207 protein-coding genes, 1 other RNA gene and 3 pseudogenes (1 of these 211 cut by a window edge) are annotated in these 226411 nt (G+C 66.2%); 89 read left to right on the forward strand and 122 right to left on the reverse strand.

Going from position 1 to position 226411, the window contains the following annotated elements:
- The first annotated feature begins 233 nt into the window (after positions 1–233).
- From OEJ36_RS03800 to OEJ36_RS03820, 5 genes are all read left to right on the forward strand, one after another.
- Entirely contained in the window at positions 234–665 is a 432-nt protein-coding gene (locus OEJ36_RS03800; RefSeq protein WP_263400444.1) for a hypothetical protein, read from the forward strand.
- 354 nt (positions 666–1019) lie between these two features.
- Positions 1020–2438: a cytochrome c oxidase accessory protein CcoG gene (gene ccoG / locus OEJ36_RS03805; protein ID WP_263400445.1), complete on the forward strand. Its 1419-nt coding sequence runs from the start codon at positions 1020–1022 to the stop codon at positions 2436–2438.
- Between the two features lie 77 nt (positions 2439–2515).
- Positions 2516–3925: a GntR family transcriptional regulator MpaR gene (gene mapR / locus OEJ36_RS03810; RefSeq protein WP_184492158.1), complete on the forward strand. Its 1410-nt coding sequence runs from the start codon at positions 2516–2518 to the stop codon at positions 3923–3925.
- Between the two features lie 312 nt (positions 3926–4237).
- Positions 4238–4435: a hypothetical protein gene (locus tag OEJ36_RS03815; RefSeq protein ID WP_021218042.1), complete on the forward strand. Its 198-nt coding sequence runs from the start codon at positions 4238–4240 to the stop codon at positions 4433–4435.
- 154 nt (positions 4436–4589) lie between these two features.
- On the forward strand, positions 4590–6065 hold the full coding sequence (locus tag OEJ36_RS03820; RefSeq protein ID WP_263400446.1) for an inorganic phosphate transporter: 1476 nt from the start codon (positions 4590–4592) through the stop codon (positions 6063–6065).
- A gap of 61 nt (positions 6066–6126) precedes the next feature.
- Here OEJ36_RS03820 and OEJ36_RS03825 read toward each other — a convergent pair whose 3' ends face one another.
- Positions 6127–7617, reverse strand: a complete 1491-nt coding sequence (locus OEJ36_RS03825; RefSeq protein ID WP_263400447.1) for a DUF853 domain-containing protein — start codon at positions 7615–7617, stop codon at positions 6127–6129.
- Positions 7618–7734: 117 nt separating this feature from the next.
- Here OEJ36_RS03825 and OEJ36_RS30540 point away from each other — a divergent pair.
- Positions 7735–8754, forward strand: a pseudogene (locus OEJ36_RS30540) (cache domain-containing protein); the annotation flags it as partial.
- A gap of 93 nt (positions 8755–8847) precedes the next feature.
- Complete coding sequence (locus tag OEJ36_RS30545; protein WP_411860966.1) at positions 8848–9612, forward strand: methyl-accepting chemotaxis protein; 765 nt, start codon at positions 8848–8850, stop codon at positions 9610–9612.
- Between the two features lie 148 nt (positions 9613–9760).
- On the opposite strand, the gene OEJ36_RS03835 is transcribed toward OEJ36_RS30545, so the two are convergent.
- Positions 9761–9937 carry a hypothetical protein gene (locus tag OEJ36_RS03835; protein WP_263400449.1) on the reverse strand — a complete coding sequence of 59 codons (177 nt, stop codon included), beginning with the start codon at positions 9935–9937 and terminating at the stop codon, positions 9761–9763.
- Positions 9938–9973: 36 nt separating this feature from the next.
- Entirely contained in the window at positions 9974–10825 is an 852-nt protein-coding gene (gene purU, locus OEJ36_RS03840; RefSeq protein WP_021218048.1) for a formyltetrahydrofolate deformylase, read from the reverse strand.
- A 311-nt stretch (positions 10826–11136) separates the two neighbouring features.
- Here purU and mvaT point away from each other — a divergent pair, with 311 nt between their 5' ends.
- On the forward strand, positions 11137–11514 hold the full coding sequence (gene mvaT, locus OEJ36_RS03845) for a histone-like nucleoid-structuring protein MvaT (RefSeq protein WP_184492153.1): 378 nt from the start codon (positions 11137–11139) through the stop codon (positions 11512–11514).
- A 58-nt stretch (positions 11515–11572) separates the two neighbouring features.
- Here mvaT and sbcB read toward each other — a convergent pair whose 3' ends face one another.
- Entirely contained in the window at positions 11573–13003 is a 1431-nt protein-coding gene (sbcB, locus tag OEJ36_RS03850) for an exodeoxyribonuclease I (protein WP_263400450.1), read from the reverse strand.
- 181 nt (positions 13004–13184) lie between these two features.
- Between sbcB and OEJ36_RS03855 the strand changes: the two genes are divergently transcribed.
- The 7 genes from OEJ36_RS03855 to OEJ36_RS03885 all read left to right on the forward strand — a co-directional run bounded on the left by OEJ36_RS03855 (position 13185) and on the right by OEJ36_RS03885 (position 21068).
- Positions 13185–13937 (forward strand): DUF975 family protein, encoded by a 753-nt coding sequence (locus tag OEJ36_RS03855; protein ID WP_263400451.1) that lies wholly within the window; start codon positions 13185–13187, stop codon positions 13935–13937.
- Positions 13938–14027: 90 nt separating this feature from the next.
- Complete coding sequence (locus OEJ36_RS03860) at positions 14028–14765, forward strand: RDD family protein (protein ID WP_021218052.1); 738 nt, start codon at positions 14028–14030, stop codon at positions 14763–14765.
- Positions 14762–15739 carry a stage II sporulation protein M gene (locus tag OEJ36_RS03865; protein ID WP_263400452.1) on the forward strand — a complete coding sequence of 326 codons (978 nt, stop codon included), beginning with the start codon at positions 14762–14764 and terminating at the stop codon, positions 15737–15739. The genes OEJ36_RS03860 and OEJ36_RS03865 overlap by 4 nt, the downstream gene beginning before the upstream one ends.
- Positions 15726–17327 carry a DUF4129 domain-containing protein gene (locus tag OEJ36_RS03870; RefSeq protein ID WP_263400453.1) on the forward strand — a complete coding sequence of 534 codons (1602 nt, stop codon included), beginning with the start codon at positions 15726–15728 and terminating at the stop codon, positions 17325–17327. The genes OEJ36_RS03865 and OEJ36_RS03870 overlap by 14 nt, the downstream gene beginning before the upstream one ends.
- Entirely contained in the window at positions 17324–18619 is a 1296-nt protein-coding gene (locus OEJ36_RS03875) for a DUF4350 domain-containing protein (RefSeq protein ID WP_263400454.1), read from the forward strand. The genes OEJ36_RS03870 and OEJ36_RS03875 overlap by 4 nt, the downstream gene beginning before the upstream one ends.
- On the forward strand, positions 18616–19740 hold the full coding sequence (locus OEJ36_RS03880; RefSeq protein WP_411860962.1) for an AAA family ATPase: 1125 nt from the start codon (positions 18616–18618) through the stop codon (positions 19738–19740). The genes OEJ36_RS03875 and OEJ36_RS03880 overlap by 4 nt, the downstream gene beginning before the upstream one ends.
- Positions 19737–21068 carry a DUF58 domain-containing protein gene (locus OEJ36_RS03885; protein WP_263400455.1) on the forward strand — a complete coding sequence of 444 codons (1332 nt, stop codon included), beginning with the start codon at positions 19737–19739 and terminating at the stop codon, positions 21066–21068. Before OEJ36_RS03880 ends, OEJ36_RS03885 begins: the two co-directional genes overlap by 4 nt.
- A gap of 523 nt (positions 21069–21591) precedes the next feature.
- Here OEJ36_RS03885 and OEJ36_RS03890 read toward each other — a convergent pair.
- From OEJ36_RS03890 to OEJ36_RS03900, 3 genes are all read right to left on the reverse strand, one after another.
- Complete coding sequence (locus OEJ36_RS03890) at positions 21592–21951, reverse strand: PilZ domain-containing protein (RefSeq protein ID WP_021218058.1); 360 nt, start codon at positions 21949–21951, stop codon at positions 21592–21594.
- 62 nt (positions 21952–22013) lie between these two features.
- The gene (locus OEJ36_RS03895; protein WP_021218059.1) at positions 22014–22436 is read right to left on the reverse strand and encodes a DUF4124 domain-containing protein; all 423 of its coding nucleotides are present in this window, start codon (positions 22434–22436) and stop codon (positions 22014–22016) included.
- 84 nt (positions 22437–22520) lie between these two features.
- A complete protein-coding gene (locus OEJ36_RS03900; protein ID WP_263400456.1) occupies positions 22521–22895 on the reverse strand; it encodes a tetratricopeptide repeat protein in 375 nt (124 codons plus the stop codon).
- A gap of 160 nt (positions 22896–23055) precedes the next feature.
- Here OEJ36_RS03900 and OEJ36_RS03905 point away from each other — a divergent pair, with 160 nt between their 5' ends.
- Both OEJ36_RS03905 and pyk read left to right on the forward strand, forming a co-directional pair.
- On the forward strand, positions 23056–23859 hold the full coding sequence (locus OEJ36_RS03905; protein ID WP_263400457.1) for an outer membrane assembly lipoprotein YfiO: 804 nt from the start codon (positions 23056–23058) through the stop codon (positions 23857–23859).
- Positions 23860–23946: 87 nt separating this feature from the next.
- Complete coding sequence (gene pyk / locus OEJ36_RS03910; protein WP_263400458.1) at positions 23947–25398, forward strand: pyruvate kinase; 1452 nt, start codon at positions 23947–23949, stop codon at positions 25396–25398.
- 695 nt (positions 25399–26093) lie between these two features.
- Here pyk and OEJ36_RS03915 read toward each other — a convergent pair.
- The 3 genes from OEJ36_RS03915 to OEJ36_RS03925 are packed head-to-tail and all read right to left on the reverse strand — an operon-like array spanning position 26094 to position 28950.
- Positions 26094–26867 (reverse strand): enoyl-CoA hydratase, encoded by a 774-nt coding sequence (locus OEJ36_RS03915; protein ID WP_263400459.1) that lies wholly within the window; start codon positions 26865–26867, stop codon positions 26094–26096.
- 24 nt (positions 26868–26891) lie between these two features.
- A complete protein-coding gene (locus tag OEJ36_RS03920) occupies positions 26892–27830 on the reverse strand; it encodes an iron-sulfur-binding ferredoxin reductase (protein ID WP_263400460.1) in 939 nt (312 codons plus the stop codon).
- Entirely contained in the window at positions 27823–28950 is a 1128-nt protein-coding gene (locus tag OEJ36_RS03925) for a sensor domain-containing diguanylate cyclase (RefSeq protein ID WP_263400461.1), read from the reverse strand. Before OEJ36_RS03925 ends, OEJ36_RS03920 begins: the two co-directional genes overlap by 8 nt.
- A 224-nt stretch (positions 28951–29174) precedes the next feature.
- On the opposite strand from OEJ36_RS03925, the gene OEJ36_RS03930 reads away from it, so the two are divergent.
- From OEJ36_RS03930 to OEJ36_RS03945, 4 genes are all read left to right on the forward strand, one after another.
- A complete protein-coding gene (locus OEJ36_RS03930) occupies positions 29175–30698 on the forward strand; it encodes a fumarate hydratase (RefSeq protein ID WP_021218686.1) in 1524 nt (507 codons plus the stop codon).
- 330 nt (positions 30699–31028) lie between these two features.
- Positions 31029–33401, forward strand: a complete 2373-nt coding sequence (gene gspD, locus OEJ36_RS03935; RefSeq protein ID WP_411860963.1) for a type II secretion system secretin GspD — start codon at positions 31029–31031, stop codon at positions 33399–33401.
- 51 nt (positions 33402–33452) lie between these two features.
- Positions 33453–36260, forward strand: a complete 2808-nt coding sequence (locus OEJ36_RS03940) for a M66 family metalloprotease (protein ID WP_263400462.1) — start codon at positions 33453–33455, stop codon at positions 36258–36260.
- Positions 36238–36768 carry a hypothetical protein gene (locus OEJ36_RS03945; RefSeq protein ID WP_263400463.1) on the forward strand — a complete coding sequence of 177 codons (531 nt, stop codon included), beginning with the start codon at positions 36238–36240 and terminating at the stop codon, positions 36766–36768. Before OEJ36_RS03940 ends, OEJ36_RS03945 begins: the two co-directional genes overlap by 23 nt.
- 13 nt (positions 36769–36781) lie before the next feature.
- Here the strand turns inward: OEJ36_RS03945 and OEJ36_RS03950 are convergent, their stop codons facing one another.
- From OEJ36_RS03950 to OEJ36_RS04020, 15 genes are all read right to left on the reverse strand, one after another.
- Positions 36782–38098 carry an Nramp family divalent metal transporter gene (locus OEJ36_RS03950; protein WP_263400464.1) on the reverse strand — a complete coding sequence of 439 codons (1317 nt, stop codon included), beginning with the start codon at positions 38096–38098 and terminating at the stop codon, positions 36782–36784.
- Positions 38099–38209: 111 nt separating this feature from the next.
- Complete coding sequence (locus OEJ36_RS03955; RefSeq protein ID WP_263400465.1) at positions 38210–38710, reverse strand: hypothetical protein; 501 nt, start codon at positions 38708–38710, stop codon at positions 38210–38212.
- 129 nt (positions 38711–38839) lie between these two features.
- Positions 38840–39142: a ribbon-helix-helix domain-containing protein gene (locus tag OEJ36_RS03960; protein WP_021218680.1), complete on the reverse strand. Its 303-nt coding sequence runs from the start codon at positions 39140–39142 to the stop codon at positions 38840–38842.
- A gap of 204 nt (positions 39143–39346) precedes the next feature.
- Positions 39347–39928, reverse strand: coding sequence for a DJ-1/PfpI family protein (locus OEJ36_RS03965; RefSeq protein ID WP_263400466.1), 582 nt, complete (start codon positions 39926–39928; stop codon positions 39347–39349).
- A gap of 88 nt (positions 39929–40016) precedes the next feature.
- Complete coding sequence (locus tag OEJ36_RS03970) at positions 40017–40580, reverse strand: DUF2846 domain-containing protein (RefSeq protein ID WP_263400467.1); 564 nt, start codon at positions 40578–40580, stop codon at positions 40017–40019.
- A 77-nt stretch (positions 40581–40657) separates the two neighbouring features.
- Entirely contained in the window at positions 40658–41815 is a 1158-nt protein-coding gene (locus tag OEJ36_RS03975) for a phospholipase D-like domain-containing protein (protein WP_263400650.1), read from the reverse strand.
- Positions 41812–42393 carry a YceI family protein gene (locus OEJ36_RS03980; protein WP_021217693.1) on the reverse strand — a complete coding sequence of 194 codons (582 nt, stop codon included), beginning with the start codon at positions 42391–42393 and terminating at the stop codon, positions 41812–41814. The genes OEJ36_RS03975 and OEJ36_RS03980 overlap by 4 nt, the downstream gene beginning before the upstream one ends.
- Before the next feature lie 120 nt (positions 42394–42513).
- Positions 42514–43821, reverse strand: coding sequence for an OprD family porin (locus OEJ36_RS03985; protein ID WP_263400468.1), 1308 nt, complete (start codon positions 43819–43821; stop codon positions 42514–42516).
- Positions 43822–43958: 137 nt separating this feature from the next.
- Positions 43959–44729 carry an IclR family transcriptional regulator gene (locus tag OEJ36_RS03990; protein WP_263400469.1) on the reverse strand — a complete coding sequence of 257 codons (771 nt, stop codon included), beginning with the start codon at positions 44727–44729 and terminating at the stop codon, positions 43959–43961.
- A gap of 183 nt (positions 44730–44912) precedes the next feature.
- Positions 44913–46247, reverse strand: coding sequence for a citrate-proton symporter (locus tag OEJ36_RS03995; RefSeq protein WP_263400470.1), 1335 nt, complete (start codon positions 46245–46247; stop codon positions 44913–44915).
- Positions 46248–46263: 16 nt separating this feature from the next.
- Positions 46264–47472, reverse strand: a complete 1209-nt coding sequence (locus tag OEJ36_RS04000) for a M20 aminoacylase family protein (RefSeq protein WP_263400471.1) — start codon at positions 47470–47472, stop codon at positions 46264–46266.
- A 145-nt stretch (positions 47473–47617) separates the two neighbouring features.
- Positions 47618–47965: an amidase gene (locus OEJ36_RS04005; RefSeq protein WP_263400472.1), complete on the reverse strand. Its 348-nt coding sequence runs from the start codon at positions 47963–47965 to the stop codon at positions 47618–47620.
- Entirely contained in the window at positions 47962–49074 is a 1113-nt protein-coding gene (locus OEJ36_RS04010) for a serine hydrolase domain-containing protein (protein ID WP_263400473.1), read from the reverse strand. Before OEJ36_RS04010 ends, OEJ36_RS04005 begins: the two co-directional genes overlap by 4 nt.
- Before the next feature lie 109 nt (positions 49075–49183).
- A complete protein-coding gene (locus tag OEJ36_RS04015) occupies positions 49184–49969 on the reverse strand; it encodes an MBL fold metallo-hydrolase (RefSeq protein WP_263400474.1) in 786 nt (261 codons plus the stop codon).
- Positions 49970–50267: 298 nt separating this feature from the next.
- Positions 50268–51152, reverse strand: a complete 885-nt coding sequence (locus tag OEJ36_RS04020; protein WP_263400475.1) for an acyl-CoA dehydrogenase family protein — start codon at positions 51150–51152, stop codon at positions 50268–50270.
- A 138-nt stretch (positions 51153–51290) separates the two neighbouring features.
- On the opposite strand from OEJ36_RS04020, the gene olsB reads away from it, so the two are divergent.
- Complete coding sequence (olsB, locus tag OEJ36_RS04025; protein ID WP_021217564.1) at positions 51291–52061, forward strand: L-ornithine N(alpha)-acyltransferase; 771 nt, start codon at positions 51291–51293, stop codon at positions 52059–52061.
- 14 nt (positions 52062–52075) lie between these two features.
- On the forward strand, positions 52076–52849 hold the full coding sequence (locus OEJ36_RS04030) for a lysophospholipid acyltransferase family protein (protein ID WP_263400476.1): 774 nt from the start codon (positions 52076–52078) through the stop codon (positions 52847–52849).
- Positions 52850–52852: 3 nt separating this feature from the next.
- Here OEJ36_RS04030 and OEJ36_RS04035 read toward each other — a convergent pair whose 3' ends face one another.
- The gene (locus OEJ36_RS04035; protein WP_263400477.1) at positions 52853–53713 is read right to left on the reverse strand and encodes a universal stress protein; all 861 of its coding nucleotides are present in this window, start codon (positions 53711–53713) and stop codon (positions 52853–52855) included.
- A gap of 70 nt (positions 53714–53783) precedes the next feature.
- Positions 53784–54365 (reverse strand): ACP phosphodiesterase, encoded by a 582-nt coding sequence (locus tag OEJ36_RS04040; RefSeq protein ID WP_263400478.1) that lies wholly within the window; start codon positions 54363–54365, stop codon positions 53784–53786.
- Positions 54366–54506: 141 nt separating this feature from the next.
- Here OEJ36_RS04040 and OEJ36_RS04045 point away from each other — a divergent pair, with 141 nt between their 5' ends.
- From OEJ36_RS04045 to OEJ36_RS04055, 3 genes are read left to right on the forward strand one after another with little or no spacing between them, the layout of a single operon-like run.
- The gene (locus tag OEJ36_RS04045) at positions 54507–54815 is read left to right on the forward strand and encodes an ArsR/SmtB family transcription factor (RefSeq protein WP_263400479.1); all 309 of its coding nucleotides are present in this window, start codon (positions 54507–54509) and stop codon (positions 54813–54815) included.
- 46 nt (positions 54816–54861) lie between these two features.
- On the forward strand, positions 54862–56025 hold the full coding sequence (locus tag OEJ36_RS04050; RefSeq protein ID WP_263400480.1) for an MFS transporter: 1164 nt from the start codon (positions 54862–54864) through the stop codon (positions 56023–56025).
- A gap of 15 nt (positions 56026–56040) precedes the next feature.
- Positions 56041–57090 carry an alkene reductase gene (locus OEJ36_RS04055; RefSeq protein ID WP_043241198.1) on the forward strand — a complete coding sequence of 350 codons (1050 nt, stop codon included), beginning with the start codon at positions 56041–56043 and terminating at the stop codon, positions 57088–57090.
- Positions 57091–57640: 550 nt separating this feature from the next.
- Here OEJ36_RS04055 and OEJ36_RS04060 read toward each other — a convergent pair.
- A complete protein-coding gene (locus tag OEJ36_RS04060) occupies positions 57641–58492 on the reverse strand; it encodes an ATPase (RefSeq protein WP_263400481.1) in 852 nt (283 codons plus the stop codon).
- A gap of 314 nt (positions 58493–58806) precedes the next feature.
- Between OEJ36_RS04060 and OEJ36_RS04065 the strand changes: the two genes are divergently transcribed.
- On the forward strand, positions 58807–59067 hold the full coding sequence (locus OEJ36_RS04065; RefSeq protein ID WP_021217930.1) for a hypothetical protein: 261 nt from the start codon (positions 58807–58809) through the stop codon (positions 59065–59067).
- A gap of 8 nt (positions 59068–59075) precedes the next feature.
- Here OEJ36_RS04065 and OEJ36_RS04070 read toward each other — a convergent pair whose 3' ends face one another.
- Positions 59076–60065, reverse strand: a complete 990-nt coding sequence (locus OEJ36_RS04070) for an NAD-dependent epimerase/dehydratase family protein (RefSeq protein WP_263400482.1) — start codon at positions 60063–60065, stop codon at positions 59076–59078.
- A gap of 174 nt (positions 60066–60239) precedes the next feature.
- Between OEJ36_RS04070 and OEJ36_RS04075 the strand changes: the two genes are divergently transcribed.
- Positions 60240–61298 (forward strand): saccharopine dehydrogenase family protein, encoded by a 1059-nt coding sequence (locus OEJ36_RS04075; RefSeq protein WP_263400483.1) that lies wholly within the window; start codon positions 60240–60242, stop codon positions 61296–61298.
- A 1-nt stretch (position 61299) separates the two neighbouring features.
- Here the strand turns inward: OEJ36_RS04075 and OEJ36_RS04080 are convergent, their stop codons facing one another.
- Complete coding sequence (locus tag OEJ36_RS04080; RefSeq protein WP_162164710.1) at positions 61300–62196, reverse strand: LysR family transcriptional regulator ArgP; 897 nt, start codon at positions 62194–62196, stop codon at positions 61300–61302.
- Positions 62197–62287: 91 nt separating this feature from the next.
- On the opposite strand from OEJ36_RS04080, the gene OEJ36_RS04085 reads away from it, so the two are divergent.
- The 4 genes from OEJ36_RS04085 to OEJ36_RS04100 all read left to right on the forward strand — a co-directional run bounded on the left by OEJ36_RS04085 (position 62288) and on the right by OEJ36_RS04100 (position 66545).
- Positions 62288–62695, forward strand: a complete 408-nt coding sequence (locus tag OEJ36_RS04085; RefSeq protein ID WP_043241214.1) for an ACT domain-containing protein — start codon at positions 62288–62290, stop codon at positions 62693–62695.
- Between the two features lie 3 nt (positions 62696–62698).
- Positions 62699–63301, forward strand: coding sequence for a LysE/ArgO family amino acid transporter (locus OEJ36_RS04090; protein ID WP_263400484.1), 603 nt, complete (start codon positions 62699–62701; stop codon positions 63299–63301).
- Positions 63302–63507: 206 nt separating this feature from the next.
- A complete protein-coding gene (gene sodB, locus OEJ36_RS04095) occupies positions 63508–64089 on the forward strand; it encodes a superoxide dismutase [Fe] (protein ID WP_111263062.1) in 582 nt (193 codons plus the stop codon).
- 389 nt (positions 64090–64478) lie between these two features.
- Positions 64479–66545, forward strand: a complete 2067-nt coding sequence (locus OEJ36_RS04100) for a putative bifunctional diguanylate cyclase/phosphodiesterase (RefSeq protein WP_263400485.1) — start codon at positions 64479–64481, stop codon at positions 66543–66545.
- 159 nt (positions 66546–66704) lie between these two features.
- Here OEJ36_RS04100 and OEJ36_RS04105 read toward each other — a convergent pair whose 3' ends face one another.
- A complete protein-coding gene (locus OEJ36_RS04105) occupies positions 66705–67616 on the reverse strand; it encodes an E3 ubiquitin ligase family protein (protein ID WP_263400486.1) in 912 nt (303 codons plus the stop codon).
- Positions 67616–68188 carry a LemA family protein gene (locus tag OEJ36_RS04110; protein ID WP_263400487.1) on the reverse strand — a complete coding sequence of 191 codons (573 nt, stop codon included), beginning with the start codon at positions 68186–68188 and terminating at the stop codon, positions 67616–67618. The genes OEJ36_RS04105 and OEJ36_RS04110 overlap by 1 nt, the downstream gene beginning before the upstream one ends.
- A 199-nt stretch (positions 68189–68387) precedes the next feature.
- On the opposite strand from OEJ36_RS04110, the gene OEJ36_RS04115 reads away from it, so the two are divergent.
- The 8 genes and pseudogenes from OEJ36_RS04115 to OEJ36_RS04145 all read left to right on the forward strand — a co-directional run bounded on the left by OEJ36_RS04115 (position 68388) and on the right by OEJ36_RS04145 (position 79889).
- Positions 68388–69725, forward strand: a complete 1338-nt coding sequence (locus OEJ36_RS04115) for an imelysin family protein (RefSeq protein WP_263400488.1) — start codon at positions 68388–68390, stop codon at positions 69723–69725.
- Positions 69726–69971: 246 nt separating this feature from the next.
- Positions 69972–71399, forward strand: coding sequence for a di-heme oxidoredictase family protein (locus OEJ36_RS04120; protein WP_263400489.1), 1428 nt, complete (start codon positions 69972–69974; stop codon positions 71397–71399).
- A gap of 10 nt (positions 71400–71409) precedes the next feature.
- Complete coding sequence (locus tag OEJ36_RS04125; protein ID WP_263400490.1) at positions 71410–72474, forward strand: imelysin family protein; 1065 nt, start codon at positions 71410–71412, stop codon at positions 72472–72474.
- Position 72475: 1 nt separating this feature from the next.
- Positions 72476–73570, forward strand: a complete 1095-nt coding sequence (locus tag OEJ36_RS04130) for a DUF1513 domain-containing protein (protein ID WP_263400491.1) — start codon at positions 72476–72478, stop codon at positions 73568–73570.
- A 687-nt stretch (positions 73571–74257) separates the two neighbouring features.
- Positions 74258–74368, forward strand: a pseudogene (locus OEJ36_RS30550) (hypothetical protein); the annotation flags it as partial.
- Positions 74369–74596: 228 nt separating this feature from the next.
- Positions 74597–75301 carry a methyl-accepting chemotaxis protein gene (locus OEJ36_RS30555; RefSeq protein WP_411860967.1) on the forward strand — a complete coding sequence of 235 codons (705 nt, stop codon included), beginning with the start codon at positions 74597–74599 and terminating at the stop codon, positions 75299–75301.
- A gap of 343 nt (positions 75302–75644) precedes the next feature.
- The gene (locus OEJ36_RS04140; RefSeq protein ID WP_263400493.1) at positions 75645–76799 is read left to right on the forward strand and encodes an efflux RND transporter periplasmic adaptor subunit; all 1155 of its coding nucleotides are present in this window, start codon (positions 75645–75647) and stop codon (positions 76797–76799) included.
- Between the two features lie 24 nt (positions 76800–76823).
- The gene (locus OEJ36_RS04145; protein ID WP_263400494.1) at positions 76824–79889 is read left to right on the forward strand and encodes a multidrug efflux RND transporter permease subunit; all 3066 of its coding nucleotides are present in this window, start codon (positions 76824–76826) and stop codon (positions 79887–79889) included.
- Between the two features lie 57 nt (positions 79890–79946).
- Here the strand turns inward: OEJ36_RS04145 and OEJ36_RS04150 are convergent, their stop codons facing one another.
- From OEJ36_RS04150 to OEJ36_RS04165, 4 genes are all read right to left on the reverse strand, one after another.
- Positions 79947–80651 (reverse strand): lipopolysaccharide kinase InaA family protein, encoded by a 705-nt coding sequence (locus OEJ36_RS04150; RefSeq protein ID WP_263400495.1) that lies wholly within the window; start codon positions 80649–80651, stop codon positions 79947–79949.
- Positions 80652–81076: 425 nt separating this feature from the next.
- Complete coding sequence (locus OEJ36_RS04155) at positions 81077–81298, reverse strand: hypothetical protein (protein ID WP_263400496.1); 222 nt, start codon at positions 81296–81298, stop codon at positions 81077–81079.
- A gap of 564 nt (positions 81299–81862) precedes the next feature.
- Positions 81863–83143 (reverse strand): sensor histidine kinase, encoded by a 1281-nt coding sequence (locus OEJ36_RS04160; protein WP_263400497.1) that lies wholly within the window; start codon positions 83141–83143, stop codon positions 81863–81865.
- Positions 83133–83816 carry a response regulator transcription factor gene (locus OEJ36_RS04165; RefSeq protein WP_263400498.1) on the reverse strand — a complete coding sequence of 228 codons (684 nt, stop codon included), beginning with the start codon at positions 83814–83816 and terminating at the stop codon, positions 83133–83135. The genes OEJ36_RS04160 and OEJ36_RS04165 overlap by 11 nt, the downstream gene beginning before the upstream one ends.
- A gap of 161 nt (positions 83817–83977) precedes the next feature.
- Here OEJ36_RS04165 and OEJ36_RS04170 point away from each other — a divergent pair, with 161 nt between their 5' ends.
- Positions 83978–84706 carry a phosphatase PAP2 family protein gene (locus OEJ36_RS04170; protein ID WP_263400499.1) on the forward strand — a complete coding sequence of 243 codons (729 nt, stop codon included), beginning with the start codon at positions 83978–83980 and terminating at the stop codon, positions 84704–84706.
- A gap of 104 nt (positions 84707–84810) precedes the next feature.
- Here the strand turns inward: OEJ36_RS04170 and groL are convergent, their stop codons facing one another.
- The 4 genes from groL to OEJ36_RS04190 all read right to left on the reverse strand — a co-directional run bounded on the left by groL (position 84811) and on the right by OEJ36_RS04190 (position 88255).
- Positions 84811–86451 carry a chaperonin GroEL gene (groL, locus tag OEJ36_RS04175; RefSeq protein ID WP_263400500.1) on the reverse strand — a complete coding sequence of 547 codons (1641 nt, stop codon included), beginning with the start codon at positions 86449–86451 and terminating at the stop codon, positions 84811–84813.
- 39 nt (positions 86452–86490) lie between these two features.
- The gene (locus tag OEJ36_RS04180) at positions 86491–86784 is read right to left on the reverse strand and encodes a co-chaperone GroES (RefSeq protein ID WP_111263046.1); all 294 of its coding nucleotides are present in this window, start codon (positions 86782–86784) and stop codon (positions 86491–86493) included.
- A gap of 224 nt (positions 86785–87008) precedes the next feature.
- Positions 87009–87461, reverse strand: a complete 453-nt coding sequence (locus OEJ36_RS04185) for an FxsA family protein (RefSeq protein ID WP_263400501.1) — start codon at positions 87459–87461, stop codon at positions 87009–87011.
- Between the two features lie 65 nt (positions 87462–87526).
- Entirely contained in the window at positions 87527–88255 is a 729-nt protein-coding gene (locus OEJ36_RS04190; RefSeq protein WP_263400502.1) for a HugZ family protein, read from the reverse strand.
- A 109-nt stretch (positions 88256–88364) separates the two neighbouring features.
- On the opposite strand from OEJ36_RS04190, the gene OEJ36_RS04195 reads away from it, so the two are divergent.
- Positions 88365–89123 carry an SDR family oxidoreductase gene (locus OEJ36_RS04195; protein ID WP_021217409.1) on the forward strand — a complete coding sequence of 253 codons (759 nt, stop codon included), beginning with the start codon at positions 88365–88367 and terminating at the stop codon, positions 89121–89123.
- A gap of 100 nt (positions 89124–89223) precedes the next feature.
- Here OEJ36_RS04195 and OEJ36_RS04200 read toward each other — a convergent pair whose 3' ends face one another.
- Entirely contained in the window at positions 89224–90228 is a 1005-nt protein-coding gene (locus tag OEJ36_RS04200; RefSeq protein ID WP_043241269.1) for a DUF481 domain-containing protein, read from the reverse strand.
- A gap of 195 nt (positions 90229–90423) precedes the next feature.
- Between OEJ36_RS04200 and OEJ36_RS04205 the strand changes: the two genes are divergently transcribed.
- Both OEJ36_RS04205 and OEJ36_RS04210 read left to right on the forward strand, forming a co-directional pair.
- Positions 90424–90804 (forward strand): MGMT family protein, encoded by a 381-nt coding sequence (locus OEJ36_RS04205; RefSeq protein WP_184488723.1) that lies wholly within the window; start codon positions 90424–90426, stop codon positions 90802–90804.
- Positions 90805–90879: 75 nt separating this feature from the next.
- The gene (locus tag OEJ36_RS04210) at positions 90880–92649 is read left to right on the forward strand and encodes an AmpG family muropeptide MFS transporter (protein ID WP_263400503.1); all 1770 of its coding nucleotides are present in this window, start codon (positions 90880–90882) and stop codon (positions 92647–92649) included.
- A gap of 42 nt (positions 92650–92691) precedes the next feature.
- Here the strand turns inward: OEJ36_RS04210 and OEJ36_RS04215 are convergent, their stop codons facing one another.
- Together OEJ36_RS04215 and OEJ36_RS04220 are read right to left on the reverse strand one after the other, a co-directional pair.
- The gene (locus tag OEJ36_RS04215; protein WP_263400504.1) at positions 92692–93528 is read right to left on the reverse strand and encodes a mechanosensitive ion channel family protein; all 837 of its coding nucleotides are present in this window, start codon (positions 93526–93528) and stop codon (positions 92692–92694) included.
- Between the two features lie 114 nt (positions 93529–93642).
- Positions 93643–94122: a YajQ family cyclic di-GMP-binding protein gene (locus OEJ36_RS04220; RefSeq protein WP_021217414.1), complete on the reverse strand. Its 480-nt coding sequence runs from the start codon at positions 94120–94122 to the stop codon at positions 93643–93645.
- Positions 94123–94340: 218 nt separating this feature from the next.
- On the opposite strand from OEJ36_RS04220, the pseudogene OEJ36_RS04225 reads away from it, so the two are divergent.
- The 5 genes and pseudogenes from OEJ36_RS04225 to OEJ36_RS04245 form a co-directional block, all read left to right on the forward strand.
- Positions 94341–95312: pseudogene (locus tag OEJ36_RS04225) on the forward strand (response regulator); the annotation flags it as partial.
- The gene (locus OEJ36_RS04230; RefSeq protein WP_263400505.1) at positions 95309–96220 is read left to right on the forward strand and encodes a putative 2-dehydropantoate 2-reductase; all 912 of its coding nucleotides are present in this window, start codon (positions 95309–95311) and stop codon (positions 96218–96220) included. The pseudogene OEJ36_RS04225 and the gene OEJ36_RS04230, both read left to right, overlap by 4 nt.
- A 45-nt stretch (positions 96221–96265) precedes the next feature.
- The gene (locus OEJ36_RS04235) at positions 96266–98278 is read left to right on the forward strand and encodes an ATP-binding protein (RefSeq protein WP_263400506.1); all 2013 of its coding nucleotides are present in this window, start codon (positions 96266–96268) and stop codon (positions 98276–98278) included.
- A 1-nt stretch (position 98279) separates the two neighbouring features.
- Entirely contained in the window at positions 98280–98855 is a 576-nt protein-coding gene (locus tag OEJ36_RS04240) for a cob(I)yrinic acid a,c-diamide adenosyltransferase (RefSeq protein WP_263400507.1), read from the forward strand.
- A gap of 88 nt (positions 98856–98943) precedes the next feature.
- Positions 98944–99408 (forward strand): REP-associated tyrosine transposase, encoded by a 465-nt coding sequence (locus OEJ36_RS04245; protein WP_263400508.1) that lies wholly within the window; start codon positions 98944–98946, stop codon positions 99406–99408.
- Between the two features lie 30 nt (positions 99409–99438).
- Here the strand turns inward: OEJ36_RS04245 and OEJ36_RS04250 are convergent, their stop codons facing one another.
- The 5 genes from OEJ36_RS04250 to OEJ36_RS04270 all read right to left on the reverse strand — a co-directional run bounded on the left by OEJ36_RS04250 (position 99439) and on the right by OEJ36_RS04270 (position 106306).
- Complete coding sequence (locus OEJ36_RS04250; protein ID WP_263400509.1) at positions 99439–100383, reverse strand: Nudix family hydrolase; 945 nt, start codon at positions 100381–100383, stop codon at positions 99439–99441.
- On the reverse strand, positions 100380–101021 hold the full coding sequence (locus OEJ36_RS04255; RefSeq protein ID WP_263400510.1) for a glutathione S-transferase family protein: 642 nt from the start codon (positions 101019–101021) through the stop codon (positions 100380–100382). The genes OEJ36_RS04250 and OEJ36_RS04255 overlap by 4 nt, the downstream gene beginning before the upstream one ends.
- Positions 101022–101182: 161 nt before the next feature.
- The gene (gene argJ / locus OEJ36_RS04260) at positions 101183–102400 is read right to left on the reverse strand and encodes a bifunctional glutamate N-acetyltransferase/amino-acid acetyltransferase ArgJ (RefSeq protein ID WP_263400511.1); all 1218 of its coding nucleotides are present in this window, start codon (positions 102398–102400) and stop codon (positions 101183–101185) included.
- Between the two features lie 126 nt (positions 102401–102526).
- Complete coding sequence (gene secA / locus OEJ36_RS04265; protein WP_263400512.1) at positions 102527–105262, reverse strand: preprotein translocase subunit SecA; 2736 nt, start codon at positions 105260–105262, stop codon at positions 102527–102529.
- Between the two features lie 117 nt (positions 105263–105379).
- Positions 105380–106306 (reverse strand): M23 family metallopeptidase, encoded by a 927-nt coding sequence (locus OEJ36_RS04270; protein WP_263400513.1) that lies wholly within the window; start codon positions 106304–106306, stop codon positions 105380–105382.
- 79 nt (positions 106307–106385) lie between these two features.
- Between OEJ36_RS04270 and OEJ36_RS04275 the strand changes: the two genes are divergently transcribed.
- Positions 106386–106847, forward strand: a complete 462-nt coding sequence (locus tag OEJ36_RS04275) for a DciA family protein (protein WP_263400514.1) — start codon at positions 106386–106388, stop codon at positions 106845–106847.
- Positions 106848–106945: 98 nt separating this feature from the next.
- Here the strand turns inward: OEJ36_RS04275 and lpxC are convergent, their stop codons facing one another.
- The 18 genes from lpxC to rsmI all read right to left on the reverse strand — a co-directional run bounded on the left by lpxC (position 106946) and on the right by rsmI (position 126266).
- Positions 106946–107857: a UDP-3-O-acyl-N-acetylglucosamine deacetylase gene (gene lpxC, locus OEJ36_RS04280; protein WP_021218767.1), complete on the reverse strand. Its 912-nt coding sequence runs from the start codon at positions 107855–107857 to the stop codon at positions 106946–106948.
- Positions 107858–107969: 112 nt separating this feature from the next.
- The gene (gene ftsZ, locus OEJ36_RS04285) at positions 107970–109157 is read right to left on the reverse strand and encodes a cell division protein FtsZ (protein WP_021218768.1); all 1188 of its coding nucleotides are present in this window, start codon (positions 109155–109157) and stop codon (positions 107970–107972) included.
- 47 nt (positions 109158–109204) lie between these two features.
- The gene (gene ftsA, locus OEJ36_RS04290) at positions 109205–110455 is read right to left on the reverse strand and encodes a cell division protein FtsA (RefSeq protein WP_021218769.1); all 1251 of its coding nucleotides are present in this window, start codon (positions 110453–110455) and stop codon (positions 109205–109207) included.
- 16 nt (positions 110456–110471) lie between these two features.
- Positions 110472–111335, reverse strand: coding sequence for a cell division protein FtsQ/DivIB (locus tag OEJ36_RS04295; RefSeq protein ID WP_021218770.1), 864 nt, complete (start codon positions 111333–111335; stop codon positions 110472–110474).
- A 4-nt stretch (positions 111336–111339) separates the two neighbouring features.
- Positions 111340–112287 (reverse strand): D-alanine--D-alanine ligase, encoded by a 948-nt coding sequence (locus tag OEJ36_RS04300; protein WP_263400515.1) that lies wholly within the window; start codon positions 112285–112287, stop codon positions 111340–111342.
- Entirely contained in the window at positions 112284–113741 is a 1458-nt protein-coding gene (murC, locus tag OEJ36_RS04305; protein WP_263400516.1) for a UDP-N-acetylmuramate--L-alanine ligase, read from the reverse strand. The genes OEJ36_RS04300 and murC overlap by 4 nt, the downstream gene beginning before the upstream one ends.
- Positions 113734–114804: an undecaprenyldiphospho-muramoylpentapeptide beta-N-acetylglucosaminyltransferase gene (murG, locus tag OEJ36_RS04310; RefSeq protein WP_184488710.1), complete on the reverse strand. Its 1071-nt coding sequence runs from the start codon at positions 114802–114804 to the stop codon at positions 113734–113736. The genes murC and murG overlap by 8 nt, the downstream gene beginning before the upstream one ends.
- A complete protein-coding gene (ftsW, locus tag OEJ36_RS04315; protein WP_021218774.1) occupies positions 114801–116009 on the reverse strand; it encodes a putative lipid II flippase FtsW in 1209 nt (402 codons plus the stop codon). Before ftsW ends, murG begins: the two co-directional genes overlap by 4 nt.
- A complete protein-coding gene (gene murD / locus OEJ36_RS04320; protein WP_263400517.1) occupies positions 116009–117355 on the reverse strand; it encodes a UDP-N-acetylmuramoyl-L-alanine--D-glutamate ligase in 1347 nt (448 codons plus the stop codon). Before murD ends, ftsW begins: the two co-directional genes overlap by 1 nt.
- A gap of 7 nt (positions 117356–117362) precedes the next feature.
- On the reverse strand, positions 117363–118445 hold the full coding sequence (gene mraY, locus OEJ36_RS04325) for a phospho-N-acetylmuramoyl-pentapeptide-transferase (protein ID WP_263400518.1): 1083 nt from the start codon (positions 118443–118445) through the stop codon (positions 117363–117365).
- Between the two features lie 2 nt (positions 118446–118447).
- Positions 118448–119812 carry a UDP-N-acetylmuramoyl-tripeptide--D-alanyl-D-alanine ligase gene (locus OEJ36_RS04330; RefSeq protein ID WP_263400519.1) on the reverse strand — a complete coding sequence of 455 codons (1365 nt, stop codon included), beginning with the start codon at positions 119810–119812 and terminating at the stop codon, positions 118448–118450.
- Positions 119805–121268: a UDP-N-acetylmuramoyl-L-alanyl-D-glutamate--2,6-diaminopimelate ligase gene (locus OEJ36_RS04335; RefSeq protein WP_263400520.1), complete on the reverse strand. Its 1464-nt coding sequence runs from the start codon at positions 121266–121268 to the stop codon at positions 119805–119807. Before OEJ36_RS04335 ends, OEJ36_RS04330 begins: the two co-directional genes overlap by 8 nt.
- Positions 121268–123001 (reverse strand): peptidoglycan D,D-transpeptidase FtsI family protein, encoded by a 1734-nt coding sequence (locus OEJ36_RS04340; protein ID WP_021218779.1) that lies wholly within the window; start codon positions 122999–123001, stop codon positions 121268–121270. Before OEJ36_RS04340 ends, OEJ36_RS04335 begins: the two co-directional genes overlap by 1 nt.
- Positions 122998–123291, reverse strand: a complete 294-nt coding sequence (gene ftsL, locus OEJ36_RS04345; RefSeq protein WP_021218780.1) for a cell division protein FtsL — start codon at positions 123289–123291, stop codon at positions 122998–123000. Before ftsL ends, OEJ36_RS04340 begins: the two co-directional genes overlap by 4 nt.
- The gene (gene rsmH, locus OEJ36_RS04350; protein WP_263400521.1) at positions 123288–124235 is read right to left on the reverse strand and encodes a 16S rRNA (cytosine(1402)-N(4))-methyltransferase RsmH; all 948 of its coding nucleotides are present in this window, start codon (positions 124233–124235) and stop codon (positions 123288–123290) included. Before rsmH ends, ftsL begins: the two co-directional genes overlap by 4 nt.
- Entirely contained in the window at positions 124232–124687 is a 456-nt protein-coding gene (gene mraZ / locus OEJ36_RS04355) for a division/cell wall cluster transcriptional repressor MraZ (RefSeq protein ID WP_031287485.1), read from the reverse strand. The genes rsmH and mraZ overlap by 4 nt, the downstream gene beginning before the upstream one ends.
- A gap of 338 nt (positions 124688–125025) precedes the next feature.
- Positions 125026–125383: RNase P RNA component class A (gene rnpB / locus OEJ36_RS04360), an RNA gene on the reverse strand.
- A 40-nt stretch (positions 125384–125423) separates the two neighbouring features.
- On the reverse strand, positions 125424–126266 hold the full coding sequence (gene rsmI, locus OEJ36_RS04365) for a 16S rRNA (cytidine(1402)-2'-O)-methyltransferase (RefSeq protein WP_411860964.1): 843 nt from the start codon (positions 126264–126266) through the stop codon (positions 125424–125426).
- A gap of 152 nt (positions 126267–126418) precedes the next feature.
- Between rsmI and OEJ36_RS04370 the strand changes: the two genes are divergently transcribed.
- From OEJ36_RS04370 to OEJ36_RS04385, 4 genes are read left to right on the forward strand one after another with little or no spacing between them, the layout of a single operon-like run.
- Entirely contained in the window at positions 126419–128230 is a 1812-nt protein-coding gene (locus OEJ36_RS04370) for a penicillin-binding protein activator (RefSeq protein WP_263400523.1), read from the forward strand.
- Positions 128227–128595 carry a YraN family protein gene (locus tag OEJ36_RS04375; protein WP_263400524.1) on the forward strand — a complete coding sequence of 123 codons (369 nt, stop codon included), beginning with the start codon at positions 128227–128229 and terminating at the stop codon, positions 128593–128595. The genes OEJ36_RS04370 and OEJ36_RS04375 overlap by 4 nt, the downstream gene beginning before the upstream one ends.
- Before the next feature lie 28 nt (positions 128596–128623).
- On the forward strand, positions 128624–129217 hold the full coding sequence (locus OEJ36_RS04380; protein WP_021217872.1) for a phosphoheptose isomerase: 594 nt from the start codon (positions 128624–128626) through the stop codon (positions 129215–129217).
- Complete coding sequence (locus OEJ36_RS04385) at positions 129214–129744, forward strand: BON domain-containing protein (RefSeq protein ID WP_263400525.1); 531 nt, start codon at positions 129214–129216, stop codon at positions 129742–129744. The genes OEJ36_RS04380 and OEJ36_RS04385 overlap by 4 nt, the downstream gene beginning before the upstream one ends.
- A 48-nt stretch (positions 129745–129792) precedes the next feature.
- Here OEJ36_RS04385 and OEJ36_RS04390 read toward each other — a convergent pair whose 3' ends face one another.
- The 7 genes from OEJ36_RS04390 to rplM form a co-directional block, all read right to left on the reverse strand.
- Positions 129793–130215, reverse strand: a complete 423-nt coding sequence (locus tag OEJ36_RS04390; protein WP_021217870.1) for a ClpXP protease specificity-enhancing factor — start codon at positions 130213–130215, stop codon at positions 129793–129795.
- Between the two features lie 13 nt (positions 130216–130228).
- Positions 130229–130846 carry a glutathione S-transferase N-terminal domain-containing protein gene (locus OEJ36_RS04395; RefSeq protein ID WP_263400526.1) on the reverse strand — a complete coding sequence of 206 codons (618 nt, stop codon included), beginning with the start codon at positions 130844–130846 and terminating at the stop codon, positions 130229–130231.
- Positions 130847–130934: 88 nt separating this feature from the next.
- Complete coding sequence (locus OEJ36_RS04400; RefSeq protein WP_263400527.1) at positions 130935–131717, reverse strand: cytochrome c1; 783 nt, start codon at positions 131715–131717, stop codon at positions 130935–130937.
- The gene (locus OEJ36_RS04405; RefSeq protein ID WP_021217867.1) at positions 131717–132928 is read right to left on the reverse strand and encodes a cytochrome b; all 1212 of its coding nucleotides are present in this window, start codon (positions 132926–132928) and stop codon (positions 131717–131719) included. Before OEJ36_RS04405 ends, OEJ36_RS04400 begins: the two co-directional genes overlap by 1 nt.
- Entirely contained in the window at positions 132928–133521 is a 594-nt protein-coding gene (petA, locus tag OEJ36_RS04410) for a ubiquinol-cytochrome c reductase iron-sulfur subunit (RefSeq protein ID WP_031287170.1), read from the reverse strand. The genes OEJ36_RS04405 and petA overlap by 1 nt, the downstream gene beginning before the upstream one ends.
- A gap of 251 nt (positions 133522–133772) precedes the next feature.
- Positions 133773–134165: a 30S ribosomal protein S9 gene (gene rpsI / locus OEJ36_RS04415; protein ID WP_021217865.1), complete on the reverse strand. Its 393-nt coding sequence runs from the start codon at positions 134163–134165 to the stop codon at positions 133773–133775.
- Between the two features lie 14 nt (positions 134166–134179).
- Positions 134180–134608: a 50S ribosomal protein L13 gene (rplM, locus tag OEJ36_RS04420; RefSeq protein WP_021217864.1), complete on the reverse strand. Its 429-nt coding sequence runs from the start codon at positions 134606–134608 to the stop codon at positions 134180–134182.
- 272 nt (positions 134609–134880) lie between these two features.
- Between rplM and OEJ36_RS04425 the strand changes: the two genes are divergently transcribed.
- A complete protein-coding gene (locus OEJ36_RS04425; protein WP_263400528.1) occupies positions 134881–135918 on the forward strand; it encodes an NADP(H)-dependent aldo-keto reductase in 1038 nt (345 codons plus the stop codon).
- 1 nt (position 135919) lies between these two features.
- Here the strand turns inward: OEJ36_RS04425 and nfi are convergent, their stop codons facing one another.
- Together nfi and OEJ36_RS04435 are read right to left on the reverse strand one after the other, a co-directional pair.
- Positions 135920–136627 carry a deoxyribonuclease V gene (gene nfi, locus OEJ36_RS04430; RefSeq protein WP_263400529.1) on the reverse strand — a complete coding sequence of 236 codons (708 nt, stop codon included), beginning with the start codon at positions 136625–136627 and terminating at the stop codon, positions 135920–135922.
- A gap of 85 nt (positions 136628–136712) precedes the next feature.
- Entirely contained in the window at positions 136713–137849 is a 1137-nt protein-coding gene (locus OEJ36_RS04435) for an acyl-CoA dehydrogenase family protein (protein ID WP_021217862.1), read from the reverse strand.
- 246 nt (positions 137850–138095) lie between these two features.
- Between OEJ36_RS04435 and OEJ36_RS04440 the strand changes: the two genes are divergently transcribed.
- Together OEJ36_RS04440 and OEJ36_RS04445 are read left to right on the forward strand one after the other, a co-directional pair.
- Positions 138096–138995 (forward strand): GlxA family transcriptional regulator, encoded by a 900-nt coding sequence (locus tag OEJ36_RS04440; RefSeq protein ID WP_169708358.1) that lies wholly within the window; start codon positions 138096–138098, stop codon positions 138993–138995.
- 133 nt (positions 138996–139128) lie between these two features.
- Positions 139129–140091 (forward strand): hypothetical protein, encoded by a 963-nt coding sequence (locus OEJ36_RS04445; RefSeq protein ID WP_021217860.1) that lies wholly within the window; start codon positions 139129–139131, stop codon positions 140089–140091.
- A 133-nt stretch (positions 140092–140224) separates the two neighbouring features.
- Here the strand turns inward: OEJ36_RS04445 and zapE are convergent, their stop codons facing one another.
- From zapE to OEJ36_RS04460, 3 genes are all read right to left on the reverse strand, one after another.
- A complete protein-coding gene (zapE, locus tag OEJ36_RS04450) occupies positions 140225–141319 on the reverse strand; it encodes a cell division protein ZapE (RefSeq protein ID WP_021217859.1) in 1095 nt (364 codons plus the stop codon).
- A gap of 95 nt (positions 141320–141414) precedes the next feature.
- A complete protein-coding gene (locus tag OEJ36_RS04455) occupies positions 141415–142761 on the reverse strand; it encodes a tryptophan--tRNA ligase (RefSeq protein ID WP_263400530.1) in 1347 nt (448 codons plus the stop codon).
- Between the two features lie 30 nt (positions 142762–142791).
- Positions 142792–143421 (reverse strand): alpha/beta hydrolase, encoded by a 630-nt coding sequence (locus OEJ36_RS04460; RefSeq protein WP_263400531.1) that lies wholly within the window; start codon positions 143419–143421, stop codon positions 142792–142794.
- Between the two features lie 126 nt (positions 143422–143547).
- Here OEJ36_RS04460 and OEJ36_RS04465 point away from each other — a divergent pair, with 126 nt between their 5' ends.
- A complete protein-coding gene (locus OEJ36_RS04465) occupies positions 143548–143988 on the forward strand; it encodes a YhcB family protein (RefSeq protein WP_021217856.1) in 441 nt (146 codons plus the stop codon).
- A 136-nt stretch (positions 143989–144124) separates the two neighbouring features.
- On the opposite strand, the gene cysN is transcribed toward OEJ36_RS04465, so the two are convergent.
- The 4 genes from cysN to OEJ36_RS04485 all read right to left on the reverse strand — a co-directional run bounded on the left by cysN (position 144125) and on the right by OEJ36_RS04485 (position 148303).
- Positions 144125–146023 (reverse strand): sulfate adenylyltransferase subunit CysN, encoded by a 1899-nt coding sequence (cysN, locus tag OEJ36_RS04470; protein ID WP_263400532.1) that lies wholly within the window; start codon positions 146021–146023, stop codon positions 144125–144127.
- 53 nt (positions 146024–146076) lie between these two features.
- On the reverse strand, positions 146077–146418 hold the full coding sequence (locus tag OEJ36_RS04475; protein WP_021217854.1) for a four helix bundle protein: 342 nt from the start codon (positions 146416–146418) through the stop codon (positions 146077–146079).
- 56 nt (positions 146419–146474) lie between these two features.
- Positions 146475–147392 carry a sulfate adenylyltransferase subunit CysD gene (gene cysD / locus OEJ36_RS04480; RefSeq protein WP_021217853.1) on the reverse strand — a complete coding sequence of 306 codons (918 nt, stop codon included), beginning with the start codon at positions 147390–147392 and terminating at the stop codon, positions 146475–146477.
- A 152-nt stretch (positions 147393–147544) separates the two neighbouring features.
- Positions 147545–148303, reverse strand: a complete 759-nt coding sequence (locus OEJ36_RS04485; RefSeq protein WP_184488694.1) for a Nif3-like dinuclear metal center hexameric protein — start codon at positions 148301–148303, stop codon at positions 147545–147547.
- Between the two features lie 112 nt (positions 148304–148415).
- Here OEJ36_RS04485 and algW point away from each other — a divergent pair, with 112 nt between their 5' ends.
- The 3 genes from algW (at position 148416) to OEJ36_RS04500 (ending at position 152530) form a co-directional block, all read left to right on the forward strand.
- Positions 148416–149573, forward strand: coding sequence for a Do family serine endopeptidase AlgW (algW, locus tag OEJ36_RS04490; RefSeq protein WP_021217851.1), 1158 nt, complete (start codon positions 148416–148418; stop codon positions 149571–149573).
- Between the two features lie 128 nt (positions 149574–149701).
- Positions 149702–151789: a TonB-dependent siderophore receptor gene (locus OEJ36_RS04495; protein ID WP_263400533.1), complete on the forward strand. Its 2088-nt coding sequence runs from the start codon at positions 149702–149704 to the stop codon at positions 151787–151789.
- 12 nt (positions 151790–151801) lie between these two features.
- The gene (locus OEJ36_RS04500; RefSeq protein ID WP_184488692.1) at positions 151802–152530 is read left to right on the forward strand and encodes a DUF4198 domain-containing protein; all 729 of its coding nucleotides are present in this window, start codon (positions 151802–151804) and stop codon (positions 152528–152530) included.
- Positions 152531–152605: 75 nt separating this feature from the next.
- Here OEJ36_RS04500 and hisC read toward each other — a convergent pair whose 3' ends face one another.
- The 10 genes from hisC to OEJ36_RS04550 all read right to left on the reverse strand — a co-directional run bounded on the left by hisC (position 152606) and on the right by OEJ36_RS04550 (position 160486).
- On the reverse strand, positions 152606–153658 hold the full coding sequence (gene hisC / locus OEJ36_RS04505) for a histidinol-phosphate transaminase (protein WP_263400534.1): 1053 nt from the start codon (positions 153656–153658) through the stop codon (positions 152606–152608).
- 2 nt (positions 153659–153660) lie between these two features.
- Positions 153661–154974 (reverse strand): histidinol dehydrogenase, encoded by a 1314-nt coding sequence (gene hisD / locus OEJ36_RS04510; RefSeq protein ID WP_263400535.1) that lies wholly within the window; start codon positions 154972–154974, stop codon positions 153661–153663.
- A 119-nt stretch (positions 154975–155093) separates the two neighbouring features.
- Positions 155094–155729 carry an ATP phosphoribosyltransferase gene (gene hisG, locus OEJ36_RS04515; protein ID WP_021217846.1) on the reverse strand — a complete coding sequence of 212 codons (636 nt, stop codon included), beginning with the start codon at positions 155727–155729 and terminating at the stop codon, positions 155094–155096.
- 85 nt (positions 155730–155814) lie between these two features.
- Positions 155815–157080 (reverse strand): UDP-N-acetylglucosamine 1-carboxyvinyltransferase, encoded by a 1266-nt coding sequence (gene murA, locus OEJ36_RS04520; RefSeq protein ID WP_043241471.1) that lies wholly within the window; start codon positions 157078–157080, stop codon positions 155815–155817.
- 23 nt (positions 157081–157103) lie between these two features.
- Positions 157104–157343 carry a BolA family protein gene (locus tag OEJ36_RS04525; protein ID WP_021217844.1) on the reverse strand — a complete coding sequence of 80 codons (240 nt, stop codon included), beginning with the start codon at positions 157341–157343 and terminating at the stop codon, positions 157104–157106.
- A gap of 109 nt (positions 157344–157452) precedes the next feature.
- Positions 157453–157761: a lipid asymmetry maintenance protein MlaB gene (locus OEJ36_RS04530; RefSeq protein ID WP_263400536.1), complete on the reverse strand. Its 309-nt coding sequence runs from the start codon at positions 157759–157761 to the stop codon at positions 157453–157455.
- Positions 157754–158401 (reverse strand): phospholipid-binding protein MlaC, encoded by a 648-nt coding sequence (locus tag OEJ36_RS04535; protein WP_263400537.1) that lies wholly within the window; start codon positions 158399–158401, stop codon positions 157754–157756. Before OEJ36_RS04535 ends, OEJ36_RS04530 begins: the two co-directional genes overlap by 8 nt.
- Positions 158402–158412: 11 nt before the next feature.
- Positions 158413–158880, reverse strand: a complete 468-nt coding sequence (mlaD, locus tag OEJ36_RS04540; RefSeq protein WP_021217841.1) for an outer membrane lipid asymmetry maintenance protein MlaD — start codon at positions 158878–158880, stop codon at positions 158413–158415.
- Entirely contained in the window at positions 158880–159677 is a 798-nt protein-coding gene (mlaE, locus tag OEJ36_RS04545) for a lipid asymmetry maintenance ABC transporter permease subunit MlaE (protein ID WP_263400538.1), read from the reverse strand. Before mlaE ends, mlaD begins: the two co-directional genes overlap by 1 nt.
- Positions 159677–160486 carry an ATP-binding cassette domain-containing protein gene (locus tag OEJ36_RS04550; RefSeq protein WP_021217839.1) on the reverse strand — a complete coding sequence of 270 codons (810 nt, stop codon included), beginning with the start codon at positions 160484–160486 and terminating at the stop codon, positions 159677–159679. Before OEJ36_RS04550 ends, mlaE begins: the two co-directional genes overlap by 1 nt.
- A 244-nt stretch (positions 160487–160730) precedes the next feature.
- Between OEJ36_RS04550 and OEJ36_RS04555 the strand changes: the two genes are divergently transcribed.
- The 10 genes from OEJ36_RS04555 to OEJ36_RS04600 all read left to right on the forward strand — a co-directional run bounded on the left by OEJ36_RS04555 (position 160731) and on the right by OEJ36_RS04600 (position 167735).
- Entirely contained in the window at positions 160731–161705 is a 975-nt protein-coding gene (locus tag OEJ36_RS04555) for a KpsF/GutQ family sugar-phosphate isomerase (protein WP_263400539.1), read from the forward strand.
- Positions 161706–162230 carry a KdsC family phosphatase gene (locus OEJ36_RS04560; protein ID WP_021217837.1) on the forward strand — a complete coding sequence of 175 codons (525 nt, stop codon included), beginning with the start codon at positions 161706–161708 and terminating at the stop codon, positions 162228–162230.
- 8 nt (positions 162231–162238) lie between these two features.
- Positions 162239–162811, forward strand: a complete 573-nt coding sequence (gene lptC / locus OEJ36_RS04565) for an LPS export ABC transporter periplasmic protein LptC (RefSeq protein WP_184488687.1) — start codon at positions 162239–162241, stop codon at positions 162809–162811.
- Positions 162798–163343 (forward strand): lipopolysaccharide transport periplasmic protein LptA, encoded by a 546-nt coding sequence (lptA, locus tag OEJ36_RS04570; RefSeq protein WP_021217835.1) that lies wholly within the window; start codon positions 162798–162800, stop codon positions 163341–163343. The genes lptC and lptA overlap by 14 nt, the downstream gene beginning before the upstream one ends.
- Entirely contained in the window at positions 163343–164068 is a 726-nt protein-coding gene (gene lptB / locus OEJ36_RS04575) for an LPS export ABC transporter ATP-binding protein (RefSeq protein WP_021217834.1), read from the forward strand. The genes lptA and lptB overlap by 1 nt, the downstream gene beginning before the upstream one ends.
- A gap of 143 nt (positions 164069–164211) precedes the next feature.
- Positions 164212–165711 (forward strand): RNA polymerase factor sigma-54, encoded by a 1500-nt coding sequence (locus OEJ36_RS04580; RefSeq protein WP_263400540.1) that lies wholly within the window; start codon positions 164212–164214, stop codon positions 165709–165711.
- Between the two features lie 82 nt (positions 165712–165793).
- Positions 165794–166102 (forward strand): ribosome hibernation-promoting factor, HPF/YfiA family, encoded by a 309-nt coding sequence (hpf, locus tag OEJ36_RS04585; RefSeq protein ID WP_263400541.1) that lies wholly within the window; start codon positions 165794–165796, stop codon positions 166100–166102.
- Positions 166103–166115: 13 nt separating this feature from the next.
- Positions 166116–166580, forward strand: coding sequence for a PTS IIA-like nitrogen regulatory protein PtsN (ptsN, locus tag OEJ36_RS04590; RefSeq protein WP_021217831.1), 465 nt, complete (start codon positions 166116–166118; stop codon positions 166578–166580).
- Between the two features lie 9 nt (positions 166581–166589).
- The gene (gene rapZ / locus OEJ36_RS04595; protein WP_263400542.1) at positions 166590–167447 is read left to right on the forward strand and encodes an RNase adapter RapZ; all 858 of its coding nucleotides are present in this window, start codon (positions 166590–166592) and stop codon (positions 167445–167447) included.
- A 15-nt stretch (positions 167448–167462) separates the two neighbouring features.
- Positions 167463–167735, forward strand: coding sequence for an HPr family phosphocarrier protein (locus OEJ36_RS04600; RefSeq protein ID WP_263400543.1), 273 nt, complete (start codon positions 167463–167465; stop codon positions 167733–167735).
- A gap of 93 nt (positions 167736–167828) precedes the next feature.
- Here OEJ36_RS04600 and OEJ36_RS04605 read toward each other — a convergent pair whose 3' ends face one another.
- The 6 genes from OEJ36_RS04605 to pmbA form a co-directional block, all read right to left on the reverse strand.
- Complete coding sequence (locus OEJ36_RS04605; RefSeq protein ID WP_411860968.1) at positions 167829–168716, reverse strand: ZIP family metal transporter; 888 nt, start codon at positions 168714–168716, stop codon at positions 167829–167831.
- A gap of 65 nt (positions 168717–168781) precedes the next feature.
- The gene (locus tag OEJ36_RS04610) at positions 168782–169393 is read right to left on the reverse strand and encodes a superoxide dismutase (protein ID WP_263400544.1); all 612 of its coding nucleotides are present in this window, start codon (positions 169391–169393) and stop codon (positions 168782–168784) included.
- Between the two features lie 14 nt (positions 169394–169407).
- Entirely contained in the window at positions 169408–169854 is a 447-nt protein-coding gene (locus OEJ36_RS04615; RefSeq protein ID WP_021217777.1) for a tetratricopeptide repeat protein, read from the reverse strand.
- Between the two features lie 54 nt (positions 169855–169908).
- The gene (gene fumC / locus OEJ36_RS04620; protein ID WP_263400545.1) at positions 169909–171285 is read right to left on the reverse strand and encodes a class II fumarate hydratase FumC; all 1377 of its coding nucleotides are present in this window, start codon (positions 171283–171285) and stop codon (positions 169909–169911) included.
- On the reverse strand, positions 171282–171674 hold the full coding sequence (locus OEJ36_RS04625) for a FagA protein (protein WP_263400546.1): 393 nt from the start codon (positions 171672–171674) through the stop codon (positions 171282–171284). Before OEJ36_RS04625 ends, fumC begins: the two co-directional genes overlap by 4 nt.
- 280 nt (positions 171675–171954) lie before the next feature.
- Complete coding sequence (gene pmbA / locus OEJ36_RS04630) at positions 171955–173301, reverse strand: metalloprotease PmbA (RefSeq protein WP_263400547.1); 1347 nt, start codon at positions 173299–173301, stop codon at positions 171955–171957.
- Between the two features lie 145 nt (positions 173302–173446).
- On the opposite strand from pmbA, the gene yjgA reads away from it, so the two are divergent.
- Positions 173447–173968 (forward strand): ribosome biogenesis factor YjgA, encoded by a 522-nt coding sequence (gene yjgA / locus OEJ36_RS04635; protein WP_021217773.1) that lies wholly within the window; start codon positions 173447–173449, stop codon positions 173966–173968.
- A 58-nt stretch (positions 173969–174026) separates the two neighbouring features.
- On the opposite strand, the gene tldD is transcribed toward yjgA, so the two are convergent.
- From tldD to mreB, 8 genes are read right to left on the reverse strand one after another with little or no spacing between them, the layout of a single operon-like run.
- A complete protein-coding gene (gene tldD, locus OEJ36_RS04640) occupies positions 174027–175469 on the reverse strand; it encodes a metalloprotease TldD (protein WP_021217772.1) in 1443 nt (480 codons plus the stop codon).
- Positions 175466–176320 (reverse strand): carbon-nitrogen hydrolase family protein, encoded by an 855-nt coding sequence (locus tag OEJ36_RS04645; RefSeq protein WP_263400548.1) that lies wholly within the window; start codon positions 176318–176320, stop codon positions 175466–175468. Before OEJ36_RS04645 ends, tldD begins: the two co-directional genes overlap by 4 nt.
- A gap of 55 nt (positions 176321–176375) precedes the next feature.
- Positions 176376–180206: a YhdP family protein gene (locus OEJ36_RS04650; protein ID WP_263400549.1), complete on the reverse strand. Its 3831-nt coding sequence runs from the start codon at positions 180204–180206 to the stop codon at positions 176376–176378.
- A 14-nt stretch (positions 180207–180220) separates the two neighbouring features.
- A complete protein-coding gene (gene rng / locus OEJ36_RS04655) occupies positions 180221–181678 on the reverse strand; it encodes a ribonuclease G (RefSeq protein ID WP_021217769.1) in 1458 nt (485 codons plus the stop codon).
- Between the two features lie 9 nt (positions 181679–181687).
- Positions 181688–182281 carry a Maf family protein gene (locus OEJ36_RS04660; protein WP_263400550.1) on the reverse strand — a complete coding sequence of 198 codons (594 nt, stop codon included), beginning with the start codon at positions 182279–182281 and terminating at the stop codon, positions 181688–181690.
- 49 nt (positions 182282–182330) lie between these two features.
- The gene (mreD, locus tag OEJ36_RS04665; RefSeq protein WP_263400551.1) at positions 182331–182819 is read right to left on the reverse strand and encodes a rod shape-determining protein MreD; all 489 of its coding nucleotides are present in this window, start codon (positions 182817–182819) and stop codon (positions 182331–182333) included.
- Complete coding sequence (gene mreC / locus OEJ36_RS04670; protein WP_184488768.1) at positions 182819–183838, reverse strand: rod shape-determining protein MreC; 1020 nt, start codon at positions 183836–183838, stop codon at positions 182819–182821. Before mreC ends, mreD begins: the two co-directional genes overlap by 1 nt.
- A gap of 33 nt (positions 183839–183871) precedes the next feature.
- Positions 183872–184909, reverse strand: coding sequence for a rod shape-determining protein MreB (mreB, locus tag OEJ36_RS04675; protein ID WP_021217765.1), 1038 nt, complete (start codon positions 184907–184909; stop codon positions 183872–183874).
- A 218-nt stretch (positions 184910–185127) separates the two neighbouring features.
- Here mreB and gatC point away from each other — a divergent pair, with 218 nt between their 5' ends.
- The 5 genes from gatC to OEJ36_RS04700 all read left to right on the forward strand — a co-directional run bounded on the left by gatC (position 185128) and on the right by OEJ36_RS04700 (position 189213).
- Positions 185128–185415 (forward strand): Asp-tRNA(Asn)/Glu-tRNA(Gln) amidotransferase subunit GatC, encoded by a 288-nt coding sequence (gatC, locus tag OEJ36_RS04680; protein ID WP_021217764.1) that lies wholly within the window; start codon positions 185128–185130, stop codon positions 185413–185415.
- A 16-nt stretch (positions 185416–185431) separates the two neighbouring features.
- Positions 185432–186883, forward strand: a complete 1452-nt coding sequence (gene gatA / locus OEJ36_RS04685) for an Asp-tRNA(Asn)/Glu-tRNA(Gln) amidotransferase subunit GatA (protein ID WP_263400552.1) — start codon at positions 185432–185434, stop codon at positions 186881–186883.
- A gap of 11 nt (positions 186884–186894) precedes the next feature.
- A complete protein-coding gene (gatB, locus tag OEJ36_RS04690) occupies positions 186895–188340 on the forward strand; it encodes an Asp-tRNA(Asn)/Glu-tRNA(Gln) amidotransferase subunit GatB (RefSeq protein WP_263400553.1) in 1446 nt (481 codons plus the stop codon).
- An 83-nt stretch (positions 188341–188423) separates the two neighbouring features.
- A complete protein-coding gene (locus OEJ36_RS04695) occupies positions 188424–188807 on the forward strand; it encodes a septal ring lytic transglycosylase RlpA family protein (protein WP_021217761.1) in 384 nt (127 codons plus the stop codon).
- Positions 188808–188826: 19 nt separating this feature from the next.
- Positions 188827–189213, forward strand: coding sequence for a carboxymuconolactone decarboxylase family protein (locus OEJ36_RS04700; RefSeq protein ID WP_021217760.1), 387 nt, complete (start codon positions 188827–188829; stop codon positions 189211–189213).
- Between the two features lie 346 nt (positions 189214–189559).
- Here the strand turns inward: OEJ36_RS04700 and OEJ36_RS04705 are convergent, their stop codons facing one another.
- The 9 genes from OEJ36_RS04705 to OEJ36_RS04745 all read right to left on the reverse strand — a co-directional run bounded on the left by OEJ36_RS04705 (position 189560) and on the right by OEJ36_RS04745 (position 202878).
- Positions 189560–190360: a YfaP family protein gene (locus tag OEJ36_RS04705; RefSeq protein WP_263400554.1), complete on the reverse strand. Its 801-nt coding sequence runs from the start codon at positions 190358–190360 to the stop codon at positions 189560–189562.
- 5 nt (positions 190361–190365) lie between these two features.
- Entirely contained in the window at positions 190366–191985 is a 1620-nt protein-coding gene (locus tag OEJ36_RS04710) for a DUF2300 domain-containing protein (protein WP_263400652.1), read from the reverse strand.
- A gap of 28 nt (positions 191986–192013) precedes the next feature.
- A complete protein-coding gene (locus OEJ36_RS04715; RefSeq protein ID WP_263400555.1) occupies positions 192014–196582 on the reverse strand; it encodes an alpha-2-macroglobulin family protein in 4569 nt (1522 codons plus the stop codon).
- Positions 196579–197241, reverse strand: coding sequence for a DUF1175 domain-containing protein (locus OEJ36_RS04720; RefSeq protein ID WP_169708348.1), 663 nt, complete (start codon positions 197239–197241; stop codon positions 196579–196581). The genes OEJ36_RS04715 and OEJ36_RS04720 overlap by 4 nt, the downstream gene beginning before the upstream one ends.
- A complete protein-coding gene (locus OEJ36_RS04725; RefSeq protein WP_021217754.1) occupies positions 197226–198917 on the reverse strand; it encodes a DUF2138 domain-containing protein in 1692 nt (563 codons plus the stop codon). The genes OEJ36_RS04720 and OEJ36_RS04725 overlap by 16 nt, the downstream gene beginning before the upstream one ends.
- Positions 198918–198952: 35 nt before the next feature.
- Positions 198953–199753, reverse strand: coding sequence for a YfaP family protein (locus OEJ36_RS04730; RefSeq protein WP_263400556.1), 801 nt, complete (start codon positions 199751–199753; stop codon positions 198953–198955).
- A gap of 118 nt (positions 199754–199871) precedes the next feature.
- Entirely contained in the window at positions 199872–200813 is a 942-nt protein-coding gene (locus tag OEJ36_RS04735; protein WP_184488673.1) for an AEC family transporter, read from the reverse strand.
- Positions 200814–201038: 225 nt separating this feature from the next.
- Positions 201039–201599, reverse strand: a complete 561-nt coding sequence (locus OEJ36_RS04740) for a response regulator transcription factor (protein WP_021217751.1) — start codon at positions 201597–201599, stop codon at positions 201039–201041.
- 22 nt (positions 201600–201621) lie between these two features.
- Positions 201622–202878, reverse strand: a complete 1257-nt coding sequence (locus tag OEJ36_RS04745; RefSeq protein WP_263400557.1) for an ATP-binding protein — start codon at positions 202876–202878, stop codon at positions 201622–201624.
- Between the two features lie 236 nt (positions 202879–203114).
- Here OEJ36_RS04745 and OEJ36_RS04750 point away from each other — a divergent pair, with 236 nt between their 5' ends.
- The 3 genes from OEJ36_RS04750 to OEJ36_RS04760 all read left to right on the forward strand — a co-directional run bounded on the left by OEJ36_RS04750 (position 203115) and on the right by OEJ36_RS04760 (position 207311).
- Positions 203115–203828 carry an SIMPL domain-containing protein gene (locus OEJ36_RS04750; protein ID WP_043246084.1) on the forward strand — a complete coding sequence of 238 codons (714 nt, stop codon included), beginning with the start codon at positions 203115–203117 and terminating at the stop codon, positions 203826–203828.
- A gap of 226 nt (positions 203829–204054) precedes the next feature.
- Positions 204055–205656: an ABC transporter substrate-binding protein gene (locus OEJ36_RS04755; RefSeq protein ID WP_263400558.1), complete on the forward strand. Its 1602-nt coding sequence runs from the start codon at positions 204055–204057 to the stop codon at positions 205654–205656.
- A 53-nt stretch (positions 205657–205709) separates the two neighbouring features.
- Positions 205710–207311 (forward strand): ABC transporter substrate-binding protein, encoded by a 1602-nt coding sequence (locus OEJ36_RS04760; RefSeq protein ID WP_263400559.1) that lies wholly within the window; start codon positions 205710–205712, stop codon positions 207309–207311.
- Positions 207312–207458: 147 nt separating this feature from the next.
- Here the strand turns inward: OEJ36_RS04760 and OEJ36_RS04765 are convergent, their stop codons facing one another.
- Positions 207459–208673, reverse strand: coding sequence for a M24 family metallopeptidase (locus OEJ36_RS04765; protein ID WP_263400560.1), 1215 nt, complete (start codon positions 208671–208673; stop codon positions 207459–207461).
- Positions 208674–208836: 163 nt separating this feature from the next.
- On the opposite strand from OEJ36_RS04765, the gene OEJ36_RS04770 reads away from it, so the two are divergent.
- From OEJ36_RS04770 to OEJ36_RS04805, 8 genes are all read left to right on the forward strand, one after another.
- The gene (locus tag OEJ36_RS04770) at positions 208837–209400 is read left to right on the forward strand and encodes a helix-turn-helix domain-containing protein (protein ID WP_021217745.1); all 564 of its coding nucleotides are present in this window, start codon (positions 208837–208839) and stop codon (positions 209398–209400) included.
- A 277-nt stretch (positions 209401–209677) separates the two neighbouring features.
- Positions 209678–211279: an ABC transporter substrate-binding protein gene (locus OEJ36_RS04775; protein ID WP_021217744.1), complete on the forward strand. Its 1602-nt coding sequence runs from the start codon at positions 209678–209680 to the stop codon at positions 211277–211279.
- A 244-nt stretch (positions 211280–211523) separates the two neighbouring features.
- A complete protein-coding gene (locus OEJ36_RS04780) occupies positions 211524–212969 on the forward strand; it encodes an OprD family porin (protein WP_263400561.1) in 1446 nt (481 codons plus the stop codon).
- Between the two features lie 45 nt (positions 212970–213014).
- Positions 213015–214595 carry an ABC transporter substrate-binding protein gene (locus tag OEJ36_RS04785; protein ID WP_184488643.1) on the forward strand — a complete coding sequence of 527 codons (1581 nt, stop codon included), beginning with the start codon at positions 213015–213017 and terminating at the stop codon, positions 214593–214595.
- A gap of 114 nt (positions 214596–214709) precedes the next feature.
- Entirely contained in the window at positions 214710–215720 is a 1011-nt protein-coding gene (locus tag OEJ36_RS04790; protein WP_021217741.1) for an ABC transporter permease subunit, read from the forward strand.
- A 9-nt stretch (positions 215721–215729) separates the two neighbouring features.
- A complete protein-coding gene (locus tag OEJ36_RS04795; RefSeq protein WP_184488642.1) occupies positions 215730–216632 on the forward strand; it encodes an ABC transporter permease subunit in 903 nt (300 codons plus the stop codon).
- Positions 216633–216642: 10 nt separating this feature from the next.
- The gene (locus tag OEJ36_RS04800) at positions 216643–217614 is read left to right on the forward strand and encodes an ABC transporter ATP-binding protein (protein WP_184488641.1); all 972 of its coding nucleotides are present in this window, start codon (positions 216643–216645) and stop codon (positions 217612–217614) included.
- Positions 217614–218585, forward strand: coding sequence for a peptide ABC transporter ATP-binding protein (locus OEJ36_RS04805; protein WP_263400562.1), 972 nt, complete (start codon positions 217614–217616; stop codon positions 218583–218585). Before OEJ36_RS04800 ends, OEJ36_RS04805 begins: the two co-directional genes overlap by 1 nt.
- A 629-nt stretch (positions 218586–219214) precedes the next feature.
- On the opposite strand, the gene OEJ36_RS04810 is transcribed toward OEJ36_RS04805, so the two are convergent.
- On the reverse strand, positions 219215–219850 hold the full coding sequence (locus OEJ36_RS04810) for a LysE family translocator (protein WP_263400563.1): 636 nt from the start codon (positions 219848–219850) through the stop codon (positions 219215–219217).
- A gap of 134 nt (positions 219851–219984) precedes the next feature.
- On the opposite strand from OEJ36_RS04810, the gene OEJ36_RS04815 reads away from it, so the two are divergent.
- Positions 219985–220467 carry an Lrp/AsnC family transcriptional regulator gene (locus OEJ36_RS04815; RefSeq protein WP_263400565.1) on the forward strand — a complete coding sequence of 161 codons (483 nt, stop codon included), beginning with the start codon at positions 219985–219987 and terminating at the stop codon, positions 220465–220467.
- Positions 220468–220516: 49 nt separating this feature from the next.
- Here OEJ36_RS04815 and OEJ36_RS04820 read toward each other — a convergent pair whose 3' ends face one another.
- The 5 genes from OEJ36_RS04820 to OEJ36_RS04840 form a co-directional block, all read right to left on the reverse strand.
- Positions 220517–221443, reverse strand: coding sequence for a biotin-dependent carboxyltransferase family protein (locus OEJ36_RS04820; protein ID WP_263400566.1), 927 nt, complete (start codon positions 221441–221443; stop codon positions 220517–220519).
- Entirely contained in the window at positions 221440–222117 is a 678-nt protein-coding gene (gene pxpB / locus OEJ36_RS04825) for a 5-oxoprolinase subunit PxpB (RefSeq protein ID WP_263400567.1), read from the reverse strand. Before pxpB ends, OEJ36_RS04820 begins: the two co-directional genes overlap by 4 nt.
- Positions 222114–222860 (reverse strand): 5-oxoprolinase subunit PxpA, encoded by a 747-nt coding sequence (locus OEJ36_RS04830; RefSeq protein WP_263400568.1) that lies wholly within the window; start codon positions 222858–222860, stop codon positions 222114–222116. Before OEJ36_RS04830 ends, pxpB begins: the two co-directional genes overlap by 4 nt.
- A 125-nt stretch (positions 222861–222985) precedes the next feature.
- Positions 222986–225574, reverse strand: coding sequence for a sulfite reductase flavoprotein subunit alpha (locus tag OEJ36_RS04835; RefSeq protein WP_263400569.1), 2589 nt, complete (start codon positions 225572–225574; stop codon positions 222986–222988).
- A gap of 165 nt (positions 225575–225739) precedes the next feature.
- Positions 225740–226411, reverse strand: partial view of an alpha-hydroxy acid oxidase gene (locus tag OEJ36_RS04840; protein WP_263400570.1) — the 3' portion only. The gene runs 447 nt beyond the window's last position; only the last 672 of its 1119 coding nucleotides appear in the window; its start codon lies beyond the right edge, outside the window; its stop codon occupies positions 225740–225742.

The following is a 226411-nucleotide window of genomic DNA, read 5'->3' on the forward strand; positions in this document are numbered from 1 at the left end:
GACTCGCCCGGGTGGGCGAAACCAGAAACATCACCAGAGCTCGGCAATCAGCTGGGCTCAAATCCTCTAGCAACACTTAACGCAGACAGAGCCATTGAAATCGCCCCTACAAGGTGGTTGCGTGGCGTTCAGTGGCGAGGTGAAATCCGCAGCTTCTGACGGTACACAAACGCTGTGAACCGCCGCCCTGCTCCAAGGATGAAAGACCACCACCACGGATGCGTACACTCCCCATGCTCAGACTGCTCGCCGTACTGGCCGCCACGCTTGCCCTGTCGGGATGCTCGTTTCTGGTCGAAATGATCCTGTTCAACAACAGCGACGCACGCATCGAGGTCTGCAACCTGAACCAGACAGTGCCGACCTGCGAAATCATCGAGCCGAAGTCGTCCCGGAAAATCCTGCTGACAGGCGACAAGCCGGACCCATCCATCACCTACAGCATCAAGGGATCGGGCGAAGAAAGAACCTACAGGTTCGTATTCGAGCCCTACCCGGCGCAGGCCTCTGAAATCTACTGCCAAGGGTTCTTCATGAAGAGGTGCGATATCCCCCTTCAGTACGAGCCCGACGGTCTGCTGTATTGGGCGGGAAAGGACCAGGTGCTCCCTGTCGAGCGCTTCCCCGCGCAGCCACCGGGCTTTCCGGTTTCGCCGGGTGAGTGACGGGTAGCCGCAGCACCTGCCTTTGGGGTCATCCTGACGACGTCCCCGCTCCTTGCGGGCGAGGCCGTGCCCGGCTTCTGCCGGGAGCCAATTCCGGGACGGCCACCAGCGCTCTCAACACGAATACAGAGCTGTAGCGAGTGGGGCGAGGCGCTGCACCGGTAATTAGCCCGCGACCGATTGCCGCGCTTTGCGCAGGGCGCACCCGCGCCCCGCCAGAAACCACGCGCCTTGCGGGCCAGACGGCCATCGCTGCCCATCTGATATGGTTTTTGCCCCATCACCTGAATCTGTTTCCAGTATCAGCCTCTCCCTATAGTCCGCCTCGCCGTCATAGCCCAAAAGGCCAGCATCATGAGCGAGATGATTCCCGTCAGGCAGGTAGAGGTCGTCCAACCGAGTCGCCCCGCCGCCGCCAGCAAGTCCCTTTATGCCTCCAGTGCCCCGATCCACACCCGCAGCTTCACCGGGCGGTTCCGCAATTTCCGCCTGCTCGGTGCCGGGCTGTTGTGCCTGCTGTTCTTCGGCACCCTCTGGTTCGATTGGGATGGCCGCCAGGCCGTGCTCTGGAGCCTGGAGGACAGCAAGTTCTATATCTTCGGCGCGACCTTCTGGCCGCAGGATTTCATCCTGCTGTCGGGGCTGCTGATCATCTGTGCCTTCGGGCTGTTCTTCATCACGGTGTTCGCCGGGCGCGTGTGGTGCGGCTACAGCTGCCCGCAGAGCGTGTGGACCTGGATGTTCATGTGGGTCGAGCAGCGCACCCAGGGCGATCGCAACCAGCGCATCAAGCTGGCCGCTGCCCCCTGGGGCGTGGAGAAGGTGCTGCGCAACCTGGCCAAGCACGGCCTGTGGCTGGCCATCAGCCTGGCCACGGCCGTGACCTTCGTCGGCTACTTCACCCCGGTGCGTGAACTGGCCACCGAGATCCTGACCCTGCAGGCCGGCGGCATTTCGCTGTTCTGGGTGCTGTTCTTCACCGCCGCCACCTACGTGAACGCCGGCTGGATGCGCGAGCAGGTGTGCATCCACATGTGCCCCTATGCGCGCTTCCAGAGCGTGATGTTCGACAAGGACACGCTGATCGTTTCCTACGATGCCGCCCGGGGCGAGTCCCGCGGGGCGCGCAAGAAAGGTGTCGACCCGAAGGCCCAGGGCCTGGGCGATTGCATCGATTGCACGGTGTGCGTGCAGGTGTGCCCCACCGGCATCGACATCCGCGATGGCCTGCAGATCGCCTGCATCGGCTGCGCGGCCTGCGTGGACGCCTGTGATTCGGTGATGGACAAGATGGGCTATGCCCGTGGCCTGGTGGGCTACAGCTCGGAGCGCGCCCTGGAGGGCGGCCATACCCACCTGCTGCGCCCCCGCCTGATCGGCTACGCCACCGCCCTGGTGCTGATGATCGGCGCGTTCGGCTGGTTGCTGGCGGCGCGCTCGGAAATCTCCATGGACGTGATCAAGGACAGGGGCATGTTCCGCGAGAACGCCGCCGGCGAGATCGAGAACATCTACAACCTCAAGCTGATCAACAAGACCCAGCTCGCCCACCGCTACCGCCTGGAGCTGGCCGAGGGCGAGGGCCTGCGCCTGCAGGCACCGGCCGAGGTGAAGATCGAGGCGGGCGAGATCCTCGAGCTGCCGGTTTCGGTGGCCCAGGAAGACGACGCGCTGGGCGGCGGCTCCCGCGAACTGGTGTTCCGCCTCACCAGCCTGGACGGCGATGCGGCCAGCGCCAGCGCCGACAGCACCTTCGTCAGCCCCCACCGTTGAGCATGGACGGCACCTGTGGCGGCGGCCCGACGCAGCGCTTAGAGTGGGCGGCCCAGGCCGCCCACCCGCAGGACAAGATGAAGCGCTACGAGAAATTCGCCGACGAGATCGCCGAGCTGATCCGCACCGGCGTGCTCGCACCGGGGGAGAAGGTGCCCTCGGTGCGCCACGCCAGCCGCACCTACGGGGTCAGCGCCTCCACCGTGTTCCAGGCCTATTACCTGCTGGAGAGCCGCGGGCTGATCATCGCGCGTGCGCGCTCCGGCTACTTCGTCTGCCAGCACGTGCAGCGCCCGCTGCAGGAACCGGAGGTGCCCGTCCGCGAGGCGGCCACCACCGAGGTGGACGTGAGCGAGCTGGTGTTCTCGGTGCTCAGCTCCATCAAGGACCCGGACACCGTGCCCTTCGGCTCGGCCTTCCCCAGCCCCGAGCTGTTCCCCCTGCAACGCCTGGCGCGCTCCATGTCCCATGCGGTGCGGGAGATGGACCCGCGCTCCACCGTCTCCGACATGACCCCGGGCAACCACGGCCTGCGCCGGCAGATCGCCCTGCGCTACATGGTCGGCGGCCTGCCGCTGCCCATCGAGGAGCTGGTGATCACCAACGGCGCGCTGGAAGCGCTGAACCTGTGCCTGCAGGTGGTGACCCGCCCGGGCGACCTGGTGGCCATCGAGTCGCCGGCCTTCTATGCCAGCCTGCAGGTGCTGGAGCGGCTGAAGCTGAAGGCGGTGGAAATCCCCGTGCACCCGCGCGAGGGCATCGACCTGGAGGTGCTGGAACGCAGCCTCGAGCAGTTGCCGATCAAGGCCTGCTGGTTCATGAGCAACTTCCACAACCCCCTGGGCGCGAGCCTTACCGAAGCGCGCAAGCGACGCCTGGCCGAGCTGCTGAAGCAGTACCAGGTGCCGATGATCGAAGACGACGTGTACGCCGAGCTGTATTTCGGCCAGCAGGCGCCCAAGCCGGTGAAGGCCTTCGACAGCGAGGGCCTGGTGATGCATTGCAGTTCGTTCTCCAAGAGCCTGGCACCGGGTTACCGGGTGGGCTGGGTGGCGGGCGGGCGCTACGCCGGGGAGATCGAGCGGTTGAAGCTGATGACCAGCATCTCCGCCTCGGTGCCGGCCCAGGCCGCCATCGCCGACTACCTGCAGCACGGCGGCTACGACCGCCATCTGCGGCGCCTGCGCTATGCCCTGGAGAGCCAGCAGAACGCGATGCTGGCGGCCGTGGCACGCCACCTGCCGGAGCAGACCCGGGTCAGCCGGCCCGATGGCGGTTACTTCCTGTGGCTGGAGTTCCCTGCGCAAGTGGACTCGCTGCGCCTGTTCCAGCTGGCCCTGGCCCAGGGCATCAGCATCGCGCCCGGGCCGATCTTCTCGGCCACGCGAAGTTTCAGCAATTGCGCGCGGTTGAATTACGGCCACCCCTGGACGACGCGCAGCGAACAGGCCATGGAAACACTCGGGCGTATCATCCGCAGCCTTTGAGTGTGCACCAGGGAAGTGCACGGCGAGTGCAACGAAAGTTGAACTCGTCGTGCGTTCGGCTTTCTATTCGATAGAGCTTCTGGTGAATTTCCCTATATACTTCGCCGCCCCTCCCCAAGTTCTCCGGTAATTCGCGCAAGGCGCGGCATGCCTGGCTTGCGGCAGTGCGGCGAACACGACCGGGATAGTCGTGAAGACAATGGAAGACGGCCATTCGGCCAACTCCATGACAGGCGAAAGTTGCAGAAGGCCCCGCGCCTTCCATCGCCGGAAACTCATTCAAGACCTCTATCAGACGAAGCGGATCACTACGTGACGAAAGACGAACTGCGCGCCGAACTCGAGCGCCAGGAAAAACGATTCAAGGATGTTTACGGCGGCGAAGTAACCACCTATGCCGCGCAACCGGACCCCGAGCGCAAGCCCTGGCGCAAACGCTCGAACTACCTGGACCAGGCCTTCGAGCGCGAGATCCAGAAGATCGAGAAAGAGCTCGGCCAGAACAGCTGAAACGATTTCGAACAATGCGTCGCGCAGCCCGGTTTTACTGGGCTGCGCCGCCATGCCGCAGTGCCATCAGGTACCGATCGGCAGTCGGGCGCTGGGCGCGGGCCGGATTTCTGGCATAATTCGCGCCCCCTAACCAGCCTGTCACTAAACCTTCATGTTCGATCTCTTCAGCGGGCTTGATGCCTGGCTGGTCGTGAGCCTGTTGCTCGCCCTGGCATTCGTCCTGACCTTCGAGTTCATCAACGGTTTCCATGACACCGCCAACGCGGTCGCCACGGTTATCTACACCAAGGCCATGTCGCCCTACCGCGCTGTGGTCCTCTCCGGCATCTTCAACTTCCTCGGCGTATTGCTGGGCGGCGTCGGCGTGGCGTATGCCATCGTCCACCTGCTGCCGGTGGAGCTGCTGATCAACGTCAACACCGGCCACGGTCTGGCCATGGTGTTCTCGTTGCTGGCGGCGGCCATCACCTGGAACCTCGGTACCTGGTACCTGGGCATCCCGGCATCCAGCTCCCACACCCTGATCGGCTCGATCCTCGGCGTCGGCCTGGCCAACGCGATGATCACCGACCTGCCCCTGGGCGAAGGCGTGAACTGGGGCAAGGCCATCGATATCGGCCTGTCGCTGATCTTCTCCCCGGCCGCCGGCTTCATGGTCGCGGCGCTGCTGCTGCTGTCGCTTAAGTGGTTCTACCCGGCGTCGAAGATGCACAAGACCCCGGAGACCCGCAAGGAAGTCGACGACAAGAAGCATCCCCCCTTCTGGAACCGCCTGGTGCTGGTGCTTTCGGCCATGGCCGTGAGCTTCGTGCACGGTTCCAACGACGGCCAGAAAGGCATCGGCCTGATCATGCTGGTGCTGATCGGCATCGTCCCGGCCAAGTTCGTGCTCGACCTGAACAGCACCACCTACCAGATCGAACGCACCCGTGATGCCGCCACTCACCTGAGCCAGTTCTACCAGCGCCACACCGATACCCTCGGCGAGATGCTGGCCCTGGGCAAAGGCGGCAACATCAGCGAGATGCCCCAGGCGTTCCGCTGCGATCCGAAACAGACCGAAGCGACCATCGACGGCCTGCTGACCAACCTCAAGGGCGTGGCCAGCTACAGCGACATGAGCGAGGAAACTCGCGTCGAGACCCGCCGCTACCTGCTCTGCCTGGACGACACCGCGAAGAAGGTGGGCAAGCTCTCCGACCTGCCGGCTCGCGAGAAGGCGGACCTGGAGAAGCTGCGCAAGGACCTGACCGCCACCACCGAGTACGCGCCCTTCTGGGTGATCCTGGCGGTGGCCCTGGCCCTTGGCATCGGCACCATGGTCGGCTGGAAGCGCGTGGTACTCACCGTCGGCGAGAAGATCGGCAAGCAGGGCATGAGCTACGCCCAGGGCATGAGCGCGCAGATCACCGCCGCCGCCGCCATCGGCCTGGCCAACATCTACAGCCTGCCGGTGTCCACCACCCATGTGCTGTCCTCCGGCGTCGCCGGCACCATGGTCGCCAACAAGAGCGGCCTGCAGGGCGGCACGGTGCGCAACATCCTGCTGGCCTGGGTGCTGACCCTGCCCACCTCCATGGCCCTGGCCGCGGCGCTGTTCTGGCTCTCGACCAAGTTCATCGTCTGAGTCATGCAGCCATGAAAAAGGGCGCCTTCCGGCGCCCTTTTTCGTTGCGACGAATCCGCAGTCAACGGCGCTTGCCGCCCAGCAACGAGCCCATGAGCCCGCGCACCAGTTGCCGGCCCAGCTGGTTGGCGGCCTGGCGCACAGCGGTTTTCATCGCCTGGCTGGCGAGGCTGCCCAGCAGTTCGCCAGCGGCACCGGCGAAACCGGACTCGGCCTCGGCGGGCGCGGCCTTGCCCTTGGTGGCCGGGGCGGCGGGCGCATCGGCGGCACGGGCGGTGAGGATTTCGTAGGCGGACTCGCGGTCGATGGGCTTGTCATAGCGCCCGGCCTGGGGCGAGGTGCGCACCAGCTCGGCACGCTCGGCCTCGCTCAGCGGCCCGATGCGCGATTGCGGCGGGGCGATGGCCACGCGCTGCACCATGGCCGGCGTGCCCTTCTCTTCCAGCGTGCCCACCAGGGCTTCGCCGATGCCCAGTTCGGTGAGCACGGCCAGGCTGTCGAACGCCGGGTTGGGGCGGAAGCCGTCGGCGACTGCGCGCAGGGACTTCTGCTCCTTGGCGGTGAAGGCGCGCAGCCCATGCTGGATGCGCAGGCCGAGCTGGGCGAGGACGGTATCCGGCAGGTCGCTCGGGGACTGGGTGACGAAGTAGACGCCGACGCCCTTGGAGCGGATCAGCCGCACCACCTGCTCCAGGCGTTCCTGCAAGGCGCGCGGGGTGTCGGCGAACAGCAGGTGTGCCTCGTCGAAGAACAGCGCCAGAACCGGTTTGTCGGCATCGCCGCGCTCGGGCAGTTGCTCGAACAGCTCGGCCAGCAGCCAGAGCAGGAAGGTGGCGTAGACCTTGGGTGCCTCGTGCACCAGGCGGCTGGCGTCGAGCAGGTGGATGCGGCCACGGCCGTCCCGGTCGGGGTGGAGGATGTCTTCCAGTTGCAGGGCCGGCTCGCCGAACAGGGCGTCGGCGCCCTGCTGCTCCAGAGTGGCCAGGCGCCGCAGCAGGGCCTGGGCGGAGGCACCGGCGAACAGGGCGCGGTCCTCGCCGAGCAGCTCGGGGTGGTCACGCAGGTGGTTGAGCAGGGCCTTGAGGTCCTTCAGGTCGAGCAACAGCAGGCCTTCGCGGTCGGCCACCTGGAAGGCAGCGTAGAGGGCCGCCTGCTGGCTGTCGGTGAGTTCCAGCAGGTTGCCCAGCAGCAGGGGGCCCATTTCGCTGAGTGTCGTACGAAGCGGGTGGCCGCTCTTGCCGGCCACGTCCCACAGCGTCACCGGATAGGCCTTGGGCTGGTGCCCGAGCCAGGGCATGGAGGCGATGCGTTCGGCGACCTTGCCCTGGGGCGCGCCGGCAGCGCCGAGGCCACAGAGATCACCCTTGATGTCGGCGGCGAACACGGCCACCCCCGCGTCGCTGAAGGCTTCGGCGAGGCGCTGCAGGGTCACCGTCTTGCCGGTGCCGGTGGCCCCCGCCACCAGGCCGTGGCGGTTGGCCAGGCGCAGTGCCTGGGCGATCGGCTGGCCGGAAGGGTCAGCGCCAAGAATTATCGAACTGGATGCAGGCATCTCGCCATCCTCAAGCTTTACTGGTTCTGTACCGACACAGTGTTCAACGCCGGATCCGTTAAGAAAAACCGGCGACCCGCCAAGACTGGTACCTGCATCAATCGGACGCAAGAAAACATGACCAAGAACCTGAAGTTCAGCCACAAGATCCTGCTGGCCGCCTCTTTGGTAGTGATAGCGGCGTTCTCGCTATTCACGCTCTACAACGATTACCTGCAACGGAATGCGATCCGAGACGACCTGGAGAGTTACCTGAAGGAAATGGGTGACGTGACCGCCAGCAACATCCAGAACTGGCTTTCGGGCCGGATTCTGCTGGTGGAGAACGTGGCGCAGAACATCTCCCGCCACGCCGAAGCCGAATCCGTGACCTCGCTGCTGGAACAGAAGGTGCTGGCCTCGACCTTCGCCTTCACCTACCTGGGCAGCTCCGACGGCTCCTTCACCATGCGCCCGGACAGCGCCATGCCCGATGGCTACGACCCGCGCACCCGCCCCTGGTACAAGGACGCCATGGCCGCCGGCGCCACCACCCTGACCGAACCCTATATCGACGCTGCCACCAGTGCGCTGATCATGACCATCGCCACCCCCGCCGGGGACAAGGGTGTGGTGGGCGGCGACCTGAGCCTGCAGACGCTGCAGCAGATCGTCAATTCGCTGGACTTCCAGGGCATGGGCTACGCCTTCCTGGTCAGCGAGGACGGCACCATCCTGGTTCATCCGAACAAGGATTTCGTGATGAAGAAGCTGGCGGACATCTACCCCAGGAACACGCCGCGCATCAGCACCGAGTTCTCCGAGGCCGAGCTGGATGGCGAGGCGCGCATCCTCACCTTCGCCCCGATCAAGGGCCTGCCGACGGTGAAGTGGTACATCGGCCTGTCCATCGACAAGGCCGAGGCGTTCTCGATGCTGCGTGAGTTCCGCACCTCGGCGGTCATCGTCACCGTCATCGCGGTGGTGATCATCATCGCCCTGCTGGGCATGCTGATCCGCGTGCTGATGCAGCCGCTGCTGCTGATGGGCCGTGCCATGCAGGACATCGCCCAGGGCGAGGGCGACCTGACCCGCCGCCTGGACGTGCACTCCCAGGACGAGTTCGGCGAGCTGGCGCAGTCCTTCAACCAGTTCGTCGAGCGCATCCACTCCTCCATCCGCGAGGTTTCCGCCACCACCCGCCAGGTCAACGAGGTGGCCAAGCTGGTGCTGTCGGCCTCCAACTCGTCGATGAGCAACTCCGACGAGCAGGCCCAGCGCACCAACAGCGTGGCCGCGGCGATCAACGAGCTGGGCGCCGCCGCCCAGGAGATCGCCCGCAACGCCGCCGATGCCTCGCACCAGGCCTCCGATGCGCGCAACCAGTCCGAGGACGGCCGCCAGGTGGTGGAGAAGACCATCGTGGCGATGAGCGACCTGTCCGGGAAGATCCGCGCCTCGTGCGGCAACATCGAGACCCTGAACAGCAAGACGGTGAACATCGGGCAGATCCTCGAGGTCATCAAGGGCATCTCCGAGCAGACCAACCTGCTGGCGCTCAACGCCGCCATCGAAGCCGCCCGTGCCGGCGAGGCGGGCCGTGGCTTCGCCGTGGTCGCGGACGAGGTGCGCAACCTCGCCCACCGCACCCAGGAGTCGGCGCAGGAAATCCAGAAGATGATCGAGGAGCTGCAGGTGGGCGCCCGCGAGGCGGTCAACACCATGACCGAGAGCCAGCGCTACAGCGAGGAGAGCGTGACCATCGCCAACATGGCGGGTGAGCGCCTTTCCAGCGTGACCCAGCGCATCGGCGAGATCGACGGGATGAACCAGTCCGTGGCCACCGCGACCGAGGAACAGACCTCGGTGGTGGAGTCGCTGAACGTGGACATCAACGAGATCAACATGCTCAACCAGGAAGGCGTGGAAAACCTCCAGGCCACCCTGCGCGCCTGCGCCGACCTGGAACAGCAGGCCGCGCGCCTGAAGCACCTGGTGGACAGTTTCCGCATCTGATCGGGCTTCGCTGAAAAAGAAGAAGGCGCCTGCGGGCGCCTTTTTCATTTGACGATTCGAGCCGAGGACTCGACAGGATGAGCGCGTCCCAGGAGCGAGCAGTGCGTAGCCCGGGCTTCAGCCCGGGGATCGAGCTGCGCAACCCCTCCTACGAGGACTCGCCCTCGTCATCCGGCTGCTGCTTCACCTGCTCCCACAACTCGGCGGCACCGGGGAATTCGGTGCCGTTCTCGTCGGTGAGTTCATCGGGGTCGTAGCGGCGCACACAGCCTTCGCCGAGGGTCGGCGGTGGGCTGGAGGTGCCGCGATTGCGTGGATCGGTCATGCCGGCCTCCCGGCGCCGCTGCGAGCGCCCGATGGATCAGTCGAATACCACGGTCTTGTTGTCGTGGACCAGTACGCGGTCTTCCAGGTGGTAGCGCAGGCCGCGCGCCAGCACCAGTTTCTCCACGTCCTTGCCCAGGCGCACCAGGTCTTCGATGTTGTCGCGGTGGCTGATGCGCACCACGTCCTGCTCGATGATCGGGCCGGCGTCCAGTTCCTCGGTGACGTAGTGGCAGGTGGCGCCGATCAGCTTCACGCCGCGCAGCGAGGCCTGGTGGTACGGCTTGGCGCCGATGAACGAGGGCAGGAAGCTGTGGTGGATGTTGATCACCTGGTGGCGGTACTTCTGGCACAGGTCCGGCGGAATGATCTGCATGTAGCGCGCCAGCACCACGTTGTCGGCCTTGTGCTCGTCGATCAGGCGCGAGACCTGCTCGAACGCCGGCTGCTTGTTCTTCGGGTCCACCGGGACGTGGAAGTAAGGGATGCCGTGCCACTCGACCATGCTGCGCAGGTCGTCGTGGTTGGCGATCACGCAGGGGATCTCGCAATCCAGCTCGCCACTGTGCCAGCGGTGCAGCAGGTCGGCCAGGCAGTGGGATTCACGGCTGGCCATCAGCACGACGCGCTTCTTCACCGAGGAATCGGTGATGCGCCATTCCATGGAGAACTCACGCGCGATGGGCGCGAAAGCCTGGCGGAACCCGTCCAGGTCGAACGGCAGCGAATCGGCGCGAATCTCGTGACGCATGAAGAACCAGCCACTCTGATTGTCGGAGTGGTGGCTCGCCTCGGTGATCCAGCCGTTATAGGTAGCCAGGAAATTGCTGACCTTGGCTACGATGCCAACACCATCCGGGCAGGCGATCACCAGACGAAATGTGCGCATGGGGGAAAACTCCAGAGACTTCGCAAAAGGCGGTCATTCTAGCCACACACCGTGAAAGTTTCAGCAGCTCCATTGAACTTCCCGTCGCCCCGCAAGCGAGCCCGCAACTCCGGTCTCGCCGCCGATGACGCACGCAAGTTCCAATCCTTGGTTTGGCCCGGTTGTGAACAGGGATTAATTCAAACATCGACTTATTTTAAAAATAATCCCGACAAAACTTTTCCTGCATGTTTACTTGTATTAACGCGCTGACTATTATCCCTGACACTCAGCCATCGCCAGCCATCACCATTTTCACAAGGGACTCAGACATGTCGCTGATCAACGAATACCGCGCTACCGAAGAAGCCATCAAAGAACTGCAAGAACGCCTGAAGAACCTGTCGCAAGACGACAAGCTGAAAAAAGAGCTGGAGTTCGAAGGCAAACTGCGCGCCCTGATGGGTGAATACCAGAAGTCCCTGCGCGATATCATCGCCCTGCTCGATCCGGACTCCAAAACTTCCAAGGCCCCGCGTGCCGCCGCCAAGACTACTGGCAGCAAGCGTGCTCGCAAGGTCAAGCAATACAAGAACCCGCACACCGGTGAAGTTATCGAAACCAAAGGTGGCAACCACAAGACGCTGAAAGAGTGGAAAGCCAAGTGGGGCGCCGACACCGTTGAAGGTTGGGCCACCCTGCTGGGCTAATTGCCACGGGTTAAAAAAACGCCAGCATCAGCTGGCGTTTTTTATTGCCCGGAGAAACTCAAAGGCCATAACGCTGACGCAACTCCGTGGCATGTTCGGACCAGGCCTGGAGGATGGCCAGCTGGGCCGGCGTAGCCGTGGCGCTGAGCTCCGCCATCGCCTGCTCGAAGCCCGCCAGTGTATTGGGCGCCCCCAGGGCCGGGTCACTCAGGCGACCACGGCAGAAAGCGATCCATTTATCCCGCTCGGCGGGGGATAACGTGTCCGGGAAGTTTCTCGCGCGGTAACGGAACAGCAACTCCGGCAACCGCACATCATCGAACGGCCAGGGTTCCTGGGCTAAACGAAGCGGCTCGGCATTCCGTACTTGTTCGCACAGCCGCCGGTCACGGTCACCGATAAAACCATCATAGAGTTGCTGCTCCGGATCTTCGGTTCCGGGGAAGGCTTCCTCTGCATAGATGGCAGGCAACTTGTCCTGCCATTGCCCACGCAATTCGGCAAGTTGCCGGGCGCTTTCCTGGACGGCGGCCAAGTCCACTTGCAGGCGTTGCTGGTCGGCCGGCCGCAGCACACTAAGGGGCGCCACTACCGGGCAGCGATTGATATGCAGGAGTTTCAACGGGACCGGTATTTCCCCTTCGGCCAGCTCATCACGCCGTGTATAGAGGCGACGGCGCAGAGTTTCAGCATCCTGATCCAGCAACGGCGATACATCGGATAACAAGTCGCAGACGATCAGTGCATTGCGGTTTTTCGGATGCCAGGCCAGTGGCAATACCACGGAGAAATAATGCCGCGCCGCCGAAAAGCGACCCGATATATGTACCAGCGGCTGCAACAGGCGAATCTGTTCCTGCACCTTGTGCTTGCTGCGCAACTGGAAGAGGAAGTCATACAACCGTGGCTGGCGATCACGCACCAGCCGCGCCAGGGCGATGGTCGCGCGCACGTCGGCCAGCGCCTCGTGGGCCTGGCCGTGGTCGATGCCGTTGGCGGCGGTCAGGCGCTCCAGGCGCAGCGACACCCGCCCCTCCTCGGTGGGCCACTCGATGCCTTCCGGGCGCAGCGCGTAGGCGGTGCGCATGGTGTCGATGAGGTCCCAGCGGCTGTTACCGCCCTGCCACTCCCGCGCATAGGGGTCGTGGAAGTTGCGGTAGAAGCTGTATCGGGTCACTTCGTCGTCGAAGCGCAGGGTGTTGTAGCCGGCGCCGCAGGTGCCCGGGCGGGACAGCTCGGCGTGCACGCGGGTGATGAACTCGCCTTCGTCCAGCCCCTTCTCGCGCAGGGTCTGCGGCAGGATGCCGGTGACCAGGCAGGCCGCCGGGTGGGGAAGGATGTCGTCGCTGGGCCGGCAATAGATGTTCAACGGCTGCTCGATTTCGTTGAGCGCCTCGTCCGTGCGGATGCCCGCCACCTGGATGGCGCGGTCGCTGCGGGGGTTGATGCCGGTGGTTTCGTAGTCGTACCAGAAGATGCTGGAAGTCACGTTGCCTCCTATGGCCAAGGGGCCGGAGTCTATCACCCGAAGGCGAGCGGCCACCGACCACCAATACGCGAAACAGTGACGCAGCCGATTGAATTCGTCGCGCCGACGCCCGAAAATATTGCGCTCGCGCCATGCCCGACCCGGGCCCGCGCCTCCTGCACCGACTCACAAGGAAGCGACCATGCAAGGCATCCCCGAAAACCCCTATTCCGCGCCCCAGAGCGCCCTGGTCGAGTCCACCGACACCCAGGCCCTGAGCATCGAGGCCGCCCTGGCCCGTGGCTACGATTTCAACATCGGCGACGTCGTCAACGAATCCTGGCAGCGGGTCAAAGGCTCCAAGGGCATGATCATCGGCGCCATGCTGGTGTACGGCGTGGCCAGCCAGACCCTGGGCCTGCTGTTCGGCTTCGTCTTCGGCCTCATCGGCGCCCTGGGCGGTGAAGTGATGGCCGCCGTGCTGCCGATCGTCGGTGGCCTGATCGCCTCCGGCCTCTGCGCCTCGCTGCTGGGTGGCATCTACCTGCTGGGCATCCGCCAGGCCGCCGGCCAGCCGCTGAACTTCAACGAAGTGTTCGCCAACTTCGGCCTGTTCGTGCCGCTGTTCATCCTCAGCATCCTGATGGCCGTACTGATCTACGTCGGCTTCTTCCTGCTGCTGCTCCCCGGCATCTACCTGGGCGTCGCCTACCTGCTCGCCCTGCCCCTGGCCGTAGAGCGCAAGCTGTCGCCGTGGCAGGCCCTGGAAGCCTCGCGCAAAGCCATCAGCCAGCGCTGGTTCAAGGTCTTCGGCCTGATGCTGGTGCTGTCGCTGATCATGATGGTCAGCGCGATCCCGCTGGGCATCGGCCTGGTCTGGACCTTCCCGATGTTCATCATCGCCGTGGGCATCCTCTACCGCACCATCTTCGGTGTGCTGCCGCCGCCGCAGTGATCCCGCCTTGCCGACCCGCCCAGCGGCGGGTCGGTTGCCTCGCCAAGTGATGCTCCGCTAGCATCGTGCTTTCCCCAACGCAGTCGACCCATGACATCGACGTCCCGCAGCACCAGCCCATACGGAAATGAGCAGGGTCAGTCCGCTCCCCTGGACACCCGCTACCAGGTGGAAACGCCCGAGGGCATCGACCTCGTGCTGCGCCCCGCCAGCCTCCTGCCCCGCGCCCTGGCCTATACCGTGGACCTGCTGATCCGCGGCATCCTGCTGCTGGTGCTCTACTCGGTATTCCTCCTGCTCGGGCAGTTCGGCATGGGCCTGGGCCTGATCGTCACCTTCCTCGTCACCTGGTGGTACATGGTGCTGTTCGAGGTGCTCAACCAGGGTCGCTCCCCCGGCAAGCAGCTGATGGGGCTGCGCGTGGTCCACGACGACGGCACGCCGGTGGGCTGGTCCTCGTCCCTGGTGCGCAACCTGCTGCGCTTCGTCGACATCCTGCCCTTCGGCTACGCCCTGGGCATCATCAGCACCCTGACGCACCCCGCCTTCAAGCGCCTCGGCGACCTCGCCGCCGGCACCCTGGTGGTCTACCGCGAAGACAAACCCTCGCGCCCGCAACTGCCGGACGCCGAGCCCCAGCGCGCGCCCTTCATCCTGAGCCTCGCCGAGCAACGCGCCATCCTCGGCTACGCCGAGCGCCAGGGCGGCCTCTCCAGCGGTCGCCGCGCCGAGCTGGCGGGCATCCTCGCCGAGCCGCTGGAAGTCCCGGCCGAGCAGGCCGAGGCCCGCCTCAACGGCATCGCCAGGAGCCTACTGGGAAGCCCATGAAACAAAGCCTTTTCGAACGTCGCCACCAGGCCGACTGGGAACGCTTCGGCGCCCAGCTCGACGCCCTGGAGCGCGGCAAGGCCGACGCCAAGTCCTGCGAGGGCTTCGCCGCCGACTACCGCCACCTCTGCCAGCAGCTGGCGCTGGCCCAGGAGCGCGGCTACAGCAGCCACCTGATCGACCAGCTGCAGCAACTGGCCATGCGCGGCCACCAGCAGTTCTACCGCCACCGCAGCCACCTCGGCGCGCAGATCGTCGGCTTCGTGCTCGGCGGCTTCCCGCGCCTGGTGCGCGAGCAGTGGCGCAGCATCCTCATCGCCAGCCTGCTGTTCTACGTGAGCCTGGCGGTGATGGGCGTGCTGGTGCACCAGTTCCCCGACCTGGTCTACAGCGTGGTGCCGCCGGACCAGGTGGCCGAGATGGAATCCATGTACGAGCCCGACGCCCACCGCATCGGCGCCAGCGAGCGCGACTCCGGCGACGACTGGATGATGTTCGGCCACTACATCATGAACAACATCGGCATCGCCTTTCAGACCTACGCCAGCGGCCTGCTCTTCGGCCTCGGCAGCCTGTTCTTCCTGTTCTTCAACGGCCTGATGATCGGCGCCGTGGCCGGGCACCTGACCCAGGTCGGCTACGGCGAGACCTTCTGGTCCTTCGTCATCGGCCACGGCTCCTTCGAGCTCACCGCCATCACCTTCGCCGGTGCCGCCGGCCTGCAGCTGGGCTGGGCGCTACTCGCCCCCGGGCGGATGACCCGCGCCGAATCCCTGCGCCTGGCCGCCACCCACAGCGTCAAACTCATTGCCGGCGCCATGCTGATGCTCCTGATCGCCGCCTTCGTCGAGGCCTACTGGTCGTCCATGACCTTCACCACACCCAAGGTGAAGTACATCGTGGGTGCCTGCCTGTGGCTGCTGCTCGGCAGCTATTTCTGCTTCGCCGGTCGGAGTCGACATGCGCCTGACTGATGCCAGCGTCGCCATTCGCCCGCGCAGCGCCTGGGAAGCCATGGACCTCGGCGTGCTGCTCGCCCGGCGCCACATGGGCCTGCTCATGGCCAGCTGGGCGCTGGTCACCCTGCCGGTGTTCCTGCTGCTGTGCCTGGTGCTGTGGAACTACTCCGGCTGGGCGATCTTCATCTTCTGGCTGCTCAAGCCCGCCTTCGAGCGCCTGCCGCTGTACATCCTTTCCCGCGCGCTGTTCGGCGACACGCCGACGCTCAAGGAAGCGCTCAAGGCCTTCCCGCGCCTGCTCAAGCCGCAGCTGATCGCCAGCCTCACCTGGCGCCGCTTCAGCCCCACGCGCAGCTTCGACATGCCGGTGATGCAACTGGAAGGCCTCTCCGGCGCGGCGCGCAGCCAGCGCCTGGTGGTGCTCGGCCAGCGCGATGCCGGTGGCGCCACCTGGCTCACCATCATCGGCATGCACCTGGAAACGGCGCTGTGGATGGGCCTGATCACCCTGCTCTACCTGATGCTGCCGCAGCAGGTGGTGGCCGACTGGGACTGGCAGAAACTGCTGCAACAGGCCGAAGGCGACTGGGTGTGGCTGGAGCACCTGTCCAACAGCCTGTACTTCTTCGTGCTGATGATCTGGGAGCCGGTCTACGTCGCCTGCGGCTTCACCCTCTACCTGAACCGCCGCACTGCCCTGGAAGCCTGGGACATCGAGCTGGTGTTCCGCCGCCTGCGCCAGCGCCTCACCGGCCTCGCCTACGCCCTGGTACTGGGCATGGGCGTGCTCCTGGTCACCGCCCTGCCCGCCAAGCCGGTGCTGGCCGACGAAACCGCCAGCAGCTGCCCGATCCCGGTGGAAGACCCCAACGGTCCCGACGCTCCGCGTCTTCTCCACCAGGAGCTGACCAGCCAGGCCTCCAGCGAAAGCATCGCCAAGCTGCTGGACGAGCCGCCCTTCGAGAACCGCGAGACGGTGACCCGCTGGCGCTTCCCGGATGCCGAGGCCAAGGACAAGAAGAAGGAAGAGCTCTCCAAGGAAGACGCGGAGAGCCTCACCGATTTCATCAAGGGCCTGTTCAAGCTGGCCGAGCTGTGGGACAGCACCAGCTGGCTGGCGCTGGTGATCAAGGTGCTGCTGTGGGGCCTGCTGTTCAGCCTCATCGCCCTGATCATCTGGCGCTACCGCGAATGGCTCGCCACCTTCGCCGGCAACATCGGCCTGCCGAAACGCCGGCGCCGCGAGGCACCGCTGCAGCTGTTCGGCCTGGAAGTGGCACCCGAGACCCTGCCCGACGACGTCGCCAGCGAAGCCGAACGGCTCTGGGCCGAGCACCCGCGCGAGGCCCTCGGCCTGCTCTACCGCGCCCTGCTCAGCCACCTGCTCCACGATTTCCGCCTGCCGCTCAAGGGCTCCCACACCGAAGGCGAAGTGCTGCGCATGGTGCAGAACCTGCAGCGTGAAGAGCTGGGGCGCTTCGCCCAGGTCCTCACCCGCCACTGGCAGAACCTCGCCTACGGCCACCAGCTGCCACCGGAGAGCCTCAAACGTGGCCTCTGTGAAGGCTGGCGCCGCCTGGTTGCCACGGGGGCCAGCGCATGAGCCGTCGTGGAGGTTTCATCTTCGGTGCCCTGCTCTTCCTGCTGCTGGGCCTGTTCCTCATCTGGCTGCTCAACAAGATCGAGCCCTATCAGGAAACCATCGCCCACGGCGCCTCGCCCGAAGCGCGCACCAACATCTACCTCGCCGCCGAGAGCTACCTGCGCAAGCAGGGCCTGACGGTGGCGCACGCCGATGGCCTGGAAGTGCTCAACGACCTGCCCGCCGCCGGCCACACCCTGTTGCTGCTGGCCGACCGCAGCCGCATGACCCCGCGCCAGGCCGACCGCGTGCTGGACTGGGCGGCCAAGGGCGGCCACCTGTTGTTCGTCGCCGAAGCCCTCTACGACGAGGACGACGGCAAGAGCGGTGACCTGCTGCTGGACCGCCTCGGCGTGCAGCAGTACGAAAGCGAGGACCTCGACGAAGAGGACAGCGAGGACGCCGAGCAGAGCGAAGCCACCGACAGCGCCGAAGACACCCAGGACGAAGCCGAGTCCGACGCCACCGACGACAGCGAGCAGCAGGCCGAAGGCGAGGAAGAAGCGCCGGCCGACGGCGAAGCCGAGCCCGAGGACGAAGACCGTTACCCCGAGCTGACCAAGCTCTACCTGGAAAACGAGGACGCGCCGGCCTACATCGACTTCGATACCAGCTTCCACCTCTACGACAGCGAAGACCGCGCCCACGCCTGGGCCAACAGCGGCAACGCCACCCACATGCTGCAGATGAACCACGGCGACGGCCTGGTCACCGTGCTCACCGACAGCTGGATCTGGCAGAACAACAATATCGCCAGCCACGACAACGCCTGGCTGCTCTGGTACCTCACCCAGGACACCGGCGTGACCCTGTTGTACCGCGCCGAGCGCGATGACCTGCCCGCCCTGCTGCTGCGCAACTTCCCCGAAGCGCTGGCGGCCCTGGCCCTGCTCATCGCCCTGGTGCTCTGGCACGTCGGCCGTCGCCAGGGGCCGCAACTGGCACCGGCCAGCCGCTCGCGCCGCCAGCTGGAAGAACACCTGCGCGCCAGCGCCGACTTCCTTATGCGGCGCAGCGGCAAACAGGTGCTGCTGCAAGGCCTGCAGCGCGACATCCTGCGTCGCGCGCGGCGCCGTCACCCCGGTTTCGAACGACTCGCCGTGGCCGAGCAATGGCAGGTGCTCAGCCGCCTGACACGCATGCCCACCGCCGCCATCAGCCAGGCCATGCGGCCGCTGCCCAAGCAGCGCCTCAGCGCCTCCGAATTCACCCGCCAGGTCGCCCACCTGCAAAGCCTCAGGAATGCCCTATGAGCGAACAGACGCCCGATCAGCCGATCAACGATGAAGCCGAAGGCCTGAACCTGGACCTTTCCGACGTCACCCCCGAAGCCCCGGCCCCCGTGACCGCTGCCGTGCAGCCCAGCGAGCCCGCCCCGGCACCGGCCGCCCCTGCCGCGCCCTCGGCAGCCAGCAGCCAGCGCCAGCGCGCCAGCCAGCTGGCCCAGGCCCTGCGCCAGGAACTGCAAAAGGCCGTGGTCGGCCAGACCGCCGTCATCGACGACGTGCTCACCGCCCTGATCGGCGCCGGCCACGTGCTGGTGGAAGGCGTGCCGGGCCTGGGCAAGACCCTGCTGGTCCGCGCCCTGGCACGCTGCTTCGGCGGCGAGTTCTCGCGTATCCAGTTCACCCCGGACCTGATGCCCAGCGACGTCACCGGCCACGCCGTGTACGACATGCAGAGCGAGCAGTTCAAGCTGCGCAAGGGCCCGGTGTTCACCAACCTGCTGCTGGCGGACGAAATCAACCGCGCCCCGGCCAAGACCCAGGCCGCACTGCTGGAAGTGATGCAGGAACGCCAGGTCACCCTCGAAGGCCGCGCCCTGCCGGTGCCCCTGCCCTTCCTGGTCATGGCCACCCAGAACCCCATCGAGCAGGAAGGCACCTACCCGCTGCCGGAAGCCGAGCTCGACCGCTTCATGCTCAAGCTGCGCATGGACTACCCCGAGGCCAACGAAGAGCTCGCCCTGGTGCGCCAGGTGACCCGCTCCGCCCGTGCCGACATGCTGGAGGTGGCGCCCCTGCGCACCCTGCTGCAGGCCAAGGACGTGCAGGCCCTGCAACGTATCGCCAGCGAACTGCCCATGGACGACCAGGTGCTCGATTACGCCGTGCGCCTGGCCCGTGCCACCCGCACCTGGCCGGGCCTGGCCCTGGGTGCCGGCCCGCGCGCCTCCATCGCCCTGGTCCGTGGCGGTCGCGCCCGCGCCCTGCTGCGCGGCGGCGACTTTGTGCTGCCCGATGACGTGAAGAGCTGCGCCCTGGCGGTGCTGCGCCACCGCGTGCGCCTGTCGCCGGAGCTGGATATCGAAGGCCAGTCCGTGGACCAGGTCCTGCAACAACTGCTGGAACAGGTGCCGGCGCCGCGCCTATGAAACCATCGCGCATCCTGCTCGGCCTGATCGCCGGACTGCTGGCCGTGGCGCTGGTCCTGGGCACCCTGCACGCCCTCGGCACCAAGCTGCCGGAACAGCTGCGCCTGCTCTGGTGGGGGCTGCTCTGCGCCCTCGCCCTGCTCGCCGTGCTCGATGCGCTGTGGCTGCGCCGCCTGCCTTCGCCCGCGATGGAACGCCAGCTGCCGGGCAACCTGTCCCTGGGCCGCTGGGGCGAGGTGCGCCTGCGCGTGCACCACGCCTTCACCCGCGCCCTGCAGCTCAAGGTCTACGACCATGTGCCGGCGGGGATGGACACCGAGTTCCTGCCGCAATCCGTGGCCCTGCATCCGGGCGAGGTCACCGAGTTCGGCTACCGCGTACGCCCGCTGCAACGCGGCCGCTTCGCCTTCCCCCTGTGCGAGGTGGAGCTGCCCAGCCCCCTGGGCCTGTGGGGCCAGCGCCGCTACCTCGACCTGCCGGGCGAGACCCGCGTCTACCCGGACTTCGCCCGCCTCTACGGCGCCCAGCTGATGGCGGTGGACGACTGGCTCAGCCAGCTCGGCGTGCGCCAGCGTCCGCGTCGCGGCCTGGGCCTGGAATTCCACCAGCTGCGTGAATTCCGCGACGGCGACACCCTGCGGCAGATCGACTGGAAGGCCACCGCACGCAAGCGCACGCCCATCGCCCGTGAATACCAGGACGAGCGCGACCAACAGATCGTCTTCATGCTCGACTGCGGCCGCCGCATGCGCAGCCAGGACGGCGATCTCTCGCACTTCGACCACGCCCTCAACGCCAGCCTGCTGCTCAGCTACGTGGCCCTGCGCCAGGGCGACGCGGTGGGCCTCAGCACCTTCGCCGGCGACCAGCAGCGCTACCTCGCGCCGGTCAAGGGCCCGGCCCAGTTGAGCGTGCTGCTCAATGCCGTCTACGACCTCAACAGCACCCAGCGCCCGGCCGACTTCGGCGCCGCCATCGACGCCCTGCTGGCACGCCAGCGCCGCCGCGCCCTGGTGGTGCTGGTGACCAACCTGCGCGATGAAGACGACGATGAACTGCTGGCCGCGGTCAAGCGCCTCGGCCGCCATCACCGGGTGCTGATCGCCAGCCTGCGGGAAGAAGTGCTGGACGCCCTGCGCCAGGAGCCGGTGCAAGGCTTCGAGCAGGCGCTGTCCTACTGCGGCACGGTGGACTACCTCAACGCCCGAGCCAGCCTGCACGAACGCCTGGCGGCCCACGACGTCCCGGTGCTCGACTGCCGCCCCGGCGAACTCGGCCCCGAACTGGTCGGCCGCTACCTGGCCTGGAAAAAGGCCGGCGTGCTCTAACCCCATCGGGGCATAACCGTACCCGTACGCTTGATTCCCGGGCTGAAGCCCAGGCTACGGGAGTCAATGCTCGAGCAAGAAACCGGAACCACGTGGCGGCTTGGCCGCCATGATGGGTTTCGCTTCGCTCTACCCATCCTACGTACTGATGCGCACAACATCTGGGCCGACGTGCGCCGATGTTGGAGCAGCCGCCAAATGCCCCCTTTCAGGAGGCCGAGCGCAATCGTTGTGGAAGGGGTTGAGCGACATGGATGTCGCGAGAGCGATGTCGGGCCAGGGATGGCCCGTCAGCGCGTGCCCCTGGAACGATGATGGAGCGAGGGGAGTCTGGCGCCAGCCAGACCCGTATGTCGGGGGCGAGTTTTTTGGTTCCTTTTCAACGATTGGAAAAGGGACTCGCCCGGGTGGGCGAAACCAAAAGCATCAGCAGAACTCGGCAATCAGCTGAGCTCAAATCCTCCAGCACCAATTCAAACGCCAGCCGCCACGCCTGAAGCGCAGCGGCTAACGCCGGATACGGCTACGCCGACGCGGCGAGGGGACGAAAGCTGAAGTAGTGGCGCAACGCCTCGACCATCTCCACATACTCCGGCGGCGGTGCCACCAGGGCGAAGCCCGAGTCGAAGTTACCGGGGTTGACGTCTTCCCGGCTCCATTGGCAGGTCGCGTAGAAGTCGATGAAGTGCTGCTGGCCGTCATGCCCCGGAATCTTCAGGCGCATGTCGAAACGGGCCCCCACCAGCATCGGCAGCTGGCTGATCAGCATCAGGCCTTCGAGGGACACGTTGCCCAGATAGCCCATGGGCTTGTCGGTGATGCGATTGAAGACCTTCAGGTAATAGGGCAGCTGGTGGCGTTCTATTCGGCGTTGGCTACGCATGATGGCGAATCGCTATTGATGGCCGTTCAGTATGGCCTCACTACTGCACTCGAACCAAGTAATTAACCGCAGTGCTCACTGATTTCCGCGGTCAATTTACGACGGGCGGCGTCGATCTCGCCGTCGCTGTAATACTGGCGCTCACCCTTCCCATCTACACGATAGAACTTAGCGCCGTCGCGAAGCTGGGCAAGGTTACCGCGTAACGTGTTGCATTGCTTCTGGCGCTCGCCGCGGGCATCCGCCGCCTTGCGCTCGGCCTGCGCCTGTTCCTGGCGGCGGGCATCGAAGAACTGCTCGGCACGTTGCTCGCGCTCGCGGGTGGCCTCGTCACGCTCCACCACCTGCGGCTTGACCTCCACCTGCTGCGCGCCGGCCTGGGGTCGCTCGCTGAAATGCACCTGGCCGCTGGCGTCCGTCCAGCGGTAGATCTCCGCGCTCGCCAGCCCTGGCAGCAGGATGACCGCGAAAAGCAGGTGACGCATGGAGCCCCTCCCGGAAACAAAGGCCAAGCTTAGCGCTGGCCGGTCGCCGCTCAAGCGAGCCACGACCGACGGTCGAAACGCCGGTCAGAGCGACGCAGGGGAAGCCTTGGCGGGTGAGCCCGTGTTGATCTGGCCGAGCTTCTCCAGGGTCTCAAGGCGCGCACGGGCGCGGTAGGCGTACTCGCTGGTGGGGTAGCGGCCGATGATGAAGTTGTAGGTCTGCTGGGCATCCACGAACAGGCTCTGGCGCTCCAGGCACTGGCCGCGCAGCAGGGAGATCTCCGGCTGCATATAGGCCCGCGAGCGGCTCTTGCGCTCGGCCTGGGACAGCTCGAGCATGGCCTTGTCGCAGTCGCCCTCGTCATAGGCGAGGTAGGCGTTGTTCAGGTGATGGTCCAGCGACCAGCGGGTGCAACCGGCGAGGCCGGCGAGCAGGGCCAGGATGATCAGCGTGCGCATGGGTAAGTCCTCCGTTGGCGAGTATATCGGCGCTCACGGAAATTTCTGCAGCGCCATCCGGCGGAGTGCGGGCACAACCTCCGATGGGACTTGCAGCCCGTCGCCCCGGCCCAGGCGAAGCGGCTGCTAGACTCGCCCAAACCCCGCCCTCGGAGCCTCCATGCAGCCCATCCGCCCTGCCCTGCTGTGCACCCTCCTGCTGCTTGGCGCCTGCGCCCCCACCACCCCGCTGTTCATCGCCCAGATCACCACCAACGAAGCGGTGGAATACAAGGTGCTGAAGAACAACCGCATGGCCGCGGCGGTGGAAGAAGATGGCGACCTGCTCACCTACAGCGCCATGGCCATCCGCGATGGCACCAGCGCCGAGGCCGAGAGGCTCTACCTCACCGGCTACCAGGATCGCCAGTTCAGCGACGAGGTGCGTGCCATCTCGCTCTACCAGATCGGCCTGATCTACATGAGCCGCTACAACGACCAGCGCGACGACACCAAGGCGCTCAACCGCTTCTACCAGATCACCAACGAGTTCCCCGGCACCCGCGCCGCCGAACGCGCCGAGGCGCGCATCCTGGTGATCCGCCAGCGCGCCGACGAGCCGGTGCACAAGACCGCCCGCGAGCTGCTGGCCGACTGGAAGCCCAGCCAGAACCTCGACCTCTACCGCAGCGACCTCGACCCGGACATGACCCTGCTGTCGCGCCGCGCCGTGCTCAAGGACCGCGTCGACGAAGCCGAGCAGCTGTATTCCCTGGCCCTGGGCGACGCCCATGTACAGCCCGATATCAAGGCGCGCTCGCTGTACCAGATGGCACTGATGAACCTGGCCCCGGCCAACCCCCGCGCCGACCGTGGCCGCGCCATCGGCTACCTGCGCCGCCTGCTCGCCGAGTTCCCCGATGCCGAGCAGGCCGAGAATGCCGCCCGGCACCTGGACCAGGCCCTGAATCCCGGCGTGAAATGACCCCGGCAAAGGGTAGTGAAGAGGAACAATGACTACAGGTTGCGAGCGGTGTAGCCTCGGGCTCTGCTTGAAAAATGGAGCCTTCGCATGTCCCTTCGCCGCACCAAGATAGTCGCCACCCTCGGCCCAGCCAGCAACTCGCCCGAGGTGCTGGAACAGCTGATCCTCGCCGGTATCGATGTCGCCCGCCTGAACTTCTCCCACGGCACCCCCGACGAGCACAAGGCGCGCGCCCGCCTGGTCCGCGAGCTGGCGGCCAAGCACGGCCGCTTCGTGGCGCTGCTGGGCGACCTGCAAGGCCCGAAGATCCGTATCGCCAAGTTCGAAGGCAAGCGCATCGAGCTGGAAGCCGGCGACAAATTCCGCTTCTCCGTCACCCACCCGCGTGAAGCCGGCAACCAGGACGTGGTCGGCATCGACTACCCGGACCTGATCAAGGACTGCGGCGTCGGCGACGAACTGCTGCTGGACGACGGCCGCGTGGTGATGCGCGTCGACGCCACCACCGCCGACGAACTGCACTGCACCGTGCTCATCGGTGGCCCACTGTCGGACCACAAGGGTATCAACCGTCGTGGCGGCGGCCTCACTGCCCCGGCCCTGACCGCCAAGGACAAGGCCGACATCAAACTGGCCGCCGAGATGGAACTGGACTACCTGGCCGTGTCCTTCCCCCGTGACGCCGCCGACATGGAACTGGCCCGCCGCCTGCGCGACGAAGCCGGTGGCAGCGCCTGGCTGGTAGCCAAGATCGAACGTGCCGAAGCCGTGGCCGACGACGAAGCCCTGGACGGCCTGATCCGCGCCAGCGACGCCGTGATGGTGGCCCGTGGCGACCTGGGCGTGGAGATCGGCGACGCCGAGCTGGTGGGCATCCAGAAGAAGATCATCCTGCACGCCCGCCGCTACAACAAGGCCGTGATCACCGCGACCCAGATGATGGAGTCGATGATCCACAGCCCCATGCCGACCCGCGCCGAAGTCTCCGACGTAGCCAACGCTGCGCTGGACTACACGGACGCCGTGATGCTCTCCGCCGAGAGCGCCGCCGGCGAATACCCGGTGGAAGCGGTGCAGGCCATGGCCCGTGTCTGCGTCGGTGCCGAGAAGCACCCCACCAGCCAGAAATCCAGCCACCGCCTGGGGCACACCTTCAGCCGCTGCGACGAGAGCGTGGCCCTGGCGACCATGTACACCGCCAACCACTTCCCGGGCGTGAAGGCGATCATCTGCCTCACCGAGAGCGGCTACAGCCCGCTGATCATGTCGCGCATCCGCTCCTCGGTGCCGATCTTCGCCTTCTCCCCCCACCGCGCCACCCAGGCCCGCGTCGCCCTGTTCCGTGGCGTGCAGACCGTGCCCTTCGACCCGGCCGCGCTGCCGGCCGACAAGGTCAGCCAGGCCGCCGTGGACGAACTGCTCAAGCGCGGCATCGTGCAGCAGGGCGACTGGGTCATCCTCACCAAGGGCGACAGCTACCACACCGTCGGCGGCACCAACACCATGAAGATCCTCCACGTCGGCGACCCGCTGGTGTGAGGTATCCGCAGTAAAGAAAAGGCCGCTCGATGAGCGGCCTTTTTTCATTCAACGGCTTGGAAACGGCGGCGCTGCGCACCGCTTGGCGAATGAATTGGCTCTGTCTGCGTTAAGTGTTGCTAGAGGATTTGAGCTCAGCTGATTGCTGAGTTCTGGTGATGTTTCTGGTTTCGCCCTCCCGGGCGAGTCCCTTTTCCAATCGTTGAAAAGGAACCAAAAAACTTGCCCCATCATCCGGCCCGACTGCGTCGGGTTCCCTCACTCCATCGCCGCTCTGGGGGCCGGCGCGATGGGCCATCCATGGCCTGGCGCGCCTCTCGCGGCATCCATGCCGCTCGTCCCCCGGCGCAACGACTGCGTTCGGCCTCCTGGAGGGGCGTTGGCGGCTGCCCCAACTTTCTTTGTCCAACGCATCACCATGTGGTGCGCACGGACTTTCGTAGGATGGGTCGGGCGGCGTTCCGCGAGTGGAGCGAAACCCATGCGGTGGAGGTGGCAGAAATACTTTGGTGCCCGGAAAGCACCGTGCTTGAGCTCCTGCATTAAAACCACAACAGCTAACGCACACAGAGCCAATGAATTCGCCCCTACAACATTTCCCATCAGCCAGGTGGGCGTAACAGTTGCGTACGGTGCCGTAGGTTGGCGCCGAGCGCAGCGAGGCCCAACACAGCGATGTCCGGGAAGGTTGAAGCTCAGGCGAACCTGGAGAAGTCCGGCTTGCGGCGCTGCATGAACGCCGAGAGCGCTTCGATGGCTTCGGGGGTGCGCAGGCGCTGACCGAACAGCTCGCCCTCTTCCATGATCACCTGGCGCAGTTCCTCGCGGCCCGGTTCGCGCATCAGGCGCTTGCTCACCGCCACGGCAGAAGGTGCCAGTTGCTCGAAGCGCTGGGCCATTTCACGGGCGCGGGCCAGGGTCGCGGCGCCGCTGTCCAGCGCCTCGTTGGCGATGCCCCAGGTCGCCGCCTGCTCGCCGGTGAAGGCTTCGCCGAGCAGCAGCAGCTGGGCGGCACGGGCGTGGCCGAGCATGCGCGGGAGGATCAGGCTGGAGCCGAACTCCGGGCACAGCCCGAGGTTGACGAAGGGCATCTTCAGCTTGGCGTCGCGGGCCACGTAGACCAGGTCGCAATGCAGCAGCAGCGTGGTGCCGATGCCCACCGCCGGGCCATTCACCGCCGCTACCACCGGCTTGGCGAAATCGAACAGCGACTTCATGAAGCGGAACACTTCGCTGTCCAGCCCGGAAGGTGGCGCCTGGATGAAGTCGGCGACGTCGTTGCCGCTGGTGAAGCAGGTCTCGCTGCCGGTGATCAGCACCGCGCGCACGCTGCGGTCTTCGCCGGCCGCGTCCAGGGCGTCGGCCATGGCGCCGTACATGGCGCGGGTCAGGGCGTTCATCTTGTCCGCGCGTTGCATGCGGATGGTCAGCAGGCCCTGGTCACGTTCCAGGTGGATGTGCTCGCTCATGGTGGCTCCTCGGCGGTGGCCGCCTTAGAAGGAGCGGCTCAGGAATACGTCGGCCAGCAGTTGGTTGCGTGGCACGCCGGCCAGATAGAGGCGGCGCGCGAAGTCTTCGACGCTGGCGGGGCTGCCGCAGAGTAAGGCGACGGTCTGGCGCGAAACAAGCCGGAGATCGGCCAAAACACCTTGCAGCTGCGCCGGGGTCGTCAGTTCGACGCGCAGGCTGTCGTGGCGCGCGGCCAGGGCCTGCAGGGGCTCGGCGAGGTAATGCGCGGCCGGGTCATGGGCCAGGTGAATGAGGCGTATCGCGCCCTGGTGATGCTGGCGCAAGGCCTCGCGGAGAATGCCCCAGAGCGGCGCCAGGCCGGTGCCCGAAGCGAGGATCAGCAGCGGGCGGCCGGCCCAGTCCGGGTCATAGTGCAACGCGCCGCCACGCAGCTCGCCCAGACGCAGCGTGCCGCCGACACCCAATTGGCGCAGCGCATCGGCGAAGGCGCCGGGCTGGCGGCAGTCGATATGGAATTCCAGCCAGGGTTCCTCCCCCGGCACGCTGGCCAGGGAATAGGGCCGGGCGATGCCCTCGGCGCTCCACAGCAGCAGGTGCTGGCCGGCGCTGTAGCGCAACGGCCGCTGGGGGCGCAGGCGCAGCCGCGCGACATCGCCCAGCCAGTCCAGCGCCACCACCTCGGCGGGGATGCCATCACGCTGCGGGTCGAAGGCTTCCACCACCAGGTCGGCCACCACCTGGCACTGGCAGGCCAGGCGCCAGCCTTCGGCACGGCGCTCGGGGTCCAGCGCTTCGGGGCGGGCATCGAGCGGCTCGCCGGCCAGGCAGCGCACCAGGCAGGCATGGCAACTGCCGGCCCGGCAACTGAAGGGCACCTTGCATCCAGCGGCGTTGAGCTGGTCCAGCAGGTTGCTGGACGGTGGTACGGTCCAGCGTCTACCCGCGACCTCTATTTCAGGCACCCTGCTCCTCCCACGCAGCATCGCAGCGGTTACGTCCGCCACGTTTGGCCCGATAGAGTGCCTGATCGGCCCGCTGCAGCGCATCATCCAGATCGTCCTGGATGCCCAGCAGCGTCATGCCGGCGGAGAGGCTCAGCCCATCCACCTCGACGCCCACCGGCTCGGCACTGGCGAAGGCTTCGCGCAGGCGCTCGCAGCAGGCGGTGAGGCGGTCGGCATCGCAGTTGGGCAGCAGCAGGACGAACTCCTCGCCACCGTAGCGCGCCAGGGTGTCGCCATCGCGCAGGCAGGCCCGTGCCACGGCGGCGAAGGTCTGCAGCACGCGGTCGCCGGCGGCGTGGCCGTGGACGTCGTTGATGCGCTTGAAGTGGTCGAGGTCGATCAGTGCCAGGCCGTGCTGGCGACCGGGGGCCAGGCCGTCCAGCTCACGAGTGGCCAGGCGCAGGAAATGCCGGCGGTTGAACAGCCCGGTCAGTTCGTCGGTGGCCACCAGGTCTTCCAGCTGGCGCATCATGCCGCGCAGGGTGTCCTGGTGCGCCTGCAGGGCGAAGCGGCGTTGGCGCATGCGCTGGCGCAGGGCCTGCACATAGCTGGCGAACAGGGTCAGCCAGGACAGCACCACGAACAGCGCGCACACCTGCAATACCGCCAGGGCCGGGTCGGCGAGGCGCATCTGGTACGCCTCCCAGAGGTTGAGCCCGGTGAAGGCAAAGAAGCCGATGGCCGCACAGCGTACGAAAACCCTGGGCTGCAACTGGAACACGCCGAACAGCATGATCAGCACATAGACCACCAGCAGTGCGCCCCGGGCGCCCTCCAGGTCGGACAGCAACAATGTGTGCCAGGCCAGGGCCACCAGCACCTGCGCTTCGGTCAGGCTGGGATCACGGAATTCCAGGTTGCGGCCGCTGAGGAAAATGAACAGGAAGCACACCTGCGACAGCACGATCAGCCCGCAGGCGGCCAGGGCAGTGGTCATGGAGGCCTGGTACAGGTCCCCCAGCACGGCGATCCAGAACAGCGCCAGGGCAAGCGCATAGGTAGCCGCCGCCATGCCGAAGCGTTTCAGCAGCAGGCTTTGCAGCGCTCTATGGGTAACCCGTTGACTCGCTGTGCTCATGGGCTCCATCCCGTAGTGGCACCATGCCGCCACTCTACGCCCGTGATCACAAAAAACCTAGGGGACGCGTGAGGGTGATCAGCGACCAAGGTCGACTGTCGGCGGGTGTGCCCGCGCTTGAGCACGCGGTATACTTCCGCGCCATTTTCACCCCCAATCAGAATGCGCGCCGGGTCGTGGTCCGGCGCTTCCCGATGTTCCCGAATTCAAGAGGAGCGCGCCCCATGACCGTGATCAAACAGGACGACCTGATTCAGAGCGTCGCCGACGCCCTGCAGTTCATCTCCTATTACCACCCCGTCGACTTCATCCAGGCCATGCACGAGGCATACCTGCGCGAGGAGTCGCCCGCCGCGCGCGACTCGATGGCGCAGATCCTGATCAACTCGCGCATGTGCGCCACCGGCCACCGCCCGATCTGCCAGGACACCGGCATCGTCACCGTTTTCGTGCGCGTGGGCATGGACGTGCGCTGGGATGGCGCCACCCTGAGCGTCGACGACATGATCAACGAAGGCGTACGTCGCGCCTACAACCTGCCGGAGAACGTCCTGCGCGCCTCCATCCTGGCCGACCCGGCCGGTGCGCGTAAGAACACCAAGGACAACACCCCGGCGGTCATCCACTACTCCATCGTTCCCGGCAACACCGTGGAAGTGGACGTGGCGGCCAAGGGCGGCGGCTCCGAGAACAAGTCGAAGATGGCCATGCTCAACCCCTCCGACTCCATCGTCGACTGGGTGCTGAAGACCGTCCCCACCATGGGCGCCGGCTGGTGCCCGCCGGGCATGCTCGGCATCGGCATCGGCGGTACCGCCGAGAAAGCCGCGGTGATGGCCAAGGAAGTGCTGATGGAGTCCATCGACATCCATGAGCTGAAAGCCCGCGGCCCGCAGAACAAGCTCGAAGAGATGCGCCTGGAGCTGTTCGAGAAGGTCAACCAGCTGGGCATCGGTGCCCAGGGCCTGGGCGGCCTGACCACCGTGCTCGACGTGAAGATCATGGACTACCCGACCCACGCCGCCTCCCTGCCGGTGTGCATGATCCCCAACTGCGCCGCCACCCGTCACGCCCACTTCGTGCTCGACGGCTCCGGCCCGGCCGAACTGCAAGCGCCGCCGCTGGACGCCTACCCGGAGATCGTCTGGGAAGCCGGCCCGTCCGCGCGCCGTGTCGACCTCGACACCCTGACCCCGGAAGACGTGCAGAGCTGGAAGCCGGGCGAAACCGTCCTGCTCAACGGCAAGATGCTCACCGGCCGCGACGCCGCCCACAAGCGCATGGTCGACATGCTCAACAAGGGTGAACAGCTGCCGGTGGACCTCAAGGGCCGCTTCATCTATTACGTCGGCCCGGTCGACCCGGTGGGTGACGAGGTGGTTGGCCCTGCCGGCCCCACCACCGCCACGCGCATGGACAAGTTCACCCGCCAGATCCTCGAACAGACCGGCCTGCTGGGCATGATCGGCAAATCCGAGCGCGGCCCCATCGCCATCGAGGCGATCAAGGACAACAAGGCCGTGTACCTGATGGCCGTCGGCGGCGCCGCCTACCTGGTGGCCCAGGCGATCCGCAAGTCCAAGGTCCTGGCCTTCGCCGAACTGGGCATGGAAGCGATCTACGAGTTCGAAGTGAAGGACATGCCGGTCACCGTCGCCGTCGACACCAACGGCGAGTCGGTGCACATCACCGGCCCGGCGATCTGGAACAAGAAGATCGTCGAAAGCCTGGCGGTGGAGGTGAAGTAAGCCTTCCCCCGCTGCACCAGAAGCCCGGCCCCGTGCCGGGCTTTTTCATGGGCGCAGGAAATCCACAGGTGCTCGGCGGGCAGCACAGTGCCCGAAGGGAAAAGCCGCCAACGACGGGAAAGATGCAGGGATTTTCTGAAATATGCGGACCAGTCGCACATGCCCGACTGGTCAGGATTAATACTGTGAAACTGTACACAGTTGCTCGCTGATTTTTAGTACAGGCGTGCAACTTTACATATCCTCGCCAGTCGCTCGGCCCAGGGTAGGGCCCTCCATAGAAAAACCAGCAAGGCGCACGGATGCGCGGATGTCTGTCGAGCTTTCCACATGCTTCGGATCACCCCCGTATCCCTGCCCCGGCGCCTGGCGGCCTGCGGCCCGCTGCTGGCGATATGCGCCTGCCTCGCCCTTCCATCGCTGCACTGCGAGGCGGCACCGACGGCCGCTGCAGCGCCGTCGGCCGAGAGCGCCAGCGAAGCGCGCTGGACCATCAACATGCGCGATGCCGACATCGCCGACTTCACCGAGCAGGTCGCCAGCATCAGCGGCCAGACGCTGGTGCTGGACCCGCGCGTCAAGGGCCGGGTCACCGTCATTTCCGAGTCGCCGCTGACCCTCAGCGAGGTCTACCAGCTGTTCCTGTCGGTGATGAGCACCCACGGCTACACGGTGGTGGCCCAGGGTAACCAGGCCCGCGTGGTGCCCGACATCGAAGGCCGCAGCGTTGCCAACAGCCCCACCGGAAGCGGGCCGGAAACCTTCGAGACCCGCCTGATCCAGGTGCAGCAGACCCCGGTCAACGAGCTGCTGCCGATGATCCGCCCGCTGGTGCCGCAGAACGGCCACCTGGCGGCCATCCCCTCCAGCAACGCGCTGATCGTCAGCGACAAGCGCGCCAACATCGAACGGCTGATGGCCCTGATCGCCCAGCTCGACCGTGCCGGCGCCGAAGACAGCGTGTTCTACGACCTCCAGCACGCCTGGGCCAAGGACGTGGCCGCGATGCTCCAGGAAAGCCTGCGCCGGGGCCAGGCCGCCGGCAACGGCAACGCCCAGGTGATCGCCGACCCGCGCACCAACCGCCTGCTGCTGCTCGGCCCGCCCGAAGCCCGCGAACGCCTGCTGCGCATGGCCAAGCAACTGGACACCGCGCCCATCCGCGCGGCCAATACCCGGGTGGTGCGCCTGCGCCACGGCGACGCCAAGGACCTGGCCAAGACCCTCGGCGAGCTTTCCGAACAGCTGCGCGGCGCCACCTCGCCCACCACCACCCAGGCGCCGGTGCTGATCCGCGCCGACGAGGGGCTCAACGCCCTCATCCTGATGGCCGAGCCGGACATGGTCGGGCAGTTGGAAGAGCTCGTGCAGCAGCTCGACGTGCCCCGGGCCCAGGTGCTGGTGGAAGCGGCCATCGTCGAGATGTCCGGCGATGTCAGCGAGGCCCTCGGCGTGCAGTGGGCCATCGACGGCCGCTCCGACGGCAGCCCCATCGGCGGCACCAACTTCAGCAACACCGGGCTGTCGGTGGGCACCCTGCTCGGCGCCATCGAAGCCAAGACGCCGATCAGCCTGCCCGACGGCGCCATCGTCGGCATCGGCAACGACAACTTCGGCGCCCTGATCACCGCCCTCTCGGCCAGCGGCCACAGCAACCTGCTGTCCACCCCGAGCCTGCTCACCCTCGACAACCAGCAGGCGGAAATCCTCGTCGGCCAGAACGTGCCCTTCCAGACCGGCTCCTACACCACCGACGCCGCCGGCTCCAACAACCCCTTCACCACCATCGAGCGCAAGGATGTCGGCGTCACCCTCAAGGTCACCCCGCACATCAACGAAGGCGGCACCCTGCGCCTGGTGATCGAGCAGGAAATCTCCTCCATCGCCCCCAGCACCGGTGCGGCCTCGCGGGCGGTGGACCTGGTCACCAACAAACGCATGATCAAGAGCACGGTGCTGGCCGACAACGGCCAGGTGATCGTGCTCGGCGGCCTGATCCAGGACGACGTCACCCGCAGCGAAAGCAAGGTGCCGCTGCTGGGCGACATACCGCTGCTCGGCGGGCTGTTCCGCTCCAGCAAGGACGTCAACGTCAAGCGCAACCTCATGGTCTTCCTGCGCCCCCGGGTGGTGCGCGACGGCCCGCGCCTGGCCGACCTGAGCCAGGAGAAGTACCAGGACCTGCGGCAACTGGCGGGCCAGGACAGCCAGCGCGCCCTGCCCCAACAGCCGCTGCAACTGTTCCAGCCGGCTGCGCAGCAAGGCCCGGCGGCCACTCCGCCGCCCCGCCCGGCGCCCGCTCCAGCGCCCACGCCAGCAGCCGCCCCCGAGGCAGCGGCCGTGCGCGCCTATGCCGCGCCCACCGAGAGCCCCATCCAACCCGTCGCAGCGAGCGTCGCGCCACCGGCCAAGGCGCCGGAACCAGCGGCGGCACTCGCCCCCAAACCCGCCCCCGCCCCCGCACCGGCGGTGGCACAGCGTTTCAGCATCAACCTCATCGAGGGCAGCAGCGAGCAATACATGCGCGCGCTGATGGCCCGTCACCCCGGGGAGCCCCTGCGCATCCAGCGTTCGCAGCGCGATGGCCGGGACTGGTACCGCATGTTCTACGGCGACTACCCCCAGGCGGAGCTGGCCGAACGCGCCCTGCACAACCTGCCGGCCAGCCTGCCCAGCCACCGTGGCCAGGTGACCGCCCTGTAGTCCGACGACCGAATAACCACAACAACGCCGAACCGGAACAAGCGAGGGAACATGTTGCGCAAGATCGTTCTTATCTACGGATTGCTGAGCCTGGCCGGCTGCCTGGACCTGGGCGGCGGCGGAGGTAGCGGGGGCAGCAGCGCCGGCTCGGGCGGCTCCAACGCCGTCACCACCCCGCCCACCCAACCGGGCACCCCGCCCGATACCGGTAGCCCCGAAGAACCGGTCACGCCCCCCGTCACCCCACCTGTGACCCCACCTGTGACCCCACCGGTCACGCCACCGGGCGACCGCTTCCCCGAGCCGAGCGCAGCCGTGGTCGACGAGGTGAACGCCCTGGGCTTCTACGACCAGACCGCCGATGGCCAGACCCGCCCCGTGCGCAACGACCTGAGCGGCACCCTCGCCGCCATGCTGCAGTTCGTGCAGAGCCATTCGGTGGACCCGCAGGACAACGAAGCGAAGAACATGCCGCGCCTGACCAGCGAGCGCGAAGCCCTGCTGCTGGTCACCCCGGCCCCGGAGCAACCGCTGCCCAGGTCCATGCGCGTGCAGGTGCTGGTGGACGGCGCCCTCAAGGGTGAACTCGCCCTGCGCCACCCCGACGAGCTCTACCGTGCCGACCGCACCGGCAGCGACGCCCGCCCCGACGTGGTCTATTCGCGCCGCGCCTGGTCCGCCGTGCTGCCGTGGAACTGGGTGGTGCCCGGCATGAGCCTGCAGGTCAGCGATGACCAGGGCCGCACCGGCCAGCGCAACGCCGAAGCCTTCGACTTCGCCCCGCCCGCCGAACTGCTGGTCCAGGCCATCCGCATCGGCATGCTGAGCAACGAGGTTCCGGGCGGCCAGCACTGGTTCAACAGCCAACCGGCACAGGCCGCCACCGACTACTTCCAGACCGTGCCCATCGCCCGCCTGGTGGCCAGCCAGTACGAGGACGTGCTGCTGCGCAAGGTGATGGTGGCCAACGGCACGATCTACGACGCCGACCTCGGCCAGGTCAGCGCCACCACCGGTGACGTCTACAGCGGCGACATGCGCGAGAACACCGCCAAGTCCACCTTCAGCACCGGCATCAACCTGGCCAACTGGGGCATCACCAGCGCCGGCATGGCCAGCCAGGAGCAGCCGCAGCTGACCAACTCGGCGGTCATCCACCACGCCCGCGGCCAGTACGCCAACGGCCCCGTCAACCACGGTCTCAGCGGCGGCAACGGCATCCTCACGCTGATCGACTCGGTGGGTAACGAATTCAGCCACGAGATCGGCCACCACTACGGCCTGGGCCACTACCCGGGGCAGAGCGGCGACAACTACTTCTGGTCCGGCCATCACCACGACAGCGGCTGGGGCTACATCGCCTACCGCAAGCGCATGCGCGCCAACCTGCACTGGACCCGCGCCAAGACCGGCGGCCTCAACGGCATGCCGATCTACGCCGATGCCTACAGCTTCGCCACCGACGCCATGGCTGGCGGCAACTACGCCAGCGGCCTGTCGCACTACACCCACTACACCGGCTACAGCACCCGGCAGAAGATCCAGCCGGCGCTGAACCGCGCGGTCTGGGCGGCGGATTCCGCCACCGGCTACCGCAAGTGGGACGCCAGCACCCGCAAGATGGAGGTGTTCCAGCCGAAGACGCCGACCTCCAGCAACGTCTGGTACAACAGCGCCGACGGCAACTACCGCAAGCCGCGCCTGTTCGGCGTCCCGGTCATCACCCTGCTCGGCGGCTACGACCCGGTCACCCACGACGCCGTGCTCTACCCGGCACTGCGCGGCAACTGGGGCCAGGTCTACGACCTGCCCGCGCCAAACGCCGCGGCCACCAGCCAGCAATGCTGGCTGGAGGTCAGCTTCGCCAGCGGCGCGACCCAGCGCATCGCCGTCGCCCCGACCCGCCTGGGCAGCAACGCCAACAAGCTGCACGTCAACCTGGCGCAGGCCGAGCAGCCCACCGCAGCGGCCCTGCAATGCCGCGACACGGCCGGAGCCGCCACCACCGAGCTGGCCAGCCTGATCATTCCCCAGGGGCTGCCGGCCATGGCGCCGGCCGTCATCGTCGGCCGTGACGCGCGCTTCGACGCCCTGCGCAATGAAGAGCTGCCCAAGCTCGACAACGCCCTGGCCGCCCTCGCCGGGCAGGCGGTGCCGGCCCTCAAGGGCGAGGCCCGCGTGCTCTACGACAGCTACAGCGACAGCCCCGACGGACTCTCCGGCACAGCCCAGCAGGTGCTGCAGCGCCTCAACGAACAGCAGGCCAAGGCCCTGCGCCTGAACCGCTGGCTGGATGCCTACGGCAGCCGCCTGGCCAGTGACGCCGAGGCCGCCAAGGCCCTCGACACCCTGCTGGCCACCCTGCAGCTCGACCCCACCCCGCTGCTGCCAGCGGCCCAGCTGATGACGATGAACAACGGCAACTGCGTGCGCATCGAGCTGGCCGACGGCGCCTGGAAGCCCTACGTCGCCGCCAAGGCCCAGTGCACCGGGGGGCTCGAGGAGAAATGGCGGGTCGATGCCAGCGGCCGCATCCACAGCGCCGCCCAGCCGGCGCAGTGCCTGACCGCCAGCGGCGACATCGGCCTCAGCCCCTGCGACAGCCAGGTGGACGCCCAGGCCTGGGACCTCTCCGCCCTGCCGCAACTCAAGTACGGCAGCCGCTGCATGGACCTCTCCGGGGGCTACCTCACCGACGGCCGCGGCAAGCTGATCACCTACGGCTGCACCGGCGGCGCCAACCAGAAGTGGTACGGGCTGACGCTCAACGACAACGGGCTGTTCCCGCTGTTGCAGAGCCGCAACCTCAACCTGTTCAGCGCCTATGCCGAGCAACGTGCCAGCAGCACCGCGCCCTAGCCCGCACCCGGGTCGCCGCAGCCTGGCGCTGCTGGCGGCCCTGTTGGCGAGCGCCCCCGCCCTGGCGGTGCAACTGCCAGGAGCATTGCTCGCCAAGCCCGCCCCGCTGTCGCTGCAACCCCCTCCCCCGCTGCGCCCCCTGGTCGGCCTCGACGGCTGGCGCCTATACAGCGTCTTCAGCCGGGGCGACGGCCAGGGCACGGCCTCCCTCAGCCTCGACGACGCCACCCTGCTGACCGTGCAGGCCGGCGTCCGGCTGCCCGGTGGCATCGAAGTGCTTGAAGTGCAGCGGGATCGCTTGCTGCTGCGACGAGGCACCGAGGTGGGCGAGCTGGTGATCCAGGGGCGCGCGTCCCGGGGTGCGGAGCTGTCCCCAGGCCCCGTCGTCGCCGAACGGGCGCCGGTCCTGCCCACGCTGCCGGCCGGATGCGAATCCTTCGCCCAGGCGGGTGTGCCCCTGGATGAGCTGCAGGCCCTGGGAGGCTGCCCCCAGGTGAACGCCCCCTAGCTGCTGGCGGTTTTCAGGCCATCCAGAAATACAGCAACGTCAGGTTGGCCAGGGAAATCAGCCCGAACAGGCTCCAGGCGACAGTGGCCACCAGGCGGCTGTTGGCGAAGGGGCCCATCAGCGCCGGGTCGCTGGTGAAGCGGATCAGCGGCCACAGGGCGAAGGGCAGCTGCAGGCTCAACACCACCTGGCTCAGCACCAGCAGCTTGCCCACCGCGCTGTCCCCCAGCCAGACCACGCCGATCAGCGCCGGCACCAGCGCCAGGGCGCGGGTGATCAGGCGGCGCTGCCAGCAGGGGATCTTCGCCCGCAGGAAGCCCTCCATCACCACCTGGCCGGCGATGGTGCCGGTGAAGGTGGAGCTCTGCCCCGCCGCCAGCAGGGCGAAGCCGAACAGGAAGCTGGCCAGCGCACCGCCCACCAGCGGGTCGAGCAGGTGGTAGGCGTCCTGGATTTCCACCACCTCGGTGTGGCCGCTGCCGTGGAAGGCCGCCGCCGCGAGGATCATGATCGCCGCGTTGACCAGCAGCGCCAGGGACAGCGAGCCGATGGTGTCGAAACGGGCGAAGCGGATGGCGCTGCGCTTGCTCGCCTCGTCGTCGCCGTTGACCCGGGTCTGCACCACCGAGGAGTGCAGGTAGAGGTTATGCGGCATCACCGTGGCCCCGAGGATGCCGATCGCCAGGTACAGCGGCTCCTGGCTGGAGAGCACGTCCCAGGACGGCCGCAGCCCGGCGGCGACGTCCGGCCAGTAGGGTTTGATCAGCATCAGCTCGACGAAGAAGCAGGCGCCGATGGTGGTGATCAGCCCCAGCACGATGGCTTCCAGGCGGCGGAAGTTGGCGCCCTGCAGGGCCAGCACGATCAGCGTGTCGAAGGCGGTCAGCACCACGCCGGTGGTGATGGAGACGCCCAGCAGCAGGTGGAAGGCCAGCGCCGCACCCAGCACCTCGGCCAGGTCGGTGGCGATGATCGACAGCTCGGCGAGCACCCACTGCCCACGTGCCACGCCGGGGCGGTAGCGCTCCCGCGAGAGCTGCGCCAGGTCACGCCCGGTGGCGATGCCCAGGCGCGAGCAGAGGCTTTGCAGCAGCATGCCCGAGAGGCTCGCCAGCACCACCACGAACAGCAGCGCATAGCCGAAGCGCGAGCCCGCCTCGATGGCCGTCGCCCAGTTGCCCGGGTCCATGTAGCCCACCGACACCAGCAGGCCGGGGCCGACGAAGAGCATGAGCTTGCGCCCCAGGGACGCATTGGCCGGCACCGCCACGCTGTGGCTGACGGCGGAGGGGCAGAACGGCGCGGTGGCCGTGGTGGGCAGCTTGTACATCGGGGGCGCGCCGAGCGGAGGGGATGACGCAGCTTAAACGCCGCGACGCTCTGCGCAAAAGCCCACTCGCGTGGGAGTGGGTCGGCCCTGGCAGGGGCCGACCCGGCGGGATCAGAGCTTGGCTTCCAGCGCCTTCTGGATGGCTTCGGCGCGGGCATCGACGTCGTCGACGTTGGTGTAGGGCTTGAAGTTCAGGCTCAGCACGCCGCCATCGAAGGCCACGCCTTCGGGGTAGTTGCTGGAGGGCGCGGTGGCTTCGTCATAACGCACCACCACCTTGCTCAGCTTGGCCTTGAGCGCCTGCTTGCCCATGTCGTCCACGGCCACGGAGGCGAAGGCTTTCTCCAGCGGGGTGAAGTAGACCTGTTTCCAGAAGCCGTCCTGGGTGTAGTTCTGCGACTGGTCGGGCAGCGCGATGCTGTTCCACTGCACGTCCACCGGCACGTCGAAACCGGCGGCGGTCTGGATGGCCTTCAGTTGCTCGACGTAGGGGCCTTCCTGGTAGGCGGTGATGGCACGGCGCTCGGCCAGGGACGGGTCAGCGAAAGCGCTGGTGCCGGCCAGCAGGCTGGCAGCGAGAAGGGAAGCGGAGATGAGGCGTTTGGCAGCCATGAAGAAAACTCCTGGGATCTGGACTCCAGCCACGACGGCGACTGGTAGACGCGCGGCCAAGGCATCCCTGCCACGCGCGCGAACAGCCTAGACCGACCAGTCAGGGAATTCCGCCGACCGCCGCAAGTTTCAGCCAGCCCGTCGCGGCAAGACCGCCAGGTTGACCGGCGCGCTGCGCTGGGCCAGGTAGCGGGTGCAGCTCACCCGCAGGAAGGAGGCGAAGTTCACCACCTCGCCGCGGTAGTCCATGACTTCCTCGTAGAGCTTGGCGATCAGCTGGTTGGTGGTCATGCCGTCCACCTCGGCGATCTCCCGCAGGATGTCCCAGAACTGGTTCTCCAGGCGCAGCGTGGTCACCACGCCACGGATGCGCAGCGAACGCGAGCGGGACTCGTAGAGGATCGGGTCGGCCTTTACATAGAGTTCGCACATGGAGCGGGTTCCTTTCTCGGGTGTGCCCTGAAAACAAGCGGTGCGCAGCAGCGCCATTCTGCATCGAACACTCACATGGCGCCGCACTTACGGGGTGGCACTTCGTAGGATGGCGTAGAGCGAAGCGAAACCCATCAAACGGAGCCACAGGCGGCCCCGGGAACCCACTGATCCCCGGAACCACGGGCAACGCAGGCTCGCCCCTTACAGGGTGATACGGGTGCCCAGCACTTCGAGGAACTTCGCCAGCCAGGCCGGGTGGGCGGGCCAGGCGGGGGCGGTGACCAGGTGGCCGTCGACGTGGGCCTGGTCCACGGGGATGTCCACGTATTCGCCACCGGCCAGGGTCACTTCCGGGCCGCAGGCCGGGTAGGCGCTGCAGGCACGGCCCTTGAGCACGCCGGCGGCGGCCAGCAGCTGGGCGCCGTGGCAGACGGCGGCGATGGGTTTCTTCGCGGCGTCGAAGGCTTTCACCAGTTCGATCACCCGGGCGTTCAGGCGCAGGTACTCGGGGGAGCGGCCACCGGGTACCACCAGGGCGTCGTAGTCCTCGGCGCGGACCTTGTCGAAGTCGAAGTTGAGGGCGAAGTTGTGCCCCGGTTTCTCGCTGTAGGTCTGGTCGCCTTCGAAGTCGTGGATGGCGGTGCGCACGCTCTGGCCGGCGCGCTTGTCCGGGCATACCGCGTGCACGGTGTGGCCGACCATCGACAGGGCCTGGAAGGGCACCATGGTTTCGTAGTCTTCGACGTAGTCGCCAACCAGCATCAGGATCTTCTTCGCCGCCATGGCGGGTTCCTCCGTGTAGGGCCTTCGAGGATTCAAAGGGTAGACGAAGTATCCGCCCGCCCTCCCCGCGCCGGGTAACAGGCGGCTACTACAGATCGTCCAGCGGCTCGCCGGCGGAACCGAAGCGCTGCAGCGGCTGCACCTCGTGGGTGGCGGCGATCTCGCTGGCGCCCAGTTCCGTGCCCACCAGCTGCAGCGGGCCGTCGCCCTGGGGCGGCAGCTCGGCGTTGCGCGGCGGCGGGTTCAGTTCGTCGTAGCGCAGGTAATAGGTGGCGCCGGCCTCGGCGTCGAGGGCGAAGCTGGTGATCTCGGTGAAGTCCAGCGGGCCGCCGGCGAAGAAGGTCCAGTAGCTGCCCAGCAGCGGTCGGCGCATCTCCAGGCGGTAGCTGGCGGTCTCGAACTCCAGGGGCAGGTAGGCGTTGCTCGGCAGCGCGCCGATCAGCTCGCCATTGAGGAACAGGCCCGGCGCCTCCAGCTCCTGGTCGGCCCAGTCGCTTTGCGGCCGGTAGAGGTAGACCAGCGCATGGTCGGCATCGCTGGGCGTGCGCGCGGCGAAGGCCGGCCCATCGCTGGCACCGAAGAAGGCCCCGGGGGTGGAGCAGCCGGACAGCAGCAAGGCGAGGAGTGACAGGGCGGGCAGCGGACGGCGCATGGGCGCATCTCTTGTTGTGGTTATGCACAGCAGAGTAGCCGGCGCGCGGGGCACGCCGACACCCGACAAAGGTTCGGCTAGCGGCGGCGGTCCAGCAGGTTGACGGCGAGGCGGTCGAGCCAGCCCCAGAGCCGCTGGTAGAAGCGCTTGATCAGCGGCCGCGCGTGCCAGGCGTCGAGGGTGATTTCGCGGCTGTCGTCGAAGTCGCGGCTCAGGCTGGCGACCACCTGGGCGGTGAAGTGGCGGTCCAGCGCTTCCAGGTTGGCTTCCAGGTTGAAGCGCAGGTTCCAGTGGTCGAAGTTGCAGGAACCGACGCTGACCCAATCGTCCACCAGCACCATCTTCAGGTGCAGGAAGCGCGGTTGGTACTCGAAGATGCGCAGCCCGGCACGCAGCAGGCGCGGGTAGTAGCGCTGGCCGGCGAAGCGCACCGGCGGGTGGTCGGTGTTGCGGCTGGTGAGCAGCAGGCGCACGTCGACGCCCCGCCGCGCGGCCTTGAGCAGCGCCCGGCGCACCTTCCAGCTGGGCAGGAAATAGGGCGTGGCCAGCCAGATGCGCGTCTTGGCGTTGCGGATGCTGCGCACCAGCGATTGCACGATATCCAGGTGCTGGCGGGCGTCGGCGTAGGCCACCCGGCCCATGCCGATGCCGGCCGAGGGTTGCGGTGGCAGGCGCGCCAGGCCCGGTGCCTCGTCGGGGCGCCAGGGCCGCCGGTGCAGGTTGGCCAGCCATTGGTAGTCGAAGATCAGCTTCCAGTGCACCACCAGCGGCCCTTCGATGGCGACCATCGCTTCGTGCCAGCGGCTCTCGGGCTCCTGGGGCTGCCAGAACTCGTCGGTGGAACCGGTGCCGCCCACATAGGCGACACGGTCGTCCACCACCAGGATCTTGCGGTGGTCGCGGTAGAAGTTGCGCACCCCGCGCCGCCAGCGCACCGGGTTGTAGAACTGCAGCTGCACGCCGGCCAGCACCATGCGCTCGCGCAGGGCCGAACCGAGTTTCTTGCTGCCGAAGCCGTCGAACAGGCAACGCACCTTCACCCCGCGCTGCGCCGCCAGGCACAGCGCCTCGGCCAGCGCCTCGCTGCAGCCCCCGTCTTCCACCAGATAGAGCTCCAGGGACACATGGTGCTCGGCCCGGGCGATGTCGGTGAGCATCGCCGGGAAGAACTGCGGCCCGTCGATCAGCAGCTCGAAGCGGTTGCCGGCCTTCCAGGGGAAGATGTGGCCCATCAGCGCGCGGTGAAGATCAGCACGGCCCCTACCGGCACCGAGAGGCTGATGGAAGGCAGGCCGGCCATTTCACGCAGCATGCCGAGGGAGTCGGTGAGGCCGAAGTCCTCCACCTGCAGCACCAGCGGCGCCAGGGTCACCACCTGGAAGCGGCGGTCATCCAGGCGCGTGGCCAGCAGCTCGGTGGTGTAATCGTGCTCGCGGCCGTGCAGCTTCACCTTCAGCGGCAGGCGCAGCTCCAGCTGGGCGCCGGGGGCCAGGTCGGTGATGGGGCGCAGGTCGAGCTGGGCGAAGACTTCCGCCTCGGGGTTGCGCTCGATCTCGAAGAACAGGTCGCGCAGGCGCTGGTCCCGCAGCGGGATGCCGGTGCTCACCGACTCCAGCTCCACGCGCAGGTGCGCCTTGCCGCTGTCTGCGATGGTGCCGTGCAGGGTGAGGAAGCGATGCACCTCGGAAAGGTTGCCGCCCTTGGTGGAGATGAAGGACAGGCGCGAGGACTCGTTGTCCAGGTACCAGTCGGCCTGCACCGGCAGCGCAAGGGCGCCGAGCAGGGCGGGAATCAGGGGAATTAACTTGGACATGCAGGCTCCTGTCGCACAATCGCGCCACCTTAACCGGCAGCCGTTGCGCCTGCAAACCGCGAGCGCCGGGGCGGCTGGCGCTCAGGGTGGGAGGCGGCCGGGAAGACCCCGGCCAACCGATCAGAAGCTATAGACGTAGTTCAGATACAGGCGTTCCGCATTGTGGGTGATGATCCCGGCGGGCCCCCGCGAGGTGGTGAAGCGGGTCACCCCGTCGGCACGCCCCTTGGTGTGGAACTCGTTGTGCAGCCAGATCAGGCTCAGGCCATCCAGCAACCCGGCGAAGCGGTATTGCAGCACGCTCTGGAATTCCCGCCGGGAGAAGCCGTCGTAGCCGGCGGCGTGGTCGGAGAAGGCGTAGTGGCTGTCCAGGCGCAGGCGTGGCAGGCCAAGGGCCGAGAAGTCGGTGCCGGCCACCAGCTTGAACATCTCCTCGTCTTCGACACCGAACAGGTAGAACAGCTTGGCGCTGCTGTTCCAGGTGCCGTGGTCCTGGCTGAAGAAGAAGCGGTCGAAGTCGTCGCCACGCACCTTGTTCCAGGTCATGCCCAGGTAGTGGTGCGGCCAGCGCATGCGCGCGGAGAGATCCAGGTAGCGCGCCCGGTGCGAGGCGTCCGCGTCGTACAGCCCACGCACGCCCTCGCGCTCGAACAGGCGCCCGGCGTCCTGCTGGGCACCGAGGGTGGCGTAGAGATCGAGAAAGCGCTCGCCGCCCAGGCCGAAGCTGCGCTCGACCTTCGCCGAGCCCACCCGCAGGTAGTCCTCCGACTCGCTGTACTCCAGCTTCAACGCGCCGAGCCCGGGCAGCTCCATACCCAGGGCGAACAGGTGCAGGGCGTCGATCTTCTGCCCGCGGAAGTTGCTCAGGTCGTCCGCCCAGCCCGACTCGTTTCGCGCGCTGAAGCCGTTGATGCGGCTGTAGCGCAGCTCCAGGCCGGGGCGGCGGAACTCCACATCCGCGCCCAGGGTGGAGGGCGGCAGGATGCGGCTGAAGAGTTCGTCCTGGTACTGGCCGTAGCGCCGGCTCTTCTTGCCGACGCCCAGTTGCAGCTCACCCGGTTCGCCCTCCAGGCGGGCGCGCAGGTAGGCCTCGATCGGCTTGGCGATGCCGTGGGGCGATTGCACCGAATGGCCCGCCTCCAGGTTGCTGATGCTGGTGGCATCGCGGCCCACGTGCAGGTCGTTGGCCAGGCCGTAGGCGTAGTCGAAGCCGAGCACCTCGCGGTACCAGCCGGAGTTGAAGCTGAGCAGCGTGGCCTGCACCCATTCGTCCCGCACGGGGCCGACCTCACCGCCGTTGCTCTCCTTCCAGTAGTACTGGCTGTAGCGCACGGCGAGCTTGCTGTCTTCGAGGAAGGTGCCGCCCTGGCACAGGCCGGCGAGCGTGAGGCAGGCGAGACCCGCCAGGCCCTTTTCGAGCATGTTCATCTCATGTCCTTCTTGTTGTTCTGGATGAGGTGGATGCCGTCCGGACGGGCAGGCTCCATTGTCGATCCGGGACCAGGAAGGGCAATCGAATTGGGTTCCGCCCCACGGAACGGGGCGGCGGAGGGAAGCCAGTGGCTTCAGCCGAGGCTGCGTTGCAGGTCGTCGACGGCGTCGGCGAGGTCGTCCAGGTGGCGCCGGCTGACGCACTCGACGCTGTCCTGGTCCCGTGGCCAATGCAGGGCCACGCTGCCCACCAGGCGCCCCTGGCGGTGCACCGGCAAGGCCATGGCGCGGATCAGGAAGGGCAGGCGCACCGAGTACTCCCAGGAGCCCTCGATGCGCTCGCCGAAGCCCTGGTCGTGGGTCTGCCGATGGGCGAGCAGCAGCGCCTCGCCCGGCAGCGCATGGCGTTCGGCGAGGCGTTGCAGCTGTTCATCGTCCAGGGCGGCCAGGCAGGCGCGGCCCATGGCCGAATCGGCCAGGCTGGCCTTCAGCCCCACCACCAGGCGGTTGGCGGGGTAGCGGCGGCGCAGCACCTCGGGCACCGCGCTTTCCACCACATGCAGGTCGTCGCCATCGAAGAACGACAGGTCGGCCACCAGCCCGGTGCGCTCGGCCAGCTCGCTGAGCAGGGGCGACGCCAGCTCCACCAGCTGGCGGGCGAGGCGCTGGTCCGGGTCACCGAACAGGCGCTGTGCACTGAGCCGGTAACGCCGGTCGCACAGCCCCCGGTAGAGCCAGCCCCGGTCCAGCAGGGTGTGCAGCAGGCGCGAGACCGTGGCCTTGGGCAGCCCGGTCAGGTAGTGCAGCTCCTCCAGCCCGAGCGAATCGTGTTCCCCCAGCAGCTCGACGATGGCCAGGGCGCGCTCCACCGACCGTACGGTGCCGCCTGCTTCTCTGCTTTGCATACCCGCCTCCACCACCCCGCCAACCGAGGCACCGGCCGACAACAGCACGATACGGCCCCACCCGTTGTCCACCACCCAGGACCATGGGCGCCAGGTGCATGCCCAGTCTCCAGCCGGGCCAAGCGCCCTGGACGATTGTCTCGCCACCCCGGGCCAACTCGGCGAGGGAGTATTCGAAACGGCTCATTCGACGAGGCTCCGGGTGGATTGAGCGAGCAGCCGACGGCGCTCGCGGCGCTCCAGTGCAGCGGGTGCACCTTCGCGCAGGTACCAGGCCGAGACCAGCCCGATGCTGGCGGCGAACAGCACGTAGTAGGCCGGGGCCACCGGGTCGGCGGTGACCTGGGTCAGCCAGGTGACGATGAAGGGCGCGAAGCCGCCGAAGAGCATCACCCCCAGGTTGTTGGACAGCGCCAGCCCGGTGGAACGCACGCCGGTGGGGAACTGCTCGGCGCCGGCGGTGGGGCCCGGCCCGTAAAGGGTGCCGATGGAGGCGCACAGCAGCAGTTGCATCACCAGCAGGCGCTCCAGGCCCGGCGCCGCCGCGACCCAGTTGAACAGCGGGTAGACCAGCACGAGGAAGGCGAAGGTGCCCGCCAGCAGCACCGGCCGTCGGCCGTAGAGGTCGGAGAGTGCGCCGGCGATGGGGATCACCAGGGTCATCAGCGCCACCGCTGCCATCTGCACCATGAACACCTGGTCCAGGGGCAGGCCGAGCTGCTTGTGGGCGAAGGTGGGCATGTTCACCAGCACCACATAGAAGGCCACGGTGCCGCTGATGGTGTTGCCCAGGGTCACCAGCACGGCACGCCGGTTGTCCCGCAGCATCCGCCCCAGGCTGAGGTTCTCCCCACCCTGGCTGGCGCGGCTTTCGAGGAAGGCTTCGGTCTCCTCCATGTGTCGGCGCATCCACAGCCCCACCGGGCCGATCAGCAGGCCGATGACGAAGGGCAGGCGCCAACCCCAGCTGTCCAGCGCCTCCGGCGAGAGGGTGTGGGTGACCAGGGCGCCCATGCCGGAGCCGGCGAACACCGCCAGGCACTGGCCGAACAGCTGCCAGGAGCCATAGAGGCCACGGCGATTGGCCGGTGCGCACTCCACCAGGAAGGCCGTGGCGCTGGCGTACTCGCCGCCGGTGGCGAAGCCCTGGATCATCCGCGCGACCACGATCAGCAGCGGCGCACCCAGGCCGATGGCGGCGTAATCCGGGGCGAAGGCGATCAGGGCGATGGAGAGGGTCATCAGCAGGATGATCAGCTGCATGGCCGCCTTGCGTCCCTTGCGGTCGGCATACAGCCCCAGCAGCACGCCCCCCACCGGGCGCATGAAGAAGCCGACACCGAAGGTGGCCAGGGCCATCAGCAACGAGGTGTATTCGTTGTCGGACGGGAAGAACAACCTGGCGATGATGCTGGCCAGGAAGCCATAGACGATGAAGTCGTACCACTCGAGGGCGTTGCCGATGACGGCAGCGGTCACCTGGCGGCCGCGCGAGGCGCCGCGGGTTGGCGTGTGCATGGTGAGCCTCCGGGGCTTAGGCGTGGGCGCGGGTCGCGCGGCTGGGCTGTTGGCTGCGGGCGGCCTGGAGCCAGGCTTCCGCCAGCGCGGCCCAGTAGGCGGCGCCACGGCCGAGGATGTCGTCGTTGAAGTCGTAGCCGGGGTTGTGGACCATCGGCCCCTCGCCGTTGCCGATCACCAGGTAGCTGCCGGGGCAACGCTGCAGCATCCAGCCGAAGTCCTCGCTGCCCATCAGGGTTTGCGCCTCCTGCACGGCGCCCTCCCCCAGCAAGGCGCTGGCCACATCACGGGCGAAGGCGGTTTCGGCCGCGTGGTTGACCGTGACCGGGTAGGCCGGGCGGTGCTCGATGGCCACCTGGCAACCGTGGCTCGCGGCATGCCCGCGGATGATGGCGGTGACCCGCTGCAGCTGCAGCTCGCGCACGTCCGGGTCCAGCGCCCGCAGGCTCAGGCGCAGCAGCGCGCTCTGCGGCACCACGTTGGCCGCCTCCCCCGCCTGCAGCGCCCCCACCGTGACCACGGCGGCGCGTTGCGCATCGATGTTGCGCGCCACCACCGTCTGCAGGGCCATGACGATATCGGCGGCGGCCACCAGCGGGTCGACGCACAGGTGCGGCATGGAACCGTGGCCGCCGACGCCGGTGACGACCACTTCCAAAAGGTCCTGGGAGGCCATCACCGGTCCGGCGCGGAAGGCCATGCGCCCCGCCTCCAGCCCCGGCATGTTGTGCATGGCGAACAGTGCATCGCAGGGGAAGCGTTCCAGCAGGCCGTCGGCGAGCATCGCCTCGGCGCCGCCCTGGCCCTCTTCAGCCGGCTGGAAGATCAGGTTGAGGGTGCCCTCGAAGCGCCCGGCCTCGGCCAGGTAGCGCGCGGCCCCCAGCAGCATCGCGGTGTGGCCGTCGTGGCCGCAGGCGTGCATGCAGCCGGCGTGGCGGCTGCTGTGGGCAACCCCGGTGGCTTCGGTGATGGGCAGCGCATCCATGTCGGCGCGCAGCCCCAGGCGCCGCGTGCCATCGCCCCGGCGCAGCACGCCGACCACGCCGGTGCGACCGACGCCCCGGTGCACCTCGTAGCCCCAACCCTCCAGGGCGCGGGCCACCAGCTCGGCGGTGCGGGTTTCCTCGAAGCCCAGTTCGGGGTGGGCGTGGATGTCCTGGCGCAGGCGACGCAGCTCGTCGTCGATGCCATGCAGCCAGGCAGGGATGTGTGCGTAACGGGTCATTGTTGTTGTTCTCCTCGTCGTGGCCACCCGGGAAGGCGACCCGGCCCCAGTCAAGCGCCACGGGGCGAGGAGAACAATCGAAGACGGTTCCACAGGGTGGAACACCGGGCGCGGGCGCGTGGCCCGCCCCGGTGGGGCGCCGCTGTCAGGGCAGGCGGTCGGCCTCGGGCAGCAGCTGGCAGCCCTGGCGCGGGCCGAGCCAGGCGGCGGTGGAGGTGGCGCCGAGGCCACGGGAGGTCACGCGCTTGCTGGCGGCGTCATCGAGGAAGGCGCTGGTGGGCACGTATTGCTTCACGTAGCCCACGCAGTAGTCCGCCGGGTTGTCCATGACGTAGCGGCAGGAGCAGTACTCCTTGGCGGTGTAGGCGCTGATGATGCCGGGGAAGGCCTGGATATGGACGCGGTTCTGCCAGGCGAGGCCGGCCAGCACCAGGAGCAGCAGCACCAGGAGCAGCAGCACCAGGATGGCGAGGATCGGGTGGCGGCGGATCATGGCTGCACCTCCTGGGCGAAGGCCGCCTGGGCCAGCTTGAGGAACTGGTTGTGCTGGTAGCTCTTGTCGCGGTCATCAGCGTAGCGAACGATCACCAGCTTCTGCGCCGGCAGCACGTAGAGCGCCTGGCCCCAGTGGCCGAGGGCGGCGAAGGCGTCTTCGGGCGCGTCCGGCCAGGGCTTGGCGCTGCCGGCCACCACCGCGTTGAGCCACCAGTGCCCGCCGGGCACGGCATCGTCGGGGTGCTTGGGGTCGGTGCGGAATTCGGCGAAGGGCTTGCGGTTGAACGCCACCCATTCCTTGGGCAGCAGCTGGCGCTCGCCCCAGCGCCCGTCGCGCTGCATCAGCAGGCCGACGCGGGCGAGGTCACGGGCGCTCATATAGGCGTAGGAGGAGCCGACGAAGGTGCCGGCGGCATCGGTTTCCCACACCGCCGAGCGAATGCCCAGCGGGTCGAACAGCGCGGTCCAGGGGTAATCCTTGTAGGCCGCGCCGACCATGCCCTTGAGCGCGGCGGAGAGCACGTTGCTGTCGCCGCTGGAGTAGCGGAAACGCTTGCCGGGCACGGCATCCAGCGGGTGTTCCGCGGCGAAGGCGGCCATGTCGCCACGGCCCCGGGTGTAGAGCATGGCCACCACCGAGGATTTCAGCGGCGCGTATTCGTAGTCTTCCTGCCAGGCCAGGCCCGAGGCCCAGTGCAGCAGGTGGTTCATCTGCACCGCGCCATGGCCGGCGAAGGCCGGGTAGTGGCGGGCGACCGGGTCGTCGAGCTTGAAGCGGCCTTCGCCGTAGGCCACGCCCAGGGTGGCGGCGAGCAGGCTCTTGCTCACCGACCAGGTGAGGTGCGGCGTCTCGGCGCGGGTGGGGCCGGCGTAGCGTTCGTAGATGAGTTCGCCATCGCGGATCACCACCACGGCGTCGGTGCGCACGCCCTTGCGTTCGGCATCGTCACGGGTGGGGAAGGCATAGGCTTCGAAGGCGTCGAGGGCGGCGCCGGACGGTTTGGCGCCCTGGGCCCATTCGGCGCCGGGCCAGGTTTCGCCATGGGCGAACGTGGCGGCGCAGAGGCCGAGCGTCAGGCTCAGGGTTCGCAGCAGCGGGACGGGCATTGGTCAGCCTCTTGTTGTCAGCGGAGGCGGAACCCTAGCACGGGGAAGATGACGCTAAAAAGCGCCGAACGTGCCGCTTCAAGGGACATTCGGCGCGAAAGGTCAGTGCTCAGCGCGGCAGGCGGTAATCGTCCGGGCCCATCAGGTCGAGGCCGCATTGCAGGTTCTCGATCCAGTAGAGGAAGGCGCTGATCATTTCCTTGCCCACGAAGGGGCGGCCGTGTTGCGGCACGATCATTTCCACATCCATCTCGCGGACCATGGCGGCCCACAGGCGACAGGCCTTGTTGCCGGCCATGTAGCGGCGGTGGAAGCCCTCCATCTCGGGCACGTGGTTGACGAAGTCGCGCACCGGGTTGGCGTCATCGACCATGGACGCGCCCATGTCGCCGGAGAAGAGGATCTTGCTGATCGGGTCGTAGACCTGGAAGTTGCCCACCGAGTGCAGGAAGTGCGCCGGCACCGCCTTGAGGTTGCAACGCCCCAGGGGGATCGACTGGCCACGGTCCGGCAGCGCGATGATGCGGTCGTAGGTGGAGATGCCGTGGCTGATGGCCAGGTAGTTGGCCGTCAGGTGCGGCAGGAAGCGCGCCCAGAGCTTGGAACAGATGACCTTGGCGCGGGTGTGCAGCAGCCACTTGTCCAGGGAGGCGATGATGTCCGGGTCCTGGTGGGAGGCGAAGATGTAGGTCAGCTCCTGCAGCGGGATGTGCTTGGACAGCTCCAGGGACAGGGGGGTGTAGGTCAGGTCGCCGCCCGGGTCGAGCAGCAGGTATTGCTCGTGGTCGGTGATCAGGAACTGGTTGGATTGCACGCCATCGCCACTGACCAGGTCATCGAACATCAGGCATTGGTGGGTGCCGTTATCGAACAGCACTATGGGTTCACGCCGCATGGAAACCTCGAATTGGTTGCTGCGGCCAGCATCGTGGTTGTGGATTTTTCCCGTACTGACCTGAATCAAGCGAACCCGGCGTCAAGGGCGAAAACGTCGCAGGGGCGGGCGCTGCGTCGCGATTGGCGTGGAGCGATGTGCGGCGGGCGATGAGCCGCCCTGCACGGAGATGGGGCAGGCGTAGGGTGGAGGACGCTTTTTTCCTCCACCAGGCGAGGTCCGGTTGGGCCCCCGATGATGGGTTTCGCGTAGCTCTACCCATCCTACGAAACAAGCCCAACCTACGGAGTTCTGCGGTTCAGCCCAGGCCGAGGCTGGCGCGGGCTTTTTCCAGGCGTTTGGCGCGGGGGCCGACGGCGAGGCTGAGCACGCCCTGGTCCCGTTGCCACAGCGTGGCCCATTCCTGCGGGCCGTTGGCGAGGGCACTTTCCAGCTCGGGGCGCAAGCCGTCGAACTGGGCGAACAGGCCGGCCAGCATCAGGTGCATCGTCGGGCTGGTGGCGCACAGGCGCGAAACCTCGGCGGCGCTGCCGAGCAGCCCCAGCAGGCGCAGTTGCAGGGGCTCCGGCCAGCCGCTGTCACGGCCGACGCCGAGCAGCCAGCCGCCCATGGCGGCGAGCACGTGCAGGTCTTCAATGCTGCGGAAGGGCTTCACGTAGGCGTCCCAGCCATCGCCGGCCAGGCGCTCGCAGTGGGCGGCGTCCAGGTGCAGGCGGGCGTGGGGGATGTCCGGCATCAGCGGCAGCGACGGCAGGGTCTCGATGCGCACGCCCGGGGCGCCATTGCGCACCACCACCAGGGCCAGGCGCGGCGGCTGGCCCTCGGCCTCCTCGCGGGCGGCCACCAGCAACCAGTCGGCGGCATCGGCGGCGGTGACGAAATCCTTGCGCCCGGACAGGCTCAGCCCGGCCAGGCGGGTGTGCATGTCCGCCGGGCGGGTGCTGCGACTTTCGGTCACGCACAAGGCACCGAGACTCTGCGGCGCAGAAGGCCAAAGCAGGCGCAAAGCGCCCTGGTAGCCGGCGAGGAAAGCCAGCCCCGGGGTCGCCGCGAGCCGGCCGCCGAGCACCGCCAGTTCGAAGGGCGAGGCCTCGCCCAGGCGCTCCAGCAGTGCGCCGTGCCAGTCCTCCAGGGGGGCTGCGGGCAGGCGGTCGTTGATCTCCAGCAGGCGTTGCCAGGTCATTTCAGGCTCCTTTGGTCGCTGTCATTCAAGCATCACGGAAACGTCATGGTGGTGACACCGGGTCTCCCTAGCCTGACTTTGCACAACAAGATCGACCGGCTGCAACCGGGATCTAGCCGGCTAACGGAGGCTTTATTCATGACCCAGATCGCAATGACCCGCGACAACGCCGCCCGCGGCGAAAAAAGCCCACGTCGCCTGCAGGCCGAGCGCCTGACCGGCGTCGCCGCCCTGCGTGAAGCCCAGGCCCTGCGCTACCGCGTGTTCAGCGCGGAGTTCGATGCCAAGCTCAAGGGCGCCGAGTTCGGCCTCGACATGGACGACTACGACCCGCACTGCATGCACATCGGCGTGCGCGACCTGGACAGCGATTGCCTGGTGGCCACCACCCGCCTGCTGGACCACCGCGCCGCCAACGATATCGGCCGCTTCTACAGCGAGGAAGAATTCCAGCTGGTGGGCCTCGGCGAGTTGCAGGGCCCGGTGCTGGAGATCGGCCGCACCTGCGTCGACCCGGCCTACCGCAACGGCGGCACCATCGCCGTGCTCTGGAGCGAACTGGCCGAAGTGCTCAACGAAGGCGGCTACCGCTACCTGATGGGCTGCGCCAGCATCCCCATGCAGGACGGCGGCATCCAGGCCCAGGCCATCATGCAGCGCCTGCGCGAACGCTACCTGTGCACCGAACACCTGCGCGCCGAGCCGCGCACCCCGCTGCCGGCGCTGGAGCTGCCCGGCAACGTCATCGCCGAGATGCCGCCGCTGCTCAAGGCCTACATGCGCCTGGGGGCGAAGATCTGCGGCGAACCCTGCTGGGACCAGGACTTCCAGGTCGCTGACGTGTTCATCCTGCTCAAGCGCGACGAGCTGTGCCCGCGCTACGCCCGTCACTTCAAGGCGGCGGTCTGAGCGGAGGCGACGGCATGAGCAAACTGCGCCTGTACCTGCGCATCACGCGCCTGCTGATGGTGGTGGGCTTCGGCCTGCTGCTAGCCTGCTGGGTGGTGGTGCTGGAACGCCTGTTCCGTGGCCGTGACCTGATGGTGCGGCGCCAACGCCTGACCCGCTGGTTCCTAGCCCGCCTGGCCGGTGCCCTGCCCTTCCGCGTGAAGGTGACGGGCGACGTACCGCGCCAGCCGATGCTGTGGGTGTCCAACCATGTGTCCTGGACCGATATCCCGCTGCTGGGCATGCTCGCGCCGCTGTCGTTCCTGTCCAAGGCCGAAGTACGCGCCTGGCCCATCGCCGGCTGGCTGGCGCACAAGGCCGGCACGCTGTTCATCCGCCGTGGCGCGGGCGACAGCAACCTGGTGGGCCAGCAACTCGCCCGCCACCTGGGGCTGGGGCGGCAACTGGCGATCTTCCCCGAGGGCACCACCACCGACGGCAGCCTGCTGCGCACCTTCCACAGCCGCCTGTTGACCAGCGCCTGCGAGACCGGCGTGCCGGTGCAGCCGGTGGCGATCCGTTACCTGCGCAACGGCCAGCGTGACGAGATCGCGCCCTTCATCGGTGATGACGACCTGCTCTCCCACCTGCTGCGCCTGCTGGGCAGCGAGGTCGCCGAGGTGGAGATCCACCTGCTGCAACCCATCCCCAGTGCCGACCTGAGCCGCACGCTGTTGAGCCGCCAGGCCCACCGCGCGATCCAGACGGTGCTGTTCGGTGAAGAGGCCGCCGAGGAGCTGGCGGCCTGAGCCTCAGTCCCGCATCGGCGGGACGGCGAGGATGTCGCACTCGAATTCGCGCAGCGCCGCATCGGCGACGCTGCCGATCAGCACCCGCTTGATCCCGCCCATGCCCCGAGTGCCGAGCACCAGCAGGTCCGGTGGCGAGTCGGCCATGACCCGGCGCAGGATGGTCATCGGCAACCCCTCTTCTACCCGTTGCTCCCCCACCACGCCCAGCAGGCCCTGCTCTTCGAGGAAGCCGGCCAGGTTGAGCCGCGCATTGCGCTCTTCGCTGGAGAGGTGATCGTCGAGCATCGGGGTGGTGATGCCGGCGTTCATCAGCATCACCTTGGCGAAGGGTTCGTAGGCGTGGACCGCCCGGCTGCGCGCGCCGTCCATCAGGCCCAGCGCCTTGGCCGCACGCACGGCACGGGCCGAGGTGGGCGAGAGGTCGAGGGCCAGCACCAGGTCGCGGTAGGAGGATTCGGGTTCGCGGTTGACCACCAGCACCGGCGTTTCGCAGGTGCGCACCACGCGCTCCAGGGTGGTGCCGACGAAGACATCGCGCAGGGCGTTGCGGCGGTGCACGCCCATCACCAGCAGGTCGATCTCGCCCCAGCGCGCGCACTCGGCGATGCGCGGCGCGGGGTCACCGGTCTCCACCCAGATTTCCGGGGCGCGGCCGGCCAGCTCGGTGAACTCATCGCGGCGCGCTTCGAGGTACCGGCAGATCTGCTCCACCTCCAGTTCGACGCGCAGTTGCGGCTGGTCGCTGTCCACCACATGGAGGATGAACCAGGGGCAATCGAACTGCCGCACCAGGCTCGCGGCGCGCAGCAGGGCACGCTCGGAGCGCGAGGACAGGTCGGTCGCCAGCAGCAGGGATTTCATGGGGGCACCTCCGTAGGCAGATAGCTACGGGTATTGCACGCCGGTACGGGGTTGCAGCGCTTGATGCAGGTCAAGCCGGGCGGGATGCCTCGCGGGCGAAGCCCTGCAGCTCGGGGTAGAAGCGACGGAAGGTCTCGCTGAGGGGCTGGTACAGCTGTTCGATCTCCTCATAGGCGCCATCCAGCAGGCCGGGCCGGGAGAAACGCCGGGCCATGCCGGCCAGCACCTGTTCGAGTATCTCGAAGTCGCGGTAGCTGCCGAGCCAGTCCTGGGCGGCCATGCGCGGGGCGATGAAGGCCAGGCGCTCGGGCAGCGCCGGCTCCTCGGCCAGCACCCGGTAGACGTGATCGGTGAAGGCCGGCAGCGGCTGCTCGGCGTAGCGCTGCCAGTCCCGCGCCAGGCAGTGGTCGAAGAACAGGTCGAGGAGGATGCTGGCGACGCGGCGGCGCGAGGCCGGGAACAGCGCCTTGGCCTCGGCGGTGAGCGGGTGGGCGTCGGTGAACACGTCGATGCGCCGGTGCAGGCGGATGCCGGCCTCGATCTGTGCAGGCCAGCGCCCGTCCAGCGGCCCTTTGACGAAATCGCCGTAGAGGCTGCCGAGCAGTTGGGCGGGTTGGTCACCGCCGAGGTGCAGGTGGGCGAGGTAATTCATCGGCCAAGCTTACGCCTCTACCCGAGGGCGCTTCCATCAGCCGGCGTGATGAAGACTATCGGCACAAACGATCCCGTATCGTTTTTAGCCGATATATAGTTCGTCCATTCCCGATATGGCTTCACCCGGAACCCCGGAGCAATGACCACGCCCATCGACATCGACGAAATCATCAAGGCCCTCGCCCACCCGGTACGGCGCGAGATGCTGCAGTGGCTGAAAGACCCGCACAAGCATTTCGTCGAGCAGGACCACCCGTTCGAGATCGGCGTCTGCGCCGGCAAGTTCGACCAGCGCACCGGGCTCTCGCAGTCCACCGTTTCGGTGCACCTGGCGACCCTGCAACGCGCCGGCCTGGTCACCAGCCGCAAGGTCGGGCAGTGGAACTTCTTCAAACGCAATGAAGCCGTGATCGGTGAATTCCTTCGCCAGATGAGCGACGAGCTCTAGGCCTTCGATTACCTGCCGCCACCCACAATCTTCCAGGAGCAGGCTCATGCCGACTTCGCTTCTCGTCCTTGCTTTGTCCGCGTTTGCCATCGGCACCACGGAATTCGTGATCATGGGCCTGCTGCCCGACGTCGCCGCCGACCTGGGCGTGTCCATTCCCGGCGCCGGCTGGCTGGTCACCGGCTACGCCCTGGGCGTGGCCGTCGGCGCGCCGTTCATGGCCATGGCCACCGCGCGTTTCCCGCGCAAGGCCGCGCTGCTGGCACTGATGGGCATCTTCATCCTCGGCAACCTGCTGTGCGCGGTGGCCGCCAACTACGAACTGCTGATGCTGGCGCGGGTGATCACCGCCCTCTGCCACGGCGCCTTCTTCGGTATCGGTTCGGTGGTGGCCGCCAGCCTGGTGCCGGAGAACCGCAAGGCCTCGGCCGTGGCGCTGATGTTCACCGGGCTGACCCTGGCCAACGTGCTCGGCGTGCCCCTGGGCACCGCGCTGGGCCAGGCCGCCGGCTGGCGCTCGACCTTCTGGGCCGTGACCCTGATCGGCGTCGTCGCGCTGATCGGCCTGTGGCGCGTGCTGCCCAACCGGCATGACGAAGAGAAGGCCGATATGCGCAGCGAACTGGCCGCGCTCAACGGCGCGGGGCTGTGGCTGGCGTTGTCGACCACTGTGCTGTTCTCCGCTGCCGTGTTCTGCATCTTCACCTACGTGGCGCCGCTGCTGGGCGAAGTCACCGGCGTCTCGCCCCGTGGCGTGACCCTGAGCCTGCTGCTGATCGGCCTGGGCCTGACCCTGGGCAATGTCATCGGCGGCCGCCTGGCCGACTGGAAGCTGGCGCAGACCCTGATGGGCGTGTTCGTCGCCCTGGCCGTCGCCTCCACGGCGCTGAGCTGGACCAGCGTGGCGCTGATCCCCACCGAGATCACCCTGTTCCTCTGGGCCACGGCCGCCTTCGCCGCCGTGCCCGCCCTGCAAGTCAACGTGGTGGCCTTCGGCGCCGGTGCGCCGAACCTGGTCTCCACCCTGAACATCGGCGCCTTCAACGTGGGCAACGCCCTCGGCGCCTGGGTCGGCGGTCTGGTCATCGACCAGGGCCTGGGCCTGACCCGTGTCCCACTGGCCGCAGCCGTGCTGGCGATCCTCGCTCTGGTCGCGACCGTCCTTACCTTCAGTCAACGCAAACCCGAGCTGGAAACCGCTCTCGATTAATCCGAGGTGTATCCCATGGCAACGCTTTTCGATCCCATCAAGATCGGCGAACTGGAACTCGCCAACCGCATCATCATGGCCCCGCTGACCCGCTGCCGCGCCGACGAAGGCCGCGTGCCCAACGCGCTGATGGCCGAGTACTACACCCAGCGCGCCTCCGCCGGCCTGATCATCAGCGAGGCCACCTCCGTGACCCCGCTGGGCGTCGGCTACCCCGACACCCCCGGCATCTGGAGCGACGAGCAGGTCAAGGGCTGGAGCAACATCACCAAGGCCGTGCACGCCAACGGCGGCAAGATCGTCCTGCAGCTGTGGCACGTGGGCCGCATCTCCGACCCCAGCTACCTGGACGGCGAAACCCCGGTGGCGCCGAGCGCCATCGCCGCCAAGGGCCACGTCAGCCTGCTGCGCCCGCTGCGTGACTACCCGGTGCCCCGCGCCCTGGAAACCGAAGAGATCGGCGACATCATCGAGGCCTACCGCGTGGGCGCCGAGAACGCCCAGGCCGCCGGTTTCGACGGCGTGGAACTGCATGCCGCCAACGGCTACCTGATCGACCAGTTCCTGCAGGACAGCACCAACAAGCGCAGCGACATCTACGGCGGCTCCCTGGAGAACCGCGCACGCCTGCTGCTGCAGGTGACCGACGAGCTGATCAAGGTCTGGGGCGCCGGCCGCGTGGGCGTGCACCTGGCACCGCGCGCCGACTCCCATGACATGGGCGACTCCAACCGCGCCGAGACCTTCGGCTACGTGGCCCGCGAACTGGGCAAGCGTGGCGTGGCCTTCATCTGCGCCCGCGAGAAGGTCGCCGACGACAGCCTGACCCCGAGCCTGAAGGAAGCCTTCGGCGGCGTGTTCATCGCCAACGAACGCTTCACCAAGGAGCAGGCCAACGCCTGGCTGGCGGAAGGCAAGGCCGACGCCGTGGCCTTCGGCATCCCCTTCATCGCCAACCCCGACCTGCCGGCCCGCCTGGAGCAGGACGCCCCGCTGAACGAACCGCACCCGGAAACCTTCTACGCCAAGGGCCCGGTCGGCTACATCGACTACCCGCGCCTGTAAGCGGCAACGCTGGCGATAAAGCAAAGCCCCGGCCCATAAAGCCGGGGCTTTTTCGTGGCTGTGGATAAGAGCGGGCGAATGAATTCGCCCCTACAGGTGCAAATCCGTAGGGCGGGTGCAACCCGCGAGAATCGTGCGCCGCAAACGTCGGGTTGCACCCGACCTACAGGCCCCACAAACCCATGCGGGGCGACGTAGGGTGGGCCGGGCGGCGTTCCGCTTCAGCCCACCAGCAAACGCCGGGGTGCATCCGGTCCACAGGGTGCTCCCGGCAGCATCGCTTGGTGGATGAAAAGAGCGTCATCCACCCACATCCCGGTCAGCCCAGAGGTTGAGCCAAACGCAAGCACCGCCGGCCAACACGAGCCGTAGGATGGCGTAGAGCGCAGCGAAACCCATCACCACCTTTGCCGGTGACAACGGAGCGCGATGGCAGAAAGAGCGGGCGAATGAATTCGCCCCAACAGGGTGCCCCCGGCGGCATCGCGATTCGCTTGGGCACAAAAAAGCCCCGGTCCTTGCGGAGCGGGGCTTTTCGCTACAGCGCGGATCAGCGGGCGTTGATCTGCTGCTGCAGGTTCTGCACCTGGCTTTGCAGGGTGCTGATGTTGCGGGTCATCTGCGCGCGGAAGGCGTCGAACTCGGCGGTGTTGCCGCCGGCGTTCTGCGCCGGAGCCGGGCGGTTGTCGAGTTCGCTGCGCAGCACCAGCAGGTCCTGCTCCAGGCTCTTGATCGCCTGGTTGGGGTTGCCCTGCTTCTTCAGGCTGTCGATCTCGGCGGTGAGGCTCTTGAGGCGCTCGTCGAGCTTGGCGGAATCACCCTGGGCGGCCTTGAGCTTGCCCTGTTCGTCGGCCAGGCCCTTGAGGCGGCCATCGAGCTGGCCGGCGGCGCCTTCCTGGGACTTGATGTCGGCGGCGAGCTGGTCGACACGCTTGCCCTGCCCGCTGATCTGGGTGTTGAGGCTCTGCTGCTGCTTGCCCATCTCGGCGACCTTGGCCTGCAGCTGCTTGAGTTCGAGCTTGAGGGATTCGCTGCCGGTGGTGACGTTGGATTCGGTGGCGACCACCTTGCCGCTGATGTCCTGGATGCGACCGGCGGCTTCCTCGCTGATGCGGGCGAAACTTTCCTGGGTGGCGACCAGTTGCTGCTCCATCAGGGAAATCTGCTGGAAGCTCCACCAGCCGAGGCCGCAGAAGGCGATCAGCAGCGCGCCGATCAGGGCCCACAACGGGCCGGTGCTGGGCACCTTGACCGCCGGTGCATGGCCGTGGCTGGCCCCACGGGCCGGCTGGGCAGGGTGAGCGTGGTGGGCATGGCCCTGCTGGCCGTACTCGTCGCGATCCCGGGCATCGGTAGTCAGGCTGGGAACATCGTCCAGTTCATCGAGAGCATCGTTACGCATGGTAGACCTTCGGAAGAGAGCGCTAAGGGCCGTGGCTGGCCACAAGTGCGCGAGTATACCGCTTCGTTGGGGCGGCATCAGCGTCGCGCCAAGCTGGTGCGAATCCGCACTGCCGCGGGGCGACGCACGGTCGATCGACCCGCTGCAGGCCCCAGGGTTCCTGGGGGCGTGAACTGGTACGCACTTTGCTATCACTGCAGTGAGGTGTCTTGGGGGCACCTCAGCCAGGCGGGTCCATGCAGTAGGGGCCCGACGCTCCGCCGGTCGGGGAAGACAGGGACGGAGCTCTCTTCTGATTCATGGGGGGATTACGCGTGGAACTGACCAAAGCCGTACTGGACTGCATGCAAACCCTGCGTCGGCAGATTCGCGACGAGCAGGCCCTGGATATCCGTCTCAGCCAGCCCGACGCCATCCAGTCGATGCTCAAGGCCTGCGCCGATTCCCGGCAGGCGAACATCATCAGCCTGGGCGAACGCCTCAGCGAACTCACCGGCATCCGCGTGCAGAAGGTGCTGAGCGAGGAAGAGCTGATCCGCAAGTACACCCAATACGCCGGCCCGCTGCGCGGCTGAGCCGCGCCTCAGGGCTGCTGGGCCTTCCACCAGGTGCAGAACTCGTCCAGTGCCGACCAGACGCTGGCCGTGGGCTCGTATTCCAGGTAGTGCCGCGCACGGCTGATGTCGAGGGAGAAGTCCCGCGCCATCACCGCCACGCCGAGGCGGAACAGCGAAGGCTCCGGGCGCCCGGGCAGCACCTTGCAGACCGTCTCGTTGAGGGTGGCCGCGCCATAGGCCAGGCCGAAGGGCATGTGCCGGGTCACCGGTGGCAGGTCGAGGCGGCGCAGCACGTAGTTGACCACGTCCCACAGCGGCACCGGCTGGCCGTTGCTGATGTTGTACACCTTGCCCAGCGCCGGGCCCGCCGCCAGCAGGCCGCTGAGCAGGACCTCGTTGAGGTTGTGCACGCTGGTGAAGTCCACCTTGTTCAGGCCGTTGCCGATGATCGCCAGGCGGCCCTTGCGCTGCATGGCGATGAGCCGCGGGAAGATGCTGGTGTCGCCGGCACCGGTGACGAAGCGCGGGCGGAAGGCGATCACTTCCAGGCCGAATTCCTCGGCGGCGAAGACCTTCTGCTCGGCCAGGTACTTGGTGGCGCCGTAATGATCGGAGAAGCGCTTGGGCACCTGCTCCTCGCGGATGCCCACATGGGAGCGGCCATCGAAGTAGATGGAGGGTGAGGACAGGTGCACCAGGCGGCGCACCTTCTGCTTGAGGCAGGCTTCGACGATGTTCTCGGTGACCTCGACATTGGCCTGGTAGAAGTGCTGGTAGCTGCCCCAGACGCCCACCGCGCCGGCGCAATGCACCACGGCCTCGACATCGCGGCAGAGCTCGCGGGCCAGGTCGGGGTCGGCCAGGTCGCCCTGGACGAACTCGGCACCACGCTTGACCAGGTGCTCCACGGCTTCCGGGCGCCGGCCGTTGATGCGCACCGACATGCCCTGCTCCAGCGCGAAGCGGGCGAAGCGCCCACCGATGAAGCCGCTCGCCCCGGTTACTAGAATCTTCATTGCCTATCCCCTGTTCTCGTTATGCCTGCGACTCTAGCAGCGTGCGCCGGATGGTGCCGTGGCGTCGCGAGCCAGCCGCCCGACCTTGAAAGCCAAGACGCCCAACCTTGGTCCGGCATCACCTCGCGCGGACCCGGCTAGTCTTGTCGGCCACAACAACGAGGGAGATGCGGCATGGGCGATACAGCCTGGATGATCTACGGCGCCAATGGCTACACCGGCCAGTTGGTGGCCGCCGAAGCGGTGCGTCAGGGCCTGACGCCCATACTGGCCGGGCGCAACGCGAAGGAGGTGCAGCGCATCGCCGACGAGCTGTCGCTGCCCGCCCGCCCCTTCGACCTGGCCGACCCGGCGGCGAGCCGCGCGGCACTGGCCGGGGTCAGCGTGGTGGCCCACTGCGCCGGCCCCTTCTCCGCCACCAGTGCGCCGATGATCGAAGCCTGCCTGGCCAGCGGCTGTCACTACGTGGACATCACCGGCGAGATCGCCGTGTTCGAACAGGCCCGCGCCTATGACCTGCTGGCCCGCAAGGCCGGCCGGGTGATCTGCCCCGGCGTTGGCTTCGACGTGATTCCCACCGATTGCGTGGCCGCCTGCCTGAAGCACGCGCTGCCGGATGCCAGCCACCTGGCCCTGGGCTTCGATACCGGCAGCGGCCTGTCGCCGGGCACCGCCAAGACTTCGGTGGAGGGCCTGCGCCTTGGCGGCCAGGTGCGCCGCGATGGCGAACGGGTGGGCGTGCCCCTGGGCTACCGCCAGCGCCGCATCGATTTCGGCCGTGGCGCGAAGAACGCCGTAACCATCCCCTGGGGCGATGTCGCCACCGCCTACTACTCCACCGGCATCCCCAACATCGAGGTGTACCTGCCGGCGCCACCGGCGGCGGCCCTGGGCATGCGCCTGATCCATCCCCTGCGCGGTCTGCTGGGCGGGGCGGCGGCGCAGAAATGGCTCAAGGCCCAGGTGGACAAGCGCGTGCGCGGCCCCGACCAGACAACCCGCGAGCGGCTGCGCACCTGGGTCTGGGGCGAAGCGCGCAACGCCGCCGGCGAGGTGCGCACTGCTCACCTGGAGACTGCCAACGGCTACGAGGTGACCGTCCACGGCGTGCTGCTCGCGGTGAATCACCTGTTGGCCCATGACGGCCCCGGCGGCTACGGCACGCCGTCGCGGCTGTTCGGCGAGCGCTGCGTGGAGCGGCTGCCGGGCAGCGGGGCGATCCGTATCGCCTGATTCAGTCCTGCACCAGCCAGCGGTCAGCGGCACGGGCCAGATGCTCGGTGAGCTGGCCGAGCAGCTCACCGCCATGGCGCCAGTGGTGCCAGTAGAGCGGCACGTCGATGGGGCGGTCGGGGATCAGCTCCAGCAACTCGCCCCGCGCCAGTTGGCCCTGGACCTGATGCTCGGGCACCAGGCCCCAGCCGAGGCCGCCTTCGGTGAGGCGCACGAAGCCCTCGGACGAGGGGCAAAGGTGATGGGGGAAGCTGCCAGCGATCCCCAGGGACTCCATATAGCGGTGCTGCAGCAAGTCGTCCGGGCCGTAGACGATGGAGGGCGAGCGGGCCAGCGCCGCCGGCGTCACGCCACCGGCGAAATGCCGGGCGATGAAGGCCGGGCTGGCCAGGGCGCGGTAGCGCATGGCGCCCAGGGGGATGCTGCGGGCTCCGGCCACCGGGCGCTCGGCGCCGCACACGCAGCCCGCCACCTCGCCGGCGCGCATGCGCTTAAGGCCCACGTCCTGGTCTTCCACCACCAAATCCATCAACACGTCGTGGCGCGAACAGAAGTCGCCCACCGCCCGCGCCCACCAGGTGGCCAGGGTGTCGGCGTTAAGGGCGATGCGCAGCCGCTCACGGGGGCCGCCTTCGTCCAGGGCCGGCACCTGGGACTGCAGGTCGCGCTCCAGCAGGCGCACCTGCTGCACATGGTTGAGCAGGCGGGTGCCGACATCCGTGGGCGTGGGCGGCGCGGCGCGCACCAGCACCGGCTGGCCGACCCGCGCCTCCAGCAGCTTGATGCGCTGGGACACCGCCGATTGCGACAGGCCGAGCACCTGCGCCGCACGCTCGAAACCGCCCTGCTCCACCACTGCCGCGAGGGCGGCCAGCAACTTGTAGTCGAACAAATCGATTTTCCTAATAGGGGATCAGCATGATTTGTTTTTCTTATACACGCCTGCCCCCCAGACTCGCCACATCTCCCCTCCGCACAGGACCGCCCCCATGGCTGGCGAAACCTCCCTCGCGCTGCTGATCCGCAGCATGTCCCCCGAACTGAACCCGGGCGACTACGTGTTCTGCACCCTGGCCGACGCCACCGCGCTGCAGGGGTGCGAAACCCTGGGCAGCTTCCGCGAGCGCGAGGGGCTGACCGTCATCCTGCGCCGCGAGGACGCCGACCGCCTGGCCCTGGCTTACGACTACGTAGCCGCCTGGATCACCCTGGAGGTGCATTCCTCCCTGGCGGCTGTGGGCCTTACCGCAGCCTTCGCCGGCGCCCTGGCCCAGGCGAACATCAGTTGCAACGTCATCGCTGGCTACTACCACGACCACCTGTTCGTTGCCCGCGACGACGCCGAGCGCGCCCTCTCCACACTGCGCGCCCTGGCCGCCAGCGCCGGGGAGGCCTGAGCCATGTGGCAGAGCTACCTCAACGGGATGCTGGTGGCGGCGGGGCTGATCATCGCCATCGGCGCGCAGAACGCCTTCGTCCTGGCCCAGAGCCTGCGCCGCGAGCACCACCTGCCGGTGGCCGCGCTCTGCGTGCTGTGCGACGCGGTGCTGGTGTGCGCCGGGGTCTTCGGCCTGGCCACGCTGCTGGCGCAGAACCCGACGCTGCTGGCCATTGCCCGCTGGGGCGGCATCGTCTTCCTCAGCTGGTACGGGGCCAAGGCCCTGCTTCGGGCGCTGCGCCCGCAGACGCTGGACCAGGCCGCGAACACCGGCCCGCGCTCGCGCAAGGCGGTGCTGCTGGCGGCCCTGGCGGTGACCCTGCTCAACCCCCACGTGTACCTGGACACGGTGCTGCTGATCGGCTCCCTCGGCGCTCAGCAACCGGTGCCCGGGGCCTACGCCCTGGGCGCTGCGAGCGCATCGCTGATCTGGTTCTTCGCCCTGGCGATCGGCGCCGCCTGGTTGGCGCCCTGGCTGGCGCGCCCGGCCACCTGGCGCCTTCTGGACCTGGCCGTGGCAGTGATGATGTTCGCCATGGCGGCACAATTGCTGAACGGCCTCTGAGCAACCCTTGTCGAACCCTTCAGGCACGGTTCAAAGGCCCTGGCGCCGGGATTTCCACACGTTTGCTGCGTGGTTATGCCGCAGGGCCGATGCTATGATCCGGGCTTCGCGGCGAAAGAAGAGTACAAACTCGCAGCCGCCTACCGGCCGCCCGTGAACGGCCTCGCGCCTTGCGCACAAATCCAGACCTGATGAAGGAGATAGACATGGCTTTTGAATTGCCGCCGCTGCCGTACGAGAAGAACGCCCTCGAGCCGCACATTTCCGCCGAGACCCTGGAATTCCACCACGACAAGCACCACAACACCTACGTCGTGAACCTGAACAACCTGGTTCCGGGCACCGAATTCGAAGGCAAGAGCCTGGAAGAGATCGTCAAGACCTCTTCGGGCGGCATCTTCAACAACGCAGCCCAGGTGTGGAACCACACCTTCTACTGGAACTGCCTGAGCCCCAACGGCGGTGGCCAGCCCACCGGCGCCCTGGCTGACGCCATCAACGCGGCCTTCGGTTCCTTCGACAAGTTCAAGGAAGAGTTCAGCAAGACCTCCATCGGCACCTTCGGCTCCGGCTGGGGCTGGCTGGTGAAGAAGGCCGACGGCTCCCTGGCCCTGGCCAGCACCATCGGTGCCGGCTGCCCGCTGACCAGCGGCGACACCCCGCTGCTGACCTGCGACGTCTGGGAACACGCCTACTACATCGACTACCGCAACCTGCGTCCGAAGTACGTCGAGGCGTTCTGGAACCTGGTCAACTGGGACTTCGTAGCCAAGAACTACGCTGCCTGAGATCCGCTCCAGCTCCACGGAAAGACCCGGCCCTAGCGCTGGGTCTTTTCATTTGCGCAGACGAAATGAACACCCGCCGGAGCGAAGCTTGCAGGGCTCCTGCCGGCAGACGACGAACGGCTGGAGACCCCGGGAGACGCCGTCCGCCGGATCGCCGGGGCATTCGCCCAGGCTGTGCCAGAATGAAATCCGTCGAACGGCATTAAAGCGGGGAGCCAGCGCACCGACACAGTGCGGGATGGGACAAGGTTCGTCCGAAGAATGTGCCGGCCTGGAACCGGACAAGGTGAAAATCCGCGCATTTGCGTAATGGCCCTTTGACGGCTATCTCGTGTTTGCCAATACTCAAGCGGTCTGACGCCTACCGGCATCGAACAAGGAATCCCTACTTGAAGCTGGATCTCAAACACAGCTTGTCACTGAAGTTGCTCCGCGTGGTGCTGATGTCCGCGCTGGTAGTCGGTGTAGTGCTGAGCTGCGCGCAGATTGTGTTCGACGTCTACAAGACACGGCAGGCGGTGGCCAACGATGCCCACCGCATTCTCGGCATGTTCCGCGATCCCTCGACCCAGGCCGTCTACAGCCTCGATCGGGAGATGGGCATGCAGGTGATCGAGGGCCTGTTCCAGCACGAGTCGGTCCGCTTCGCCGCCATCGGCCACCCCAACGAGCCCATGCTCGCCGAGAAGTCGCGCCCGCTGATGGAGCTGCCGACCCGCTGGCTCACCGATGCCATCCTCGGCAAGGAACAGAACTTCACCACCCAGCTGGTGGGCCGCGGCCCGTACAGCGAGTACTACGGCGACCTCAACATCACCCTGGACACCGCGCCCTATGGCGAGGACTTCGTCATCAGCTCGGTGATCATCTTCGTCTCCGGGGTGCTGCGCGCCCTGGCCATGGGCCTGGTGCTCTACTCGGTCTACCACTGGCTGCTGACCAAGCCGCTGTCGAAGATCATCGAGCACCTCACCAACATCAATCCCGACCGCCCCAGCGAGCACAAGCTGCCCATGCTCAAGGGCAACGAGAAGAACGAACTGGGGTTGTGGATAAACACCGCCAACGAGCTGCTGGCCTCCATCGAGCGCAATACCCACCTGCGCCGGGAGGCGGAGAACAGCCTGCTGCGCATGGCCCAGTACGACTTCCTCACCGGGCTGCCCAACCGCCAGCAACTGCAGCAGCAGCTGGACCAGATCCTCGATGACGCCGGCCGCCTGCAGCGCCGCGTCGCCGTGCTCTGCGTCGGCCTGGACGACTTCAAGGGCGTCAACGAGCAGTTCAGCTACCAGACCGGCGACCAGTTGCTGATCGCCCTCGCCGACCGCCTGCGTGGCCACAGCGGCCGCCTCGGCGCCCTGGCCCGCCTGGGTGGCGACCAGTTCGCCCTGGTCCAGGCCGATATCGAACAACCCTACGAAGCGGCCGAACTGGCCCAGAGCGTGCTCGACGACCTCGAGGCGCCCTTCGCCCTGGAACAGCAGGAAGTGCGCCTGCGCGCCACCATCGGCATCACCCTGTTCCCGGAAGACGGCGACAGCACCGAGAAGCTGCTGCAGAAAGCCGAACAGACCATGACCCTGGCCAAGAGCCGTTCGCGCAACCGCTACCAGTTCTACATCGCCAGCGTGGACAGCGAGATGCGCCGGCGCCGCGAGCTGGAGAAGGATCTGCGCGAAGCCCTCAACCGCAACGAACTGCACCTGGTCTACCAGCCCCAGGTCGACTATCGCGATCACCGTGTGGTGGGCGTCGAGGCGCTGCTGCGCTGGCAGCACCCGCAGCACGGTTTCGTGCCGCCGGACCTGTTCATCCCCCTGGCCGAGCAGAACGGCATGATCATCCCCATCGGCGAATGGGTGCTGGACCAGGCCTGCCGCCAGCTGCGCGAATGGCATGACCAGGGCTTCAGCGAACTGCGCATGGCCATCAACCTGTCCACCGTGCAACTGCACCACGCCGAGCTGCCACGGGTGGTGAACAACCTGCTGCAGGTCTACCGCCTGCCGCCGCGCAGCCTGGAAGTGGAAGTCACCGAGACCGGCCTGATGGAGGACATCTCCACCGCCGCCCAGCACCTGCTGAGCCTGCGCCGCTCCGGCGCGCTGATCGCGATCGACGACTTCGGGACCGGCTACTCGTCCCTGAGCTACCTGAAGAGCCTGCCGCTGGACAAGATCAAGATCGACAAGAGCTTCGTCCAGGACGTGCTCGAGGACGAGGACGACGCCACCATCGTGCGCGCCATCATCCAGCTCGCCCGCAGCCTGGGCATGCAGGTGATCGCCGAGGGCGTGGAAACCCAGGAGCAGGAGGCGTACATCATTTCCCAGGGCTGCAACGAGGGGCAGGGCTACCTCTACAGCAAACCCCTCCCGGCCCGCGAACTCACCGGCTACCTCAAGCAGGCCCGCCGCCTGACCAACGCCGCCTCCAACCCCGCGACACTCTGAACCCGGACACGAAAAAGCCCGCCTTTATGGCGGGCTTTTTCTTGGTTGTCGTACGAGTCCTTGCGAGTCCGTGTGTGCCCTTCCCGGGCTGAAGCCCGGGCTAAGGAACTCGTAGGTTGGCGCCGAGCGCAGCGAGGCCCAACGCAGAGGCGCCAGGCATCACACCAGCCCCGTCACCTGCAGCAGGTACACGGTGGCCACCGCGCCGATGATGCACACGGCAGCGCCACCCAGGGCCTGCCAGTAGAAGGAGCGCGCGAGCACGTCCTCACCATGGCTGGAGAGCAGGAAGGGTCGCGATTCACCCGGTTTGCCCAGGTGGTTCACCGCGGGCGCGGCGCTGGTGGAACGGTGACGGTCCTCGGCTTCCAACTGGGCGGCGAGGCGCACGCGGTTCCACTCGGCCTCATCCAACTGGCCATCGCCGTTGCTGTCGAAGCGCCGTAGCAGGCCGCTGAAGTCGCTCTTCCATTCACGGATCACCGCGCCCTGGGCCGCCGTGCCGTCGAAGCCCTGGTGGCCGGCGCCGGCGGTGCGGAAATCACCGATGGCATAGAGCGGGCCGCCGAGGTGCAGGCGCTCCTCGGTGTAACGGTATTCACGGCCGCCCAGCAGCATGCCGAGGAAACCGGGCTGCGCCTCGACATTGCGCGGGTGGCGCTGGTTGCCCTTCCACACCTCGCGGGTGGAGGGGCGCACTTCGGCGCCGCGCGGGTCGATCAGGCAATCGCCGGTGCCATCGCCCAGCTGCAGCCACTGGTCGCTGGTACCGCTCTCGATCACCCGCCAGCTCTTGTTCTTGCCGCTCTCCTGGTACTCCTCGATACGGAAGCGCCACCACAGGCAAGGCTTGCCGGTGAGCGGCGCCTGCAGCTGGCCAAGGGTGGACTCCTGGAGGACACCATAGAGCTCGACGTAACCCTGGGCGGCGGAGCGGATCTTCGAGGTCGGCGTGTCCAGCAGGAAGCGCGCCTCGGACAGGCGCTTGAGGCACCACCAGCCGCCGCCGAAGAAGGCGCCGAGGCTGAAGGCCAGGCTCATCGCGAGCCCGGCGGCATCACCACTGACCATCAGTTGAACAGCGACTTGAGGTCGACGTCGGCCTTCTCGGCCTCGCTGAACACCAGCAGCTCGGCGGGCTTGAAGCCGAACATGCGGGCCAGCAGCACATCGGGGAACTGCTCGATGCGTACGTTGTTGAGGTTGACCGCTTCGTTGTACAGCTCGCGCCGGTCGGCGATGCCGTTCTCCAGGCCGCTGATGCGCTGCTGGAGGAACTGGAAGCTTTCGTTGGCCTTCAGCTGCGGGTAGTTCTCCGCCAGGGCGAACAGCTGGCCGAGGCCGGCACGCAGGCCGCTCTCGGCCTGGCCCAGGGCACCGACGTCGCCACGCTCGCGGGCACTGGCCACGGCGTTGCGCGCGGCGATGACGTTTTCCAGGGTGGTGCGCTCGTGCTGCATGTACTGCTTGCAGGTCTCCACCAGCTTGGGCAGCTCGTCATGGCGCTGCTTGAGCAGCACCTCGATGTTCGACCAGGCCTTGGTCACGCCGTGCTTGAGGCGCACCAGGGCGTTATAGAGGGTCACCGCGTAGGCGGCAATCAACAGGGCGGCGACGATCAGGGCGACACTGGTCAGGGACATGCGAGCAACTCCTTGGCTTCGGTGGAACATGACTGCTGGCATTCTAACGTCAGCACGGCTGGCGCATAGAGACGGCGGGCACATCCCGCATCCGGGTGCATCGCATCGGGCCTTTTCAAAAATGCAAATCTTTCGCATTATGTTGCGGTTTTCTTTCTGGCGCACTTGCGCCGCCCCACCACACGCAAAGGAATTCGCCATGAGTCGTATGCCCCTGGCTACTGCCAGCCTGCTTGCCATTGCCATCACTCTCGCCGGTTGCGGCGACGACAAGGACAAGGCCGCCGCACCGCAAGCCGCCGCTCCAGCAGCCGCCAGCAGCACTCCTGCCGCGACCGTAGCGAAAGTCGACGAAGCCGCCGCCAAGGCCGTGGTCAACCACTACGCCGACCTGGCCCTGGCCGTGTTCAGCGATGCCCACAGCACCGCCGTGAACCTGCAGAAAGCCGTCGACGCCTTCATCGCCAAGCCCGGCGACGACACCCTGAAAGCCGCCCGCGAAGCCTGGCTGGCCGCGCGCACCCCGTACATGCAGAGCGAAGTCTTCCGCTTCGGCAACGCCGTTGTCGACGATTGGGAAGGCGGCCTCAACGCCTGGCCGCTGGACGAAGGCCTGATCGACTACGTCGCCAAGGACTACCAGCACGCGCTGGGCAACCCGGGCGCCACCGCCAACATCATCGCCAACAAGGAAATCCAGGTCGGCGAAGACAAGATCGACGTCACCGAGATCACCGGTGAGAAGCTCTCCAGCCTGAACGAGCTGGGCGGTTCCGAAGCCAACGTCGCCACCGGCTACCACGCCATCGAATTCCTCCTCTGGGGCCAGGACCTGAACGGCACCGGCCCGGGCGCCGGCAACCGCCCGGCCACCGACTACGCCCAGGGCAAGGACTGCACCGGCGGCAACTGCGACCGCCGCGCCGCCTACCTGAAAGCCGCCACCGACCTGCTGGTGAGCGACCTGGAATACATGGTCGGCCAGTGGAAAGCCGGCGTTGCCGACAACTACCGCGCCAAGCTGGAAGCCGAACCGGCCGAATCCGGCCTGCGCAAGATGCTCTTCGGCATGGGTAGCCTGTCCCTGGGCGAACTGGCCGGCGAGCGCATGAAGGTCGCGCTGGAAGCCAACTCCCCTGAAGACGAGCACGACTGCTTCAGCGACAACACCCACAACTCGCACTTCTACAACGGCAAGGGCATCCGCAACGTCTACCTGGGCGAGTACAAGAAGGTCGACGGCACCACCCTGACCGGCCCGAGCCTGTCGTCCCTGGTCGCCAAGACCGACGCCGCGACCGACGCCACCCTGAAGGCCGACCTGGAAGCCACCGAAGCCAAGCTGCAGGTCCTGGTGGACAGCGCCAACAAGGGCGTGCACTTCGACCAGCTGATCGCTCCGGACAACGCCGAAGGCAACCAGATCGTCCGGGACGCCATCGCCGCCCTGGTCAAGCAGACCGGTGCCATCGAGCAAGCCGCTGGCAAGCTGGGCATCAGCGACCTGAAACCGGACAACGCCGATCACGAATTCTGATCGACCCGGTAACAAGCGAAGCGGATGCGGCGCAACGCCGCATCCGCTTTTTTGTGGGCGCTCGCCAGCCCGTATAAGAGCACCGCACCACCGCTCCCCATGCGGGCTTCGGCTTCTTCCCTGGCCTTTTTGACGCACCCGCCCCAGCAGCGGATCGCCCTCGTGGGCAAACGCAAATCCCTCTTATTTAATGATCCTTCGCCTGCTAACATTGCCCGCCTGTTTTCAGCCGACCGGACCCCGCCAATGCCCGCTTCATCGGCCTTTCGCCGCGCATTTCCCCTGCTGCTAGTACTTGGCCTGGGCGCTTGCGACGACGCGCCACGCTTCACCCAGGCAGAGCCGGGTGAGCACCTTTCCGGCGGCGCCACCACGGTCGACCAGAGTGACCGCAACGCCTTCTCGCTGCCCTCGGCCAACCTGCCGCCGAGCCGGCGCCTGGACTTCAGCGTCGGCAACAGCTTCTTCCGCAATCCCTGGGTGATCGCGCCCTCCTCCACCACCGCCCGTGATGGCCTGGGCCCGCTGTTCAACACCAACGCCTGCCAGAACTGCCACATCAAGGACGGCCGCGGCCATCCGCCCGAGCCGGGCGCGATCAATGCCGTGTCCATGCTGGTGCGCCTGTCCATCCCGGCCGAAGCCAAGGCCGAGCACCAGCGCACCCTGGAGCGCCTGGGCGTGGTGCCCGAACCGGTGTACGGCGGCCAGTTGCAGGACGTCGCCATCCCCGGCGTCGCTCCGGAAGGCAAGGTGCGCATGAGCTATGAGACGGTGCCGGTGACCCTCGCCGACGGCACCCGCGTGGAGCTGCAGAAGCCGACCCTGGAAATCACCCAGCTCGGCTACGGCCCCATGCACCCGCAGACCATGTTCTCCGCCCGCGTCGCCCCGCCGATGATCGGCCTGGGCCTGCTGGAGGCCATTCCCGAATCCGCCATCCTCGCCAACGTGGGCGCCTCCAGGGACAAGCCCGCCGGCATCGTCGGCCGCGCCAACCAGGTCTGGGATGACGCCGCCGGCAAGACCGTGCTCGGCCGCTTCGGCTGGAAGGCCGGCCAACCCAGCCTCAACCAGCAGAACGCCCACGCCTTCTCCGGCGACATGGGCCTGACCACCAGCCTGCTGCCCCGCGACGACTGCATGCCCGCCCAGGTCGACTGCCTGGCCGCGGTCAACGGTGGCGTGCCCGAGGTCAGCGACAACATCCTGCGCCTGGTGCTGTTCTACGCCCGCAACCTCGCCGTGCCCGCGCGGCGCCAGGTGAACGACCCGCTGGTGCTCGACGGCAAGGGCCTGTTCCACCAGGCCGGCTGCCAGGGCTGCCATGTACCGAGCTTCACCACCGGCAGCGATGCCGCCGAGCCGGAGCTGGCCAACCAGGTGATCCGCCCCTACAGCGACCTGCTGCTGCACGACATGGGCGAGGGACTGGCCGACGGCCGTCCCGAGTTCCAGGCCAGCGGCCGCGACTGGCGCACCGCGCCCCTCTGGGGCATCGGCCTGACCGAAGCGGTCAATGGCCACACCCGTTTCCTCCACGATGGGCGCGCCCGCAACCTGCTCGAGGCCATCCTCTGGCACGGCGGCGAGGCCGAGACGGCGAAACAGATCGTCATGCGCTATGACGCTGGACAGCGAGCCGCGCTGCTGGCATTCCTGAATTCCCTTTAAGGAGCCCTGCATGTTCAGACCCAAACTGCTCTTCACCAGCCTCGCTGCCCTGGCCCTCGGCGCCTGCGCCCCGCAGGACCCGCAAGCCCAGGCCACCGCTGCGCTGGCCAAGCAGGTGATCCTGCCCACCTACAGCCGCTGGGTGGAAGCCGACCGCGCCCTGGCCGCCAGCGCCCTGGCGTTCTGCTCCGGCAAGGAAGACCTGGACAAGGCCCGCGCCGATTTCCTCGTGGCACAGAAAGCCTGGGCCGAGCTGCAGCCGCTGATGGTCGGCCCGATAGCCGAAGGCAACCGCGCCTGGCAGGTGCAGTTCTGGCCGGACAAGAAGAACCTGGTGGGTCGCCAGGTCGAGCAGTTGGTCAAGGCCAAGCCCGACATCGACGCCGCCGGCCTGGCCAAGTCCAGCGTCGTGGTGCAGGGCCTCTCCGCCTACGAATACATCCTCTTCGACAGCAACCTGGACATGGCCGACCAGGAGCAGAAGGCCCGCTACTGCCCGCTGCTGGAAGCCATCGGCCAGCGCCAGCAGAGCCTCGCCGAGGAAATCCTCGCTTCCTGGAACAGCAAGGACGGCATGCTCGAGCAACTGAGCAAGTTCCCCAACCAGCGCTACGCGGACTCCCACGAGGCCGTCTCCGAGCTGCTGCGGGTCCAGGTCACCGCCCTGGACACCCTGAAGAAGAAGCTCGGCACGCCCATGGGCCGCCAGACCAAGAGCCAGCCGCAGCCGTACCAGGCCGATGGCTGGCGCAGCGACACCTCCCTGGCCAGTCTGGGCGCCAGCCTGCTCAGCGCCGAGCAGCTGTGGCAGGGCGCCGACGGCAAGGGCATTCGCAGCCTGCTGGGCGATGACCAGAAGGCCCTGGCGGAGAAGATCGACGCCGCCTACGCCGACGCCCGCGCCAAGCTCGAAGCCCTGGACCCGCCGCTGAGCAAACTGCTGCAGAGCCCGGAAGGCCTGAAGCAGCTCAACGTCTTCTACGACAGCCTCGACGTGGTGCACCGCCTGCACTCCAACGAGCTGGCCCGCGTCCTCAACGTGCAACTCGGCTTCAACGCCAACGATGGTGACTGATATGTTCCGCCGCCAGGTACTCGCCCTCGGCAGCCTGCTGCTCGGCGCCGTAACGCTCGGCGGCTGGACCCTGAGCCGCAAGGGCCGCGACCCGCTGCTGCTCTCCGCCCGTGACGATGCCGACGGCGGCCACTATGCCGTCGGCTACCGGCTCGACGGCACCCAGGTGTTCGCCACCCGCGTGGCGCAGCGCTGCCACGACATCGTCGAGCACCCGAGCGAAGCGGTGGCCCTGTTCGTCGCCCGTCGCCCGGGCACCGAGAGCTACCTGATCGACCTCACCGACGGCAGCCTGCTGCAGACGGTGAAGTCCCTGCCCAACCGCCACTTCTATGGGCACGGCGTGTTTCACAAGAGCGGCGAGTGGCTGTACACCACCGACAACGACACCAGCGACCCGGGCCGCGGCCTGCTCGGCGTCTATGCCTACGCCGACCGCCGGCTGGTCCACCAGGGCGAGCTGTCCACCCATGGCCTGGGCCCGCACCAGGTGTCCTGGATGCCCGACGGAGAAACCTTCGTGGTCGCCAACGGCGGCATCCGCACCGAGGCCGAGAGCCGCGTGGAGATGAACCTCCACGCCATGGAGCCGAGCCTGGTGCTGATGCAGCGCGACGGCAGCCTGATCTCCCGCGAAACCCTGCCCCAGCAGATGAACAGCGTGCGCCACCTGGCCATCGCCGCCGACGGCACCATAGTCGCCGGCCAGCAGTACATGGGCGACGCCAACGACCACGCCGACCTGCTGGCGATCAAGCGCCCGGGCCAGCCCTTCCAGCCCTTCCCCCTGGCGGACGAGCAGCGCCTATCGATGACCCAGTACACCGCCAGCGTCGCCATCCACGACGAGCTGCGCCTGGTGGCCCTGACCGCTCCGCGCGGCAACCGCTTCTTCATCTGGGACCTGGACAGCGGCGCCGTGCGCCTGGACGCGCCCCTGCCCGACTGCGCCGGCGTCGGCGCGGTGAAGGATGGCTTCGTGGTCACCTCCGGCCAGGGCCGCTGCCGCTTCTACGACTGCCGCAAGACCGAGATAGCCGCCGCTCCGCTGCAACTGCCCGCCGGGCTCTGGGACAACCACCTGCACCTGGCCTGACCCCTGCACTTCGTCGCCGCGGCCTAAACGAACGGTCGCGGCGGCCGACCTATACTCCATCTGCAACCCATCCCTCCCACGTCCCCGAGGCGTAATCCCATGTCCCTGCAAACTTCCCTGCGAGGCCAGCTTCTCGCGTTGTTGGGCGGCAGCCTGCTGCTGATCCTGGTCATAGCCTTGACCTGCTTCAACTTTCTATCTGGAGGGATCCAGTCCTACCGCAACCTGGTAGGCGGCACGCTGGAGGCGTCGAGCCTCGTCGACGGCGCCAACGTCGAGTTCAAGGGCCAGGTGCAGGAATGGAAGAACGTCCTGCTGCGCGGCAAGGATTCGGCCGCCCTGTCCAAGTACTGGGGCCAGTTCGAGGACCAGGAGCGCAAGGTCCAGGACATCCTCGGCAAGCTGGTCAACGAGGCCCGCGAGCAGGGCGACTCCAGCCTGCAGAGCCAGGTGGAGCGCCTGCGCAACGAACACCAGAACCTGGGCGCGGCCTACCGCAAGGGCCGCGAGGCCTTCATCGCCGCCGGTGCCGACCCGGCAGCCGGCGACAAGGCCGTGCAGGGCATCGACCGCGCCGCCAGCGAGCAGATGACCGCCCTGGTCACCCAACTGCATGATCGCGGTACGAAGCAATCCGCCGAGATCAGCGCCAGCGCCGCGAACACCGTGACCACCGGCCTGGTGGTGATGCTGGTGTCCAGCGTGCTGGTGGGCCTGCTGGCGATCTGGCTGATCAACCGCCGTCTGATCGACCCGATCCGTGGGCTGATCGACCATATCGTCCGCCTCAGCCAGGGCAACTTCGGCGAACGCGTCGACACCAGCCGCCGCGACGAACTGGGGCGCCTGGCCAATTCGGCGAACGTCCTCCGCGATTTCCTCGCCGACACCTTCAACCGCCTCAAGCACAGCACCGCCGAGCTGGACAGCGCCAGCGGCGAGCTGAATGCCATCGCCACGCTGATGGCCGGCGGCACCCGCGAGCAGTTCTCGCGCACCGACCAGGTGGCCACGGCGATGCACGAGATGTCCGCCACCGCCCAGGAAGTGGCGCGCCACGCCGCCGACGCCGCCCGCGCCGCCGACGATGCCGACAGCTCCGCCCAGCAGGGCGAGCGGGTGATGCAGGCGACCATCCAGAGCATCACCGGCATGCGCGGCGAGATCGACTCCACGGCCGAGGTGATCCGCCGCCTGGAGAACGACAGCGGCCGCATCAGCAAGGTGCTGGAAGTGATCCGTGGCATCGCCGAGCAGACCAACCTGCTGGCGCTCAACGCCGCCATCGAAGCCGCTCGTGCGGGTGAGCAGGGCCGTGGTTTCGCCGTGGTCGCCGACGAGGTACGCACCCTCGCCCAGCGCACCGCTGAATCCACCGCCGAGATCCACCAGATCATCGACACGGTGCAGACCGGTGCGGTCAACGCGGTGCGCGCCATCGAGAACGGCCAGAACCGCAGCGAGCAGAGCGTCACCCAGGTCACCGAGGCCGGCGCCATGCTGCAGCGCATCACCGGTGCGGTGGAGGCCATCCGCGACATGAACCGGCAGATCGCCACGGCGGCCGAGGAGCAGACCTCGGTGGCCGAGGACATCTCGCGCAACCTCACCGAAATCACCGCCATCGCCGTGACCAACAACGAAAACGTGCAACGCACCGAGGCGGCCAGCACCCGCCTGCACGAGCTCTCCGGCGAGCTCAACGGGGTCACCCGCCGTTTCAGCGCCTGACGCGTCTCCCGGCACAGGGATGTGCCTTACCCGCCTAACCCGGTAGCACCTGCCGCCCCAACGGCACGACAGGGTTGCACCCCCACCCCGCCCGCTCCCCCGCCCCCCGGTTTTCCACAGCACTTTCCACCACGATCCGCCCCCCATTCCGGCATCCGCTTTCAGCCGAGTGAAATGAGGCGATCCGTGGCGATCTCCGGCGATCTGCAAGGCCCTGAATGGGCATCGTGCCAGCATGTAAACTTTTGCAATTCCGCGCCTTTGACTTGCCCCCGCCAGTGGTACTAAGGTGCACCCCTTGCCTATTCCCAGGCCTCAATCTGCCTTGCCAAGGAACCGGAATATGTTGCTCCGCCGCATGCTCATCATGCTCGGCGTGGTCATCCTCGTGGTGGCTGCGCTTGCCGTTTATAAAGTCTTCTCCATCAAACAGCAGATCGCCATGTTCACGGCGCCGAAACCGGCCATCAGCGTCTCGGCGGCCAAGGCCTTGGAGCAACCCTGGCAGGAGCGCCTGCCGGCCATCGGCTCGCTCAAGGCCTTCCAGGGCGTCGACCTGACCGTGGAAGTCGGTGGCACCGTGCAGGACGTGCTGTTCCTCTCCGGAGAGAAGGTCACCCTCGGCCAGCCGCTGATCCAGATGGACAGCGACGTGGAGAAGGCCAGCCTGGCCACCGCCGAAGCGACCCTGGCCCTGGCCCGCGTGGAGTTCGAGCGCGGCCGCAGCCTGGTGAACCGGCAGAACATCTCCAAGAGCGAGTTCGACCGCCTCTCCTCGGAGCTGCAGAAATCCACCGCCAGCGTTGCCCAGCTGAAAGCCATGCTGGCGAAGAAGCGCATCGTCGCGCCCTTCTCCGGCACCATCGGCATCCGCCAGGTGGACGTGGGTGACCTCCTCTCCTCGGGCACCACCATCGCCACCCTGCAGGACCTCGGCACCCTGTTCGTCGACTTCTACCTGCCCGAACAGGCGGTGCCCAAGCTCGCCATCGGCCAGCGTGTACGCATCAACGTGGCCGCCTACCCGGGCGAGTTCTTCGAAGGCACGGTCGCGGCGATCAACCCCAAGGTCGAGGACAGCACCCGCAACCTGCAGGTCCGCGCCATGCTGCAGAACCCCGACAACAAGCTGCTGCCGGGCATGTTCGCCAACCTCGAAGTGCTGCTGCCGGGCGATACCGCGCGCATCGTCGTGCCGGAAACCGCCATCACCTACACCCTCTACGGCAACTCGGTCTACGTGATCGACGCCAAGAAGGGCGAAGACGGCCAGGTGCAGAAGGACGACAAGGGCGAGCCGATGCTGGTGGTCGAGCGCCGCTTCGTCGAGACCGGCCCGCGCCGCGACGGCAAGGTCGTAGTGCTCAAGGGCCTGGCCAATGGCGAGCAGGTGGTGACCGCCGGCCAGTTGAAGCTGGACAACGGCTCCCATGTCGCCATCGCCGACGACCAGGCCCTGCAGCCGCAAACGGACAAACAAGCCAGCGCCGGGCAATAAGGCCCGGCGCCAAGGAATACCGATATGGCTTTTACAGATCCCTTCATCCGTCGCCCGGTACTGGCGACCGTGGTCAGCCTGCTGATCGTGCTGCTGGGCTTCCAGGCCTTCAGCAAGCTGGTGATCCGCCAGTACCCGCAGATGGAAAACGCCCTGATCACGGTGACCACCGCCTACCCCGGTGCCAACGCCGAGACCATCCAGGGCTACATCACCCAGCCCCTGCAGCAGAGCCTGGCCAGTGCCGAAGGCATCGACTACATGACGTCGTCGAGCCAGCAGAACCTGTCGATCATCTCGATCTACGCGCGCATCGGCTCGAACTCCGACCGCCTCTTCACCGAACTGCTGGCCAAGGCCAACGAGGTGAAGAACCAGCTGCCGCAGGACGCCGAGGACCCGGTGCTGTCCAAGGAAGCGGCCGACGCTTCGGCGCTGATGTACATCAGCTTCTACAGCGACGAGCTGTCCAACCCGCAGATCACCGACTACCTGTCGCGGGTGATCCAGCCCAAGCTGGCCACCCTGCCGGGCATGGCGGAAGCGGAAATCCTCGGCAACCAGGTCTTCGCCATGCGCCTGTGGCTGGACCCGGTGCGGATGGCCGCCTACGGCGTCACCGCCGGCGACGTCAGCGATGCCGTGCGCAAGTACAACTTCCTCTCGGCCGCCGGCCAGGTGAAGGGCGAGTACGTGGTGACCAGCATCAACGCCACCACCGACCTCAAGTCCCCCGAAGCCTTCTCCGCCATCCCGGTGAAGACCCAGGGCGACAGCCGCGTGCTGGTGCGTGATATCGCCCGGGTCGAGATGGGCGCCGAGAACTACGACTCCATCAGCTCCTTCGATGGCATCCCCTCGGTCTATATCGGCATCAAGGGCACCCCCAGCGCCAACCCACTGGACGTGATCAAGCATGTGCGCGAGATCATGCCGGAGCTGGAATCCCAGCTGCCGCCGAACCTCAAGGTCTCCATCGCCTACGACGCCACGCGCTTCATCCAGGCGTCCATCGACGAGGTGGTGAAGACCCTGGGCGAGGCGGTGCTGATCGTCATCGTGGTCGTGTTCCTGTTCCTCGGCGCCTTCCGCTCGGTGCTGATCCCGGTGATCACCATCCCGCTGTCGATGATCGGCGTGCTGTTTTTCATGCAGCTGATGGGCTACTCGATCAACCTGCTGACGCTGCTGGCGATGGTGCTCGCCATCGGCCTGGTGGTGGACGACGCCATCGTGGTGGTGGAAAACATCCACCGGCATATCGAAGAGGGCAAGACCCCCTTCGATGCCGCCATCGAGGGCGCCCGCGAGATCGCCGTGCCGGTCATTTCCATGACCATCACCCTGGCGGCGGTGTATGCCCCCATCGGCTTCCTCGACGGCCTCACCGGTGCGCTGTTCCGCGAGTTCGCCCTGACCCTGGCGGGCGCGGTGATCATCTCCGGCGTGGTCGCCCTGACCCTGTCGCCGATGATGTGCTCCAAGCTGCTGCGCCACGAAGAGAACCCGAGCGGCCTGGCCCACAAGCTGGACATGATCTTCGAGCGCCTCAAGCGTCGCTACCAGAGCGCTCTGCACGGCACCCTCAACACCCGTCCGGTGGTGGTGGTATTCGCGGTCATCGTCATGGCGCTGATCCCGATCCTGCTGATGATGACCAAGAGCGAACTGGCCCCCGACGAGGACCAGGGCATCGTGTTCCTCATGGCCAAGGCGCCGCAGCCGACCAACCTGAGCTACCTGAACGCCTACACCGACGAGTTCGTGGACATCTTCAAATCGTTCCCCGAGTACTACTCGTCGTTCCAGATCAACGGCTTCGACGGAGTGCAGGCGGGTATCGGCGGCTTCCTGCTCAAGCCCTGGGATGAGCGCGAGCGCACCCAGATGGAGCTGCTGCAGGAAGTGCAGGGCAAGCTGGACCGCATCCCGGGCCTGCAGATCTTCGGCTTCAACCTGCCGTCGCTGCCAGGCACCGGTGAAGGCCTGCCCTTCCAGTTCGTGATCAACACCCCCAACGACTACGAGTCGCTGCTGCAGGTGACCGAGCGCATCAAGCAGCGTGCGGAAGCCTCGGGCAAGTTCGCCTTCCTCAACGTCGACCTGGCCTTCGACAAGCCGGAAGTGGTGGTGGATATCGACCGGGAGAAGGCCGCGCAGATGGGCGTCTCCATGGAAGACCTCGGCTCCACCCTGGCGCTGCTGCTGGGTGAAGGCGAGATCAACCGCTTCACCATCGACGGTCGCAGCTACAAGGTGATCGCCCAGGTGGAGCGCGCCTACCGCGACAACCCGGACTGGCTGAACAACTACTACGTGAAGAGTGAAAGCGGCGCCATGGTGCCCCTGTCCACGCTGATCTCGGTCCACGACACCGCCCGCCCGACCAAGCTCAAGCAGTTCCAGCAGCTGAACTCGGCGATCATCGAGGGCTTCCCGGTGGTGAGCATGGGTGATGCGGTGGAGACGGTGACGCAGATCGCCCGCGAGGAAGCCCCCCGTGGCTTCGCCTTCGACTACGCCGGCGCCTCGCGCCAGTACGTCCAGGAAGGCAGTGCGCTCTACGTGACCTTCGGCCTGGCCCTGGCGATCATCTTCCTGGTGCTGGCCGCGCAGTTCGAGAGCTTCCGCGATCCGCTGGTGATCCTGGTGACGGTGCCGCTGTCGATCTGCGGTGCGTTGATCCCGTTGTTCCTGGGCATCTCCAGCATGAACATCTACACCCAGGTGGGCCTGGTGACGCTGATCGGCCTGATCAGCAAGCACGGCATCCTGATCGTGGAGTTCGCCAACCAGCTGCGCCGCGACAAGGGCCTGAGCGCCAGGGAGGCGGTGGAAGAAGCCGCGTCCATCCGCCTGCGCCCGGTGCTGATGACCACCGCGGCGATGGTGTTCGGCATGGTGCCGCTGATCCTCGCCAGCGGCGCGGGTGCGGTGAGCCGCTTCGACATCGGCATGGTGATCGCCACCGGCATGTCCATCGGCACGCTGTTCACCCTGTTCGTGCTGCCCTGCGTCTACACCCTGCTGGCCAAGCCGGACCCACGGCCCGCCACCCAGCCGGTGGCAGAGCCCGCCACCAGTCATTGAGCCACGCTGAACGAAAAAGGCCCCGGAGATGCGGGGCCTTTTTTCATTCAAGGGCCGTCAAAGGCGATGCAGTGCCTGCACGCGGCTGCCGAAGGCGCGCTCGTAGGCGGCCAGCAGGCAGGCCCAGTCATCCTCGCGAATGGCCGAATGACGCTTGATCTGGCCGACGTCGTTGAAGGCCGCCCGGGCGTGGGCGAAGCGACGGCGGCTCTTTTCCAGGTCGAGCAGGGCGATCTCCACCGATGCAGGGTCGCTGCCTTCCCCAAGGCGGATGAACACATGCTTGGGATAGAGGCAGCCGTGCTGCCAGCCACCCCGGTGTAGCCGCGCCAGCACCTCGGCCACCTGTCCGAGCACCCGCTCGCGCTCCGCCAGGGTCTCGGGCCGCCCCTCCACCGAGGCGTACCAGCGTTCGAAGTCGGTGAAGCCGTCCAGCGCCTCGGTCACCAGCAGTGCCTGCCAGCCGGCTTCGCCGCCGCGCCGGGCGCCACAGAAGACCAGCCGTGGCACCTTCACGCCGAGGCGCTCAAACGCGCGGATGGCATCCCGTTCACGGAGCACCGTCGGGCGCCCGAAGGGGTGCAGCAGGCTGCGATAGAGGTGGCCGCACTGGCGCTTGCAATACAGCAGGACGCCGTCATCCCGGCGCACCCGTTCCACCCCGCTTTCGCCCCCCCGCCTCAGGTTCGGCGCCTCGACCCACTCGCCACGCCAGTCCCAGAAGTGTTCGAACTGGTGGTCCATGTCGCTTGCAAACGCCATCACACCTGCCGCCATCGGTCGCTCCTTCGTTATCGCCTGGTAGGTTCCGCCATCTCGTAGAGACCGAGACCGTCCGAACGGACGAATGACTCCCACCCTTTTTGTGTCGCTTGCGGTAACAGGAAGGTGCACCGGGTAACCCCGCGCACAACGGCAAGCCCGGGCACGCGCGCCCCTAAAAGGGGCCGCGAAACCTCTATCCCGGGAGTTGCACCGAAATACCCTCTGTAATCGCCGGCTCGTGCCGGGCGAAACTGCAAGGACCGTACCGCTGAAGGGCGTTGCAGGAGGGAAGCTGAAGCGGGGCGAGGTTCATCCGGCTCCCCTGTTGCGTGGAGGAGCCTGGATGAAAGAGCAGCGAGAGCGGATCGCCGGCCAATAAAAAGCCCCGCATGCGCGGGGCTTTGACGTCTTCGAGCAGCTTCTCAGCCTTGCGGCCCCATGCCCTGGGACAGGCCGAACATCAGCAACAGCAATTGCTTGTCGGGCACGGCGGTCTTGTGGCGGGCGTTAGGCGGCAGGGGACAGTAGCCCAGGCCATTGACGCTGATGACCGACGGCGATGGCTCATGCCAGGCCGCCGCGGCGATGGAAGCGACGCCCAGAGCTCCGACGAGGAACAAAGCTCGCGTTATTTCTAACTTCATGATCGCAACCCCTTGATAGCGCTGCCAAACGCTGTGTCTTCACACTAGTTCAATAGTTCACAGTCCGCTTTTTCGAAGTGACGAATGGCATACCTGCGGTAATTTCCACCCGTCGCGGCTCTTGTCCTTAAGCAGCAGCGCACCTCTCAACCACCTGTTCGCCGTCGTGTGCGGCATCGCCGGCTTTCACGACCGTCAGTTGGCAGACGGGCGAGCCTAGCAGCGATTTATTGCAAATCAGGGTCATTTCATCGCTGGCGCCGGCATTCCCGCCCAGCGGTCAGCTCCCTGCGCCTGCCCCTTGAGGTAACAGAACAGGCACGAGGTAACCCTTATGCCCACTCGTGGGGCCCGGCTAGGACAACGGATAGGTCGCCAGGTTTCATGACACCCCCGGTGCAGACGCCTGCGTGCCCTCCCCCCCGGACATCGCCGGTGCTACCCCGGTGCAATGGGAGCCGAACACTGCAAGGTCCGTACCTTCGCCGCGCCTCACGACTGCACAGGGCCACCAGCTTCTGCCGGCGGGCGTCATGCTGCCGTGATGCCGATGTGAAAAAAGTGTCAGCCCGCAGGCCCGACCAGGTCGACACGGAAGTGACAGCCGCCGGAAACGGACGGTGTCAGGCTGACCACCCAGCCCTGGCTCTCGCAGATGCGCTTGACCAGCGACAGGCCCAGCCCAAGGCCGTCGCCGCGTTGCTCCAACCCACGGACGAAGGGCAGGAACATTGCCTCGCGCTGCTCCTCGGGGATGCCGACTCCACTGTCTTCGACGCTGAAGCCGCGCGCGTCCAGGCGCAGCTCGATATGCCCCGAGTCGGTGTAGTGCAGGGCGTTGCGCAGCAGGTTGCCCAGCACCGAACGCAGGAAGGCCGCGTTGAAGCGGGTCTCTGGCGGGTTGCCGGGTTGGTAGTCGAAGCGCAGCCCCTTGGCTTCGATGGGTTCGCGCCAGAGACCGGCCAGCTCTTCCGCCAGGTTGCCGAGGCTGGATTGCGGCACCACCTCGGCCCCCTCGCGCTGGGCGCGGGCGAGCATGAGGAAGGTCTGCACCAGGTCACGCATCTCCTCGCTGGCCCGGCCGATGCGGCGCACCTGCTGGCGCGAGCGCTCGTCGAGGCCGCTGTTCTCCATCAACAGTTCGCAGGAGGTGGCGATCACCATCAGCGGCGTGCGCAGCTCATGGCTGACGTCGCTGGTGAACAGGCGCTCGCGGGTCAGTGCCTCGCGCAGGCGGCCCAGGGTGTCGTCGAAGGCCTGGGCCAATTGGCCCACCTCATCGGAGGCGTAGTCCGGCGCCAGCGGCGGAGCCAGGCCCAGCAGCTGGTCGCGGTGACGGACCTGCCCGGCCAGGCGCACCACCGGCGCGATCACCTTGCGCGCCAGCAACCAGCCCAGCAGCGCCGAGAGCAGCACGCTGAGGATGAAGCCCACCAGCACCACGCCGTAGAGCGCCTGCTCACGGTCCTCGAAATCACTCTGGTCCTGCAGCAGGACGTAGCGGTGGCCGTCGATGTCCCGCACCAGCGCGTGGAACGAGAGCTGGCCTTCGAAGAGTTCGTGGAAGCCCGGCGCCAGCTTGGCGTATTCGACGGGCAAGGCGTAGGGGCCGGTGCCCTCGCCGAAGTAGAAACGGGTGTCGCTATCCAGGCTCGGCGCCCGGCCCTTGGCGAGGTTCTCGTAGAGGATGCGCTCCAGCTCGTTGTTCAGGTCGCGGGAGATCAGCTGTTCCTCGATCAGGTGCACCACTTCGATGATGCCCAGCGAGAAGGTTCCCCCCACCAGCGCCGTCATCAGGGTGAAGGCGATGACGATGCGCCGGGCGAGGCTCTGCCTAAATTCCATCGGCCGACTCCGCCAGGCGGTAGCCGAGGCCGTGCAGGGTGTGCAGCAGGGGTTTGCCGAAGGGCTTGTCGATCACCTGGCGCAGTTGGTGGATGTGGCTGCGCAGGCTGTCGCTGTCCGGGCAGTCGTCCCCCCAGAGCGCCTCTTCCAGAGCCTCGCGACGGACCAGGTGGGGGCTTTTCTGCATCAGCACGGCCAGCAGCTTGAGGCCGATGGGGTTGAGCTTGAGCGGCTTGCCGGCACGGCTGACTTCCAGGGTGTCGAGGTCGTAGCTCAGCTCACCCACCTGCAGGGCGCGCTTGCCGCCGCCCTGGGAACGCCGCAACACCGCTTCGATGCGCGCGGCCAGCTCGGACAGGGCGAAGGGCTTGACCAGGTAATCATCGGCGCCGGACTTGAAGCCTTGCAGGCGGTCGTCCAGCTCGTCCCGCGCGGTGAGCATGATCACCGGCGTATCGCGCCGCGCCTCGTCGCGCAGGCGCCGGCACAGGGCGTAGCCGTCCAGCCCGGGCAGCATGATGTCGAGGACGATCAGGTCGAAGTGTTCGGTGGCGGCCAGGTGCAACCCGGAAAGGCCATCCTGGGCACAGTCGACGCTGTAGCCCTTGAGCTCCAGGTAGTCGGCCATGTTGGCCAGGATGTCGCGATTGTCTTCCACCAGCAAAATCCGCATCTGCAGCTCTCCCGCCTCATCGATTTCCCGGCCCGCTCGGGGCCCCAGGCGCCTTTGACAGTTTTTTCACCCGCGGTTCACGGAGCCACCACGACGGCCACGGCAGATTACGCCCATTCCCTGGCCTGGCAATCCCCCGCCCCGTACTCCGGAGACACCGCATGCCCCCTTCCCTCCCCTCCCGCCCGCTCGCCTATGGCTGGGCCCTGGGCCTGCCCCTGGCGATCATCCTCGCGCTGCTGGTGATCGAGCCGACGCGCCTCGACTTCGCCCTGGCAGACCTGTTCTATCAGCCGGGAACGGGTTTCATCGGCGCCCACAGCTTCTTTCTCGAAGACGTGCTGCACGACCGTGCGAAACAGGCGGTGATCGCCGTCGCGGTGCTGGCGCTGATCGGTTTTGCCGGCAGTTGCCTGTACCGCCCCTGGCACGGCTATCGCCGGCGCCTCGGTTACCTGGTGCTCGCCATGGGCCTGTCCACGGCCATCGTCACGCCGCTCAAGGCCCTCACCGCCGTGCATTGCCCCTGGGACCTGACCCGCTACGGCGGCAGCGAAACCTACACCCCGCTGCTGGCCGAGCGCGCGCCCACCGCCAAGCCCGGCCGTTGCTGGCCAGGCGGCCACGCCAGCAGCGGCTTCACCTTCTTCGCCCTGTACTTCCTGCTGCGCGACCGCAATCGTCTTCTCGCTCGCCTGGCCCTGGCGGGTGCCCTGGCCTTGGGCGGGCTGTTTTCCATTGGACGGATGATGCAGGGCGCGCACTTTCTCTCCCACAACCTGTGGACGGCGCTGCTGGACTGGCTGATCTGCCTGGGCTGCTACCGCTTCATGCTCTATGCGCCCCAGGTAGAGGAGGCGCCACAGCCGGCCACGGAATTGGCGCCTTGATGGCAGCCAACAGCATGGGTCAAGCACCGCCGACCACTTTTCCACAGGCATAAAAAAGCCCCGCACTAGGCGGGGCTTCTTTCAGACCGGATGGACTGGGTGGCTTACATCATGCCGCCCATACCGCCCATGCCGCCCATGTCCGGCATGGCCGGAGCAGCTTTGTCTTCCGGCAGCTCGGCAACGATCGCCTCGGTGGTGATCATCAGGCCAGCGATGGAAGCAGCGGCTTGCAGCGCGGTACGGGTGACTTTGGCCGGGTCGATGATGCCGAACTCGATCATGTCGCCGTACTGGCCGGTGGCAGCGTCGTAGCCGTAGTTGCCCGAACCCTGCTTGACCTTGTCCAGAACCACGGAGGCTTCGTCACCGGCGTTGGCAACGATCTGGCGCAGCGGAGCTTCGACAGCGCGACGCAGGATGTTGATACCAGCGGTCTGCTCTTCGTTGGCACCGGTCAGGTCCTTGATGGCGGCCAGGGCACGAACCAGGGCTACACCACCGCCAGGAACCACGCCTTCTTCCACAGCAGCGCGGGTCGCGTGCAGGGCGTCTTCAACGCGGGCTTTCTTCTCTTTCATCTCGACTTCGGTGGCAGCGCCAACCTTGATCACGGCAACACCGCCAGCCAGCTTGGCCAGACGCTCTTGCAGTTTTTCCTTGTCGTAGTCGGAAGAGGTTTCTTCAACCTGCTTGCGGATCTGGGCAACACGCGCCTCGATGTCGGCCTGCTGACCGGCGCCATCGATGATGGTGGTGTTTTCTTTGCTCAGGACCACGCGCTTGGCGTTACCCAGGTGCTCCAGGGTGGCGCTTTCCAGGCTCAGGCCGACTTCTTCGGAGATGACGGTACCGCCGGTGAGGATGGCGATGTCCTGCAGCATGGCCTTGCGACGGTCGCCGAAGCCCGGAGCCTTGACGGCCGCGACCTTGACGATGCCACGCATGTTGTTGACGACCAGCGTGGCCAGGGCTTCGCCTTCGACGTCTTCAGCCACGATCAGCAGCGGACGGCCGGACTTGGCAACGGCTTCCAGAACCGGCAGCAGTTCGCGGATGTTGGAGATCTTCTTGTCGACCAGCAGCAGCAGCGGGCCGTCGAGCTCGGCCACCATGGTGTCCGGCTTGTTGATGAAGTAGGGCGACAGGTAGCCGCGGTCGAACTGCATGCCTTCTACGACGGACAGTTCGTTTTCCAGGCCCGAGCCTTCTTCAACGGTGATCACGCCTTCTTTACCGACCTTCTCCATGGCTTCGGCAATGATGTTGCCGATGGAGTCGTCGGAGTTGGCGGAGATGGTGCCGACCTGGGCGATGGCCTTGGTGTCGGTGCACGGCTTGGACAGGTTCTTCAGCTCGGCGACGACGGCGGCGGTGGCCTTGTCGATGCCGCGCTTCAGGTCCATCGGGTTGAGGCCGGCAGCGACCGACTTCAGACCTTCGGTGACGATGGCCTGGGCCAGAACGGTAGCGGTGGTGGTGCCGTCACCGGCAGCGTCGTTGGCCTTGGAAGCCACGTCTTTCACCAGCTGGGCGCCGATGTTTTCGATGCGGTCCTTGAGCTCGATTTCCTTGGCGACGGAAACGCCGTCCTTGGTGATCAGCGGGGCGCCGAAGCTGCGCTCCAGAACCACGTTACGGCCTTTCGGGCCGAGGGTGGCTTTAACGGCGTCAGCCAGGGTGTTCACGCCAACGAGCAGTTTTTTACGAGCGGCATCGCCGAATTTTACGTCTTTAGCAGCCATGTTCTTTTTCCTCGAATTCTAGGTGGGAAAGGGGGCGGTTCAGGCTTCGATGACAGCGAGGATTTCGTTCTCGCTCATGACCAGCAGTTCTTCGCCGTCGACCTTGATGGCGTTGCTGCCGGAGTACGGGCCGAATACCACCTGGTCGCCCACTTTTACTGCCAGGGCACGGACTTCGCCGTTGTCCAGAACGCGACCGGTGCCGACGGCAACCACTTCACCGCGGTTCGGCTTCTCAGCGGCCGAGCCCGGCAGCACGATGCCACCAGCGGTCTTGGTTTCTTCTTCGCTGCGGCGGATTACGACGCGATCATTCAGGGGACGAAGCTTCATTGTGTAACTCTCCCAATTAGTGTTTTCCGGCGCCGGTACGGTTGACCGGCGGGTTAGCGAAATCCGGCGGAGCCGGCTGCGGGGTGCGAAGCACTCCGCTGAAGTCTGACCTTGCCCTTGAGGGCAAGGAACCTTGCGGTGACCGATACATAGGGGCGCTCAGAGGTATTTCAAGGGCGACCACCGAAATATTTGCAGGAAGTTCCAGCGAGCCGACCGGAGGCTCAGCGGTCGCGGCGCTCGTACTCGCCTTCGATCACATTGGGGCGGGTCTGCCCGCTGCGGGCGGCGAGATCATCGGCGAAGGCACGCTGGCGCAGGGCCTGCTCCTGGGCGCGTTTGAGCATGCGTCCGATCAGCAGGCGGCGGGTGAAGGGAATAAGGCAGAGCACGCCGAAGATGTCGCTGATGAAGCCCGGCAGCAGCAGCAGGCCGCCACCGACGGCGATCAGCAGGCCTTCGAGCATTTCCTGCTCGGGCATCTCGCCACGGGCGAGCTTCTCCCGCGCGCGCCAGGCCGTGGCGACGCCGGCGACGCGCAACAGCACGCTGCCGAGTACGCCGGTGCCGATGACCAGTAGCAGGGTCGGCAACACGCCGATGGCACTGCCGACCTGGATCAGCACGGCCAGTTCGATGATCGGGAACAGCAGGAAGAGGAACAGAAAGACACGCATCGAGGGATCCTTGACGGAAGAACGGCTTCCGATGGGAATCTAGATGAAGCCGCCCTCCCCCGAATTCAAGCCTCGGGTTCGGCGACGGACGGCCAGCTCTCCGCGCGTGCCAGCGCTACCAAGGCCTGACGGACCGAACCTGGGTTGTTACAGGATGTTGGGAAGGGCAGCCAGTGCACGTTCTGCCCGACGCGTAGGTGGAATCCCTCCGAGTCGATGCTGACCATGTCCGCCGTCTCTCCCGGCAGCCCGCGCAGCGCCAGGTAGTGGACGATGGCCGACTGATGGTCGCTGTTCATGTGCTCGATCATGCTGCGTTCGGCTTCCCCGGCGAAGGGGTTGGCCAGCACCACCTGGTCGATCCAGTGGATGGCGCCGAAGCCGCCGATGAAACGCGCGCGCACCGGCTCCAGCACCCAGAAGTCGAAGTCGTGGGTCTGGTGATAGTCCTGGGACTGGGGGAAGAAGCGGTAGTAGCGCTCACTAGCCGCCGCGATCTCGGCCGCGTCGGTGATCTGGCGGGCTTCGGCGAGCAGGGTCAGGCGACCGACGGCCTGGATGTCATCGGCGCCGCGCTCCCCCACCAGCAACGAGCATTTGGGGTCTTTTTGCAGGTTGTGGGTGTGCTGGGCGATACGGCTGATAAGGATCAAGGGTCGGCCGGCGGCGTCCAGGCAATAGGGTGCCACTGATCCGAAAGGGAAGCCCGGCATGGCCTTGGACAGGGTGGAGAGGACGCCGCGGTATTCCTTGAGCAGCAATTCTCGGGCATTCTTTGCGGCTTTCACGCTCACCTTTTGACTCCTTGCACAGAATCCGTCGAAAACGGACGGGCAGCCAGAATAGCGGTTCCAGGCTGCCAGCGGGGATACCGCCTCTCATTTCCAATTCTTGGGGAAAAGCATGCAGCTCAAAGACAAGGTCATCATCATCACCGGCGGTTGCCAGGGCCTCGGCCGTGCCATGGGCGAATACCTCGCCGGCAAGGGCGCCAAGCTGGCGCTGGTGGACCTGAACCAGGAAAAACTGGACGACGCCGTGGCCGCCTGCAAGGCCGCCGGCGGTGACGCCCGTGCCTACCTGTGCAACGTGGCCAACGAAGAGCAGGTGACCCACATGGTCGCCCAGGTGGCCGAGGACTTCGGCGCCATCAACGGCCTGGTGAACAACGCCGGCATCCTCCGCGACGGTCTGACCATCAAGGTCAAGGACGGCGAGATGACCAAGATGAGCCTGGCCCAGTGGCAGGCGGTGATCGACGTCAACCTGACCGGCGTCTTCCTTTGCACCCGCGAAGTGGCGGCGAAGATGATCGAGCTGAAGAACGAAGGCGCGATCATCAACATCTCCTCCATCTCCCGTGCCGGCAACATGGGCCAGGCCAACTACTCCGCCGCCAAGGCCGGCGTGGCTGCCGACACCGTGGTCTGGGCGAAGGAACTGGCGCGCTACGGCATCCGCGTGGCGGGCGTGGCCCCCGGCTTCATCGAGACCGACATGGTCGCCAGCATGAAGCCCGAAGCCCTGGAGAAGATGACCTCCGGCATTCCGCTGAAGCGCCTGGGCAAGCCCCAGGAGATCGCTCACTCGGTGGCCTACATCCTGGAAAACGACTACTACACCGGTCGCGTTCTGGAGCTGGACGGCGGCCTGCGCCTGTAAGGGCCCCGCTGCAATGAGAAAGCCCCGCTGATGCGGGGCTTTTTCTTGCCGGTTCGCAGCCTGTAGCCCGGGCTTCAGCCCGGGACAGCCGGTGGGGTGCTTACCAGCCCACACCGAAGCCGACGGTGTAGCGGGTCTCGTCGATCTCGCCTTCGGCGCCCTGGACCATGTCCTTCTCGGCCTTGAGGTTGAGCGAAGCCCAGTCGGTGACCTTGTAGCGCAGGCCCACTTCGGCATCCAGGGAGTAGTCGGCAGCGTTGCCCAGGGGGCGGCCCACTTCGCCGACGGTGAAGAACTCGACGGTCTTGCCCACCAGGTAGCGGTTGTAGTCCCACTTCATGCTGAGCGCGTAGAAGTTGTCCTTCTCGCCATTGGAGTATTCGTAGTCGGTGCGGTTGACCAGGGATGCCAGGGAGAAGGCGCCCAGCTCGTCGTCCCAGAACTGGTAACCGGGACCGGTACCGAGGGTGCGCTGGCGCTCCAGCTCTTCGATCTTGTCGCGCTTGTATTCGGCACGGCCCTGCCAGAAGAACTTGTCGGTGATGAAGCGGTCCAGGGCGTATTCCAGCTCCCAGTTCTCGGTGGTTTTCACGTCGTCCTGGAATTCACGGTTGTATTCGCCGGTGGCGTTGTGGCGCCAGCGGCCGTGGCGGGCCTTGGTCTTGAAGTCGACGTCGTAGTCGTCGGTGTCTTTCTCGGCGCGCTTGTAGTCCAGGGCCAGGTCGACGTTGCCGGACCAGGTCAGGTCCTCGACGAAGGGCTTGGGCTTCATGATCTGCTCGATGCTGGCCAGCTCGACGGTCTTCGGTGCCTCGCCGTTGGCCAGGATCACCTTGCCGGGCTCGGCCGGGCGCAGGGTCTTGGCGCGCTCGCCGGTGACGTCGTCCTGCTTGATCATCAGCTCCTGGTCACTTTCCAGGGTGGCGACCTTGGCCCAATCCAGCGGGATGGAGCCGCCGTATTCGGTTTCCAGCATCAGTTTGCCGCCGTCGAAGACCTTGATCTTGCCGGACAGGCGATCGCCGTTCTTCATCCACACGGTATCGGCGAGCGAGGGGGTCGAAGCAGCCGCAATGGCTAGGCACAGCAGGGTTCTGGACAACATAGGCGGATACACGGGCTCAAGTTCGCGAAAAACCGGGCATTATCCGCAAGCCCGGCGACTGAGCAAGGACTGACCGACGGACAAGCCTCAAGTTCCGCAAAAACGGACCAGCGTGCCCCTGCCGTAGAGCGGTTGTCGCCCCGGGGCCGCCATCCTATTCTGGCAACCACCCCTGCAACCGGCCCCCGCTCCGCCATGGCGACCCGCAAGCCCCGCGCCAACGCGAATCCCCTCGATGACCTGCCGACGGCCAGCCCCGAGATGCGCCGCGAGGCGCTGTACCTGACCCTTGCCCAGGTGCCGCTGGGCAAGGTGGTGAGCTACGGCCAGCTCGGCGAAATGGCCGGCCTGGGCCGTGCCGCACGCTGGGTGGGACGCACCCTGAGCCAGTTGCCGGACGACACGCGCCTGCCCTGGCACCGGGTGATCGCCGCTGGTGGCCGCCTCAGCCTGCCCGCCGGCAGCCCTTCCGGCGATGAGCAACGGGCACGTTTGCGGGCGGAGGGGGTCTTCATCCACAACGAACGGGTGGATATGCGTCGGCACGGCTGGCTTCCCATGCCACCCAAGGGTTAGAGTGCGCGCTTTGTCGCGGTTCCATCGCGTGCTCGTCGTCATGGACCGCCCCGTGATTTCTGGATTACACGCCTGATGTCCCACCGTACCTGGCGCGCCGCCCTGGCCGCCTACGCCAGCCCGGCTACCCTTGCGCTGCTGCTGCTGGGCTTTGCTGCCGGCCTGCCGTACATGCTGGTGTTCTCGACCCTTTCCGTCTGGTTGCGCGAGGCCGGGGTGTCTCGCGAGGCCATCGGTTTCGCCAGCCTCATCGGCCTGGCCTATGCCTTCAAGTGGATCTGGTCACCGCTGCTCGACCAGTGGCGCCTGCCGCTGCTCGGCCGCCTGGGCCGTCGCCGCTCCTGGCTGGTGCTGTCCCAGGGCCTGGTCGCCCTCGGCCTGGTGGGCATGGCGCTGTGCGACCCGCAGCAACACCTGACCTGGCTGATCGCCGTAGCGGTGGTGGTGGCCTTTGCTTCGGCCACCCAGGACATCGCCGTCGACGCCTACCGCCTGGAAATCGCCGATGACAGCCGCCAGGCCGCCCTCGCAGCGAGCTACATGCTCGGCTACCGGGTTTCTGCGCTGCTGGCCACTGCCGGCGCGCTGTATTTCGCCGAGTGGTTCGGTTCCACCACCCTGACCTACGAATACGGCGCCTGGGCCGGCACCTACCTGCTGTTCGCCCTGCTGATGCTGCCCGGCCTGATCACCAGCCTGTGGATGCGCGAGCCGCACATCGATGTGCAGGTGCAGACCCATACCTCGCGCTTCAAGCTCAAGGACCAGCTGGCCTCGGTGCTGATCCTGCTGGTGATGCTGATTTCCCTGCCGGCGATGATCACCGGCATGCTCGACCGCGCCTGGCCGCGTGCCCTGCTCTACTTCCTCTTCCTCGTAGCCTGCCTGTCGCCCTGGGGCCGCCGCCAGATCGCCCCGGTGCGCGAACTGCTCAGCCAGCAACGCCGCCAGTTGCTGGTAGCCGCGCGGGGCCGGGTCATCCCCAACTTCGACTTCGTCCACCAGGCCGTCTCGATGATCGTGCTGATCGTGATCCTGGTGACCACGGCCGCCGCCATCAAGGCCTATGCCTCCGGCGCCTGGCCCCGGGGCACGCTGTTCGTGCTGATCGCCATGGCCTGCTTCTCGGCACCCGGGCGCCTGCTGATGGCCCCGGTGGTGACGCCGATCAGCGAATTCGTCCAGCGCTACCGCTGGCAGGCCCTGCTGCTGCTCGGGCTGATCGCTACCTACCGCATGTCCGACACGGTGATGGGGGTGATGGCCAACGTCTTCTACATCGACCAGGGCTTCACCAAGGAGCAGATCGCCAGCGTCAGCAAGCTCTTCGGCCTGATCATGACCCTGCTCGGTGCCGGTGCCGGCGGCCTGCTCATCGTGCGCTTCGGCATCCTGCCGATCCTGTTCATAGGCGGCGCGGCCTCGGCGGCGACCAACCTGATGTTCGTGGTGCTCAGCGACATGGGCCCGCACCTGAACATGCTGATCCTCACCATTTCCTGCGACAACTTCAGTGCGGGACTCGCCACCTCGGCCTTCGTGGCATACCTGTCGAGCCTGACCAACCTGAAGTTCTCGGCGACCCAGTACGCCCTGCTCAGCTCCATCATGCTGCTGTTGCCACGCCTGATCGGCGGCTACTCGGGCGTGATGGTCGACAGCCTCGGCTACCACCAGTTCTTCCAGCTCACCGCGCTGCTCGGTGTGCCGACCCTGGTGCTGATCCTGGTGCAATGGAGCCGCGAGCGCAGGCAGCGCAACGGTGCCGGTACAGCCCCGGAAGAACCAGTGACACCCACCGCCGTGCAGCCGTCCCAGGCGCAGGGCAGTTCGGAACAGCCATGAAAAAGGCCGGCGATCGCCGGCCTTTTCCGTTGCAGCAGGACTTCAGGCAGTCGTGGGCACCACCTGCACCATGCGCGGGGGCTGGGCGAGCTGCACGCCCGCCTCCTGCAGCTTGTCGCGTACCGATTCGTTGAGCATGAAGATCACGCCCCAGTAGTCGGCATTGGACGTCCACATGCGCAGCGACAGGTTGATCGAGGTATCCCCCAGCGCGGAGACCACCACCACCGGTGCCGGGTCTTTTTGCACGCGCGGATCCTCGGCCAGCTTGAGCAGCACCTCGCGGGCCTTGGCCAGGTCGCTGGCGTAGTCGACCTTGACGTCGTAGAGCACCTGCCGGGTGGGCTGGTTCGAGTAGTTGGTGATGATGCCGTTGGACAGCGCGCCGTTGGGCACGATGACCGTCTTGTTGTCACCGGTGCGCAGCACGGTGTGGAAGATCTGGATGTGGTCCACCGAGCCCATCACGCCCTGGGCCTCGATGAAGTCGCCGGCCTTGAACGGGCGGAACAGGAGGATCAGCACGCCACCGGCGAAGTTCGCCAGGCTGCCTTGCAGCGCTAGGCCGATGGCCAGACCGGCGGCACCGATGGCGGCGATGAAGGAGGTGGTTTCGATGCCGATCATCGAGGCCACGCTGACCAGCAGCAGCACCTTGAGGATCATGTTGGCGAGGCTGCCGATGAAGCTGTGCAGGGTCCTGTCCACACGGCGCAGCGCCAGCAGGTTGCTGACGCGATCGGTCACGCGGTTGATCAGCCACCAGCCGATCAGCAGGGTGAACAGCGCCAGGGTGAGCTTGCCGCTGTATTCGAGGATGATCGGCAGCCACCCTTCCGATCGGCGGATCAATTCGTCGACGGTTATATCCACACGCACTCTCCTTTCTTGCCTTCACTGAAACGAAACCGCCATGGACAAAGCCATGGCGGTAAAGTCGCTGACCTTGCATTTTGCGACGCGGGTCAGCGGCGAAGGTTCAAAAAAGCAGTGTCAGTCGCGGAAGTTGGTGTACTGCAGCGGGAAGTCCAGAGGCTCGGCACGCAGCACCGCAATGGCTTCCTGCAGGTCGTCGCGCTTCTTGCCGGTGACACGCACCTGCTCGCCCTGGATCGCGGCCTGGACCTTGAGCTTGCGCTCCTTGATCAGCGCGACGATCTTCTTCGCCAGCTCCTTCTCGATGCCTTCGCGGAAGGTCACTTCCTGCTTGACCACCTTGCCGGACGCGAAGTGATCCTTGATCTCCATGCAGTGGATGTCGATCTTGCGCTTGATCAGGTTGCTGCGCAGGATGTCGAGCATCTGCTCGAGCATGAAGTCGGCTTCGGCGGTCAGGGTGACGGCCTTGTCCTTGCTCTCGAAGCTGCACTTGCCGCGCAGGTCGAAGCGGCGATCCAGTTCCTTGATCGCGTTGTCCACCGCGTTGGTGAGCTCGTGTTTGTCCAGCTCGGACACCACGTCGAACGATGGCATGGGATTCCTCCAGATAGACGGCGCGACCCACATCACGTAAGGAAGGCGCCTGGCTTGACGGTAAAAAAAGCGGGCCCATTATAACTGAGCAATGGGTACCTATTTTTGCAGGATTGCATGGCAGCGACGCATTCAGCTCTAACAGGCGGACGCAAAACCTGCTGAAATAGGCACTGATAGCACCAAGCCACCACCACCAACCTTCGCCACTTCCTTGCGAGCCTGCCATGCCCAACCCTCATCTCAGCATCCTGGTGGTGGACGACGCCAAGTTCTCCAGCGCCATGATCGGTCGTGCCCTGACCCAGGCCGGTTATCAGGATGTCCGCTTCGCCAGCAGCGCAACGGAAGCCTTGCGCCTGCTCGAGGAGCGCCCCGCCAATGTATTGCTGGCGGACTGGCTGATGCCCGAGATCGACGGCCTCGAACTGACCGCACGGGTGCGCCAGCTGGACGAGATGATCGACCACTACACCTACATCATCCTGCTCACCGGCAAGGAAGGTGAAAACGTGCTGGGCGAAGCCTTCGACCGCGGTGTCGACGACTTCATCAGCAAGGCGGCCATGAACGAACAACTGGTGCCTCGCGTCTACGCGGCGGACCGCCTGTGCAACACCCTGCAGCGCCTGCTCCACGAAAACCGGCTGATGACCCAGAACATCGCCAGCCTGGAGCAACGCAACCTGGTGGACTCGCTGACCGGCCTCGGCAACCCGCGCTACCTGCGTCAGAAGCTTTCCGACAGCCTGCGCCAGGTCGAGTCCCGCGGCGGTGCCCTGTGCTACCTGCTGATCGGCCTGCATGACGCCCCCGCGCTGCGCGTGCAGTACGGCAGCGAGTTCTACAACGAGCTGCTCCACGGCGTCGCCCGCCGCCTGCAGCAGCTGGTGCGCCCGCTGGACGTACTGACCCGCCTGGACGACAACCACTTCGGCCTGATCACCCTGCTCGAGGACCTCCACGAGTGCTCCCCCAGCAGCTTCAAGCGCCTGCATGAAGGCCTCAACCTCAAGGCCTTCAAGACCAGCGAAGGCTTCATCACCCTCAAAGCCGGCATCAGCCTGGTGGGGATGGATGGCAAGGCCCTGCCGGTGGATGTCGAGATACTGATCGACCAGGCCGCCAAGCTGCTGCCCGAGTCCTACGCCAGCGGCCGCGTGAGCGCGATACGCCTGCCCCTGCCATGACCTGGCACGTCCTCGGCATCGGCAGCCTCGGCAGCCTGTGGGCCATGCGCCTGGCCCGTGCCGGCGTGCCGGTGCGCCTGTTGCTCCGTGACCCGCAACGCCTGGCGGCCTACCACCAGGCTGGCGGCCTGACCCTGGTGGAACAGGGCCAGGCACAACGCCTCGAACTGCCCGCCGAAACCCTCGATGCCCCGACGCCCATCCAGCGCCTGCTGGTGGCCTGCAAGGCCTACGACGCCGAAGCCGCGGTCGCAGCGCTCCTGCCACGCCTGGCGCCCGGCGCCGAGCTGGTGCTGCTGCAGAACGGCCTCGGCAGCCAGGACGCCGTCGCTGCCCGTGCGCCTCAAGCCCGCTGCATCCTGGCCTCCAGCACCGAGGGCGCCTTCCGCGATGGCGACTTCCGCGTGGTCTTCGCCGGCCACGGCTTCACCTGGCTGGGCGACCCGCACGCCACCGCAGCGCCCTCCTGGCTCGATGAACTGGAGCGCGCCGGCATCCCCCACGGCTGGACGCCGGACATCCTGTCGCGGCTATGGCGCAAGCTCGCGCTCAATTGCGCGATCAACCCGCTGACCGTGCTCAACGACTGCCGCAATGGTGGCCTCGTCGAGCACCCGGCCCAAGTGCAGCAACTATGCGCCGAGCTGGCCGAGCTGCTGCAGCTGTGTGGCCAGCCGGCCGCCGCCGAAGGCCTTCACGACGAAGTGGGCCGGGTGATCCAGGCCACTGCCGCCAACTACTCCTCCATGTACCAGGACGTGGCGGCCAAACGCCGCACCGAGATCGGCTACCTGCTCGGCTACGCCTGCGCCGCGGCCGAGCGCCATCGCCTGGTACTGCCCCACCTGCAGGCCCTGCTCAGGCGCTTGCAGGGGCACCTGGCCGAGCGCGGATTGCCGCTGGACTGACCCCGCGCTACCCTGCCGACAGCCCAACCGCCTGGATTCCGCCCCTTGAACAGCCTGCGCCAGCGCCTCGAAAACCTGTCCGTCGGCCGAAAGCTGCTGGCCGCCCTGCTGGTCCTGGTGACCACCGTACTGCTGATCGCCAACCTGGCCTTCATCAGCGCCGCCTATTGGATCTCCCAGGAGAGCATGGCGCCCCAGGCCCTGCAGACCCTGGGTCGGCTCTTCGCCACCGCGCCGCTTTCCCGCGAGGCCCTGTCCTCTCCCGAGGCCGCTCGCGACCTGCTCGACCAACTGGACAGCTACGCCCCGCTGCGCGCCGCCGCTCTCTACGACGGCCAGGGCGAGCTGCTGGCGCAGCTGATCAGCGGCAGCACCCTCAAGCTGCCGCAGCACGCCGAGAAGCTGCAACGCTGGCGCCTGCACGAATTCCGCACCAGCCAGGTGGTCGAACTGCCCCAGGACAACGGCCCACCCGGCCACCTGCTGCTGGTGGCTTCCAGTGAGCTGCCCGGGGCCTTCTACACCGGCACCCTTACCGCCAGCCTGGCGATCCTCGCCAGCAGCGTGCTGCTCTGGCTGCTGGTGGCGCGGCAGATCCGGCGCATGGTCACCGGGCCGATCCGCCGCCTGGAAGAACTGTCGCGCCAGGTCACCCGCGAGGAGAACTACGCCCTGCGCGCCCAGCGTGGGCACCGCGACGAACTGGGCAGCCTGGCCGATGCCTTCAACACCATGCTCAGCCGCATCGAAGCCCGCGAGCAGCAACTCAAGCGCGCCCGTGACGACTCCCAGGCCGCCGTCGACCAGGCCCAGGCGATGGCCGAGGAGACCCGCCACTCCAACCGCAAGCTGGAGCTGGAAGTGCAGGTGCGCAGCAAGATCGAGAAGAAGCTCACCGGCTTCCAGAACTACCTCAACAGCATCATCGACTCGATGCCCTCGGCGCTCATCGCCCTGGACGAACAGCTCTACGTCACCCAGTGGAACCAGGAAGCCACCGCGCTTTCCGGCACCACGCTGGATGATGCCCTGAACCAGCCGGTGTTCCTCGCCTTCCCCTCGCTCAAGCCCTTCCTGCCGCAGATCAAGCTCACCGCCGAGCGCCACAAGGTGGAGAAGGTCGAGCGGGTCAGCTGGCTGCTGGGTGACGAGGTTCGCCACTACGCCCTGACCTTCTACCCGCTGATGGGCGGCACCGGCCGTGGCGTGGTGATCCGTATCGACGACATCACCCAGCGCCTGTCCATGGAAGAGCTGATGGTGCAGTCGGAGAAGATGCTCAGCGTCGGCGGCCTGGCCGCCGGCATGGCCCACGAGATCAACAACCCCCTGGGGGCCATCCTGCACAACGTGCAGAACATCCGCCGGCGCCTGTCACCGGAGCTGGAGAAGAACCTGGAGCAGGCCCGTGCCGACGGTATCTGCCTGGATTCGGTGAACCATTACCTGGAGGCTCGCGAGGTGCCCAAGCTGCTGGACGGCATCTACCAGGCCGGCTCGCGGGCGGCGAAGATCGTCACCCACATGCTGTCCTTCAGCCGCCGCAGCAACCGCCAGTTAGCACCCTGCCTGCTGCCGGTACTGCTGGACCAGGCCGTGGAGATCGCCAGCAACGACTTCGACCTGACCGAGGGTTTCGACTTCAAGGGCATGACCATCACCCGCCTCTTCGACCCCGAACTGGGGCCGGTGCCGGGCACCGCCAACGAACTGGAACAGGTGCTGCTCAACCTGCTGAAGAACGCCGCCCAGGCCATCCACCAGCGCGAGGACGACCTGGAAGGCCACATCACCCTGCGCACCCGCCTGGCGCCGCCCTGGGCGGAAGTCCAGGTGGAGGACAATGGCGTCGGCATCCCCGAGAACGTGCGCAAGCGCATCTTCGAGCCCTTCTTCACCACCAAGGAAGTGGGCCAGGGCACCGGGCTGGGCCTGTCGGTTTCCTATTTCATCATCACCAACAACCACAAGGGCCAGATGGAGGTGCAGTCCAAGCCCGGCCAGGGCACCTGCTTCACCCTGCGCCTGCCGCTGGCCTCCAGCCCCACGGGGACCTGATATGGGCAACCGCCTTTCGAAGATCTACACCCGCACCGGCGACAAGGGTGAAACCGGCCTTTCCGGCAACCGCCGCGTGCCCAAGGACCACCCGCGCATCGAGGCCATAGGCGAGGTGGACTCGCTCAACAGCCAGCTCGGCCTGCTGCTGGCGCAACTGACCGAGCAGCACGGCGCCTGCCCGGCGCTGGGCGAGGTAAGCGAGGTGCTCGCGCCCTGCCAGCACCGCCTGTTCGACCTCGGCGGCGAACTGTCGATGCCTGAATACCAGGTGCTGGAGGAAGGCGAGGTGCAGCGCCTGGAAGCGGCCATCGACCTGTGGAACGAAGAGCTGGGGCCGCTGAAGAACTTCATCCTCCCCGGCGGCTCGGCTCTGGTGGCCCAGGCCCACGTCTGCCGCTCCGCCGCCCGCAGCGCCGAACGCCGCGCCCAGACGCTCAACGCCGAGGAAGCCCTGCGCGGCGAACTGCTGGCCTACCTCAACCGCCTCTCCGACCTGCTCTTCGTCGCCGCACGGTTGATCGCACGGCGCCAAGGAATCGATGAGGTGTTGTGGCAGGCTGCGGCAAAGGCATGAGGCGAAAGCTTCGCGAGCAGAGTTCGCTCCTACGAAATAGAGCGTCTGGGGAATGGAGTGAGTTGCGAGACATGAGAGGGAATCTGATGTGCAACGCTATCGAGGCGAGGCCCTGCGTCGCGGGCGCTTTTCCGAGACGGGTCGAGTCTACCTGCTAACCACGGTCACCCACGGGCGCCGGCGGCTGTTCGACGATTTTCATACAGGCCGGAAAGTGGTCGAACAACTGCGCGAAACCCAGTCCAGCGGACTGGCGCAAACGCTTTGCTGGGTGCTGATGCCGGATCACCTGCACTGGCTGGTCCAGTTGGAGCACGGCTCCCTGCACCGCTTGGCACAACGTTTCAAATCCCGTAGCGCCAAGGCAGTCAATCAACACCTCGGAACACAAGGGCAGGTCTGGCAGAAGGGCTACCACGACCGTGCCCTGCGCGCGGAAGAGGATCTGATCGATCTGGCCCGCTACGTGGTGGCCAACCCGTTGCGGGCTGGCCTGGTCAGCCGGATTGCCGACTACCCGCTATGGGATGCAGTCTGGCTGGACCCACCGTAGGAGCGAGCTCTGCTCGCGAATCGCTCTCGCTCAGCCTTGCGGCCAGAAAGCCCTGATCCCCGCCACGCCCTGGGCGCCGGTCTGCCAGGCGCGCTGGAGGTCGTCCGGGCCGACGCCGCCGAGCAGGAATACCGGTTTGTTGAATCGACGGATCATCTCCTGGGCGGCGTCCCAGCCCAGCGGCTGGGCGTCGGGGTGGGTCTGGGTGGCCTGCAGCGGTGACAGGGTGACGAAGTCCACGCCCATCTCGGTGGCCAGCTCCAGTTCTTCCGCGCTGTGGCAGGACGCCGCCAGCCAGCGTTCCTTGGGGAACGGACGGCCGCGGGGTGCATAGCGGCGCAACTGGTCGGCGGTGAGGTGCCAGCCTGCGGCGGGGAAGTCCCCCAGCCACTCCAGCGGACCCTTGAGCATCAACTGGGCGCGGCGGGCGCAGAGGCCCTGGATATCCACCGCCAGGTCGCGGTACTGGGCATCGAACATGTTCGGCGCGCGCAGCTGGATCAGGCGCGTGCCATTGGCCAGCGCGGCGCGAACGCCTTGCAGCAGCTCCTGGGGCTCCAGTTCGTCCGGCGTGATCAGGTAGCGATCGGGCAGGCGTGCGGCGGCCAGGATCGGTTGGTTGGCGGCGGGGAATTCGTAGTCGGCCAGCTCCTGCTCGGTGACCCAGGCCAGGGGCTGGCCTTCGGCGCCATGGGGCTCGCCCGTGAAGGCAGAGACTTCCCAGACATCCAGCAGCACCTGCTTGTCGGGGTAGTCGTGGTGCACCTGGATCAGCGGCCGGGCCGAGCTGACGCGAATGCCCAGCTCTTCCTCCAGCTCCCGCGACAGGGCGACCTGAACGGCTTCGCCCTCCTCCACCTTGCCGCCCGGGAACTCCCACAGGCCGCCCTGGTGCTTGTCGTCCGGCCGGCGTGCGATCAGCACCCGGCCGTCGGCGCCACGGATGACCGCAGCCGCCACGTGCACTCGCTTCATTCGATGATCTCCGTTTCCTGCAGGGCGGCCTGGTACCAACGCTGGAACGCGGGCCACCGGTAGATGGTGTCGACATAGGCCGCGGCTTCGGCGGGAAGCTCCACGGCGTAGCTGCGCAGGCGGCTGGCCACCGGCGCGTAGAAGGCATCGGCGATGCTGGCATGGCCGAACAGGTAGGGGCCGTCCTGGCCGAAGCGGCGGCGGCAGTCGGACCAGATGGCGCAGACGCGGCGGATGTCCTCGGCGGCCTCTTCCGGGATGCCATCGAGCGCCTGGTTGCGCTTCAGGTCCATGGGCATGTGGCTGCGCAGGGCGACGAAGCCGCTGTGCATCTCGGCGCAGATGGAGCGGGCATGGGCACGGGCCGCCTGGCCGAAGGGCCAGAGATGGGCTTCGGGGAAACGCTCGGCGAGGTATTCGGCGATGGCCAGGGAATCCCAGATGACGCCGTCGGCTTCGGTTTCCAGCACCGGCACCTTGGCGGTGGGCGAACGCGCCAGCAGGCGTTTATGGCTATCGGCGGCGTAGAGCGGGATGCGCAGTTCCTCGTAGGGGGCGCCGGTCAGCTCCATGGCCAGCCAGCCGCGCAACGACCAGGAGGAGTAGTTCTTGTTGCCGATAACCAGGGTGAGTGCCATGCGTTTCTCCTTGAGCCCGATGGTTTGTCCAGGCGGGTCGATGGACCTTAAAAGGCGCATGCGGGGATGGCAAATTCCCATTGCTCATGGGGCCATGAACGCCGGGAATGCCAGGGACGAGCATCAGCGCAGCCGCAGGCGAACCTGCGGCTGCGTCGGGCTCAGGTGCGGTATTCCGCGTTGATCTTGACGTACTCGTGGGACAGGTCGGTGGTCCAGATGGTTTCGCTGCAACCACCACGACCCAGCTCGATACGGATGCCGATCTCTTCGCGGGCCATCACGGCGGCGCCCTGGTCCTCGGTGTAGGTGGCCGCGCGGCCGCCCTTGCTGGCGATGCAGACATCACCGAGGAACACGTCGATCTTGCTCACGTCCAGCTGCGGTACGCCGGCCCGGCCAACGGCGGCGAGGATGCGCCCCCAGTTCGGGTCGGAGGCGAACAGCGCGGTCTTGATCAGCGGCGAGTGGGCCACGGCATAGGCGACGTCCAGGCACTCCTGGTAGGTGCCGCCGCCGTTCACCTGCACGGTGACGAACTTGGTGGCGCCTTCACCGTCACGGACGATGGCCTGGGCCACTTCCATGGAGACTTCCAGCACGGCCTGCTTGAGCGCGGCGAACAGCTCGCCGCTGGCTTGGGTCACTTCCGGCAGTGCGGCCTGGCCGGTGGCGACCAGCATGCAGCAGTCGTTGGTGGAGGTATCGCCATCGATGGTGATGCGGTTGAAGGACTTGTTGGCAGCATCGCGCAGCAGGTCCTGCAGCACGCCCTGGGCGACCTTTGCGTCGGTGGCGATGTAGCCGAGCATGGTGGCCATGTTGGGCTTGATCATGCCGGCGCCCTTGCTGATGCCGGTGACGGTGACGGTGACGCCGTCGTGCACGAACTGGCGACTGGCACCCTTGGGCAGGGTGTCGGTGGTCATGATGCCGGTGGCGGCAGCAGCCCAGTTGCCTTCGGCGAGGTCGGCCAGGGCATCGCCCAGGGCGGCTTCGATTTTCTCGACCGGCAGCGGCTCGCCGATCACACCGGTGGAGAACGGCAGCACCTCGGTGGCATCGACGCCCGCCAGCTCGGCCAGACGCGCGCAGGTGCGTTCGGCGGCAGCCAGGCCCGGCTCGCCGGTGCCGGCGTTGGCGTTGCCGGTGTTGGTCAGGAAGTAGCGCACGGGACCGAGGACGCGCTTCTTGGAGAGGATCACCGGGGCGGCGCAGAAGGCGTTGAGGGTGAACACGCCGGCTACGGTGGAGCCTTCGGCGCAGCGCATGACCACTACGTCCTTGCGGCCTGGGCGCTTGATGCCGGCAGAGGCGATGCCGAGTTCGAAACCGGGAACCGGGTGCAGGGTGGGCAGGGGGCCGAGACCAACAGCCATGGAAGCGCTCCTTGTCGTGTCGTCAGGTGAAGCGACGGTGCCGGAGCGCCGCCGTTCTGGGGATGTCGAGTTGAAAACGCCGCGAGCGGCTGAGCCGGTCGCGGCGTGGGGAACTACAGCTTAGCCTCAGCTGATCTGGCCGTGGCAGTGCTTGTATTTCTTGCCGGATCCGCAGGGGCAGGGTTCGTTGCGGCCGACCTTGGGCTCGGTGCGAACCGGCGCAGCGGCAACGGCTACGTCGCCCTCTTCGCCCAGCTCCTGGGGCTCTTCGAGACCCGGGGCTTCGGCGTGCTGGAACTGCATGCGCTTGGCCAGTTCCTCGGCCTCGCGGCGCAGGCGGGCCTCTTCCTCGGCCGGGTCTTCACGACGGACCTGGACATGGGACAGCACACGGATGGTGTCGCGACGGATGGAATCCAGCAGCTCCTGGAACAGGGTGAAGGATTCGCGCTTGTATTCCTGCTTGGGGTTCTTCTGTGCGTAGCCGCGCAGGTGGATGCCGTGGCGCAGGTGATCCATGGTGGACAGGTGGTCCTTCCACAGGTCGTCCAGCACGCGCAGCAGCATCTGCTTCTCGAAGGAGCGCAGGGCTTCGGCGCCGGCGAGCTCTTCCTTCTCGTTGTAGGCGATGGTCAGTTGCTCGAGGATCTTCTCGCGCAGGGTGTCTTCGAACAGCTTGTCGTCTTCGTCCAGCCACTGCTGAATCGGCAGCTTGATGCCGAAGTCGCTGTAGAGCGCCATTTCCAGGCCGGTGATGTCCCACTGCTCGGGCAGGGACTGCGGCGGGATGTGGCTGTCGATGGTGCGGCCCAGCACGTCTTCGCGGAACTCGGCGATGGTCTCGCCGATGTCGTCGGCGGCGAGCAGGCTGTTGCGCATGTGGTAGATCACCTTGCGCTGTTCGTTGGCCACGTCGTCGAATTCGAGGAGCTGTTTGCGGATGTCGAAGTTGCGGCCTTCGACCTTGCGCTGGGCCTTCTCGATGGCGTTGGTGACCATGCGATGCTCGATGGCTTCGCCGGACTGCATGCCCAGGGCCTTCATGAAGTTCTTCACCCGGTCGGAGGCGAAGATGCGCATCAGGCTGTCTTCCAGCGACAGGTAGAAGCGGCTGGAGCCCGGGTCACCCTGGCGACCGGCACGGCCGCGCAGCTGGTTGTCGATACGGCGGGATTCGTGGCGCTCGGACGCGACCACATGCAGGCCGCCGGCCTCGATCACCTGCTGGTGACGCTTCTGCCAGTCGGCCTTGATCTGCGCGACCTGCTCTTCGGTGGCGTTCTCCAGGGCGGCGACTTCGACCTCCCAGTTGCCGCCGAGGAGGATGTCGGTACCACGGCCGGCCATGTTGGTGGCGATGGTCACGGCGCCAGGACGACCGGCCTGGGCGATGATCTCGGCTTCCTTCTCGTGGTACTTGGCGTTCAGTACCTTGTGCTCAATGCCACCCTTGACCAGCAGCTGCGAGACGTACTCGGAGCTTTCGATCGAGGCGGTACCCACCAGCACCGGACGGCCATTGGCCTGGCAGTCCTTGATGTCGGTGATGATGGCGGCGTACTTCTCTTCCTGGGTCAGGTAAACCAGGTCGTTGAAGTCCTTCCGGGCGATCGGGCGGTGAGTCGGGATCACCATCACTTCGAGGCCGTAGATCGAATGGAATTCGAAAGCTTCGGTGTCGGCGGTACCGGTCATGCCGGACAGCTTGGAGTAGAGGCGGAAGTAGTTCTGGAAGGTGGTGGAGGCCAGGGTCTGGCTCTCGGCCTGGATGTTCAGGCCTTCCTTCGCTTCGATGGCCTGGTGCAGGCCTTCGGAGAGGCGGCGGCCGGGCATGGTACGGCCGGTGTGCTCGTCGATCAGCAGGACCTGGTCGTTCTGCACGATGTATTCGACGTTGCGGTGGAACAGGGTGTGCGCGCGCAGGCCGGCGTAGACGTGGGTCAGCAGGCCCAGGTTGTGCGCGGAGTACAGGCTCTCGCCTTCGGCCAGCAGGCCAGCCTGGGTGAGCATGTCTTCGATGAACTGGTGGCCCTGTTCGTTGAGCTCGACCTGGCGGGTCTTCTCGTCGACCGAGTAGTGGCCTTCCTGGACGACGTTGCCCTCTTCCGGCTCGACGTGCTTCTTGAGCCGCGGGATCAGCGCGTTGATCTGCATGTACAGCTTGGAGCTGTCTTCGGCCTGGCCGGAGATGATCAGCGGGGTACGCGCTTCGTCGATGAGGATGGAGTCCACTTCGTCGATCACGGCGAAGTTCAGCTCACGCTGGAATTTGTCTTCCAGGCTGAAGGCCATGTTGTCGCGCAGGTAGTCGAAGCCGAATTCGTTGTTGGTGCCGTAGGTGATGTCGGCGGCGTAGGCGGCGCGCTTCTCTTCCGGCGGCTGGAAGGGGGTGACGATGCCAAGGCTGAGGCCGAGGAATTCGTACAGCGGACGCATCCAGTTGGCGTCGCGGCGGGCCAGGTAGTCGTTCACCGTGACCACGTGCACGCCCTTGCCGGACAGCGCGTTTAGGTAGACCGGCAGGGTACCCACGAGGGTCTTGCCCTCACCGGTACGCATCTCGGCGATCTTGCCTTCGTGGAGGGTCATGCCGCCGATCAGCTGCACGTCGAAGTGACGCATGCCCATCACGCGCTTGCCGGCCTCGCGGGCCACGGCAAAGGCTTCCGGCAGGATCTGGTCGAGGGTTTCGCCTTTGGCCACCCGCGCCTTGAACTCTTCGGTCTTGGCCCTGAGCTGCTCATCGGAGAGCGCGACCATTTGCTCTTCCAAGGCGTTGACCGCCTGGACAGCCTTGGCCATGCGCTTCACTTCGCGCTCGTTCTTGCTTCCAAAGAGTTTCTTCAACAAAGGCGCAAACATATCGACAGGATCTTCCACATATATGGATGGGGGGCGGCCCCGGAGTCGCCCACGCAGCCTTCATGGCTGCTTGCGAAGGGGGCATTCTACCCGGATTCGTTGTAGAGAAAAGTAGCGTTATTCCGCTGCTGCGGAACGAGCTATATAGAGGGCCGGGTTGACCACCTCACCGCCCCGGGTGACCTCGAAATGCACGTGGGCACCGGTGGATCGGCCACTGCTGCCGACCTCGGCGATGGCCTGGCCACGCTGCACCAGATCACCGACCTGCACCAGGTTCTTCTTGTTGTGTGCATAAAGGGTGCGATAGCCATCGGCATGGCTGATCTCGACCATGTTGCCGTAGCCGGTCTTGCGCCCGGACCAGGTGACGACACCCGCCCCGACGGCCAATACATCGCTGCCCGCCTTGGCGGCGAAGTCCACGCCCTTGTGCCGGCTCAAACGCCCCGTGAGGGGATCGGTGCGCACGCCGAAGGGCGAGGAGATGTAGCCCTGCAATACAGGGCGCCCGGCCAGGTGCTCGGCCGCACTGATGCGCCGCTCGCCCAGCAGTTGCTCGAGGACTTCCAGCTGCTGCTCGCGGCTTTCGAGGCGCTCGGTCAGGCTGTCCAGCACATCCATGAAGGGCGGGGCCTGGTAGGCAGGCGCGTCGAGCGGGTCTTCGGGGCCACCCTGGCCGACGTTGAGGGAGAAGTCGAACTCGCTGGAGTCCAGCTCGGCCAGTTCGGCGACACGCTCGCCCAGCGCATCGAGCCGGGTGAGGCGCGCCTGGAGATCAGCGATGTGCGCGCCGAAAGCGTCCAGCTGGCGCTGGGCATCGGCTCGCGCCTGGCTCATTTGGCTGCGCTGTTCGTCGAGCGCGAGGGTCATCTGCTGGCTGTCTTCGGCGCTGTGCGCGGCCGGTTTGATCCAGGCGCCCAGGGCGATCCCCGATGCGAGAACCAGCGCCAGCAGCAAGCCGCCGAGCGCCAGGAGAACGCGCAGGTCGAGGCTCAGCGAACGCGCTGCCCCATGCCTGCGGCTCAGAAGAATGATGTGCATGACTTCACCAATTGTTCGAGCATTACCCGGTGCAGCCTTCTGCTACCATGGCCACTCTGTATTCTTCAGGCGTCCTGCCATGTCTTTTCGTCCCTTGCCGGCCCGGTCCCCCGCCGCACTGCTGCGCGAGGAAAAACCGCTCAAGGCCCTGTTCAACCAGGCCCAGCGCATCGACCATCTACAGCATCTGCTGGAAAGCCAACTGCAACCTGCAGCGCGCGAGCATTGCCGTGTCGCCTCGTGGCGAGAGGGCTGCCTGATGCTGATCATCAGCGACGGCCATTGGGCTACGCGCTTGCGTTACCAGCAACGTCGACTGCAGCGGCAGCTCCAGGCACTCGGAGAGTTCGCGACCTTAACGAAAATCATCTTCAAGGTGCAACCTCCCCAAGGCTCGGCACGTGCGCCAGGCCGCACCATCGAACTGTCGGCCTTCGCCGCAGAAAGCATCCAGGCGACCGCCGAAGGCATCGAAGACCCGAAGCTGCGCGCCGCCCTGGAGCGCCTTGCCGAACGCGGCCGCAAAAACCGCGACGCCTGATCCTCCGCGACAATCCGCCGCTCTGCCCTCCCCTTTTTCCAGCACAAAAAAAGAGGCCACCCAATGGGTGGCCTCCAAAGAAAGGAAAGAGGTATTGCTTACACGGCCGCTACCGGGCGCATGTAGGAGATGGGTGCGGTCTTGGCGTCTTCGAAGGTGACCACTTCCCAGGCATCCTTGTCGGCGATCAGTGCACGCAGCAGGCGATTGTTGAGTGCATGACCGGACTTGTAGCCACGGAACTCGCCGATGAGGCTGTTGCCGAGCAGGTAGAGGTCGCCGATGGCGTCGAGGATCTTGTGCTTGACGAATTCGTCCTCGTAACGGAGGCCGTCTTCGTTCAATACGCTGTCCTCGTCAACCACGATGGCGTTCTCGACACTGCCGCCCAGGGCCAGATTGTGCGAGCGAAGGAATTCCAGGTCACGCACGAAACCGAAGGTACGGGCGCGGCTGACTTCCTTGACGAAGGTGGTGCTGGAGAAATCGACAGACGCTTTCTGAGTGCGACCGTTGACAACCGGGTGGTCGAAGTCGATCTCGAAAGTGACCTTGAAACCATCGAACGGTACGAAGGTGGCGCGCTTGTCGCCATCCTGCACGCTCACTTCACGTTTGATGCGAATGAAGCGCTTGGCTGCGTCCTGTTCCTCGAGGCCAGCGGACTGGATGAGGAATACGAACGGACCGGCGCTGCCATCCATGATCGGTACTTCGGCTGCGGACAGCTCGACATAGGCGTTGTCGATGCCCAGGCCAGCCATGGCCGAGAGCAGGTGTTCGACCGTGCCGACCTTGACGTCGCCATTGAAAAGGTTGGTGGACATGGTGGTCTCACCGACGTTTTCGGCATAGGCGGCGATCTGGACGACGGGGTCCAGGTCGGTACGGCAGAACACGATGCCGGTATCCACAGGGGCGGGCTTGAGGGTCAGGTAGACCTTTTCCCCGGAATGCAGCCCTACGCCTGTGGCTCGGATGACGTTCTTTAAAGTGCGTTGTTTGATCATGGCAGTGGCCGCTTTCGCGCTAGTTGCGAACAGTTTTCAACAATGGCCGGGGATGATAGCAGAACCGGCCTTTGCTGAACACCAATCACAGACATAGCGTCGATAAACTTCATCAATCGGCCTGACGACGCAGGAAGGCCGGAATGTCCAGGTAATCCAGGTCATCCTGGGGGTTCATCTTGGCGGCGGTTGCGGCGCTGCCATGAGCCTGATTGCGCATGACGGTCGGACGGTCCAGGTCACGGTAGTTGACCGAAGGTTGCTCAGCGCGCTGCTGTGCCGGGGCGGCCACGGCGGCGGTGGACTGAACGGTGTTGTCGACGACCTTGACCGGTTTTTCCAGGCGCGCGCCCAGACCGGTGGCGACCACGGTGACGTGCAGCTCGTCGCGCATGTCCGGATCGATCACGGTGCCCACCTTGACGGTGGCGTGTTCGGAAGCGAACTGCTCGATGATGTTGCCGACATCGGAGTACTCACCCAGGGACAGGTCGGGACCGGCAGTGATGTTGACCAGGATGCCGCGGGCGCCCTGCAGGTTGACGTCATCCAGCAACGGGTTGCGGATGGCTTCCTCGGTGGCTTCACGGGCGCGATTCGGACCGCTGGCGCAGCCGGTACCCATCATCGCCATGCCCATTTCGCTCATCACGGTCTTCACGTCGGCGAAGTCGACGTTGATCATGCCGGGACGCTTGATGATGTCGGAGATACCGCGAACGGCACCGGCCAGCACGTCATCCGCCTTGGAGAACGCGGACAGCAGGCTCGCGTCCTTGCCGAGGATGGTCAGCAGCTTCTCGTTGGGGATGGTGATCAGCGAGTCGACGCTTTCCGACAGCGCGCGGATGCCCTCATCGGCGATCTGCATGCGCTTGCGGCCTTCGAACGGGAACGGACGGGTCACCACCGCAACGGTGAGGATGCCCATGTCCTTGGCCACTTCAGCGATGATCGGCGCCGCACCGGTACCGGTACCGCCACCCATGCCAGTGGTGATGAAGACCATGTCGGTGCCTTGCAGCACTTCGGCGATGCGCTCGCGGTCTTCCAGGGCGGCCTGGCGGCCGATTTCCGGATTGGCACCTGCGCCCAGCCCCTTGGTAACGCCTGGGCCGAGTTGCAGGACGGTGCGCGCACCGACGTTCTTCAGAGCCTGGGCATCGGTGTTGGCGCAGATGAACTCGACGCCTTCGATGTTGCTCTTGGCCATGTGATTGACCGCGTTACCGCCGCCACCACCTACGCCGATTACCTTGATCACCGCGGTTTGCGGGACGTTATCTACGAGTTCGAACATTTCCCCTCTCCTTCCTTTTCTAGTTGTATCGCCTACTGCAAAACTCTTTAGAAGTTGCCCTGGACCCAGCGTTTGAGCCGTTCCAGAACAGGTGTCTTGGGTTCGTCACTGAAGCTGCCCAGGCCGCCGGACATCGAAATGCCGTCGGACTGCTTCTGCAGGCCGTACATGAGCAGGCCAACGCCGGTCGAGTAGATCGGGTTGCGCACCACATCGCTTAGCCCCTTGACGCTATGCGGCACGCCCAGGCGCACCGGCATGTGGAAAATCTCTTCGGCGAGCTCGACCGCGCCCTCCATCTTCGCGGTGCCGCCGGTCAGGACGATGCCCGCCGGGATCAGGTCCTCGTAGCCGCTGCGACGCAGCTCGGCCTGGATCAGGGTGAAGAGCTCGTCGTAACGTGGCTCGACCACTTCGGCCAGTGCCTGGCGCGAGAGTTCCCGCGGCGGACGGTCACCGACGCTCGGCACCTTGATGGTTTCGCCGGCACCGGCCAGTTTGGCCAGGGCACAGGCGTAGCGGATCTTGATCTCTTCGGCGTACTGGGTGGGCGTACGCAGGGCCATGGCGATGTCGTTGGTCACCTGGTCGCCGGCGATCGGGATCACCGCGGTATGACGGATCGCGCCCTCGGTGAAGATGGCGATGTCGGTGGTGCCGCCGCCGATGTCCACCAGGCACACGCCCAGTTCCTTCTCGTCGTCGGTGAGCACCGAGTAGGCCGAGGCCAGCTGCTCGAGGATGATGTCGTCCACCTCCAGGCCGCAGCGGCGCACGCACTTCTCGATGTTCTGCGCCGCGTTCACCGCGCAGGTCACCACGTGGACCTTGGCTTCCAGGCGCACGCCGGACATGCCCAGGGGTTCGCGCACCCCTTCCTGGTTATCGATCACGTAGTCCTGGGCCAGGGTGTGCAGCACCCGCTGGTCAGCCGGGATGGCGACGGCCTGAGCGGCGTCGAGCACGCGCTCGATGTCCGCCGGGCTCACCTCGCGATCACGGATCGCCACGATGCCATGGGAGTTCAGGCTGCGGATGTGATTGCCGGCCACGCCGACGAAGGCCGAGTGGATGCGGCAGCCCGCCATCATCTGCGCCTCTTCCACCGCGCGCTGGATGGACTGCACGGTGGACTCGATGTTCACCACCACGCCCTTCTTCAGGCCGCGGGAGGGATGGGTGCCGATCCCGACGATCTCCAGCTGGCCGTCGGCCGCGATCTCGCCCACCAGCGCCACCACCTTGGAGGTGCCGATATCCAGGCCGACGATCATCTTGCCGCTCTGCACGCTTGCCATGGTTCTAACCTTCTCCTCAATTCGCACGGCTGGCTACGGCCGCCGCGGGTGCCTCTACCGGGGTTCGCCACGCTACCGCCAAGCCGTTGGGGTAACGCAGGTCGACGCGCTCGATGTTGGCGATCTGTTCTTTGAGCGTCTTCTCGTAGATCGAGATGAAGCGACGCATCTTTTCCACCAGATGATCCCTACCCAGGAGGATCTCCACGCCCTGTCCGGTGGACAGGAACCAGCTGCCGCGCTCGCGCAGCTCCAGTCGGGTGATGGAGAACCCGAGCGGGCGCAACATCTGGCTGAGCATCTGGTACTGCTGCATCACCTGTTCCTGGGCGCGCTGTGGCCCCCACAGCTGCGGCAGTTGTTCGTAATGGGCCAGTTCACGCGGGGTGAAGGCCTGGCCCTGGTTGTTCAGCAGTGCCTCGTCACCCCAGCGGGCGATCGGCAGTTGTTCTTCCAGGCGGATCATCACCTGGTCCGGCCACACCCGGCGCACCTCGGCGTGGGCGATCCAAGGCATCTGCTCCAGCTCGCTGCGCATGCCGGCCAGGTCGATGCTGAAGAAGCTCGCCGCGATGTACGGGGCGATGCGCTGCTGCACCGCCTGCTGGCTGATGTAGCTCAGGTCGCCCTGCACGTTGATCTTGGCGATGGGGCGATCCGCATAGGGCAGCAACCGCTGCGCCGCTTCATAGGCACCGAACCCCAGCACCACCAGCACAACCGGCCAGACCAGACGTTTGAACACGCTGAAGTTCGGCTTGGGCAGGCGGGTGCTGAGCGGCTCCTTGGCCACCATCCGGCTGGCACCACGCGGCACCGGCTTGCGCTGGGGAGCGCGGCCGATGGCGGGTTGCGGATGACGGATCGCGGCGCCACGCATGTGCTTAACCTCGTGCCTCGACGCTGTCGGCCAGGATCGCCAGCACCAGTTGCTGGTAATCCAGGCCCGCAGCGCGAGCGGCCATCGGGACCAGGCTGTGGTCGGTCATGCCTGGAACGGTGTTCACTTCCAACAGCCAGAAGCGGCCGTCGGCGTCCTGCATCACGTCGGCACGCGCCCAGCCCTGGGTGCCCACCGCCTCGCAAGCGCGCGCGGTCAGGTCCTTGAGCTCCTGTTCCTTGGTCACATCCAGCCCACAGGGAATCTGGTACTGGGTATCGCTGGCCAGGTACTTGGCGTCGTAGTCGTAGAAGGTGTGCGGCGTACCCAGGCGAATGGGCGGCAGCACCTGCCCGCGCAGCATCGCGATGGTGTACTCCGGGCCGTGGATCCACTGCTCCACCAGCACCTGGGAGTCGTAACGGCTGGCGCCTTTCCAGGCCTCCACCAGCGCTTCGACATCCTCCACCTTGGCCATGCCGATGCTCGACCCTTCGTGGGCCGGCTTGACGATCAGCGGGAAGCCCAGGGACTCGGCCGCCGCGCGGCAATCCGCTTCGCTGGCCAGCACCGCATGACGCGGCGTGGACAGGCCGAGGCTCTGCCACACCTGCTTGGTACGCAGCTTGTCCATCGCCAGGGCGGAGGCCAGTACACCGCTGCCGGTGTAGGGGATGCCCAGGCACTCCAGCAGGCCCTGCATGCTGCCGTCTTCGCCGCCACGACCGTGGAGGACGATGAAGGCGCGGTCGATCTTCTCGGCGGCCAGGCGCTGCAGCAGGTCATCGCCAACGTCGATACCGAAGGCGTCGACGCCCGCGCCCTGGAGCGCTTCCAGAACCATGCTGCCGGACTTCAGCGACACTTCACGCTCGGCACTGCGGCCGCCGTAGAGCACGGCGACGCGACCGAACGCCTTGGGATCGAGCGTGGACTTCAGGTTCGCACTCATGACTCTTTCCTCGCGGCGGCATCACCGGCGCCACCGAACATCGGGTTCTGGATCAGTTGCGGGGCCAGGCCACCGATGTCGCCGGCGCCCTGGCAAAGCAGGATGTCGCCAGCGCGCAGCAGCGGTTTGACCAGCGGCGCCAGGTCGACGCCGCGCTCGATGTAGATCGGGTCCAGCTGGCCGCGCTGACGGATGCTGTGGCACAGCTGGCGGCTGTCCGCACCGGGGATGGGCTCTTCGCCAGCCGGGTAGACCTCCATCAGCAGCAGAACATTGGATTCGCCCAGCACCTGCACGAAGTCGTCGTACAGATCACGGGTGCGGCTGTAGCGGTGCGGCTGGTAGACCATCACCAGGCGGCGCTCCGGCCAGCCACCCCGTACGGCCTTGATCACCGCTGCGACTTCGCGCGGGTGGTGGCCGTAGTCGTCGACCAGCATCACGCTGCCGCCTTCGACCTGCAGCTCGCCGTAGACCTGGAAGCGGCGGCCCACACCCTGGAAGCCCGACAGGCCACGGACGATAGCCTCGTCGTCGATGCCCTCATCGGTGGCGATGGCGATGGTGGCCAGTGCATTCAGTACGTTGTGGTTGCCCGGCATGTTCACCGAGACGTCCAGCGGAGCCTTTTCCTTGCGCAACACGGTGAAGAAGGTCTGCATGCCCTGCTGGCGCACGTTGATGGCGCGCAGGTCGGCGTCCTCGGCGAAGCCATAGGTCACGGTCGGGCGCGCAACCTGTGGGAGGATCTCGCGCACCACCGGGTCATCCACGCAGAGCACGGCCAGGCCATAGAACGGCAGGTTGTGGAGGAACTCGACGAAGGTCTTCTTCAGCTTGTTGAAGTCGCCGCCATAGGTGCTCATGTGGTCGGCATCGATGTTGGTGACCACGGCGACCATCGGCTGCAGGTGCAGGAAGCTGGCATCGCTTTCGTCGGCTTCGGCCACCAGGTAGCGGCTGGTACCCAGCTGCGCGTTGGTGCCGGCGGCGTTCAGGCGGCCGCCGATGACGAAGGTCGGGTCCAGGCCGCCGGCGGCGAATACCGAGGCGATCAGGCTGGTGGTGGTGGTCTTGCCGTGGGTACCGGCAACGGCGATGCCGTGGCGGTAGCGCATCAGCTCGGCCAGCATCTCGGCGCGCGGTACCACGGGAATGCGGCGCTCCAGGGCGACGGCGACTTCCGGGTTGGCCTTGTTCACCGCACTGGAAACCACCAGCACATCGGCATTCTCGGCATTCTCGGCGCGGTGGCCGATGAAGATCTGCGCGCCGAAGCTCTCGAGGCGCGCGGTCACGGCCGAGGCCTTGAGGTCGGAGCCGGAGACGCTGTAACCGAGGTTCAGCAACACCTCGGCGATGCCGCACATGCCCACGCCGCCGATGCCGACGAAGTGGATGCGGCGGATACGGCGCATTTCCGGTTGCGGCATGGCTTTCTGGTTCTCAACCATGGGCCACCTCCAGGCAGATATCGACCACGCTGCGGGTGGCATCGGGCTTGGCCAGACTGCGGGCGATAGCGCCCATGGCCTTGAGTCGTTCGGGTTGCATCAGTACCTCGGTCAACCGCGCGGCGAGTGTGGTCGCGTCGGTGGCATGTTGCGGGAGAAGGAAGGCCGCGCCCTCCTTCGCCAGGTAATCGGCATTGCGCGACTGGTGATCGTCGATCGCATGGGGCAGCGGCACCAGGAAGGACGGCAACCCGGCGGCGGCGAGCTCGCTGACGGTCAGCGCGCCGGAGCGGCAGATGACCAGATCGGCCCAGGCATAGGCCCGCGCCATATCCTTGATGAAGGGTGCGACCTCCGCTTCGACACCGGCTTCGCGATAACGCTCCGCGGTGACTCCATCGTGATTCTTGCCGGCCTGGTGGAACACCTGCGGGCGCAGCTCGGCGGGCAGCAAGGCAACGGCTGCCGGCAGCAATTTGTTCAACGGCTCGGCGCCCAGGCTGCCGCCCAGCACCAGCAGGCGCGGCGTACGGCCGGCCAGGGCATCGCGCGGGGTTTCCAGGAACAGCTCTTCGCGCACCGGGTTGCCGGTGGTGCGGCGCTTGTCGCTGGTGCCGAAGGTGTCGGGGAAGGCTTCGCACACGCGGCTGGCGAAGGGCGCCAGGCTGCGGTTGGCGGTGCCGGCGACGGCGTTCTGCTCGTGGATCACCAGCGGTACGCCGGCCAGGCGCGCGGCCAGGCCGCCGGGGCCGGTCACGTAGCCGCCCATGCCCAGTACGCAGACGGGCTTCAGCTCGCTCACCACACGGCGCGCCTGGAACAGCGAGCGCACCAGGGCGAACGGAGCCTTGAGCAGGGATTTCACACCCTTGCCACGCAGGCCGGTGACCTGGATCAGGTGCAGCGGCAGGCCGGCCTGGGGCACCAGGTCGTTCTCGATGCCGCGCGGGGTGCCCAGCCAGTGCACGCTGTAGCCACGGGACTGGAACTCACGGGCGCAGGCCAGGGCGGGGAACACATGCCCACCGGTGCCGCCCGCCATGATCAATACGTTGCCACTCATGGGCGCACCTCTTCTTCGAGGAAGTCGCTCTCGACGAACTCGATGTCTTCATTGCCCAGATGGGTTCGGCTCTCCCATTCGATCCGCAGCAGCAGCGCGAGGCAGACGCAGCAGATCACCAGGGAGCTGCCGCCGTAGCTGAGGAACGGCAGGGTCAGGCCCTTGGTCGGCAGCAGGCCGACGTTCACGCCGATGTTGATCAGCACCTGGCCGATCCACTGGAAGGCCAGGCCATAGGCCACATAGGCCGAGAAATACTGGCGCGCGCGCTCGGCGCACAGGCCGATGTGCAGCGCGCGCACGCTGACGAACACGAACAGGCCGACCGTCGCCAGTGCGCCGACCATGCCCAGCTCCTCCGCCAGCACGGCGAAGACGAAGTCGGTGTGCGCCTCGGGCAGGTAGAACTGCTTCTGGATGCTGTTGCCCAGGCCGACGCCGAACCATTCGCCACGGCCGAAGGCGATCAGCGCCTGGCTCAACTGGTAGCCGGCGCCGTACTGATCGGCCCAGGGGTCGATGAAGTTGGTCAGACGCTGCATCCGGTAGCTCTGGCTGGTCATCACCAGTATCCCGGCCCCCAGTACCGCACCGACCAGCGGTACGAAGCGCACCAGGTTGATGCCGCCGAGGAACAGCATGGCGATGCAGGAGCCCACCAGCACCACGGTGGCGCCGAAGTCCGGCTCCGCCAGCAGCAGCACGGCGATGGGGCCGAGCACCAGCATGGGCTTGATGAAACCGGTGAGCTTCTCGCGCACTTCATCCTGGCGACGCACCAGGTAGCCGGCGATGAACATCACGGTGAACAGCTTGGCCAGCTCGGACGGCTGCAGGTTGAACAGGCCGAAGCCGATCCAGCGCTTGGCACCGTTGACCTCGCGACCGATGCCCGGCAGCAGCACCAGGATCAGCAGCACGAAGGCGAGCAGCATCAGGCGCGCGCCATGGCGCTGCCAGAAGCTCATGGGCACCTGCAGGGTGATGATGCAGGCGACCCCGCCGATGGCCAGGTAGATCAGATGGCGAATGGAGTGGTAGAGCGGGTTGCCGGACAGCGCGGCCGCCACCTCGGACGACGCCGAGGTGATCATCACCAGGCCCAGGCCGAGCAGTGCCAGGCAACCCGCGAGCAGCGGGAAGTCCAGGTCGATGCCACGGCGACTGCGCAGTGGCGACTGCAGGGCGAACAGGCGGGCCAGCATCAGGCAAGACCCTCCGCAGCCTGGGCGAACAGGCGCCCGCGTTCTTCGAAGTTCTTGAACATGTCTAGGCTGGCACAGGCGGGCGACAGCAGCACGGCGTCTCCTTCCTGGGCGAGTTCGGCGCAACGGCTCACGGCCTCATCCAGGGTGCGCACCCGTACCAGCGGCAATGCATCACCCAGGACAGAGGCGATCTGCTCGGCATCACGCCCCAGCAGCACCACGGCACGGCAGAAGCGTGCAACGGGCTCGCGCATGCTGGAGAAGTCGGCGCCCTTGCCATCGCCGCCGGCGATCAGCACCAGCTTGCCATCGATATCGGCGCCCAGCCCTTCGATCGCCGCCAAGGCGGCGCCGACGTTGGTGGCCTTGGAGTCATCGTAGTAAGCCACGCCGTTGCGCTCGCGTACCCACTGGCAGCGATGGGCCAGGCCGGTGAAAGTCTTCAGGGTTTCCAGCATCGGCTCCATGGGCAGCCCCACGGCATGGCCGAGGGCCAGGGCCGCCAGGGCATTGGCCTGGTTATGGGCGCCACGGATCTTCAGCTCGCGCACGGGCAGCAGCTTGTCGAACTGGAAGGCCAGGTACTTCTCGCCACCCTCCTCGACCAGGCCAAAGCCCTTGAAGTCGGGTTTGTTCAGGCCGAAGGTCCAGCACGGCAGTTGGTCGGCCACCAGCGGACGGGACAACGCGTCACCACGATTGACCACCACCTGCCGGGCGCCGCGGAAGATGCGGTGCTTGGCCAGGTGATAGGTCTGCATGTCGGCGTAGCGGTCCATATGGTCTTCGCTGACATTGAGCACCGTGGCCACCTCGGCATTGAGCCGGTCGGTGGTTTCCAGCTGGAAGCTAGACAGCTCCATGACATAGAGGTCGATGTCGTCGGCCAGCAGGTCCAGCGCCGGGGTGCCCAGGTTGCCGCCAACGGCGACCTTGCGCCCGGCCGCCAGCGCCATCTCGCCCACCAGGGTGGTGACGGTGCTCTTGGCATTGGAACCGCTGATGGCGACGATCGGCGCCTTGGCGTAGCGGGCGAACAGCTCGATATCGCCAGACAGCTTGACGCCGCGCTTGGCCGCTTCCTGCAGCGCCGGGGTGGCCAGGGCCAGGCCGGGGCTCACGTAAAGCTCGCTGGCACGGCTGAGGAAGTCCACGTCCAGTTCGCCGCAACGCACTTCCACGCCCGGGTACTGGGCACGCAGGGTGGCCAGCTCGGGCGGATTCTCGCGCGTGTCGGCCACGGCGAAACGCACGCCCTGGCGCGCCAGGAAGCGCACCAGGGACATGCCGCTCTTGCCGAGGCCGACAACGATGCGGAACTGGTCGGAAGCGATCAGGCTCATGGTCTCCTCAACGCAGCTTCAGGGTGGCGAGGCCGATCAGCACGAGGATCACGGTAATGATCCAGAAGCGCACGATCACGCGGGGCTCGGGCCAGCCTTTCAGTTCGAAGTGGTGGTGGATAGGGGCCATGCGGAATACACGACGGCCGGTCAGCTTGAACGAGGCGACCTGGATCATCACGGACAGGGTCTCCATGACGAACACGCCGCCCATGATGAACAGCACCACTTCCTGGCGCACGATCACGGCGATGGTGCCCAGGGCGGCGCCCAGCGCCAGGGCGCCGACATCACCCATGAAGACCTGGGCCGGATAGGTGTTGAACCAGAGGAAGCCGAGGCCGGCACCCACCAGGGCGGCGCAGAACACGATCAGCTCGCCCGCACCCGGCACGTAGGGGATGAACAGGTATTCGGCGAATTTGATGTTGCCCGACAGGTAGCAGAAGATCCCCAGCGCGCCGCCGACCATCACGGTCGGCATGATCGCCAGGCCGTCCAGGCCGTCGGTCAGGTTCACCGCGTTGCTCGAGCCGACGATCACGAAGTAGGTCAGCACGATGAAGCCTGCGCCCAGCGGAATGCCCACGTCCTTGATCAGCGGCAGGATCAGGGTGGTCTCCACCGGGCTGGTGGCGGTCATATAAAGGAAGACCGCCGCACCGATGCCGAACACCGATTGCCAGAAGTACTTCCAGCGGCTCGGCAGGCCACGGGAGTTCTTCTCGATCACCTTGCGGTAGTCGTCCACCCAGCCGATGGCGCCGAACAGCAGGGTCACGCCGAGGACCACCCAGACATAGCGGTTGGACAGGTCGGCCCAGAGCAGCGTGCTGATACCGATGGCGGTGAGGATCAACGCACCGCCCATGGTCGGGGTACCGGACTTGGAGAGGTGCGATTGCGGTCCATCGTTGCGCACGGCCTGGCCGATCTGGCGCACCTGCAGGGTGCGGATCATCCAGGGTCCGAGGCACAGCGACAGCGACAGCGCCGTGAGGACGCCGAGAATCCCGCGCAGGGTCAGGTACTGGAACACCCCGAACCCCTTGTAGAACTGTTGCAGGTACTCAGCGAGCAGCAGCAGCATGATTAGTGAGCCTCCCCCGTTCCGCAGATGGCCGCGACGACCTTTTCCATCGCCGCGCTGCGAGAACCTTTGATCAGAATTGTTGTGTTGGCGTCCTGCTCGTCGACCAGGGCCTGGATAAGGCTGGACTGATCAGCGAAATGGCGCCCATCGTCGCCGAACGCGGCGACGGCATGCGCCATCTGAGGACCGACTGCATAGAGCGCGCTGACCTTGCCCCGCGCGTGGAGACCCACATCGCGATGGCCCTGTTCGGCCCATTCCCCCAGCTCGCCCATGTCCCCGAGCACCAGAACGGTACGTCCAGGAAAACCGGCGAGTATATCAACGGCCGCGATCATCGAAGCCGGGTTGGCGTTGTAGCTGTCATCGATCACGCGCATACCGCTGGGCGCCAACTGCGCTACGGTGCGGCCCTTGACCGGTTGCAGGTTCTGCAGCCCCTCGCGGATACCGACCAGCGGTACGCCCAGGGCATGGGCAGCTGCAGCAGCGGCCAGGGCATTGGCGACGTTGTGCAGGCCCAGCAGGTTGAGCTGGATGTTCGCTTCGCCGGCCACGCCCTTGAGCGTGAAGGCCATGCAGCCACGGGCATCGCGGACGACGGATTCGGCGCGCAGGTCGGCATCCTCGGCCTTGAGGCCAAAGCTCAGCACCTGGCGAGAGCCATTGCGCTGGCGCCAGGTTTCGAAGGCCTTGTCATCGCGGTTGAGCACGGCAACGCCATCGGCAGCCAGCCCTTCGAGGATCTCGCCCTTGGCTAGAACGATTTTCTCCGGGCCGCCGAACTCGCCGACATGGGCGGTACCGGCGTTGTTGATGATGGCAACCTGGGGCCGGGTCAGGCCGACGGTGTAGGCGATCTCGCCGACTCGCGAGGCGCCCAGCTCGATCACGGCACTGCGGTGTTCCGGCGCCAGTTCGAGCAGGGTGAGCGGAGCGCCCAGGTCGTTGTTCAGGTTGCCACGGGTCGCCAGGACCGGACCCTGGGTACGCAGGATGCTGGCGAGCATCTCCTTGACCGTGGTCTTGCCACTGGAACCGGTCACCGCCGCCACCTTGCCGGTGAACGCGTCACGGTTGAGCGCACCGAGCTGGCCGAGCGCCACACGGGTATCACCGACCAGCAGCTGCGGCAGGGGCGCGCCAGGAATCTCTCGCTGAACGAGCGCCGCGACAGCACCCTTGCTGGCCACGTCCACCAGGTAGTCGTGCCCATCGAAGTTCGGACCGACCAGCGCAATGAACAGCTGGCCGGGCTCGACGCGCCGGCTGTCGGTGGTCACTGCCGAGAATGCAGCGTCAGCACCGATCAGCCGGGCGTGCAAAGGCGTCTGCAGGGCGGAGAGGCGCATGGGTTCAAGCATGGCTCGCCCCCCAGGCGCCCAGGGCGGCCTCGGCTTCCTGCAGATCGGAGAACGGCAGGCGTTCGCCGTTGATTTCCTGGTAGTCCTCATGGCCTTTGCCCGCCAGCAGCACGACGTCGTCGCGCCCCGCATTGGCGATCAAGCGGGCAATGGCGGCACCGCGTCCATGCACGAAATCGGCCTTGGCCGCGTCAGCGAAACCAGGGCGGATATCGTCGAAGATCTGCGCAGGGTCTTCGCTGCGCGGGTTGTCGTCGGTGACCAGCACATGGTCAGCCAGGCGCTCGGCCAGGCCCGCCATCAGCGGGCGCTTGCCGCGATCGCGATCACCACCGCAGCCGAACAGGCACAGCAGGCGGCCACGGGCATGGGGGCGCAAGGCTTCGAGGACTTTTTCCAGCGCATCGGGCGTGTGTGCGTAATCCACCACCACCAGCGGCTTGTCGCCGCCACCCAGGCGCTGCATGCGGCCGACGGGCCCTTGCAGGCCAGGCAGCGCACGGAGGATTTCATCCAGCGGGTAGCCCATGCCCAGCAAGGCACCGACAACCGCCAGCAGGTTGCTCAGGTTGAAGCGACCCAGCAGCGGGCTGCGCAGCAAACCTTCGCCCTGGGGCGTCACAAGGCTGGCACGCACGCCGTCATCATCGAAGTGGGCTTCACGGCAATAGATGAAGGCCGATGCATCTTCCTGGCTGTAGCCGATGAGGCGCGACTTATGCTCGCGCGATGCCAGTTCGCGGCCGAACGCATCGTCGAGGTTGATGACCCGGCAGCGCAGTTGCGGCCAGTCGAACAGCCGGGCCTTGGCGGCGCCATAGGCTTCCATCGAGCCGTGGTAGTCGAGATGGTCGCGGGACAGGTTGGTGAACACCGCGATATCGAAGGCGAGCGCGGCGACACGGCCCTGCTCCAGCCCGTGAGACGATACTTCCATTGCCACCGCGCGGGCACCGGCCTGCTTGAGGTTGGCCAGGGTCGCCTGCACCGCCAGGGGATCGGGCGTGGTGTGGCGGCCGCTTTCCAGTTCGCCATGGAAGCCGGTACCCAGGGTGCCGACGATGCCGCAGCGTTCGCCGAGCAGGTCGAGGGCCTGGGCGATCAACTGGCTGACGCTGGTCTTGCCGTTGGTACCGGTAACGCCGACCAGGTCGAGACCACGACTGGGCTCGCCATAGAAGCGTCCGGCAATGGCAGAAAGCTGCCCAGCCAGGCCCTTGATGGCGACCAGTTCGGCACCGCTGGCGTCGATGGTCGCAGCCCCTTCGGACTCATAGGCGACGGCAGTGGCGCCACGTGCGATGGCGTCGGCGATGTGGGCACGGCCGTCCTGCTGGATGCCCGGTACCGCCAGGAACAGATCGCCCGGGCGCACCTTGCGGCTGTCCAGGGTCAGTTCACGGATGAGGGTGGCGCTTTCGGCCTGGGGCAACAATTGATTCAGTGGCATGGGCATCAGATACGCCCTCCTTTGCCGGTAGCCGCAGCTGCGGTCTGTTGTTCCTCGGTGGGCAGGTTGTCCGGGGCGATGTTCATCAGGCGCAGTGCGCCCGCCATGACCCTGCCGAATACGGGTGCAGAGACCAGGCCACCGAAGTAGCCGGCCTTGCTAGGCTCGTCGATCACCACCACCATCGCCAGACGCGGGTTGGTGGACGGAGCGAAGCCCGCGAACAGCGAGCGGTAGGCGTTCTGGGTGTAGCCTTTGGCGCCGACCGTGGCCTTGCGCGCCGTGCCGCTCTTGCCTGAAACGTGGTAGCCAGGCACCTGGGCGCGGAATACGCCGCGCGGCGCTTCGACCACCTGCTGGAGCATGCCCTGCATGGTCTTGGCGACCTCGTCGGGAATGACCTGGGCGCCGACCGGAACGGTATCGACCCGGGTCATGGACAGCGGAACCGCCTGCCCATGGTTGGCCAGGGTGGCGTAGGCATGGACCATCTGGATCGCCGTGACCGACAGGCCATAGCCATAGGACAGGGTCGCGGTCTCGGCCTTGCGCCACTCGCGGTGGTTGGGCAGGTTGCCGACGCGCTCGCCGGGGAAGCCGAGGCCGGTGTCCTGGCCGAGACCAAGCTGGCGCATGGTTTCGTAGATGGTCTCGCCGCCGATATCGAAGGCGATCTTGCTCATGCCGACGTTGCTGGAGTTGATCAGGATGCCCGTCAGATCGAGGATCGGGCCCTCGGTCTTGGAAACGTCCTTGATGGTGTAGCGACCGATCTGCAGCGAGCCGGGGTAGACCTCGACCTTGTCTTCCGGCTTCCAGCGGCCGCTCTGCAGTGCTGCGGACATGGAGAACGGCTTCACGGTGGAGCCGGGCTCGAACACATCGATCATGGCGCGGTTGCGCATGGCGGCCGGCTGCAGGTTGCGGCGGTTGTTCGGGTTGTAGGTGGGCTGGTTGGCCATCGCCAGCACTTCACCGGTCTTGACGTCGACGATCACCAGGCTGCCCGCCTTGGCGCCGTTTTCCACCAGGGCGTTACGCAGCTCGCGGTGGGCGAGGTACTGCAGGCGCAGGTCGATGGACAGGGCCAGGGTCTTGCCCGGCTTGGCATTCTTGCTGACCTGCACGTCCTTGATCAGGCGGCCACGACGATCCTTGAGCACCTGGCGCTTGCCGGGCACGCCCGCCAGCCACTGGTCGAAGGACAGTTCGACGCCCTCACGGCCACGGTCATCCACGTCGGTGAAGCCAACCACATGGGCAGTCACTTCGCCGGCCGGGTAGAAACGGCGGAACTCTTCGATGGCGTACACCCCCGGCAGCTTGCGGGCGAGGATGGCTTGCCCCTGCTCCGGAGTCAGGCCGCGAGCGAGGTAAAGGAACTCACGATTGGCGTTCTGATCGATGCGCTCGGCGAAGATCTTCGGATCCTGCCCCAGGGTCGCGGCGATCACCGGCCACTGGTCGCGCACGGGCATCAGGTCCTTGGGGTTGGTCCAGAGGGTGGTGACCGGGGTACTGACGGCCAGGGGCTCGCCGTTGCGATCGGTGATCAGGCCACGGTGCGCAGGGATCGGGATGTGCCGCACGCTGCGCGCGTCACCCTGCCCCTTGAGGAAGTCGCGGTCGATGACATGCAGGTCGACGATGCGCCAGGAAATGGCCGCCACCATCAACGCGAGCAACGCCAGGACGACCCGGAAGCGCCAGGGATAGAGCGCCCCCTCGAGTTTGATCATGGCGCCACCATGCGGATTTCCGCAGGCTCGGGGATGCGCATCTTCAATTGCTCGCTGGCCAGCGATTCGATGCGGTTATGCGCCGTCCAGGTGCTCTGCTCGAGCACCAGGCGCCCCCACTCGGCCTGCGCCTTGTCGCGCACGCTGAGCTCGGTATAAAGCTTGTTAAGCAACTGCCTGTTCCAATGCGCGCTGTAGGACACGCCAATCGCGGAAACCAGCACCGCGATGAACAGCAGCAGCATCAGGAAGCTGCCGCCGGGCAGAGGCTTGGCATAGAGGCGGCTCATCTGAGCTTCTCCGCCACACGCATGACCGCGCTGCGCGAGCGCGGGTTGGCCTTGAGCTCTTCGTCAGAGGCGAATTGCGGCTTGCCCAGCAGCTTCAAACGCGGCTCGAAGGCCGGCGGACGGATCGGCAGGTTGCGCGGCAGCTTGTCCGCTTCGCCCTTGGCATGCTTGCGCATGAACAGTTTGACGATGCGGTCTTCCAGGGAATGGAAGCTGATCACCACCAGGCGCCCGCCAATGGCGAGGTTCTCCAAGGCAGCGTCAAGGCCGCGCTCCAGATCGCCCAGCTCGTTGTTCACATGAATGCGGATGCCCTGGAAAGCACGGGTAGCCGGATTCTTGCCCTTCTCCCAGGCGGGGTTGGCGACGGTCAGGACCGCAGCCAGTTCAGAGGTGCGCTCGAAGGGCTTCTCGACGCGACGCTGTACGACGGCACGCGCCATGCGCTTGGCAAAACGCTCTTCGCCGTACTCCTTGAGTACACGGGCGATCTCGTCCTCGGGCGCGGTGGCGATCCACTGCGCCGCACTGACACCGCGCGTTGGGTCCATGCGCATGTCGAGGGGGCCGTCGTTGAGGAAGCTGAAACCGCGTTCGGCATCATCCAGCTGCGGGGAGGACACCCCAAGGTCGAGCAGCACGCCGTCCACCTTGCCCGACAGGCTGCGCTCGGCCAGCTCGCCAGCCATCTCGGCAAAACTGCGTTGCACAATGACAAAGCGGCCGTCTTCGGCCGCCAGCGCTTGCCCTGTAGCTATGGCTTGGGGGTCTTTATCGAAACCGAGTAGCCGCCCCTCCTCGCCGAGATGCTGGAGGATGAGCCGGCTGTGCCCTCCGCGACCGAAGGTACCGTCCAGGTAACAGCCGTCCGCACGCACGGCGAGACTCTCTACGGCCTCGTCGAGCAGGACGGTGATATGGCGGAAGCTGCTTTCGGTACTCACAGGATAAGGTCACGCAGTTCGTCCGGCAGGCCGCCGGGTTGTTTGATTGCCATGAGGTCCGCGTCGGAAATCGCGTTCCAGGCGTCTTCGTCCCAGATCTGGAACTTGTTCAGCTGACCGACCAGCATTGCCTTCTTGTCCAGGCCCGCGTACTCGCGCAAGCGCGGCGGGACGAGGAAACGACCGTTGCCGTCCAACTCGAGGTCGACGGCGTTACCGATCAGAAGGCGTTGCAGACGGCGGGTTTCTTCACGCAGGGACGGCAGCTCGCGAAGCTTGGCTTCGATGAGCTCCCACTCGGGCAGCGGATAAAGAGTCAAGCAGCGGTCCACGGCGTCGATCGTGACGATCAACTGCCCATCACAACGCGAAAAAAGCTCATCCCGATACCGACTCGGCATCGCGATGCGCCCTTTGGCGTCGAGACTGATGGCATTTGCTCCGCGAAACACGGCTGCGCTTCCCCTTTTTTAGGCTTCCCGTACCAATTGATCCCACTTCGTCCCACTTTGCACCACTTCCGCACACTATAGAAATGCGCGCGCCCCACCGTCAAGGCAGGCAAAGACGGAAAATTCCTTACAGGACGGAGATTTAGCGAGCTTTTGGGAGGGGCAAGAAGAGATATTGCAGAGGATTTCAGGCACAAAAATGAAGCACACCAGAACGCTGGAGCGCGAACTTAAAGTAATTTCTCAAGAGTAAGATTTTTTCGGTATTTCAGACGTGGTGCAAATTCGGTATTTCGGACGTGGGGCAAAGAAGGGGAATGAAGCGGAAGTGGGAAAAAGTGGAGAGTCGATCTGTAAGCCGGGTTCTGTCGTGGACAGTCATTCATCTACGGCTGCCATCACTGACAGCCTTTAGCAACCTACCCGAATCCGACGCGGGCCGCGCCAAGGATTCCTATTTGGTCTTGCTCCGAGTGGGGTTTACCTAGCCACGAACTGTTGCCAGTCGTGCGGTGCGCTCTTACCGCACCTTTTCACCCTTACCGGCGCTTGCGCGCTTAGGCGGTTATTTTCTGTGGCACTTTCCGTAGGCTTTCGCCTCCCAGGCGTTACCTGGCACTCCGCCCTATGGAGCCCGGACTTTCCTCCCTCTCAAAATCGCGAACGAAATGAGACAGCGACTGTCCGATCGACTCTCCGCCGCCAAGGGTAGCGGCAGGCCAGCATAAGAACAAGCTCAAGAATCGCCTTGACGCTCCAGAGCGGCCTGGTAAAGCAGATTCTTGCGCACCCCGGTGATCTCCGCAGCCAGCGCCGCAGCTCGCTTCAAGGGGAGTTCGCCCAACAGCAGATCGAGCACACGCAGCGCCTCGCCGCTGATCGCATCCTCGCCCTCCGGCTCCTGCCAACCGGCCACCAGTAGCACACATTCACCCCGCTGCTGGTTGGAATCGGCAGCCACCCAGTCACGCAACACCGAGAGCGGGGAGCCCTTGAGCGTTTCGAAGGTCTTGGTCAGCTCCCTCGCCAAAACCGCCGGGCGCTCCTCACCAAAGACCGTGACCATATCTTCCAGGCACTCGAGCAGACGATGGGGCGCCTCGTAGAAGATCAAGGTACGCGGCTCTTCCTTCACCCGCTCCAGACGGGAGCGACGCCCCACCGCCTTGGCAGGCAGAAAGCCTTCGAAGATGAAGCGATCGGATGGCAGCCCCGCCGCCGAAAGCGCAGCAATGAGCGCACTGGGACCGGGCACCGGGACCACCGTGATACCGGCGGCCCGCACCTGGCGCACCAGGTGATAGCCGGGGTCGGAAATCAGCGGGGTACCCGCATCGGAGATCAGCGCCACATCTTCGCCAGCCTGCAGGCGCGCCAGGAAACGCCCGCCCTCTTCTCGCTCGTTGTGATCGTGGCAAGCCGCCAAAGGCGTATTGATACCGAAATGCTGCAGCAGACGAACGGAATGACGGGTGTCTTCGGCAGCGATAAGCGCCACATCGCGCAGCACCCGCAGGGCACGGGCACTGATGTCGTCGAGGTTGCCGATCGGCGTGGCCACCACATACAGCTTGCCCAAGGTGACAGCAGAGCCTGGGGAAACGGTCACAAGACACCTCGGAATTGACTTAAAGGCGCGCATTGTAGCCCGTTTCTGACCTCCAACATCGCACCCTGGGCGGGCCTTGGGTACAATCCCCCGCTTCTTTGATCGAGTACCGGGATCGTTAAATGATCGCTTGCCTGCGCCCGCTTTCCGCACTCTGCCTCGCCGGCCTGCTGGCCGCCTGCGGCAGTTCGCCCACCTCCACCCTCGGCGAATTGCCCCGCACGCCTCAGGCCAGCATCGAGCAGATGCTTCAGCAAGCGAACGACAGCAAGCCCGAACAAGCGGCCTCGCTGCGCCTCTCCGCCGCCGACCTGGCCTACAAGCAGCAGGATATCGGCCGCTCGGCACGCATTCTCGAGCAGGTCCAGCTGGACGGCCTCAAGCCCGCCCAGCAGGTATTCGCCAGCACGCTTGCCGCCGAACTGGCCATGGCACGCAACCAGCCGAAAAGCGCACTCAAGGCCCTGAGCCACCCCAGCCTGGAGCGCCTGGGTGAGCTGCCGGTCGAACAGCAGACCCGCACCCAGTTGGTTCGCGCCCGCGCCCTGGAAGCCGATGGCCAGAACCTTGCTGCAGCCCGTGAGCGCGTATTCATCGCCCCGCTGCTCAACGGCGAAGCCGAGAAGACCAACCATGAAGCCATCTGGACGCTGGTCTCCAACCTGCCGGCTGACCAGCTCCAGGCGGGCGGCGACGCCGACCTCGCGGGCTGGATGGAGCTGGCCCGTGTGACCAAAGGCGCCGGCACCCTGGAACAACAGCAGGCCGCCATCGAGTCCTGGCGCACCCAGCACCCCCAGCACCCGGCCGCCGAGGCACTGCCCGCGCCACTGGCGAAACTGAAGGAGCTGGCCAATCAGCCCCTGACCAAGATCGCCCTGCTCCTGCCCCAGGAAGGCCCTCTCGCCTCCGTAGCCCGCGCCCTGCGCGACGGTTTCCTCGCCGCCCACTACCAGGCCCAGCAGGCCGGCCAGAACCCTCCGGCCATCCAGCTGTATGACAGCTCGCACCTCAGCTCCCTGGACGACTTCTATCGCCAGGCCCAGGCCGACGGCGTGCAACTGGTGGTTGGCCCGCTGGAGAAGCCCCTGGTCAAGCAGATGAGCGACCGCGAACAGCTGCCCATCACCACCCTGGCCCTGAACTACAGCGACGCCGGCCAGGAAGGCCCCGCCCAACTCTTCCAGTTCGGTCTCGCAGCCGAGGATGAAGCCCGCGAAGTCGCTCGCCGCGCCTGGGGTGACGGCATGCGCCGCGCCGTGGCACTGGTGCCTCGCGGCGAATGGGGTGATCGCGTACTCAATGCCTTCCGCCAGAGCTGGGAGCAGTCCGGTGGCAGCCTGATCGCCGCTGAACATGTCGACCAACCGGTCGAGCTCGCCCAGCAGATCGCCGACCTGTTCCAGCTGCGCCAGAGCGAATCGCGCGCCAAGCGCCTGCAAGGCACGCTGGGCACGCAGGTTGCTGCCCAACCCTCTCGCCGCCAGGACGTCGACTTCATCTTCCTCGCCGCCACCCCGCAGCAGGCCCAGCAGATCAAGCCGACCCTGGCCTTCCAGTACGCGGGGGACGTACCGGTGTACGCGACCTCCCACCTGTTCACCGGCAGCAACAACCAGGCTCAGTACCTGGACCTGAACGGCATCCGCTTCTGCGAAACCCCCTGGCTGCTGAACAGCAACGACCCGCTGCGCCAGGAGGTCGATCGCCAATGGCCGCAAGCAGGCGGCAGCCTGGGCCGCCTCTACGCAATGGGCGTGGACGCCTATCGACTGGCACCCCGCCTGAACCAGCTCAAGGCGCTCCCGGAAAGCCGCGTTGATGGGCTCTCCGGCAGCCTCAGCCTCAACCCCGCGCAGCGTGTCGAGCGTCAACTGCCCTGGGCCGAATTCCGTGACGGCCAGGTCCTGCGACTTCCCGACAGCGATTCTTGAACCAGCGACAATCCAGCGGGCAAGCGGCGGAAGCTCTTGCTCGCTCCCACCTCGAAAAGCACGGCCTGCGCCTCCTGGCCAGCAACTGGCGATGCCCTCGTGGCGAGCTCGATCTGGTCATGCTGGACGGCGATACAGTAGTATTCGTCGAAGTGCGCTACCGGCGGCATGCCGCCTGGGGCGGAGCGCTGGAAAGCGTCGATGCGCGCAAGCGCGCCAAGCTGATTACCGCGGCCCAGCACTTCCTCCTCAAGGAGTCCCGCTGGGCCAGATACCCGTGCCGATTTGACGTGGTCGCCATCAACTCGATGGATGGCGACTCACCCCCGCGACTGACATGGCTGCAAAACGCCTTTGATACCTGAGCAGTCGCTCCCACTTAAGGTCAACCCGATGGACATGCAACCCCGAATCCGCCAGCTCTTCCAGGCCAGCATCGACACCAAGCTGCTGGCCATGGAAATGCTCGCCCCGCACATCGAGCACGCGAGCATGGTGATGGTCAACGCACTGCTCAACGAGGGCAAGATCCTGGCATGCGGCAACGGCGGCTCCGCCGGCGACGCCCAGCACTTCTCCTCCGAGCTGCTCAACCGTTTCGAACGCGAGCGCCCGAGCCTGCCCGCACTGGCATTGACCACCGACAGCTCGACCATCACCTCCATCGCCAACGACTACAGCTACAACGAGATCTTCTCCAAGCAGATCCGCGCCCTGGGCCAGCCGGGCGACATCCTCCTGGCGATCTCCACCAGCGGTAACTCGGCGAACATCATTCAGGCCATCCAGGCCGCACATGATCGCGAAATGATTGTCGTAGCTCTGACCGGCCGCGACGGTGGCGGCATGGCCTCCCTGCTGCTGCCGGAAGATGTCGAGATCCGTGTGCCCGCCAAGTCCACGGCGCGCATCCAGGAAGTCCACCTGCTAGCCATCCATTGCCTCTGTGACCTGATCGATCGTCAATTGTTTGGGAGTGAAGAATGACGCGTTCCCCCCTGATCCTCGCCTGCCTCGCCATCACCCTGGCTCTGGGTGGCTGCGGCGGCCGCACCATCGGCAAGACCATCGACGACCAGTCCACGCCATCCAAGGTGCGGGCCAAAATCGACGCTGCAAACCCCGACCTGAAGACCAACTCGCACATCGTGGTCACCAGCTACAACGGCGTCGTGCTGCTGGCTGGCCAGACTCCCAACGACAACCTCAAGTCCCAGGCCGAACAGGCAGCGCGCAGCGCGCAGGGCGTCAAGAAGGTGCATAACGAGCTGCACGTCGGCCAGAACTCTTCCACCCTGGCACGGATGAACGACAGCACCATCACCACCAAGATCACCACCCAGCTGCTGGCCGACGGCCAGATCCCCAGCTCGCAGATCAAGGTCGTGACCGAGAACGGCATCGTCTATCTGCTTGGCCTGGTGACCCGCCAGGAAGCCGCCAAAGCCACCAGCGTCGTGCAGGGCGTCTCCGGCGTGCAACGCATCGTGAAGCTGTTCGAATACACCAACTGACCGAACAGCGCGCACAAAAAAGGCGATCCAACCGGATCGCCTTTTTTATTACTTCACAACCTTGAGGCTGGGACGCCCACTGGGTCGCGGAGAACCGCTCGACGGGTCGCCGCCGGACGGGCCGTCATCTTCTGGCCCCTGGTCGTCCTCATCCACCACCGGAGGCTCCAGGTCGAAGACCATGCCCTGGCCGTTCTCCCGGGCATAGATGGCCATGATCGCCGCAGCCGGAATGTAGAGGTTGTGGGCAACGCCACCGAAACGCCCCTCGAAGCTCACCGCGTCGTTATCCATGTGCAGGTGACGCACCGCACTGGGAGAGACGTTGAGCACGATCTGGCCATCATTGGCGTAGCCGGCCGGCACCTGGACGCCAGCGAACTCGGCATTCACCAGCAGATGCGGCGTGCAGTTGTTGTCGACGATCCACTCATAGAGCGCACGGACCAGATAGGGACGACTGGAGTTCATCAAGGGCTCCTTATCAGCGCATGTCGCGCTCGACTGCCGACAGGCTGGCCTGGAAGCCATCGCGTGCGAAGAGGCGCTCCATGTAATCCAGCAATGGCTTGGCAGGACGAGGCAATTCGATTCCAAGGACCGGCAGGCGCCAGAGAATCGGCAACAGGCAGCAGTCTACAAGACTGAGGTCTTCGCTGAGGAAAAAGGGTTTGTCGGCGAACAGCGGCGATACACCGGTGAGACTCTCACGCAGTTCCTTGCGAGCGACCGCCTTGACGGCCTCCTTCACCCGGGGATCGAGTATCTGATCCACCAGGCTGCACCAATCACGCTGCACACGGTGCATCAGCAGCCGCGTATTACCCCGCGCCACCGGATAGACCGGCATCAGCGGCGGATGGGGGTAGCGCTCTTCGAGGTACTCCATCACTACGGTCGGCTCATAGAGCGCGAGGTCACGATCGACCAGGGTCGGCACGCTGCCGTATGGATTGACCTCGGCGAGCTTGGGCGGGCAACGGCCCGGCTCGACATCGATTATGTCCGCAGCGACACCCTTCTCGGCGAGCACGATGCGTACACGATGGGAATAGTGGTCTGCGGGGTCGGAGTAACAGGCCAACCTGTTGGTCACGGCCATGGCGCCCTCCTCGCTTGAAGTTATGCAGTAGTAGAAAAACGCGCGCGCCCATTAAGGGCGCGCGAGTATACAACGGTGAAGCCGGGTATCAGTGCACGTCTTTCCAGTATTCACGCTTCAGCAGGTAGGCGAATACGAAGAAGAAGGCCAGATACAGCAGAACGTAGGTGCCGATACGCTGCATGTGCAGCTTGTTCGGGTCCGCGGAGTAAGCCAGGAAGGTCACCAGGTTCTGAACCTTCACATCGAACTCGGCTTCGCTCAGCTTGCCGGTCTTCGGCACGATGGTCAGCTGATCACACGCTTCGTGGGTGATGGGGGCCCCAGTCAGCGGGTCATACTGCTTCTTGCCGTCTTCGACAGCCTGGACCTGCTTGCAACCTACGACCTGGCGACCTTGCAGGCCGACCAGCACGTTAGGCATGCCGACGTTCGGGAAGATCTTGTTGTTCACGCCCCAGGGACGCGCCGGATCTTCGTAGAAGTTGCGCAGGTAGCTGTACAGCCAATCGGTACCACGAACACGGGCGACCAGGGTCAGGTCCGGCGGCGCAGCGCCGAACCAGGTCTTGGCATCGCTCGGCTTCATGCCGATCTGCATGTGATCACCGATCTTGGCCCCGGTGAACACCAGGTTTTCCATCATCAGCTCTTCGGGAATGCCCAGGTCCTTGGCCACGCGCTCATAGCGCTGGAACTTGGCACTGTGGCAGCCCATGCAGTAGTTGGCGAAGGTACGAGCGCCGTCTTGCAGTGCAGCCTTGTCGGTCAGGTCGATATCGACATGATCCAGCTCTACATCATGGCCACCGGCGGCGAAGGTCAAGGCCGGCAGCGCAGCGATAACAAATGCAGCAAATAGCTTTTTCATCAGCCTGTCACCCTTTCCGGAACCGGTTTGGTTTTTTCCATCCTGGTGTAGAAGGGCATCAGGATGAAGTACGCGAAGTACAGGATGGTGCACACCTGCGACAGCAGCGTACGGCCCGGGGTCGGCGCGAGAACACCCAGCACGCCGAGGATGACGAAGGACACGCAGAAGATCAGCAGCCAGACCTTGCTCAGCCAGCCTTTGTAGCGCATCGATTTGACGGGGCTGCGATCCAGCCACGGCAGGACGAAGAGCACGGCGATGGCGGCGCCCATGGCGATAACGCCCATCAGCTTGTCCGGAACCGCACGGAGGATCGCGTAGAACGGGGTGAAGTACCACACCGGTGCGATGTGCTCAGGCGTCTTGAACGGGTTGGCCTGTTCGAAGTTCGGCTTCTCGAGGAAGTAACCGCCCATTTCCGGGAAGAAGAACACCACGAAGCAGAACACGAAGAGGAAGACCACTACACCGACGATGTCTTTCACGCTGTAGTAGGGGTGGAAGGCGATGCCGTCGAGCGGAATGCCGTTCTCATCCTTCAGCTTCTTGATGTCCACGCCGTCGGGGTTGTTCGAACCCACTTCGTGCAGGGCCAGGATGTGCAGCACGACCAGACCGAGGATCACGATCGGCAGCGCAATCACATGCAGCGCGAAGAAGCGGTTCAGGGTGATGCCGGAGATCAGGTAGTCACCACGGATCCACTGGGTCAGGTCGCCGCCGATCACCGGAATGGCGCCGAACAGCGAGATGATCACCTGGGCACCCCAGTAGGACATCTGGCCCCAGGGCAGCAGGTAGCCCATGAAGGCCTCGGCCATCAGGGCGAGGTAGATCAGCATGCCGAAGATCCACACCAGCTCGCGCGGCTTCTGGTAGGAGCCGTAGAGCAGACCGCGGAACATGTGCATGTAGACCACGATGAAGAACGCCGAGGCGCCGGTGGAGTGCAGGTAGCGAATGATCGCCCCGTACTCGACGTCGCGCATGATGTACTCGACGGACGCGAAGGCCTCTTCAGCGGACGGGGTGAAGCTCATGGTCAGCCAGATACCGGTGAGGATCTGGTTCACCAGGACCAGCAGGGCCAGGGAGCCGAAGAAATAGAAGAAGTTGAAGTTCTTCGGAGCGTAGTACTTGCTCAGATGGTCTTCCCACATCTTGGTCGCGGGGAAGCGCGCATCGATCCATTCCATGAATTTGCTCATTAGGCCTTCTCCTGGTCCACACCGATGACGATGACATCATCCGACTCGTAGGAGTGGGGCGGCACCGGCAGGTTCAAGGGAGCAGGCTGCGCCTTGTAGACGCGGCCGGCGAGGTCATAGCGAGAACCGTGGCAGGGGCAGAAGTAACCGCCCACCCACTCGGCGCCCAGGTCGGCCGGCGCGACTTCCGGACGGAAGGAGGGCGAGCAGCCGAGGTGGGTGCAGAGACCGACCAGCACCAGGATTTCCGGCTTGATCGCGCGATTGTGCGGATCGACGTAAGTCGGCTGCACGGACGCTTCGGACTTGGGATCAGCCATGCGCTCATCGATCTTGCCCAGGTTGCCGAGAATCTCCTCGGTACGGCGAACGATGAACACCGGCTGGCCGCGCCACTCAGCAATCATCTGCTGACCCGCTTCAACCTTGCTGATATTCACCTTCACCGGTGCCCCTGCGGCCTTGGCCTTCGCACTGGGCTGCCATGACCCCACAAACGGGATCGCAGCGCCCACCGCTCCTGCAGCACCCACCACGGATGTGGCTGCTACGAGGAAGCGACGCCGGCCTGCATTCACGCCGTCATTGCTCATTCAGTCGTCTCCCATCAGCTTTTGTGGCCTGTTGTTCAGGCCTCTACTAAGTAAAAATCGAGCCGCGCAAAAAATTCGCCAAATGGTAAAGAAAACCCCCTCTCCTGACAAGGTAATAGCCAGATACAAAACGGCTGAAAGCCTTGAGAGATAAGGGTTACGCGCATGCGACAAGCTGTCGCAGGGCATTTTCGCGGGCATAAAAAAACGCCCAGATCCACAAGGGCCTGGGCGTTTTTCGAAGCGTTGTATTAACGCTTGGAGTACTGCGGACGCTTACGCGCTTTACGCAGACCGACCTTCTTACGCTCGACTTCGCGGGCATCGCGAGTCACGTAGCCGGCTTTACGCAGCGGGCTGCGCAGGGCTTCGTCGTAGTTGATCAGGGCACGGGTGATACCGTGACGGATCGCACCAGCCTGACCGCTGACACCACCACCGAGAACGGTGACGTAGATGTCGAACTTCTCGACGGTCTCGGTCAGCTCCAGTGGCTGACGCACGACCATGCGAGCGGTCTCACGGCCAAAGAACTGATCCAGGCTGCGGTTGTTGATGGAAATCTTGCCAGTACCCGGACGCAGGAAAACGCGTGCGGTTGCAGTCTTACGACGGCCAGTGCCGTAGTTTTGAGTCGCCGACATAATGAACTATCCCGTTAAATCTTCAGTTCTTGGGGCTGCTGAGCGGTGTGCGGGTGAGCAGAACCCTTGTACACCTTCAGCTTGCGATACATGTCGCGACCCAGCGGGTTCTTCGGCAGCATGCCTTTGACCGCGGTCTCGATCACGCGCTCAGGGGCCTTGGCAATCAGCTTCTCGAAGTTGATTTCCTTGATGCCGCCCGGGAAGCCGGAGTGCGAGTAGTACATCTTGTCGGTAGTCTTGGCACCGGTCACACGTACCTGCTCGGCGTTGATGACGACGATGTAGTCGCCGGTATCAACGTGCGGGGTGTATTCCGGCTTGTGCTTGCCGCGCAGACGGCTAGCAATTTCGGTGGCCAGACGACCCAGGGTCTGACCGGCAGCGTCGACGACATACCAGTCGCGCTTAACAGTTTCCGGTTTTGCAGTAAAAGTCTTCATTCGCTATAGCCTCAGGGGCCGCCCTGAAAATAAGACGGCGGATCTTACTGAATAGTGCTCGCCCTGGCAACACAGGGCAGCCGGAAACAGACGCTATCGGGGGCTCGGGTCAGCGCGTCCGTACACGGCAAGGGGTTTCGGCGGGCTAGGCATCCCCACCTTCCTTCTTCGCGAGCTAGGCATCCCCGCAAAGAAAGCCGCGGAATTATGCCGATTGCACAGAAAATTTCAACCTGATTTGATAGCAATCTTTGCCAATAGAGGAACGTTGCATGGAATTCCGCCAGCTCGGCAACACCGATATCAAGGTCAGCAGCCTGTGCCTGGGCACCATGACCTGGGGCGAACAGAACAGCGAAGCCGAAGCGTTCGCCCAGATCGAACGGGCCAAAGCATTCGGCATCAACTTCATGGATACCGCCGAGATGTACCCGGTCCCGCCCCGTGCCGAGACCTATGCCGCAACCGAAACCATCATCGGCAACTGGTTCGCCAGGCACGGCGATCGTGCCGACTGGGTGCTCGCCAGCAAGGTGGCGGGCCCCGGCAACGGCATCACCCACATCCGCGGCGGCAATCTCAAGCACAACCGCCAGCACATCACCGCCGCCCTGGATGCCAGCCTCAAGCGCCTGCAGACCGATTGGATCGACCTGTACCAGCTGCATTGGCCCGAACGCAGAACCAACTTCTTCGGCCAACTGGGCTACCAGCACCGCGAGGAGGACTCCACCCCGCTGCAGGAAACCCTGGAAGTGCTCGGCGAGCAGGTGAAGGCCGGCAAGATCCGCCAGATCGGCCTGTCCAACGAAACGCCCTGGGGCACGATGAAGTTCCTGCAGCTGGCCGATCAGCTGGGGCTCCCTCGCGCCGCGTCCATCCAGAACCCCTACAACCTGCTCAACCGCAGCTTCGAGGTGGGCCTGGCCGAGGTGGCGATTCGTGAGCGCTGCGGCCTCCTGGCCTATTCACCGCTGGCATTCGGCATGCTGTCCGGCAAGTACGAGAACGGTGCGCGACCGGCCAACGCTCGCATCACCCTGTTCAGCCGCTTCACCCGCTACACCAACCCCCAGGCCCAAGCGGCCTGTTCACGCTATGTCGCCCTGGCCCGCAAGCATGGCCTGGACCCGGCGCAGATGGCACTGGCCTTCGTCACCGCCCAGCCCTTCGTCACCAGCAACATCATCGGCGCAACCAACCTGGAACAACTGGAGAGCAATCTCGCCAGCAGCCAACTGAAGTTGTCCGACGAGGTACTGGAGGGGATCGCCGAGATCCACCGCAACCAGCCGAACCCGGCACCTTGAGCTAGTCGAACAATCCCGGCGCGACATCCCGGACCACCGGCATGTCGCCCCGCCGGGATGCCAGCCGATCCGCCAGGCGCGTCGGCTCCGGCAGCCGATACCCGCAGCAACTGCGCAGTACCAGCTCCAGCGCACTGCGCATGGACACACGATGCCCCGGCGATACCACCAGGGGCAGGACCCGGTCCCGACTGCGCAGCATCCAGCCAATCTGCTCCCCGTCGTGCTCCAGCGGTACATGGTCGCCACGCATGGGACCCGGCTCCTGGTGATGCCCCACCAACACCTTCTTCGCCACCCCAATGGTGGGCAACCCGGTGACTACACCCAGGTGCGAAGCAATGCCGAGTCGACGCGGATGGGCGATCCCCTGTCCGTCGCAAAACACTAGGTCCGGCCGCTGCGGCAGGCCAGCCAGTGCCTCCATCAGGGCCGGCAGTTCACGAAAGGACAGCAACCCGGGCACGTAGGGCATGGAAGTCAGCACACGCGCCACAACATGGCCCAGGAGGCGATAGTCGGCGGCATCCAGCAGCACTGCGGCGGCACGGGTGACCTGGCCACCCTCCTCGAAGCCGACATCGACGCCCGCCACCACCTTCAGCGGCGCAAAGTCATCGACCAGCACCACCCGAGCTGCCAGCTCGCCCTGCAGGCGCTTGGCGTGGCGGACGCTGCCGTCCCAGTCATCGAAGGGGGAAGAATTCACGAGCAGACTCCGAAAGATCGACACAAGGTAGACCCGAAGCCCGCAGGAAGGGTCCGCCGCGCAGCCCGGCGGCGGACCTGGGGACTTACAGCGAGCGGGCAATGATCTCTTTCATGATTTCGTTGGTACCGGCGTAGATGCGCTGCACACGGGCGTCAGCCCAGGCGCGCGCCACCGGGTATTCCCACATGAAGCCGTAGCCGCCATGCAGCTGCACGCACTCGTCGAGCACCTTGCACTGCAGGTCGGTGCCCCAGTACTTGAGCATCGCCGCGGTGGGTACATCCAGCTTGCGCTGCAGGTGCAACTCCAGGCAGCGGTCGACGAAGACCCGCCCGATCTGGATCTCGGTGGCCATCTCGGCCAGCTTGAAGCGGGTGTTCTGGAACTCGGCGATGGCTTTGCCGAAGGCCTTGCGATCGCGGGTGTAGTCGAGGGTCCACTTCAGCGCCGCCTCGGCCGACGCCAGCGCGCCGATCCCGACGGTCAGGCGCTCCTGGGGCAGCTCCTGCATCAGGTAGGCGAAGCCCATGCCGGCCTGGCCCAGCAGGTTTTCCTTGGGCACGCGCACGTCCTGGAAGAACAGCTCGGAGGTGTCCTGGGCCTTCATGCCCACCTTCTCCAGGCGCTTGCCCTTGGAGAAGCCCGGTGTGCCCGCCTCCACCAGGAACAGGCTGGTGCCCTTGGCGCCGGCCTTGGGGTCGGTCTTGGCGACCACGATCACCAGGTCAGCCAGGTAACCGTTGGTGATGAAGGTCTTCGAGCCATTGATGATGTATTCATCACCGTCCAGCACCGCGGTGGTCTTCACGCCCTGCAGGTCGGAGCCGGCGCCCGGCTCGGTCATGGCGATGGCGGTCACCAGCTCGCCGGTCACCATGCGCGGCAGGTATTTCTGCTTCAGCTCTTCGGAGCCGTAATGGAGCACGTAGGGCGCGACGATGTCCGAATGCAGCGAGAAGCCGATCCCGGTCAGCCCCAGGCGACCGATCTCCTCGATCACCACGGTGCTGTAGAGGAAGTCGGCGCCCATGCCGCCGTACTCCTCGGGAATGTGCGAGCAGAGCATGCCGGCCTCGCCCGCCTTGCTCCACAGGGCGCGGTCGATGTAGCCGTCCTTCTCCCATTGATGATGGAAAGGCACCGCCTCCTGTTCGAGGAACTTGCGCACGCTGTCGCGGAAGAGTTCGTGATCGGAGCTGAACAGGGTTCTGGGGATCATGCGGTCACCTTGATGGATGCGTCTGGGGTCGGGTTCGAAGGCCACAGACTGTAGGACAGTCGTACCAGACGCACACTGGACAGTTGCGACAAAAAATAAGACGATCCAGCCGGCTAATGACCGCTTTCCCCTAATAAGAACAAGACCATGACCAACCAGCAGTCCCCCACCCTAAGACGGGTGAGTATCCTCGCCACCGAAGGTGTCTTCGCTTCCACCCTGATGCAGGCCAAGGATTTCTTCCATATGGCCAGCCTCCGCTACAGCAAGCTCCAAGGCCTCGGCCTCAAGCCCGCATTCGAAATTCACCTGGTCAGCCCCGATGGCCTGCCGGTGCGCAGCTTCAGCGATGTGATCATGCCGGTCGACGGCGCGCTGGACGAAGCCGATATCATCATCCTTCCGGCCTTCTGGGATGACTTCGACGCCCTTTGCGAGCGCCACCCCCAGGTCCTGCAATGGCTGCGCGAGCGTCACGCCGCCGGCAGCTCCATCTGCGGTGAGGCCACCGGGGTGTTCTGGATGGCCCAGGCCGGCCTGCTGGATGGCAAGGAGGCCACCACCTACTGGCGCTTCTTCCGCGAGTTCGGCGAGCGCTTCCCCAAGGTGCTGCTGAACCAGGAAAAACACCTCTCGGATGCCGACAATCTCTACTGCGCCGGCGGCGTCACCTCCGCCTGCGACTTGTACATCTACCTGATCGAGCGCTTCTGCGGCGCCAGCATCGCCCAGGCGGTGTCCCGCGACATCCTCTATGAAGTGCAACGCAGCTACGCCCCGGGGCGCATCGGGTTCGGCGGGCAGAAGCTGCACCAGGACGTAACCATCCTGCAGATCCAGCACTGGCTCGAAGAGCACTTCGCCGACAAGTTCCGCTTCGAGGACGTCGCCCGCGACCACGGCATGAGCATCCGCAACTTCATGCGCCGCTTCCAGGCCGCCACCGGCGACAAGCCGCTGCACTACCTGCAACGGTTACGCATCGAAACAGCCAAGGGCCTCCTGTCGGCTACCCGCAAGAGCATCAAGACCATCAGCTACGAAGTGGGTTACGACGACGCCAGCTTCTTCGCCCGACTGTTTCGCCAGCACACCAATCTTTCCCCCAACCAGTACCGCAGGCAGTTCCAGCACAAAGGCGAGTAAAGCCGCCATCCCAAGGATGGGTTGGCCGACAGCGGCAGCGACTTATGATCCGGGCATGGTCCCCATTGGGGTGTCCGAACCTTTTCCGTCAGCGGTACGGCGGATGAAGAACAACAATAAAAGGTACTCAACCATGCGCCGTTACCTGCTTGCCCTGCTGGCTGCCGCCAGCTTCACAGCCGTCGCAGACGACTGGAAACCCTTCCCCTACGACCAGGCCGCCTACGACTACTCCGGCGACAAGCTGCGCCAGGCCTGGCCCCAGCTGACCCGCGGCTTCGGCCCCGACTATCCCTTCCCCGATGCCGACTGGGTGGTGACCATGGCCACCCAGAACCCCAAGGCGCTGGAGATGACCGTTACCGGCAACACCGGCTTCACCGGCAAGCCCGAGGAAGCCGAAGCCTATGCAGCCCGGCTGCAGGACGTGTGGCGCCTGATGTTCAAGGGTGATTTCGCCGAGGCCAAGAAGCAGGGCCTGGCCCTGGGCGTCGGCGGCCAGGTGCCGGCGATGTTCGCCCAGGTGATCTACGCGATGTTCCTCGCCCCCAACCAGGAGGAGAAACACCGCCTGCTGGAGGAAGTGATCAAGTACACCGACGAGGCCGGCGAGCTGGTCCAGGCCGACACCGTGGCCCAGTTCGGCCGCGTGTACGCCAAGGCGCGCCTCGGCGAGGAGCTGTCGGTACCGGTGGTACTCAAGCGCGGCTACACCAGCCAGATTCCCGAGGAACTGGACGCCCTGCTGCAAAAGCAACCGCGCCAGCCCTTCGCCCTCGCCCTCTACGGCGGCTACGAAGCCGGCGTGATCCGCAAGGTCGGCAAACTGGTGGGCAAAATGACCTACGGGGTCAGCTCGGACAAGATGGAGCAGTACTTCACCCGCTCCTTCAGCGCCAAGGACGACCTGCCCATCGGCCACTACGAGTACGCCAACGCCCTGGTCTACGTCTACGGCGAGGATGAAGAGCAGAAGGTCCTGGATCACCTGAAAAAGGCCGTGGCGATCAAGCCGATCAACGCCATGGAAGCGCTGGAAGTCGCCCACGCCCAGGCGTTGCTGAAGCAGTATGAGAAGGAAGTGGCGCAGCGCTAGCGCTGCAAGCTGCAAGCTGCAAGCTGCAAGCTGCAAGCTGCAAGCTGCAAGCTGCAAAACAGGGTGCGGACCGGTTGAGCCGGTCCGTACTTTTTTCTTGAGGCTTGAAACTTGCGGCTTGCCGCTTATGCCCTCAGGGCTTATGCGGCCGCGAGAGGAATTCGTGGGACTGCATCTCCAGCAGGCGGCTGAGGGTGCGCTGGAACTCGAAGGTCAGGCGACCGCCGGTGTACAGGTCCTTCAACTCCACCTCGGCGGAGATGATGAGCTTGACGTTGCGGTCGTAGAACTCGTCCACCAGGTTGATGAAGCGCCGCGCCATGTCATCCTTCGCCACGCCCATCTGCTCGACGTTGGCCAGGATGACCGCGTGGAAGATCTTGCCCAGCTCGATGTAGTCGTTCTGGCTGCGCGGGCCGTCGCAGAGTTCGCGGAACTCGAACCAGGCAACGTCCTCGCACACGCGGACCGCACGGATCTCGCGATTCTCGATCATCAGCGCTTCGTTTTCCTGGGCCTGGGTGCAATCCGGCAGCAGGCTCTTGAAGCTGGTCTTCAGGCTGGCCTCGGCCTCGTCACCCAGGGGCCAGTGGAACAGTTCGGCCTGTTCCAGGGCACGTAGGCGGTAGTCCACGCCGCTATCGACGTTGACCACATCGGTGTACTGCTTGACCAGGGCAATGGCCGGCAGGAAGCGCGCACGCTGCAAGCCGTCCTTGTAGAGGCCGTCCGGCACGATGTTGGACGTCGCCACCAGGCTCACGCCGTTCTTGAACAGCTCGTCCAGCAGGGTGGCGAGGATCATCGCGTCGGTGATGTCGGAGACGAAGAACTCGTCGAAGCAGATCACCCGCGCCTCGTCGGCGAAACGCTTGCCGATGATGGTCAGCGGGTTCTTCTCACCCTTGAGGGTTTTCATTTCCTCATGCACGCGCTTCATGAAGCGGTGGAAGTGGGTGCGCATCTTCTCCTTGAACGGCAAGGCGTCGAAGAAGGTGTCGACCAGGTAGGTCTTGCCACGACCGACGCCGCCCCAGAAATACAGGCCCTTGACCGGCCCCTGGCGCTTCTTGGCGAACAGTCCGCCGAACAAGCCGGTTTTGCTCTGGCCATCGGCGATCAGATCGTCGTACAGGCGCTGCAGATGGCGGACGGCAGTTTCCTGCGCGGCGTCGTGGAAGAAGTCCGGCCGCTTGAGATCGGCCTGGTAACGCTCGAGGGGGGTCATGATCGGTAGCAAGGCAACGAAAAACGGGGTCGTCACTTTAGCGACGCCCCCGTTTCTTGGCAATCGGCCAGCAGCGCCGACCGTAAGAAAGCGCCTCAGTCCTGGGGCGCAAGTGCCTCACGCAGACGCTGAACGGCAGCATCACGGGCATCGACATCGGCGAACTCACCGCCCTGCCCCACGGCCTCGCCATCGAGCCACAGACCATAGCTGGAGCCGTCGCTGCGGATATCCAGGGCGCTGCCATCCTGCAGGCGCTTGGTCACCAGGCCCGAGGACTTGCCATCAGCGAACGAACGGGACAGCAGCAGCTGCTCGCCATCAGCGGCCAGCAGACGGAAGCGGAAGCTGCCGTCCTCTTCGCGGAAGCTGACGAAGCGCGCACTCTTGGCCGCCTTCTTCTTGCCGGCATCGGCGCTCTGCACATTGCTGCGGAAAGACCGCAGGCCCACCGCCTCGCGCAGCTCGTTGAGGAACGGCGTCGCGGTCTTGCGGGCCTTGGCGGCACCAGCGAGGAGGATGTCTTCCAGATCGGCCGGGCGCTCGATCAGCGCGTGATAACGCTCGCGGGCTTCGCCCAGCTCGTTGTCCAGCAGCTGGAACAGGCGCTGCTTGGCTTCGCCCCAGGCCAGGCCATCGAGCAGCTCGGCCCGGAAGGCTGCCAGCTGCGCCGGCGTGGAGAAGGCCTGGTAGAGGGTGTAGAGGTGGGAATTGTCCGGGTCCTTCGGCTCGCCGGGTGCGCGCGAGTCGGTGACGATGCGGGCGATGGCGTCCTTCAGTTGCTTGGCGCTGCCGAACAGCGGAATGGTGTTGTCGTAGCTCTTGGACATCTTGCGACCGTCCAGGCCGGGAAGCGTCGCCACTTCCTCTTCGATCACCGCCTCCGGCAGGGTGAACAGCTCACGACCGGCGCCGAACAGGTGGTTGAAGCGCTGGCCGATGTCACGGGCCATCTCCACGTGCTGGATCTGGTCACGGCCCACCGGGACCTTGTGGGCGTTGAACATCAGGATGTCCGCGGCCATCAGCACCGGGTAGCTGAACAGCCCCATGGTGACGCCGGCATCCGGGTCTTCGCCGTTCTCGACGTTCTTGTCCACCGAGGCCTTGTAGGCATGGGCACGGTTGAGCAGACCCTTGCCGGCGACACAGGTCAGCAGCCAGGTCAGTTCGGGGATCTCGGGGATATCCGACTGGCGATAGAAAGTCGCCTTGTCCACATCAAGGCCACAGGCCAGCCAGGTGGCGGCGATCTCGAGGCGCGAGCGCTGGATGCGTGCCGGGTCATCGCACTTGATCAGCGCGTGGTAATCCGCGAGGAAATAGAAGGAATCGACGTCAGCATCACGGCTGGCAACGATGGCGGGACGGATGGCACCGGCGTAGTTGCCGAGGTGCGGGGTACCGGTGGTGGTGATGCCGGTGAGAATGCGAGTGGTCATGGATGATCGCTTGTCGGACTGCAGTCGGGGTCAGAGGCGCGGCAGGACCAGATCCTTGAGATCGGTCAGCTTGCCGTGAAAGAAGTGCCCGCATTCTGCCACTTTCAGCAGCTCATGGGGGCGTTGCAAGGAGGCGGACCAGTCGTACACGGCCTGCGGCTCGACCACCTCGTCGGTGTCGGGCTGGATCACCGTCATCTCGCCGCGTTCAGGCAGCGGAGTGGCGTCGGTCAGGCGCATGACCGCAGGCGCCACCATGAACAGGCGGGGCACTTCGACGCTCTGGCGCTCCAGGCGACCCGCCAGGCTTGCCGCAACGAAACCACCGAAGGAGAAACCGAACAGGGTCAGCGCCAGTTCCGGGCGCTGGGAGCGGAACCAATGGGCTACGGCCTCCGCGTCATCCACCTCGCCGGTGTTCATATCGTGGCTGCCGGCACTGGCGCCGACACCGCGGTAGTTGAAGCGCAGGGTGCTGTAGCCGGCATCGCGAGCGGTGCGCTGCAGGGTAGAGACCACCTTGTTGAGCATGGTGCCGCCCTGGATCGGGTTCGGGTGGCAGATCAGCGCCAGCCCCTTGGCATCGGGCAGGTCGAGGTGAAGCGCTTCCAGCTGGCCACTTGGCCCCTGGAGCAGAATGGGATTTTCACGATTGGACAACGGGAACTCCGTGACCCCGGACCGGGTCGACTCGTCTTGGTTAAGCACCACAGGGCTTGCGTCGCGGTATACAGCGCGGATTCGAGCCGTTAACGTAATGCAAAGCTGCTTATAGAGGAAGGACTCGTGGAACAGTCGCTCACGGCCTGGTTGTTGCCAGCACTCGCCCTGCTCGCCGGTATCGGCATCGGTTTTCTGGTCGCCCGACTGCTGCCCGGCACCGCGCCGAATCGCACGCAGCGTCAACTGGATGACCTGCAGGCACGCTTCGATACCTATCAGAGTGAAGTGGTCACCCATTTCAACACCACTGCCAACCTGGTGAAGAAGCTCACCCAGAGCTACCAGGACGTGCAGGAACACCTGTCCGACGGTGCCAGCCGGCTGGCCCTGGACGAACTGACCCGCCAGCGCCTGCTCGCCGCCCTGCACACGGACGACGCCCCCGGCCCGCGCGAACGCCTGACCCCGCCGCGCAGCCACGAGGCGCCGAAGGACTACGCACCCAAGTCCACCGACGGCCCGGGCACCCTGGACGAAAACTTTGGGCTCAAGGGCAAGTACTGAGCACCGGATGAGTCAACGAAAAGCCCCGCCTAGGCGGGGCTTTTTCATGCCGGGTAACTTCCCGGGTTCCACGTCAGGCCCAACGCAAGGCTAAAAAAAGCCCCGCATCAGCGGGGCTTTTTCATCAGCGATGCGATCAGATCGCGCCGCGGCTGCGCAGCAGGTCGAGCACGGCCTTGACGCCCTCTTCCACCGACTGGCTCTGGGTGTCGATCACCAGATCGGCATTCAGCGGCACGTCGTAGGGGAAGGACTCACCGGGGATGTTGTCCTGGTCGGCCGCGTACAGCCCTTGCGGGTCACGCTCGCGGCAGATCTGCGGGGATGCCTGGACGTATACGGTGATCAGGCGATCGTTGCCGATCAGCACCTTGGCCTGCTCGCGGCCTTCCGCATCCGGCGCCACGAAGGCCGCCAGGGTCAGCAGGCCGGCTTCGTTGAACTGACGCGCCACGTGGGCGGCACGGCGCCAGTTCTCGGTGCGCCCGGCGCGGTCCTGCGGCAGGCCCTTGTTCAGGTCATGACGCAGGTTCTGGCCATCGAGGACGTAGACCGCACGGCCCATGTCGAACAGCTTGCGCTCCACGGCATAGGCCAGGGTGCTCTTGCCGGCGCCGGAGAGGCCGCTGAACAGTACGGTGGCCGGCTTCTGGCCAAAGCGTGCAGCACGTTCCTCGGTGGAAACGTGGGCGGACTCGCCATGAATGCCCTGGCCGCCAGCGGCAACCGGCGCGGCGATGATCATGCCCGCGCCAACGGTGCCGTTGGTGAGGCGGTCGATGACGATGAAGGCGCCGGTGGTGCGGTTGCTCTCATAGCCATCGAGGGCGATGGGCGCGTCCAGGCTGATCTTGACCTTGGCGATCTCATTCAGCTGCAGGTCGCTGGCGGCGCCCTCTTCGAGGGTGTTCACGTCCACCTTGTGGGCGATGCTGGCGATGGAGCCCGGCACGTAGCTGGTGGCGCGCTTGATGTCGTATTTCTTGCCCGGCAGCATCGGCTCTTCGGACATCCACACCAGCATGGCGTCGAAACCGTCTGTCACCTGCGGGCGGTTGTCGGCATGCACCAGCATGTCGCCGCGGGAAACGTCGATCTCGTCTTCCAGGGTCAGGGTGATCGCCTGGCCGGGGCCAGCCTGCTCCAGCTCGCCCTCGAAGGTGACGATGGACTTGACCTTGCTGCCCTTGCCCGACGGCAGCACGACGACTTCATCGCCCTTGTGCACGACGCCGCTGGCGAGGGTGCCGGCGAAGCCACGGAAGTTGAGGTTGGGGCGGTTGACGTACTGCACCGGGAAGCGCATGTCGGCGAAATTGCGGTCGCCAGCGACTTCGACGGTCTCGAGGATCTCCATCAGCGACTGGCCGGTGTACCAGGGCGAACGCTCGCTCTTGTTCACCACGTTGTCGCCCTTCAGCGCCGACATCGGCACAAAGTGGATGGAGGTCGGGTTGAGCTTGATGCGCTCAGCGAACTGCAGGTAGTCGGCCTTGATCGACTCGAACACGCCCTGGTCGAAGTCCTTCAGGTCCATCTTGTTGATGGCGACGACGATGTGCTTGATGCCCAGCAGGGAAGCGATGTAGCTGTGGCGGCGGGTCTGGGTCTGCACGCCGTAGCGGGCGTCGACCAGGATGATCGCCAGGTCGCAGGTGGACGCGCCGGTGGCCATGTTGCGCGTGTATTGCTCATGGCCGGGGGTGTCGGCGATGATGAACTTGCGCTTGGCGGTGGAGAAGTAGCGGTAGGCGACATCGATGGTGATGCCCTGCTCGCGCTCGGCCTGCAGGCCATCCACCAGCAGCGCCAGGTCCACTTCGTCACCGGTGGTGCCGACCTTCTTGGAATCGCGGGTGATGGCCTCCAGATGGTCTTCGTAGATCATCTTGGAGTCGTGCAGCAGGCGCCCGATCAAGGTGCTCTTGCCGTCGTCGACGTTGCCACAGGTGAGGAAGCGCAGGAGTTCCTTGCGCTCGTGCTGGGCCAGGTAAGCGAGGATGTCCTGGCTGATCAGATCGGATTGATGGCTCATTGCATTCAAGCTCCAAGCTGCAAGCCTCAAGCGGCAAGCTCGTCGGCGTCCAGCTAGACAGAAATTTTGTTGATCAACCCCGTGAGCATTCTCGATAACTCACGGGTTTCGACTACCCAATCAGCAGCAAGCGACTCCGCTATGTACCCGATTTCCGCTCCGATCATCAGTTGGGTTCGCAGCTCGCCACAGGATGCCTTGGCGATCCACAGGTACCGGCATTTCTCCTTGGCGCTTCCACGTTCCATACCCTCGGCAATATTGCTGGGTACGGACAGCGCCGAACGAGTTACCTGATCCTTGAACCCGGCGTCGCGGCAATCCGCGAACGCCTTGTAGATGCTTACCGTGAGCTGTTTGGCTCTTCGCCAGACATCGAGTCGCTCGAAATCCATTCGAACTCCAACCACTCCCTGCTTGAAGCTTGTCGCTTGCAGCTTGCAACTGCTTTCTAGAAATAGCCCTGCCGCTTTTTCTCTTCCATCGAACCGGCACCGTCATGGTCGATGACGCGGCCCTGGCGTTCGGAAGTTCGGGTCAGGAGCATTTCCTGGATGATGTCGGTGAGGCTGGTGGCCTCCGACTCGACCGCGCCGGTCAGCGGGTAGCAACCGAGGGTGCGGAAACGCACCATGCGCTTCTCGATGCGCGCCTTCTCTTCGTCCGAGAGGTGCTCGAGGATGCGGTCATCGTCGATCATGATCAGCGTGCCGTTTTTCTCGATGACTTCGCGCTCGGCGGCGAAGTACAGCGGGACGATCGGGATCTGCTCCAGATAGATGTATTGCCAGATGTCCAGCTCGGTCCAGTTGGACAGCGGGAAGACGCGGATCGACTCGCCCTTCTTCACTTTGCCGTTGTAGACGTTCCACAGCTCGGGGCGCTGGTTTTTCGGGTCCCAGCGGTGCTTGCTGTCGCGGAAGGAGTAGACGCGCTCCTTGGCGCGGGACTTCTCCTCGTCACGACGGGCACCACCGAAGGCAGCATCGAAGCCGTACTTGTCCAGAGCCTGCTTGAGGCCCTCGGTCTTCATGATGTCGGTGTGCTTGGCACTGCCGTGGGTGAAGGGGTTGATACCCTGGGCCTTGCCCTCGGGGTTCACGTGGGTGATCAGCTCGAGGCCCAGGTCGGCGACCATCTTGTCGCGGAACCGGTACATCTCCTGGAACTTCCACTGAGTGTCGACATGCATCACCGGGAACGGCAGCTTGCCCGGGAAGAAGGCCTTGCGCGCCAGGTGCAGCATGACGGCGGAGTCTTTGCCGATGGAATACAGCATCACCGGGTTATCGAATTCGGCGGCCACCTCACGAATGATGTGGATACTTTCCGCCTCCAGCTGTTTCAGGTGCGTCAGTTTGTCGAGCATGGCTACTCACGGATTTCTTATCTGATACAACGGCCTTCGGGCCGTGGACGAGCGCGCACTCTAGCACAGCGCCTTCTTCTATTCAGGGGCGCACTTAGAACGAAACGATCTAGCTTTATACCTGCTGGAACGGGCCTTCCGGCGCCCCTTTCCTAGATGGGATTGGGGCAATCGATGAACAAGTGCTCGATGGCGAAACGCCGCGCCAGGTAGTCGCCCAGGGCCTGCACGCCGTAGCGTTCGGTGGCGTGGTGACCGGCAGCGATGAAGCTGATGCCGTTCTCGCGAGCGCTGTGGAACGTCTGCTCGGACGCCTCGCCGGTGAGGTAGAGGTCGACGCCGGCGGCGATCGCCGTATCGATGTAGCCCTGGCCGCCGCCGGTGCACCAGCCGATGCGGCGGATCATCCCGGAGCCTTCCACCAGCAGGGGCTCGCGGCCCAGTACGTCCTGTACGCGGCGAGCGAAATCGCGCGGAGTGAGCGGTTCGGCCAGGGAGCCGATCAGGCCGACGGTGCGCGGGTTGTCCGGCTCCAGCGGTCCTTCGACGGTGATGTCCAGTTGACGGGCAAGCTGCACGTTGTTGCCCACTTCCGGGTGCACGTCCAGGGGCAGGTGATAGGCCAGCAGGCTGATGTCGTGGGTCAGCAGAGTCTTCAGGCGGCGCTGCTTGATCCCGACCACACAGGGGTTCTCGCCCTTCCAGAAATAGCCGTGGTGGACCAGCACCACATCGGCCTCGGCTTCCACCGCGGCATCGAGCAATGCCTGGCTGGCGGTGACCCCGCTGACGATGCGCCGAACCTGTGGCCGCCCTTCGACCTGGAGGCCGTTCGGGCAGTAATCCGAGATACGCGAAGCCCCGAGAAAGCGCTCCGCTTCCTCCACCAGGGTGGTCAGTGCAATGGCCATCTGCCTCTCCTCATAAGCTGCTGAGAGCGGCTATTTTATTGGCGGCCGCCCCGTATAATGGCGCCACCTTAAGGGGCACCCTCGCCCCTCGCAACCCTCAGGATTCCCCTCGATGCTCAAGGCCCTGCGTTTCTTCGGCTGGCCCCTGCTTGTCGGCGTACTCGTAGCACTGCTGATCATCCAGCAATACCCCGAACTGGTCGGCCTGCCCCGCCAGGAAGTGCACCTCCAGGAAGCGCCCCGGTACAGCCTCTCGCGCCCAGGCCCGGAGTCCTATGCGGAAGCGGTGAACAGCGCCTCCCCCGCCGTGGTCAACCTGTACACCACCAAGGTGGTGAGCAAGCCGGCGCATCCGCTGTTCGAAGACCCGCAGTTCCGCCGCTTCTTCGGTGACAACCTGCCCCGCCAGCGGCGCATGGAGTCCAGCCTCGGCTCGGCGGTGATCATGAGCCCCGAGGGCTACCTGCTGACCAACAACCACGTCACGGCGGGCGCCGACCAGATAGTCGTGGCCCTCAAGGATGGCCGCGAAACCCTGGCACGCCTGGTAGGCGGCGATCCGGAAACCGACCTCGCGGTGCTCAAGATCGACCTGGACAACCTGCCCGCCATCACCCTCGGCCGCTCCGACAACATTCGCATCGGCGACGTCGCCCTGGCCATTGGCAACCCCTTCGGCTTCGGCCAGACCGTGACCATGGGCATCATCAGCGCCACTGGCCGCAACCAGCTGGGCCTCAATACCTACGAGGACTTCATCCAGACCGACGCGGCGATCAACCCGGGCAACTCCGGTGGCGCCCTGGTGGATGCCAACGGCAACCTGATCGGTATCAACACCGCGATCTTCTCCAAGTCCGGCGGCTCCCAGGGCATCGGCTTCGCCATCCCCACCAAGCTGGCCCTGGAAGTCATGAAGGCGATCATCGAGCACGGCCAGGTCATCCGTGGCTGGCTGGGCATCGAGGTGCAGCCGCTCACCCCCGAGCTGGCCGAGTCCTTCGGCCTCGAAGGGCGCCCGGGCATCGTCGTCGCCGGCATCTACCGCGACAGCCCGGCGCAACGTGCCAACCTGCAGCCCGGCGACATCATCCTCAGCATCGATGGCGAACCCGCCGGCGATGGCCGCCGCTCGATGAACCAGGTGGCCCGCACCAAGCCCGGCGAGAAAGTCAGCGTCAAGGTCATGCGCAACGGCAAGGAGATCGACCTCTCCGCCGAAGTCGGCCTCAGGCCGCCACAGCAAACCGCACCCGCGGACAACAACTGACCCGAACGGCGCCTGATGGCGCCGTTCTTCATTTCGCCCCCCGCTCCATGAAATCGAACCTGGCAGGTGAAAGATGAAAAAATAAAATGTTATGTTATTACATCTTTAAACCCTGAGACCCACCGACAATGAAGTCCCGCACCCTCGCCTCGGCCGCCGGCCTGGCGCTCGGCCTGGCCAGCAGCAACTCCCTAGCCGCACCACTGGAACTCGAAGAGATCACCATCGAATCCCGCCACGAGCGCGCCGACGGTCCCGTCACCGGCTACCGCGCCACCCGCTCGGCGAGCGCCACCCGCACCGACTCCGACCTGCGCGACATCCCGCAATCCGTGGCCGTGGTGCCCGCCCGGGTACTGGAAGACCTCAACACCACCCGCATCGACCGCGCCCTGGACTTCGCCGGCGGTGTATCCCGGCAAAACAACTTCGGTGGCCTGACCTTCCTCAACTACAGCGTGCGCGGCTTCACCACCGGCGAGCTGTACAAGAACGGCTTCGCCATCAACCGTGGCAGCTACAGCTCGCCGGACGCCTCCACCATCGAGCGCATCGAAGTACTCAAGGGCCCGGCGGCCAGCCTCTACGGACGTGGGGACCCGGGCGGCCTGGTCAATATCGTCACCAAGAAGCCCGAGGAGGAAGCCTTCTCCCGCTTCAGCGCCAGTGCGGGCAGCTGGGACCGCTACCGCAGCAGCCTCGACGTCAATACGCCGCTGGACGACGCCGGCACTCTGCTGTCGCGCATCAACCTGGCGGTGGAGGACAACCAGAGCTTCCGTGATCACGTCGGCAGCGAGCGCGTGGTGGTCAGCCCGTCCCTCAGTTGGCAGCTCAGCCCGGATACGCGCCTGCTGATCGAAAGCGAGTTCGTGCGCCACGAGTCGGTGTTCGATCGCGGCATCCCCGCCCCAGGCAACCAGCTCGGCTCGGTCAAGCGCTCCACCTTCCTCGGCGAACCCAACGACGGCGAGATCCGCAACCGCAACCAGATGCTGCAGGTCAGCCTCGAGCACTACCTGAACGAGGACTGGAAGCTGCGCCTGGCCAACCACTATGCCCAGGGCCACCTGGCTGGCGACTCCTCGGAAACCTCGCGCCTGTCCGGCGACATCGTCAGCCGCTTCTATCGCCAGCGCGATTTCGAATGGAACAACAGCATCACCCAGGCCGAACTGCACGGCACCTTCGCCACCGGCACCTGGCAGCACCAGACGCTGATCGGCCTGGAGTACGAGAACTACCGCAACAGCCAGAAGTACCCCCAGAGCGACACCCTGTTCAGCTACGGCCTGGATATCCACAACCCCGTATACGGCCAACCCAAGCCCGCGCTCACCCGCAAGAACGACTTCTTCGAGCGGGTGGAAAGCCATTCGCTGAACCTGCAGGACCAGATCGCCTTCACCGACCGGCTGCGCGGCTTGATGGGCGTGCGCATCGAGCGCTTCGAGCAGGCAGCCCTGGACCGCTCCACGCGCATCCGCAACGCCCAGCACAAGGATGTAGTCACGCCGCGCCTGGGCCTGCTCTACCAGCTCACCCCGGAAGTCGGGGTGTTCGCCAATGCCTCCACCTCGGTGAAACCCAACGCCATCAGCAGCCGCGGCACCGTGTTCAAGCCGGAGAAAGGCGTCGGCTATGAGAGCGGGGTCAAGCTCGACCTGTTCGAAGGCCGGCTGGGTGCCACTGCCGCGCTCTTCCATATCGAGAAGGAGAACGTGCTCACCGCCGACCCGAACGACCCCAGCCAGAGCATCGCCGCCGGCAAGGCGCGCAGCCAGGGCCTGGATGTGCAGGTCGCCGGCCAGCTCAGCGACGCCTTCCGCCTGATCGGCGCCTACGCCTATATCGATGCCGAGGTGACCGAGGACAACACCCTGCCCGAAGGCAGCCGCCTGCTCGGCATCGCCAAGCACAGCGGCAGCCTGATGGGCGTCTACGAATTCCAGGACGGCTGGCTGCGCGGTTCGGATGTCGGCGCCGCGGCCAACTACGTGGGCGACCGCTCCGGCCAGGCCGGCAGCCAGTTCGAACTGCCCGCCTACAGCACCCTCGACCTGCTCGCCCACTACAAGGCCAGCGATGACCTGAGCATCGGCCTGAACCTCAACAACCTCTTCGACCGCAAGTACTACGAGCGCTCCTACAACAACGTCTGGGTGCTGCCGGGCGACCCGCGCAACCTCACCCTCAGCCTTACCCTCAACCTCTGACAAGGACTCCCCATGCGACTCCACAGCAAACTGCTGCTTACCGCCGCCCTCGGCGCCCTCCTCGCCGGCCAGGCCCAGGCCCACGGCCTCTGGACCGAACAGCGCCGCGGCAACATCGAAGTGATCTACGGGCACGGCGCCGAGGACGACGCCTTCAAGGCCGAGAAGGTCAGCGGCGCCTGGGCCTACGACAAGGCCGGCCGGATGATCCCGGTCACCGTCCAGCGCCTCGACGACCACGCCCGCCTGCAACCCCTGAAGCCACCGGCCAGCCTGGCGGTGGCGCTGGACAACGGCGCCTGGTCGCAGACCGCCGACAAGCAGTGGATCAACAAGGGCCGCGACCAGGTGAAGGGCGCTGTCGCCTCCATCCACACCTGGAAGTACAGCCTCGCGGTCTACCAGGAAGGCGCGAAGCTGCCGGCACTGGAGCGCGTGCGCCTGGTCATCGTGCCGCAGGTCGACCCGCTCGGCGTCGGCCCCGGCAAGCCACTGCCGGTGCAGGTGCTGCTGGATGGCAAGCCGGCAGCCGGCATCGAGCTGTACGGCGACTACCGCAGCGACCCGCATACCGTCAGCGCCACCACCGACGCCCAGGGCAAGGCCAGGGTGCTGGTACGCAACGCCGGCCTCAACGTGATCGCCGCACAGGCGACGCTGAAGACCGACAAGGACCCGGAAGCCGAGGAGCACGGCTTCTTCACCTCGCTGACCTTCGTTGGCGAAGCCCATCACGAGTGAGCGGCAGCAGCCGTTGAAGCATGAAAAAAGCCGAGGCGGTTTCCCGTCTCGGCTTTTTCGTTCATGGCAGCGGAATCAGGCGGCGTCGAGCGCATCCAGCAGCGCCTGGTTCTGCTCCGGCGTGCCGATGGTGATGCGCAGGAACTGGGCGATGCGTTCCTGCTTGAAGTGACGCACGATCACGCCCTTCTCGCGCAGGCCGGCAGCAATGCCCGCCGCATCCTTGCCCGGGTGACGGGCGAAGATGAAGTTGGCCGCCGAAGGCAACACCTCGAAGCCACGCTTTTCCAGTTCGCTCACCACCCGCTCGCGGCTGTCGATGACCTTGGCGCAGGTCTGCTCGAACCATTCGCGGTCCTCGAACGCCGCAGCGGCGCCGACTATGGCCATGCGGTCCAGCGGGTAGGAGTTGAAACTGTTCTTGATGCGCTCCAGGGCCTCGATCAGGTCCGGGTGCCCCACCGCCAGGCCCACGCGCAGGCCGGCCAGGGAGCGGGACTTGGACAGGGTCTGGGTGACCAGCAGGTTCGGGTAGCGGTCCACCAGGGCGATGGCACTCTGGCCGCCGAAATCGATATAGGCCTCATCGACCACCACCACAGTATCCGGGCTGCCCTGCAGCAGCTTCTCCACCGCCTCCAGCGCCAGCAGGCAACCGGTGGGGGCGTTGGGGTTGGGGAAGATGATGCCGGCGTTGGGGCGCGCGTAGTCTTCGACGCGGATCTGGAACTGCTCATCCAGCGGCAACGCCTCGAAGGGGATGCCGTAGAGGCCGCAGTAGACCGGGTAGAAGCTGTAGCTCACGTCCGGGAACAGCAGCGGGCGGCCGTGCTGGAACAGGCCGTGGAAGATGTGTGCCAGCACCTCGTCCGAACCGTTGCCGACGAACACCTGGCCGGTTGTCACGCCGTAGTACTCCGCGACCGCCTGCTTGAGGCGGTCGCTGTTCGGGTCCGGGTACAAGCGCAGGCTGTCACCCAGTTCCGCCTGCATGGCGGCGATGGCCTTCGGCGACGGCCCGTAGGGGTTCTCGTTGGTGTTCAGCTTCACCAGGTTGGCGATCTTCGGCTGCTCGCCCGGAACGTAGGGCACCAGTTCCTTGACGAAGGGACTCCAGAATTTGCTCATCGTCATTCTCCCTTGATCCGGTACTCGGCGCTGCGGGCGTGGGCGGTCAGCGACTCGCCACGGGCCAGCACGGACGCGGTCTTGCCCAGCTCGGAAGCACCCTCTGCCGAGCAGAAGATGATCGACGAGCGCTTCTGGAAGTCATACACGCCCAGCGGCGAGGAGAAGCGCGCGGTGCCGGAGGTGGGCAACACGTGGTTCGGGCCGGCGCAGTAGTCGCCCAGCGCCTCGGCGGTGTAACGGCCCATGAAGATGGCGCCGGCGTGGCGGATCTGCGGCAGCCAGGCCTGCGGGTCGGCGACCGACAGCTCCAGGTGCTCGGGGGCGATACGATTGGCAACGGTGATCGCCTGTTGCATGTCGGCGACCTGGATCAGCGCGCCACGACCGGAGAGGGAGGTGCGGATGATTTCGGCACGCTCCATGGTCGGCAGCAGCTTCTCGATGCTGGCGGCCACCTTGTCGAGGAACGCGGCGTCGGGGCTAACCAGGATGGATTGGGCGTCTTCGTCGTGCTCGGCCTGGGAGAACAGGTCCATGGCGATCCAGTCCGGATCGGTCTGGCCGTCGCAGACCACGAGAATCTCGGAGGGGCCGGCGATCATGTCGATGCCGACCTGGCCGAAGACGTGGCGCTTGGCAGTGGCGACATAGATGTTGCCGGGGCCGACGATCTTGTCCACCTGGGGCACGCTCTCGGTGCCGTAGGCCAGCGCGGCGACCGCCTGGGCCCCGCCGATGGTGAAGACGCGGTCGACGCCGGCTACGCAGGCGGCGGCGAGGACGATCTCGTTGATCTCGCCGCGGGGGGTCGGCACCACCATCACCACTTCGGCGACGCCGGCGACCTTGGCCGGGATGGCGTTCATCAGGACGGAAGACGGGTAGGACGCCTTGCCGCCGGGCACGTACAGGCCGGCGCGATCCAGCGGGGTGACCTGCTGGCCCAGCACGGTGCCGTCGGCCTCGGTGTAGGTCCAGGAATCCTGCTTCTGCTTCTCGTGGTAGAGGCGCACGCGTTCGGCGGCGGTCTCCAGGGCCTTGCGCTGCTCGGCGGTGATGCGGGTCAGCGCCAACTCCAGACGCTCGCGCGGCAGGATCAGGTCGGCCATGGAGTCCACGGTCAAACCATCGAAACGCTGGGTGAACTCGACCACGGCGGCATCGCCACGCTCACGCACGGCCTTGATGATGTCGAGTACGCGCTGGTTGACCGATTCGTCGGATACGCTTTCCCAGCTCAGCAGATGATCCAGATGACGGGCGAAGTCCGGATCAGCGGCATTGAGTCGGCGAACAGCGGTTTGAACGGTCATAGCGGGCCTCGTTATTGGCAAATGCTCGGGCGCCGCTAGAGTAGCAAGCCCACCGTGCGGGCACCCGAGATTATTGGCTATGACACGGATAGGCGGATGCGGCCGGAGCCGCATGGGTGTCAGTCGTGGTGTCGCGACTCGACGGCCTGGCGCAGGGTGTCGATCAGCGCCTGGATACGGGCGTGCTGCATCTTCATCGAGGCCTTGTTGACCACCAGACGGGAGCTGATGGTGGCAATCATTTCCTGGGGTTCCAGGCCATTGGCGCGGAGGGTGTTACCGGTGTCGACCACGTCGATGATCTTGTCGGCCAGGCCAACCAACGGAGCCAGCTCCATCGAACCGTAAAGCTTGATCACTTCGACCTGGCGGCCCTGCTCGGCGTAATAACGCTTGGCGACGTTGACGAACTTGGTGGCCACGCGCAGACGGCCCTTGGGCTCGGGTACACCGATCGCGCCAGCGGTCATCAGCTTGCAGCGGGCAATACGCAGGTCCAGGGGCTCGTACAGGCCCTGGCCACCGTACTCCATCAGCACATCCTTGCCGGCCACGCCGAGGTCTGCCGCGCCATGCTCGACATAGGTCGGCACGTCGGTGGCACGGACGATCAGCAGGCGCACGTCATCCTGGGTGGTGGGGATGATCAGCTTGCGGCTCTTGTCCGGATTCTCGGTGGGGACGATGCCCGCTTCCGCCAGCAGCGGCAGGGTGTCGTCGAGGATGCGGCCCTTGGATAACGCGATGGTGAGCATGGAACTGGATGTCCTTGGCTTCGGCCCTCTGCGGGCCCTTGAGGGAGCGTGCGGGCCGACCGCTAACGGTCGGCCCGAGCGTCACCTAACCCGGCACGCGGCGGATCTTGGCGCCGAGCAGCTGCAGTTTTTCCTCGATGCACTCGTAACCACGGTCGATGTGGTAGATGCGGTCGATCAGGGTGTCGCCCTCGGCAACCAGGCCGGCGATGACCAGGCTGGCCGAAGCCCGCAGGTCGGTGGCCATGACCGGAGCGCCCTTGAGCTGCGGAACGCCGGTGACGATGGCGGTGTTGCCCTCGACCAGGATCTGCGCGCCCATGCGGTTCATTTCGTAGACGTGCATGAAGCGGTTCTCGAACACGGTCTCGATGACCGCACCGGTGCCTTCGGCCACGGCGTTCATGGAAATGAACTGGGCCTGCATGTCGGTGGGGAACGCCGGGTACGGCGCAGTGCGCACGTTGACCGCTTTCGGGCGATTGCCCTTCATGTCCAGCTCGATCCAGTTGTTGCCGGTGCTGATGTGGGCACCCGCCTCTTCCAGCTTCAGCAGCACGGATTCGAGGATGGTCGGATCGGTGTCCTTGAGCTTGACGCGACCGCCAGTAGAGGCTGCGGCAACCAGGTAGGTGCCGGTCTCGATACGGTCGGGCATCACGCTGTAACGCGCACCACCGAGGCGCTTCACGCCGTCGATGATGATGGTGTCGGTGCCGGCGCCCTGGATCTGCGCGCCCATGGCGATCAGGCAGTTGGCCAGGTCGACCACTTCCGGTTCGCGTGCGGCGTTTTCCAGCACGGTACGGCCGTTGGCCAGGGTAGCGGCCATCATGATGTTCTCGGTACCGGTCACGCTGACGGTATCGAAGAAGAAGTGCGCGCCACGCAGGCCGCCGGCCGGAGCGCGGGCCTTGATGTAGCCGCCGTCGACGTCGATCAGTGCGCCCATGGCTTCGAGGCCACGGATGTGCAGGTCGACCGGACGCGAACCGATGGCGCAACCGCCGGGCAGGGCCACTTCGGCTTCACCGAAGCGCGCGACCATGGGGCCGAGCACCAGGATCGAGGCGCGCATGGTTTTCACCAGCTCATAGGGCGCGACCAGGGTCTTGATGGTGCTGGCGTCGACTTCGACGCTGAGCTTCTCGTCGATCACCGGCTGCACGCCCATGCGACCGAAGAGCTCGATCATGGTGGTGATGTCGTGCAGGTGTGGCAGGTTGCACACGGTGACCGGGGTATCGGCCAGCAGGGTGGCCGCGAGGATCGGCAGGGCCGAGTTCTTGGCGCCCGAAATGCGGATTTCGCCATCGAGGCGTTGGCCGCCGGTAATAATCAGTTTATCCATTTGGAATCTCGTCGCCCGTAGGCTCAGGAACGCTCGGCCCAGCCAGCGAGGCTGAAGAATTTCATGGTGACCGCGTGGATGCTGCCATTGGCGATCCAGGCGTTCAGATGGGCATAAACCTGCTGCTGGCGCTTGACCGGGCTCATGCCAGCCAGCTCGTCGCTGATCAGGTTCAACTGGAAGTTGCAGCCTTCGCCTTCAACTTCCACCTGGGCTCCGGGCAGCTTAGCCTCCAGGAGGTTCTTCACTTCTACGGCCTGCATGCTCAACCTCAATCGGCGCCCTACGCGCGCGGGTCGGCCATGATACAAAAAAGCCCCCCGCCTGCGAACCCCGCGCGCGCAAGGTCAGACGGAGGGCTTTCGATTGTCTTCACACTTCCAAGGGCAGCAACTCGTCGAGCCCGGAGACGCCGGCGATCTGCCGCATGTCCTCGGGCAACGCGCGGATGGTCAGCGTCTTGCCGGCCTTGTGCGCATCCCGCATGAAGGCCAGCAACAGCGAGAGGCCGACGCTGCTGGACTTCTCAACACCGGAGCAATCGAGCACCAGGTCGCTCAGGCCGTGTTCGCGGATCAGCTGCGCCCCGGTTTCACGGAGCTGCGGCCCGCTACGAAAATCCAGCACGCCGGAGAGCTTCAGCTCCCCGGCGTTACCGGCGGTCAGTGCGGCTTCACTCATGACCGGCGGCCTTCTGGCCTTCCTCGGTCTGCTTGGCCTTGGCCACCACTTCGGCCCAGCCGTTGATGGTCTTGTCCAGGTCGTTGCCATTCTTCTGCATGGTGTCGGCGAACTGGTCGCGGAACAGCTTGCCGATGTTGATGCCGTTGATGATGACGTTACGCAGCATCCACTGGCCATCGATGTTGACCATGGTGTACGACACCGGATAGACGGTGCCCTTGCTGTCCTTCACTTCCATGCCGACGCTGGTGCGCTCCGGGTCTTCCTGCTTGCCGGGCAGCACGCGGATGTCCTGGTTGTCGTATTCCAGCAGGGCATTGCCGTAGAACTGCATCAGGCTGCGCTTGAAGTTCTCCTGGAAGCGGGTCATCTGCTCCGGGGTCGCCTTGCGCGAGTACTTGACCGTCATGATGCTGCGGGAAATACCGTCGGCATCCACCACCGGGCCGAGGATGTTGTTCAGCGCGTCGTAGAAGGCGCTGGGGTTGCTACGGTACTGCTGCTTGTTGGCCTTGAGGTCGCTGAGCAGCTTGTCGGTGGTCTGCTGCACCACATCGCGGGCGCTGGGCGCCGCGTTGGCCAGCAGGGGCAGTGCGGCGAGCAGAACCAGCAGGCCGTTACGCATTGCTTTGATCATGTCGAAGGTCCTCACTTGCTTTCCTTATTGACCGTATTGAGCAGGAACTTGCCGATCAGGTCTTCGAGCACCAGCGCGGACTGGGTGTCGCGGATGGTGCCGCCGTCCTTCAGCAGCTGGTCGTCGCCGCCGACGCTGATACCGATGTACTTCTCGCCCAGCAGGCCGGCAGTGAGGATGGAGGCCGTGGAATCGGTCGGCAGGTTGTCGACGCGTTTTTCCAGCTCCATGGTGACCCTGCCGGTGTAGCTCTCGCGATCCAGGTCGATGGCGGTGACCTTGCCGATGGTCACACCGGCCATGGTCACTTTTGCTCTGACAGTCAAACCGGCGATATTGTCGAAGTGGGCATAAACTTTATAGGTTTCGCTGGCGCCGCCGACCGACAGGCCGCTCACCCGCAAAGCCAGCAGCAGCAGGGCGAGCAACCCGGCCAGCAGGAACAGGCCGACACCAATTTCCAGGGTGCGGATTTGCATCAGAAATCTCCAAACATCAAGGCGGTCAGGATGAAGTCGAGCCCCAGCACGGCCAGCGAGGCATAGACCACGGTTTTAGTCGTTGCGCGGCTGATCCCTTCGGAGGTCGGCTCGCAGTCGTAACCCTGGAACACGGCGATCCAGGTCACCACGAAGGCGAAGACCATGCTTTTCAGCACGCCGTTCAGCACGTCTTCGGTGAATTCGACACTGTTCTGCATATTGGCCCAGAAAGAGCCATCGTAAACACCCAGCCAATCGACGGCGACCATCGCGCCGCCCCAGATGCCCACCACGCTGAAGATCATCGCCAGCAACGGCATGGAAATGAATCCGGCCCAGAGACGCGGGGCGATGATGTACTTGAGCGGGTCGACGCCGATCATCTCCAGGCTGGAGAGTTGCTCGGTGGACTTCATGTTGCCGATCTCGGCCGCCAGGGCGGAGCCTGCACGACCGGCGAACAGCAGCGCGGTGACCACCGGGCCGAGCTCACGCAGCAAGGTCAGGGCTACCATCTGCCCAACCGCCTGCTCGGAGCCGTATTCCACCAGGATGTTGTAGCCCTGCAGGGCCAGCACCATGCCGATGAACACACCGGATACGACGATGATCGGCAGCGACAGCACGCCGACGAAATACAGTTGCTTGATCAGCAGCTGGAATCCAGCGCCGGTGCCGGTACGCCCGAACATGGCGCGCAGCAGGAACAGGGTGGAACGGCCCAGCGCTTCGACCACGTCCAGGCCGGCGCTCCCGAGCAGGCGGATGCGCTCGAGCGGAGACTTCTTGCGCATCAACGCTCTCCCAGCAAATCGTTGCGGTAATCGGGTGCCGGGAAGTGGAAGGGTACCGGCCCGTCGGGGATGCCTTTCATGAACTGGCGGATCCTCGGGTTATCCGACTCCATCAACTCTTTGGGAGTGCCCTGCCCCAGCACCTGGGCATCACCGACCACATAAAGATAGTCAGCGATGCTGGCGGTCTCCGCCAGGTCGTGGGAGACCACGATGCTGGTGATACCCAGGGCATCGTTGAGCAGGCGAATCAGACGCACCAGCACGCCCATGGCGATGGGGTCCTGGCCGACGAAAGGCTCGTCGTACATGAGGATCTGCGGATCGAGGGCAATGGCCCGGGCCAAGGCCACGCGACGCTTCATGCCGCCGGAGAGTTCATCCGGCATCAATTCGATGGCGCCACGCAGGCCAACCGCCTGCAGTTTCATCAGGACAATGTCACGAATCATTTCCTCGGGCAGCTTGGTGTGCACCCGCAGGGGAAAGGCGACGTTCTCGAACACATCGAGGTCAGTGAACAGCGCGCCGCTCTGGAACAGCACACCGAACTGCTTGCGCATGTCGAAGAGGTCGGCACGGGAAAGCTTCGGCAGGTTCTGACCGTTGACCCAGACTTCGCCGGCCGCAGGCTTGAGCTGTGCGGCGATGAGGCGCAACAGGGTGGTCTTGCCGCAGCCGGACGGCCCCATGATCCCGGTCACCTTGCCGCGCGGGATGCGGATATCGACATTCTGAAAAATACTGCGTGTGCCGCGTTTGAAGGTGACACCCTTCAACTCCACGGCGTAAGCGTTATCAGCGCTCATCTGTACTCCTTGCGATGCGGCCATCCCTGCAGAAGACGTCGCCTCCAGCGGCCGGGACACGATGCCTGAGGGGTGGCCGAACAGGCGGCGAACTATAGCACCGCAGCACTATGCCACCCAAGGCCGCGCCAGCCATTGTTCAGGGCTGCGACAGGTTTCTCCTCGGCGGGATGCGATGAAGGGTGAGCGAACGACTCTTTGCCGGTATAATCCCCGCCTTTTCCTCGGCAACTGCACTCTCCACATGAGCCAGTCCAGCGATCTGATCCAATCCGCACACCGCACCATCCGCCTGGAACGTGAAGCCATCGACACCCTGCTCGGCAGGATCGACGACGACTTCGTCCGCGCCTGCGAGCTGATCCTCGCCTGCAAGGGCCGCGTCGTGGTGGTGGGCATGGGCAAGTCCGGCCATATCGGCAAGAAAGTCGCCGCCACCCTGGCCAGCACCGGTACGCCTGCGTTCTTCGTCCACCCGGCCGAAGCCAGCCATGGCGACATGGGCATGATCACGCCCGACGACGTCGTGCTGGCCCTGTCGAACTCCGGCTCCACCGCCGAGATCGTCACCCTGCTGCCGCTGATCAAGCGCCTGGGCATCACCCTGATCAGCATGACCGGCAACCCGCAGTCGCCGCTGGCCAAAGCCGCCGAGGCCAACCTCGACGCCCGTGTCGAGCACGAGGCCTGCCCGCTGAACCTGGCACCGACCTCCTCCACCACTGCATCGCTGGTCCTGGGCGACGCCCTGGCCATCGCGCTGCTGGAAGCCCGCGGCTTCACCGCCGAGGACTTCGCCTTCTCCCATCCCGGTGGCGCCCTGGGCCGTCGCCTGTTGCTGAAGGTGGAAAACATCATGCACGGCGGCGACAGGCTGCCCCGCGTCGAACGCGGCACCTCCCTGCGCGACGCCCTGCTGGAGATGACCCGCAAGGGCCTCGGCATGACCGCGATACTGGAGAGCGACGGCAAGCTGGCCGGGATCTTCACCGACGGCGACCTGCGCCGCACCCTGGACAAGGGCGTGGACGTACGCCAGGCCAGCATCGACGAAGTCATGACGGTTCACGGCAAGACCGTGCGCCCCGACATGCTCGCCGCCGAGGCGCTGAAGATCATGGACGACCACAAGATCAACGTACTGGTGGTGGTGGACGACAGCGACACCCCCATCGGCGCCCTGCACATCCACGACCTGACCCGTGCCGGAGTGATCTGAATGAGCGACGACCTGCTGCAGCGTGCCAAGGCCATCCGCCTGGCGGTCTTCGACGTCGACGGCGTTCTCACCGACGGCAAGCTCTACTTTCTGGTCGACGGCAGCGAATTCAAGACCTTCAATACCCTGGACGGCCACGGCATCAAGATGCTGATCAACTCCGGGGTACGCACCGCGATCATCTCCGGGCGCAGCACTCCCGTGGTCGAACGACGTGCCCGCAACCTGGGCATTCAGCACCTCTATCAGGGCCGCGAGGACAAGATGGTGGTACTCGATGAACTGCTGGCGGAGCTGGGCCTCGAATACGCACAGGTGGCCTACCTCGGCGACGACCTGCCCGACCTGCCGGTGATCCGCCGGGTCGGCCTGGGCATGGCAGTGGCCAGCGCTGACGGCTTCGTCCGCCAGCACGCCCACGGCACCACCCAGGCACGTGGCGGCGAAGGTGCCGCCCGCGAGTTCTGCGAACTGATCATGCGAGCCCAGGGCAGCCTCGACGCTGCACAGGCCGCCTACCTCTAGGTCCGCCCATGTCGAAGAACTTCCGCCTCGCCCTGATCCTGATTCCGGTCGCCGCCCTGCTGATCGCCCTGGGCTACTGGAACATCCGCCCGGAAAGCTTCATGGAGCGCCAGGCCACTGCACCCGCAGACGAGAACGCCATCGACTTCTATGTGGTCAATGCCACCAGCGTGCAATATCAGGAAGACGGCAAGCGTCACTACGAGATGACCGCTGCCAAGCTGGAACATGTCAAATCGAGCGACACCACCCTGCTGACCAATCCCGACCTGCAGCTTTACCGCGGCACCGAATTCCCCTGGCACGTACAGAGCGAGCGCGGCGAAGTCGGCCCCGAAGGTGAACAGGTGGAGCTGATCGACAAGGTCCGCGTGGAGCGCACCGACGCCAAGGGCCGCCCGACCATTCTTACCACCAGCCGCCTGACCGTGTTCCCGGACAGGGAATATGCGGAAACCCAGCAAGCCGTTAGAATTGACGCCGCCAACGGGGTTACCACGGCACAAGGAATGAAAGCGTACTTGAATGACAGCAGGATGATCCTGCAGTCCAACGTAAGAGGCCAGCATGAGGTTCGTTAAAACCCTCCCCCTACTGCTCAGCCTGGGCGCCGCACTCGGAAGTGCCAGCGCCTGGGCGCTGCCCAGCGACCGCGATCAGCCGATCCGCGTCCAGGCGGACAGCGCCGAACTCGATGACAAGCAAGGCGTGGCCGTGTATCGCGGCGACGTAGTCATCACTCAGGGCACCCTGAAGATCACCGGCGACACCGTGACCATCACCCAGAACGCCCAGGGCGAGCTGGAAGTCTTCACCTCGGTCGGCAAGCCTGCCTACTACGAGCAGAAGCCCGCGGTGGACAAGCAGATCGTCAAGGCCTACGGCATGACCATCCAGTACTTCGCTGCCAACGAGCGCATCGTGCTGATCGACCAGGCCAAGGTGATCCAGGAAGGCAACACCTTCGAAGGCGAGAAGATCGTCTACGACACCCAGCGCCAGATCGTCAACGCAGGCCGCGCCACGGGCACCAATGTCGGCACTCCGCGTCCGCGCATCGACATGGTCATCCAGCCGAAGAAGAAAGAGCAGCAAGCGGGACAAGCAGAGTAATGGCGACCCTCAAAGCCCAGCATCTGGCGAAGAGCTACAAGAGCCGCCAGGTCGTCCGTGACGTCAGCCTGTCCATCGACAGCGGCCAGATCGTCGGCCTGCTCGGCCCCAACGGTGCCGGCAAGACCACCTGCTTCTACATGATCGTGGGCCTGGTGAAGGCCGATCAGGGGCGCGTGCTCATCGACCAGCAGGATGTCACCCACCAGCCCATGCACGGCCGCGCCCGCGCCGGTATCGGCTACCTGCCCCAGGAAGCCTCGATCTTCCGCAAGCTCAGCGTGGCCGACAACATCATGGCCATCCTCGAGACCCGCAAGGAGCTCGACCGCGCCGGCCGCCATCGCGAGCTGGAGAGCCTGCTGCAGGAATTCCACATCAGCCACATTCGCGACAGCATCGGCATGAGCCTGTCCGGTGGCGAGCGTCGTCGCGTGGAAATCGCCCGCGCCCTGGCCACTGCCCCCAAGTTCATCCTGCTCGACGAACCCTTTGCCGGTGTCGACCCGATTTCCGTGGGCGACATCAAACAGATCATCCATCACCTCAAGGCCAAGGGGATCGGCGTGCTGATCACCGACCACAATGTCCGCGAGACGCTGGATATCTGCGAAACCGCCTACATCGTGAATGATGGCCAGCTCATCGCCGAAGGCAGTGCAGAAGAGATCCTGGCCAACCAGCTGGTCAAGGAAGTCTACCTGGGGCACGAATTCCGCCTTTGACGGACCAGCCCTGCGCGCAAAATGTTGCGGGCAGTAGAAAAATCATTCAAGGTCAGGCATATAATTTGCTTCCTGGTGGCGCCTCGGCGCCCTGTAGTGGATGGCGCATGTGCGCCGGCGAATAAGGTGCTAAGCCCTCTGCCATGAAACCATCGCTAGTCCTGAAGATGGGCCAGCAGCTGACGATGACCCCGCAGCTGCAACAGGCCATTCGCCTACTCCAACTGTCCACCCTGGATCTGCAACAGGAAATCCAGGAGGCCCTGGAGTCCAATCCCATGCTCGAACGCCAGGAGGAAGGAGAAGACTTCGACAACTCCGACCCCATGGCAGAGAGCGAGCAACAACCCAACTCCGCCAGCCAGGAATCCAGCTTCCAGGAATCCAGCGTCCCCACCTCGGAGAGCGAAAGCCTCGAAGACGGCGAATGGCACGAACGCATCCCCAGCGAACTGCCCGTCGACACCGCCTGGGAAGACGTCTACCAGACCAGCGCCAGCAGCCTCCCCAGCTCCGATGATGACGAGTGGGACTTCACCTCCCGCACCTCGGTGGGCGAAAGCCTGCAAAGCCACCTGCTGTGGCAGCTGAACCTGGCCCCCATGTCCGATACCGATCGCCTGATCGGCGTCACCCTGATCGACTGCATCAACAATGACGGCTACCTGGAGGAAACCCTCGAGGAAGTCGTGGAAGCCTTCGACCCAGAGCTCGAGATCGAACTCGACGAGGTGGAAGTCGTCCTGCACCGCATCCAGCAATTCGAGCCCGCCGGCGTCGGTGCACGCGACCTGCGCGAGTGCCTGCTCCTGCAACTGCGCCAACTGCCCGCCAAAACCCCCTGGCTGAGCGAAGCGCAGCGACTGGCAGGCGACTATCTCGATGTTCTCGGCAGCCGCGACTACAGCCAGCTCATGCGCCGCATGAAGCTCAAGGAAGACGAGCTGCGCCAGGTGATCGAGCTGATCCAGGGCCTCAACCCCCGCCCCGGCTCGCAGATCGAAGCCAGCGAACCCGAGTACGTCGTGCCGGACGTCATCGTGCGCAAGCACAATGAACGCTGGCTGGTGGAACTGAACCAGGAAGCCGTCCCGCGCCTGCGGGTCAACCCGCACTACGCCGGCTTCGTCCGTCGCGCCGACTCAAGTGCCGACAACACCTTCATGCGCAATCAGTTGCAGGAAGCCCGCTGGTTCATCAAGAGCCTGCAGAGCCGCAACGAAACGCTGATGAAGGTCGCCACCCAGATCGTCGAGCACCAGCGTGGTTTCCTCGAGTACGGCGATGAGGCGATGAAGCCCCTCGTCCTGCACGACATCGCCGAGGCGGTGGGCATGCACGAGTCGACCATCTCACGCGTCACCACCCAGAAGTTCATGCACACCCCGCGTGGCATATACGAACTGAAATACTTCTTCTCCAGCCACGTCAGCACCTCCGAAGGCGGTGAATGCTCGTCCACCGCCATCCGCGCGATCATCAAAAAACTGGTCGCTGCGGAAAATGCCAAAAAGCCGTTGAGCGACAGCAAGATCGCTGGTTTACTGGAAGCACAGGGTATCCAAGTGGCCCGCCGCACAGTCGCCAAGTACCGGGAATCCCTCGGGATAGCGCCTTCCAGCGAACGCAAGCGGCTGATGTGACGCGGATTGATCCACGCCAAAGTGTTCCGGTGGCAGGCCCGTTAGCCTGTCTCTTACACACGGGCAATAAGGAGAAAGCGGTATGCAAGTCAACATCAGTGGACATCAACTGGATGTGACCGACGCCCTGCGCGACTACGTTGTCGAGAAGTTCGACAAACTGGAGCGCCACTTCGACAAAATCACCAATGTGCAGGTGATCATGCAGGTGGAGAAACTGAAGCAGAAGATCGAAGCCACCCTGCACATCGCCGGTGGTGAGGTCGTAGCCAATGCGGAACATGAAGACATGTACGCGGCCATCGACCTGCTCACCGACAAACTCGACCGTCAACTGATCAAACACAAGGAAAAGCAGCTGAACCGCCAGCAGGGCGCCACCGCCCGCTGACATTCCCCTTCCTATGATCCGACTTGAGCAAATCCTGACCCCCGGCCGTTCCCTCGTGAACGTGCCGGGCGGCAGCAAAAAACGCGTCCTGGAACAGATCGCCAACCTGGTTGCTCGCGAACTTCCCGACCTCGACTCGCAAGATATCTTCGAAAGCCTGGTCGCCCGGGAGAAACTCGGCTCGACAGGATTCGGCAACGGTATCGCCATCCCCCATTGCCGGCTTCCCGGCTGCACCGCGCCCATCAGCGCCGTGCTGCGCCTGGACGCCCCCGTGGACTTCGACGCCATCGACGGCGCCCCGGTGGACCTGCTGTTCGTACTCCTGGTCCCCGAAGCCGCCACCGACGAACACCTGGAATTGCTCCGCCAGATCGCCAGCATGCTGGACCGCACCGAGGTGCGTGACCGCCTGCGCCAGACGCAGAGCAGCGACAGCCTGTACCAGGTGGTAGTGGACGTCCAGAACGGACGCTAGGACCTTGCCATGCGCCTGATCATCGTCAGCGGCCGTTCAGGCTCAGGCAAGAGCACCGCCCTCGACGTTCTCGAGGACAATGGCTTCTACTGCATCGACAACCTGCCCGCCGGCCTGCTCCCCGAACTGGCCGAGCGCGCGCTGCTGCAGACCGAGCTGCTGCACCCCCAGGTCGCCGTCTCCATCGACGCGCGCAACCTGCCCAGCCAGCTAAAGCGTTTCCCCGAACTCCTCGAAGAGGCCCGCGCCCGCCACATCCACTGCGATGTGCTGTACCTGGACGCGGATGACGAAACGCTGCTCAAGCGCTTCTCGGAAACCCGCCGGCGCCACCCGCTGACCAACGAAGACCGCTCCCTCGCCGAGGCCATCCTCGACGAAGCCTCGTTGCTCGCCCCCATCGCCGACCTGGCCGACCTGAAGATCGACACCACCCACCTCAACCTGTACCAGCTGCGCGACAGCATCAAGCTGCGCCTGCTGAACAAGCCTGAGCCGGGAACCGCCTTCCTCGTCGAATCCTTTGGCTTCAAGCGGGGCATGCCGGTGGATGCGGACCTGGTGTTCGACGTGCGCTGCCTACCCAACCCCTACTGGAAGCCCGAGCTGCGCGATCACTCCGGCCTGGACGCCAATGTCGCCGAATACCTGGCCGCGCAGCCGGATGTCGAGGAGATGTACCAGGACATCCTCGGCTATCTGAACAAATGGCTGCCGCGCTTCGCCGCCAGCAACCGCGCCTATGTCACCGTCGCCATCGGCTGCACCGGCGGCCACCACCGTTCCGTGTACCTCGCCGAGCGCCTCGGCCAGGCGCTCAAACCCAACCTGAAGAACGTCCAGGTTCGCCACCGCGACCTCAGTTAAAGGATCCCCGCCGCGATGCCAGCCTGCGAAATCACCATCATCAACAAACTGGGGCTGCATGCCCGCGCCGCGGCCAAGTTCGTTGGCGTTGCCGGGCGCTACCCCTGCCAGATCCGCGTGGGCCGCACCCCGGAAAGCCTGGTGGACGGCAAAAGCATCATGGCCGTGATGATGCTCGCCGCCGGCAAGGGCACCAACATCCACCTGCACACCGAAGGCGAGCAGGACGACGATGCGCTCAACGCACTGATCGAGTTGATCAATAACCGCTTCGACGAAGGCGAGTGACGGAAAGCCCGGCACAGAGCCGGGCCCGGAAGAGCTGAATCACCAAACCACCCCGCGACGCCTTCCCGGCGTCGCGACATCAGCGCCGGCCGATCAGGCCAGCGCCGTATCCAGCACCATCATCAGGCAGAAACCCGCGGCCAACCCAAGACTCGCTGCGGTCTCGTGCCCCTTGCGATGGCACTCCGGAATGATCTCGTGGGTCACCGCGAAGAGCATCGCCCCCGCCGCCAGGGCAAGGCCCCAGGGCAACAGCAACGCCGACACCTGCACCAGCCAGGCGCAGAGCAACGCGAACACCGGCTCCACCAGCCCGGACGCCGCGCCGATCAGCAGCGCCTTGCCCCGGGACATTCCCGCCCCCGCCAGCACCAGGGAAATGATCAGACCTTCCGGCAGGTCCTGCAGTGCGATGCCCAACGCCAGGCTGTCCGCGCCTGCCAACCCGGCCCCCGCCGCCACGCCCACCGCCATGCCTTCCGGGATGTTGTGCAGGACGATGGCGATGACGAACAGCAGGATGCGCGGCGCCAGCACCAGGCGATCGGTACGGGTATCCACCTCGAGCTGCCGCTCCGGCAGCAGCCTGCCAAGGCCGAACAGCGCACTGGCCCCCAGCAACAGGCCGAGGCTCATGAGAAAGCCTGCCGACCATTTGGAAAAGCCCAACTGGCCGGCCGCATCCAGCCCGGGGATCAACAGCGAGAACACCGTCGCCGCCAGCATCACACCGGCACCGAAGCCCAGCAGGGTGTCGGAGGTGCGCGCCGAGATGCTGCGCATGAACAGCACCGGCAAGGTGCCGACGGCCGTGCCCAACGCACACAGCGTGCCCGACTTCAGCGCATGCCAGAGATGAGGCTCCAGCGCACGCTCGGCAGCCAGCACCGCCTGCCAGGACAGCAGCAGGCAGCCGACGAGCATCACGCAGAGGCCAAGAACCTGGCGCAGGGAAAGCCCGCTGGGTAATAGAGAAGACATGGGACCCCGGCTGGGCGAGTGCAGGCGCCCGTCGGCGCCCAGGCTGTGCAGGTCGGGCTCAGGCATCAGGCCATCGCCTCTCGGTATCGACGGTCCACTTCGGCCCAGTCGATGACATTGTAGAAAGCGCCGATGTATTCGGGACGACGGTTCTGGTAGCGCAGGTAATAGGCATGCTCCCACACGTCCAGCCCGAGGATCGGCACGTTGCCGTTCATCAGCGGGCTGTCCTGGTTACCGCTGCTCTCCACCACCAGGCGCTTGTCCGGCGTCACGCTGAGCCAGGCCCAGCCGCTGCCGAAGCGGGTCAGCGCCGCCTTGGTGAAGGCCTCCTTGAAGGCCGCGAAGCCGCCCAGCTCCGCCTCGATGGCCGCACGCACGGTGCCATGGGGCTCACCGCCACCGGTGGGCGACATGACGGTCCAGAACAGCGAATGGTTGGCGTGCCCGCCGCCGTTGTTGATCACCGCACCGCGCAGTTGCTCGGGCACCTCCGCCAGGCGCTGCAGCAACGACTCAACCGGCAGCTGGCCGAGGGGGTTGCCCTCCAGGGCTGCATTGAGGTTGTTGATGTAGGTCTGGTGGTGCTTGCTGTGGTGGATTTCCATGGTCTGCGCATCGATGTGCGGTTCCAGGGCGTCGTAGGCGTAGGTGAGGACGGGCAGGCTGTAGGTCATGGTCGGTTCCTTGTTCAATGGTAGTAGCGGCTGCCGGAGGTGCTCGGCAGTGCTCGCGAAGAATGGCCAGGCACGATGCCGAGCAGGCGATCGGTACGGGGATAGGCGCCGTGCTCCTGGATGAACTGCAACAGGCTGCTGTAGGTGCAGCGGCTGTGGCGCAGAGCAACGTCGCGCAGCGCCTCGGGCAGGCTGGTGTCACGCAGCACCTGCAGCAGGCGCTCGTGGCAGGTGCAGAGGTTCTCCGCCGTCTCCTCCGGCTGGCCGAGCATCAGGTGCAGGTCGGCCAGGTTGTGGTGGGAGACCACAAACGCGGCCACCGCCTGGTCCGCATCCGGCCACCGCTCCAGCAGCATCTGCGCCTGGGCCAGGGCCTGCAGGTAAAGCTCTCGCGCCTCGATCCAGTCACCGCTGTGGAAGCTGCGGTTGCCAGCCTCGATGGTTCGTTTCCAGTACTCCATCGGCCACCTCCAGGTGGGCGAAGGGTGCCGCCGTGGCAGCACCCGGTGTCGCGGCTAGAGGCCGCCCTCGGTGAGTTTTTCCGGGTCGAGCAGCTTCTCCAGCTCCGCGCGGCTCAGCTCGGTGTTTTCCTCGGCCACATCGATCACCGGGCGCCCTTCGCGGTACGCCTGCTTGGCGATCTCGGCGGCCTTGAGGTAGCCGATGATGGGGTTCAGCGCGGTGACCAGAATCGGGTTGCGCGACAGCGCTTCGTTCAGCTTCGGCTGGTTGACCTTGAAGCTCGCCACCGCACGGTCGGCCAGCAGCAGGCTGCTGCTCGACAGCAGCTGGACGCTGTTCAACAGGTTGTGGGCGATCACCGGCAGCATCACGTTCAGCTCGAAGTTGCCAGACTGGCCGGCAACGGTGATGGCCGCGTCATTGCCGATCACCTGGGCGGCGACCATCGCCGTGGCCTCGGGGATCACCGGGTTGACCTTGCCCGGCATGATCGAGGAGCCCGGCTGCAACGCCTCCAGCTCGATCTCGGCCAGGCCGGCCAGCGGGCCGGAGTTCATCCAGCGCAGGTCGTTGGCGATCTTCATCAGGGTCACCGCCACCGTTTTCAGCTGGCCGGACAGGGCCACGGCGGTGTCCTGGGAGCCGATCAGGGCGAAGAAGTTGTTGCCCGGGGTGAACTGCAGGCCGGTGAGCAGGTTCAACTCCACGCAGAAACGCTCGGCGAAGCGCGGGTGGGCGTTGATCCCGGTCCCCACGGCTGTGCCGCCTTGGGCCAGTTGCTGCAGGCTCGGCAACAGCGCACGCAGGTGCTCGATATTGCTCTGCACCTGCTGGGCCCAACCGTCCAGCACCTGGCTCATGCGCACCGGCATGGCGTCCATCAGGTGGGTGCGGCCGGTCTTCACATAGGGGCGCACTTCCAGGGACTTCTCGCAGAGCACCTTGAGCAGGTGGCCGAGGGCGGGCAGCAGTTGCTCGCTCACCTCGATGGCCGCGCTGGCATGGATGCTCGACGGGATGATGTCGTTGCTGCTCTGCCCACAGTTGACGTGGTCGTTGGGGTTGACCTTCTCCGCCAGCAGCCGGCTGGCCAGGGTGGCGATCACCTCGTTGGCGTTCATGTTCGAGCTGGTGCCGGAGCCGGTCTGGAACACGTCCACCGGGAAGTGGGTCATGAAGTCGCCCGCCAGCAGCTCCTGGCAGGCGCTGACGATGGCGTCGCCCATGGCCGGGCTGATCTGCTCCAGGTCGACGTTGGCCCGTGCGGCAGCAGCCTTGGCGAGGATCAGTGCACGAATGAAAGCTGCCGGCATGCGCTGGCCGGAGACCGGGAAGTTGTTCACCGCCCGCTGGGTCTGCGCGCCGTACAGCGCCTTGGCCGGGACTGCCAGTTCGCCCATGCTGTCGCGTTCGATTCGGGTATCAGTCACGCTGTATTTCCTTCTTCCGGTTCGATGTAGCTCAGGGATGGCGCCAGGCGCAGGGTCGCCAGGCGCCGCTGCAGCCCGAGCAGGCGCTGGCGTCGCAACGGATCGCGTGCCAGCGGGCGCAGGGACTGCAGGGGTAGATAGGCGTGGTCGAGGCACAAGCAGCGCCAGTGCCAGGGCAAGGCGCGATCGGTGGCGCTGTCCAGCAGCAGCTGGAAGCTGCCTTCGAAAATGCGCCAGGCCGGCAGGTCGTGGTGCATGACCAACTCGTGGCCATCGTTTAGGAAGCGCGTCAGCAGGCGCGGGTCGTCTGGCGCCAGGGCGCAGCGGATGCGCTGGCCAAGCCAGCGCCAATCGGAGCATGCCTGGGGTTCGTCGAGACGGGGCCGCACTGCGAATCCTCAAATAGTAAGCATTCGCGTTTGAGAATAATAAACATTACTCGCACTTGCAAAGTGAAAGTGCGTCAGAGGCGGCCCCGCCTCACGTCAGCGGACGCAATCCACGCGGTAACGGCTGGCAGATGGGCCGCAAAAGCCCCTAACAACACCGATCTCCGGAGCGTATGAAAGTCGTGTCGTCGAGCGTGGCGGGGCCATCGGTGCGGGAAGAACACCCATAAAAAAACGCGCCACCAGGGCGCGTTCTTCATGACGACGGCTGGGCGGGCGATCAGCTGCCTGCCACCGTCATCCGCTCGATCAGCACCGAGCCGGTGCGGATATTGCCGCGCACTTCCAGGTCGCTGCCGACGGCGAGGATCTGGCGGAACATGTCCTTCATGTTGCCGGCGATGGTGACTTCCTGGACCGGGAACTGGATCTCGCCATTCTCCACCCAGTAACCGGCCGCGCCACGGGAGTAGTCGCCGGTGACCATGTTCAGGCCGTGGCCCATCAACTCGGTCACCAACAGCCCGCGGTCCATGCGGCGCAACAGCGCCTTCTGGTCTTCCTGGCCATGGGTGACGAAGAGGTTGTGCACGCCACCGGCGTTGGCGGTGCTGGGCAGGCCGAGCTTGCGCCCGGAGTAAGTGCCGAGGATGTAGGAGACCAGTTCGCCCTTCTCCACGAACGGCTTGGCGTAGGTCGCCAGGCCGTCGTTGTCGAAGGAGGCGCTGGCCATGGCGCGGGGGATCAGCGGGCGCTCGTCGATGCTCAGCCACTCGGGGAACAGGCGCTCCCCCAGTGCGCCTTCGAGGAAGGACGATTTGCGGTAGAGGTTGCCGCCGGAGATGGCCGACAGGAAGCTGCTGAACAGCCCGGTGGCCAGTTCCGCGGCGAACAGCACCGGCACCTCGCAGGTGGGTACCGGGCGGGCGCCCAGGCGACTGACCGTGCGTTCCGCCGCGCGGCGGCCGATGACCTGCGCATCGGTCAGCTGGGTGCCGATGCGGTTGACGTCGTACCAGTAGTCGCGCTGCATCTGCCCTTCGCCACCGGCGATCATCACGCAGCTCAGGCTGTGCCGGCTGCTGGCGTAACCGCCGATGAAGCCATGGCTGTTGCCATAGACGCGGCAGCCCTGGTGGGTGCTGAGGGTGGTGCCATCGGCGTTGCTGATGCGCGAGTCGGCATCGAAGGCTGCTGCCTCGCACACCAGCGCCTGCTCCACCGCCTGTTCGGGGGTGATGGCCCAGGGGTGGTAGAGATCGAGGTCCGGCAAGTCACGGGCCATCAGGCCGCGATCGGCCAGGCCGGCGCACTCGTCCTCGGAGGCGTGCTTGGCGATGGCCAGCGCAGCAGCCACCGTCTCGCGGATGGCATCATCGCCGGTGGCCGAGGTGCTGGCCGAACCCTTGCGCTGCCCCACGTACAGGGTGATGCCAAAGCCCTGGTCGCGATTGAACTCGACGGTCTCCACTTCGCGCTGGCGCACCGTGGTCGACAACCCCTGCTCCACCGAAACCGCGACCTCACAGGCCGTCGCACCCTGGCGACCGGCTTCGGCGAGGATGCGTTCGACCCGTGCCTGCAACTCGGGCAAGGCCTGCGGGCCGACCACTTCTACTTCACTCATAGCCACTCCAGTTCACAAAACCTTTTCGACGGGGCGGGCGCACCCGGCGCACCACCCCACGGACCGCACCATTGCGGCGCCAGCCGGGCCGGACAATCCCCGTCCGACTGGTTATCATGGCGGCGTTTCCCACTGGATCGCCCCCATGTCTGAATACCTCGACGACGACTTCTCCGGAGAGAAGAGCAAAACCCAGGTCAAGAAAGAGCTTCACGCCCTGCAGGACCTCGGTGAACGTCTGACCACGCTCAAACCCGATGTCCTCGCCAAGCTGCCGCTGACCGACGCGCTGCAGAAGGCCCTGCTCGAAGCGCCTAGGCACAAGGCCCACATCGCCCGCAAACGCCACCTGCAGTACATCGGCAAGCTCATGCGCGAGCAGGACATCGAGGCCATCGTCACCCTGGTCGACCAGCTCGACGCCTCCACCCGCCAGTACAACGAGCGCTTCCACAACCTGGAGCGCTGGCGCGACCGCCTCATCGGCGGGGACGACAGCACCCTGGAATCCTTCGTCGTCGAATACCCGGAAACCGACCGCCAGCACCTGCGCAGCCTGATCCGTCATGCCCAGCACGAGGCGGCCCGTAACAAACCGCCGGCCGCGGCGCGCAAGGTCTTCAAATACATCCGCGACCTGGACGAAACCCAGCGCGGGCTGCGTTAAAGGCCGCTGGAAGCTCGAAGCCGGAAGTCACACGGCTTCGAGCGCCCAACGCCCCTCCTCAAGCTCCCGTACCACCCACCGTGATCGCATCGATCTTCAGTGTCGGCTGACCCACGCCGACGGGCACCGATTGCCCATCCTTGCCGCAAGTGCCCACGCCGCTGTCCAGCGCCAGGTCGTTGCCGACCATGGAAACCCGGCTCATCGCCTCGGGGCCGTTGCCGATCAGGGTCGCGCCCTTGACCGGCGCGGTGATCTTGCCGTTCTCGATCAGGTAGGCCTCGCTGGTGGAGAACACGAACTTGCCGCTGGTGATGTCCACCTGGCCGCCGCCGAGGTTGGCGCAGTAGATGCCGCGCTCCACCGAAGCGATGATCTCTTCCGGGTCGCTCTCCCCCGCCAGCATGTAGGTGTTGGTCATGCGCGGCATCGGCAGGTGCGCGTAGGACTCGCGACGACCGTTGCCGGTGGGCGCCACGCCCATCAGGCGGGCATTGAGCTTGTCCTGCATGTAGCCCTTGAGCACGCCGTTCTCGATCAGCGTGGTGCACTGGGTCGGGGTGCCTTCGTCGTCCAGGCTCAGCGAGCCACGGCGGCCCGCCAGGGTGCCGTCGTCGACGATGGTGCAGAGGCTGGAGGCGACCTTCTCGCCGATTCGCCCGCTGTAGGCCGAGCTGCCCTTGCGGTTGAAGTCGCCTTCCAGGCCGTGGCCCACCGCTTCGTGCAGCAGCACGCCGGACCAGCCAGCGCCCATCACCACCGGCAAGGTACCAGCCGGCGCCGGAATGGCTTCCAGGTTCACCAGCGCCTGGCGCAGCGCCTCACGGGCGTAACCCATGGCGCGGTCTTCCTGGAGGAAATAGCGGTAGTCGGTACGCCCGCCACCGCCGTGGCCACCGCGCTCGCGGCGACCGTTCTGTTCGACGATGACGCTGACGTTGAAACGCACCAGCGGGCGCACGTCGGCACCCAGGCTGCCATCGCTGGCGGCGACCAGGATGTGTTCCCAGACACCCGCCAGGCTCACGGTGACCTGCTTGATGCGCGGGTCCAGCGCACGGGTGGCGACGTCGATGCGCTTGAGCAGCTCGACCTTCTCGGCGCGGTCGATCACATCCAGCGGACTGTCCGGCGCGTAGAGCCGGGCGACGTCCGGGCTGGCGAAGGCCTGCACGCGGCCCTGCTGCCCGGCACGGGCTATGGAGCGTGCGGCACGGGCCGCCTGGCCCAGCGCATCGGCGGTGATGGCGTTGCTGTAGGCGAAGCCGGTCTTCTCGCCGGACTGCGCGCGCACGCCCACGCCCTGGTCGAGGTGGAAGCTGCCGTCCTTGACGATGCCGTCCTCCAGCACCCAGGACTCGGAAACCTGGCCGTGGAAGTACAGGTCGGCGGCATCGATGCCCGGGCCGGCGACTTCGCCCAGCACGCCCGGCAACTGCTCGATGGTGAGGCCGCCGGGTGCCAGCAGCTGGTCACTGACGGATAACAACAATTGGCTCATAACTTCTCCGTTCTCGCCGGCCCGGGTGCGGCCGGCGTCAAGAATCTTCTGTGTGCCGTCACCGGCATGCGCTGGCGCACCGCCAGCTGTTCGTCCGTATCGCGGCGGGCGATCAGCACCGCCTCGCCGCTGGCCTGTTCGGCAATCACCCGACCCCATGGATCGACGATAGCCGAATGGCCGAAAGTCTCGCGCGGCCCCGGATGAACGCCACCCTGCCCCGCCGCCAGCACATAGCACTGGGTCTCGATGGCCCGCGCCCGCACCAGCACCTGCCAATGCGCCGCACCGGTCACCGCAGTGAAGGCCGAGGGCGCGGTGATCAGCTCGGCGCCGGCCTCGCGCAATGCCCCATACAGTTCGGGGAAGCGCAGGTCATAACAAACCGTCAGGCCCAATCGGCCCACCGGCGTATCGGCGAGCACCACACGCTCGCCGAAGGCATAGTCGTCCGATTCGCGGTAGCGGCCCCGGGCATCGGCCACGTCGACATCGAACAGGTGGATCTTGTCGTAGCGCGCCACCCGCTCGCCTAGCTCGTCCACCAGCAGCGAACAGGCGTTGGGCTTGGCGTCCGGCGCATCGTCCGGCGGCAACGGCAAGGTACCGGCCACCACCCATAACCTGAGGTCACGGGCCACCTGTTTCAACCAGGGCAGGATCGGGCCTTCGCCAAGCGCCTCGGCACGGCCGATGGCGGCGTAGTCGCGGCGCCCCATGGCGGCGAAGTTCTCGGGCAGTACGGCGAGGCGCGCGCCGCCCTTGGCAGCGGACTCGAGCAAGCGACGAGCGGTCGCAAGATTGGCCAGGACATCGTCCTGGCTGACCATCTGGATCACCGCGAAGGTCATGGCATTCTCCACAGCGGGTATCGCCGCATGCTACTCCAGCGCGTGGCCGATGGAATCAATTGGGCTTCTCGAACGGCTTGTCGAAACTGATCTTCGGCTCCGTCAGCGGCCCCTTCACCTCGTACTGCACGCTGGCGAAGCGCGCCACCTTGTCACCCAGCAGCTTGTCCACCACGAACAACGCGCCACCAATGGCCGGCGCACCGACGATCAAGGCGGCCAGCGGCAGGTTGTTGGTCACCGGCAGGGTCACCAGCAGCTTGGCATCGATGGCGTCATGGGCCATGTCCAGGGTGCCTTTCAGCTCCAGGCCGCTGGAAGGGCCTTCGAGCACGATGGGCTCACGGGTGACGAAGACCCCTTCGCTGCCCACCAGCAGGCCCTTGACCCGGTCGTAGGCCAGGCCCTTGCCGAGCAGGTCGGAGAAGTCCAGGCGCAGGCGGCGGCCGATGGAGTTGAAGTTGAGCAGGCCGAACACGCGCAGGGCCTGGGCGCTGCCCTCCACCTCGACGAACTGCCCCTTGCGCAGGCTGGCATCGAGGGTGCCGGAGAAACGCTTGAGGCTGACCCAGGCCGGCGAGCCCGGCCAGCGGCCGTCGGCATCCAGGCGGAAGCGCTCGCTGGTGGCGGTGGGCGCGAACTTCCAGGCCAGCAACACATCGGCGAGGTTCTTGCCTTCGAGGCGGCCCTTGTACCAGCTGGAGCTGGCACCGGCGGCGCCTTCCCACCCCGTGGAGCCGGTGATCTTCAGGCCCTTGAGGTTGAGGTCGAGGTCACTGAACAGGGTGCCCTGGGCCGTCGGCCGGGCCTTGAACGTCCAGGCACCCAGGGGCTCGTCGCCGAGCTGCACCTGGGCGATGCGCACATCCAGCGCCGGGACGGCATGGGGGTCGACATCCTTCAGCGGGTCGGGGCTGGCTTCCGCCGCCTCGTCGTTCTCCGGCGGCTTGGGCAGGCGCACGCGCGCCAGGTCGACGACGATGGGCGCGCCCTTGGCATCGGGCAGGTTGACGCTGCCCTGCAACAGGTCGCTGTCGAGGTCGACCTTCCACAGGGCGTCACCCCGGGCCAGGCCGACCCGGAAGTCCTCGAGGCTCATGCCCATGCCATCGAAGTGGCCGATGCGCAGGTCGGCGCCTTGCAACAGGCCCACGGCATCACCGGCGTCCTTGGCGGCATAGCGATCACGCACCGCCTGCCAGGCAGCCAGGTCCAGCGTGTCCAGGGTGCCGCGTACACGAATGCCACGGTTCGACGGCATGCTGGCGCTGCCCGAGCCCAGCAGCAGCTCGCCGCGCGCCTGGGAAAAGTCCGTGGCCGGTGCCGCAACCGCCAGGTTGGCCAGGCCGCCGTAGTCGAACCAGTAGCGCCGCTCGGGGCCGTCCAGGGTCATGCGCCACTGGCTGTCGCGCACCTCGCCGGCGGCCTTGCCGAACGGCGCCGGCAGGTCGATGGCCGCGCCCTTGAGGCTGGAGTCGATGCGCAGCTGGCTGTCCTTGCCATCCAGCGCCAGGTCGAGCTTGTAGGGGAGATCACCGGAAATCGGCAGCGGCCGGGTCACCCCCAGCCAGGCGGCGACGTCCTTCACCGCCGCATGGCCGCTGGCCTGGATGCGCGTGCGCCCCTTGCCGTTGCGCCCTTCGGCGATGGCCTTGGCGATGACCTCACGACCGAAGGCCTTGCCCCGGATCTGCTGGGAGCTGAGGCCGCTGGCGGTGTCGAAGCGGAAGGTGCCCGCAAGGGCGCTGAGCTCCAGGCTCGGCTTGGCGAACTTCAACCGGGCATCACGGGTGGTGAGTTCGACGATGACCCGGGGTTCGCCACCGGCCTTCTCCAGGGGGATGTCCAGGTCCAGGTTGCCATCCAGGCTGCCGTCGCCCTGCCAGCCGGCCATCACTTCAGCGGCCGGGGTGGGCGCCTCCTGCATGATCTTCAGGCCGTCGGTGAAGCTGCTGTCCAGCTGCGCCTTGACCCGCAGATGCGGCACCTGGCCATGCTCCACATGGGGCACATCGGCGCGGGCATCGCTGACGCGGCTGTCGAGGATGCGCCCGCTGGGTACGCGCACGCGCACGCCGCTGTCTTCGACGAACACGTCGCCACGGGCCTCGCGCAGCGCCGGCCAGCCGGGCTGATAGGCCAGCTCGGCATCGTGGACCTTGAAGAACAGGCTGATGGAGCGGGATTCCGGCGGCGAGTCGTGCTGCAGCGAGCCCTGGTACTGGAAGAAGCCCTCGTCCACCACGCCACCCTTGATCGCGGTCTTCAGCCATTCGGCCAGGGCCGGGCTGAGGCCGCTGGACAGGGTCGGCAGGTACTTCTCGGTGTAGCGCGCATCGCCCTCGTGCAGGCCGACGCGCAGGTCCATGTAATCCTCCTGCGCCGGGTCGTGCAGCAGGCGGATGAGGAAGTCGCCGGCGACCTTGCCTTCATCGCCGGTCACCTGCAGGTAGGGGCTGATCAGGGTGAAACCCTGGTCATCCAGCTTCCAGGTCAGCCGCGCATGGGCCTCGTGGTAGCGCCAGGGCTTGGGGAACAGGTGATCGAGGTGCAGGGCGAAGTCGTCGGAGTCCATTCGCAGTTCACCGCCGGCCAGGTCCCCGGTGATGCTGCCGCTGACGTTCTCGGCCGCCGGGGCGCCATGCACGGCGTTGAAGGAGATGCGCTCCAGGTTGCTGCTGAAGCCAATATGCCGGGCGCCCTCCACCTGGGGCCGGTAGACCATCTGCAGGTTGCGCAAGGCACCCCGGGGCTTGAGGCCGCTGACCAGCTCGGCGGCCAGCTCCGGCAGCGGCACCAGGCCCTCCACCAGCGGCACCAGGGGCTGCAGGTCGAGGCGGTCGGCGGCGAGCTTCCACTCGGCTTCGCCCTGGCCGTTGTCCAGCACCTGTTCGAGCTTGATGTGGGCATTGCTGTAGCGCTGCTCGCCAACGCTCACCGCCAGGGAGTCCAGCAACAGGCTCATGCCCTTGTCGTTGCGGTTGAAGTAGGCATCAACCGCCAGGTCCTGCAGGGCCACCGGCTTGCGCTGGGCATAGCTGCCGCGCAGTTCGCCGACGTGCAAACGGGCCACGGCGCCTTGCAGGGCACCGCGCTTCCAGTCGACCCAGAGTTCGCCACCGCCCTTGAACTGCTCGATGCGCCAGTCACGGGTCAGGCTCTTCGGCAGCCAGCGCGCCCAGTCGCTCTGGGGCAGGCTGAGGTAGAGCTCGGCGTCGCTGTCCAGCACCACGTCGGGGTTGAGCCGGGTACGCAAGCGCAGGCTCAGTGGCTGGCCGTCCGGCAGGGTCAGCTGGCCATCCAGGCGCTGCCGCGACGCACTGCCGCCCAGGGATGTCTGTACGTAGGTGAAGGTGACCGGCTTCTGCTTCCAGGGCTCCAGGGTGACCTGGCTGTTGAGCAGGGAAATGCGTTTTACGATCCCGAGGCCATCGATCAGCTTGCGCGGGTTGAACGGCTGCTGGTCGTCGCGGGCGGGCATGCCGGCCAGGGTCCACTTGCCGGCCTCGTCCTGCTGCACCTGCAGCTGCAAGCCCTCGACTTCCAGGCTGGCGATGCGCGGTGCACGGGCCAGCAGGCTGCCAAGCAGGTCGGGCACCACGCGCACCTGGTCCAGGCGCAGGACCGCGTCGCCCTCCCCCAGCATCACGTCATGGGCCACCAGCACCGGGCCCATGCCTTGCCAGCGGCCTTCGAGGCTGCCGATCAGCAAGGGTTCGCCCAGGGCCTCGCGGGCCTTCTCCTGGACTTCGGCACGATACTCGGCCATCAGCGGCACCAGTTGCCGCCCGAGGCTCACATAGAGCGCGGCCAGCACCAGGCCCAGTGCGCAAAGCGCCAACAGGGTACGCAGGAAGGTGACCAACGTCAGGCCCGGACGCGCCATATCAGTTCAGGCCCTCAGAGCAGCACGACATCGTACTGCTCCTGGGAATACATGCCCTCGACCTGGAACTTGATGGTGCGCCCGATGAAGGCTTCGAGGTCGGCGACGTTGCCCGACTCCTCGTCCAGCAGGCGGTCCACCACCTTCTGGTTGGCCAGCACCAGGTAGCCCTCGGCCTGGTAGGCACGGGCTTCCCGGAGGATTTCGCGGAAGATCTCGTAGCAGATGGTTTCGGCGGTCTTCAGCATGCCGCGGCCCTGGCAGCTCGGGCAGGGCTCGCAGAGGTTCTGCATCAGGCTTTCGCGGGTGCGCTTGCGGGTCATCTGCACCAGGCCGAGTTCGGTGATGCCGATGATGTTGGTCTTGGCGTGGTCCCGTTCCAGCTGCTTCTCCAGCGTCCGCAGGACCTGGCGCTGATGCTCCTCGTCCTCCATGTCGATGAAGTCGATGATGATGATGCCGCCCAGGTTGCGCAGGCGCAGCTGGCGGGCGATGGCGGTGGCCGCTTCGAGGTTGGTCTTGAAGATGGTCTCTTCGAGCGTGCGATGGCCGACGAAGGCGCCGGTGTTCACGTCGATGGTGGTCATCGCCTCGGTGGGGTCGATGATCAGGTAGCCGCCGGACTTCAGCAGCACTTTGCGCTCCAGGGCCTTCTGGATCTCGTCCTCGACGCCGTAGAGGTCGAAGATCGGGCGCTCGCCGGGGTAGTGCTCCAGGCGGTCGGCGATCTCCGGCATCAGCTCGTCGACGAACTGGGTGACCTTCTGGAAGGTTTCCCGGGAGTCGATGCGGATCTTCTCGATGCGCGGGTGGACCAGGTCACGCAGGGTGCGCAGGGCCAGGCTCAGGTCTTCGTAGATCACCGAAGGCGCGGGGGCGCTCTGCATCTGCGAGGAAATCTGCTCCCACAGCCGGCGCAGGTAGCGGATGTCGACGAGGATCTCCTCGGCCCGCGCGCCATCGGCGGCGGTGCGCAGGATGAAGCCACCGGTTTCCACGATGCCTTCGGCGGCGACGCAATCGGCCACCACCTGCTTGAGGCGTTCGCGCTCGGCTTCGTCCTCGATCTTCAGCGAGATGCCCACATGGGCGGTACGCGGCATGTACACCAGGTAGCGCGAGGGGATCGACAACTGGGTGGTCAGGCGCGCGCCCTTGCTGCCGATGGGGTCCTTGGTCACCTGCACCACCAGGGCCTGGCCCTCGTGGACCAGGGCGGTGATGTTCTCCACCGCACTGCCTTCGCGGTTGGAAATCTCGGAGGCATGGATGAAGGCGGCGCGATCCAGGCCGATGTCGACGAAGGCCGCCTGCATGCCCGGCAGCACCCGCACCACCTTGCCCTTGTAGATGTTGCCGACGATGCCACGGCGCTGGGTGCGCTCTACATGCACCTCCTGCAGCACGCCGTTTTCCACCACCGCCACGCGCGATTCCATCGGCGTGATATTGATCAGAATCTCTTCGCTCATGCTGAGAACCTACCCGACGCGCTGCCAACAAGAAATGCCGAATTCGCCCAGCACGTCTGCCGTTTCCAGCAACGGTAGACCCACAACGGCGGAATAACTCCCCTGAATGTTCTCGACGAACACCGCACCCAGTCCCTGAATCGCGTAGCCACCTGCCTTGTCCGTCGGCTCGCCGCTGGCCCAATAGGCCTCGCGCTCGGCCTGGGGGATGACGCGAAAGCGCACCCGGCTGGTCACAAGGCGCGAAATGCAGCGCCCGGGCTGGGCCACCGCCAATGCGGTCAGCACCTCGTGCTCGCGACCGGACAGGTCCGCCAGCATCGCCAGGGCGTCGTCGCGGTCACGGGGCTTGCCGAGGATGCGCCCATCGAGCACCACCGACGTATCGGCGCCGAGCACGCAGGCATCACCGCCGGCATCGCCGAGGGCGGCCAGGCCGGCGGCGGCCTTTTCCCGGGCCAGGCGCTCGACATAGGCCGGAGCGGGCTCGCCGGGGCGCACGGATTCATCGATGGAAGCGGAAAGAAGCTGGAAGGGAACGCCGATCTGGGCGAGCAGTTCGCGACGGCGGGGCGAGCCGGATGCCAGGTGGAGCGTGGCCATGCTGGGACTTCTCCATGTCGAGAAGGCACGCGGCATGGCCGCGGCCCGGTCATTTGACGTTGAGGCGGCGGCTCAGGCCGCGCAAGGCGGCGAAAACCCAGGGCCAGAGCAAGGCGCTGACCAGGGCGGGCAAGAGGAACAACAAGGTCGGCGGGCGATTGCCGGTCAGGGCGTTGAGCCACAGCTGCACCAGCTGGGCGAGGCCGAAGACCACCATCAGCACCAGACTCTGCTGCCACATGGGGAACATGCGCAAGCGCTGATGCAGGGTCAGCACGAGGAATGTGATCAGCGACAGGATCAGCGCGTTCTGCCCCAGCAGGGTGCCGTAGAGCACGTCCTCGGCAACGCCGACCAGCCAGGCGGTGGTCATGCCAACGCGGTGCGGCAGGGCCAGCGTCCAGTAGGTGAGCAGCAGGGCGGGCCACAGTGGGCGCCCCACTTCCATGAAGGTGGGCATGGGCGCCACGCTGAGCAGCAGGGCCAGCACCAGGCTGAACCAGATCACCCAGCCATTGTTCGTACGGGCGCTGACCATCAGCGGTTCTCCCGGTGGGCGGGCGGCGTGGCCGGCGTCGAGGAGGCCGCGCCAGCAGGAGTCGGGGCGGCAGGCGTGGCGGCGGCGCCTGGGGCGGCCGCACCGGCGGGCGCCGGCGTCGCAGCGGGCTTGCCAGCGGCCTCACGATCAGCCGCTTCCTGGGCTTCGGCCGAGTCGTTGGCGCGCTGCTCGGGGCTGCGGGTATCGGTGAACACCAGCAGCAGGTAGCGGCTGCGGTTCAGGGCGGCGGTGGGCACGGCACGGACGATGGCGAAAGGCTGGCCGGAGTCGTGGATGACTTCCTTGACCGTCGCCACCGGGTAGCCGGCGGGGAAGCGCTGGCCAAGGCCGGAACTCACCAGCAGGTCGCCTTCCTTGATGTCCGCGGTATCGGCCACATGGCGCAGCTCCAGGCGCTCCGGGTTACCGGTGCCGCTGGCGATGGCGCGCAGGCCGTTGCGGTTCACCTGAACCGGAATGCTGTGGGTGGTATCGGTGAGCAGCAGGACGCGGGCGGTGTAGGGCATGACCTCCACCACCTGGCCCATCAGGCCACGGGCGTCGAGCACCGGCTGGCCGAGGAACACGCCGTCCTTCTCGCCCTTGTCCACCAGGATGCGGTGGGTGAAGGGGTTGGGGTCGACGCCGATCAGCTCGCCCACCAGCACCTTGTCGTCCACCAGGGCGGAGGAGTTGAGCAGCTCGCGCAGGCGCACGTTCTGCTCGGTCAGGGCCGCCAGCTTCTGCAGGCGACGCTGCATCAGCAGGCCTTCGGCCTTGAGCTTCTCGTTCTCGGCGATCAGGGTGCTGCGGCTGGTGAACTGGTCGCTGACGCCATCCCAGAGGCGCACCGGCAAATCCGCCAGCCAATAGAAAGGCGTCAGCACGAGGCCCATCTGGCTGCGTGCTGGTTTCAGTGTGTCGAAGCGGGCATCGACCACCATCAAGGCGGCAGAAAGCACGGCGAACGCCAACAGGCGCACGCCGAGCGAAGGTCCCTTGGCGAATAGCGGTTTTATGACCCGCTCCTCAGGTGCAATGGCTCTCCAACCTTACTCGGTGGAGAGCAGGTCCATTGCGTGACGATCCATCATTTCCAGGGCGCGACCACCACCACGAGCCACGCAGGTCAGCGGGTCCTCGGCGACGATCACCGGCAGGCCGGTTTCCTGGGACAGGAGCTTGTCGAGATCGCGCAGCAGCGCGCCACCACCGGTCAGCACCAGGCCGCGCTCGGCGATGTCGGAAGCCAGCTCCGGCGGGGACTGTTCCAGGGCGCTCTTGACCGCCTGGACGATGGTCGCCAGGGATTCCTGCAGCGCTTCCAGAACCTCGTTGGAGTTCAGGGTGAAGCTGCGCGGTACGCCTTCGGCCAGGTTGCGGCCACGGACGTCGATCTCGCGGACTTCGCCACCCGGGAAGGCGGTGCCGATTTCCTGCTTGATGCGCTCAGCGGTGGATTCACCGATCAGGCTGCCGTAGTTGCGGCGCACGTAGGTAACGATGGACTCGTCGAAACGGTCGCCGCCAACACGTACGGATTCGGCGTAGACCACGCCGTTGAGGGAGATCAGGGCGATCTCGGTGGTACCACCGCCGATGTCGACGACCATGGAGCCACGGGCCTCTTCGACCGGCAGGCCGGCACCGATGGCCGCGGCCATGGGTTCTTCGATCAGGAAGACTTCACGGGCGCCGGCGCCCAGGGCGGATTCGCGGATGGCGCGACGCTCGACCTGGGTGGACTTGCAGGGAACGCAGATCAGCACACGGGGGCTGGGCTGCAGGAAGCTGTTCTCGTGCACCTTGTTGATGAAGTACTGCAGCATCTTCTCGCAGACGCTGAAGTCGGCGATCACGCCGTCTTTCATCGGGCGGATGGCGGAAATGTTGCCGGGAGTACGACCGAGCATGCGCTTGGCCTCGGTACCGACGGCCACGACACTCTTCTGGTTGCCGTGGTTACGAATGGCGACCACGGACGGCTCGTTCAGGACGATGCCGCGCTCGCGCACATAAATCAGGGTATTGGCAGTGCCCAGGTCGATCGAAAGATCGCTGGAAAACATGCCACGCAGTTTCTTGAACATGGGAGAGGGACCCTAGGCAACGCGTGGGTAAAAAAGTGCGGCAAACTCTAACAACGACAGGGATTTTGGGCAAGGCGCCGATATGTTAAATTGCCGGTTTTTCCGGGCCTCTGGGCCCATCATCGCGGCCTTTGACCGCCCGTTCGCGGTGCCGTTCCCGGCGCCCTTCCCGCACGGTCCCAAGCACTGCGCTGACCGCACCTCAGTTGGAGAACCCGATGGCGCTTGAACGCTCCGACGTGGAAAAGATCGCCCATCTCGCCCGCCTGGGCCTGAACGACGGCGATATCCCGCGTACCACCGAGACCCTCAACAACATCCTCGGCCTGATCGACGCGATGCAGGCCGTGGACACCGACGGCATCGAGCCGCTGGCCCACCCCCTCGAAGCCACCCAGCGCCTGCGCGCGGACGAAGTGACCGAGGAGAACCACCGCGACGCCTACCAGGCCATCGCGCCGGCCGTCGAGAACGGCCTCTACCTCGTGCCTAAAGTCATCGACTAAGGAAAAGGGTTACAGCATGCATCAATTGACCCTGGCCGAGATCGCCCGTGCGCTGGCCGCCAAGGAATTCTCCTCCGAGGAACTGAGCGGCGCCCTGCTGGCGCGCATCCAGGCCCTCGACCCGCAACTCAACAGCTTCGTCACCGTCACCGCCGACCAGGCGCTGGAACAGGCCCGTGCCGCCGACGCCCGTCGTGCCGCCGGCGAGAACGGCGCCCTGCTCGGCGCGCCCATCGCCCACAAGGACCTGTTCTGCACCCAGGGCGTACGCACCAGCTGCGGTTCGAAGATGCTCGACAACTTCACCGCCCCCTATGACGCCACCGTGGTCGAGAAGCTCAAGGCCGCCGGCACCGTCAGCCTCGGCAAGCTGAACATGGACGAGTTCGCCATGGGCTCCGCCAGCGAATCCAGCTACTACGGCGCAGTGAAGAACCCCTGGGCGCTCGACCGCGTGCCCGGCGGCTCCTCCGGCGGTTCCGCCGCGGCCGTCGCCGCGCGCCTGGTGCCCGGCACCACCGGTACCGACACCGGCGGCTCGATCCGCCAGCCCGCTGCCTTCACCAACCTCACCGGCATCAAGCCCACCTACGGCCGCGTGTCGCGCTGGGGCATGATCGCCTACGCCTCCAGCCTCGATCAGGCCGGCCCGCTGGCCCGCACCGCCGAGGACTGCGCCCTGCTCCTGGGCGCCATGGCCGGCTTCGATCCCAAGGACAGCACCAGCGTCGACGCCCCGGTGGACGACTACCTCGCCGCCCTGGCCCAGCCCCTCGCCGGCCTGCGCATCGGCCTGCCCAAGGAGTACTTCGGCAGCGGCCTCGACGCGCGCATCGGCGCCGCCGTGATGGCCGTGGTCGACGAGCTGAAGAAGCTCGGCGCCACCGTCAAGGACGTCTCGCTGCCCAACATGCAGCACGCCATCCCCGCCTACTACGTGATCGCCCCGGCCGAGGCCAGCTCCAACCTCTCGCGCTTCGACGGCGTGCGCTTCGGCTACCGCTGCGATGCGCCCAAGGACCTCACCGACCTGTACAAGCGCTCCCGCGAGGAAGGCTTCGGCAGCGAAGTGAAGCGCCGCATCATGGTCGGCACCTACGCGCTCTCCGCCGGCTACTACGACGCCTACTACCTGAAGGCGCAGAAGATCCGTCGCCTGATCAAGAACGACTTCGTCAAAGCCTTCGAGGGCGTCGACCTGATCCTCGGCCCGACCACGCCCAACCCGGCCTGGAAACTCGGCGAGAAGAACAACGACCCGGTCGCCCAGTACCTCGAAGACATCTACACCATCACCGCCAACCTCGCCGGCCTGCCCGGCCTGTCCATGCCCGCCGGCTTCGTCGACGGCCTGCCGGTGGGCGTGCAGCTGCTCGCACCCTACTTCCAGGAAGGACGCCTGCTCAACGTGGCCCACCAGTACCAGCAGGTCACCGACTGGCACAAACAGGCCCCGGCCGGATTCTGAGGACGACACACATGCAATGGGAAACCGTGATCGGGCTGGAAATCCACGCACAGCTCAGCACCCAATCGAAGATCTTCTCCGCCAGCGCCACCACCTTCGGCGCCGAGCCCAACACCCAGGCCAGCCTGGTTGACCTCGGCATGCCCGGCGTGCTGCCGGTGCTCAACGCCGAAGCCGTGCGCATGGCTGTGAAATTCGGCCTGGCCATCGACGCCGAGATCGGCGAGCGCAACGTCTTCGCCCGCAAGAACTACTTCTACCCGGACCTGCCCAAGGGCTACCAGACCAGCCAGATGGACCTGCCCATCGTTGGCAAGGGCCACCTGGACATCACCCTGGACGACGGCACCACCCGCCGCATCGGCATCACCCGCGCGCACCTCGAAGAGGACGCCGGCAAGAGCCTGCACGAAGACTTCCACGGCATGACCGGCATCGACCTCAACCGTGCCGGCACCCCGCTGCTGGAAATCGTTTCCGAGCCGGAGATGCGCAGCGCCAAGGAAGCCGTGGCCTACGCCAAGGCCATCCACGCCCTGGTCCGCTACCTCGGCATCTGCGACGGCAACATGGCCGAAGGCTCGCTGCGCTGCGACTGCAACGTCTCGGTCCGCCCCAAGGGCCAGGTCGAGTTCGGCACCCGCCGCGAGATCAAGAACGTCAACTCGTTCAAGTTCATCGAGCGCGCCATCAACACCGAGATCGCCTGGCAGATCGACGAGCTGGAATCCGGCCGCAAGATCGTCCAGGAAACCGTGCTCTACGACGTGGCCGCCAACGAAACCCGCTCCATGCGCAGCAAGGAAGAAGCCAACGACTACCGTTACTTCCCCTGCCCCGACCTGCTGCCGGTGGTGATCGAGAAGGGCTTCCTCGACGAAGTGCGCGCCCAGCTGCCGGAACTGCCGGTGCAGAAGCGCGAGCGTTTCGAGAGCCAGTTCGGCCTCTCCGCGTACGACGCCAGCGTGCTCTCCGCCAGTCGCGAGATGGCCGACTACTTCGAAGCCGTGCAAAGCACCTGCGGCGACGCCAAGCTGGCCGCCAACTGGGTGATGGGCGAGCTCTCCAGCCTGCTCAACAAGGACGGCCTGGAGATCGAGCAATCGCCGGTGTCCGCCGAGTACCTGGGCACCATGATCCTGCGCCTGAAGGACGGCACCATCAACGGCAAGGCCGCGAAGACCGTGTTCGCCGCCATGGCCGAAGGTGAAGGCTCCCCCGACGCCATCATCAAGGCCCGCGACCTGGTGCAGAACACCGACAGCGGCGCCGTGGAAACGCTGCTCGACGAGGTGCTCGCCGCCAACGCCGAACAGGTCGAGCAGTACCGCGCCAGCGATGAAGCCAAGCGCGGCAAGATGTTCGGCTTCTTCGTCGGCCAGGCCATGAAAGCGGCCAAGGGCAAGGCCAACCCGGCCCAAGTGAACGAACTGCTGAAGAAGAAACTCGAAGGCTGAGCCTGCTAAACCGGTGGGCCCCGCACGGGGCCCACCGGACAGTGACAGGGCACAAGAACGTTTCGCCTCCATCAGGTGACGCCATGCAGCGACTGCTCTGCCTTCTCGCTTTCTCCGGCCTGTTGACCGGCTGCTCCTACATCCCCTTCGAACGCGACAGCGAAACCCCGGGCGACTACCGCGCCGAGGGCCGCGCCTCCTTCTATGGCGCCCGCCACCACGGCCAGAAGACTGCCAGCGGCGAACGCTTCGACCAGAACGCCCTGACCGCCGCCCACCGCACCCTGCCCTTCGGCACCCGGGTCAAGGTCACCAACCTCGACAACGACCGCAGCGTGGTACTGCGCATCAACGATCGCGGCCCCTATGCCCGCACGCGGATCATCGACGTCTCGAAAAAGGCCGCCGAAGAGCTGGGCATGATCCGCTCGGGCGTGGTGCCGGTGCGCGTCGAAAGCCTCAGATGAACCCAAGCAGGAAACCGCTATGAGCGAAACACGCAAACCCGGCGTCCAGGTCCGCCGCGAAGTCATGGGCGACGCCTTCGTCGACCGCGCCCTGGGCAATGCCACCGAATTCACCCAGCCGCTGCAGGAGTTCGTCAACGAACACGCCTGGGGCGGCGTCTGGAACCGTGAAGGCCTGGACCGCAAGACCCGCAGCCTGATCACCCTCGCCGCCCTCACCGCCCTGAAATGCCCCCAGGAGCTCAAGGGCCACGTGCGCGGCGCGCTGAACAACGGCTGCACCGTGGAAGAAATCCGCGAAGCGCTGCTGCACTGCGCCGTCTACGCCGGCGTCCCCGCCGCCATCGACGCCTTCCGCGCCGCCCAGGAAATCATCGACACCTGGCAGGCCGACCAGAAGGCCTGATTAGCGCCTGTAGGTTGGCGCCGAGCGCAGCGAGGCCCAACGATGCGCGGCTCGATGTCGCTGCGCGGGGCTGTGTGGAATTCATTCGCGATGCTCTTCGTGGGCCGGGCGGCGCGCCGCTTCAGCCCACCGCCTCTCCGGCGCCTGGCTGATCATCGAGGCCTGCTGAAGCCTTCTGGAAGGAACCTTGGTCGCAGCCCAACCTTCTTCGCTTGGTTTGGAAGAGTGCGCTCATTGGGTTTCGGTGGGCTGAAGCCCACCCTACGCAACGGTCAAGTCCAAGCAATGCGGGCAAATGTAGGGGCGAATTCATGCGCCAAGCGGCGCGCCGCCAAGCCTCTATCGATCAGGGATAACTGAAGCTCTTCACCAGGGTCAGCTCCCCCGGCTGGCGCATGGGCACGAGGAAGCTCTGCTGCTTCTCGTTGGCCGTGCCCTCTTCGCTGATCACGGTGATCTGGCCGATGGTCAGCGCCTGGCCCGGCGAGCTGCTGCCGTCCTCTTCGCTGCGGTAACCACCGCCGTAGTAGTTCACATAGACCAGGTACTGGCCCTTGAGCGGGGTCGGCGTGGCGATCATTTCCGGGCCGTAGCCGGTGGTTACGTCCACGTCCAGGGCCGCGCCGTTGGCCAGGGAGCGCTCGCCGTACCAGACGTGGCCGCCATCCGGGGTCACCAGGTGCAGGTCGAGGTCGGTGTTGTCGCTGTCCCAGGACAGCACCACCCGCAGGCGTGCCGAAGCCCCGCCGCGACCGAGGCTGTAGAACTGCACGCGGTGCTTCTGCTGGCCGTCGGGGCTGCGCACCTCGACGCTGTTGCTGCCCCCCGGGAACACGAAGGGACGGTCGAAGCCGCCGTCCTCGTTGATCTTCAGCGGCATGTCGATGCCGTTGACCACCAGCCGGCCCGGGCCCTGCGGAGCCTTGGCCAGGCCCGTGATCGCGCCCTTGATCCGCGCGGTGTCGGCCTGGTCCTCGGCGACGTTCACCGAGGATGCCGGGTAGTTCACCTGCTGCATGAAGTGCTCGCCGTCGCCGCTGCCTTGGCGCCAGCCGCCACGGGGCGTGTCGAGGCGCACCTCGGCACTGGCGGCCAGGGGGATCAGGCTGAGAAGCAAGGGGGCGAGGTATCCGGGGCGCAGGCGCATGGGGGTCATTCCAGTAACAGGTGGCGGGCGAGGCGTTCGACGTAGTCTTCGTCCTGGCCGTTGGGGTGGGCTTCAAAGGCCAGGTGCAGGTATTCGTGGGTCAGGTCGAGGCGGTCCTGCAGGGAGAACAGGCCACGCACGAAGATGCGCCGCCGCTCACGGTCGACATGGGGTTTGCCGGAGGCCAGGCGGCATACGGCGAATTGCTGGATCTCGTCATAGCCGGGCTCGGCGTCCAGGGTCGCGCGCCAGCCGCGGAGCTGCGTGCGCAGCCACTCCTCGGCATTGGGCAGCGCCTGGCAGGCGGCCACGGGCTTGTCCCAGCGGCTGAGGCTGGCACGGGGAAAGGCGCGGGCGAGGATGGCGTCGTAGCGCAGGCCATCGCCGGCCTGCTGCACCGCCTGTTGCCAGGCCAGGCGATCGGGCCCCGGCTTGTCGCTGTGGTAGGTCACCGGGCTGCCGGCCAGTACCAGGTCGGCGGTCCAGGCGGCGATGGCGCGAGCCTCGGCGGTGGCCGGGCGCGGCGCCACGCGCTGGCTGGCGCTGCTGTCATCGATGGTCAGGCAGTCGCCACGGCGGCCGGCGTTCTGCTGCAGGTAGCTGCGAATGGCCACGGCCAGGGCCTTGGCCGCCTCAGCCGGCTGTGCCGAGGCTTCGCGTTGCAGCACGCGGGCCACATAGTCCTCGCGCTGCAGGTGGGCGGTGAGGCGCAGGCCGTCATCCTGCTGTTCGAGGAACAGCTCGCCGTCGCTCTCGACGGACAACCGGTTGCCGTTGACGAACTCCACCTCGTAGCGCCCACGCAGCATGCCCGGCGCCACGGCGGCGGCCTGCCCCTCGCGGCGTACCTGGCGCACCGGGTAGCGGGTGAACAGGTCCACTTCGACGCAGGCGCCGGTTTCCGCCGGCCAGGTGGTGGGCAGTGTCTGCCCGAGTATCTCGGCGTAATCCTTGAGCACCCGCTGGCTGGTACCCGGGCCGCCGGCCCAGATCGGCGTGCCATCGGCCAGCCAGCCGGCGAAACCGCCCTGGCGCGCCTGGGCATCGCCATCGGCCAGCCAGCTCCAGGTCTTGGCCCGCAGGCGGCCACCGAGAGCGCCAAGGGCGGCGGAATCGGGCGCCGCCAAGGGCACGTCGAGCAGCACCTGGCGCGCCTGGGCCTGGGCCGGCAGGTGGGCCAGTTCGTCCAGCAGCTCGCCCACCGGCACCCGGGCCTGGGGCTGCAGCTGGTCCAGCCGCTGCAGCCAGCCGGCACCCTGGCGCTCATGCCAGTAGCGCGACCAGTCGGCGGGGTCGAGGTGCAGTTCGGGGGATGAGAAGTACAGGCCGCAGGACTTCACCAGCGCCTGGTCCCGGTCGATGCGCTCGCCGGGGTTGCAGCAATAGACCTCGTCGCGGTCCTGGCCCTTGCATTGGTAGCCGGGGTCGGGGCGCGCGTTATCCACGAGGTAGGCGTAGACGAACAGTTTCCACAGGCTGCCCAGGGGCGTCTGGTGCTCGGCGGGCAGCGGCCCGCGCGTAAGCACCCGGCTGCGGTCCAGCTGCAGCAGCTCATTGCCCTGGGGCCCACGCCAGGCGAGGTTCAAAGGCGCCTCGCCCGCGTGAAGCAACGGGGCCGCCAGCATCAGCAGGGCCCCGGCCAGGTGTCGCGTCCTAGTCAACCTTGATCCGTCCGAGCGCAGGTTCGCTCTCCAGCGCCTGCTCCTGGGGAGCGTAGAGGCGCTGGTAGCGGGCCGGCGGCAGTTCGAAGGAACCTTTCTGCGAGAAGCGCACCAGGTGTTGCAGCACCACGCTGCCTTGCAGGCTGTCCACCGGCACTGCGTAGAGCAGCTGGCCCGGCTCGTTGCGCGCACGCTCCAGGGTTTCGGCTTCTTCGCCACCCAGGCCGGAGATCTTGATGCCCCAGGTGGTGCGCTCGACATCGGCGCCCGGCGGCAGCGGCACTTCCAGCATGCCGTAGCGCAGCGCGCGTTCGCCCTTGCTGGTGAGCACGATGGTGTCCAGGTAGAGGTCGTCGCTGGAGATGTCTTCCGGCTTCACCTCCTCGGCGGTGAAGTTGAAGGCCTCATCGCTGGGGACCAGGCGCAGCAGGCGGCGGGAAATCTCCACGTCCAGCTTCGCCGGGGTGGCCTGGGCGCTATTGAAGTCCAGGCGCACGTCCACCGGATGCGGCAGGTCGGCCGGCAGTTCCAGCTCGCTCGGCACGCCCTGGCCTTGCCACAGCCAGTAGCCTTCGCCACTGGTGCCTTCGGCCGCGTGCCAGTCGCCCTGGGGCTTGAGGACGATGTCTTCGCTGTCCTGGCCGAGGGAACGCTGCAGCCAGGTCAGCGCCAGGGCGCGTTCCAGGGTGGCCTGGCCGGGTGCCAGGCGCTTGAGCAGCGCGGCGGCGCGTTCGCGGTCGGCACCGTTGACGTACAGGCCGATGGCCTCGCCAAAGGGCTGCTGGCTGGCGGCCAGGCGCTCGCGGGCGGCGCCGACCTGGGCGGCCAGTGCGTCCGGCACCTGGACCTGCACCTGGCGCGCCAGGCCGACGGTGAGTACCCGCGCGGCGGCAAGGCCCAGGGCCGAATCCGGCGCGGTCATCACCAGGCTCTGGCTGCCGTCGTCCGACAGGGCCTGGTCGCTGCCCTCCCCGGCGGCGGCCAGGTCGGCCATCAGGCCTTCCATCAGGGTATTGACCGGCAGCTGCATCTCGCGGGCGAAGCCGAGGATCAGCGCACGTTGCAGCAACGGCGTGGTCGGCGCCTGGGCGGCGTAGACGTCCAGCACGCGCTGCCAGTGTTCCGCCGGCAGTTGCACTTCCAGGGCGCGGCTGGCGTACCAGTCGGCGTAGTAGGCGTAGGCGGTGAGGAAGGCATCGGCATCCGCCTCGTCGCCCCACCAGGTGAAGGACGCTTCGGGGCCGGCCATCTGCACCAGGCGCAGGCGGCTGTTCTGCATGATCAGGCGCAGGCGGTCGCGCACGCGCGGCTCGCCCTGGGCCAGGGTCGGGTAGGCCAGGGCCAGCGGAAGCAGGCGGCTGGCGGTCTGCTCGACGCCGCCGTAGGGGTAGCCGAGCAGGTCGTCCAGGGCGCCCTTGAACAGGGAGCGGCCACTGTCGTCGAGACGCAGGCGGATGGCGCTGGCGTCAGCCGGCAGGCCCAGTTCGGTCTTGCCGGCGTAGGCGACGACGGTCTTCGCCTGGGCGCTCTGCCAGCCGCTGGCGGCCAGGTGCAGGGCGACGTCCAGGGCGTCGACGGCCTGGCCGTCCTGTACCAGCTCGGCGTGGAAGTCGCCATTCACCAGGGCGGTCTCGGCCAGGGGCAGGTAGTTGATGCCCTTGGCCAGTTCCACCGGGGTGCGCTGTTCCTGGCCGTTGTAGCGGGTCACCAGCTCGGCCTTGGTCGCGGCCTCGCCCTGGTTGAAGGCGAACAGGCCGAGGGCCGGTTTGTCGCCGCCACGGTAGGTGGCCGGGCCGCTCCATTTCAGGTACAGCGGTTTCTCGGAACGCACGAACTGGCGCTTCTGGCCGACCTGGCCATCGGCGTTGACGGCGCGGGCAGTGATGCGCCAGCGGGTCAGCGAGTCAGGCATGCGGAAGCTGAAGCGAGCCTTGCCGTCGGCATCGGTGACCAGGTCCGGCTGCCAGGAGGCGGTGTCCACTTCCTCGCGGCGCGGACGCTCCAGCACCTTGACGCCACGGTCGCTGCGGTTGGCGCGGCCCGGGGCGCTGGGCGTGCCGGGCAGGGCCAGGTCGTAGGCGATGAACGACAGGCTGGCGTTGGTGCGCACGTTGTTGCGGCGCGGGTGGTAGAAGAACTGGTCGATGCCCGGGGCGATCTCCGGCTGCAGCGCGTAGATCATCTCGTCCACCACGCTGACGGTGAGGCGCGAGGCGGTCGGCTTACCGGCGTAGCGGGTGGTCAGCTCGACGGTGACCATGTCGCCGGGGCGCGCGGTTTCCTTGTCGGCGACGATCTGGATGTCGATCTGCGGCGTCGCCACCTTGATGCCGGCGTTCTGGAAGCTGTAGTCGCCGCCACGGGTGTAGAGCGCGGAGAAGGTGATGTTCGGCGAGAAGGTCTCGCCCACCGGGATGCGCGCGCGGTACTGGGTGTCGGACAGGCGCTCCAGCTTCAGCCAGCTGGCGCCCTTGGACAGCAGCGCGGTGGCCTCGACCTTGTCGCGCTCCAGGGTCAGCAGCGCATCGCTCACCGGCTCGGGGAAGGTGATCAGGGCCAGGGCCTCGTCACCGGCCTGGTACTCGGCCTTGTCCAGCACGATCTCGATGGTGCCAGCCACGGACTTGACGCCCTCGCCGCTCACCGAGTGGCCGGTGGCGCCGAGGATCAGGTCGTGCTCGTCCTTGAGGGTGATGCTGTAGGTGCCAGGGCGCTCGAACTTGAGGTCGAAGCCCTCGTCACCGGCGGACAGACTGCCGCTGTGGGTGCTCTGGTCCTCCAGGCGCACCCAGTCGTAACGCGCCGGCTTCAGCTCGGTGGGGCGTTCGCTGCGGTAGGTGAAGCGCACTGATTCACCGGTGCTGCTGAAGCGCTGCGGGGCGCTCAGGACGTAGCGGGCGGCGCCGCGCTCGATGAGGATTTCCTTGCTGGTCTTGACCCGGTACGCGGCGCCATCGCTGGCGAACACGGTGAGCAGGTAGCGGCTGGGCTTCTCCGCGGCCGGCAGGTCGAACTCGGCACGGCCCTTGTCATCGGTGGACAGCTCGCTGCTGGTCAGCTCAACGGGGAACTGGCCGAGGTACTGCAGTTCGTTGTCGATCATCGACAGCTGCTGGGCGCGCAGGCTCAGCTGCACATTGGCGTTGACCACCGGCTTGCCGTCCGGGTAGAGCAGCACCAGGGCGCCCTTGATCGTCTCGCCGGTGCGGAAGTCAGGCTTGGCCAGGTCCAGCGACACCTCGAAGTGCGGCTTGATGTAGTCGGCGACGCGGAAGGCGCTGCTGTAGATCTGGTCGCGGTAGGTAAAGCGCAGCTCGTAGCCACCGGCCACGGCGTTCTGCGGCAGCTGGAAGCGGCCGGCGGTGCCGGAGCTGGATTCCAGCTTCAGGTCCAGGGTCTGCAGCTGGGTGCCGTTGGCGTCCAGCACGGCGAGCTTGACCGGTGCGGCGCCGGGCGCCACCGAGTCACGGGCGTTCTTGAACTCGCGGCCGACGATCTTCACTTCCACCCAATCGCCCGGACGGTACAGCGGGCGGTCGGTGAAGGCGTAGAGCTTGGTGTCGTAGATCTCGCTGTCGTAATAGAAGTTCTCGGAGACGAACACGCCGCCTTCGGCGTCCTCGCCCAGCACGTAGGAGCGCTCCGGGCTGGCATGGCCGAGGCGCAGCAGGCCTTCGGCATCGGTGCTGCCGCTGGTCATCACGCCCAGGCCATCGGTCCACAGCACCTTGGCCCCGGCGACCGGGGTGCCTTCATGCTTGCGCGCGGTCCATACCAGCAGCTCGCCGCCGGTGATCTTGCTCACGGCGACGGTGTTGGAGACGAATACCACTGTGGTGGCGCGGTACTTGCCGACGATGGCTTCGGCCAGGTACAGACCCGGCTTGAGCTTGCCCAGGGGGATGTAGACGTTGCCCGGCTGGGTGCTGGTGAACTGGCTGGAGGAGCCGGCCAGCTCGACGCCCTTCGGCGGCTCGATGGGCTTGGCTTCCCACAGCGGGTAGCGGAACTGCGAGACCAGGGGCAGGCCCTTCATGGGGGCGTACTGCACCTGCGGGGTGAACTCGGTGGGCTGGCGAATGGCATCGCCCATCTTCAGCTCGGGGGCTTCCTCGGTGACCTGCTTGCGCGACTCGTAGGAGAAGGCGCGCTGCATCACCCGCCGCGACTTGCGGTACCAGTTGTCCCACAGGTAGCCGAGGGTGTTGGACAGGCCCTCGCCCTTGAAGTCGCCCTCGGCGACCACGCGGTGCAGGTTCTTCTGGCGCTTGAGGAAGTCCAGCGGGTTGTCGATGCGGTACACCCGCACGTCGACGCCGCCGTAACCTTCCATGCGGTAGCGGCGGTAGTCGCGGCCCGGCGCTTCGAGGCGCACCTTGGCCACCTCGTCGGCGGCGAAGCTGCTGTCGGAGAGCAGGAAGAAGGATTCCCCCGCGAGCGGCGTGTAGCCGCTGGACGGCACCTCGTCCTCGGCCTGGGCGCTGCCGAAGGGCAAGGCCAGGGCGAGCAGGGCCGCCGCCGACAGGGAGGCGGCGCGGCGCAGCAGGCGGGCGGCAGTCATCGGGAGAGGAAGTGCAGCCGATAGATGCCGATAAAGTTGGGGTTGGATTCGTCGGGGATCCATCGGGTGTCCTTCCATGTCATGAGTTGTTGCAGGCTCACGGAGCGCATGCCGTTATCGGTCGGCGTGGTGGTTCCGGTGTGGTACGCGATGTCGCGGCCCATCCAGATCATCAGGTGCTGCTCGTCGCCCTGGTCGAAGAAGATCAGGTCGCCGGGCCGCGCCTGGTTGAGGTCACGGCCGGCGAACCGGCTGTTGTACTGGATCAGCTTGATGGCATTCACATAGGGCCCGACCTTGCCGCCGCCCTGCTGCCAGGTCTGCGCCAGCCGGCGCTGGCCTTCGCTGAGGTCCAGCTCCGGCGGCAGGTAGCGGTTGGACAGGCCATTGGCACGCAGCCACTTGCCGTCATGGGGCTTGAGCGCCTCGTTGGCGGCGAAGCGCACCAGGCCGGCGCAGTCCTGCTGGTGCCAGCGCGGGCTCGGCCCCTGGCGCAGCTGCTCCTGGGCGATGCGCACGAACCAGGCGCGGAACACCTGGGACTGCTCGGCGTCCAGGGCGGGAACGTCTTCGGCGCGCAGGGCCAGGCTCCACGCCATCAACAGCGCGGCGAAGCCCAGCGGCAGGCGGGCCAGGGTGCGGGTCACAGCGGGCGCCATTCCAGCGGCAGCCATTGCCAGTCGGAACCGGCCTTGGTGCCTTCGGGCAGCGCCAGGGCGTACTTGCCGTGGCCACCGAGGGCCCGCAGCTTGGGCAGCAGGTGGGTTTCGGCAGCATTGCGGAACACCGGCTCGTAGTTGCTCGGCAGGCTGTCGAGGGTCTCGCGCTCGAGCAGCTTGGACAGGCCGTCCGGGGCCATGAAGGCCGGCACCAGGGCGTCCTTGGGCAGGGTCTCGGCCAGCGGCGGGAAGCGCTTGTCGAGGGTATCCAGACCCTTGGTCACCAGCTTGTCGTCGAGGGAGAACAGCAGGGTGTCGCCATGGCGCGCCAGGCTCACGCGGAAGAAGCCACTGGAGCCCAGGGCGTCCGGGTTGGCGTTCTCGCTGGCCGGGTACTGGCCGAAGTTGGAGCCGACGTCGCGGGTCCAGCGGCGGGTCTGGCCATTGGTCTGGTCGTCCACCGGGAAGCGGCCGCCTTCGACATAGGGCTCGTAGGCGCCGATCACCGAGCCGAACAGGCCTTCGATGGCGGTATCCAGTTCAGGCGTGGCCGCCTCGCCCAGCTGGGTGACCAACAGCGGCGAGTGCAGGCGCGACTCGGCGTACCAGCACAGGCCGGCCGCGCCGTTGAGGCGTTTTTCCAGCTCGGCGGCAACGTCCTTGCCGGCGCCGACGCGGTCCAGCAGCTTGCCGGGCACACCCGGGGCCACCGGCAGGGCCACGCAGGCACTGGCGCCCATGGGCATGGCCTTCCAGATGGGCGTGAAGTCGAAGGCCGGCTGGTCATCGATCTCGTTGAGGGCGACGTAGCTGTGCCAGCCCTTGTCGTCCATCTCGAAACGCAGCCCGGCGAAGGACGGGAAGAAGCGCTGGTAGCCGAAGGCGACGTACTCTCCGGACAGGGCGATGCGCTGCTGCTCGGTGCCGCGCGCGTCGAGGCCGAAGCGCTCGGGGAAGGGATTCTCGCCGTCGAGCAGGGATTCCACCGACTCGGTGGCGTCCTTGGCCAGTTGGCCGGCCTCGTCCATCAGCATGCCGGGGCTGGACAGCACCAGCAGCTTGTCGCCGTGGCTGGCCAGCAGCACGGAGCGGTCGCCCAGGTAGCTCAGGCGGTAGAGCGGCACGGAGTCGCCGTCCACACGCAGTTCGCCGGCCTGGCTCAGTTGGCTGTCGTCGAGGGCGATGTGGGCCAGGGGCTCCAGCACCCGCGCCAGGCCACCACGCTCGATGGTCAGCAGCACGTGCTTGAGCTTGCCGTCGGCACCGCGCCACAGGGCGACTTCGGCGGGCTGGTCGAGCAGCTCGTCCAGCAGCGTGTCCTGCAGCTTGAGGTCACGCTCGTAGATGATCCGGCGCAGGCTGCCGGACAGCCCGAGGCGGTCGGCGTTGTCCTGGTAGTAGAAGACGAAGTCCTCGGTCAGGGTGTCGCGCAGCAGCGGCACGGCGAGGATGTCCTTGGGCAGGCGGCTCAGCGAGACGCTCTCGATCAGAGCGTCGGGGCGCTTGAGGTCGAGGCCCAGGGCGCTCTTCTCGGCCAGCTCGCGCGGCGGTTCCTTGGAGCACCCGCCCAGCAGGCCGAAGGCGGCCAGCGGCAGCAGCAGGCCGGCGGCGAGCACGCGCGGATGGCGTGCCAGGGCCGGGCGGCGGGCCGGTTCGGGTGTGGTGGTCTGGCTCATGTCGAATAACCCCAGTTCATCCAAGCGTCGGGACATCAGAAATTGAAGGATTTGACGAGCAGCAGCTCGCCGATGGCGCGCAGCGGGACGATGAAGGTCTCGCGCTTCTCGTTCACGGTGTTCTCGTTGAACACCAGGCTGATCTGCGAGGTGATCACCTCGTTCTGGTTGCTGCCGGCATCGAAGTTGTAGCCGCCGGCGCCCAGGTTGCCCCAGTAGTTCACGTACACCAGGTAGGTGCCGTGCAGCGGCGCGGTCATGGTGAACATCTCGGGGCCGGGACCATCGACGCTGTCGGTGTCCAGGCCGCCGCCGTTGCTCATCACCGGGTCCGCCCAGAAGGCGTGCTGGCCGTCGGGGGTGACGATGTGCAGGTCGAGCTCGGCCTTGGGGTCGTCCCAGCCGAGCACCACGCGCAGGCGCGCCGGGGTGCGATGGGTGTTGGCTTCGTAGAACTGCACGCGGCGAAGGGATTTGCCGTCGCCGGATACCACTTCCACGCCGTTGGAGCCGGCGCCGAAGGCATAGGGGCGGACGAAGCGGCCCTGGTCGTCGGTGTAGAGAGGCAGCGGGTTGCCGTTGACCACCAGGCGGTGCGGCTGGCGCACCTGGCCGATGTTGGCCAGGCGGCCTTCGATAAGGGTGCGGTTGCGCTGGCCACCACGGTCGATGGGCGGCGTGGGGTAGGCGACGGCGGGGTTCTCGCTGCGGTCCAGCAGCCCGGCGTAGCGCCAGCCGGCAGTCGGCCCCTCCAGCGTCGCAGACGGTTCGGCAGCCTGGGCCAGGGAGGCCAGGGAGGCCAGGAGCGTCAGGCAGAGCAGGAGGGGGGCGCGCATGTTTAATCCTTTAACGGCGCAAAGGCGGTGATGCTAGAGCCTGAGGGGGGAGCCGCGCAATCCGGGGCGATGAGGAGTCGGAAGTTCCTCACAATTTGAAACATCTAACCTCGGAAAGCTAGATCAGCCCCATCAGCTGCAACGTCAGCAGGCCGATGTTGGTGGTGACCACCGCCGCCAGGGTGGTCACCACGATGATCGCCGCCGCCAGCTCATGGTTACCGTTCACCGCACGTGCCATGACGAAGCTGGCCGCCGCCGTGGGGCTGGCGAAATACAGGAAGAGGATCGCCAGCTCGGCGTTGCGGAAGCCGCAGGCCCAGGCGCCGAGCGTGGCCACCAGGGGCAGCCAGACCATCTTCATCAGGCTGGCGCTCAGCGCCATCGGCCCGCTCGCGCGCAGGGAAGCCAGGGACAGGGTGCCGCCGATGCAGATCAGCGCCAGGGGCAGGGTCATCTGGGCGAAGTACTCGCCGGAGGTGACCACCCAGGCCGGCAGCGGCAATTGCAGGTAGGCCACCGGGATGGCCGCCAGCACGCCGATGATCAGCGGGTTGCAGAGGATGCTCTTGAACAGGCTCCAGGGGTCGGTCTTGGCGTTGGGTGCGTAGATGGCCAGCACCACCGAGGACAGGGTGTTGTAGCAGAGGATCACCACGCCCCCGAGCACCCCGCCCACCGAGAGCCCGTAGTCGCCGTACATGCTGGTGGCCAGGGCCAGGCCGATGATGCCGTTGTTGCCGCGGAAGGCGCCCTGGGTATAGACGCCGCGGTCCGCCTTCGGCACCCGCCAGATCGCCCAGAGCCAGGCCAGGCCGAAGCACACCAGCGTGGCCAGGACGAAATAGCCGATCAGCCGTGGCTGCAGCGCCGTGCGCAGGTCGGCCTGGACGATGGCGAGGAACAGCATGGTCGGCATGGTGCCGCGGAACACCAGCGAGGACGCGGTATCGATGAAGGGCGCATCGATCCAGCGCAGGCGACGCAGCAGAACGCCGAGGAAAAGCATGGAAAAGACCGGCGCGGTGATGCCGATGATTTGCTGAACGACGGCGAACATGGAAAGGCCTGGCGCGCGGGGATAGTTAGGCGGCTAAGGATAACCAAGTCGAGACGGGAAGTGGCTTTCGTGAAGCTTTCAGGGGGAGAAAAACCGGATGGTTTCGCGCCAGCTCCATAGAGAGGCTGGCGCGAATGAAGGGTGGCGGCACCATGCGCCGCTTGGCGACTGAAGTCGCCCCTACCGGACCGGGGCACCAAAGATCCCCGCTGCCAGGTGGAAGGCTCAGCGGCGGACCGGGCGCTTCTGCAGCTTGCGCTGCAAGGTGCGACGGTGCATGCCCAGGGCGCGGGCGGTGGCGGAGATATTGCCGTCGTGCTCGGCCAGCACGCGCTGAATGTGCTCCCACTGCAGGCGGTCCACCGACATGGGGTTTTCCGGCACCAGGGTGTCCAGGTCGGCATGCTGGGACAGCAGCGCGGTCAGCACGTCATCGGCGTCGGCCGGCTTGCACAGGTAGTTGGTGGCACCGCGCTTGATGGCTTCCACGGCGGTGGCGATGCTCGAATAGCCGGTGAGGATCACCACGCGCATCTCCGGGTCCAGCTCCAGCAGCTTGGGCAGCAGCACCAGGCCGGAGTCGCCATCCATCTTCAGGTCGAGCACCGCGTAATCGGGCAGGTCGTCCTTGGCCACGACCAGGCCTTCTTCGGCCGAGCCGGCGACCGAGACCCGCAGGCCGCGGCGGCTCATGGCACGCGCCATGACGCGGGTGAAGGTGGTGTCGTCGTCCACCAGCAGGAGGTGGGGCTGCTCTTCGCCTTCGATCAGGGGTTCATCGCTCATTTCAACTCCTCGCGGGTTCAGCTCAGGCAACGCCGTAGCCTCGCGGCAGGCGCAACTCGGTGAGCGTACCGCCATCTTCATGGTTGTACAGTTTCACGGTTCCGCCGGCGCGGGTAACGCTGGCCTGGCTGAGGAACAGGCCGAGGCCGAAGCCCTTGCCCTTGGTGGTGAAGAAGGGCCGGCCGAGCTGCTCGGCGATGGCCAGGGGCACGCCGGCGCCCTGGTCGCGGATGCTCAGCACCACCCACTGGGGATCCCAGTTGAGGCGGATGTCGAGCTTGTCCGGGCAGGCATCGGCGGCGTTGTTCAACAGGTTGAGCAGGGCCTGGGTCAAGTCGGCCGGCGGCATCAGCCGCGGCGGCAGGCCGATGCCCAGGCACTGGTAGCGATAGGTGGCCTCGGGGCGCATCAGGTGCCAGCGGTTGAGGGTCACCTCCAGCCACTCCACGGCCGACTGCTCCACCACTGCCTGGCGTCGATCCGCCTCGGCGGCACGCACCAGCTGTTGCAGGGTGTCCTTGCACAGGCGCACCTGCTCCTGCAGCAGGGCCAGGTCCTCCTGCAGGGAGGGCTTATCGCCATACTCCCGACGCAGTTCCTTGAGCAGCACGCTCATAGTCGCCAGCGGCGTGCCCAGTTCATGGGCGGCACCGGCGGCCTGGGTGGCCACGGCCAGCAGTTGCTGGTCACGCATGCCCTCTTCCCGGCGCACCGACTGCAGCTGGTCCTGGCGGCGCAGCTCCTCGGTCATCCGCGCGGCGAAGAAGGTGATCATCGCGGCGGCCAGGGCGAAGCTCAGCCACATGCCGTAGATCAGCAGCGCCTCGCGCTGGGCCACCGGCATCTCCAGCGGATGGAACCACACCAGCAGCAGGGTGTAGGCAGCCAGCGCCATGCCCGCCAGCACCAGGGTGTAGAGCCAGGGCAGCGTGGCGGCAGCGATGGTCAGCGGCACCAGGTAGTAGGAAACGAAGGGGTTGGTCGAGCCGCCCGAGTAATAGAGCAGCACGCTGTGGATAACCAGGTCGCAGGCCAGCTGCACCGAGTATTCCAGCTCGGTGACCGGCCAGGGCCCGCGCAGGCGCAGGGCGGTGCTCAGGCACAGGACCAGGGAAACACCGAGGGTCACCGACAGCTCCAGCCAGGGCAGTTGCAGCAGCTGGGCCTTGTAGGCGAGCCCCACCGAACCGGCCTGGGCGGCCAGCACGAGGATGCGGATGAAGGTCAGGCGCAGCAGGTTCTGCCGGCTGGCGGATAACAATTGCAAGGGTGCGAGCATGGGTACTCCAGGGCGTCGGCGGAGTATAACCAAGGCGCCGCGCGCTCCGCTGATATGCGTCAACTCGCCGCATCGTCGCGCGCCTTTCGTCGGCCGACGACGGGTCGCCCTTTGGCAGCGCCCGACCGGAACGCAAAAAAATCTTCCGGGTCTTAACCCCGTTCGCAGCGGACCTGCGTCTAACCTCGGGACTGCTGCACAATCCGTGCACCCACTGCCTCTCACAAGGAGCCGTTATGCAAGCCATCACCCGCCTCGCCGCCGCCATCACCCTGTGCGCCGCGACCTTCGGCAGCCTCTCCGCCCAGGCCGAAGACGCCCGCTACAACCAGGTGGCGCTGCGCGCCGAGGTCAGCCAGGAAGTGGCCCACGACCTGATGCACGTGACCCTCTACAGCGAATCCCAGAGCGCCGACCCGGCCAAGCTCGCCGCCGAGATCACCCGCACCATCAACGCGGCGGTGGAGAAGGCCCGCGCCACCAACGGCGTATCGGTGAGCCTGGGCAGCCGCAACAGCTACCCGGTCTACGACGACAAGGGCCAGAAGATCACCGGCTGGCGCGAGCGCGCCGAACTGCGCCTGGAAAGCCCGGACTTCGCCACCCTCTCCCAACTCAGCGCCGACCTGATGGGCAGCCTGAAGATGGGCGGCATGGACTTCAGCATCGCCGACCCGACCCGCAAGAAGAACGAAGACGCCCTGATCAAGCAGGCCGTGGACGCTTTCAAGGCCCGCGCCCAACTGGCCACCGAAGCCCTCGGCGGCAGCGGCTACAAGCTGGTCAGCCTCAACCTGAACAGCGCCGGCTTCCAGCCGCAGCCGGTGATGATGCGCGCCATGGCCGCCAAATCGTCGATGTACGACAGCGCCCCGGCACCAGAAGTCGAAGCCGGCACCAGCCGCGTGACCGTCAATGCCGACGGCGTCATCGAGGTGCAGATGCCCTGATCGAGGGCGGGGGCCGCGCTGCAACGGCGCGGCTCCCTTTTATCAACGGGTCATCCACGCGCCACCGCTTTTTCATATTTGCGACACCGCCTTACACCTTCGTCACAGCTTCTACACTCTCCCCTGCCCTCGGCTTGCCTCAGGCATGTGCCGTGCATAGGTTCTTGCAAGGTCCCTCACGAAGGGACCCCTCACGATGACAACCACAACAAGACATGAGGTCAAAATGCGTAAAAACGCCGTCATCCAAGCGCTGCTCGCCGCCGGCCTGATCGCCGCCGCACCGTTCGCCAGCGCCGCCAGCAACCTGGTTTTCTGTTCCGAAGGCAGCCCGGCGGGCTTCGACCCCGGCCAGTACACCACCGGCACCGACTTCGACGCGGGCGCCGAAGCCGTGTTCAACCGCCTCACCCAGTTCGAGCGTGGCGGCACCGCAGTCGAACCCGGCCTGGCGGAGAAGTGGGACATCTCCGATGACGGCCTGACCTACACCTTCCACCTACGCGCCGGCGTGAAGTTCCACAGCACCGACTACTTCAAGCCGACCCGCGAATTCAACGCCGACGACGTGCTCTTCACCTTCCAGCGCATGCTCGACAAGGACCACCCCTTCCGCAAGGCGTACCCCACCGAATTCCCCTACTTCACCGACATGGGCATGGACGCCAACATCGCCAAGCTGGAGAAGCTCGACGCGCACACCGTGCGTTTCACCCTCAACACCGTGGACGCGGCCTTCATCCAGAACATGGCCATGAGCTTCGCCTCCATCCACTCGGCCGAATACGCCGACCAGTTGCTCAAGGCCGGCAAGGCCGCCGACCTCAACCAGAAGCCCATCGGCACCGGCCCCTTCGTCTTCAGCCGCTACCAGAAGGACGCGCAGATCCGCTACAAGGGCAACAAGGACTACTGGAAGCCCGAGGACGTGAAGATCGACAACCTGATCTTCGCCATCAACTCCGACGCCTCGGTGCGCTACCAGAAGCTCAAGGCCGGCGAATGCCAGATCACCGCCTACCCGCGCCCGGCCGACCTCGACGCCATGCGCAAGGACCCCAAGCTCGACGTTCCCCAGCAGGCCGGTTTCAACGTCGGCTACATCGCCTACAACATGGAGCACAAACCCTTCGACAAGCTCGAAGTGCGCCAGGCGCTGGACATGGCGGTGAACAAGCCGGCCATCATCAAGGCCGTCTACCAGGGCTCCGGCCAGCTCGCCACCAATGGCATGCCGCCGACCCAGTGGTCCTATGACGACAGCATCAAGGACCCGGCCTACGACCCCGAGAAGGCCAAGGCCCTGCTCAAGGCCGCCGGCGTCGCCGAAGGCACCGAGATCACCCTCTGGGCCATGCCGGTGCAGCGCCCCTACAACCCCAACGCCAAGCTGATGGCCGAGATGCTCCAGGCCGACTGGGCCAAGATCGGCATCAAGGCCAAGATCGTTTCCTACGAATGGGGCGAGTACAACAAGCGCGCCAAGGCCGGCGAGCACGACGCCCTGCTGATCGGCTGGACCGGCGACAACGGTGACCCGGACAACTGGCTCGGCGTGCTCTACGGCTGCGACGCCATCGGCGGCAACAACTACTCGCGCTGGTGCGACAAGGGCTACGACAAGCTGATCAAGGAAGGCAAGGCGGTCACCGACAAGGACAAGCGCACCGCCCTCTACAAGGAAGCCCAGCAGATCCTCAAGCGCGAAGTGCCGATCACCCCGATCGCCCACTCCACCGTCAACCAACCCATGAGCAAGACGGTGAAGGACTTCCGCATCAGCCCCTTCGGCCTCAACTCCTTCTACGGCGTCAGCGTCGAGAAGTAAGCCCTGTCGGCGGGGCCGCCCGGCCCCGCCCCTCCACCCCGAAGGGAAGCACCATGCGCCGATGCCTGTCGTCCCTCGCCCTGCTCCTGCCCCTCGCCTGCAACGCCGCCAGCTCCCTGGTGGTGTGCACGGAAGCCAGCCCCGAAGGCTTCGACATCGTCCAGTACACCGCCGCCACCACGGGTGATGCCGCCGCCGAAACGCTGTTCGACCGCCTGGTGCAGTTCGCCCCCGGCAGCACCCGCCTGCAGCCCAGCCTCGCCGAGCGCTGGGACATCAGCGCGGACGGCCTCACCTACGACTTCCAGCTGCGCCGCGGGGTGAAGTTCCACACCACGCCCTGGTTCACCCCCAGCCGCGAATTCAATGCCAACGACGTGCTCTGGAGCTTCCAGCGCCAGCTCGACCCCAAGCACCCCTGGCACGGCCTCTCGCCACGGGGCTTCCCCTATGCCGAATCCATGGCCTTCGCCCAGCTGATCGAGCGCATCGAGAAGCTCGACGACCACCGCGTACGCTTCGTCCTGCGCCACCCCGAGGCGCCCTTCCTCGCCGACCTGGCCATGGGCTTCACCTCCATCTACTCCGCCGAATACGCCGCCAAGCTGCTGGCCGCCGGCACCCCCGACGCCCTCAACAGCCAGCCGGTGGGCACCGGGCCCTTCGTCTTCCAACGCTACGCCAAGGACGCCCAGGTGCGTTTCTTCGCCAACCCCGACTACTGGAACGGCAAGCCGCCCAGCGACCGTCTGCTGCTGGCCATCACCCCCGACCCGAACGTGCGCATCCAGCAACTGCGCGCCGGTGCCTGCCAGGTGGCCCTCTACCCCAAGCCCACCGACGTGCCCGCCCTGCGCGGCGCTCCCGGCGTGAAGCTGGTGGAGCAGGACGCACTGATGGTCGCCTACGTCGCCCTCAACACCCGCCACCCACCGCTGGACGACGTGCGCGTGCGCCAGGCGATCAACCTCGCCTTCGACAAGAAGTCCTACATCCGCGCCCAGTACGGCGAAGGCGCCGCCAGCGCCGCGGTCAACCCCTACCCCGCCACCCTGCTGGGCTACAACAGCGACCTCGACCCCTGGCCCCACGACCCCGAGCGCGCCCGCCAACTGCTGGCCGAAGCCGGCCACGGCAAGGGCCTCAAGCTGTCCATCTGGACCCGCCCCGGCGGCGGCCCCACCAACCCCAACCCCGGCATCGGCGCACAGATGCTCCAGGCCGACCTGGCCGCCGTCGGCATCCAGGCGGACATCCGCGTCTTCGAATGGGGTGAGCTGATCAAGCGCGCCAAGAACGGCGAGCACGACCTGGTGTTCATGGGCTGGGTAGGCGACAACGGCGACCCGGACAACTTCCTCACCCCCAACCTCTCCTGCGCCGCCGCCAAATCAGGGGAGAACCAGGCCGGCTGGTGCGACACGAAGTTCGACGAACTGATCCGCCAGGCCCGCGCAGAGAACGACCGGGAAACACGCGCCCAGCTCTACCGCCAGGCCCTGGCGATCTTCCACGAACAAGCCCCCTGGATCCCCCTCGCCCACCCCAGGCTGTTCAACGTCCTCACCCCCGAGGTGGAAGGCTTCCGCATGAGCCCGCTGGGGTCGAACAACTTTTCGACCACGCGGTTGAAGGCGAAGCCGGACACCCCGTAGGAGCGAGCTCTGCTCGCGAAGCCCTTTGCAGCTGTAGGTCGGGTGCAACCCGACAGCGCATGCGCAGGCACTCCCGGGCTGAAGCCCGGGCTACAACTCGGCGCGACCAGAAAGAAAGAGCCCGCCTTGTCGGCGGGCTCTTCTGGATCATTCCAACCCGAACGGGTCGTCGATCGAATGGCTGGGCTGGGTGAACCAGCGCGGGCCGTCTTCGGCCATGTAGAAGTGGTCTTCCAGGCGGATGCCGAATTCGTCGGGCACGCAGATCATCGGCTCGTTGGAGAAGCACATCCCCGGCTCCAGGGGCGTGGCGTCGCCGCGTACCAGGTAGGGACCTTCGTGGATGTCCAGGCCGATGCCGTGGCCGGTGCGGTGCGGCAGGCCGGGGAGTTGGTAGTCCGGGCCCAGGCCGTTGGCTTCCAGGGAGCGGCGTGCGGCGGCGTCCACCGATTCGCAGGGGGCGCCGAGGCGGGCGGCATCGAAGGCGTGCAGTTGCGCGGCCTTTTCGAAGTCCCAGAAGGTGCGCTGGCGTTGGCTCGGGGTGCCGAAGACGTAGCTGCGGGTAATGTCCGAGATGTAGCCGTGGAGCTTGCAGCCGGTGTCGACCAGCACCATGTCGCCTTCCTTGAGCACCTGCGGTTCGCGCACGCCGTGGGGGAAGGCGCTGGCGGGGCCGAACAGCACGATGCAGAAGTAGGAGCCGGGGGCGCCGACCTTGCGGTGGGCCTGGTGGATGAACTCCTCGACCTCGGTGGTGCTGATGCCGGCACGCAGGATGCTGGCGGCGGCCTTGTGCACTTCCAGGGTCATGTCCTTGGCCCGTTGCATCAGGGCGATCTCGGCGGCGGACTTGCGCTGGCGGCAGTGACCGGTCACCCGGGCGCCGTCGATGAAGTCGTAGGCGCTGCCTTCACGGCGGATGCCGTCGAACATGAAGAACGGCAGGCTCGGGCACAGCGCCACCCGGGCATCGGCGGCCAGGTTCAGGCCGGCGAGCATGTCCAGCAGCAGGCGATAGGGGTTCTCGTGTTCCTGCCAGGTGCGGATCGCTCCCGGGACCACCTGGAAGTCGCGCACCGTGCCTTCCTCGAAAGCCGGGGCGATGTATTCCAGCTCGCCGCTGGCCGGCAGCAGCGCACCCACCAGGCGTTCGCTCGGGTGCCATTGCACGCCGGTGAAGTAACGCAGGTTGCTGCCCGCGTTGAGGTACAGGACAGCGATGCCCTGCGCCTGCATCAAGGCCTGGGCGCGCTCGATCCGGGTCTGGTATTCGGCCAGCCCGATGGGGCGGCTCCCGGCGGTCATGTCACGCAATCCGGCGAGCGCCTGCTCCGGCGTACTTCCGCCTACACCCCTGGTCATCGCTGAAACCTCTTTGTCCGACAATTGCGGCGAAATTTAAGTGAGGCTTAAATAGAGGTCAAAACAAATTTTCAGTCCCACTTAAAAATCATCCGCCCCCTGCGGCGCTTTCACGCAGGCCCCGTGCCGTTATACTGGCCGCCTTCCAACAAGAGCCCTCGCCATGTCCGTAGATCGCATCGGAGAACGCTTGCGCCGTTACAGACGCGCCGCCAAGAAGACCCTGAACGAAGTCGCGAGCGAGTCCGGCCTCACCGCCAGTTTCCTCTCCCAGGCGGAGCGCAATCTCACCGGCGTGTCGATCTCGTCCCTGGCGAGCATCGCCAAATCCCTCAACGTTCCGCTCAACGTCCTGTTCGACCAGCCGCCCCAGCCGCAGCCCGATTCCCACCAGGGCGAGCGCGTGCGCTACACCATCGAGGGCCAGCCGCTGGCCTACGAGCGCCTGTCCACCTCGTTTCCCGGCAACCTGCTCAACGCGGTGAAGATGAACATGCCGGTGGGCTACCAGTCGGAGCTCATCGCCCACGAAGGCTCGGAGTTCGCCTATGTGCTTTCCGGGCAGATCATCTACACCATCGAGGGTAGGCAATATCCTCTTAGCGCTGGCGATTCGGTGCACTTCGATGCGGGCAAGGCCCATTGCCTGGCCAATGCCGGCAGCGAAATGGCCGAGGTCCTGACCATCACCACCATGCCGCTGTTCGACGACCACAGCGCTTCCTGAGCCCTTTCCACGGGGCTCCCGCAACGCCCATGCACAGGACTGTGACGCGCCAATGTTAGTCGCGCTTAATTTCTATTGACCGGAATTTCAGCATGACTTAATTTCGGCCTCGGCTGATTGCCGGGGATGGACCCATGGCAACGCCGCTTACCGCTGCAAAGGGCCGGCTCACCCGACCAGGGACCCGGAATGCAGCGGGGTGTACCGATGCATGTGCTCGGTCCAAAAGGCCGCCACGCACATGACGCCCTCAGAAAAAGAACAAATTGAGGTTTGCATGCGCAAGAACACCCCCATCCAGGCCCTGCTCGCCGCAGGCCTGCTTCTCGGTTCCCCATTCGTTTCCGCCGCCAGCAACCTGGTGTTCTGCTCCGAGGGCAGCCCAGCGGGCTTCGACCCCGGCCAGTACACCACCGGCACCGATTTCGACGCGGCTTCCGAAACCCTGTTCAACCGCCTGGTGCAGTTCGAACGAGGCAGCACCCAGGCCGTCCCCGCCCTCGCAGAGAAGTGGGACATCTCCCCGGACAACCTCAGCTACACCTTCCACCTGCGCCCCGGCGTGAAGTTCCACAGCACCGACTACTTCAAGCCCAGCCGCGAATTCAACGCCGACGATGTGCTCTTCACCTTCCAGCGCATGATCGACAAGGAACACCCGTTCCGTAAGGCGTACCCCAGCGAGTTCCCCTACTTCACCGACATGGGCCTGGACAAGAACATCGCCAAGGTCGAGAAGGTCGACGAGCACACCGTGCGCTTCACCCTCAACACCGTGGACGCCGCCTTCATCCAGAACCTGGCGATGCCTTTCGCCGTGGTGCATTCAGCCGAATACGCCGACCAGCTGCTCAAGGCCGGCAAGGCCGCCGAGCTGAACCAGAAGCCCATCGGTACCGGCCCCTTCGTGTTCAAGCGCTACCAGAAGGACGCGCAGATCCGCTTCGCCGGCAACAAGGACTACTGGCAGCCGGATGAGGTGAAGATCGACAACCTGATCTTCTCCATCAACACCGACGCCTCGGTCCGCGCGCAGAAGCTCAAGGCCGGCGAGTGCCAGATCACCCTCAACCCGCGCCCCGCCGACCTCGAGTCGCTGAAGCAGAACGCCAAGCTGCAGGTGCCGTCGAACCCCGGCTTCAACCTCGGCTACATCGCCTACAACGTCACCCACGCGCCCTTCGACAAGGTCGAGGTGCGTCGCGCGCTGGACATCGCGGTGAACAAGCCGGCGATCATCCAGGCCGTGTACCAGGGCGCCGGCCAGCTGGCGGTCAACGCCATGCCGCCGACCCAGTGGTCCTACGACGAGACCATCAAGGGCAGCGAGTACAACCCCGAGAAGGCCCGCGAGCTGCTCAAGGCCGCCGGCGTCAAGGAAGGCACCGAGATCACCCTCTGGGCCATGCCCGTGCAGCGTCCCTACAACCCCAACGCACGGCTGATGGCCGAGATGCTCCAGGCCGACTGGGCCAAGGTCGGCATCAAGGCGCGCATCGTCAGCTACGAGTGGGGCGAGTACATCAAGCGTGCCCACGCTGGCGAGCACGACGCCATGCTGATCGGCTGGACCGGCGACAACGGTGACCCGGACAACTGGCTCGGCACCCTCTATGGCTGCGACTCGATCAACGGCAACAACTTCTCCAAGTGGTGCGACAAGGACTACGACAAGCTGGTCAAGCAGGCCAAGAATGTCACCGACCAGGCCCAGCGCACCGAGCTGTACAAGCAGGCCCAGCAGCTGCTGCAACGTGAAGTGCCGATCACCCCGATCGCCCACTCCACCGTCTACCAGCCCATGAGCAAGAGCGTGCAGGGCTTCAAGATCAGCCCCTTCTCCACCAACTCCTTCTACGGCGTATCCAATGCGCCCTGACCGCACCTGACGAACCCGGCGGGCCCCACGCCCGCCGGCTTTCGCGGCCCGTTCCGGGCCACTCCGTGAACCCCATCTCCATCCGACGCCAGATCGGAGGAGGCCCCTTTCATACCTGCCCCAACGAGTTCGCAAGGATGCTGCGCTTGCGCGCGTCGGCACCGGCTTGCCCGGCGTCGGCGGCAGTCCGCATGAGCGTTCCTTGTTTCGATGAAGAAGCGATAACAAAAAAGGAGCACACGTGATGAAATCCACCCCCTTCCAACGAGCAACCCTGGGACTGGCGCTGATGGCTGCCAGCGCACACCTCTTCGCCGCCGAAGAGGAAAAGGTCCCGCCGGTGCCCGAGAACCCCAGCTACGCCGCCCAGGTGCAGAACATCCCGTCGGTGGAGAAACCGGTGAAGGGCCAGGCCGGCGCCACCGGCTTCCTCGAAGGCCAGAGCCTGAGCCTGAGCACCCGCAACTTCGCCGCCCGCGAGCAGATGAAGGACGGCTTCGGCTTCACCATCCCCAAGGATGACGGCCGGCAGCGTACCCACAGCCGCCGCGCCTGGGTGCAGGGCACCCAGCTGAAATACAGCTCCGGCTACACCGAAGGCACCATCGGCTTCGGCCTGGACGTGGCCGCCTTCAGCGCCATCAACCTCGAGCGCGGCAAGGGCCGCATCGGCGGTGGCGGCAACCGCACCCTGGCCGACAGCAACGGCCACGGCCAGGAGGAATGGTCCAAGCTCGGTGTCGCCAACGTGCGTCTGCGCGCCTCCAACACCGAGCTCAAGGCCGGCCGTTTCCTGGTGGACACCCCGGTGCTCAGCTACATCGACAACCGCGCCCTGCCCTCCAGCTTCACCGGCTACGCGGTGACCAGCGAAGAGTTCGACGGCCTCGCCCTGCAGGCCGGCAGCTTCCGCCGCGCCAGCCCGCGTACCGGCGCCGGCGACGAAGCCTTCACCACCGAATACGGCACCCGCGAGGTCACGGGCGAGCACATGCATTACCTCGGCGGCAACTACAAGCCGCTGGATAACCTCGAGGTCGCCGTCTACGCCGGCCGCTTCGAAGACGTCTGGGACCAGTACTACCTGAGCGTGGCCCACGACCTGGGCGACCGCGAGACCCTGTCCCTGCGCACCGCCTTCAACGGCTACCGCACCCGCGACACCGGCGACCGCAAGGCCGGCTACATCGACAACGACACCTTCAGCCTGGCCTTCACCCTGGCCCACCAGGCCCACGCGCTGACCCTCGCCTGGCAGCAGGTCGACGGCAACGAGTACTTCGACTACATCCACGAAACCGCCGCCATCTACCTGGCCAACTCCCTGCTCTCGGACTACAACAGCCCCAACGAGAAGTCCGCGCAGATCCGCTACGAGACCGACTGGAGCTACTTCGGCATCCCCGGTTTCTCCACCACCGCCTGGTACGCCAAGGGCTGGGACATCGACGGCACCCACTACGACGGTGACCGCAACGGTGCTTACGGCAACTACGCCGAGGTGCGCGCCATGGACGACGAGCGCCATCGTGAATACGGCCTGATGGCGGCCTACAAGGTGCAGAGCGGGACCATCAAGGACAGCACCTTCAAGGTCACCTACATGTCCCACAAGGCGAGCAAGCAGCAGATCGACGGCAGCGTGAACGAGCTGCGTATCGTCAGCACCTTCCCCTTCGACCTGCTCTGACATGGATGCGGCGCCGGCCCCGCGCCGGCGCCTGGAGGACCCGACATGAAGATGCGTTACCTGCCCCTGCTGGCCGCCCTCGCCGCCGCCAGCGCCCAGGCCCAGAACCTGGTGGTCTGCACCGAAGCCGCGCCCGAGGGCTTCGACATCGTGCAATACACCGGCGCGGTGACCGCCGACGCCACCGCCGAGACCGTATTCAGCCGCCTGCTCGGCTTCAAGCCCGGCACCACCGAGCTGATCCCCGGCCTGGCCACCAGCTGGGAAATCAGCGACGACGGCCTGGTCTACACCTTCCGCCTGCGCCCGGACGTGAAGTTCCACGCCACCGACTGGTTCACCCCCAGCCGGCCGTTCAACGCCGACGACGTGGTCTGGACCTTCCAGCGCGCCCTCGACCCCAAGCACCCCTGGCATGAATCGGCGCAGCGCGGCTACGCCTACTTCGACGCCATGGGCATGCGCGAGCTGATCAAGTCCGTGGAGAAGGTCGACGCGCTCACCGTGCGCTTCACCCTCACCCACCCGGAAGCACCCTTCCTCGCCGACATGGCCATGCCCTTCGCCTCCATCTACTCGGCCGAGTACGGCGACCAGCTGCTGGCGGCGGGCAAGACCAACCAGCTCAACCAGTTGCCCGTCGGCACCGGCCCCTTCGTCTTCAACCGCTACGCCAAGGACGCCCAGGTGCGCTACAAGGCCAACCCGGACTACTTCCGCGGCAAGCCCGAGATCGACAACCTGATCTTCGCCATCACCCTCGACCCCAACGTGCGCCTGCAGAAGGTGCGCGCCGGCGAGTGCCAGCTGGCGCTCTACCCGAAACCCGAGGATGTGGCCGGCATCCGCAACGACCCGCGCCTGGCGGTGGACGAGATCGACGCGCTGCTGACCACCTACGTGGCCATCAACACCGAGCACAAGCCGCTGGACGACGCCCGCGTGCGCCAGGCCATCAACCTCTCCATCGACAAACAGGCCCTGCTCGGCGCGGTGTTCGGCCCGGGCGCCGCCAGCGCCGCGGTCAACCCCTACCCGCCGACGCTGCTGGGCTACAACCACCAGATACAGGATTGGCCCCACGACCCGCAGAAGGCCCGCGCGCTGCTCGCCGAAGCCGGCGTGAAGGACCTGAAGATCACCCTCTTCATCCGCAACGGCACCTCGCCTACCATCCCCAACCCCGCGCTGGCGGCACAGATGATGCAAGCGGATCTGGCCAAGGCCGGCATCCAGATGACCATCCGCTCGCTGGAGTGGGGCGAGCTGCTCAAGCGCTCCAAGGGCGGCGAGCACGACATGGTGCTGCTGGGCTGGGCCGGCGACAACGGCGACCCGGACAACTTCCTCAGCCCCAACCTGTCGTGCGCGGCGGCCAAGTCGGGGGAAAACCAGGCGCGCTGGTGCGACCAGGACTTCGAAACACTGATGCAGAAGGCCCGCACCGTGAGCGAGCCGGCGGAGCGGGCGAAGCTCTATGAACAGGCCCTGGAGGTATTTCACAACCAGGCCCCATGGATTCCCCTGGCACACCCTAAGCTGTTCAATGTGCGCCGCAGCAATATCGACGGCTACGTGATCAGCCCATTGAGCAACAACAACTTCGCCACCACCCGGGTGAAGTAACGGCAGCGTCGCGGCGGTCCAACCCACAGCCGCGACGCTCCCAACAACAAGAACGGCGCCCGCCCACCGTCACAAGCGGAAGCGGGCGTGATACCTGAGGAGTCAACCACCGAGATGCTAAGTTTCATCGCCCGCCGACTGGGGCTTCTGATCCCCACCTTCTTCGGCATCACCCTGCTCACCTTCGCGCTGATCCGCCTGATCCCGGGCGACCCGGTCGAAGTGATGATGGGCGAACGCCGGGTCGACCCCGAAATGCATGCCCAGGCGATGACCCGCCTCGGCCTCGACAAACCCCTGCGCGAGCAGTACTTCGATTACATCGGCAAGCTCGCCAAGGGTGATTTGGGCGAGTCCCTGCGCACCCGCGAAAGCGTCTGGCACGAATTCCTCACACTGTTCCCCGCGACCCTGGAGCTGGCCCTGGCCGCCCTGCTGTTCGCCGGCACCCTGGGCCTGCTGGCCGGGGTGATCGCAGCGCTCAAGCGCGGCTCGCTGTTCGACCACGGGGTGATGGGCATCTCGCTGGCGGGCTATTCCATGCCGATCTTCTGGTGGGGCCTGCTGCTGATCATGTTCTTCTCCGTCTGGCTCGGCTGGACACCGGTCTCCGGGCGCATCGACCTGCTCTACGACATCGAGCCGGTCACCGGCTTCATGCTCATCGACACGCTGCTGTCAGACGAGGAAGGCGCCTTCCTCGACGCCCTGCGCCACCTGATCCTGCCGGCCATCGTGCTCGGCACCATCCCCCTGGCGGTGATCGCCCGCATGACCCGCTCGGCCATGCTCGAGGTGCTGCGCGAGGACTACGTGCGCACCGCCCGCGCCAAGGGCCTGTCGCCGGCTCGCGTGGTCTTCGTCCACGGCCTGCGCAACGCGCTGATCCCGGTGCTCACGGTGTTCGGCCTGCAGGTCGGCACGCTGCTGGCCGGTGCCGTGCTCACCGAAACCATCTTCTCCTGGCCGGGCATCGGCAAATGGCTGATCGAATCGATCGGCGCCCGCGATTACCCGGTGGTGCAGAACGGCATCCTGCTGATCGCCTGCCTGGTGATCCTGGTGAACTTCGTCGTGGATGTGCTCTACGGCTTCGCCAACCCACGCATTCGCCACCAGCGCTGAGGCCCCGTCATGACCATCGCTCAGAACACGGTCGAACCGGCCATCCTCTACCCCTCGCCGATGAAGGAATTCTGGCGGGCCTTCTCCCACAACAAGGGCGCCGTCGGCGGCCTCGCCTTCATGGTGATCATCGTGATCTGCGCGCTGTTCGCGCCCTGGATCGCGCCCTATGACCCCAGCGAGCAATTCCGCGACGCCCTGCTGACCCCGCCGGCCTGGCTCGAAGGCGGCCAGTGGCAGTTCGTGCTCGGCACCGACGAGCTGGGCCGCGACCTGCTCTCGCGGCTGATCCACGGCGCCCGCCTGTCGCTGCTCATCGGCCTCGCCTCGGTGGTGATGTCGCTGCTGCCCGGCATCCTCCTGGGCCTGATCGCCGGCTTCGCCCCGCTGCTGGGCATGCTGATCATGCGCCTGATGGACATCATGCTGGCCCTGCCCTCGCTGCTGCTGGCGGTGGCCATCGTCGCCATCCTCGGCCCAGGGCTGATCAACACCGTGATCGCCATCGCCATCGTCTCGCTGCCCTCCTACGTGCGCCTGACCCGCGCCGCGGTGATGGTCGAGCGCAACCGCGACTACGTCACCGCCTCGCGCCTCGCCGGTGCCGGCATCTTCCGCCTGATGTTCATCACCGTGCTGCCCAACTGCATGGCGCCGCTGATCGTCCAGGCGACCCTGAGCTTCTCCTCCGCCATCCTCGATGCCGCGGCCCTTGGCTTCCTCGGCCTCGGCGTGCAACCGCCGACCCCGGAATGGGGAACCATGCTGGCCTCCGCCCGCGACTACATCGAGCGCGCCTGGTGGGTGGTCTCGCTGCCCGGCCTGACCATCCTGCTCAGCGTGCTGGCGATCAACCTGATGGGCGACGGCCTGCGCGACGCGCTGGACCCGAAACTCAAGAATGCCGTCTGAGGAGCCCACCATGAGCCTTCTGGATATCAAGAACCTCGGCGTACGCTTCGGCGACGCCAATGCGGTACCGGTGGTCGACGGCCTCGACCTCTCCGTGAACAAGGGCGAGGTGCTGGCCATCGTCGGCGAGTCCGGCTCCGGCAAGTCGGTGACCATGATGGCGCTGATGGGCCTGATCGACGCCCCCGGCAAGGTCACCGCCGACAGCATGCAGTTCGACGGCACCGACATGCTGCGCCTCAAGGGCAAGCAGCGCCGCCACATCGTCGGCAAGGACCTGGCCATGGTCTTCCAGGACCCGATGACCGCCCTCAACCCCAGCTACACCGTGGGCTTCCAGATCGAGGAAGTGCTGCAGCAGCACCTCGGCCTCAAGGGCCGTGCCGCCCGCCAGCGCGCCCTGGAACTGCTGGAGCGGGTGGAGATACCCGGCGCCGCCAGCCGCCTCGACGCCTACCCGCACCAGCTCTCCGGGGGCATGAGCCAGCGCGTGGCCATCGCCATGGCCATCGCCGCCGAACCCAAGCTGCTGATCGCCGACGAACCCACCACCGCCCTCGACGTGACCATCCAGGCGCAGATCATGGACCTGCTGCTGGACCTGCAGCGCGACCACGACATGGCCCTGGTGCTGATCACCCACGACCTGGCGGTGGTCGCCGAAACCGCCGACCGCGTCTGCGTGATGTACGCCGGCCAGGCGGTGGAGATAGGCGAAGTACCGCGCCTGTTCGACGAACCCACCCACCCCTACACCGAAGCACTGCTCAAGGCGATTCCCGAGCACAGCCAGGGCCAGCGCCGCCTGGCCACCCTGCCCGGCATCGTCCCCGGCCGCTACGACCGGCCCCACGGCTGCCTGCTGTCGCCGCGCTGCCCCTACGCCCAGGCCAGCTGCCGCGAGCGTCGCCCCGGCCTGGACCCGCACGAACATGGCGCGGTGCGCTGCTTCTTCCCCCTGAATCTCGGCGAGGTGGCCTGATGACTGCCGTACTGACCGCCCGTGACCTGACCCGTCACTACGACATCTCCCGTGGCCTGTTCAAAGGCACGGCCACGGTGCGCGCCCTCAATGGCGTGTCCTTCGAACTGCAGGCCGGCAAGACCCTCGCCGTGGTCGGCGAATCCGGCTGCGGCAAGTCCACCCTGGCCCGCGCCCTGACCCTGATCGAGATCCCCAGCTCCGGCTCCCTGCAGATCGCCGGGCAGGAAGTCACCCGCGCCAACGGCCTGCAGCGCAAGCAGATGCGCCGCGACGTGCAGATGGTGTTCCAGAACCCCTATGCATCCCTCAACCCGCGGCAGAAGATCGGCGACCAGCTGGCCGAGCCGCTGCTGATCAACACCTCGCTGTCCCGCGCCGAGCGCCGCGAGCAGGTGCAGGCGATGATGCAGCAGGTGGGCCTGCGCCCCGAGCACTACCAGCGCTACCCGCACATGTTCTCCGGCGGCCAGCGCCAGCGCATCGCCCTGGCCCGCGCCATGATGCTCAACCCCAAGGTGCTGGTGGCGGACGAACCCACCTCGGCGCTGGACGTTTCCATCCAGGCCCAGGTGCTCAACCTGTTCATGGACCTGCAGGAGCGCTTCAACACCGGCTACGTGTTCATCTCCCACAATCTCTCGGTGGTGCAGCACGTGGCGGACGACGTGCTGGTGATGTACCTCGGCCGCCCGGCGGAGATCGGCCCGGCGGAGCTCATCTACGAGCGCCCGCTGCACCCCTACACCCGCGCGCTGCTCTCGGCCACGCCGACCATCCACCCGGACCCGGCCAAGCCGAAGATCAAGATCGTCGGCGAACTGCCCAACCCCCTCGACCCGCCCAGCGGCTGCGCCTTCCACAAGCGCTGCCCCTACGCCACCGAGCGCTGCCAGGTGGAAGTCCCCGAGCTGCGCGCGCTGGACGCCCGCCAGGTGGCCTGCCACCACGCCGAAACCATCGCCCCGTAACCCCGCCCCACGAACCCCATCGCTCGATGGGGTTCGCCGGCTCGTGGCGCCGCAACATGACCGCTCTGTGGGAACGAACGCATTAGCTGTGTCTACGTTAAGTGTTGCTAGAAGAATTGAGCCCAGCTGATTGCCGAGTTTTGTTGGCGCTTCTGGTTTCGCCCCCCCGGGCGAGTCCCTTTTCCAATCGTTGAAAAGGAACCAAAAAACTTGCCCCTGCATACGGGTCTGGCTTCGCCAGACTTCCCTCGCTCCATCATCGTTCCAGGGGCACGCCGCGAAGGGCCATCCCTGGCCCATCGAGGCTCTCGCGACATCCATGTCGCTCAACCCCTAAAACGACGATTGCTCTCGGCCTCCTGAAAGGGGCGCTGGCGGCTGCTCCAGCTTTCTTCGCTCGAATCCTCACATTGAGGTGCGCACCAACCCCGCACGCAGGTGGTGGCAGCTTTCGTAGGATGGCGTAGAGCGAAGCGAAACCCATGCGGCGGGGTGGCAGAAACCCTTGGGCACCCGCCGTGCTTGAGAGAAACCAACAGCTAACGCAGATAGAGCCAATTCATTCGCGATACCCGCAGGTCGGGTGAAACCCGACACATACGTCCCCTGTCACGCGGGTTTCACCCGCCCTACATGTCACGCAATAGCGCCAACCTCACCCCGAAGCCCACCAGCACACCGCCGAACAGCCATTGCTGGATGCGCTGGGCCAGCGGCCGTTGCCCCAACCAACGCCCGATGCCGGCACCGGCCAGCGCATAGCAGGCATCGAAGGCCAGGCCCACGCCCACCAGCACCGCCCCCAGCAGGGCGAACTGGGCGAACAGCGGCCCCGCCGCCGGGTCGACGAACTGCGGTAGCAGCACCGAACAGAACAGCAGCGCCTTGGGGTTGAGCAGGTTGGTCAACAGCCCGCGGCGGATCGCCGGCCACCAGGCACCGCCCAGGGCAACGCCATCCCCGCCGCTGCCGGCCACCAGTTGCGAGGCCGGCGTCTGCAGGATGCGCACGCCGATCCACAACAGGTAGGCCGCGCCGGCCAGGCGCACCAGGTCGAAGGTCCAGGGCGCGGTGCGGAACAGCACCGCCAGGCCCAGCCCCGCCAGCGCCACATGGCAGCCACGCGCCACCGCCAGCCCCAGGGTGGTGGCCAGCGCCAGGGCGCGCCCCTGCCGGGCGCCGGTCTGCAGCAGCAGAATCATGTCCGGCCCCGGTAGCAGGTAGGCCACTGCCAGGGCCATCAGGAATACGCCTATATCCGCCATCGCCCGTTCCTCCACAGGTCTTCCGGAGGAAAAATTCTATGCCCGGAGGCCGGGGCAGGTGCTTGCGTATTACGCCAACAAGAGGATGCTGTTTGGCACGAACAAGGAGATATCTCCGACAGGACCATCCATTTATGCCAAATCTAAAACTGGACGCCTTCGACCACAAGATACTCGCCGCTCTCCAGCGCGACGGCCGCCTGAGCAACGTGCAGCTGGCCGAGGAGATCGGCCTCTCCCCCTCGCCCTGCCTGCGCCGGGTGCGCCTGCTGGAGGAGGCGGGGGTGATACGCGGCTACCAGGCCGACCTGGACCGCTACGAAGTGGGCCTGGGGCTGACGGTGTTCGTCGGCATCAAGGTCGAGCGCCACAGCCCCGACCGCGCCGACGCCTTCCGCGAGGCGGTGGTGCTGCTGCCGGAAGTGATCTCGGTGCACCTGGTGTCCGGCGAGGCGGATTTCCTGCTGCAAGTGGTGGTGCCGGACCTGCGCGCCTACGAGCTCTTCCTCACCAACCACCTGATCAAGCTGCCCGGCGTCAGCGACATCCGCAGCAACTTCGCCATCCAGACGGTCAAGGCGCCGGGGCCGCTGCCCCTCAACCACCTGCCGAAATGACGCACGCGCACCCGGTACGTCACCCGTAGGTCGGGTGCAACCCGACGCCCTACGAACGGGCGCCGAAGAAGCGGCGGAACTCGCGCACCTCGGCCTGCACGATCGGGATATCCACAGCCTCGAAACGCAGTACCTGGTGCGCGGCGCACTGGGCCAGGCGGTCGCAATCCTGGGGGGGCAGCCAGCCGAGGATGGGGTAGCCGCCCATGGTCTGCTGGTCGGCCTGGAGGATGATCGGCTGGCCGTCCGGCGGGACCTGCACGGTGCCGCGCACCACGCCCAGGGACCATTGCCGCTGCGGTGCACGGATCGCCTCGCCCTGCAGGCGCGCGCCCATGCGATCCGATTGCGGGCTGAGCTGCCAGGGTCGCTCGAAGAAAGCCTGTAGTTGGTCAGCGGCGAACTGCCCGGCATCGCCGCCGAGCATCACCCGCAGCGGGCGCTCGGCGCGGTAGTCCGGCTGCCAGGGCCAGGGCACGCTGGCGCCCCGCTCGAAACGCCCTTCCCCGCCCGGCAACAGGTCGCCGTCGGCCAGCTTCGCCCCTTGGCCGTTCAGCCCGCCGAGGCCTTCACGCACCTGGCAGGCGACGCTGCCCAGCACCGGCTCGACGCGAAAGCCACCGGTGATGGCGAGATAGGCCCGCTGGCCGTTGCGGGCGAAGCCCAGCTTGAGGCGCTGCCCGTCGCGCAGCGCAAAGCGCGACCAGTTGGGCCGCGCCTCGCCATCCAGGGTGATGGGCAGGTCCGCGCCACAGAGCGCCACCCAGCCATCGCCCAGGCTTTCCAACTCGACACCGCCCAGGGCGATCTCGACCAGGCTGGCGCCCGGCGCATTGCCCAGCAGGCGATTGGCCCAGCAGGCGGCGTGGCGGTCCATGGGCCCGCACGGGGACACCCCCAGGTGCTGCCAGCCGGCACGTCCGCCGTCCTGCAGCAGGCTCAGGGGCCCGGCCTTGATCACCCGCAGGCCGTTCATGGCTCACCCCGTTCGCGGCGGTAGGTCCGTTCATCGATGGGTACGAAGCGCACGCGGTCCCCCAGCGCTAGCGGGCACGGCGGTTCACGCGCCGGGTCGAACAGCGCCGTCGGGCACAGGCCCAGCAGGTGCCAACCGCCCGGTGAGGCCTGTGGATAAATCGCCGTCTGCCGCTCGGCGATGGCCAGGCTGCCCGCCGGCACCCGCGTGCGCGGCGTGCCGCGCCGCGGCAGGGCGAGGCGTGCATCCAGCTCGCCCAGGTAGGCGAACCCCGGCGCGAAGCCGATGGCGCCGACACGGTATTCCACCCCGGCGTGCAGCTCGATCACTTGCCCGGTACTGAGCCCACAGGCATCGGCCACCGTGGCCAGGTCCTCGCCGCCGTACCAGACGGGCAGCTCATGCAAGCGCCCGGCCTGCTCGACCGTAGCCGCCCGCTGCCACTGCTCCAGCAACGGCGCCAGCTCGGCGGCCAGCCGAAGGTGGTCGGTGTGCAGCAGGTCGTAGTGCAGCAGGAGGGTGGTCCAGCCCGGCACCAGCTCGCGGAGCCGGTGGCCGAAGTGCTGATGCAGGGTGGCGGCAAGCTGGGCGATGCGTTGCGGCAGGCGGCTGTCCGGCTCATCCGCCAGCACCAGCAGCAACGCCTCGGCGCCGACCGGTTCGATACGGATCACGAGGCGTCCAGGTAGGCTCGCAGCCGGCGTAGCACCGCCAGGGATTGCGGGTTGTCGCCGTGCACGCAGAGGCTGTCGGCCACCAGTTGCAGCGGCTTGCCGTCGATATCGGCGAAGGGCTCGCCCCGGGCGATGGCCACGGCCTGCCCGATGATGCGCTCCGGCTCGTGGTGCACCGCGTCCTCCAGCCGGCGCGGCGCCAGCTGGCCGTCGGCCAGGTAGGCACGGTCGGCGAAGGCCTCGAACATCAGCGGCACATCCGCCTCGTCTGCCAGGCGTATTTCACGGCGGTTGTCGGCCAGGGCGAGGACCATCAGCGGCAGGCCCTGGCGGTAACTGGCACAGGCGTCCAGCACCGCTTCCAGCAGGGCATCGTTGCGCACCAGCTCGTTGTACAGCGCGCCATGGGGTTTGACGTAGGCCACCTGGGTACCGGCGGCCCGGCAGAAGGCGTCCAGCGCGCCGATCTGGTAGAGCACCAGGGCGCGGACCTCTTCCATCGACAGGGCCATCTGCCGGCGGCCGAAGCCGATCAGGTCCGGGTAGGCCGGGTGCGCGCCAATGCTCACGCCGTGCTGCACCGCCAGGTCGACGGTGCGTTGCATGGTCATGGGATCGGAGGCGTGGAAGCCGCAGGCCAGGTTGGCCTGGTCCACCAGCGGCATGGCGTGTTCGTCGTCGCCCATGGTCCAGACGCCGAAGCTCTCGCCCATGTCGCAGTTCAGCAGGATTCGATTTTTCATCGCCTGATTATGGCGACAGCGGGCGGGCTGTGCGAGATGGGGTTATCCACAGGTGGATCGGCGCCCGTAGCCCGGGCTTCAGCCCGGGAAGAACACCCGGGTCCGAAGCACAGCCCATGAACCGATCAATACACGTCGCGGCGGTAGCGGCCTTCGGCGGCGAGGGCATCCAGGGCCTCGTCGCCCAGCAGTTCGCGGAGCACACGGTCGACGCCGTCGGCCATGCCCTGCAGGCTGCCGCAGATGTAGAACACCGCACCCGCCTCGACCCAGGCGCGCACTTCGGCGCCGGCTTCGCGCAGGCGGTCCTGCACGTAGACCTTGTGCGCCTGGTCGCGGGAGAAGGCCAGGTCCAGCCGCTCCAGCTCACCACTGGCCAGCCAGCCTTCGATCTCGTCGCGGCAGTAGTAGTCGTGGGCCTGGTTGCGCTCGCCGAACAGCAGCCAGTTGCGGCCGTTGCCGGCGGTGACGTTGGCCTTGAGCAGCGCACGCAGGCCGGCGATACCGGTGCCGTTGCCGATGAAGATGGCCGGGCGCTCACCCTCCAGGCGGTGGAAGCGGGCATTGCGACGCAGGCGCAGCGGCAGGCTGGCGCCCACCGGCAGCGTGTGGGTGAGCCAGCCGGAGGCGATGCCCAGGGTGCCGTCGGCGTGCTGTTCCTGGCGCACGATCAGTTCCAAGGCGCCGTCGCTTTCCAGGGAAGCGATGGAGTACTGGCGCACCGAAAGCACGATCAGCGCATCCAGCAGCGCCTGCGGGTGCAGGCCTACAAGGTGCTCGAAGGAGTCCGGCAGCAGGCGTACGCCCAGGGCCTGGCGCAGGGGTTGGGCGATGCCATCCACCGTCACCTGGGCCTCGCCGTCGAGGCCATGGCGGTCGAGCCAACCCTGGATGCACGAGTCGGACTGGCGCGGGAGGATTTCCACCAGGTCGCCGGCCTGCCAGCTGATCTGGCTACCCGCCGGGGCGCCCAGGCGCAGCAGCCAGGTGGATTCGCCCTGGCTGCCGGGGTTGAGGTGTTCGCGGCCGGCCAGGGTCCAGGTTTCGAAAGGCTGCTCGGTCCATGCCGGCACCAGGCTGGAGCCGGACAGGCTGGCCAGTTGTTGCTGCCAGCTCTGCAGTGCGCCGGCGTCGCCGTTGTCCACTTCCACCGTGTCGAACAGGGTGTTGGCGCCCTGGCCCTGGAGCCAGGCCTGCAGGCGATGGGCGAAGCCACAGAAGTGCTGGTACTGGCGGTCGCCCAGGGCGAGCACGGCGAAGCGCAAGTCGACCAGTTGCGAGGCCTGGCCCAGCACCTTGCGCTCGAAGCCCCGGGCGGCGTCCGGGGCCTCGCCATCACCGAAGGTGCTGACCACGAACAGGGCGTTGCGCGCCTCGGCCAGTTGCCCGGCATCCAGTTCGCCCAGCTGCTGCACGCGCACCGGGTAGCCGGCGGCCTGGAGCTGGCCGGCGCTCTGCCAGGCGAGCTGCTCGGCGAAGCCGCTCTGGCTAGCGAAACCGATCAGCCAGGGCTCGCCGTCACCCCCATTGCCGAGGCCGCCACGAGCGGCCTTGATCGCGCGCTTCTTGCGCCGGCGGTCGAGATAGAGCAGCCAGCCGGTGATGAAGAACAGGGGCATGGCGAGGCTCGCCAGCATCATCAGGATGCGCCCGGGCAGGCCGAAGTATTCGCCCACGTGCAGGGCATAGATGCTGGTGAGCAGCTGCGCCTTGAAGCTCTTCTCGGCGTAGCGCTCGACGCGGGCGACCTTGCCGGTGGCCGGGTCGAGGGTGATCTGGTTGGTGGCACGGGGATGGCTGGAATCCCCCAGGAGGTAGAACACCGTGGCCGGTTGGCCACCCACCGGGGGCAGGCGCAGGTTGTAGGCGGTCATGCCGGGGCCGGCGGCCTCGCGGATGCTGGCCCAGACGGCGTCGTAGTCCACCACCAGCGGCGGGCCAGACGGCGCTTGCTGCATGCCCGGGCGTCCCCCTTCGCGGCGCTCGCCACGGCCTTCGCCACGGCGCTCGCCGGGCTTGCCCTGCTGCTGTTCGACGGGTGGCGCATCGGCCAGCAGGCGCTGCAGGCCGGCGCGGTACCACTCATAGGACCAGAACAGGCCGGTCAGTGCAGCCAGGAGGTAGAGCGCCAGGCACCAGGTGCCGGCCACCGCGTGCAGGTCCCAGTTGAAGCTGCGGCCCTTGCGCGCCCAATCCAGGGTCAGCCAGGCACGCCAGCTGCCAGCCTGGCGCGGCCAGCGTAGATAAAGGCCGGAGAGGCAGAAGAAGATCAGTGCCAGGGTGCTGGCGGCGGTGATCTGCTTACCGGTCTCGCCCATGGCGAGGAAGCGGTGCAGTTGCAGCATCAGGCCGAAGAAGGGCTGGCCGATAGGCTCACCGAGCAGCTCACCGGTGTAGGGGTCGAACCAGCGCATGGGGCCGCGGCGCTCGCCGGGCGGCGGCATGAAGAACACCCGCGCCGGCCCGCCGGACTGGGTTTCCACCCAGAGCCCGGTAACCTGCTTGCCCTCGGCGGCTTCGATCTTGCGCACCAGTTCGGCGGGCGGCAGCACACCGCTGTCATTCACCTCGATACGCAGGGTGTCGGCGTTGAGCCAGTCGAGGATTTCGTCCTGGAAGCTGTAGGCGGCACCGGTGACGCCCATGAGGGACAACACCAGGCCGGCACTGATGCCGAGGAACCAGTGCAGCTGGAAAAGGACTTTCTTGAACACGGTGACCCCTTGTTGGAAGCAGGCAGCGCCCCGTCAGCCGGAGTGACGGGGGCCATGGATACTCAGATGGGATGCGATTCTATTTGAGAATAAATTTCACCAACAGTGCGAGCTGCGCCTTTTACTTTCTATTTACTTTATCTCGCCGCCCTGGAAGCCCCGCCCTCAGCGGTCGCCAGGGGCATGCACGAGAAGCTCGCGGTGGATATCCGCCAGGGTGCGGCACCCCGTCAGCGCCATGGTCACTTCCAGTTCGGTGCGCAGCAGGTGCAGCACATGGGCGACGCCCGCCGCCCCGGCGACCGCCAGGCCATGGATATAGGGCCGGCCGATCATCACCGCGCTGGCACCCAGCGCCAGTGCCTTGAACACATCGGTGCCGCGCCGGATGCCGCCATCCAGCAGCACCGGCACCCGCCCCTGCACCGCCTGGGCCACGGCCGGGAGCATGTCCAGCGCCGCCGGCATGCCATCCAGGGTGCGGCCGCCGTGGTTGGAGACGACGATGCCGGCCACGCCCTGCTCCACCGCCCGCGCCGCGTCCCGGGGGTTCATCACGCCCTTGAGCAGCACCGGCAGGCGCGTATGGGCCTGCAGCCAGGTGAGGTCGCTCCAGGTCACCGCGTGTTCCAGCAGCGGGCTGCCGAACAGGGGGCTCTCGCCGGGGTGGGCGACGGCAGGCGGCAATGCCCACATGCCCTTGAGGTTGACCGCCTCGATGCCCTCGGGGAGCACGAAGCCTGCACGCTGCTCGCGGTTGCGCAGGCCGCTGACCGGCGCGTCCACCGTGACCACCAGCGCCCGGTAACCCGCCGCCTCGGCACGGCGCACCAGGGC

Source organism: Pseudomonas sp. PDM13, from assembly GCF_025685765.1.
GTDB classification, from domain to species: Bacteria; Pseudomonadota; Gammaproteobacteria; order Pseudomonadales; family Pseudomonadaceae; genus Metapseudomonas; species Metapseudomonas solani.

Excerpts from the sequence above, each read along its gene's own strand:
- OEJ36_RS04040 (WP_263400478.1), bottom strand. The coding sequence starts at position 54,365 with ATGAATTACCTCGCCCACCTGCACCTCGGCGGTGACCAACCCGCCCAA.
- OEJ36_RS04650 (WP_263400549.1), bottom strand. The coding sequence starts at position 180,206 with ATGGCGCGTCCGGGCCTGACGTTGGTCACCTTCCTGCGTACCCTGTTG.
- OEJ36_RS04390 (WP_021217870.1), bottom strand. The coding sequence starts at position 130,215 with ATGAACTCCAGTCGTCCCTATCTGGTCCGTGCGCTCTATGAGTGGATC.
- hisC (WP_263400534.1), bottom strand. The coding sequence starts at position 153,658 with ATGAGCAAATTCTGGAGTCCCTTCGTCAAGGAACTGGTGCCCTACGTT.
- OEJ36_RS04760 (WP_263400559.1), top strand. The coding sequence starts at position 205,710 with ATGCGCCGATGCCTGTCGTCCCTCGCCCTGCTCCTGCCCCTCGCCTGC.
- OEJ36_RS04020 (WP_263400475.1), bottom strand. The coding sequence starts at position 51,152 with ATGACCTGGCAACGCCTGCTGGAGATCAACGACCGCCTGCCCGCAGCC.
- OEJ36_RS04435 (WP_021217862.1), bottom strand. The coding sequence starts at position 137,849 with ATGATCCCCAGAACCCTGTTCAGCTCCGATCACGAACTCTTCCGCGAC.
- mlaE (WP_263400538.1), bottom strand. The coding sequence starts at position 159,677 with ATGCGCAAGAAGTCTCCGCTCGAGCGCATCCGCCTGCTCGGGAGCGCC.
- OEJ36_RS04165 (WP_263400498.1), bottom strand. The coding sequence starts at position 83,816 with ATGCGGATTTTGCTGGTGGAAGACAATCGCGACATCCTGGCCAACATG.
- ptsN (WP_021217831.1), top strand. The coding sequence starts at position 166,116 with ATGATCCGACTTGAGCAAATCCTGACCCCCGGCCGTTCCCTCGTGAAC.
- OEJ36_RS04555 (WP_263400539.1), top strand. The coding sequence starts at position 160,731 with ATGAGCCAGTCCAGCGATCTGATCCAATCCGCACACCGCACCATCCGC.
- OEJ36_RS04180 (WP_111263046.1), bottom strand. The coding sequence starts at position 86,784 with ATGAAGCTTCGTCCCCTGAATGATCGCGTCGTAATCCGCCGCAGCGAA.
- argJ (WP_263400511.1), bottom strand. The coding sequence starts at position 102,400 with ATGGCTGTTGGTCTCGGCCCCCTGCCCACCCTGCACCCGGTTCCCGGT.
- OEJ36_RS04035 (WP_263400477.1), bottom strand. The coding sequence starts at position 53,713 with ATGAAATCCCTGCTGCTGGCGACCGACCTGTCCTCGCGCTCCGAGCGT.
- OEJ36_RS04110 (WP_263400487.1), bottom strand. The coding sequence starts at position 68,188 with ATGTCCCTGACCAGTGTCGCCCTGATCGTCGCCGCCCTGTTGATTGCC.
- OEJ36_RS04495 (WP_263400533.1), top strand. The coding sequence starts at position 149,702 with ATGAAGTCCCGCACCCTCGCCTCGGCCGCCGGCCTGGCGCTCGGCCTG.
- OEJ36_RS03915 (WP_263400459.1), bottom strand. The coding sequence starts at position 26,867 with ATGAGCGAGCACATCCACCTGGAACGTGACCAGGGCCTGCTGACCATC.
- OEJ36_RS04695 (WP_021217761.1), top strand. The coding sequence starts at position 188,424 with ATGCAGCGACTGCTCTGCCTTCTCGCTTTCTCCGGCCTGTTGACCGGC.
- mapR (WP_184492158.1), top strand. The coding sequence starts at position 2,516 with ATGAAGCGCTACGAGAAATTCGCCGACGAGATCGCCGAGCTGATCCGC.
- OEJ36_RS03800 (WP_263400444.1), top strand. The coding sequence starts at position 234 with ATGCTCAGACTGCTCGCCGTACTGGCCGCCACGCTTGCCCTGTCGGGA.
- OEJ36_RS04645 (WP_263400548.1), bottom strand. The coding sequence starts at position 176,320 with ATGACCTTCGCGGTGATCCAGATGGTCAGCCAGGACGATGTCCTGGCC.
- OEJ36_RS04145 (WP_263400494.1), top strand. The coding sequence starts at position 76,824 with ATGGCTTTTACAGATCCCTTCATCCGTCGCCCGGTACTGGCGACCGTG.
- OEJ36_RS03855 (WP_263400451.1), top strand. The coding sequence starts at position 13,185 with ATGCAAGGCATCCCCGAAAACCCCTATTCCGCGCCCCAGAGCGCCCTG.
- OEJ36_RS03885 (WP_263400455.1), top strand. The coding sequence starts at position 19,737 with ATGAAACCATCGCGCATCCTGCTCGGCCTGATCGCCGGACTGCTGGCC.
- OEJ36_RS04295 (WP_021218770.1), bottom strand. The coding sequence starts at position 111,335 with ATGCGTGGCGCCGCGATCCGTCATCCGCAACCCGCCATCGGCCGCGCT.
- OEJ36_RS04210 (WP_263400503.1), top strand. The coding sequence starts at position 90,880 with ATGTCCCACCGTACCTGGCGCGCCGCCCTGGCCGCCTACGCCAGCCCG.
- OEJ36_RS03950 (WP_263400464.1), bottom strand. The coding sequence starts at position 38,098 with ATGTACAAGCTGCCCACCACGGCCACCGCGCCGTTCTGCCCCTCCGCC.
- OEJ36_RS04005 (WP_263400472.1), bottom strand. The coding sequence starts at position 47,965 with ATGATCCGCCGCCACCCGATCCTCGCCATCCTGGTGCTGCTGCTCCTG.
- OEJ36_RS04605 (WP_411860968.1), bottom strand. The coding sequence starts at position 168,716 with ATGTCTTCTCTATTACCCAGCGGGCTTTCCCTGCGCCAGGTTCTTGGC.
- OEJ36_RS04085 (WP_043241214.1), top strand. The coding sequence starts at position 62,288 with ATGGCTGGCGAAACCTCCCTCGCGCTGCTGATCCGCAGCATGTCCCCC.
- gatB (WP_263400553.1), top strand. The coding sequence starts at position 186,895 with ATGCAATGGGAAACCGTGATCGGGCTGGAAATCCACGCACAGCTCAGC.
- OEJ36_RS03905 (WP_263400457.1), top strand. The coding sequence starts at position 23,056 with ATGCAGCCCATCCGCCCTGCCCTGCTGTGCACCCTCCTGCTGCTTGGC.
- OEJ36_RS04070 (WP_263400482.1), bottom strand. The coding sequence starts at position 60,065 with ATGAAGATTCTAGTAACCGGGGCGAGCGGCTTCATCGGTGGGCGCTTC.
- OEJ36_RS04055 (WP_043241198.1), top strand. The coding sequence starts at position 56,041 with ATGGCAACGCTTTTCGATCCCATCAAGATCGGCGAACTGGAACTCGCC.
- OEJ36_RS04475 (WP_021217854.1), bottom strand. The coding sequence starts at position 146,418 with ATGGATTTCGAGCGACTCGATGTCTGGCGAAGAGCCAAACAGCTCACG.
- mreD (WP_263400551.1), bottom strand. The coding sequence starts at position 182,819 with ATGGTCAGCGCCCGTACGAACAATGGCTGGGTGATCTGGTTCAGCCTG.
- cysN (WP_263400532.1), bottom strand. The coding sequence starts at position 146,023 with ATGAGCCATCAATCCGATCTGATCAGCCAGGACATCCTCGCTTACCTG.
- mvaT (WP_184492153.1), top strand. The coding sequence starts at position 11,137 with ATGTCGCTGATCAACGAATACCGCGCTACCGAAGAAGCCATCAAAGAA.
- rapZ (WP_263400542.1), top strand. The coding sequence starts at position 166,590 with ATGCGCCTGATCATCGTCAGCGGCCGTTCAGGCTCAGGCAAGAGCACC.
- lptC (WP_184488687.1), top strand. The coding sequence starts at position 162,239 with ATGTCGAAGAACTTCCGCCTCGCCCTGATCCTGATTCCGGTCGCCGCC.
- OEJ36_RS04090 (WP_263400484.1), top strand. The coding sequence starts at position 62,699 with ATGTGGCAGAGCTACCTCAACGGGATGCTGGTGGCGGCGGGGCTGATC.
- gatA (WP_263400552.1), top strand. The coding sequence starts at position 185,432 with ATGCATCAATTGACCCTGGCCGAGATCGCCCGTGCGCTGGCCGCCAAG.
- OEJ36_RS04755 (WP_263400558.1), top strand. The coding sequence starts at position 204,055 with ATGCGTAAAAACGCCGTCATCCAAGCGCTGCTCGCCGCCGGCCTGATC.
- rplM (WP_021217864.1), bottom strand. The coding sequence starts at position 134,608 with ATGAAGACTTTTACTGCAAAACCGGAAACTGTTAAGCGCGACTGGTAT.
- ftsA (WP_021218769.1), bottom strand. The coding sequence starts at position 110,455 with ATGGCAAGCGTGCAGAGCGGCAAGATGATCGTCGGCCTGGATATCGGC.
- OEJ36_RS04000 (WP_263400471.1), bottom strand. The coding sequence starts at position 47,472 with ATGACCCGTTACGCACACATCCCTGCCTGGCTGCATGGCATCGACGAC.
- OEJ36_RS04820 (WP_263400566.1), bottom strand. The coding sequence starts at position 221,443 with ATGAACGGCCTGCGGGTGATCAAGGCCGGGCCCCTGAGCCTGCTGCAG.
- mlaD (WP_021217841.1), bottom strand. The coding sequence starts at position 158,880 with ATGCAAATCCGCACCCTGGAAATTGGTGTCGGCCTGTTCCTGCTGGCC.
- OEJ36_RS04810 (WP_263400563.1), bottom strand. The coding sequence starts at position 219,850 with ATGGCGGATATAGGCGTATTCCTGATGGCCCTGGCAGTGGCCTACCTG.
- OEJ36_RS03955 (WP_263400465.1), bottom strand. The coding sequence starts at position 38,710 with ATGGCTGCCAAACGCCTCATCTCCGCTTCCCTTCTCGCTGCCAGCCTG.
- OEJ36_RS04115 (WP_263400488.1), top strand. The coding sequence starts at position 68,388 with ATGAGTCGTATGCCCCTGGCTACTGCCAGCCTGCTTGCCATTGCCATC.
- OEJ36_RS03860 (WP_021218052.1), top strand. The coding sequence starts at position 14,028 with ATGACATCGACGTCCCGCAGCACCAGCCCATACGGAAATGAGCAGGGT.
- OEJ36_RS04120 (WP_263400489.1), top strand. The coding sequence starts at position 69,972 with ATGCCCGCTTCATCGGCCTTTCGCCGCGCATTTCCCCTGCTGCTAGTA.
- OEJ36_RS04550 (WP_021217839.1), bottom strand. The coding sequence starts at position 160,486 with ATGAGCGCTGATAACGCTTACGCCGTGGAGTTGAAGGGTGTCACCTTC.
- OEJ36_RS04195 (WP_021217409.1), top strand. The coding sequence starts at position 88,365 with ATGCAGCTCAAAGACAAGGTCATCATCATCACCGGCGGTTGCCAGGGC.
- OEJ36_RS03965 (WP_263400466.1), bottom strand. The coding sequence starts at position 39,928 with ATGGCGGCGAAGAAGATCCTGATGCTGGTTGGCGACTACGTCGAAGAC.
- OEJ36_RS03925 (WP_263400461.1), bottom strand. The coding sequence starts at position 28,950 with ATGAGCACAGCGAGTCAACGGGTTACCCATAGAGCGCTGCAAAGCCTG.
- OEJ36_RS04750 (WP_043246084.1), top strand. The coding sequence starts at position 203,115 with ATGCAAGCCATCACCCGCCTCGCCGCCGCCATCACCCTGTGCGCCGCG.
- murG (WP_184488710.1), bottom strand. The coding sequence starts at position 114,804 with ATGAGTGGCAACGTATTGATCATGGCGGGCGGCACCGGTGGGCATGTG.
- sodB (WP_111263062.1), top strand. The coding sequence starts at position 63,508 with ATGGCTTTTGAATTGCCGCCGCTGCCGTACGAGAAGAACGCCCTCGAG.
- OEJ36_RS03865 (WP_263400452.1), top strand. The coding sequence starts at position 14,762 with ATGAAACAAAGCCTTTTCGAACGTCGCCACCAGGCCGACTGGGAACGC.
- OEJ36_RS04525 (WP_021217844.1), bottom strand. The coding sequence starts at position 157,343 with ATGCAGGCCGTAGAAGTGAAGAACCTCCTGGAGGCTAAGCTGCCCGGA.
- OEJ36_RS04740 (WP_021217751.1), bottom strand. The coding sequence starts at position 201,599 with ATGAGCGATGAACCCCTGATCGAAGGCGAAGAGCAGCCCCACCTCCTG.
- OEJ36_RS04705 (WP_263400554.1), bottom strand. The coding sequence starts at position 190,360 with ATGCGCCTGCGCCCCGGATACCTCGCCCCCTTGCTTCTCAGCCTGATC.
- OEJ36_RS04770 (WP_021217745.1), top strand. The coding sequence starts at position 208,837 with ATGTCCGTAGATCGCATCGGAGAACGCTTGCGCCGTTACAGACGCGCC.
- OEJ36_RS04400 (WP_263400527.1), bottom strand. The coding sequence starts at position 131,717 with ATGAAAAAGCTATTTGCTGCATTTGTTATCGCTGCGCTGCCGGCCTTG.
- OEJ36_RS04370 (WP_263400523.1), top strand. The coding sequence starts at position 126,419 with ATGATCGCTTGCCTGCGCCCGCTTTCCGCACTCTGCCTCGCCGGCCTG.
- OEJ36_RS04485 (WP_184488694.1), bottom strand. The coding sequence starts at position 148,303 with ATGGCCATTGCACTGACCACCCTGGTGGAGGAAGCGGAGCGCTTTCTC.
- lptA (WP_021217835.1), top strand. The coding sequence starts at position 162,798 with ATGAGGTTCGTTAAAACCCTCCCCCTACTGCTCAGCCTGGGCGCCGCA.
- OEJ36_RS04050 (WP_263400480.1), top strand. The coding sequence starts at position 54,862 with ATGCCGACTTCGCTTCTCGTCCTTGCTTTGTCCGCGTTTGCCATCGGC.
- OEJ36_RS04340 (WP_021218779.1), bottom strand. The coding sequence starts at position 123,001 with ATGATCAAACTCGAGGGGGCGCTCTATCCCTGGCGCTTCCGGGTCGTC.
- OEJ36_RS04335 (WP_263400520.1), bottom strand. The coding sequence starts at position 121,268 with ATGCCCATGCCACTGAATCAATTGTTGCCCCAGGCCGAAAGCGCCACC.
- OEJ36_RS03930 (WP_021218686.1), top strand. The coding sequence starts at position 29,175 with ATGACCGTGATCAAACAGGACGACCTGATTCAGAGCGTCGCCGACGCC.
- hisD (WP_263400535.1), bottom strand. The coding sequence starts at position 154,974 with ATGACCGTTCAAACCGCTGTTCGCCGACTCAATGCCGCTGATCCGGAC.
- OEJ36_RS04140 (WP_263400493.1), top strand. The coding sequence starts at position 75,645 with ATGTTGCTCCGCCGCATGCTCATCATGCTCGGCGTGGTCATCCTCGTG.
- OEJ36_RS04710 (WP_263400652.1), bottom strand. The coding sequence starts at position 191,985 with ATGCTGGCGGCCCCGTTGCTTCACGCGGGCGAGGCGCCTTTGAACCTC.
- OEJ36_RS03900 (WP_263400456.1), bottom strand. The coding sequence starts at position 22,895 with ATGCGCACGCTGATCATCCTGGCCCTGCTCGCCGGCCTCGCCGGTTGC.
- OEJ36_RS03985 (WP_263400468.1), bottom strand. The coding sequence starts at position 43,821 with ATGAACATGCTCGAAAAGGGCCTGGCGGGTCTCGCCTGCCTCACGCTC.
- OEJ36_RS04765 (WP_263400560.1), bottom strand. The coding sequence starts at position 208,673 with ATGACCAGGGGTGTAGGCGGAAGTACGCCGGAGCAGGCGCTCGCCGGA.
- OEJ36_RS04610 (WP_263400544.1), bottom strand. The coding sequence starts at position 169,393 with ATGACCTACAGCCTGCCCGTCCTCACCTACGCCTACGACGCCCTGGAA.
- pyk (WP_263400458.1), top strand. The coding sequence starts at position 23,947 with ATGTCCCTTCGCCGCACCAAGATAGTCGCCACCCTCGGCCCAGCCAGC.
- cysD (WP_021217853.1), bottom strand. The coding sequence starts at position 147,392 with ATGCTCGACAAACTGACGCACCTGAAACAGCTGGAGGCGGAAAGTATC.
- OEJ36_RS04205 (WP_184488723.1), top strand. The coding sequence starts at position 90,424 with ATGGCGACCCGCAAGCCCCGCGCCAACGCGAATCCCCTCGATGACCTG.
- groL (WP_263400500.1), bottom strand. The coding sequence starts at position 86,451 with ATGGCTGCTAAAGACGTAAAATTCGGCGATGCCGCTCGTAAAAAACTG.
- OEJ36_RS03890 (WP_021218058.1), bottom strand. The coding sequence starts at position 21,951 with ATGCGTAGCCAACGCCGAATAGAACGCCACCAGCTGCCCTATTACCTG.
- OEJ36_RS04725 (WP_021217754.1), bottom strand. The coding sequence starts at position 198,917 with ATGAGCCAGACCACCACACCCGAACCGGCCCGCCGCCCGGCCCTGGCA.
- purU (WP_021218048.1), bottom strand. The coding sequence starts at position 10,825 with ATGCGCACATTTCGTCTGGTGATCGCCTGCCCGGATGGTGTTGGCATC.
- OEJ36_RS04815 (WP_263400565.1), top strand. The coding sequence starts at position 219,985 with ATGCCAAATCTAAAACTGGACGCCTTCGACCACAAGATACTCGCCGCT.
- OEJ36_RS04795 (WP_184488642.1), top strand. The coding sequence starts at position 215,730 with ATGACCATCGCTCAGAACACGGTCGAACCGGCCATCCTCTACCCCTCG.
- OEJ36_RS04030 (WP_263400476.1), top strand. The coding sequence starts at position 52,076 with ATGAGCAAACTGCGCCTGTACCTGCGCATCACGCGCCTGCTGATGGTG.
- OEJ36_RS04015 (WP_263400474.1), bottom strand. The coding sequence starts at position 49,969 with ATGCGGCGTGAACCCATAGTGCTGTTCGATAACGGCACCCACCAATGC.
- OEJ36_RS03875 (WP_263400454.1), top strand. The coding sequence starts at position 17,324 with ATGAGCCGTCGTGGAGGTTTCATCTTCGGTGCCCTGCTCTTCCTGCTG.
- OEJ36_RS04155 (WP_263400496.1), bottom strand. The coding sequence starts at position 81,298 with ATGAAGTTAGAAATAACGCGAGCTTTGTTCCTCGTCGGAGCTCTGGGC.
- OEJ36_RS04125 (WP_263400490.1), top strand. The coding sequence starts at position 71,410 with ATGTTCAGACCCAAACTGCTCTTCACCAGCCTCGCTGCCCTGGCCCTC.
- OEJ36_RS04600 (WP_263400543.1), top strand. The coding sequence starts at position 167,463 with ATGCCAGCCTGCGAAATCACCATCATCAACAAACTGGGGCTGCATGCC.
- OEJ36_RS04440 (WP_169708358.1), top strand. The coding sequence starts at position 138,096 with ATGGCCAGCCTCCGCTACAGCAAGCTCCAAGGCCTCGGCCTCAAGCCC.
- OEJ36_RS03825 (WP_263400447.1), bottom strand. The coding sequence starts at position 7,617 with ATGCCTGCATCCAGTTCGATAATTCTTGGCGCTGACCCTTCCGGCCAG.
- OEJ36_RS04130 (WP_263400491.1), top strand. The coding sequence starts at position 72,476 with ATGTTCCGCCGCCAGGTACTCGCCCTCGGCAGCCTGCTGCTCGGCGCC.
- mreB (WP_021217765.1), bottom strand. The coding sequence starts at position 184,909 with ATGTTCAAGAAACTGCGTGGCATGTTTTCCAGCGATCTTTCGATCGAC.
- hisG (WP_021217846.1), bottom strand. The coding sequence starts at position 155,729 with ATGCTCACCATCGCGTTATCCAAGGGCCGCATCCTCGACGACACCCTG.
- OEJ36_RS04300 (WP_263400515.1), bottom strand. The coding sequence starts at position 112,287 with ATGAGTGCGAACCTGAAGTCCACGCTCGATCCCAAGGCGTTCGGTCGC.
- OEJ36_RS04785 (WP_184488643.1), top strand. The coding sequence starts at position 213,015 with ATGAAGATGCGTTACCTGCCCCTGCTGGCCGCCCTCGCCGCCGCCAGC.
- OEJ36_RS04735 (WP_184488673.1), bottom strand. The coding sequence starts at position 200,813 with ATGTTCGCCGTCGTTCAGCAAATCATCGGCATCACCGCGCCGGTCTTT.
- OEJ36_RS03995 (WP_263400470.1), bottom strand. The coding sequence starts at position 46,247 with ATGCACACGCCAACCCGCGGCGCCTCGCGCGGCCGCCAGGTGACCGCT.
- OEJ36_RS04830 (WP_263400568.1), bottom strand. The coding sequence starts at position 222,860 with ATGAAAAATCGAATCCTGCTGAACTGCGACATGGGCGAGAGCTTCGGC.
- hpf (WP_263400541.1), top strand. The coding sequence starts at position 165,794 with ATGCAAGTCAACATCAGTGGACATCAACTGGATGTGACCGACGCCCTG.
- OEJ36_RS04060 (WP_263400481.1), bottom strand. The coding sequence starts at position 58,492 with ATGCGTAACGATGCTCTCGATGAACTGGACGATGTTCCCAGCCTGACT.
- OEJ36_RS04745 (WP_263400557.1), bottom strand. The coding sequence starts at position 202,878 with ATGCTCGCACCCTTGCAATTGTTATCCGCCAGCCGGCAGAACCTGCTG.
- OEJ36_RS04330 (WP_263400519.1), bottom strand. The coding sequence starts at position 119,812 with ATGCTTGAACCCATGCGCCTCTCCGCCCTGCAGACGCCTTTGCACGCC.
- gspD (WP_411860963.1), top strand. The coding sequence starts at position 31,029 with ATGCTTCGGATCACCCCCGTATCCCTGCCCCGGCGCCTGGCGGCCTGC.
- secA (WP_263400512.1), bottom strand. The coding sequence starts at position 105,262 with ATGTTTGCGCCTTTGTTGAAGAAACTCTTTGGAAGCAAGAACGAGCGC.
- OEJ36_RS04250 (WP_263400509.1), bottom strand. The coding sequence starts at position 100,383 with ATGAAGCGAGTGCACGTGGCGGCTGCGGTCATCCGTGGCGCCGACGGC.
- OEJ36_RS04500 (WP_184488692.1), top strand. The coding sequence starts at position 151,802 with ATGCGACTCCACAGCAAACTGCTGCTTACCGCCGCCCTCGGCGCCCTC.
- rpsI (WP_021217865.1), bottom strand. The coding sequence starts at position 134,165 with ATGTCGGCGACTCAAAACTACGGCACTGGCCGTCGTAAGACTGCAACC.
- OEJ36_RS03870 (WP_263400453.1), top strand. The coding sequence starts at position 15,726 with ATGCGCCTGACTGATGCCAGCGTCGCCATTCGCCCGCGCAGCGCCTGG.
- OEJ36_RS30545 (WP_411860966.1), top strand. The coding sequence starts at position 8,848 with ATGAGCAACTCCGACGAGCAGGCCCAGCGCACCAACAGCGTGGCCGCG.
- OEJ36_RS04445 (WP_021217860.1), top strand. The coding sequence starts at position 139,129 with ATGCGCCGTTACCTGCTTGCCCTGCTGGCTGCCGCCAGCTTCACAGCC.
- ccoG (WP_263400445.1), top strand. The coding sequence starts at position 1,020 with ATGAGCGAGATGATTCCCGTCAGGCAGGTAGAGGTCGTCCAACCGAGT.
- OEJ36_RS03990 (WP_263400469.1), bottom strand. The coding sequence starts at position 44,729 with ATGCAAAGCAGAGAAGCAGGCGGCACCGTACGGTCGGTGGAGCGCGCC.
- OEJ36_RS04700 (WP_021217760.1), top strand. The coding sequence starts at position 188,827 with ATGAGCGAAACACGCAAACCCGGCGTCCAGGTCCGCCGCGAAGTCATG.
- OEJ36_RS04775 (WP_021217744.1), top strand. The coding sequence starts at position 209,678 with ATGCGCAAGAACACCCCCATCCAGGCCCTGCTCGCCGCAGGCCTGCTT.
- mraY (WP_263400518.1), bottom strand. The coding sequence starts at position 118,445 with ATGCTGCTGCTGCTCGCTGAGTACCTGCAACAGTTCTACAAGGGGTTC.
- OEJ36_RS04275 (WP_263400514.1), top strand. The coding sequence starts at position 106,386 with ATGTCTTTTCGTCCCTTGCCGGCCCGGTCCCCCGCCGCACTGCTGCGC.
- OEJ36_RS04800 (WP_184488641.1), top strand. The coding sequence starts at position 216,643 with ATGAGCCTTCTGGATATCAAGAACCTCGGCGTACGCTTCGGCGACGCC.
- gatC (WP_021217764.1), top strand. The coding sequence starts at position 185,128 with ATGGCGCTTGAACGCTCCGACGTGGAAAAGATCGCCCATCTCGCCCGC.
- OEJ36_RS03895 (WP_021218059.1), bottom strand. The coding sequence starts at position 22,436 with ATGCGTCACCTGCTTTTCGCGGTCATCCTGCTGCCAGGGCTGGCGAGC.
- rng (WP_021217769.1), bottom strand. The coding sequence starts at position 181,678 with ATGAGCGAAGAGATTCTGATCAATATCACGCCGATGGAATCGCGCGTG.
- OEJ36_RS04395 (WP_263400526.1), bottom strand. The coding sequence starts at position 130,846 with ATGGCCGTGACCAACAGGTTGGCCTGTTACTCCGACCCCGCAGACCAC.
- OEJ36_RS04170 (WP_263400499.1), top strand. The coding sequence starts at position 83,978 with ATGCCCCCTTCCCTCCCCTCCCGCCCGCTCGCCTATGGCTGGGCCCTG.
- OEJ36_RS04385 (WP_263400525.1), top strand. The coding sequence starts at position 129,214 with ATGACGCGTTCCCCCCTGATCCTCGCCTGCCTCGCCATCACCCTGGCT.
- OEJ36_RS04720 (WP_169708348.1), bottom strand. The coding sequence starts at position 197,241 with ATGGCGCCCGCTGTGACCCGCACCCTGGCCCGCCTGCCGCTGGGCTTC.
- OEJ36_RS04105 (WP_263400486.1), bottom strand. The coding sequence starts at position 67,616 with ATGGTCAGTGGTGATGCCGCCGGGCTCGCGATGAGCCTGGCCTTCAGC.
- murD (WP_263400517.1), bottom strand. The coding sequence starts at position 117,355 with ATGAGCCTGATCGCTTCCGACCAGTTCCGCATCGTTGTCGGCCTCGGC.
- OEJ36_RS03835 (WP_263400449.1), bottom strand. The coding sequence starts at position 9,937 with ATGACCGATCCACGCAATCGCGGCACCTCCAGCCCACCGCCGACCCTC.
- OEJ36_RS04255 (WP_263400510.1), bottom strand. The coding sequence starts at position 101,021 with ATGGCACTCACCCTGGTTATCGGCAACAAGAACTACTCCTCCTGGTCG.
- OEJ36_RS04150 (WP_263400495.1), bottom strand. The coding sequence starts at position 80,651 with ATGGCGTTTGCAAGCGACATGGACCACCAGTTCGAACACTTCTGGGAC.
- olsB (WP_021217564.1), top strand. The coding sequence starts at position 51,291 with ATGACCCAGATCGCAATGACCCGCGACAACGCCGCCCGCGGCGAAAAA.
- ftsZ (WP_021218768.1), bottom strand. The coding sequence starts at position 109,157 with ATGTTCGAACTCGTAGATAACGTCCCGCAAACCGCGGTGATCAAGGTA.
- OEJ36_RS04220 (WP_021217414.1), bottom strand. The coding sequence starts at position 94,122 with ATGCCATCGTTCGACGTGGTGTCCGAGCTGGACAAACACGAGCTCACC.
- OEJ36_RS04455 (WP_263400530.1), bottom strand. The coding sequence starts at position 142,761 with ATGACCACTCGCATTCTCACCGGCATCACCACCACCGGTACCCCGCAC.
- algW (WP_021217851.1), top strand. The coding sequence starts at position 148,416 with ATGCTCAAGGCCCTGCGTTTCTTCGGCTGGCCCCTGCTTGTCGGCGTA.
- OEJ36_RS04185 (WP_263400501.1), bottom strand. The coding sequence starts at position 87,461 with ATGCGTGTCTTTCTGTTCCTCTTCCTGCTGTTCCCGATCATCGAACTG.
- OEJ36_RS04010 (WP_263400473.1), bottom strand. The coding sequence starts at position 49,074 with ATGCCCGTCCCGCTGCTGCGAACCCTGAGCCTGACGCTCGGCCTCTGC.
- OEJ36_RS04805 (WP_263400562.1), top strand. The coding sequence starts at position 217,614 with ATGACTGCCGTACTGACCGCCCGTGACCTGACCCGTCACTACGACATC.
- pmbA (WP_263400547.1), bottom strand. The coding sequence starts at position 173,301 with ATGAGTGAAGTAGAAGTGGTCGGCCCGCAGGCCTTGCCCGAGTTGCAG.
- OEJ36_RS04580 (WP_263400540.1), top strand. The coding sequence starts at position 164,212 with ATGAAACCATCGCTAGTCCTGAAGATGGGCCAGCAGCTGACGATGACC.
- OEJ36_RS04780 (WP_263400561.1), top strand. The coding sequence starts at position 211,524 with ATGAAATCCACCCCCTTCCAACGAGCAACCCTGGGACTGGCGCTGATG.
- OEJ36_RS04660 (WP_263400550.1), bottom strand. The coding sequence starts at position 182,281 with ATGGCCACGCTCCACCTGGCATCCGGCTCGCCCCGCCGTCGCGAACTG.
- OEJ36_RS03960 (WP_021218680.1), bottom strand. The coding sequence starts at position 39,142 with ATGTGCGAACTCTATGTAAAGGCCGACCCGATCCTCTACGAGTCCCGC.
- OEJ36_RS30555 (WP_411860967.1), top strand. The coding sequence starts at position 74,597 with ATGTCCGCCACCGCCCAGGAAGTGGCGCGCCACGCCGCCGACGCCGCC.
- OEJ36_RS04270 (WP_263400513.1), bottom strand. The coding sequence starts at position 106,306 with ATGCACATCATTCTTCTGAGCCGCAGGCATGGGGCAGCGCGTTCGCTG.
- OEJ36_RS04615 (WP_021217777.1), bottom strand. The coding sequence starts at position 169,854 with ATGGAGTACTGGAAACGAACCATCGAGGCTGGCAACCGCAGCTTCCAC.
- OEJ36_RS04240 (WP_263400507.1), top strand. The coding sequence starts at position 98,280 with ATGGGCAACCGCCTTTCGAAGATCTACACCCGCACCGGCGACAAGGGT.
- OEJ36_RS04045 (WP_263400479.1), top strand. The coding sequence starts at position 54,507 with ATGACCACGCCCATCGACATCGACGAAATCATCAAGGCCCTCGCCCAC.
- lptB (WP_021217834.1), top strand. The coding sequence starts at position 163,343 with ATGGCGACCCTCAAAGCCCAGCATCTGGCGAAGAGCTACAAGAGCCGC.
- ftsL (WP_021218780.1), bottom strand. The coding sequence starts at position 123,291 with ATGAGCCGCCTCTATGCCAAGCCTCTGCCCGGCGGCAGCTTCCTGATG.
- OEJ36_RS04200 (WP_043241269.1), bottom strand. The coding sequence starts at position 90,228 with ATGTTGTCCAGAACCCTGCTGTGCCTAGCCATTGCGGCTGCTTCGACC.
- OEJ36_RS04160 (WP_263400497.1), bottom strand. The coding sequence starts at position 83,143 with ATGGAATTTAGGCAGAGCCTCGCCCGGCGCATCGTCATCGCCTTCACC.
- OEJ36_RS04535 (WP_263400537.1), bottom strand. The coding sequence starts at position 158,401 with ATGATCAAAGCAATGCGTAACGGCCTGCTGGTTCTGCTCGCCGCACTG.
- OEJ36_RS04530 (WP_263400536.1), bottom strand. The coding sequence starts at position 157,761 with ATGAGTGAAGCCGCACTGACCGCCGGTAACGCCGGGGAGCTGAAGCTC.
- ftsW (WP_021218774.1), bottom strand. The coding sequence starts at position 116,009 with ATGCTGGCCCGCCTGTTCGCCCTGCAGTCGCCACTGCGCAGTCGCCGT.
- OEJ36_RS03970 (WP_263400467.1), bottom strand. The coding sequence starts at position 40,580 with ATGCGCCGTCCGCTGCCCGCCCTGTCACTCCTCGCCTTGCTGCTGTCC.
- OEJ36_RS03880 (WP_411860962.1), top strand. The coding sequence starts at position 18,616 with ATGAGCGAACAGACGCCCGATCAGCCGATCAACGATGAAGCCGAAGGC.
- lpxC (WP_021218767.1), bottom strand. The coding sequence starts at position 107,857 with ATGATCAAACAACGCACTTTAAAGAACGTCATCCGAGCCACAGGCGTA.
- OEJ36_RS04230 (WP_263400505.1), top strand. The coding sequence starts at position 95,309 with ATGACCTGGCACGTCCTCGGCATCGGCAGCCTCGGCAGCCTGTGGGCC.
- OEJ36_RS04560 (WP_021217837.1), top strand. The coding sequence starts at position 161,706 with ATGAGCGACGACCTGCTGCAGCGTGCCAAGGCCATCCGCCTGGCGGTC.
- OEJ36_RS03980 (WP_021217693.1), bottom strand. The coding sequence starts at position 42,393 with ATGTCCAAGTTAATTCCCCTGATTCCCGCCCTGCTCGGCGCCCTTGCG.
- OEJ36_RS04730 (WP_263400556.1), bottom strand. The coding sequence starts at position 199,753 with ATGCGCGCCCCCCTCCTGCTCTGCCTGACGCTCCTGGCCTCCCTGGCC.
- OEJ36_RS04425 (WP_263400528.1), top strand. The coding sequence starts at position 134,881 with ATGGAATTCCGCCAGCTCGGCAACACCGATATCAAGGTCAGCAGCCTG.
- OEJ36_RS03820 (WP_263400446.1), top strand. The coding sequence starts at position 4,590 with ATGTTCGATCTCTTCAGCGGGCTTGATGCCTGGCTGGTCGTGAGCCTG.
- OEJ36_RS04405 (WP_021217867.1), bottom strand. The coding sequence starts at position 132,928 with ATGAGCAAATTCATGGAATGGATCGATGCGCGCTTCCCCGCGACCAAG.
- murA (WP_043241471.1), bottom strand. The coding sequence starts at position 157,080 with ATGGATAAACTGATTATTACCGGCGGCCAACGCCTCGATGGCGAAATC.
- murC (WP_263400516.1), bottom strand. The coding sequence starts at position 113,741 with ATGGTTGAGAACCAGAAAGCCATGCCGCAACCGGAAATGCGCCGTATC.
- yjgA (WP_021217773.1), top strand. The coding sequence starts at position 173,447 with ATGTCTGAATACCTCGACGACGACTTCTCCGGAGAGAAGAGCAAAACC.
- OEJ36_RS04790 (WP_021217741.1), top strand. The coding sequence starts at position 214,710 with ATGCTAAGTTTCATCGCCCGCCGACTGGGGCTTCTGATCCCCACCTTC.
- tldD (WP_021217772.1), bottom strand. The coding sequence starts at position 175,469 with ATGAGCCAATTGTTGTTATCCGTCAGTGACCAGCTGCTGGCACCCGGC.
- OEJ36_RS04380 (WP_021217872.1), top strand. The coding sequence starts at position 128,624 with ATGGACATGCAACCCCGAATCCGCCAGCTCTTCCAGGCCAGCATCGAC.
- OEJ36_RS04075 (WP_263400483.1), top strand. The coding sequence starts at position 60,240 with ATGGGCGATACAGCCTGGATGATCTACGGCGCCAATGGCTACACCGGC.
- OEJ36_RS03940 (WP_263400462.1), top strand. The coding sequence starts at position 33,453 with ATGTTGCGCAAGATCGTTCTTATCTACGGATTGCTGAGCCTGGCCGGC.
- petA (WP_031287170.1), bottom strand. The coding sequence starts at position 133,521 with ATGAGCAATGACGGCGTGAATGCAGGCCGGCGTCGCTTCCTCGTAGCA.
- zapE (WP_021217859.1), bottom strand. The coding sequence starts at position 141,319 with ATGACCCCCCTCGAGCGTTACCAGGCCGATCTCAAGCGGCCGGACTTC.
- OEJ36_RS04715 (WP_263400555.1), bottom strand. The coding sequence starts at position 196,582 with ATGACTGCCGCCCGCCTGCTGCGCCGCGCCGCCTCCCTGTCGGCGGCG.